The sequence below is a fragment of the Thalassotalea litorea genome (genome assembly GCF_005843925.1).
Classification (GTDB): domain Bacteria; phylum Pseudomonadota; class Gammaproteobacteria; order Enterobacterales; family Alteromonadaceae; genus Thalassotalea_A; species Thalassotalea_A litorea_A.
Genome location: NZ_VCBC01000012.1, coordinates 1 through 183,907 on the forward strand (window position 1 = coordinate 1; position 183,907 = coordinate 183,907).

Annotated in this window: 155 protein-coding genes, 4 tRNA genes, 1 pseudogene and 2 riboswitches; of the genes and pseudogenes, 77 read left to right on the forward strand and 83 right to left on the reverse strand. The window is 44.2% G+C overall.

Features of this window, described 5'->3' with window-relative positions; translation table 11 throughout:
* Positions 1 to 191 precede the first annotated feature (191 nt).
* The 5 genes from FE810_RS12285 to FE810_RS12305 form a co-directional block, all read right to left on the reverse strand.
* Complete coding sequence (locus tag FE810_RS12285; RefSeq protein ID WP_138320367.1) at positions 192 to 1,064, reverse strand: DMT family transporter; 873 nt, start codon at positions 1,062 to 1,064, stop codon at positions 192 to 194.
* A gap of 469 nt (positions 1,065 to 1,533) precedes the next feature.
* Positions 1,534 to 2,262, reverse strand: a complete 729-nt coding sequence (locus FE810_RS12290; protein ID WP_138320368.1) for a hypothetical protein — start codon at positions 2,260 to 2,262, stop codon at positions 1,534 to 1,536.
* Complete coding sequence (locus FE810_RS12295; RefSeq protein WP_138320369.1) at positions 2,259 to 2,948, reverse strand: RNA polymerase sigma factor; 690 nt, start codon at positions 2,946 to 2,948, stop codon at positions 2,259 to 2,261. The genes FE810_RS12290 and FE810_RS12295 overlap by 4 nt, the downstream gene beginning before the upstream one ends.
* Before the next feature lie 54 nt (positions 2,949 to 3,002).
* A complete protein-coding gene (locus FE810_RS12300) occupies positions 3,003 to 3,614 on the reverse strand; it encodes an energy transducer TonB (RefSeq protein WP_138320370.1) in 612 nt (203 codons plus the stop codon).
* A 162-nt stretch (positions 3,615 to 3,776) separates the two neighbouring features.
* Positions 3,777 to 4,388 carry an energy transducer TonB gene (locus FE810_RS12305; RefSeq protein ID WP_138320371.1) on the reverse strand — a complete coding sequence of 204 codons (612 nt, stop codon included), beginning with the start codon at positions 4,386 to 4,388 and terminating at the stop codon, positions 3,777 to 3,779.
* A gap of 182 nt (positions 4,389 to 4,570) precedes the next feature.
* On the opposite strand from FE810_RS12305, the gene FE810_RS12310 reads away from it, so the two are divergent.
* On the forward strand, positions 4,571 to 4,966 hold the full coding sequence (locus tag FE810_RS12310; protein WP_138320372.1) for an MAPEG family protein: 396 nt from the start codon (positions 4,571 to 4,573) through the stop codon (positions 4,964 to 4,966).
* 130 nt (positions 4,967 to 5,096) lie between these two features.
* Here the strand turns inward: FE810_RS12310 and ruvB are convergent, their stop codons facing one another.
* The 4 genes from ruvB to aspS all read right to left on the reverse strand — a co-directional run bounded on the left by ruvB (position 5,097) and on the right by aspS (position 9,471).
* Positions 5,097 to 6,107: a Holliday junction branch migration DNA helicase RuvB gene (gene ruvB, locus FE810_RS12315; RefSeq protein ID WP_138320373.1), complete on the reverse strand. Its 1,011-nt coding sequence runs from the start codon at positions 6,105 to 6,107 to the stop codon at positions 5,097 to 5,099.
* 50 nt (positions 6,108 to 6,157) lie between these two features.
* Positions 6,158 to 6,784, reverse strand: coding sequence for a Holliday junction branch migration protein RuvA (gene ruvA / locus FE810_RS12320; RefSeq protein ID WP_138320374.1), 627 nt, complete (start codon positions 6,782 to 6,784; stop codon positions 6,158 to 6,160).
* 279 nt (positions 6,785 to 7,063) lie between these two features.
* Positions 7,064 to 7,591 (reverse strand): crossover junction endodeoxyribonuclease RuvC, encoded by a 528-nt coding sequence (ruvC, locus tag FE810_RS12325; RefSeq protein WP_138320375.1) that lies wholly within the window; start codon positions 7,589 to 7,591, stop codon positions 7,064 to 7,066.
* A 98-nt stretch (positions 7,592 to 7,689) separates the two neighbouring features.
* A complete protein-coding gene (aspS, locus tag FE810_RS12330) occupies positions 7,690 to 9,471 on the reverse strand; it encodes an aspartate--tRNA ligase (protein WP_138320376.1) in 1,782 nt (593 codons plus the stop codon).
* 289 nt (positions 9,472 to 9,760) lie between these two features.
* Between aspS and cmoA the strand changes: the two genes are divergently transcribed.
* Both cmoA and cmoB read left to right on the forward strand, forming a co-directional pair.
* A complete protein-coding gene (gene cmoA, locus FE810_RS12335) occupies positions 9,761 to 10,519 on the forward strand; it encodes a carboxy-S-adenosyl-L-methionine synthase CmoA (RefSeq protein WP_138320377.1) in 759 nt (252 codons plus the stop codon).
* Positions 10,520 to 10,547: 28 nt separating this feature from the next.
* On the forward strand, positions 10,548 to 11,507 hold the full coding sequence (gene cmoB, locus FE810_RS12340) for a tRNA 5-methoxyuridine(34)/uridine 5-oxyacetic acid(34) synthase CmoB (protein WP_138320378.1): 960 nt from the start codon (positions 10,548 to 10,550) through the stop codon (positions 11,505 to 11,507).
* A gap of 70 nt (positions 11,508 to 11,577) precedes the next feature.
* Here the strand turns inward: cmoB and FE810_RS12345 are convergent, their stop codons facing one another.
* The gene (locus FE810_RS12345) at positions 11,578 to 12,021 is read right to left on the reverse strand and encodes a hypothetical protein (RefSeq protein WP_138320379.1); all 444 of its coding nucleotides are present in this window, start codon (positions 12,019 to 12,021) and stop codon (positions 11,578 to 11,580) included.
* Between the two features lie 115 nt (positions 12,022 to 12,136).
* Here FE810_RS12345 and FE810_RS12350 point away from each other — a divergent pair, with 115 nt between their 5' ends.
* From FE810_RS12350 to FE810_RS12360, 3 genes are all read left to right on the forward strand, one after another.
* Positions 12,137 to 13,483: an anti-phage deoxyguanosine triphosphatase gene (locus FE810_RS12350; RefSeq protein WP_138320380.1), complete on the forward strand. Its 1,347-nt coding sequence runs from the start codon at positions 12,137 to 12,139 to the stop codon at positions 13,481 to 13,483.
* A 100-nt stretch (positions 13,484 to 13,583) separates the two neighbouring features.
* Positions 13,584 to 13,985: an ACT domain-containing protein gene (locus FE810_RS12355; RefSeq protein ID WP_138320381.1), complete on the forward strand. Its 402-nt coding sequence runs from the start codon at positions 13,584 to 13,586 to the stop codon at positions 13,983 to 13,985.
* 121 nt (positions 13,986 to 14,106) lie between these two features.
* Positions 14,107 to 15,159, forward strand: a complete 1,053-nt coding sequence (locus tag FE810_RS12360; RefSeq protein WP_138320382.1) for a patatin-like phospholipase family protein — start codon at positions 14,107 to 14,109, stop codon at positions 15,157 to 15,159.
* Between the two features lie 709 nt (positions 15,160 to 15,868).
* On the opposite strand, the gene FE810_RS12365 is transcribed toward FE810_RS12360, so the two are convergent.
* The 7 genes from FE810_RS12365 to FE810_RS12395 all read right to left on the reverse strand — a co-directional run bounded on the left by FE810_RS12365 (position 15,869) and on the right by FE810_RS12395 (position 22,584).
* Positions 15,869 to 16,249 (reverse strand): VOC family protein, encoded by a 381-nt coding sequence (locus tag FE810_RS12365; RefSeq protein WP_138320383.1) that lies wholly within the window; start codon positions 16,247 to 16,249, stop codon positions 15,869 to 15,871.
* A 61-nt stretch (positions 16,250 to 16,310) separates the two neighbouring features.
* Positions 16,311 to 18,212, reverse strand: a complete 1,902-nt coding sequence (locus FE810_RS12370; protein WP_246037057.1) for a protein kinase domain-containing protein — start codon at positions 18,210 to 18,212, stop codon at positions 16,311 to 16,313.
* 87 nt (positions 18,213 to 18,299) lie between these two features.
* Entirely contained in the window at positions 18,300 to 19,367 is a 1,068-nt protein-coding gene (locus tag FE810_RS12375; RefSeq protein ID WP_138320384.1) for a CNNM domain-containing protein, read from the reverse strand.
* A 74-nt stretch (positions 19,368 to 19,441) separates the two neighbouring features.
* Positions 19,442 to 19,837 (reverse strand): diacylglycerol kinase, encoded by a 396-nt coding sequence (locus tag FE810_RS12380; RefSeq protein ID WP_138320385.1) that lies wholly within the window; start codon positions 19,835 to 19,837, stop codon positions 19,442 to 19,444.
* 73 nt (positions 19,838 to 19,910) lie between these two features.
* A complete protein-coding gene (locus FE810_RS12385) occupies positions 19,911 to 20,165 on the reverse strand; it encodes a FeoC-like transcriptional regulator (protein WP_138320386.1) in 255 nt (84 codons plus the stop codon).
* Positions 20,131 to 22,356 (reverse strand): ferrous iron transport protein B, encoded by a 2,226-nt coding sequence (feoB, locus tag FE810_RS12390; RefSeq protein ID WP_138320387.1) that lies wholly within the window; start codon positions 22,354 to 22,356, stop codon positions 20,131 to 20,133. Before feoB ends, FE810_RS12385 begins: the two co-directional genes overlap by 35 nt.
* A complete protein-coding gene (locus tag FE810_RS12395) occupies positions 22,357 to 22,584 on the reverse strand; it encodes a FeoA family protein (RefSeq protein ID WP_138320388.1) in 228 nt (75 codons plus the stop codon).
* A gap of 492 nt (positions 22,585 to 23,076) precedes the next feature.
* Between FE810_RS12395 and FE810_RS12400 the strand changes: the two genes are divergently transcribed.
* From FE810_RS12400 to nth, 9 genes are all read left to right on the forward strand, one after another.
* Positions 23,077 to 24,984 carry an EAL domain-containing protein gene (locus FE810_RS12400; protein ID WP_138320389.1) on the forward strand — a complete coding sequence of 636 codons (1,908 nt, stop codon included), beginning with the start codon at positions 23,077 to 23,079 and terminating at the stop codon, positions 24,982 to 24,984.
* Positions 24,985 to 25,310: 326 nt separating this feature from the next.
* Positions 25,311 to 25,550 carry an RNA recognition motif domain-containing protein gene (locus FE810_RS12405; RefSeq protein WP_138320390.1) on the forward strand — a complete coding sequence of 80 codons (240 nt, stop codon included), beginning with the start codon at positions 25,311 to 25,313 and terminating at the stop codon, positions 25,548 to 25,550.
* A 404-nt stretch (positions 25,551 to 25,954) separates the two neighbouring features.
* Positions 25,955 to 26,533, forward strand: coding sequence for an electron transport complex subunit RsxA (gene rsxA / locus FE810_RS12410; RefSeq protein ID WP_138320391.1), 579 nt, complete (start codon positions 25,955 to 25,957; stop codon positions 26,531 to 26,533).
* A gap of 2 nt (positions 26,534 to 26,535) precedes the next feature.
* Positions 26,536 to 27,090, forward strand: a complete 555-nt coding sequence (gene rsxB, locus FE810_RS12415) for an electron transport complex subunit RsxB (protein WP_138320392.1) — start codon at positions 26,536 to 26,538, stop codon at positions 27,088 to 27,090.
* Positions 27,091 to 27,099: 9 nt separating this feature from the next.
* Positions 27,100 to 30,354, forward strand: coding sequence for an electron transport complex subunit RsxC (gene rsxC / locus FE810_RS12420; protein WP_212744513.1), 3,255 nt, complete (start codon positions 27,100 to 27,102; stop codon positions 30,352 to 30,354).
* 2 nt (positions 30,355 to 30,356) lie between these two features.
* Positions 30,357 to 31,421 (forward strand): electron transport complex subunit RsxD, encoded by a 1,065-nt coding sequence (rsxD, locus tag FE810_RS12430; protein WP_138320393.1) that lies wholly within the window; start codon positions 30,357 to 30,359, stop codon positions 31,419 to 31,421.
* Complete coding sequence (rsxG, locus tag FE810_RS12435; RefSeq protein WP_138320394.1) at positions 31,418 to 32,056, forward strand: electron transport complex subunit RsxG; 639 nt, start codon at positions 31,418 to 31,420, stop codon at positions 32,054 to 32,056. The genes rsxD and rsxG overlap by 4 nt, the downstream gene beginning before the upstream one ends.
* Positions 32,049 to 32,771, forward strand: coding sequence for an electron transport complex subunit E (locus FE810_RS12440; protein WP_138320395.1), 723 nt, complete (start codon positions 32,049 to 32,051; stop codon positions 32,769 to 32,771). The genes rsxG and FE810_RS12440 overlap by 8 nt, the downstream gene beginning before the upstream one ends.
* A gap of 121 nt (positions 32,772 to 32,892) precedes the next feature.
* Entirely contained in the window at positions 32,893 to 33,525 is a 633-nt protein-coding gene (nth, locus tag FE810_RS12445) for an endonuclease III (protein WP_138320396.1), read from the forward strand.
* A gap of 40 nt (positions 33,526 to 33,565) precedes the next feature.
* Here nth and FE810_RS12450 read toward each other — a convergent pair whose 3' ends face one another.
* Entirely contained in the window at positions 33,566 to 34,249 is a 684-nt protein-coding gene (locus tag FE810_RS12450) for a DUF6090 family protein (protein ID WP_138320397.1), read from the reverse strand.
* 575 nt (positions 34,250 to 34,824) lie between these two features.
* Here FE810_RS12450 and FE810_RS12455 point away from each other — a divergent pair.
* Positions 34,825 to 34,962, forward strand: a pseudogene (locus FE810_RS12455) (iron-sulfur binding domain-containing protein); the annotation flags it as partial.
* Positions 34,963 to 35,022: 60 nt separating this feature from the next.
* On the opposite strand, the gene FE810_RS12460 reads toward FE810_RS12455, so the two are convergent.
* Positions 35,023 to 36,132 carry a serine hydrolase domain-containing protein gene (locus FE810_RS12460; RefSeq protein WP_138320398.1) on the reverse strand — a complete coding sequence of 370 codons (1,110 nt, stop codon included), beginning with the start codon at positions 36,130 to 36,132 and terminating at the stop codon, positions 35,023 to 35,025.
* A 498-nt stretch (positions 36,133 to 36,630) separates the two neighbouring features.
* Between FE810_RS12460 and FE810_RS12465 the strand changes: the two genes are divergently transcribed.
* From FE810_RS12465 to tsaA, 8 genes are all read left to right on the forward strand, one after another.
* Positions 36,631 to 38,235 carry an ABC-F family ATPase gene (locus FE810_RS12465; RefSeq protein WP_138320399.1) on the forward strand — a complete coding sequence of 535 codons (1,605 nt, stop codon included), beginning with the start codon at positions 36,631 to 36,633 and terminating at the stop codon, positions 38,233 to 38,235.
* A gap of 605 nt (positions 38,236 to 38,840) precedes the next feature.
* Entirely contained in the window at positions 38,841 to 39,230 is a 390-nt protein-coding gene (gloA, locus tag FE810_RS12475; protein ID WP_138320400.1) for a lactoylglutathione lyase, read from the forward strand.
* A gap of 147 nt (positions 39,231 to 39,377) precedes the next feature.
* Positions 39,378 to 39,920 carry a YaeQ family protein gene (locus FE810_RS12480; protein ID WP_138320401.1) on the forward strand — a complete coding sequence of 181 codons (543 nt, stop codon included), beginning with the start codon at positions 39,378 to 39,380 and terminating at the stop codon, positions 39,918 to 39,920.
* A gap of 234 nt (positions 39,921 to 40,154) precedes the next feature.
* Positions 40,155 to 41,492 (forward strand): M28 family peptidase, encoded by a 1,338-nt coding sequence (locus tag FE810_RS12485; RefSeq protein ID WP_138320402.1) that lies wholly within the window; start codon positions 40,155 to 40,157, stop codon positions 41,490 to 41,492.
* Between the two features lie 110 nt (positions 41,493 to 41,602).
* The gene (locus tag FE810_RS12490) at positions 41,603 to 43,447 is read left to right on the forward strand and encodes a DUF885 domain-containing protein (protein WP_138320403.1); all 1,845 of its coding nucleotides are present in this window, start codon (positions 41,603 to 41,605) and stop codon (positions 43,445 to 43,447) included.
* A gap of 240 nt (positions 43,448 to 43,687) precedes the next feature.
* The gene (locus FE810_RS12495; RefSeq protein ID WP_138320404.1) at positions 43,688 to 46,084 is read left to right on the forward strand and encodes an ATP-binding protein; all 2,397 of its coding nucleotides are present in this window, start codon (positions 43,688 to 43,690) and stop codon (positions 46,082 to 46,084) included.
* Positions 46,085 to 46,300: 216 nt separating this feature from the next.
* Complete coding sequence (gene rcsF / locus FE810_RS12500) at positions 46,301 to 46,627, forward strand: Rcs stress response system protein RcsF (protein ID WP_171022352.1); 327 nt, start codon at positions 46,301 to 46,303, stop codon at positions 46,625 to 46,627.
* On the forward strand, positions 46,561 to 47,340 hold the full coding sequence (gene tsaA, locus FE810_RS12505) for a tRNA (N6-threonylcarbamoyladenosine(37)-N6)-methyltransferase TrmO (RefSeq protein ID WP_138320406.1): 780 nt from the start codon (positions 46,561 to 46,563) through the stop codon (positions 47,338 to 47,340). Before rcsF ends, tsaA begins: the two co-directional genes overlap by 67 nt.
* 276 nt (positions 47,341 to 47,616) lie before the next feature.
* Here the strand turns inward: tsaA and FE810_RS12510 are convergent, their stop codons facing one another.
* Entirely contained in the window at positions 47,617 to 49,185 is a 1,569-nt protein-coding gene (locus tag FE810_RS12510) for a sodium/sugar symporter (protein ID WP_138320407.1), read from the reverse strand.
* A gap of 588 nt (positions 49,186 to 49,773) precedes the next feature.
* Here FE810_RS12510 and trhO point away from each other — a divergent pair.
* From trhO to FE810_RS12540, 6 genes are all read left to right on the forward strand, one after another.
* Positions 49,774 to 50,760: an oxygen-dependent tRNA uridine(34) hydroxylase TrhO gene (gene trhO / locus FE810_RS12515; RefSeq protein ID WP_138320408.1), complete on the forward strand. Its 987-nt coding sequence runs from the start codon at positions 49,774 to 49,776 to the stop codon at positions 50,758 to 50,760.
* 770 nt (positions 50,761 to 51,530) lie between these two features.
* The gene (locus tag FE810_RS12520; protein ID WP_138320409.1) at positions 51,531 to 53,246 is read left to right on the forward strand and encodes a proline--tRNA ligase; all 1,716 of its coding nucleotides are present in this window, start codon (positions 51,531 to 51,533) and stop codon (positions 53,244 to 53,246) included.
* A 641-nt stretch (positions 53,247 to 53,887) separates the two neighbouring features.
* Positions 53,888 to 54,286 (forward strand): DUF4345 domain-containing protein, encoded by a 399-nt coding sequence (locus FE810_RS12525; RefSeq protein WP_138320410.1) that lies wholly within the window; start codon positions 53,888 to 53,890, stop codon positions 54,284 to 54,286.
* Positions 54,286 to 55,179 (forward strand): DUF302 domain-containing protein, encoded by an 894-nt coding sequence (locus tag FE810_RS12530; protein WP_138320411.1) that lies wholly within the window; start codon positions 54,286 to 54,288, stop codon positions 55,177 to 55,179. The genes FE810_RS12525 and FE810_RS12530 overlap by 1 nt, the downstream gene beginning before the upstream one ends.
* Positions 55,180 to 55,402: 223 nt before the next feature.
* Positions 55,403 to 56,605 carry an iron-containing alcohol dehydrogenase gene (locus tag FE810_RS12535; RefSeq protein WP_138320412.1) on the forward strand — a complete coding sequence of 401 codons (1,203 nt, stop codon included), beginning with the start codon at positions 55,403 to 55,405 and terminating at the stop codon, positions 56,603 to 56,605.
* Positions 56,606 to 56,813: 208 nt separating this feature from the next.
* Positions 56,814 to 57,806: an LLM class oxidoreductase gene (locus FE810_RS12540; RefSeq protein WP_138320413.1), complete on the forward strand. Its 993-nt coding sequence runs from the start codon at positions 56,814 to 56,816 to the stop codon at positions 57,804 to 57,806.
* Between the two features lie 26 nt (positions 57,807 to 57,832).
* Here the strand turns inward: FE810_RS12540 and FE810_RS12545 are convergent, their stop codons facing one another.
* Positions 57,833 to 59,152 (reverse strand): YfiM family lipoprotein, encoded by a 1,320-nt coding sequence (locus tag FE810_RS12545; RefSeq protein ID WP_138320414.1) that lies wholly within the window; start codon positions 59,150 to 59,152, stop codon positions 57,833 to 57,835.
* An 83-nt stretch (positions 59,153 to 59,235) separates the two neighbouring features.
* Positions 59,236 to 59,841 (reverse strand): lecithin retinol acyltransferase family protein, encoded by a 606-nt coding sequence (locus FE810_RS12550; protein WP_138320415.1) that lies wholly within the window; start codon positions 59,839 to 59,841, stop codon positions 59,236 to 59,238.
* A 150-nt stretch (positions 59,842 to 59,991) separates the two neighbouring features.
* On the opposite strand from FE810_RS12550, the gene FE810_RS12555 reads away from it, so the two are divergent.
* The 9 genes from FE810_RS12555 to FE810_RS12595 all read left to right on the forward strand — a co-directional run bounded on the left by FE810_RS12555 (position 59,992) and on the right by FE810_RS12595 (position 70,279).
* Positions 59,992 to 61,209, forward strand: coding sequence for a pyridoxal phosphate-dependent aminotransferase (locus tag FE810_RS12555; RefSeq protein WP_138320416.1), 1,218 nt, complete (start codon positions 59,992 to 59,994; stop codon positions 61,207 to 61,209).
* A 71-nt stretch (positions 61,210 to 61,280) separates the two neighbouring features.
* Positions 61,281 to 61,880, forward strand: coding sequence for a 5'-deoxynucleotidase (gene yfbR / locus FE810_RS12560; protein ID WP_138320417.1), 600 nt, complete (start codon positions 61,281 to 61,283; stop codon positions 61,878 to 61,880).
* 101 nt (positions 61,881 to 61,981) lie between these two features.
* A riboswitch (cobalamin riboswitch) is annotated at positions 61,982 to 62,219 on the forward strand.
* A 302-nt stretch (positions 62,220 to 62,521) separates the two neighbouring features.
* Positions 62,522 to 63,322 (forward strand): ABC transporter ATP-binding protein, encoded by an 801-nt coding sequence (locus FE810_RS12565; protein WP_171022353.1) that lies wholly within the window; start codon positions 62,522 to 62,524, stop codon positions 63,320 to 63,322.
* Entirely contained in the window at positions 63,319 to 64,302 is a 984-nt protein-coding gene (locus tag FE810_RS12570; protein ID WP_138320419.1) for a FecCD family ABC transporter permease, read from the forward strand. Before FE810_RS12565 ends, FE810_RS12570 begins: the two co-directional genes overlap by 4 nt.
* A 16-nt stretch (positions 64,303 to 64,318) precedes the next feature.
* Positions 64,319 to 65,842: a cobyric acid synthase gene (locus FE810_RS12575; RefSeq protein WP_138320420.1), complete on the forward strand. Its 1,524-nt coding sequence runs from the start codon at positions 64,319 to 64,321 to the stop codon at positions 65,840 to 65,842.
* Positions 65,832 to 66,464, forward strand: a complete 633-nt coding sequence (cobO, locus tag FE810_RS12580) for a cob(I)yrinic acid a,c-diamide adenosyltransferase (protein ID WP_138320421.1) — start codon at positions 65,832 to 65,834, stop codon at positions 66,462 to 66,464. Before FE810_RS12575 ends, cobO begins: the two co-directional genes overlap by 11 nt.
* Complete coding sequence (locus FE810_RS12585) at positions 66,464 to 67,363, forward strand: cobalamin-binding protein (protein ID WP_138320422.1); 900 nt, start codon at positions 66,464 to 66,466, stop codon at positions 67,361 to 67,363. The genes cobO and FE810_RS12585 overlap by 1 nt, the downstream gene beginning before the upstream one ends.
* 173 nt (positions 67,364 to 67,536) lie before the next feature.
* Positions 67,537 to 67,710, forward strand: a riboswitch (cobalamin riboswitch).
* 29 nt (positions 67,711 to 67,739) lie between these two features.
* A complete protein-coding gene (locus tag FE810_RS12590; protein ID WP_138320423.1) occupies positions 67,740 to 69,689 on the forward strand; it encodes a TonB-dependent receptor domain-containing protein in 1,950 nt (649 codons plus the stop codon).
* Positions 69,690 to 70,087: 398 nt separating this feature from the next.
* Positions 70,088 to 70,279, forward strand: coding sequence for a hypothetical protein (locus FE810_RS12595; RefSeq protein WP_138320424.1), 192 nt, complete (start codon positions 70,088 to 70,090; stop codon positions 70,277 to 70,279).
* A gap of 267 nt (positions 70,280 to 70,546) precedes the next feature.
* Here FE810_RS12595 and astB read toward each other — a convergent pair whose 3' ends face one another.
* Positions 70,547 to 71,884 carry an N-succinylarginine dihydrolase gene (gene astB / locus FE810_RS12600; protein WP_138320425.1) on the reverse strand — a complete coding sequence of 446 codons (1,338 nt, stop codon included), beginning with the start codon at positions 71,882 to 71,884 and terminating at the stop codon, positions 70,547 to 70,549.
* Positions 71,885 to 72,250: 366 nt separating this feature from the next.
* Between astB and FE810_RS12605 the strand changes: the two genes are divergently transcribed.
* The 4 genes from FE810_RS12605 to FE810_RS12620 all read left to right on the forward strand — a co-directional run bounded on the left by FE810_RS12605 (position 72,251) and on the right by FE810_RS12620 (position 77,000).
* Positions 72,251 to 73,975 (forward strand): acetolactate synthase 3 large subunit, encoded by a 1,725-nt coding sequence (locus FE810_RS12605; RefSeq protein WP_138320426.1) that lies wholly within the window; start codon positions 72,251 to 72,253, stop codon positions 73,973 to 73,975.
* Entirely contained in the window at positions 73,975 to 74,475 is a 501-nt protein-coding gene (gene ilvN, locus FE810_RS12610) for an acetolactate synthase small subunit (RefSeq protein WP_138320427.1), read from the forward strand. Before FE810_RS12605 ends, ilvN begins: the two co-directional genes overlap by 1 nt.
* 110 nt (positions 74,476 to 74,585) lie before the next feature.
* On the forward strand, positions 74,586 to 75,005 hold the full coding sequence (locus FE810_RS12615; protein WP_138320428.1) for a GNAT family N-acetyltransferase: 420 nt from the start codon (positions 74,586 to 74,588) through the stop codon (positions 75,003 to 75,005).
* Between the two features lie 123 nt (positions 75,006 to 75,128).
* Positions 75,129 to 77,000: a DUF3604 domain-containing protein gene (locus tag FE810_RS12620; RefSeq protein ID WP_138320429.1), complete on the forward strand. Its 1,872-nt coding sequence runs from the start codon at positions 75,129 to 75,131 to the stop codon at positions 76,998 to 77,000.
* A 774-nt stretch (positions 77,001 to 77,774) separates the two neighbouring features.
* Here FE810_RS12620 and FE810_RS12625 read toward each other — a convergent pair.
* The 7 genes from FE810_RS12625 to FE810_RS12655 all read right to left on the reverse strand — a co-directional run bounded on the left by FE810_RS12625 (position 77,775) and on the right by FE810_RS12655 (position 89,852).
* The gene (locus FE810_RS12625; protein WP_138320430.1) at positions 77,775 to 79,292 is read right to left on the reverse strand and encodes a parallel beta-helix domain-containing protein; all 1,518 of its coding nucleotides are present in this window, start codon (positions 79,290 to 79,292) and stop codon (positions 77,775 to 77,777) included.
* Positions 79,285 to 80,631 (reverse strand): cytochrome-c peroxidase, encoded by a 1,347-nt coding sequence (locus FE810_RS12630; protein ID WP_246037050.1) that lies wholly within the window; start codon positions 80,629 to 80,631, stop codon positions 79,285 to 79,287. The genes FE810_RS12625 and FE810_RS12630 overlap by 8 nt, the downstream gene beginning before the upstream one ends.
* Positions 80,632 to 80,645: 14 nt before the next feature.
* Positions 80,646 to 81,332, reverse strand: coding sequence for a c-type cytochrome (locus tag FE810_RS12635; RefSeq protein ID WP_171022354.1), 687 nt, complete (start codon positions 81,330 to 81,332; stop codon positions 80,646 to 80,648).
* Between the two features lie 128 nt (positions 81,333 to 81,460).
* On the reverse strand, positions 81,461 to 82,381 hold the full coding sequence (locus tag FE810_RS12640; protein WP_171022355.1) for an AraC family transcriptional regulator: 921 nt from the start codon (positions 82,379 to 82,381) through the stop codon (positions 81,461 to 81,463).
* Between the two features lie 554 nt (positions 82,382 to 82,935).
* Positions 82,936 to 83,835 carry a hypothetical protein gene (locus FE810_RS12645; RefSeq protein WP_138320433.1) on the reverse strand — a complete coding sequence of 300 codons (900 nt, stop codon included), beginning with the start codon at positions 83,833 to 83,835 and terminating at the stop codon, positions 82,936 to 82,938.
* Between the two features lie 304 nt (positions 83,836 to 84,139).
* On the reverse strand, positions 84,140 to 86,803 hold the full coding sequence (locus tag FE810_RS12650) for a TonB-dependent receptor (protein WP_246037051.1): 2,664 nt from the start codon (positions 86,801 to 86,803) through the stop codon (positions 84,140 to 84,142).
* A 388-nt stretch (positions 86,804 to 87,191) separates the two neighbouring features.
* Positions 87,192 to 89,852, reverse strand: coding sequence for a TonB-dependent receptor (locus FE810_RS12655; RefSeq protein ID WP_138320435.1), 2,661 nt, complete (start codon positions 89,850 to 89,852; stop codon positions 87,192 to 87,194).
* Between the two features lie 212 nt (positions 89,853 to 90,064).
* Between FE810_RS12655 and FE810_RS12660 the strand changes: the two genes are divergently transcribed.
* Positions 90,065 to 90,703 carry a GDSL-type esterase/lipase family protein gene (locus FE810_RS12660; protein ID WP_246037052.1) on the forward strand — a complete coding sequence of 213 codons (639 nt, stop codon included), beginning with the start codon at positions 90,065 to 90,067 and terminating at the stop codon, positions 90,701 to 90,703.
* A gap of 152 nt (positions 90,704 to 90,855) precedes the next feature.
* Here the strand turns inward: FE810_RS12660 and FE810_RS12665 are convergent, their stop codons facing one another.
* The gene (locus FE810_RS12665) at positions 90,856 to 91,374 is read right to left on the reverse strand and encodes an Lrp/AsnC family transcriptional regulator (RefSeq protein ID WP_138320436.1); all 519 of its coding nucleotides are present in this window, start codon (positions 91,372 to 91,374) and stop codon (positions 90,856 to 90,858) included.
* Positions 91,375 to 91,579: 205 nt separating this feature from the next.
* Between FE810_RS12665 and FE810_RS12670 the strand changes: the two genes are divergently transcribed.
* From FE810_RS12670 to FE810_RS12710, 9 genes are all read left to right on the forward strand, one after another.
* Entirely contained in the window at positions 91,580 to 93,733 is a 2,154-nt protein-coding gene (locus FE810_RS12670; RefSeq protein WP_138320437.1) for a TonB-dependent receptor, read from the forward strand.
* 46 nt (positions 93,734 to 93,779) lie between these two features.
* Positions 93,780 to 95,081 carry a cytosine permease gene (locus tag FE810_RS12675; protein ID WP_138320438.1) on the forward strand — a complete coding sequence of 434 codons (1,302 nt, stop codon included), beginning with the start codon at positions 93,780 to 93,782 and terminating at the stop codon, positions 95,079 to 95,081.
* Positions 95,082 to 95,237: 156 nt separating this feature from the next.
* Positions 95,238 to 96,353, forward strand: coding sequence for an S-methyl thiohydantoin desulfurase family protein (locus tag FE810_RS12680; protein WP_246037053.1), 1,116 nt, complete (start codon positions 95,238 to 95,240; stop codon positions 96,351 to 96,353).
* Positions 96,354 to 96,737: 384 nt separating this feature from the next.
* Positions 96,738 to 97,298 carry a peptidoglycan L,D-endopeptidase MepK gene (gene mepK, locus FE810_RS12685; protein ID WP_138320439.1) on the forward strand — a complete coding sequence of 187 codons (561 nt, stop codon included), beginning with the start codon at positions 96,738 to 96,740 and terminating at the stop codon, positions 97,296 to 97,298.
* 139 nt (positions 97,299 to 97,437) lie between these two features.
* Positions 97,438 to 98,967: a DNA-3-methyladenine glycosylase 2 family protein gene (locus tag FE810_RS12690; RefSeq protein WP_138320440.1), complete on the forward strand. Its 1,530-nt coding sequence runs from the start codon at positions 97,438 to 97,440 to the stop codon at positions 98,965 to 98,967.
* Positions 98,968 to 99,002: 35 nt separating this feature from the next.
* Positions 99,003 to 99,482 carry a methylated-DNA--[protein]-cysteine S-methyltransferase gene (locus tag FE810_RS12695; RefSeq protein ID WP_138320441.1) on the forward strand — a complete coding sequence of 160 codons (480 nt, stop codon included), beginning with the start codon at positions 99,003 to 99,005 and terminating at the stop codon, positions 99,480 to 99,482.
* A gap of 96 nt (positions 99,483 to 99,578) precedes the next feature.
* Positions 99,579 to 99,932 (forward strand): hypothetical protein, encoded by a 354-nt coding sequence (locus FE810_RS12700; RefSeq protein WP_138320442.1) that lies wholly within the window; start codon positions 99,579 to 99,581, stop codon positions 99,930 to 99,932.
* Between the two features lie 528 nt (positions 99,933 to 100,460).
* Positions 100,461 to 101,996, forward strand: coding sequence for an arylsulfatase (locus FE810_RS12705; RefSeq protein ID WP_138320443.1), 1,536 nt, complete (start codon positions 100,461 to 100,463; stop codon positions 101,994 to 101,996).
* Between the two features lie 328 nt (positions 101,997 to 102,324).
* A complete protein-coding gene (locus FE810_RS12710) occupies positions 102,325 to 102,600 on the forward strand; it encodes a hypothetical protein (RefSeq protein ID WP_138320444.1) in 276 nt (91 codons plus the stop codon).
* Positions 102,601 to 102,646: 46 nt separating this feature from the next.
* Here the strand turns inward: FE810_RS12710 and rluB are convergent, their stop codons facing one another.
* The 5 genes from rluB to FE810_RS12735 all read right to left on the reverse strand — a co-directional run bounded on the left by rluB (position 102,647) and on the right by FE810_RS12735 (position 106,530).
* Complete coding sequence (gene rluB / locus FE810_RS12715; protein ID WP_138320445.1) at positions 102,647 to 103,501, reverse strand: 23S rRNA pseudouridine(2605) synthase RluB; 855 nt, start codon at positions 103,499 to 103,501, stop codon at positions 102,647 to 102,649.
* A 26-nt stretch (positions 103,502 to 103,527) separates the two neighbouring features.
* Positions 103,528 to 104,106, reverse strand: coding sequence for an SMC-Scp complex subunit ScpB (gene scpB, locus FE810_RS12720; RefSeq protein ID WP_138320446.1), 579 nt, complete (start codon positions 104,104 to 104,106; stop codon positions 103,528 to 103,530).
* A gap of 45 nt (positions 104,107 to 104,151) precedes the next feature.
* Positions 104,152 to 104,931, reverse strand: coding sequence for a segregation and condensation protein A (locus FE810_RS12725; RefSeq protein WP_138320512.1), 780 nt, complete (start codon positions 104,929 to 104,931; stop codon positions 104,152 to 104,154).
* A gap of 95 nt (positions 104,932 to 105,026) precedes the next feature.
* Positions 105,027 to 105,647, reverse strand: coding sequence for an L-threonylcarbamoyladenylate synthase (locus tag FE810_RS12730; RefSeq protein ID WP_138320447.1), 621 nt, complete (start codon positions 105,645 to 105,647; stop codon positions 105,027 to 105,029).
* 52 nt (positions 105,648 to 105,699) lie between these two features.
* Positions 105,700 to 106,530, reverse strand: coding sequence for a PHP domain-containing protein (locus tag FE810_RS12735; protein WP_171022361.1), 831 nt, complete (start codon positions 106,528 to 106,530; stop codon positions 105,700 to 105,702).
* A 342-nt stretch (positions 106,531 to 106,872) separates the two neighbouring features.
* Between FE810_RS12735 and FE810_RS12740 the strand changes: the two genes are divergently transcribed.
* The 8 genes from FE810_RS12740 (at position 106,873) to FE810_RS12775 (ending at position 114,446) form a co-directional block, all read left to right on the forward strand.
* Entirely contained in the window at positions 106,873 to 108,549 is a 1,677-nt protein-coding gene (locus FE810_RS12740; protein WP_138320448.1) for an anthranilate synthase component 1, read from the forward strand.
* A complete protein-coding gene (locus FE810_RS12745; RefSeq protein ID WP_138320449.1) occupies positions 108,549 to 109,178 on the forward strand; it encodes an aminodeoxychorismate/anthranilate synthase component II in 630 nt (209 codons plus the stop codon). The genes FE810_RS12740 and FE810_RS12745 overlap by 1 nt, the downstream gene beginning before the upstream one ends.
* A gap of 18 nt (positions 109,179 to 109,196) precedes the next feature.
* Positions 109,197 to 110,204, forward strand: coding sequence for an anthranilate phosphoribosyltransferase (gene trpD / locus FE810_RS12750; protein ID WP_138320450.1), 1,008 nt, complete (start codon positions 109,197 to 109,199; stop codon positions 110,202 to 110,204).
* On the forward strand, positions 110,197 to 111,585 hold the full coding sequence (gene trpCF, locus FE810_RS12755) for a bifunctional indole-3-glycerol-phosphate synthase TrpC/phosphoribosylanthranilate isomerase TrpF (RefSeq protein WP_138320451.1): 1,389 nt from the start codon (positions 110,197 to 110,199) through the stop codon (positions 111,583 to 111,585). Before trpD ends, trpCF begins: the two co-directional genes overlap by 8 nt.
* Before the next feature lie 38 nt (positions 111,586 to 111,623).
* Complete coding sequence (gene trpB / locus FE810_RS12760) at positions 111,624 to 112,838, forward strand: tryptophan synthase subunit beta (protein ID WP_138320452.1); 1,215 nt, start codon at positions 111,624 to 111,626, stop codon at positions 112,836 to 112,838.
* Entirely contained in the window at positions 112,835 to 113,653 is an 819-nt protein-coding gene (gene trpA / locus FE810_RS12765; protein WP_138320453.1) for a tryptophan synthase subunit alpha, read from the forward strand. Before trpB ends, trpA begins: the two co-directional genes overlap by 4 nt.
* Positions 113,654 to 113,743: 90 nt before the next feature.
* Entirely contained in the window at positions 113,744 to 113,917 is a 174-nt protein-coding gene (locus FE810_RS12770) for a DUF2897 family protein (RefSeq protein ID WP_138320454.1), read from the forward strand.
* 277 nt (positions 113,918 to 114,194) lie between these two features.
* Positions 114,195 to 114,446 (forward strand): GlsB/YeaQ/YmgE family stress response membrane protein, encoded by a 252-nt coding sequence (locus tag FE810_RS12775; protein ID WP_246037054.1) that lies wholly within the window; start codon positions 114,195 to 114,197, stop codon positions 114,444 to 114,446.
* Positions 114,447 to 114,603: 157 nt separating this feature from the next.
* On the opposite strand, the gene FE810_RS12780 is transcribed toward FE810_RS12775, so the two are convergent.
* A complete protein-coding gene (locus FE810_RS12780) occupies positions 114,604 to 114,882 on the reverse strand; it encodes a peptidylprolyl isomerase (protein ID WP_138320455.1) in 279 nt (92 codons plus the stop codon).
* A 176-nt stretch (positions 114,883 to 115,058) separates the two neighbouring features.
* Here FE810_RS12780 and can point away from each other — a divergent pair, with 176 nt between their 5' ends.
* On the forward strand, positions 115,059 to 115,658 hold the full coding sequence (gene can, locus FE810_RS12785) for a carbonate dehydratase (protein ID WP_138320456.1): 600 nt from the start codon (positions 115,059 to 115,061) through the stop codon (positions 115,656 to 115,658).
* A gap of 144 nt (positions 115,659 to 115,802) precedes the next feature.
* On the opposite strand, the gene hppD is transcribed toward can, so the two are convergent.
* Entirely contained in the window at positions 115,803 to 116,855 is a 1,053-nt protein-coding gene (gene hppD / locus FE810_RS12790; protein ID WP_138320457.1) for a 4-hydroxyphenylpyruvate dioxygenase, read from the reverse strand.
* A gap of 387 nt (positions 116,856 to 117,242) precedes the next feature.
* On the opposite strand from hppD, the gene FE810_RS12795 reads away from it, so the two are divergent.
* Positions 117,243 to 117,668: a hypothetical protein gene (locus FE810_RS12795; RefSeq protein ID WP_138320458.1), complete on the forward strand. Its 426-nt coding sequence runs from the start codon at positions 117,243 to 117,245 to the stop codon at positions 117,666 to 117,668.
* Positions 117,669 to 117,726: 58 nt separating this feature from the next.
* Here the strand turns inward: FE810_RS12795 and FE810_RS12800 are convergent, their stop codons facing one another.
* Positions 117,727 to 119,505: a DEAD/DEAH box helicase gene (locus tag FE810_RS12800; RefSeq protein WP_138320459.1), complete on the reverse strand. Its 1,779-nt coding sequence runs from the start codon at positions 119,503 to 119,505 to the stop codon at positions 117,727 to 117,729.
* 64 nt (positions 119,506 to 119,569) lie between these two features.
* Here FE810_RS12800 and FE810_RS17270 point away from each other — a divergent pair, with 64 nt between their 5' ends.
* On the forward strand, positions 119,570 to 119,701 hold the full coding sequence (locus tag FE810_RS17270) for a hypothetical protein (RefSeq protein WP_281278333.1): 132 nt from the start codon (positions 119,570 to 119,572) through the stop codon (positions 119,699 to 119,701).
* A 94-nt stretch (positions 119,702 to 119,795) separates the two neighbouring features.
* On the opposite strand, the gene FE810_RS12805 is transcribed toward FE810_RS17270, so the two are convergent.
* The 18 genes from FE810_RS12805 to FE810_RS12885 all read right to left on the reverse strand — a co-directional run bounded on the left by FE810_RS12805 (position 119,796) and on the right by FE810_RS12885 (position 139,084).
* Positions 119,796 to 120,851 (reverse strand): Vgb family protein, encoded by a 1,056-nt coding sequence (locus FE810_RS12805; RefSeq protein WP_138320460.1) that lies wholly within the window; start codon positions 120,849 to 120,851, stop codon positions 119,796 to 119,798.
* Between the two features lie 146 nt (positions 120,852 to 120,997).
* The gene (locus FE810_RS12810; protein ID WP_138320461.1) at positions 120,998 to 121,759 is read right to left on the reverse strand and encodes a DUF4097 family beta strand repeat-containing protein; all 762 of its coding nucleotides are present in this window, start codon (positions 121,757 to 121,759) and stop codon (positions 120,998 to 121,000) included.
* A gap of 261 nt (positions 121,760 to 122,020) precedes the next feature.
* Complete coding sequence (locus FE810_RS12815) at positions 122,021 to 123,508, reverse strand: NADH-quinone oxidoreductase subunit N (RefSeq protein ID WP_138320462.1); 1,488 nt, start codon at positions 123,506 to 123,508, stop codon at positions 122,021 to 122,023.
* A complete protein-coding gene (locus FE810_RS12820; RefSeq protein ID WP_138320463.1) occupies positions 123,505 to 124,983 on the reverse strand; it encodes a complex I subunit 4 family protein in 1,479 nt (492 codons plus the stop codon). Before FE810_RS12820 ends, FE810_RS12815 begins: the two co-directional genes overlap by 4 nt.
* Positions 124,980 to 126,812, reverse strand: a complete 1,833-nt coding sequence (gene nuoL, locus FE810_RS12825) for an NADH-quinone oxidoreductase subunit L (RefSeq protein WP_212744514.1) — start codon at positions 126,810 to 126,812, stop codon at positions 124,980 to 124,982. Before nuoL ends, FE810_RS12820 begins: the two co-directional genes overlap by 4 nt.
* A 2-nt stretch (positions 126,813 to 126,814) precedes the next feature.
* Positions 126,815 to 127,123, reverse strand: coding sequence for an NADH-quinone oxidoreductase subunit NuoK (gene nuoK / locus FE810_RS12830; protein WP_138320465.1), 309 nt, complete (start codon positions 127,121 to 127,123; stop codon positions 126,815 to 126,817).
* Positions 127,120 to 127,635, reverse strand: coding sequence for an NADH-quinone oxidoreductase subunit J (gene nuoJ / locus FE810_RS12835; protein ID WP_212744515.1), 516 nt, complete (start codon positions 127,633 to 127,635; stop codon positions 127,120 to 127,122). The genes nuoK and nuoJ overlap by 4 nt, the downstream gene beginning before the upstream one ends.
* Positions 127,636 to 127,657: 22 nt before the next feature.
* The gene (nuoI, locus tag FE810_RS12840) at positions 127,658 to 128,173 is read right to left on the reverse strand and encodes an NADH-quinone oxidoreductase subunit NuoI (RefSeq protein WP_138320466.1); all 516 of its coding nucleotides are present in this window, start codon (positions 128,171 to 128,173) and stop codon (positions 127,658 to 127,660) included.
* On the reverse strand, positions 128,166 to 129,170 hold the full coding sequence (nuoH, locus tag FE810_RS12845) for an NADH-quinone oxidoreductase subunit NuoH (RefSeq protein WP_138320467.1): 1,005 nt from the start codon (positions 129,168 to 129,170) through the stop codon (positions 128,166 to 128,168). The genes nuoI and nuoH overlap by 8 nt, the downstream gene beginning before the upstream one ends.
* On the reverse strand, positions 129,170 to 132,082 hold the full coding sequence (nuoG, locus tag FE810_RS12850; protein ID WP_138320468.1) for an NADH-quinone oxidoreductase subunit NuoG: 2,913 nt from the start codon (positions 132,080 to 132,082) through the stop codon (positions 129,170 to 129,172). Before nuoG ends, nuoH begins: the two co-directional genes overlap by 1 nt.
* A gap of 16 nt (positions 132,083 to 132,098) precedes the next feature.
* The gene (gene nuoF, locus FE810_RS12855) at positions 132,099 to 133,397 is read right to left on the reverse strand and encodes an NADH-quinone oxidoreductase subunit NuoF (protein WP_138320469.1); all 1,299 of its coding nucleotides are present in this window, start codon (positions 133,395 to 133,397) and stop codon (positions 132,099 to 132,101) included.
* 64 nt (positions 133,398 to 133,461) lie between these two features.
* Positions 133,462 to 134,034, reverse strand: coding sequence for an NADH-quinone oxidoreductase subunit NuoE (nuoE, locus tag FE810_RS12860; protein WP_246037055.1), 573 nt, complete (start codon positions 134,032 to 134,034; stop codon positions 133,462 to 133,464).
* A 42-nt stretch (positions 134,035 to 134,076) separates the two neighbouring features.
* Positions 134,077 to 135,864 (reverse strand): NADH-quinone oxidoreductase subunit C/D, encoded by a 1,788-nt coding sequence (gene nuoC, locus FE810_RS12865; RefSeq protein WP_138320470.1) that lies wholly within the window; start codon positions 135,862 to 135,864, stop codon positions 134,077 to 134,079.
* Positions 135,861 to 136,499, reverse strand: a complete 639-nt coding sequence (locus FE810_RS12870; protein WP_138320471.1) for a NuoB/complex I 20 kDa subunit family protein — start codon at positions 136,497 to 136,499, stop codon at positions 135,861 to 135,863. Before FE810_RS12870 ends, nuoC begins: the two co-directional genes overlap by 4 nt.
* A 3-nt stretch (positions 136,500 to 136,502) precedes the next feature.
* On the reverse strand, positions 136,503 to 136,916 hold the full coding sequence (gene ndhC, locus FE810_RS12875) for an NADH-quinone oxidoreductase subunit A (protein WP_246037056.1): 414 nt from the start codon (positions 136,914 to 136,916) through the stop codon (positions 136,503 to 136,505).
* A gap of 522 nt (positions 136,917 to 137,438) precedes the next feature.
* On the reverse strand, positions 137,439 to 137,792 hold the full coding sequence (locus tag FE810_RS12880; protein ID WP_138320472.1) for a hypothetical protein: 354 nt from the start codon (positions 137,790 to 137,792) through the stop codon (positions 137,439 to 137,441).
* 58 nt (positions 137,793 to 137,850) lie between these two features.
* Positions 137,851 to 137,991: a hypothetical protein gene (locus tag FE810_RS17100; RefSeq protein WP_171022357.1), complete on the reverse strand. Its 141-nt coding sequence runs from the start codon at positions 137,989 to 137,991 to the stop codon at positions 137,851 to 137,853.
* 172 nt (positions 137,992 to 138,163) lie between these two features.
* Entirely contained in the window at positions 138,164 to 139,084 is a 921-nt protein-coding gene (locus tag FE810_RS12885) for a 2-hydroxyacid dehydrogenase (RefSeq protein WP_138320473.1), read from the reverse strand.
* Between the two features lie 430 nt (positions 139,085 to 139,514).
* On the opposite strand from FE810_RS12885, the gene epd reads away from it, so the two are divergent.
* From epd to FE810_RS12910, 5 genes are all read left to right on the forward strand, one after another.
* On the forward strand, positions 139,515 to 140,531 hold the full coding sequence (gene epd, locus FE810_RS12890; RefSeq protein WP_138320474.1) for an erythrose-4-phosphate dehydrogenase: 1,017 nt from the start codon (positions 139,515 to 139,517) through the stop codon (positions 140,529 to 140,531).
* Between the two features lie 61 nt (positions 140,532 to 140,592).
* Entirely contained in the window at positions 140,593 to 141,777 is a 1,185-nt protein-coding gene (locus FE810_RS12895; protein WP_138320475.1) for a phosphoglycerate kinase, read from the forward strand.
* Between the two features lie 78 nt (positions 141,778 to 141,855).
* The gene (fba, locus tag FE810_RS12900; protein WP_138320476.1) at positions 141,856 to 142,920 is read left to right on the forward strand and encodes a class II fructose-bisphosphate aldolase; all 1,065 of its coding nucleotides are present in this window, start codon (positions 141,856 to 141,858) and stop codon (positions 142,918 to 142,920) included.
* 162 nt (positions 142,921 to 143,082) lie between these two features.
* Positions 143,083 to 143,982, forward strand: coding sequence for a DUF481 domain-containing protein (locus FE810_RS12905; RefSeq protein WP_171022358.1), 900 nt, complete (start codon positions 143,083 to 143,085; stop codon positions 143,980 to 143,982).
* Positions 143,983 to 144,021: 39 nt separating this feature from the next.
* Positions 144,022 to 144,957: a LysR family transcriptional regulator gene (locus FE810_RS12910; RefSeq protein ID WP_138320478.1), complete on the forward strand. Its 936-nt coding sequence runs from the start codon at positions 144,022 to 144,024 to the stop codon at positions 144,955 to 144,957.
* A 60-nt stretch (positions 144,958 to 145,017) separates the two neighbouring features.
* Here FE810_RS12910 and FE810_RS12915 read toward each other — a convergent pair whose 3' ends face one another.
* The 12 genes from FE810_RS12915 to FE810_RS12970 all read right to left on the reverse strand — a co-directional run bounded on the left by FE810_RS12915 (position 145,018) and on the right by FE810_RS12970 (position 156,684).
* Entirely contained in the window at positions 145,018 to 145,725 is a 708-nt protein-coding gene (locus tag FE810_RS12915) for a PEP-CTERM sorting domain-containing protein (RefSeq protein WP_138320479.1), read from the reverse strand.
* A 533-nt stretch (positions 145,726 to 146,258) separates the two neighbouring features.
* The gene (locus FE810_RS12920; protein WP_138320480.1) at positions 146,259 to 148,175 is read right to left on the reverse strand and encodes a SurA N-terminal domain-containing protein; all 1,917 of its coding nucleotides are present in this window, start codon (positions 148,173 to 148,175) and stop codon (positions 146,259 to 146,261) included.
* 331 nt (positions 148,176 to 148,506) lie between these two features.
* Positions 148,507 to 148,998: a hypothetical protein gene (locus tag FE810_RS12925; protein ID WP_138320481.1), complete on the reverse strand. Its 492-nt coding sequence runs from the start codon at positions 148,996 to 148,998 to the stop codon at positions 148,507 to 148,509.
* 278 nt (positions 148,999 to 149,276) lie between these two features.
* Positions 149,277 to 149,549: a nucleoid-associated protein HU-beta gene (hupB, locus tag FE810_RS12930; protein WP_136735967.1), complete on the reverse strand. Its 273-nt coding sequence runs from the start codon at positions 149,547 to 149,549 to the stop codon at positions 149,277 to 149,279.
* 286 nt (positions 149,550 to 149,835) lie between these two features.
* Positions 149,836 to 152,184: an endopeptidase La gene (lon, locus tag FE810_RS12935; protein WP_138320482.1), complete on the reverse strand. Its 2,349-nt coding sequence runs from the start codon at positions 152,182 to 152,184 to the stop codon at positions 149,836 to 149,838.
* A gap of 307 nt (positions 152,185 to 152,491) precedes the next feature.
* A complete protein-coding gene (gene clpX / locus FE810_RS12940; protein ID WP_138320483.1) occupies positions 152,492 to 153,772 on the reverse strand; it encodes an ATP-dependent protease ATP-binding subunit ClpX in 1,281 nt (426 codons plus the stop codon).
* A gap of 108 nt (positions 153,773 to 153,880) precedes the next feature.
* A complete protein-coding gene (gene clpP / locus FE810_RS12945; protein WP_281278334.1) occupies positions 153,881 to 154,498 on the reverse strand; it encodes an ATP-dependent Clp endopeptidase proteolytic subunit ClpP in 618 nt (205 codons plus the stop codon).
* 92 nt (positions 154,499 to 154,590) lie between these two features.
* A complete protein-coding gene (tig, locus tag FE810_RS12950; RefSeq protein ID WP_138320484.1) occupies positions 154,591 to 155,895 on the reverse strand; it encodes a trigger factor in 1,305 nt (434 codons plus the stop codon).
* Positions 155,896 to 156,274: 379 nt separating this feature from the next.
* A tRNA-Pro gene (locus FE810_RS12955) sits at positions 156,275 to 156,351 on the reverse strand.
* 6 nt (positions 156,352 to 156,357) lie between these two features.
* Positions 156,358 to 156,433, reverse strand: a tRNA-His gene (locus tag FE810_RS12960).
* A gap of 7 nt (positions 156,434 to 156,440) precedes the next feature.
* Positions 156,441 to 156,517 (reverse strand) — tRNA-Arg (locus tag FE810_RS12965).
* Positions 156,518 to 156,607: 90 nt separating this feature from the next.
* Positions 156,608 to 156,684 (reverse strand) — tRNA-Pro (locus FE810_RS12970).
* A 285-nt stretch (positions 156,685 to 156,969) separates the two neighbouring features.
* On the opposite strand from FE810_RS12970, the gene folD reads away from it, so the two are divergent.
* On the forward strand, positions 156,970 to 157,833 hold the full coding sequence (gene folD / locus FE810_RS12975) for a bifunctional methylenetetrahydrofolate dehydrogenase/methenyltetrahydrofolate cyclohydrolase FolD (RefSeq protein WP_138320485.1): 864 nt from the start codon (positions 156,970 to 156,972) through the stop codon (positions 157,831 to 157,833).
* A gap of 91 nt (positions 157,834 to 157,924) precedes the next feature.
* Here the strand turns inward: folD and cysS are convergent, their stop codons facing one another.
* A complete protein-coding gene (gene cysS, locus FE810_RS12980) occupies positions 157,925 to 159,307 on the reverse strand; it encodes a cysteine--tRNA ligase (RefSeq protein WP_138320486.1) in 1,383 nt (460 codons plus the stop codon).
* 237 nt (positions 159,308 to 159,544) lie between these two features.
* Between cysS and FE810_RS12985 the strand changes: the two genes are divergently transcribed.
* Positions 159,545 to 160,036, forward strand: a complete 492-nt coding sequence (locus FE810_RS12985) for a peptidylprolyl isomerase (protein ID WP_138320487.1) — start codon at positions 159,545 to 159,547, stop codon at positions 160,034 to 160,036.
* A 2-nt stretch (positions 160,037 to 160,038) separates the two neighbouring features.
* A complete protein-coding gene (locus FE810_RS12990) occupies positions 160,039 to 160,776 on the forward strand; it encodes a UDP-2,3-diacylglucosamine diphosphatase (RefSeq protein ID WP_138320488.1) in 738 nt (245 codons plus the stop codon).
* A gap of 18 nt (positions 160,777 to 160,794) precedes the next feature.
* Here FE810_RS12990 and FE810_RS12995 read toward each other — a convergent pair whose 3' ends face one another.
* The 4 genes from FE810_RS12995 to dbpA all read right to left on the reverse strand — a co-directional run bounded on the left by FE810_RS12995 (position 160,795) and on the right by dbpA (position 167,147).
* Positions 160,795 to 162,732 (reverse strand): DUF885 domain-containing protein, encoded by a 1,938-nt coding sequence (locus FE810_RS12995; protein ID WP_138320489.1) that lies wholly within the window; start codon positions 162,730 to 162,732, stop codon positions 160,795 to 160,797.
* A 114-nt stretch (positions 162,733 to 162,846) separates the two neighbouring features.
* Positions 162,847 to 163,617: a tRNA isopentenyl-2-thiomethyl-A-37 hydroxylase MiaE gene (gene miaE, locus FE810_RS13000; RefSeq protein ID WP_138320490.1), complete on the reverse strand. Its 771-nt coding sequence runs from the start codon at positions 163,615 to 163,617 to the stop codon at positions 162,847 to 162,849.
* A gap of 156 nt (positions 163,618 to 163,773) precedes the next feature.
* On the reverse strand, positions 163,774 to 165,450 hold the full coding sequence (locus FE810_RS13005; RefSeq protein WP_138320491.1) for a M10 family metallopeptidase C-terminal domain-containing protein: 1,677 nt from the start codon (positions 165,448 to 165,450) through the stop codon (positions 163,774 to 163,776).
* Between the two features lie 308 nt (positions 165,451 to 165,758).
* A complete protein-coding gene (dbpA, locus tag FE810_RS13010; protein ID WP_138320492.1) occupies positions 165,759 to 167,147 on the reverse strand; it encodes an ATP-dependent RNA helicase DbpA in 1,389 nt (462 codons plus the stop codon).
* 472 nt (positions 167,148 to 167,619) lie between these two features.
* On the opposite strand from dbpA, the gene FE810_RS13015 reads away from it, so the two are divergent.
* The 4 genes from FE810_RS13015 to FE810_RS13030 all read left to right on the forward strand — a co-directional run bounded on the left by FE810_RS13015 (position 167,620) and on the right by FE810_RS13030 (position 170,912).
* Positions 167,620 to 168,276 carry a TetR/AcrR family transcriptional regulator gene (locus FE810_RS13015; RefSeq protein ID WP_138320493.1) on the forward strand — a complete coding sequence of 219 codons (657 nt, stop codon included), beginning with the start codon at positions 167,620 to 167,622 and terminating at the stop codon, positions 168,274 to 168,276.
* A gap of 83 nt (positions 168,277 to 168,359) precedes the next feature.
* Positions 168,360 to 169,727, forward strand: a complete 1,368-nt coding sequence (locus tag FE810_RS13020; protein ID WP_138320494.1) for an aldehyde dehydrogenase family protein — start codon at positions 168,360 to 168,362, stop codon at positions 169,725 to 169,727.
* A 68-nt stretch (positions 169,728 to 169,795) separates the two neighbouring features.
* Positions 169,796 to 170,080, forward strand: coding sequence for a hypothetical protein (locus FE810_RS13025; RefSeq protein ID WP_138320495.1), 285 nt, complete (start codon positions 169,796 to 169,798; stop codon positions 170,078 to 170,080).
* A gap of 232 nt (positions 170,081 to 170,312) precedes the next feature.
* The gene (locus FE810_RS13030) at positions 170,313 to 170,912 is read left to right on the forward strand and encodes a Yip1 family protein (protein ID WP_138320496.1); all 600 of its coding nucleotides are present in this window, start codon (positions 170,313 to 170,315) and stop codon (positions 170,910 to 170,912) included.
* Between the two features lie 81 nt (positions 170,913 to 170,993).
* On the opposite strand, the gene purF is transcribed toward FE810_RS13030, so the two are convergent.
* The 9 genes from purF to FE810_RS13075 all read right to left on the reverse strand — a co-directional run bounded on the left by purF (position 170,994) and on the right by FE810_RS13075 (position 181,984).
* Complete coding sequence (gene purF, locus FE810_RS13035) at positions 170,994 to 172,511, reverse strand: amidophosphoribosyltransferase (RefSeq protein ID WP_138320497.1); 1,518 nt, start codon at positions 172,509 to 172,511, stop codon at positions 170,994 to 170,996.
* Between the two features lie 27 nt (positions 172,512 to 172,538).
* Complete coding sequence (locus FE810_RS13040; protein WP_138320498.1) at positions 172,539 to 173,021, reverse strand: CvpA family protein; 483 nt, start codon at positions 173,019 to 173,021, stop codon at positions 172,539 to 172,541.
* Between the two features lie 167 nt (positions 173,022 to 173,188).
* Positions 173,189 to 173,836, reverse strand: a complete 648-nt coding sequence (locus FE810_RS13045; protein WP_138320499.1) for an SPOR domain-containing protein — start codon at positions 173,834 to 173,836, stop codon at positions 173,189 to 173,191.
* 9 nt (positions 173,837 to 173,845) lie between these two features.
* Positions 173,846 to 175,120 carry a bifunctional tetrahydrofolate synthase/dihydrofolate synthase gene (gene folC, locus FE810_RS13050; protein ID WP_138320500.1) on the reverse strand — a complete coding sequence of 425 codons (1,275 nt, stop codon included), beginning with the start codon at positions 175,118 to 175,120 and terminating at the stop codon, positions 173,846 to 173,848.
* Between the two features lie 7 nt (positions 175,121 to 175,127).
* On the reverse strand, positions 175,128 to 175,994 hold the full coding sequence (gene accD, locus FE810_RS13055) for an acetyl-CoA carboxylase, carboxyltransferase subunit beta (protein ID WP_138320501.1): 867 nt from the start codon (positions 175,992 to 175,994) through the stop codon (positions 175,128 to 175,130).
* Between the two features lie 314 nt (positions 175,995 to 176,308).
* The gene (truA, locus tag FE810_RS13060; protein ID WP_138320502.1) at positions 176,309 to 177,100 is read right to left on the reverse strand and encodes a tRNA pseudouridine(38-40) synthase TruA; all 792 of its coding nucleotides are present in this window, start codon (positions 177,098 to 177,100) and stop codon (positions 176,309 to 176,311) included.
* Between the two features lie 215 nt (positions 177,101 to 177,315).
* Positions 177,316 to 179,382, reverse strand: a complete 2,067-nt coding sequence (locus FE810_RS13065) for a FimV/HubP family polar landmark protein (RefSeq protein ID WP_138320503.1) — start codon at positions 179,380 to 179,382, stop codon at positions 177,316 to 177,318.
* A gap of 246 nt (positions 179,383 to 179,628) precedes the next feature.
* Positions 179,629 to 180,648 carry an aspartate-semialdehyde dehydrogenase gene (locus FE810_RS13070; RefSeq protein WP_138320504.1) on the reverse strand — a complete coding sequence of 340 codons (1,020 nt, stop codon included), beginning with the start codon at positions 180,646 to 180,648 and terminating at the stop codon, positions 179,629 to 179,631.
* Positions 180,649 to 180,847: 199 nt separating this feature from the next.
* Complete coding sequence (locus FE810_RS13075; RefSeq protein ID WP_138320505.1) at positions 180,848 to 181,984, reverse strand: 4-phosphoerythronate dehydrogenase; 1,137 nt, start codon at positions 181,982 to 181,984, stop codon at positions 180,848 to 180,850.
* 317 nt (positions 181,985 to 182,301) lie between these two features.
* Between FE810_RS13075 and FE810_RS13080 the strand changes: the two genes are divergently transcribed.
* Positions 182,302 to 183,702 carry an MBL fold metallo-hydrolase RNA specificity domain-containing protein gene (locus FE810_RS13080; protein WP_138320506.1) on the forward strand — a complete coding sequence of 467 codons (1,401 nt, stop codon included), beginning with the start codon at positions 182,302 to 182,304 and terminating at the stop codon, positions 183,700 to 183,702.
* Positions 183,703 to 183,907: the final 205 nt, after the last annotated feature.

Below are 183,907 nucleotides of genomic sequence, written 5' to 3' on the forward strand. Positions count from 1 at the left end.
GCAATCAAAGCCTTGCCTAAAAGCCTTTAAATTCTCACTGAGTGAGCAATAATTTAATGTGATTGGTATTAAAAGCTGTTGCCTTTATAACTTTCCGGTCGCAGTCGTTTACTCAACCAGTAACTTCAACTCTGCATTTTCGAGTTAAAACCAGCGAACTAACTTAACCAAATCAGGCTGATTATTATCATCTATCGGCTTTTGCGCAGAATCACTAGTAAGATCCCTCCTAGCACCATCAGACTGGAAAGCATAAGCCGAATAGTTATGCTTTCGAATACAAACAACACCCCGCCAATCGCCGCGATAACCGGTACAGATAATTGCAATACGGCTGCCTGAATATTACCAAGGGTGTTTAGCGCTTTATACCAAACGCTATAGCCCAAAGCAGATGCAAATGCGCCTGATAACACCGCTAGAAAAGCGCCTTTGACGGTGATGTTCGCAGAAGTAACAGTAAAGATAAACAGAACGATCACCAATGGCATTGTCCAGATGAAGTTGTTCGCCGTGTCTGTTAGCGGCGCTGCGCTTGCTCTACCTAAAACGGTATAAACACCCCATGCGACTCCTGCAATAACCATATATAGAGCACCGCTCATATTTGGTGTAGAAATGGTGGGATATAAAAGATAGATTAAGCCACCGAACGCAATAAAAATACCCGCCCCGTCAAAGACGTGAAGTTTTTCACCGCGAATAAATCCAATCCCAATCATGGTTAACTGCACTGTGCCAAATAAGATCAGAGCGCCAGTTCCAGTATCTAAGGTAATATAAGCGTAGGAGAAACCAATGGCATAGATAAATAGCGTCCCTGCTGCGAGAAAATTTTTACCGCTAAACGAAAGCAATTGCATGTTGTGCTTTTTACCGTTACGAGGAAACGCCAGCAGCACGATAAACATAACTACGCCGGATAGTAGGCGAATAGATGTAAAGCTTGATGGGTCAATAGCTTCGTCTTTCAAAGCGAGGCGGCACAATATCGAGTTAGCGGCAAACGCAATAAGCGCAACCGAGGTATATAACCAGGTTGAATTAATTTGCTTTAAACCCACGAACAATAATTCCTGTTGTTAATCTTCTATAGGGGCAGTTATATAAGGGCAGTGTCAATTAGAGAAAAAACAATAACATAATAATCAATAAGTTAAGAACCAATTAATGACGACTATGCCCCATTAATACCAATCCCATTAAATTATTGCTCACTCAGTGAGAATTTAAAGGCTTTTAGACAAGGCTTTGATTGCAGAGAATGGTTATTCCATTGTCAAAATCAGTAACGCAGGATAAATGCCTTTAAAACTCACCCGTAGGGAGTTAGTGAGAGGCCCATTTACTGCCCTATATTTCATTAATATAGAATGACTATATCAACGAAATCGATGTTGTAACTGAACCTCTGCCCTAACTCTGAGTTGTGCACAAACTTAATGGGATTGGTATAAGCTGCCCTATCAACCTTGTTAACACAAGTCTAGGTTACCGCAAATGCAAGTTAAACCTGGGTTATTTAACGTTTGCTTAATCACACATAAGCGGTTGCGAGTTTTGTAGCAGTGCAATAACACCATTTTGATTGGAGTAGACATCAAAAGTCATATCCGACTGTTGCTTTTGATTGGCGGCCAACAAAGAGTGTTCAATCACTTCATTTCGCAGTAACTCGCGTCGTTCATCACAAAATTCGATAAACCAGTCGCCATCAAGCTGAACCAGACGGCCTTGCCTTAATTCATCGGCAAAATCCAAGCCTGCCAATTGCGTGGCACTCACAGCTTGTTGTTTCAGGTTTTCAATCAGCTGATTAAAGTTTGACAGCTTTTGCTCAGGGGTGCTGGCGGCAATTTCCGTCAAAATAATTTCTGGACGCGTACTCATAGGCAACTGCGGTAAGGTAATCGCTAAACGAGCAGGAGTTGCTTCGTCGTCAGACACCAAATATTCCTCAAAGTGCACCTCTGCCATGATATCTGGTGCTGGCTTAATGATTTGGGTCTGCTCTTTTATCAAACTAAAAATTGGGACGATCAGAACTAAGGCAATGCTGCATAAAATAAGCGGTTTGACGTAGCTAAAACGTCGGTAGTGGCTTAAAAATCCATGTTGCACCGTGTCCTGAGTGTTGTGAGACACCTGTTCAATGCCTTCGAAGAGTGCTTCTTTTTGCGATCCACTTAATCGGTTTTCCGCCTTAAAATCCTGATACGTATTTTGTAATTCATTATCAAAGTCAGACTTGTTGTTACTCATGACTGATACTCCTTACCCGATACCAGCATTTCTTCTTTACCGACGGCCTCATTATTGGTTCCTAAATGTTTTTTTAATGCCAGCTTTGCGTAACGCAAACGAGATTTAACGGTTTCTGTTTTTTCCGATGTGATCATGGCGATATCCTGAATCGAGAAGCCTTCAAGTTGCAAAATTACCGATTCTCGTTGTGCCATCGGCAGTGCCTGAATTAACAACTGAAATGACGTCTCAGATATACCTTGCTGCTCACTGTCGCTCACTAATTGCTCAGTGGACAAGTGGCTTAATGAACTCTGGTTAAATGAGTCAGGGTTGTATCGTTCAGCATTGCTGTCTTGCGCGGCGATGGCATCATCAATATCACTAAAATCCCAGCGTTGATTGCGGCGCAAATCGTCAATTAATGTATTGCGAGCAATGGTAAACAGCCAACTTTTTACATTGCTTCCTTGTTTAAAGCTTTGATGTTTTTCAATCACCTTTAACCAGGTGTGCTGTAAAATATCTTCCGCCACTGCCACATCCGACTGAGCAATTAAAAAGTGATACAAATCATCACTATAACGCTCAACCAATGGTTTTAGCCGCGCAGCATCCGGTTGCTGACAATAGGCCAGCATTTGCTGTTCCGGGCTTAAGGCTGGGTTTAACCAGCCTTTAATCAGGGATGATATCTTCGCCAAATTATCTTCCTTTTGTACTTTTTCTATTGGCTTAAGCCTATGTCGCTATATTACTCACGAACCGCTGGCCTCGTCCATTTTAAAATCCAATTGCACCGTTAATTGTGTTTGTTTTACCGGTTTCCCATCCACCATTTTGGCTTTGTATTTCCACCGCTTCAACGCCTTAATTGCGGCTTTATCAAAAGTGCGTTTTGGTGAAGAGTCGATCACTTCAACATCGGTTACCCCGCCGGTTTCATTGATTGAAAACGCTAACTGCACCCAACCAGTAATGCCATCTCGAGCCGCAACTATCGGATATTTAGGACTAACTCGTACAATTGGTCTGGCATCTCCCCCCATATTCGGCCCTAGAATCGACGGTCCTGGATCATCTATGGTTAAATCCGGCCCCGGGACGTTAATTTTTGCAATGGATTCGTTTTGATCCACCGGAGTTATTGATGATGGAGGCTCTGGCACGGGTTTTGGCTCAGGCGGCGGATCCATCTTTTTCTTTTCCTGTACCTTACTGTCTTTCGGTTGCTCCATAAACTCTAATGGCACATAGGGAGAAGCTTCTGCTACAAAGCCTCCTTTATCTTTTACCAGTGCAGCCATAAACGCGAATAGTCCAAAACATACAATGAACGCTAAAAATGTAATATTAATTAATCGAGTCATAAACCTTTCCCACAATTGAAATGAATGTTGATTGCTTAAACAGGTCGTGATCACGAACGACTTCCCATGTCGTCTTATTAATAAAACGAATGAGAAATTAAAAAGGGGTTAAAGAAATGAAAATATTGGAGCGGAGAATAATCAAGGGGTCAGAGTTGTCGATTATTTTTTCTTACCAAAATCGATACGTACGCTGAGATTTTCCTGTTTCACCGGTTGGCCGCTTTGCATTTGTGGCCGATATTTCCAGCGAGACAAGGCATCGATTGCCGCCTGATCAAATATCTGCTCGGGCTGAGATTCAATTACCAGGATATCTTCAGGTACGCCCTGAGCATTAATAGAAAAACTTAATTTTACCCATCCGCGAATTTTTTGCCGAGCCGCACTAACCGGGTACCGCGGTAACGAACGATAGATTGGTGTTGCACCACTATTTTGAGGCGTTTCTTCTACAGCAAACTCCTGAGACTGTAACGTGCTGTCAATAGCAATGTCCGGCATTTTTATTTGCTTAACCTCGGACGAAGTTTTTGCTGGCACAGCGCGGACTGAGGCGATACCGCCAGGTTTTTGGGGAGGTTCAGGTGGAGGATCTAAAATTCGCTTTTTAAAAATGGTTTTACTGTCTTTGCGAGGTTCTGCCAACTCAACAACCGTATAATTATCATCCGGTTCAATATAAATGTCATCCGACGCAACGAGAGCAGCCATCACGGCAATTATACCCAAAGAGATAAAACCACCGGCAATAATGGCAACGAAGAATTTCACCTTTCCTCCTTTTACAGGGAAATTAATGTGCAAGCTTGCTACCTCATACTGCCTGACTCGCTTTAATTATAGTTGGTTGTAATCCAAATTTTACGTAAGTTTTACACTGCAAAATTTAATTGTCTTTTCGTCAACTTTTGTTTGCAGTACACTAACTTAACAAAAATACACAGGGATAAACAATGGAACATTCATTAACGATTACCGGTTTTTATGCAGGTATTCTTGCTCTACTTTATATTGCACTGAGTTTTAAAGTCATCGGGTTAAGACGCCGATTAAAGATTGGTTTAGGAGATGGTGGCGATAAAGAGTTGAGCAAAGCCATACGGGTACATGGTAATTTCGTTGAATATGTACCGTTTGCATTACTGTTGCTTGCAATTTTAGAAATAAACAACGGCTCTCAATTTGTAATGCATGCCTTAGGTGGCGCACTAGTGACTTGTCGATTTTTGCACGCGATCGGCATTGCTAAATCGTCAGGGAAAAGCTGGCAGCGTTTTGTCGGTGTACTTGGGACATTCTTGGCGATGTTGATTTTAGCCATCATGAATATCGCTTATATGTTGTTCTAACTAGTCTCGCAAATTTAATAAGCTCGAATATCAAGGGGCCAGAGTCGTTATTCTTATATCAACAACTCTGACCCCTTGATTTTGCAATAAATCCAACCCGTAAAAAACAGAGCTCTGCGAGCAAATTCAGTTATCTTTCAGGCTTATCTAATCCAAAGTGAAGGTATGCGCGTTCGGTTACCATGCGGCCACGAGGGGTTCGTTGTAAAAAACCCTGTTGTATCAAAAATGGCTCAATCACATCTTCGATGGTGTCACGTTCTTCACCAATTGCCGCGGCAACATTGTCTAACCCGACCGGGCCACCCATAAATTTGTCGATAATGGCGAGCAGTAATTTACGGTCCATCAAATCAAAGCCTTCGCTGTCGACTTCCAGCATATTCAATGCTTTTGAGGCCACATGCTGATCCGCTGTACCATCATTTTTTACTTCGGCAAAATCTCGCACCCGGCGCAACAAGCGGTTGGCAATTCGTGGTGTACCGCGAGAACGGCGAGCAACTTCAATGGCACCTTCATTGTCTAATTCGACATTGAGAAAATGCGCACTGCGGGCGACGATATCGGTCAGATCTTCGACTTTATAAAATTCAAGACGCTGGACAATACCAAAACGGTCGCGAAGTGGTGAGGTTAAGGCACCAGCTCGTGTTGTGGCGCCAATCAATGTGAATGGTGGTAAATCTAACTTGATAGAACGCGCCGCAGGCCCTTCCCCTATCATAATATCCAGTTGATAGTCTTCCATCGCCGGATACAGAACTTCCTCGACCACAGGGCTTAAGCGATGAATTTCATCAATAAACAACACATCGTTTTCTTCCAGGTTCGTCAATAGCGCGGCTAAGTCGCCAGCTTTTTCTAAAACAGGTCCTGAAGTGGTACGAATATTCACGCCCATTTCATTGGCAACGATATTGGCCAAGGTAGTTTTGCCCAAGCCTGGCGGGCCAAAGATCAAAAGATGGTCTAGTGGCTCGTTACGCTTTGTCGCCGCTTCGATGAAAATCTCCATCTGCTCTTTCACATGTTCCTGACCGGTGTAGTCAGCAAGCATTTTAGGGCGTATCGCCCTATCGACGGTTTCTTCTTCGCGAGTAGTGGGAGTAGGTTGTATTAAACGATCCGCTTCTATCATGTGTGTTGTTCGACCAATATTATTAAGCTGGGTGAATGCTATAGCGCTGGTTATAACATAGATTTAAGGGCATCACGAATAATCTCTTCTGAGCTCATGCCATTTTGATGCACACCAGAAACGGCTTTTTCCGCCTGATTCTGCTTGTAACCTAATGAGACTAATGCGGTAATGGCATCGTCCTTTTCATTGGTAACGGTAACGAACGTTGAACCATTTTCTTCGCCCTGTAATGCAAATTCATCGGCATTAGGCGTAGCAAGATCCTGTCCCCAGTCTTTTAAGCGGTCACGCATTTCAATCAACAAACGCTCTGCTGTTTTCTTACCAACACCCGGAATTTTTACAATGGTGCCAACATCATCAATTTGCACGCATAGGACAAACTGAGATGAGGACATATTCGACAAAATCGCCAGAGCAAGTTTAGGGCCAACGCCATTCACTTTTATTAATAAACGGAACAGCTTTCGCTCGGTGACATTGGCAAAACCAAATAGTTGCTGAGCATCTTCTCGCACCACAAAGTGGGTGTATATCACCGCTTCTTCGTTAATTTTGGGCAAATGATAGAAGCTTGTCATGGGTAGCGTCACTTCGTATCCAACGCCACCACATTCAATCACAATTTCCGGTGGTTGTTTATCAACCAATAAGCCACGTAAACGTCCTATCACTTTACTATCCTCACTATCCTCGTTTTAGACCCTCATTGAGGATCTTCGTGTGTCCTGTCTTGTCGCATCAATGTCGCTCATTTTTGCAGTAAATATTTTTAGCGCGAATATTTTTATGAGCGAATGCGAAACAATCTGTCACGATTTTATTATTTAAGTCCGATGAAATAGATACTATATATTTATACAGTAAAGTGCAAATTCTTTGTTGTGCATGCAATGATACATGGGAAGGGATTGCGCCGGAGATATCGGCTTGTACGAAAGCGAAAAAACCGTTTAACGTAAGCGCCCGCGAACGGTTTTGGTTGCTTTGCCCGCCATTTTCGCCAATGAGTCATAACTGTGGGCATGACAAATGGCCACCGCCAATGCATCTGCGGCATCCGCCTGAGGCGTTCCGGGAAGCTTCAAAATCGATGCCACCATATGCTGAACCTGCGTTTTATCCGCAGCACCGGTGCCAACGACCGATTGTTTAATTTGTCTGGCCGAGTATTCCGCCACCGGTACATTGTTATTGGTGGCCGCCACCATCGCCGCACCGCGTGCTTGACCGAGTTTTAATGCGCCAGAAGGATTTTGTCCCATAAACACTTGCTCAATCGCAAACAAATCCGGTTTGTACTGAATAATCAATTCTGAAACACCGGCAAAGATGATTTGCAGACGCAACGACTGATCATCCCCGGCAGCCAGGGTTTTAATGCAACCGCTGCCAAGATAATTAAAGGTGCGACCTTTTTTCTCGATGATGCCGTATCCGGTGATTCTTGAACCGGGATCGATGCCTAAGATTATGCTCATGAATTTAATTTATTTATTGTTATGTTTATACCTTAATGAAAAAAGGGCCAGAATCAAAATTAATTGACTCTGACCCCATTTCGCGAAAAACAAAAAATTTACTCTTCGCTTTTTTTCTCTTCAACGACAACTTGCACACCAAGCTCGGCTAGTTGTGCCGGGTTTGCTTTACCCGGAGCATTCGTTAATGGACACGCTGCGGTTGTGGTTTTCGGGAATGCCATCACATCGCGAATGGATGTCGCACCGGTCATTAGCATTACCAAGCGATCCAGACCGAAGGCCAGACCCGCGTGAGGCGGTGTGCCGTAGCGTAACGCTTCTAATAAGAAACCAAATTTTTCTTCCGCTTCTTCATCGCTAATACCAAGAATACGGAAAACTGCGGCTTGCATCGCCTGATCATGGATACGAACCGAACCACCACCTAACTCACAACCGTTAAGTACCATATCATACGCATTGGATAACGCGCCGACAGGATTGGCTTCTAACTCTTCTGCCGTTAGCTCCGATGGTGCGGTGAATGGGTGATGCAATGCATGCATATTACCATCGAATTCTTCAAACATTGGAAAATCGACAACCCAAAGTGGTTTCCATTCGTCGCTGACGATATCCAGATCTTCACCGAGCTTAAGGCGTAACGCCCCCATCGCTTCGGTCACAACCGTATAGTTATCGGCACCGAAGAAAATAATATCGCCGCTTTGCGCGTTAGTGCGCTCAAGCAAACCGTTTACTGCAGCTTCCGGCAAGAACTTCAGTATTGGTGACTGAATACCTTCCATGCCCGCAGCACGGTCATTCACCTTCATCCACGCTAAACCTTTGGCACCATAGATACCAACAAATTTACCGTATTCATCGATGTTCTTGCGAGAAAACTTCTCAGCACCACCGGGAACACAGATCACCGCTACACGACCTTTTTCATCGTTTGCAGGACCGGAGAATACTTTAAATTCTACGTCTTTTAATAAGTCAGCAACATCGACAAGCTCAAGTGGGTTACGTAAATCTGGTTTGTCAGAGCCGTAACGCGTCATTGCTTCTGCGTAGGACATACGCGGAAAGTCACCTAAATCGACACTAAGCAATTTATTAAACAAATCACGGATCATGGTTTCGGTTACTTCCATAACCTGATCGGCGGTCATGAACGAGGTTTCGATATCGATTTGAGTAAATTCTGGCTGGCGATCAGCACGTAAATCTTCATCACGGAAACATTTTACGATTTGATAGTAACGCTCCATGCCTGACATCATTAACAACTGTTTAAATAGTTGTGGTGATTGTGGCAATGCAAAAAAGCTACCTTTGTGAGTTCGACTCGGCACTAAGTAATCACGAGCCCCTTCCGGCGTTGCCGCGGTCAGGATTGGCGTTTCAATATCCATGAAACCTTGTGACTCTAACGACTCGCGTACCGCAGACGTCACTTTGGCACGAAAACGCAAACGCTCAGTCATTTCAGGACGACGCAAATCAAGATAGCGATATTTTAAGCGTTGCTCTTCCGAGTTGTTTTGATGATCGTCAAGCGTTAACGGCAATGGCGCGGCTTTGTTCAAAATGGTCAATTCCAGACCCAGAACTTCAATAGCACCGGTTGCCATATCTTTATTCACCTGACCTTCAGGGCGTGCACGAACTTTACCTTTCACCTGAACACAGAATTCGTTACGTAATGTGTTGGCTTTTTCCAACACTTCAGGGAAATCCGGATCGTAAACCACCTGCACGATACCTTCACGATCTCGTAAATCTAAAAAGATTACGGCACCAAGATCACGACGACGGTTTACCCAACCACAAAGAGTGACTTCCTGACCAATGTGAGATTCGTTCACCTCACCACAATAGACGCTACGCATTATTGACTGTTCCTGATATGTAAAAAGCTCGAACCCGTGTTTATTATAGCGGGATCATATCGGCATCGACTGATACCCATGAGAAAGGGTCGAATCAATGTCGGAAATTTAATAAAGCCGACATTATAAGGAAAACCCGCGGGATGTCACCTGAATTGGCGAATGCTGAACAGAAAAAAACCGAATTATTTAAATCGCTGCAAAAAAACCACCTTTTTAAGGATGAACTTTCAATAAGTCAGGTATTTAAGATAAAATAAGGCTCATAACATGCAACAGGGCTTAGCCAATGTCCGACAAAGAGTCCAAACCAGTGTCCCAGCAAGATAAAGATCTGATTTATTCAAAACCACAAGTAAACGTTGCGGATTTTCGTTTCGATGCGCAAGTGGTGGAAGTTTTTCCAGATATGATCAAACGTTCGGTGCCCGGTTACAACACCATCATTGATACGATTGGAAACCTTGCCGGTCGTTATGCAAAAGACAATACCAATGTTTATGATCTCGGTTGTTCTTTAGGGGCGGCCAGTTTAGCCATGCGACGCAGCATTGACGCGAAAGGTTGTAAGATTGTCGCCATTGATAACTCCTCCGACATGGTCGAGCGCTGTAAAATTCATCTTAATGCGTTCAAGGCGGATACGCCCTGCGAGGTAAAATATGGCGATATTTTGCAAGAGCCAATGGAAAACGCATCGGTCATTGTGTTGAACTTCACCTTACAATTTATTGAGCCAGACAAGCGCCAGCAACTGATTGAAAAAATCGCCGATGCATTAATCCCTGGGGGCTTATTTATCCTGTCGGAAAAAATCTATGATAATGACCCCGAGTGTCGAGCACTATTAAACGAATTGCACCATGATTTTAAACGCGCTAATGGCTACAGTGAATTGGAGATTGCCCAAAAGCGCTCTGCCATTGAAAATGTAATGAAGCCTGATGTGTTGGATAGTCACTTGTCCAGGTTGCAGCAAGCGGGGTTTTCCCACGCCACCCCATGGTTTCAATGTTTTAACTTCTTTTCATTAGTCGCAGTGAAATAGCGACCCTAAATATAGCCAGTCATTCATTATGTTTAATAGTTTCTATCAACAAATCGCCGGCAATCAGTTAAGCCACTGGTTAACCACCCTGCCCGCCCAACTAGATCAATGGCAAAAAAGCCACTTGCATGGCGAATATGGAAAATGGTTAAAAACCCTCGAGGCTCTGCCTGACACTGAATATTCGAACTTGGATTTAAAAAACAGCGTAACCATTGGCCAAAAGGATGATATACCTGAAGGGCAACGCAAGCGTATCGAAGCCTTATTGAAAAACTTTAAACCCTGGCGCAAAGGTCCGTTTCATATCCATGGTCTGCATATCGACACCGAATGGCGTTCAGATTTTAAATGGGATCGTTTATTACCCCATATCAGTCCACTAAAAGGTAGAACCGTGTTAGATATCGGTTGCGGTAGTGGTTACCATTTGTGGCGAATGCGTGGTGAAGGTGCCGAATTTGTAGTTGGTATCGATCCTACCCAACTGTTTTTAATGCAATTTCAAGCAATTTCCCATTTTATCAAAGATCCAAACGTCAATTTATTGCCATTGGGTGTCGATGACCTACCGGCGCTAAAATCTTTTGATACGGTGTTTTCGATGGGCGTACTTTATCACCGTAAATCGCCAATCGATTTTTTACAGCAATTAAAAGCACAGTTAAGCCCTGGTGGTGAACTTGTACTGGAAACTCTGGTTGTTGAAGGTGACGAGCAGACCGTGCTGGTGCCGGGCGAGCGCTATGCAAAAATGCGCAACGTCTGGTTTATTCCCAGTGGCGAAGCGTTAATGTTTTGGATGCGCCGCCTCGGGTTTAAAAACGTGCGTATGGTCAATACAGACCAAACAGCGTTTGAAGAGCAACGTAAAACTGACTGGATGGATAATGAATCGCTGCAGGATTTTCTCGACCCTGAAGATAGCAGTAAAACCATTGAGGGGTATCCAGCACCACTACGGGCAATTTTTATCGCCAACGTTTGATACGTTCCGCCCCCTCTGGGGTGATAGTAAATTTGCAATCGTATGACGGGAGACTGTGTGGTCTCCCGTTTTACTTTCCGCTTTCTACCTTCGCTTTCGTGTCTGATAAGATCAGGCGTAAGTGCAAATAGGCGTGAATAAGATGGATCAATGCCGCAAGCGCCAATAGAGATAATACGATTGTCAGCAATGCTTGCAATGAATAACTTGCCAGTAACGGCAGAAAAAACGCCAGTGGAACTAAATACGCTAACGTCCCAATCAACAACGCCAGCATTCGCCATACAAACCCCATATTCAAGCCAAAACAAACGGAACACATCGACCAAAAACTTAAAACCACTGAAGCGATCCAAATAATCAACAGCCCTACCTGTAACGGTGAATGTATTGCCGCATCAAGTTGCTGCTCAGAGAAACTGCCCGTTAAAAAGTTAATCAGTGAAATACCAATCGTTGCCAGTAACACCAATGAGGGTAACCAGGCAAAAACAATGGTGATATTAATAAACATGCCACGCCAGATACGCTAACTCCTTGAATTCCTCTAAGTACAGGGAAATTTTACTTGTCCACGAAACCAAATAGAGTAATCATAGAACGAAAGGAACAAATAATGTGCAATTTTTATGAACGAGCATTGGTTACAACGTAAATTTTCACCAAACGCGACCCGAATTCAGGATCATCGCTCCCCGTTTCAACGGGATCGCGCCCGTATTTTGCATTCCGCGGCCTTTCGTCGCCTGCAGGCAAAAACTCAGGTAATGGGCGTAGGTGTCAGTGATTTTTATCGGACCCGTTTGACCCATTCATTAGAGGCTGCCCAAATCGGCTCTGGCATCAGTGCCCAATTGCGAAACAAGCATAGTGAGTTGGCGGAAACGTTATTCCCAACCGATGATTCATTAATTGAAGCCATCTGTTTAGCCCATGACATTGGCCACCCACCGTTTGGTCATGGTGGCGAAGTCGCGCTCAATTTTATGATGCACAAACATGGCGGATTTGAAGGCAATGGCCAGACATTTCGTATTGTCAGTAAACTTGAACCCTATACCGAGCAATATGGGATGGATCTTACCCGTCGCACCCTGCTGGGCTTTTTAAAATACCCGCAAACCATCGAGCATTTGCAATCATCTTACCCTGAGAAGCTTCCCAATAACTATCGACAGTTAAAGGCCGGTGACTGGCATCCGCCTAAAGGGGTTTATGACGACGACCTGGATATGTTGCATTGGGTATTAGAGCCATTGTCATCTCATGACAAGGAACTTTTCCAAAGTAGTCTGGCACGAGACAATAATCATAAAAAAACACGTTATAAATCGTTAGATTGCTCCATTATGGAACTGGCGGATGATATTGCCTATGGCGTTCATGATATGGAAGATGCCATTGTCACCGGCGTGGTTTCTGAGCATTTATTTGTCGAATATGTGGCAAAACCCATGGCGGAAATTGATGATATCTGGGTGCAGGAAAATTATACGAGCATTACCGAAAACCTGTTTAGTCAGCAACACCACTTACAAAAAGATGCCATCGGTTCTTTGGTCAATTATCTGATCACCTCTATCTCGCTAGTGGATTTAAACGAAACCCAAGGCTGTGACTTTGACGAAGATTTATTGCGCTACAATGCCAAACTTTCAAAGGCACCGGCAAAGGTGCTTGGCTTGTTAAAAGATTTCGTATATCGCTTTGTGATCAAGCAAACGGATATTCAACGCTTAGAATATAAAGGCCAGCAAATCGTGATGGAGTTGTTTGAGGCGTTCGCCAGTGATCCACAGCGGCTATTGCCAGATTCAACCCGCCGACGTTGGCAAAAAGCCGTCGATGAAGGGCTAAATCCAAATCGCGTAATTGCCGATTACTTAAGTGGCATGACCGATGAGTTCGCAACTAGAGTCTACAACAACCTGTTTATCGCCAATGCCAGTGGTGTCAATGAAAAGCACTGCGTGTAATGGTGTTTAGTTGTGGTTAGCGCCGCTTGCCCCTGATATTTTAGTAATGACAATGGCAAGAACAATGGCAAATTCATTTAAAAAAAATTAGAGAGCTATTTTGAACGCGATTACCGATTTAAACCAATTAATTGCCAGCATGAAACCAGAGTTACAAGATGGCAGTTATGTATTTACCACCGTGAGTGGTGACATAAAAGAACACCTCGCATTAAATCCCCTTGCGTGCTTTCAAGAGTCGGAAGGCTTGACCCTAATACTTGAACAGGTACAGGCCGAACGCGCCAACATAACCTATGAAGGCGTGTTTAAACAGATCACTTTAACGGTGCACTCCAGTTTAGAGGCGGTAGGCCTGACTGCTGCAATCGCAACAGCGCTGGCGGAACAAGGGATCAGCGCCAATGTCGTTGCCGCGCATTTCCATGATCATATTTTTGTACCAGAAGAAAAAGCAACAAAGGCAATTCGCGCGCTTGCAGCATTAAGCGAGTCTGTTTAACGCAGTGAATTGCTCGACAATAACGTTATGATATTGCGGTGCTCATTATGCATTCCTCTTGGCACGCACCAATGTTCCCCGTAAAATATGCCATAAAATTTCGCCAGGAAGCTAAAATTCCGTGTTAGATATATACGCCGGCAACAACGCCCTTACGACGCTCAAGCAACAAGGATTTTCCCAATCCTTATTTTCCACCATGATTGGTGCCAGTGGTGGTCCTAAGTGGTTTTCTCTTTATGGTTTAGATAAATATATCTTTGGCGAATTATTTAAAGACCGGACATCTGAATTAAATTTAATCGGCTCTTCCGCCGGGGCTTTTCGCTTTGCCGCACTGGCTCAAAAGGATCCCGTCGCCGCAATTACCCGTTTAGCGGAAAATTATTCGCAAACCGTATACTCCGAAAATGCCGATGCGACGGAAATTACCGGAAAAGCTTATGAGTTAATGAGCGCCGTATTTGGTGAACATGGCATTGAACAGATAATCACTAACCCCGCCATTAAAGCGCATTTTGTGGTCTGTCGCTGTCATGGTTTAACCCGCTTTGAAAATAAAGCGCTACAAATGCTCGGCTTAGTGACAAGTTATGGTCTTAATCGCATCGACAGGCGTCTGCTCAAGCATCAATATCAACGAGTTATCTATCATCATCCTGACAGTAAACTAACAATAAACGACCCCTATCAGTTTGATACCTCCTATTTACCATTAACCCGGGACAATACCCTTGACGCCTTATTGGCGAGTGGTTCGATTCCTATGGTCATGCGTGGCATTAAAGATGTTGCTGACTCGCCCAAAGGTATGTATCGCGATGGCGGGATTATTGACTACCATTTCGATTTAGAAATTGAGAATCAGTCCGGGTTGATTTTATACCCGCATTTTACCTCCGTACCAAAGGCCGGTTGGTTTGATAAGTCAATGAATCGATTTGTCGATAAGAGTCATTACGATAACGTGGTGATGTTGGTGCCGTCCGAAAAATTCGTGGCCAATCTGCCTTATCAAAAAATCCCTGATAGAAAAGATTTCACCGATTTGCCGCCAGCAGAGCGAATAAAATACTGGCAAACGGTTCTTGCGGCTACCGACCAGTTAGCAGAAAGTCTGGATGATTTTATCGAGAAACAGGATATAGACCGGGTAAAGCCCTTGGCGTGGTAGACAAAACTTACGTTAGAGGGGCGCTATGCATAAAAACTTTGGCATAAGAACTGCCTGACCAGCAGGTCCTTTTTAAGGCGTTATAGATTCGTTAATGTTACATTAACGTTCGAGATATAAAAAATGCATAGGGTCAGTTCCGATAAAAAGAATTTTCCAATCGATAAGCCTCTCAAATGTACTAAAACAGTTGGTTTTACCCTCGCACTCCGCTAAAGTATAACCAACTGATTTTTAACCCCTTATTGCGGGCATAATACGCAAATGGAGATCGCATGAAGTATTTGTCGTTACTCACTATTATCCTGATATCAGGCTGTTCATCTCAACCGATTAGCCATCAAATCGCGAATGCCATTCTGAGTTCAGTTTTTGAAGGAGCGACCAATACGGATATCAGTCACAATGCTGCAAGTTGCCCGAATATTAAACGCAGCTGTTCAGATGGAAATTATCAAGAATGGCTTCAAAAAAATGGACAAAAGGCTTGCGCCTGCAATAAGTAATTGCATCTAGCGGTCTAAAAGCATCAACTTACCACTGCCTGTCTCGTTGACGGCAGGCCTGTTTGGCAGGGGCTTGGTGTCGAAACATCACATAACACACGGTTTATGCTTTTTCTAAACCTTAAACGCAAGATCTGAAGCGGAAACTAAAACCTGCCCTCTCCTTTCTAGTCTACCAGCGCCAAACAGTACCTAAGCGCCCGCTACGCTTTTTTAAAATAAAGCGCGCAGACTGCGCCAGCGGGATCCTTGATAATTACATATTTATCTTCACCGCCCATGGATTTAACTTCCGTTAGCAACTCCCCGCCTTTTGCGGTAACTGCGGCAATAGAGGCGTCGATATCGGCAACCAGAAAATAAGGCATCCATACCGGTGGCAAGTTTGCATTAACACCCCGTGCATGGCAAATCCCCGCCTGAGGTGAGTCATTGGCTGGGTTGTTCATGGCATAATCATCGTAGTCCCCCATAGAGCAGGCTTCTACTTCCCAGCCGACAACGTCCTGATAAAAATCTTTTACTTCCCCGGCATTTTCAACCGTTAAATCCAACCAGGCCATTTCCGTAATATTGTTGTTCATGATGCGTCCTCTATTTATGTGACTGATTCACGTCGATGCTTTCTTGTTTAGCTTTTCTTGTTTAGGTTTTGTTGTTTAGATTTTGTTGTTTGGGGTTTTTGGGATAAAACTTTTCCGGTAACTGATTCATGTGTTCGAAAAAGCGCGTGTCTTTATAAGGTAGTTTCATAAACCCAGAAATTCCTACGCCTTTAATGGTTGGTAGCAGTTCAATAATTTCACCCAGACACTGGGCAAACTCGTCGCGCTTGGCATGATTTAACAGCATCAGGTAGCTGTGAATTTTCAAATGATTTTCTAACACTTCAAAAATGATACAACCGGTATGATGAATTTTATTCAAGCGCGCCAAAACGGCCATGATTTTGCCCGGCAACCGAAGATATTCATCCGGGTCTTTGCCGTCTTCAAAGTAAGAATGGAGCCTTGAAGGTTTATCCATCTCATCAAGGTTACTGACCTCAAATGGAATAAATTGCCCTGTCGCCGCGGTAAACGGAACAGAACTGTCGCTACGCTCAATGTGCAATGTGTTACGTGCATCAAATAAACAGGACTTAAAGATGCCGACCCGAAATATCCCTTGCGCTAAAGTCACCATATTATTGACTGCAGATTTAAAGGCAGTTTCCAAACTCTGATCAAATAAAGTCAGATTTGAATCGACATAAACCCCGTCTTTTTCCCAGCGAATGGCAAGACCGCCGACCACTGGGTAACGGGCAAGGCGGCTGACGGCTGCGATAAAAGCTTTTTCAGTAGCCCCCATGCCGACAAGGAAATTTTTGTAATATTTTTCCAGTTGCACATCGTCAATATCAACCAGCTTGTCCCTTTCTGAGGATTCCCGCAAAAACGATTTACGCGAGCCGTAAACCACGGTATCCATCTGGGCAACTTTCGGTTTTATCCATACCGGGATCACCGATTTGATCAGGTTAATCTTAGGGTTTGGATTTAAAACCAGCTTTTCCAGCAACGGCAGTTGTGAGAAAAGGTAATCTCCGGCCTTTTTCCTTAATTCGGGATCATCGCCGAGCATGGCATCCAAAGACTTACCTAAGATTTTAGGTAACCCCAGCGATGCAGCGGTAATAACTTTGTAGCCATAGCGGCAGGATTGTCCGGAAGCCAATGCATACAGCGTTGCTGCCATGCCCTGTTCGTCAAAGCGCGGCGAAGACAAGCCGCCGTTTAATTGCTCTTCGCCGATAAAATAGATATCCCCCATACGGGCATTGGTATGGTGTAAATCACCGCTCATCAAGTCCATAACGCTTGCTGTGGTTGACTGGCCTTGATTATCGATTTGCGCCCAGACGGATGAGCCCCAGTCGATTAGCTGGATCTTTTCTGAATGTGTATCGAATACCAAATTTGAAGGTTTAATATCGCCATGAACAATAGGCTTTTGTTGTTGATGATTCGCAGGGTTTTTAAGGTAGTTGAGAATCTTGATCAATTGGATTGTCAGCTTAACCACCAACTCCGGAGCCAATGGCCCATGCTGATGGGAGTACACTTCCATATCCACACCCGGCGCTCGGCTCATCTGTAAAATCGATTGGCGTTTAATTTTTCGATATTCCACTAACTTGGGAATATTCGGATGCGTGATGGTTGATTGCATCAACGCCTCATCGGCAAGGCGATCCTGCACATGTTGTGGCAAGGTGATACGGGAAAATTTGAACACTTGCGAATCATCCGCGCCAGTGTCGCCGTTGCCAGCTTCACCGCAAAACACAAAACCGTAGGCGCCTTTGCCTAACAACTGAATATTGTGATACCCCAGTTGCCGTAATTGGCTTTTACACAGCTCTATCCATTGTTTGAGCTTTTCAGCGTCTTTATGGCTCAGCAAATATATCGATTGCTCTTCGGCAATATAAAAATGCTGGAGATTCTTATTTGGGGCGCTTGCTGCCAAGGTGCATTCTCGTAGCTTATCCTGTTCGCGAATACTCAACTCTAAGCACCTGTGTCATTTAAGTAAAGAGGCTAATACGATAAAGCGGCCAATACGTTAAAAAGCCTGGGCCTCTCAATGTTATTCCTCTGTGTCGGATTCTGACTCATTAACCTTGTTAAACTTAGCTTTTAATCGCGACCGATAGTTAGCTTTGGCATACAGTTGAAGGTCTTCCACAGAATCGCTTTCATCAACAATCTCACGCCCGAGAATGGTTTCAATGGTGTCCTCTAACGTAACAATACCGGCGGTCTGTCCGAAATGATCCTCAACTAAAAACAAATGCTCTTTACGTTTAATAAATACATCAAGCAAATTAAGCACAGGGAAGCTTTCGGAAATCCGATGTATCGGTGATGCCAGATCTTTCAAGCGAACATCGGCTTTACCCTGTCGTTCAGACTCGTAAAGGTGATTTTTAATAATCAAACCGGTGATATTATCGACGCTGCCGTCATATATCGGAATACGGGTAAAATAGACGGTTTGCTCTGCGGCCAGCGCTTCAGCTACGGTACATTCTTCACTTAAGGCATGAACCACACTGCGTGGGGTAAGAATATCTTCGGTTTTAGCGTCGCGGAGCTTTAAGATATTTTGAACTAAAAGGCTTTCCTGGGTGGCAATCGTCCCGCCTTTTTGTCCTAAAGTGGTTATCGCTAAAACCTCTTCTCGAGATATCGATGGTTGCTTAGCACCACTGAAAATGCGGGTTAAGAATCCAGAAATCCACACCAGTGGATAAACCAACTTCACTAGAAAATTAATAATAATGGCTGAAGGTATCGCTAGGGAGCGCCAGTAATGGGCGCCGATAGTTTTGGGAATAATTTCGGATAGATAAAGAATTGCCAGAGTCAGCAAGAACGCAATTAACGTTTCCCATTTTTCACCAAACACCTGCAGTGCTTGCGAACCAACGCCGGCTGCGCCCATGGTGTGGGCAAAGGTATTGAGGATCAAAATGCTTGAAATGGATTGATCAAGATTTTGTTTTGCCTGAGTAAGTTGCTGGTAACCCCGAGATTTTTTATGCTGCACTTCAGCAACAAAGCTTGGGGTAATCGATAAAAGTACGGCTTCCAAGATGGAACACAAAAAAGAAACACCGATGGCGATACATAAATAGACAATTAATAAAGTCATTAATAAGCTGCCGTTAATCCGTTAATTCGTGAATGAACAAAAAGTTTCCCCAAATATACCAATGTAACTACCCCTTAAGACACAATAAATAGGTACAGGTTCATCACCCAAACAAATACTAGCCAGGCGAATGCAACGAATACTAATGCTGAGCCAATGTCTTTGCAGCGGCCAATCAAGGGGTCGTGGTCAGTACAGACTTTATCGGCCAATGCTTCTAGCGCTGAATTGACTAACTCAGCAAACAATAGGAACACCAGGCTGAATATCAATGTTAACCAGTTTTCGATGGAGGTTGCCAATACAAAACTAAAAGGCAACATCACCGCTACAAGCAACAACTCCTGGCGAAATGCCGCCTCATACTTAAAGACGTCTCGAAAACCTTGCATTGAGCAAAAAAAGGCTCGGTAAATGCGTTCAATGCCCTGTCCATTAGGCTTATTTACCGATTCGTTGGGAGTTACCATTTAACCAAAATCCGAATATTCATTACCAATTATTAATTGTAGATAAAATAACGAGTTAGTTAAACACTTAATGTTATTGGCGGCTAATGACTGAAATACCAAGGGGTTTGTTATCAGGCGCACAAAGCTGCCAGGCACTGATTTTAGCATTGACACAACCACAACCACCGGTGCAATCCCCTCCGGTTATTGGCTCAATCTTACCCCGCTTGTACAACAGGGTGAGCATCGGCGCTAACGCATCGACACTCACTTTTAATTGGTTGACCAAGGCTTGCTCGGTCATGACCTGATTAGTGGCAAGCAGGGCTTGTATCTGATTTAACATGCTCTTCCCCACTGTTGAGCCAATCGCTTACCGCTTTTAACCCCATAATTTTGTATATCATCAGGCTGAAAATCACCAGCAAAGCAATGGTTACTGACTCATTGGATTGCCAGTCTTGCCAAGTTGCCACCTGGTAATACAGGCTGGCAGTAACATAGGCCAACGCACTGGCCCATAACGCCACAAACAATGCCCAGCGGCCATTAAATTCACGGGCCATGGCGCCCAGTGCGGACGCACAAGGTGAATAAAGAAGAATAAATAACAGATAGGCAAAGGCACCATGTTTGCCATCAAAATGGCTGGCCAGCCTTTCCATCGTTGTCATCGATACTTCTTGATCTTCTGCGGCCTGTTGTACGGACTCCACATCGGCAGACGTCAGGCCCAACGGATCGAGCAACAACTCGGCAATACCCATGAGATTATCACCGATGGAATCAACGGCTTCTTGCATCGATTCAGACAGCGAGAACTCCTCTTCTGCCCTTTCCGGATCCTGATACAAACTATTTAGGGTTGCCACTAATACCTCTTTGGCGAACAAGCCGGTAAATATTCCCACCGTTGCTTGCCAGTTGTCATCATTCACACCCATTGGCGCGAACGCTGGAGTCAATGTCTGACTTGCTGATGCCAACAAGGAATTGTCGGTACCGGTATTTCCAAAACTGCCATCTTTGCCCAATGAATTTAACAGGCCTAACAATGTCACCATTATGACTATCGTTTTACCGGCACCAAATACAAACGCTTTCAAACGTTGCCAGGTACGAAACCATAAATCCGATAATCTTGGTACCTGATATTGCGGCAACTCAATAATAAACGGACTACCTTCCCCTTTGGTTACGGTTTTACGAAAGACTAAACCGGTAAGCAGTGCTGCGACAATGCCAAGTAGATACAGCAAGAACACCACATTCAATGCATTTTCTAAAAAGAATGCCGCCGCAAATAACGCAAAAACCGGTAAGCGCGCGCCGCACACCATAAAGTGACTCATGGCTCCAGCCAGCACCCGCTCATGCTTTTGCTGTAAGGTGCGTGTTGCCATAACCGCAGGCACGGTACAGCCAAACCCCATTAACATTGGCACAAAAGCAGAACCTGGTAAGCCAACTTTTTGCATAATTCTATCGGTCACCACCGCGGCTCGCGCCAGATATCCGGATTGCTCTAATGCCGTTAAAAATAAATACAGACAGAATATCAACGGGATAAACGTCGCCACGGTCTGGATACCGGTTCCAACCCCATCAGTTAGTAAGACCACCAGCCACTCTGGCCAATTCCAACTGTTTAATTGATAAGCCAGACCATCTACCAGCAATGCACCGGCAGCAATATCAAAGAAATCGATAAAGGCACCACCAACATTAATGGCGAACATAAACATCAAATACATGGATAACAAGAACAAAGGCAGCGCGACCCATGGGCGCATTAGATAATGATCCAGCCACTCGGTAAATTTGTGTTGTTTAGACTCAGAATGTCTGCCAATTTCTGCAACGATGTTATGACACGTCTGATAGCGGCAAGAGGCAATATCCAATTCGTAATCCGTCGCAGATTCACCTTGTGAACTTTGCTCAGCGACCAGGCGGTTTAATTGCTGAAACCGGCTGCCTTCACCACTTAATGCATCGATAATATGTTTGTCATAGGACACTTGCAGGTTCGCTTGCGTATCACCATCAAATTCCAGTAACGCCTGCTCAATGTGCTGACTTGAATCGTTATCATTGGCACTGATCGCGACCACCGGACAACCGACTAATTCTTGCAATTTGTCTAAATCGAGATCAAGCCCCATTTGCTCGGCGCGATCCCATTTATTTAGCACCATCACCATCGGCAGCCCCAGTTCTCGCAACTGCAGGGTTAAATAAAGGTGGCGCTCTAAGGATGTCGCATCCACAATATTGATGACAGTCGAAGCTGGGTGCTCAAGTAAATAATTAAGTGTGACTCGCTCATCTTCTGAGGTTTGCTGTTGGGGAACGAGAGAATAAACTCCTGGCAAATCGACCAAAGAAATCTCTCGGTTGGCAATTTTCATCTCACCGGTTTTCTTTTCCACGGTAATGCCTGGAAAATTACCCACGTGTTGCCTAAGGCCCGTTAATTGGTTGAATAGTGTAGATTTCCCTGCATTGGGGTTGCCAACCAGTAATACTTGCTCCATTTATTTTACAACCTTCACCTGAATATCTTCGGCCAATGACTGGCGTATAATTAAATTTGCCTGGCGCACATGGATTTGCATCGCTTTACTCCACCCAAGACTGCGCTTCATCGTGATAGCGGTACCAGGGATCAATCCCAAATCCATAAGTTTGGCTCGTACCGATGGTTGCCGAGAAAAACCACTGATGATCGCTTTTTCTCCAGCTTTGACCTGATTTAGTGTCATGGTTAGGTTTATCCTTAATGAGAATGATTTTTATTATACGGTAGAAAATCTGACATTGAAACTCACCCGAGTACATAGAACGACAAGAAATCTGTACATCGTTATTTATCCGTGTATTTTTTGCAAAAAAGCACGGGGTTATTAACGCTAAAAATTGGCAATGAATGGTGCTTGTGGATGAAATTGGCGCCCTTGTGATACTTGCCGAGCAAGCTACATGGCTAGTCACTCGGATATTCACAGTGATAACATTACTGGCATTGATGCATTGATTGTCTGTTTAAAAATTTAACATCCACTGAGGCAGATTGTTGCCTTAACACCCTTTTAGGTCATTAATAGCAATAAAATTGTACACTTAGCACCACAAACAAAGCAAAAATCATATTGCATTGTGGAGTCATTAATCATATCGTATAAACATTGTTCGAAAAGTCAGTGCTGACTATTCGTTCAAGGCAGAGAAACTATAATAACTGGGGAAATTCTCGCATGTCGACGGTCGCAAAAATTCTGGCAAAAAACGTTGTTTTTGCCATTATCTTTCTCTTGGGTTTTTTCACTCTTAGCATTTCTGGTCTCAAGAGCTTTGTGGATTACCAGCATCAACAGCATCGGGTGCATATACAAACCCATGCAAAATCATTTCAAGGTTCGGAACTGGAACATTTTCCGACCCTGTTAAATAAAGCGTACAACTACAATACGTTAACGGTCGTTGATCAACAAAAACAGGAAGTAGGCTCGTATACAAAACGTAAAGTTGACCATCCGACTCTGGCCTCCTGGATCCATGCAGAAAAACCTTATCGCGTTTCGGCCAAACCATTAACCGCAACCGTGACTTACCAGCTTAATCAAAATCAACTGATAGGCTGGTTTAACACCCTCAGCATTTTTATTCTTTTATTTACCATTTTTGTCGTCATTATTGGCACAATTTTCACCAGCCAGTTGACGGTTAATGCAAACCGAAAAGCGTCAGAAAAAGTCTCCAAAGCAATTGCCGATGAAATTAAGCACGCAATCGACAATAAACAGGACATCGAACAATTTCAGTTACCCGGTGCGTTTGATCAGGTCAATACCATGATCCAGCAATTGAAAGAATTTATCGCAACGCGCTTGTCCAATACCGAAGAATTAAAACAAACCGCCTATGTGGATTCGCTCACCGGTTTGTCGAACCGTAATAGTTTTGCCGAGTTTTTTACCGCCTATGCAAAACACACCCGAGGAAGCAGCTTTGGCGTATTGTTTATTACCCGTTGTACTGAATTACGGGTGATCAATAAGGTTCACGGTTATCAGGAAGGCGACCGTTATTTATGTCAGGTTGGTAATATCCTACGCAGGCAAATTAAGAACATTGAAGGGGCGTCGCTGTTTCGCTTAAATGGTTCTGACTTTGCCACGTTTATTCCCAATATCACCTTAAAAGCGTCACAAACGTATGCGGATGAACTCACCGGCTTGTTTAATGAATATCAAGTGCTGGCTGATATCGATTCGGTTGCCTACACCGGTATCGTAAACTTTGAAATTAGCCGCCCACTGGGAGAATTATTAGCGCTTGCCGACACGGCAATCAGCATCGCCGAAACCAAGCACAAGAACTCCTGGTATATTCAATCCTATGAAGATATGGAAGACACCAGTGCAATTGGTTATGGTAGCCAGAGCTGGGGCAAAGAAATCGATTACGTTATTGAGCATCAAAATGTCTCGTTGTTAACACAATTGATCCAGCCTAATGCCCGCAACAATAAAATTTATCACGAAGTACTGGCTCGCTTCACCAATACCTCTGGCGAGCAAATGCCCACGGCGTCCTTTATCGCAATGGCGGAAAAACTGGATAAAATCATCCTGATCGACCGTTTGGTGATTGAAAAAGTTCTGTCGGAAATCCGTAATAAAAACCTGACTGAGCAATCCTTTGGGATCAATTTAAGTTCTCGTTCGATTCATGATGAACACTTTATTATCTGGTTAGAGCGCCGTTTGCTGAAAGATAAAGACATCGCAGCGCGGTTGATTTTTGAGGTCAGTGAATACGGTTTGCAGCAAAACGTCAAAGATAGTGTCTATTTTATCAATATGATCCACCGAGCCGGTGCTAAAGTCTGTGTGGAGCATTTCGGAGTTGGCATTACCTCGTTCAAGTTTTTCCGGGAATTATCTCCAGACTATATCAAAATGGACGGCAGCTATACGCGAGGCATTGAAAACGATAAAAACAATCAGTACTTCCTGCGCCTGATGATTGATTTAGCCCATCGTATGAGCATTAAAGTATTGGCCGAAGGCGTAGAAACTCAGGAAGAAAAACATACGTTTGATGAAATTTTGGTGGACGGTTGTCAAGGTTATTACATCGGTAAGCCGGAAGGTATTTAGCCTAAATTACAACGCCATTAAGCCCCGGGGTGGCAACTGTTGCCACCCTTTGTACAAATAAAATCCAAACTTAATTTGCAACCTCACCTCGCTGGGTTACATTCTCATTCTCATTTGATCCATTCGCGATGCATGTCGCGTTAGCGACTTTCTAATCATTGCCAAGTTCCAAGCAAAGCCTTGTCTAAAATCCTTTAAATTCTCACTGAGTGAGCAATAATTTAATGTGATTGGTATAAGCTTTCTCCATTAAAAAGGCGAAATAACTTGGTCTATTTGAGATATATGAGACAATCTAACCTATATAACTTCTCACATGGCTCATTATGAAACTTTTAGTTCGTAACTTATCCCGTTCAACCACTGAACAAGAAATCCGTATTTTATTTTCTGCCCACGGCACGGTTACTGAATGTAACCTGGTATTAGACCAACTGACGGGTAAGTCCAAAGGCTTTGCGTTTGTTGAAATGCCTGATGAAAGTGAAGCGAAATCGGCTATTTCCGCCCTGCATGAATCTCGGGTTGCTAAGAACAGGATCCGAGTGAAAATCGCGCAAAAATAGTTACGACACGGCTTAAGCGCTTGATTAATTGAGATCAGCTTCGCCATCTGCGAATATTTTTGCTGGTTAAGTTTAAGCCAGCGCCACGCCGGTCTACATTGACAGTCTGGGTGTTATGTAAAATTGCGAATGTATTCATCATTCGCTTTTATCTTTTTGCCTATTATTTTTACCGTTTACCGTTGAGTTTAACAAACGAAAATAGCGCCCTGCTATCGAATTTACGCTTTACCATTGTCGATAAATCGTTCACAACAAGTCTCTCTTGGATAAAGCGAAAGCCATGCTGACTCCGTCCATTCTGAACATAAATCCAGCAACTAAAATAACCCTACAAACTACAAGTTGTTAAATCGCAGATAAACAAGGATAATAAAGGTAATTTTTCGATGTATTTATGATAAATGACTGATTATCTATTACTTTTAGTTGGCACAGTTTTAGTTAACAACTTTGTTTTAGTTAAGTTTCTCGGCTTGTGCCCGTTTATGGGGGTATCTTCCAAAACTGAAACCGCCATCGGCATGTCCCTTGCGACGACATTCGTATTAACCTTAGCATCATTACTCAGTTATTTGTTCTCAACATACCTGCTAAAACCCTTTGGCCTCGAGTATCTGACGACCATGGGTTTTATTCTGGTGATCGCTGTTGTGGTCCAATTCACTGAGATGGTGGTTCATAAAACCAGTGCCAGCCTGTATCGCTTGTTAGGCATATTTCTGCCATTAATTACCACCAATTGTGCCGTTCTGGGTGTGGCATTGCTCAATATGCAAGAACAGCACAACTTTTTTCAATCGATTGTCTATGGCTTTGGCGCGGCCGTGGGTTTCTCCTTGGTTCTGATCCTGTTTTCCGCGATGCGTGAACGTCTTGCCAATGCTGATGTTCCTAAGCCTTTCCAGGGTGCTGCCATTGCAATGATCACCGCGGGTCTTATGTCGCTTGCCTTTATGGGCTTTACAGGCTTGGTGAAGTAGACATGAGTATTGTTATTGCGCTTCTAATTTTTGGCCTTATCGCTGTGGTGTTTGGTGCCCTGTTAGGTTTTGCGTCGGTGCGTTTTAAGGTCGAAGGTGACCCGCTAATGGAGCAAATCGATGCCCTACTGCCACAAACTCAGTGTGGCCAATGTGGCTATCCAGGTTGTAAACCCTATGCAGAAGCCGTCGCCAATGGCGATGCCATTAATAAATGTGCCCCGGGCGGTGACGATACAATAAAACGTATCGCCGATTTAATGGGGGTGGATGCCATCCCCATGGATGAAAGCCACGAGCAGGACAATACACCGAAAGTCGCCTTTATTATTGAAGAAGATTGCATCGGTTGCACCAAATGTATCCAGGCGTGTCCTGTCGATGCGATTACAGGTGCGGCGAAGCAAATGCATACGGTATTAATCGACGAATGCACAGGTTGTGATCTTTGCGTTGAGCCCTGTCCGGTAGATTGCATTGAGATGGTACCGGTTAAACAAACACTACAGAACTGGCAATGGGATCTCGATGCCATTGAAGTCGTTCAGATAGATTAAGAGGTAGTCATGGAATCTGTCATCGAACGTATTGATAAAAATAAGTTTTTTTCCTTTAGTGGTGGTATTCACCCACCCCAGCAAAAATTTCTCAGTAACGATAAACCAATACGTCCCCTGTCATTACCTCAGCGCCTGATCCTGCCGGTGCAGCAGCACATCGGCAATGTTGCCGACATTCTGGTTAAGCCCGGTGATAAAGTACTTAAGGGTCAGCCATTAACCGCGATAGCAACGCCAATGACTGTGCCCATTCATGCACCGACTTCCGGCGTCGTCAAAGAGATTAAAAAGGCCAGCATTGCCCACCCTTCTGCGATGGCGGAATTATGCATCATTATTGAGCCTGACGGTGACGATAAATGGCAGCCAAGAAAAATCAATACGGATTATCATCAGCTTAGCAAGGCGGATTTGGTCGCAAAAATTGCTCAGGCAGGTATTGCCGGCATGGGTGGCGCGGGTTTTCCAACCAATATTAAGGTCAATAGCCAGGCAGGCGTCAAGTATTTAATCATCAACGCTGCCGAGTGTGAGCCTTACATCACCGCCGATGATTTATTGATGCGGGAACAGGCTCCAACTATAGCCGATGGTATTGAAATCCTCGATCACATGCTCGAACCTGAGTATATTTTAATTGGCATTGAAGACAATAAACCCGAGGCAATCCAGGCGCTGAAAACCGTAACCAAGCACTTGGACAAAGTGCGGGTTTGTGTTCTCCCTACCAAGTACCCTACCGGCGGTGAAAAACAATTAATTAGCGCCTTGATTGGTAAAGAAGTGCCCAGTGGGTCTCTGCCCATCGACCTTGGCGTGATCATGCAAAACGTTGCCACGGTATTTGCCATCGCAGAAGCGATAATTCACGACATTCCATTGATCCGCCGTGTTGTCACGGTAACCGGTACTGCGTTGAAAAAGCCACAAAATGTCTGGGCCTTGTTAGGTACTCAAGTGCAGCATTTACTGGATCAATGTGGTTACCAGCACCATGACCAACAAAGAATTATCATGGGTGGTCCAATGATGGGCTTTACCTTGCCTTCCTTGCAGGTTCCCGTCGTAAAAATTACCAACTGTATACTTGCTCCAACTAATAGAGAGATTAGCCCGGCGAGTAAAGAAATAGAATGTATTCGTTGTGGTCAGTGTGCCGAAGTGTGCCCAAGTAATTTGTTGCCACAAGAATTGCAATGGAGTGCCAAGGCCAAAGATTATGATCAGCTCGAAGCGTTAAATTTATCAGACTGTATCGATTGCGGCGCCTGTGCCTATGTGTGTCCGAGTCATATTCCTCTGGTGCAGTACTACCGCGTTGCGAAGGCGGAGATTAAAGCGAAAAAAGTTCAGGAAGCGAAAGCCGAAAAAGCGAAACTTCGTTTTGAGGCTCGTAAAAAGCGTCTGGAAAAAGAAAAACTGGCGCGGGAAGAGAAACAGCGTCTAGCGGCAGAAACAAGGAAAAACAAAACCAAAAGCAGCGGTGCAACGGGTGCGGTTGCCGCAGCTCTTGCCAGAGTTAAAGCGAAAAAAGCACAGCAAGATGCATCGGAAAATAATGCCAACGCGGGCAGTTCAGCCGTTAACGAAGAACCAGCAACAAATTCGGTAAAAAGCGCTGCGGCAGCGGCAATTGCCCGAGCCAAAGCAAAACGTCTAGCGGCACAGAAAACAACCGAAAAAGCAGCAGACATTAGTCGATTCCAACGACCAAACGATACTAACGATACGAGCGCGACAAACGCTACGGACGCTACATACACAGAAACGGTAAAACGCCCATCGGATAACAAACCTGAGGGTGAAAAAGTCGATTCCAAAGCGGCAGCAATAGCGCGTATTAAAGCCAAGAAAGCCGCGGCGGAAAAAACCAACGTTGTCAGCACAAGTGAGCCTAAAGCAGCGAATGCGCCCGTTGAGACTCAAACGCAAGAAGATACTCATGCACTAAAAGATACTCACGCACAAAAAAATACTAACACCGATGCCAAGGCGGACAATAAACCGGATGCCAAAGCGGCAGCGATAGCGCGTATTAAAGCTAAAAAAGCCGCGGCGGCAAAAACCAACGTTGTCAGCACAACTGAGCCTAAAGCAGCGAATGCGCCCGTTGAGACTCAAACGCAAGAAGATACTCATGCACTAAAAGATACTCACGCACAAAAAAATACTAACACCGATGCCAAGGCGGACAATAAACCGGATGCCAAAGCGGCAGCGATAGCGCGTATTAAAGCTAAAAAAGCCGCGGCAAATAAGGCAAACTTAGATAAGGCTTCCAGCGAAATAGAGCCTGTTTCAAAAGAGCCAACTTCGGAAAAAGCAGTGACGGCAAAACCCGAATCACAAAAAGTTGATGTGGAAAAAGCCAATCCGACAACCGCTAGCAGTGAAGAAAAAATAGTGTCCGCGAATACGGTTTCTGAGACAAAAGCAACGTCTTCGAAAAGCGCGGCAAAAACAACTCAGCGTAAATCGACCGCAAACAAAACGTCTGCCAGTAAAACCGCAGCAAGTAAAACAACGGCGAAAGTGAAGCCGGCAACGAAAAAAGCGACTAGCAAAACTGCGACAAAGTCTGCTGTGACAAAAAAAGCATCCGCGCCAAGCAATGAAAAAACCGTTACCAAAAAAGCGGCTGAAAAAGCACCGACCAAAAACACACGTACAGCGACTAAAACCGTTACCAAAAAAACGAACGCGGTAACTAAAACTGCTGACCAAGCGAACACAAAAGCCGCAACAAAAACTACTGCGAAATCGGCGCCAAAAACAGCAACAAAAGCCGCAACAAAAACTGCTGCGAAATCATCGGCAAAGAAAACCACGGTAAAGTCGACAGTAAAACCGGCAACCGATAAAAACGCAAACGCTGAGACAGACATACAAACTGCGGCGCAAGCTAGTGAAAAAGTGACAAAAACGAAAACCCCAGCAACTAAAACCTCCGCAACCAAAACCTCAACAACCAAGAGCACGGTAAAAAAAGCGGTAACCCGAAAGCGAACAACCACGTCTGAGACTAAGGTTAAGGCCGCGACCCAAAAAGCGAGCGCCACCCGCAAAACAAGCACCAAAGCCAAGCAGGCGGATTTGTTTGATGAATCGGCGTTAGCTTCCGATAAAAACAATAACGCTCAGGTCAAAGAAAAAACATCCAAGACCCTGAGTGCAGAAGAGAAAAAAGCAAAAATAGCCGAAGCGGTAAAGAAAGCCAGAGCTCAGGCAGATGCAAAGAAACAACAAAAGGCAGATAGCTAAACATGGCATTTTGGATTGCAAGTTCACCCCACAATCATATTCAGGCACAAACGCCTAAATTGATGCGACTCGTTCTACTGGCGACCCTGCCGGGGGTTCTCGCTCAGTGGTACTTCTTTGGCTGGGGAAATCTCATTCAGATAGGCTTGGCGGTTTTATTCTGCGTTCTGGCAGAAATTACCTTTCTGGCAATTCGCGATAAAAATATCAAAGCGCAGATTTCTGATTATTCCGCGGTACTCACCGGTGTGTTAATCGGCATATCAATTCCTTCATTCGCACCATGGTGGATAACCGCAATCGGCAGTCTTTTTGCTATCGGCGTGGTGAAGCAACTTTATGGCGGTCTGGGTTACAATATTTTCAACCCTGCGATGGCGGGCTACGTGCTATTGCTCGTCTCGTTCCCGGTGCAGATGACATCCTGGGCGCCAGTGAATGATTTGATTGCCCAACCGGTCGATTTCCTCAACACCCTTTGGCTGATCTTTACCGGGTTTACCTGGGACGGATTTTCGGTTGAACAAATTCGGATGAATATTGACGGTATTACCATGGCTACGCCATTGGATACTTTAAAAACCGATATTAGCCGTGGGCTTACTGTAGAAGAAAGCTTTGTTAACCCAGTATTTGGACAATTTTTCAGTCATGGTTGGGAATGGATTAACCTTGGCTTTTTACTCGGTGGTCTGTATTTGATTTTTAAAAAAGCCATCGACTGGCGCTTACCCGTCAGCTTTTTAGCCGGAATGCTGCTATTCACGTTTATCGGTTATGTATTAAGTCCTGATAGTTCGGCATCCACCATGTTCCATTGGTTCAGCGGTGGTACCATGCTTGGTGCGTTCTTTATTATTACCGACCCAGTTAGTGGTTCAACAACACAAAAAGGGCGAATCATTTTTGCCCTGCTTATCGCTTTTTTGGTGGTTATCATTCGCAGTTTTGGTGGCTACCCGGATGCTATCGCGTTTGCTGTGCTTTTAGCCAATATGGCGGTACCGTTAATCGACCAATACACTCGCCCGAGAACCTATGGCCATAATCAGGGAGGAAAGTCATGAAGCAGGCGATTCAATCCAACGCGATGATTCTTGGGATTTTCGCTCTGGTTTGTACCTTAATGGTAGGGCTGGTTGATTTACTGACCGCAGAAACCCGGGCACGGCAAGCGGAACAACAGTTATTAAATACCTTGTATCAGGTGATTAATCCGGCGCGGTTTAACAATGATATTTATATGGCCTGCCAGCATGTTCAGGATAAGGACCTGCTGGGTAGCGACAAGCCACAAACGGTATACACGGCGCGACAGGATAATTTGCCCGTCGCGGTGGCGATAACCAGTGTTGCCCCGGATGGCTACAACGGCAATATCGAATTACTGGTGGCAATTAACAAAGATGGCAGCCTCAGCGGCGTAAGGGTGCTTGAGCATAAGGAAACTCCGGGGCTGGGAGACAAAATTGAGACGCGAAAATCCGAGTGGATTTACCGTTTTGAAAACAAAAAAATGACCAGTAAAAAAGATAGCCGTTGGGACGTAAAAAAAGATGGCGGTATGTTTGATCAATTTACCGGTGCTACGATCACCCCGCGAGCTGTGGTCAACGCGGTGAAAAACACCATGCTGTTTTTTGATAAGAACCAAACACAAATCTTGAGCAACACCACATCCTGTCGAGGTGAAAATGGCTGAACAATCCATCGATAAACCAAGCGAATATCGCGAGTTAGTCTGGCAAGGTCTGTGGAAGAATAACCCCGGTCTTGTTCAGTTATTGGGTTTATGTCCATTATTGGCCGTTACAACGACCTTTACCAATGCATTAGGGTTAGGCCTTGCAACGCTACTGGTGCTTATCTGCTCCAATGCCACAGTTTCCGCCATTCGCCAATGGGTCCCCAAAGAAGTTCGAATTCCTATTTTTGTCTTGATCATCGCCGCCTTTGTAACTTGTGTGCAATTGTTGATGAACGCATACGCCTATGGCATCTACCAGTCACTTGGCATATTTTTACCACTGATCGTGACCAACTGCGCCATAATTGGTCGCGCCGAAGCTTATGCGTCTAAAAATCCGATTAAGCAGGCCAGTTTTGATGGCCTGATGATGGGGATAGGCTTTGCACTAGTGCTAGTGGCATTAGGTACAATTCGTGAAATTCTTGGTCAGGGAACCTTATTTGATGGCGCTCATCTACTGCTCGGCGACTGGGCCAAGGTATTAAAGATCCAGGTATTCGATTTTGATGCACAGTTTTTACTGGCGATCCTGCCTCCCGGCGCTTTCATAGCCATGGGCTTTTTAATTGCCGGTAAAAATTACATTGATAATCGTCAGGCCGAGAAACTGGCAAAAGACAATAAGCCAAAAGAGATCGAACGGGTTCGGGTCAATTTCGAAGGCTAGCTCTGCCCTGTTTTGTTAACAGCAACAGCATTGTTTCTAACGTTAGAAATAACGTTTGAAACAACGATAAAAATAGCTATAAAAACAACTAAAACACCGATAACGAAAAATAGACATCGCCATGAATAAAGAAAAACGATTACAGATACTGACTCGTCTGCGGGATGACAACCCCAACCCAACCACAGAGTTAAACTTTTCCAATCCGTTTGAATTGCTCATCGCGGTTTTACTTTCCGCCCAGGCAACGGATGTTGGCGTAAATAAAGCGACCGGTCCGCTTTTTGCGGTGGCAAACAATCCCCAGGCAATACTCGATCTCGGCCTGGATACCCTAAAAAACTACATAAAAACCATTGGTCTGTTTAATACCAAAGCCGAAAACACCATGAAAACCTGCCAGATGCTGGTTGATTTGCATGGTGGTGAAGTCCCGGAAGATCGTGAAGCACTCGAAGCCCTGCCTGGTGTTGGCCGAAAAACCGCAAATGTAGTTTTAAACACTGCATTTGGCTGGCCAACAATAGCGGTGGACACCCATATCGACCGCGTATCAAACCGCACGAAATTTGCCATGGGTAAAAACGTAGTAGAAGTTGAACAAAAACTACTAAAAGTAGTACCTGCTGAATTTAAAGTCGATGTCCACCACTGGCTAATCCTGCATGGTCGTTATACCTGCGTTGCCCGCAAGCCGAAGTGTGGTTCTTGTATTATCGAAGATTTATGTGAGTATAAAGATAAGGTTGAGTAAATAGTAAACCGTAGTTCATTTGCCACTTATGGTACCGTAATTATTTGGCATGTTTAATTTCAAGATTTAGAATATCAATTAATTCTTGTTGAAGCTTTATTGTTTTGATCAATTGATTAATATGCATATGAGTCAAAGTAAGTTTCATAGAAACGGCATGTTCAATTGCTGGAGTTGATAAAAGTTTGGCTTGGTCGAAAGGAAAGTTACTCGGCCCAACGCCTTCAAGCTCTCCTGTTGAAGCAATTGAACTTTTCCAAGAATGGAGATCCAGCCAAACCTCAGCAGCAGTTTCTTGATGCTTAGAGATAGCTTGTTGCATAAATTTTATATGACTTATGACATTGGCCCATTTACGCAATTTTTCTTGGAGCTGTGTGTTGGTGATTAGATTGAAGTCTCCATTTGATTGAGACATATCAAATATTACTTTGTTTGGAGAGTAACTCGGATTCCAATAATAGTTAGCAACCGTATCATGGATTACAGAATCTTCGACTTTATCAGGTTTTGGCCCCATTAAATCCAAAAACGTCGTTAGTTTGTTTCGAACTTGTTCCAAGTCATTGACTGAACTCTTCAAACTCAGTTGATTGGATTCAAACTCACTTTTTAGTTTCGTAAGTAAAACTATCTCTTTCTGGCTATTTAACCTGTCCTCATTCCAATTGTTAATTGCCACAGCGAACATAATGCCCACAACAATAATGATAATTTCACCCAATGCATATACTAGGTATTTACCCGTTTTATTGGCCAGTAAAAAAGATCTTCGTTGTTTACTAAACAGGGGCATATTGTATTAAGCTTAACAAGAATTTTTCCAGAGTATAGCTTCTGTTAGTGTTTTGCAATGAACCTGTTTCAGTCTGTACAGGCCTTCCATAATACCAATCCCATTAAATTATTGCTCACTCAGTGAGAATTTAAAGGCTTTTAGACAAGGCTTTGATTGCAGAGAATGGTTATTCCGCTCTCAAAAACAGCCAAAATCAGTAACGTAGTCCAAACGCCTTTAAAACTCCCCCGTAGGGAGTTAGTGAGAGGCCCATTTCCTGCCCTATATTTCATTAATATAGAATGACTATATCAATAAAATCTATGTTGTAACTGAACCTCGGCCCTAACTCTGAGTTGTGCACAAACTTAGTGGGATTGGTATAACAGTGTTTAAACTGTGTCAGTTTAGGTGCTTCCAGTTAGCCTATCCATTTTGCTCTATATTAAAACCATTTGTAAGCCATCATTTGATTAAGAGCTTGGGAATATTAAGTCTAAGCCGATACCGGTGTTTTAACAGTAGAGTCTAATGAATTCAAAATCGATGTTCACCACTGGCACATTCTTTATGGCCGCAATACTTGTACCGCACGCAAACCAAAGTGTGATGTTTGTATTATCGAAGACTTATGTAAATTTAAAGATAAAACTGACTAACTTAAGTCAATTACTGTATTAAATGTTTTAAGTATCAGTCCGTTAACTTTGAAATACCGGTCACAATTGAGCAAGATAATTAATAACATCAGGTAAAACAGGCCTTTTAAATATATTGTTATACAAAACAATCACTTTGTTGGTACCAAGTATACGTCCACCAAAATTTGAACCGTAGCCAGCACCACCGTGCCCAACCATAGTCAATGCCTTTTCACCTACGTTAATAGTTATGATCGAAAAACCATAACCATAAGGTTCTTGGTGAGGTGGCGGCCATGCACCCTCAGGCACTTCTGAAGGCAATGAATGCTTTTTAAACATCAAATCCCAACTAGATTTTTTTAACAGTTTTGAAGAATAAATAGCCGAAAAAAAATGTCCCATATCCGTTAAATTAGATGTTTGTCCCCCATCACCAATCAGGTTTTCAGAAACCTGAGTATTAACTTTTCCGTCTTGCATAAGATACTGAGGAATGTTTTCTTCCAAATAAAATTTTGCAGCATGTCGAGTTTGGGTCATTTTTAATGGTTGAAAAATATATTGATTAAGGACTTGATTAAAGGGTTGATTTCGCGCTTTTAAAATTATTTTCCCTAATAATAAATATCCGGTATTTGAATACTCAAAAGCCGAATTCGGCGAAAAGTCCAACGGGTAATGTTTAATTTTTTGAAGAACTTGTGATTCATCCAAATCCGTTTTTAATTCACCCTTTAACTGCATCATAAAATAATCAGGCAAGCCCGTACGATGAGATAATAGCTGGTGGAGAGTGATTTCCTTAGCACGAGGGTGTTCATACTCTGGCAATAGCGATGTTAAATCATCATCAAGTGATATTTCCCCTTCTTCCACTAACTGCATAATAAGCACAGCGGTGAACATTTTCCCGATACTGTTAATCGAAAATCGATGATGAATATTGAGTGCTTCGCCTGTTTTATAATTGGCTAGCCCAAGTGCTATTTGATGAGTTTTTTGCGTGGCATCTATCAGTAAAGCACCGCCGTGAAATTTACCTTGTGCATACTGTTTAAGCATTAATTCATTAAATGCGCTACCTAAAGGATTTTGCTCTTGGGCTGATACCTTTCCTGTAAAAACCAGAAAAATTAGCAATAACTTAATTAGTGTTCCCGAGTTAAAAAATAGAACTTTTTTCATCTTTCTACTCCTTCCAATAGTTTTGAACCTGCAGGCAAATAACTATAGAGGCAAAATAATGGGATTAAAGCTAGTAACAACTTAACACTCGCGAAGAAAAATATAACACAAAGGTTATACGAATAAATAAGATTACAAAATTTAAAAGAGGTCAGAATGGTGAGGCTCTCTTCTTTTATGCAGGTAAAATGCCTCTAACGCCATTACTTGTTGACGTCTTAATCATGCTTTCTGTTTCTTGAGATGGATTTCACAGAATGAGAAATATAAGCGCAACCAATATGCAGCACAGCGCTCTATCCATAGAAATTCACCCTGCCCGGCCCCCATTTGCCAATGAGAGTGGATCACCCAACTGCTCAATTATTAATCTTCCGCATCGACTTTAGAGTCATTACTCTTTATAATGCGCGCGCTCTAGTTGGCATAACTGGCTCACAGACCGGAATTCCAGCTTGGCATTTAGGTTTTAACGCCACTCACATCAGGACTTTTCTTTTGATTACTACCGCGAATATCACAATGCAATTTGGCCCAGTGCCTTTATTTGAAAACATCTCAGCACAATTTGGTCATGGCAATCGTTATGGGCTCATTGGCGCGAACGGCTGTGGTAAATCTACCTTTATGAAAATATTAAGTGGTGCGTTATCCCCGACTTCTGGCAATGTATCGATTACCCCTGGCAATAAACTGGGTGTGTTAAGCCAAGACCAATTTGCGTTTGAACAATACAGTGTCGTTGACGCCGTTATTATGGGCGACACTAAGCTGTGGGAAATTAAACAAGAACGTGAACGCATTTACTCATTGCCAGAAATGTCGGAAGAAGACGGCATGAAAGTCGCGGACTTAGAAACACAATTTGCAGAATTAGATGGTTACACCGCCGAGTCGCGTGCCGGAGATCTATTACTGGAAGCGGGTATCGCCGAAGAATTTCATTTTGGACTAATGAGCCAAGTCGCCCCTGGCTGGAAAGTTCGGGTACTGTTAGCCCAAGCGTTGTTTTCGAACCCAGACATTCTGTTACTTGACGAACCGACCAATAACTTGGACATCCACTCGATCAACTGGTTAGCGAACGTATTAAACATACGAAAATGCACGATGATCATCATTTCCCACGACCGTCACTTCTTAAACTCAGTGTGTACGCACATGGCAGACATCGATTATGGCGAACTACGTATTTACCCGGGAAACTACGAATATTTTCTTGAAGCCTCTGCGTTAATTCGTGAGCAGCTACTCACCGAGAACGACAAAAAAAGTGCCGAAATTGCTGAGCTAACGGCGTTCGTCGCGCGCTTTGGTGCAAATGCGTCCAAAGCGAAACAAGCAAGTTCCCGAGCCAAAAAACTCGATAAAATAGAGTTATCGGAGGTGAAAAGTTCCAGTCGTCGCACCCCGTCTATTGCATTGAAACAAGACAAGAAGTTACACCGACAAGTGTTGATTTTGGAAGAGCTGGGGCACGGATTTGACGACGGAGTGTTGTTTCAAAACGGTAATTTGATCCTAGAAGCCGGAGCGAAACTCGCCGTAATTGGTGAAAACGGCGCGGGCAAAACCACATTTTTACGTTGTTTGATGGAAGAAATCAACGCCAACAAAGGTACGGTGAAATGGGCTGAGAATGCGACGATTGGCTATTGTCCACAAGACAGTTCCACCGACTTTGACTGTGATTTAAGCCTGTTTGACTGGTTAGGTCAGTGGCGCACGAAAAAACACGACGATTTACAAATTCGCGCGATGTTAGGCCGTTTGTTATTTACTGCCGACGATTTTGAGAAAAAAGTAAAAGTGTGCTCTGGTGGTGAGAAAAACCGCTTACTATTTGGCAAATTAATGATGATGGATGTTAATGTGCTTATCATGGACGAACCGACTAACCATTTAGATATGGAGTCGATTGAAGCCTTAAATAGTGCGTTAAAAGAATTTGATGGCACACTCATATTCGTCAGTCACGACACTCAATTTGTGTCTTCACTTGCCAGTCACGTCATAGAAATAAAAGATCAGGATATGGACATTTTTCACGGTTCGTATCGTGAATACCGAGCCAGTCAAAACCTTAAAATCCAGGCAGCATAACTACTGTCGACGGTTTCAATGTTTTACGCACCGCGTAAAATAGATCAAAACAACGCTACCCCACAGCAAGCTTCAAATGCTGTGGGATTGGCATGATTCCGTGCGCGTCTAATCAAATTGTCCATTGTTTTGTCGATAGGCTGACAGCATTGATCAAACATGCTTATAACCAGTTGCTGGGATCCTCACCAAAAATCAGAGTTTAGAATTCAGAGCTTGTATTTCAGAGCCAGGATTTCAAAGCTTAGAATTCAAAGCTTGTATTTCAGAGCTTGGACGTCAGAGCTCGGAACTTCCGCTTAAACCCACAGCGTATGTGCATTCCCGATACAGACTCCTCATTTATCGTGGCTGGTAATTTGCCATTTGGTGAGAAAAATCGCTTTTCAGCGGAACAAAATTTAATTAGAGTTGTCCCAAAAATAATTCAAGGTTGTTGTCTATCACTGGCCGATCTTTCACGCTCGTATTCTTAACATGGCCAAAAAGCCAAAATATGCATCCAGTATCGTTAAAGATAGTAGTGAATTGAAAGACATAACATCCGACTAAAAACGTACAAGGGCTCTATTAAGTCTCGATTAGGGACCCACTAAGGAATAACAATGAGAATTTTGCATACCATGCTACGCGTGGGCGATTTGGACCGTGCCATCAGCTTTTATCAAGACGTATTAGGCATGCGTTTATTACGACGCTCTGACAATGAACAATACCAATATACGTTGGCCTTTATGGGCTACGACGACATGGCCCACTCGACAGTACTGGAATTGACCTATAACTGGGGGGTGAACAGTTATGACTTAGGTGGTGCATTTGGTCATATCGCCATTGAAGTCGACAATGTTTATGCCGCGTGCGAAAAAATCAAATCCCTTGGTGGCGTGATCTCCCGTGAACCTGGGCCGGTAAAAGGTGGCACGACGGAAATCGCCTTTGTTAAAGATCCCGATGGCTATGCAATAGAGTTGATCCAAGCCAAAGAAGATTAAACCGAGCGCTTTAAACGCGACAAACGCAAAAACGAATTGAAACGGTGCAGGACGTTGCTGCGCCGCTTTCCCCTTTGAATCTTCGCAATCTTGCCGATAACACGTTATTATCCGACTGAATTTTACTACAACCTCTCAGGAATCCCCGTGGCTCAAAAATCCACCATTTATAAAGCCTCTATGCAGGTATCGGATCTTAATCGTGAAATCTATCCGCATTTTCAACTCACGGTTGCTCGCCACCCTTCGGAGACCGAACGTCGCTTTATGTTGCGGCTTATGGCTTTTGCTCACCAATACCATGAACAACTGGAGCTGTGTAAAGGTATATCCGCAGATGATGAACCGGATATCTGGATAAAGAACTTTAGTGATGAAATAGAGCTTTGGGTCGAACTTGGACAGTTAGACGAGAAACGTTTAAAAAAAGCCAGCAACCGTGCTCATAAAGCTGTGATATATTGCTATGGTAGCGCCAGCGACATCTGGTGGCAAAAAGTCCAGCACAAAGCATCACAGTTTTCCAATCTCACAGTGTGGCAAGTTAATGATGAACAAAGCACAGCCCTAACCCAGTTATTGCAACGCACGATGGAGTTGCAGTTTACCATCGATGGTTCGCAAATATGGGTGAGTGATGAGAACTCTGCGATCGAGGTGGATATTATCCCGCTTCTAAATCACGAATAAAGAATATTAATGACCTTATGTCTATCAACAAAGCCATTACTACCATGGCATTGTTGATAGCCACAGCGTATGAATAATCACGATGGAGTTTCGCGAATATTCATTTATCGATCAAAAATCAGCTAAATTTGTTACAAGATACTTCATAACCCCTCCTTTCTATTGTTCTAGTCCGATTAATTCGTTATGTTTCCTCAGTTAATATAAAAAGATTAAAGACGGCTTAACATCATCATGAAAAGAACCTATCAAACAACCTTCGGTGCACTAGCGTTAATTGTTGCCCAATCTCTGAGCACTGTCAGCGCAGCGGAAATTAGCATCGAACAAGTGTCCGCCGACGTCGTGGCACTCGCAGGTGATAATACCTTAGGCCGAGCAGCCGATGGCGAGGGAATAAAACTGGCGGAAAAATACATCGCCGACGAATTTAAAGCCGCAGGGTTGCAACCCTTTTTTGGGGAAAGCTATTTTCAGGGCTTTTCTTTATATCATTATCAACCCCGTCCTTTTCAGATAGAAATTAATGGTGTGGCCTTAAGTGAAACGCAGGCGTTTGCGGTCGGTAGTGCAAAAAACATTGATTGGCAGATGGCAGACAGCAATATAATCCGTATTGGCGCACAACAAGATTTTCGCGCAACTTTAGGCCAGTTAAACAGTTCTGGCGAAAGTGCACTTGTTCTTGTCGATAAGGCTCACGAGCAACTTTTTAATGGCTTTGCAAATTATTTAAAATCCGGCACTAAATCATTAACAGAAAAAAATGGCAATGCTCTGGTATTTGCGCTGAGCAATGAGCAAGACATCAAAAGCCTGGTGGTTTCCGGTGGCTTTGAGCAAAAGCAAGTCACCTTAAACAATGTCGCCGGCGTTTTGAAAGGCAAAACCCGAGCAAACGAATATGTAGTATTTTCGGCCCACCATGATCATATTGGTCATCAGGACGGTACCGATAGTACTGAAGACACTATCTACAATGGTGCAAACGACGATGCTTCCGGAGTATCAGCAGTGCTCAACCTGGCTCGCTATTATCAGCAATTTGCAGACCGTGAACGCAGCATTTTGTTTATCACCTTTACCGCTGAAGAAATGGGTCTATTGGGTTCTGAGCACTTTGGCACAACAATTGATGCCGAAGAAATGGTCGCGATGTTTAATATTGAGATGATTGGTAAAGCATCAGAATTTGGCCCAGGCAAAATGTGGATGACAGGAATGGAGCGTTCTAATTTAGGGCAACTGTTGAACACCAACCTACCGCAACAATTAAAAGATGAAAATTATCGAATCGAAGCGGATCCTTACCCGGATTTTCAACTTTTTTATCGGTCCGATAATGCGTCGCTGGCTCGCTTAGGAGTTCCGGCGCACAGTATTTCCAGTACCCAGATATCGAACGATCGGGATTATCACAAAGTCAGCGATGAAATTTCAACACTGGATTTCAATCAAATGACTGACATTATCAAAGTGCTATCACAGGTAAGTCAGCCTATTGTCAATGCTGAGCAAACACCTGAACGGATCCAACCGCTACCCGCAAGAAGTCAGGGTCACTTTTTTTAATCGGTTCTTTAACCACTTTATAAGAAATTTTAATTAAAACCTGGGTGTTCATCCTGTTTAAGGCGAACTCAAACAGACGATTCCCCCCAAGACAAAGAGTTGTATCAACTATGAAAAAATCACTTATTGCCTTAACGATTTCAGCAAGCCTATTGGCTGGCTGTAATTCTGCCGGCCAAAATCAAGCAGCCGCGCCAAAAGCTGAAGAAGCGACGACTGAGGTTAAAGTCCAGACTGAATCAGAAAAACTGAATGCATTTTTCGAGCAGGTGTTTATGGACTCGGTTATGCGCAGCCCACAGTTTCAAACCTACCTTGGTATAAAAAAGGACTACGGTAAGTGGGACGATAATTCTGAACAGGCAACCGCCGAAGAGTTGGAAATCACCAAACAAAATCTTGCGGCATTAAAAGCATTCGATTATGACGCCCTAGATGAGCAAACTAAAATCAGCTACATGTTAGCTGAGCAGCAAATGCAAAAGAGCATCGATAACCATAAGTGGCGCTACCACAACTATCCGGTTAATCAGATGTTCGGCATGCACTCCAACATCCCTTCATTTTTGATTAACCAACACGGTGTCAAAAGCCTGGATGATGCAAACGCTTATGTTAGCCGTTTAAATGGGGTTGATACCGTTATCGAACAATTGATCACTGGTCTGAAAATTCGCGAAGATAAAGGCATTATCGCCCCATCTTTCGTATTTCCACACGTGATCCGCGACTCGCAAAATATTCTGGTTGGCGCGCCATTCTCTGAAGGCGAAGACTCGACGTTACTTGCCGATTTCCGTAAAAAAGTCGATGCCTTAGAAATTTCAGATGATGAGAAAACGGCCTTGATTGCGGATGCGTCTAACGCTCTGGTAAGCAGTGTCCAACCGGCCTATCAAGATCTCATTGATTATCTGATTAACCTGGAACCAAAATCTTCCGCAGATGCTGGCGCCTGGAAGTTCCCAGATGGCCTTGAGTACTACAACATAGCGTTGAAAAACACCACCACCACCAACCTGACTGCAGAAGAGATCCACCAAATCGGTTTGGATGAGGTTGCCCGAATTCATGGCGAAATGCGCGTCATTAAAGATAGTGTAGGTTTTGAAGGTGATTTGCAGGCGTTTATGCAGTTTATGCGTGAAGATGATCAATTCTATTACCCAGATACTGAAGAAGGGAAACAACGTTACCTTGATGAAGCGACAGCTTATATCGATAACATGAAGTCCCGCTTAGATGAGCTATTTATCGTTAAGCCAAAAGCCGATCTTGTGGTTAAGCGTGTTGAAGCTTTCCGTGAAAAGTCTGCCGGTAAAGCCTTTTACTCAAGTCCAGCGCCAGATGGCTCTCGCCCAGGTATGTACTATGCAAACCTGTACGATATGAAAGCTATGCCAGTCTATCAAATGGAAGCCTTGGCGTATCACGAAGGTATCCCAGGTCACCATATGCAGTTAGCGATTTCTCAGGAATTAGAAGGTTTACCTAAGTTCCGTAAATTCTCTGGCTTCACTTCGTATTCCGAAGGTTGGGGTCTGTACACGGAATTTTTACCAAAAGAAATTGGTTTGTATGAAGACCCTTATTCCGATTTCGGTCGTCTGGCAATGGAGTTATGGCGCGCATGTCGCCTGGTAGTTGATACCGGTATGCACGTCAAAAAATGGACACGTGAAGAAGGTATTGAATATTACGTGACCAATACGCCAAACGCCAAATCCGATGCCGTTAAAATGGTTGAGCGTCATGCGGTAATGCCGTCTCAAGCAACCGCATACAAAATTGGTATGCTGAAGATCCTTGAGCTACGTGGCAAAGCGCAAAAAGAATTGGGCGATAAGTTTGATATCCGTGAATTCCACGATGTTTACCTGAAAAATGGTCCACTACCGCTTTTCGTTGTTGAAGATATGGTAGACCGTTATATTGCTGAGAAAAAAGGCGCTTAACAGACCATAGCTGTTTGTGCCAAACATAAAAAAGCCTGCTTTAAGCAGGCTTTTTTATTGAAACGTCTCACTCACGTTGCCGCAAGGCTTATAAACCATCATCTCATCATCCCTTATTGGCAAATAGATTTTCATAAAATCAACGGCTTAATACGGCACGGTTCGAAAATTTTGCAACCAAGTGGATTTCGCCTGATAAACTTAAACTATGAATAAAGCTTTAGCCTGTACCGTCTGCAAATGACTCTAAATCGTTTACTAGTGCGATTATTACTATTATTGGTGATTTTAATTGTCGCCAATATCATTGCCTTTCATTTCTACAACAAAGCGATTGCGGAATTGATTGCGGTTCATGATGATCGTCTCGCAGTTGTAGAGTTGTCGGGATTGATGCGTGACACTTCCAACAAACACACGCGCACGTCTCGCACCTATGTAGTTACCGGTGATAAAGCCTACAAAGAATATTTTTATGAGACCATCGATATATGGCATGGCCGCAGCGCACGCCCAAAAAACTTTTTTAGTATCTACTGGGACAAATACCACACACAACGCCTAAGAGAGATCCACCACTCCACCCCAATACGGGATCTTATTCAACATTTGCTGTCACCAAAAGAAATTCTAACCGAACTGAATAGTGCAGCAAAGTTGTCTAACAATCTGGTCAATTGGGAAGAAAAGGCGATCAAAATTTACGAAAATGATCTGATTAATGGGCAATCCAGAGCGCTGAGAATTCTTTATGGAACGGATTATCGAAAAACAAAATCCGATGTGATGGATCATATCGACCGGTTCGAAGAACGTTATGATGAATGGCATATTCAGGAAATACAATCGCTCGAATCCGAAATCAAAGTGTTTCGCATCGGTAAAACAGCGGTACAGTTAATCCTGATACTGGCACTGTTAATTGGAAGTTTCTTAATTTCACGAAATGTGAGCCGCCCGGTATCGCGTCTGGTTGAACTGGCAAAAAACATCTCCGAAGGTCATTTCAGCACACGATTGCAATTAAAATCTTCTGTCGCCGATATCAAGTGGCTGCAACGAGCAATGAATGAAATGCAGGACAATATCGCCGAAACCGTCCAGCAATATGAACAACAGGCGTTGGTCGCAAATGCTGCCAAGCAACAAGCGGAAGCGGCAAATAAAAGTCGAGGTGAGTTTTTAGCCAATATGAGCCATGAGATCCGCACGCCAATGAACGGTATCATTGGTCTTAGTCAACTATTACAGCAACAGGAATTGTCCTCGGAGGACCGAGACTATGTTGATAAAATCCTGTCATCCTCTAGTCAACTTCTTGATATTCTGAATGATATACTCGATTTTTCAAAAATAGACAGCGACAAGCTGCAAATCGAAGCGCTGGACTTTGAAATAATGGCGATATTTGAACGTCTGAGCAATGTGCTTGGCATTCAAGCTCAGGAGAAAGGCTTGGGGTTTTACTTTGACATCCCACCGGGCTTTAACCAGGATTACCACGGCGATCCCGTGCGTATCGGGCAGGTTTTATTAAATCTATGCTCAAATGCCATTAAATTCACCAGTCATGGCCGGGTTGAGGTGATTCTTGAACCGTTACCGGATTCGCAAGAAATTGCATTTCATGTTAAAGACACCGGAATTGGTCTGACACCAGAGCAAGTCGACTCGATATTCGATCCTTTCAGTCAGGCGGATAATTCCATCTCACGAAAATTTGGCGGTACCGGTCTTGGTTTAGCGATAAGCCAAAACCTGGCGAAAATGATGGGCGGTAGAATTGAAGTAACCTCAAAACTCGATGCCGGAAGCACATTTAGCCTGCTCCTACCCGACCGCTGTATCGACCGCCCCGCCATTTCAGTACCTGACGAAATCAGCGTATATTTATTTAGCAGCATCAGTCATCATATCGAAACAATCAAACGAAATTGCCAGTTTTACGGTATCCACTATCGTCATTCTCCAATAGAAACATTGGGAGAGGTGAGCGATGATCACGGCAATTCACTTTGGATCATTGTCGATGCCTGTGGTCATAACGATCAATCTCTACCCGATTTGGTCGCCAACAATCAAAAATGGCTTGAGAAAAACAGCACAAATTTGATTTTAATTACCAATATCAACCAACCTGGCGTTCGTGAGTTATTTGCATTCAAAGAAGAGCTTGTTCACATACAAGCACCGCTGCTAATTCGGGACATTGGCGATATCTTTTTAAAATCGGACGTTAGCGAGCACCCGAGACAGGGAACCGATTGCTTTCCTGGTACCCGGGTTTTACTGGCCGAAGACTTTAAGCTTAATCAGATAGTCGCGAAAGGTTTGATGGAAAAACTCTGTTTAGAAGTGGATATTGCCGAAAATGGTAAACAGGTTTTACAACTGATTCAACGCCATGACTATCACCTTATATTTATGGATGTTCATATGCCGGTCATGGATGGCCACGAGGCGACGCGTGAAATAAGGCGTCATCCACAATTTGATAGTATTCCTATCATTGCGTTAACCGCGGATGCCCAAAGCCACCATATTCAACAATGCCTGGAATCGGGGATGAATGACTTTCTTGCGAAGCCATTTTTGCTTTCCGATATTGAAAAAATGCTACACAAATACGTGCGTTAAATCCCAGGTCAAATGTTGAATTGAGATAGATAAAAAAAAGGCGAGGTAAATAAGAAAACCCTCGCCAAACGGAGCATGTAATACCAATTCTAATCAGGTGTTGAATTGGGTTACAATAGTAACTTAACGGAAGAATGTGACAAATTTATGACATTGATAATAAAAAGTATAAAAACAACTTTTGCGTGTATTTTCCTCGCCAGCTGCTCCTCTAATATGCAGGTTGAAACCAATCTCGATGAAGATAACTTTACCGAATACTTTGCCGCCGGTTCCGTTGAGGTCTTTGAGAGTACTAATGCATTACCGGGTCCTGCTAAGTTTATTGGTCTGGTTGAAGGGGAAAGCTGCCAGATGAACCCGTCCGACGCGACAGCAAATGCCGCAGACGCCCGCACCGCAGCCAGAAAAAAAGCCGCCGCAATGAAGGCTAATGCCGTGGTGTTTACTTCCTGCGTGAATATAGATGAACCTCAATGTCACCAATTGTTAGTGTGCTATGGCAAAGCTTATCAATTGATATCGGAAACCACGAAGAAATAGTCCCAGTGCAAGAATACACCTTTACGCCCATTGCGATTGCTCATACGCCCTACCGGGAAAAATTTGCAATACCTCGCCAACCTGGGCTTGTCAGTGCCGCGAAAGGCACAATTGAGTTGCTGCCACCGTTTAACGACATGCAGATGTTAAGAGATATTGAGCAACATTCCCACCTTTGGGTGTTGTTTGTGTTTCACGGCACTGCAGACAGAGGCTGGAAGCCACTTATTAAAGCGCCGCGCCTTGGCGGCAATCAAAAAACCGGTGTTCTGGCATCACGGTCAACCTTTCGTCCGAATCCAATTGGCATGTCGGTAGTTAAGCTCGATGGCATAAACCTAGATGGGGAAAATCCATGCCTGGAGATTTCTGGAATGGATTTGATGGATGGCACACCCGTTATCGATATCAAGCCTTATATCCCTTACTCCGATGCACTCAATGATGCCCGTTCTGAATTTGCACCTGCGCCAGAGCAACACGATATTACCGTTATTTTTTTAGATCAAGTTGAGCAACAACTGGCAAAGCTTGTCAATGGCAGCGAACTTAAAGAACTGATATATCAGGTACTGCTACAGGATCCCCGCCCGGCGTATAAAAAGAAAGATTTGAACAGCCAGGAATACGGCATGGCGCTAGATAACTTTAACGTTCGTTGGCAAATTAGCGGCAAAAACTGTGTCGTCATCCACATCGAATCTATCACCTGAATCCAACGGATTCAGTGCTAGAAAGTAATATTTCCCCTAACCTTATCAATTGGCGACTGCGTTTGCGGGTAATCTCTAAGTCTCAGAGGTGATTCATAACGAGATGTTGCAATGGATAGAAGAAGTCGTTGTAAATTTCCCTATTTATGTGACGCTCACGTCTAACTATCAATATCAGAGTGGATTGTTAAAACCTGTCATACGTTCAATTTCACTGTTAACCGACGAAAAAGCCGGCGAACCGGCTTTTTGATTCAGTCATTGTACAATGACTGTTTACCACCAGGTCGAATAGAGAGCCACAAGAATAACAATGACACCTAATGCTGCAATATTGAATGTTTTATCGGTTGCAAAGCTCACTTCATCGAGACTGACGCTATGATCCACTTGTGGTTTCTTACCCAGAATCGAAACGATGTAACACAGAGCAAGACAAAGCAGAAATACCAGACCAACCCGGTCCATAAATGGCAATTCAGGCCAGAACTTCATTAACAGGTAGGATAACGCCGCGGATCCGATAGCAGCCGTTAAAGCGCCTGCGGATGTCGTACGCTTCCAGAACATCCCCATCATGAAAATAACCACAATACCCGGAGTAAAGAACCCAGTGAATTCCTGAATATATTGGAAAGCTTGATCGAATTTACCTAGTAGCGGTTCAGCCACAATCAACGCAATACATAAAGACACGAGTGAAGCAATACGACCAATGTGTACATAATGGCGCTGGCTCTTACCGGGTTTGATATGACTATAGATATCCATGGTAAATATGGTTGAGATACTGTTGGTCATTGATGCCAATGAGGAAACAATCGCAGCCACTAATGCCGCAAATACTAACCCTTTAATACCGACCGGCATGAGCGCCATCATTGATGGATAGGCTTGGTCCGGAGCTGTTAACTCTGGATACAGAACAACCGCAGCAATACCCGGTACCACGACGATAAGTGGCATCAAAAGTTTTAAATAGGCAGCAAAGGCAATCCCTTTTTGTGCTTCCTGTATGTCTTTTGCTGCAAGTGCGCGCTGAATAATGTACTGGTTAAAGCCCCAGTAACTAAAGTTCATTACCCACATACCACCGACAAGCACAGAGATCCCTGGAAGGCTCATGTAATGCTCATTTTCCGGGGAAAGAATCATATCAAAATGACCCGGAAGCTTTTCCGTCAGTACCGCGAAACCTGCGATCATACCTTCACCATCGCTTACCGCGACCAATGCCAGGTAACTTAAGAATAACCCACCAAAAATAAGCAGTACGACTTGCAGGATATCGGTATAGGCGACTGCCTTTAAACCACCATACAAGGAGTAAGCGACTGAGAATACGGCAAGGAAAATCATCCCGAACATCCAGTCAACACCGGCAACGGTTTCGATTGCCAAACCGCCGAGCCATAAAATAGCTGTTAAGTTTACAAACACATACACACCTAGCCAGAAAACCGCCATGGTGGTTTTCACTTCTTTACCGAAACGTTGTTCGAGGTATTGTGGCATGGTGAAAATTTGGTTCTTCAGGAAAATCGGTAGCATATATTTACCGACGATAATCAGAGTGATTGCTGCCATCCACTCATAAGAAGCAATGGCTAAACCGATTGCATATCCTGAACCGGACATCCCGATAATCTGTTCTGCAGAAATGTTGGATGCAATAAGCGAAGCACCGATAGCCCACCAGGGAAGTGCTTTCGAGGCGAGAAAGTAGTCTTTGGTGTCAGCGCCACCTTGCTTATCATTACGTGAGATCCACAGTGCAAGACACAAAAGACCGATAACGTAGGCAATAAAAACACTGCTATCGAGTGTTGATAATGTTGTTTCCATAAAAAGGTTACCTATAATTTTTGTTATTTTTGATGGGATTAGGAATTATTATTGAAATTACTCTAACTGTAACGCGATTCAATTGAAAGCTAGATGTATTGTTTTCGATGGTATCTTTCGAATACCTTTTCTCATGTCAGCTTTCAAAAACCTCAACATATTGTATTTTTAAGGACGTTATTTCCCAGTGCATTGTATGGAAGCTAAGCGCTAGTAATAACACCGTCAACCAGGGCTGATTCTTTAAAAACACCATGTTTTATCTGTGAGTTGTTAGGAGCGCGCTCATTCCTCAAGAGATAGCGGGTTCATCGGTATCAACAGAAAATCAACGCGTTCGCGAAGGGGGCGCCTTTACCAGGGGTTTTGTTGTCTTATATGCCGCATACATACACACATACATACATTGGCGAATCGTCAGACAACGGCATAAAAAGCCCGTCGGAAAAGCGTTGTAGTTTGATGCATTGTAAATAAATAACCTTACATGAGTTGTGGTATTGCCTCGCGGCATTGATTTTCTTATAATGCGCTCGATTTTATTAACCCTGCGCCAGTTTTACGTTCTGGACAGCAAGAGGAATTTACATGTCACAATTCGTAGTTTGTGCTCTGTATAAATTTGTCCGTTTGGAAAATTTTGAGCAAATCCGAAAACCCTTACATCAATCCATGGAAAATAACGACGTCAAAGGGACTTTGTTATTAGCGCATGAAGGTATTAACGGCACCATCGCCGGCCCACGTCAAGGCATCGATAATGTCTTAGCGTTTTTGCAATCTGACCCGCGTTTGTCCGATATCTCGTATAAAGAGTCGTATACCGATAATGCCCCTTTCAAACGTTGCAAAGTTAAGTTGAAAAAAGAAATCGTCACCATGGGCGTTGAAGGTATTGATCCACTCCAAGTAGTCGGTACTTATGTTAAGCCAAAAGACTGGAACGAATTAATTTCCGATCCGGAAGTGTTTGTTGTTGATACCCGTAATGATTACGAAGTGGAAATCGGCACGTTTAAACACGCCGTTAATCCCGATACTGAAACCTTCCGCGAGTTTCCAGAGTACGTTGCTAAAAATATGGATCCTGCGAAACACAAGAAAGTCGCAATGTTCTGTACCGGTGGTATTCGTTGTGAAAAATCCACCGCCTATATGAAAGAGCAAGGTTTTGAAGAGGTTTATCACCTTGAAGGTGGTATTTTGAAATACCTTGAAGATGTGCCGGAAGCTGAAACCCTTTGGGAAGGCGACTGTTTCGTATTTGACGATCGCGTAACGGTTAATCACAAATTGGAAAAAGGTATTTACGATCAGTGTCATGCCTGTCGTATGCCAATCACCGAAGAAGATAAGCAACGTCCAGAGTATGCAAAAGGTGTTAGCTGTCATCGTTGTATCGACAAGGTGACGGATGAACAACGTGCCCGTTATGCTGAACGTGAAAAGCAGATTAATCTTGCCAAAGAGCGTGGTGAAGACCACATTGGTGGAAATGTCAGCAAGCTAATCGAGCAACGCCGTGAAAACAAGAAAGCGGACATTGAGCGCCAGCGAGAAAGCCAAAAAAATTAATTTTTATTGCTCAATAAATACATTGCAGAAAAGCCAACACTTAATTTAAGCGTTGGCTTTTTTAATAAATTCAAAATGATAGCAAAGCTCTGTGAAAACAGGTGTCCAATCCCTCAAAAACCAATGGTTTAAAGTTGTTAACCTGATTGGCGAAAATGGCACTTATGTTTTAAAATTGGCACTCGAACTGACCACTTTCGAGGTACCATTGTGGCGGAACGCAAATCCGATAATGCCGACTTAGTCGACGCACGCATTACAAGTCTATTCCCTTCCAAACGCATGGAAAAATCTTCGCATTCTGCGATAGAACATGGATTTCAAACCGTCTCGTGGTGGCTTAGCGGTCGCCGAAGATGCCATAAACATACCCTAGTAAAACGTAACGCAATCCGGCGTAAAACTCGCTATTAGATGCATTGGTCCCAGATATACCATGTATCATTACTAAGTGGTATTACTTACTGGTATTACTTACTAGCATTACTTACTAGCATTACTTACTGGTATTACTTACTGGCATTGCTAAGCGCCATAGCAATCGCTCAACCGTAACGTTACGGCCATCTATGGTCATCTATGGTCATCTATGGTCATCGTGAAGAATATAACACCAACACCATGCTTAGCAGGGCTCGATAATTCAACAAAATGTCTCAATACAGTCGTTTGTTAAGGGGATTGTCAAATTAGCGCTTTGTCCCCTACCGTTGTACTGATAGAATATCCGGCAATTTTTAATTCACTCATCACTATGGATTTGTAGAGCAATGCGTACCAGTAAATATCTTCTTTCTACGCTAAAAGAAACTCCGGCAAACGCCGAAGTTATCAGTCACCAATACATGTTACGAGCAGGTCTTGTTCGCCCTGTTGCTTCAGGTTTGTACACCTGGTTGCCAACCGGCTTGAAGGTACTGAAAAAAGTAGAAAATATCGTACGCGAAGAAATGGACAAAGCGGGCGCTATCGAAACCTTGATGCCGATGGTGCAACCTGCCGATTTGTGGGAAGAATCTGGACGCTGGACCGATTATGGCCCTGAACTTTTGCGTTTGGAAGACCGTCACCACCGCCCGTTCGTGTTAGGTCCGACGCATGAAGAAGTGATCACCAAGTTAATCAGCTTTGAATTATCCAGCTACAAACAATTGCCATTAAATCTGTATCAAATTCAGACTAAATTCCGCGATGAAATCCGTCCTCGTTTCGGTGTGATGCGTGGCCGTGAGTTCCTGATGAAAGACGCCTACTCTTTCCACTTATCTCAAGAATGCCTGTCTAACACCTACCAGGATATGCATACCGCCTATTGCAATATCTTTACCCGTTTAGGTCTTGATTTCCGCCCAGTAATTGCTGATACGGGTTCTATTGGTGGTGACGCCTCGCACGAATTCCATGTATTGGCAGATTCTGGTGAAGACGATATTGCATTTAGTGATGGCAGTGATTATGCGGCGAACATTGAAAAAGCAGAAGCCTTGGCGCCAAATACCGAGCGCGGTGCCGCTAGCGCAGAGTTAGCCAAAGTCGAAACGCCGAACGTTCACACCATTGATGAAGTCTCTAAGTTCTTTAATGTTGCCGCTAAAGACGTTGTCAAAACTTTGTTGGTTTTAGGTGAACATGAAGAAGGCGAAACCGCACCTGTGGTTGCTTTGGTATTACGTGGCGATCATGAACTTAACGAAATTAAAGCGGAAAAGATTGCTGGTATTGCAGCGCCGATAACCTTTGCAACCGACGAGCAAATCAAAGCCGTTGCGAATTGTGACGCCGGTTCTATCGGTCCAGTTGGTTTAGATATCGACATTATTGTCGATCGTAGTGCGGCGGTTATGTCTGACTTTATCTGTGGCGCCAATGAAACTGGTTATCACGTCACTGGCGCTAACTTTGATCGTGATATCAACAACTACAACGTCGAAGATATTCGCAATGTTGTCGCTGGCGACCCTAGCCCTTGTGGTAACGGTAATCTCACCATCAAACGTGGTATTGAAGTGGGTCACATTTTCCAATTGGGAACCAAGTATGCTGAAGCGATGAAAGCGGGTGTTCTCACGGAAAACGGTAAAAACCAAACCTTAACCATGGGTTGCTACGGTATCGGTGTTTCCCGCATTGTGGCTGCTGCTATCGAGCAGAACCACGATGAAAACGGCATTATCTGGCCAGATGCCATTGCGCCATTTAAGGTTGTTATTATTCCGATGAATATGCACAAGTCGCACCGTGTTCAGGAAACCGCAGAGAAGTTATACGCAGAACTGACGGCCGCCGGTGTCGAAGTGCTCTTTGACGATCGTAAAGAGCGCCCGGGTGTAATGTTTAAAGATATGGAGCTAATCGGTATCCCACATGCCATCGTTGTTGGTGAGCGTAATATCGATAATGCTCAGGTTGAATACAAAAACCGTCGCAGTGGTGAGAAATCACTTATCGCTATTGATGAAGCGGTTGAGTTTGTGATCAACCAATAACTCGAAAGTTAAGATTTATTGAGATTTAAAAGGCCGCTTAAGCGGCCTTTTTCTTGTCAGTAAATCCGTTCTGTAAAGTCGGGAGACTTTAACAGGCCTCCGATAAACTCCCTACGGGTGAGCAATACTTTAATGTAATTGGTATTATCATTTTTAAGCCGGTGTTTTTCACCAGATATGCATTTATGTTCGCTCAACACCGCAACAAAACTCCTGAACCTTTCGTAACACTGCCAAAATAGCTTTATCGACTATACTTGCTTGCAAAGATGAGGCTTATACCAATCACATTAAGTTTGTGCACAATTCAGAGTTAGGGCAGAGGTTCACTTACAACATAGATTTCATTGATATAGTCATTTCTATATTAATGAAATATAGGGCAGGAAATGGTCCTCTCACTAACTCCCTACGGGGGAGTTTTAAAGGCGTTTGGACTACGTTACTGATTTTGGCTGTTTTTGAGAGCGGAATAACCATTCTCTGCAATCAAAGCCGTGTCTAAAAGCCTTTAAATTCTCACTGAGTGAGCAATAATTTAATGTGATTGGTATTAACCAAGACTTCGTCAATGTTTTTGCCTTGCTAGCCTGATAAGTAGAAGGCTTCATTGGATTAATACGTTAACGTTTTAGGTAGTAATGATGAGTTCATCCATTTTTCTAAAGTTTTGCGCCATCGCGTTGGTTCCAATTGCACTCGGCTACGGCGCGGCTCCCGCACAAACAATGTCGATGCTGTATGACGTAACGGTCGACAATACTAATTTAACGCATATTCTCAGAGCTGTGATGGGCCTTTATCTTGGCATGTCAATCCTCTGGTTTTTGGGCGCGGGCAAGCCGGCTTTACTCGGCCCGGCTTTGATCAGTTGCGCTGTATTCATGTATGGCCTTGCTGTAGGGCGAATTTTAAGCCTGGCATTGGACGGCATGCCACATCCACTGCTTATGATTTACATTCTTCTTGAACTCGTGATGGGGACGATAGCAATCATGCTTTATCGTCGCGATGTGAGCAATATTCAGAGTCACTCCTAATGAAGACCTACCCTTTTATCTACGCTCTTTTAACGCTAATTATTGGGCTGTTTCTTCAAGGTTGTAACCCAAAGCCCGAAGATATTAGTGATCAGCGATACAATGGTCCCGACAAGCTTTATCAACAGCTTGAAACTAATATAAAAAATCATGCTGATTTTGACTTTATCGTTGATATTGACCACTCTCGCCTCGCTAAAAAAGCAGGCTCAATCATGCCTCCTGCTCATGTCATTATCTGGTCATACCCTCAACTTGAAGCAGACGTTATCCGGGAACAGCCTTTGGCGGCACTGGAATTTCCCTTTCGCGCTCTTGCTTATGAGCAAGCGAAAAGCCAACAGGCGAGCGTAATAACGAATAGTTATCAATATTTAGTTAATCGCTACCAACTTAACGCAAATGTTGATAGAGAAAAACAATACAACTCAGTGGTGGAAAGTGCTTTTTCTGGCATTCCAGCCCAAAATATCGAGACGTTGCCCGATGAGGTAGAAGCATTTGCCGGTATCACGACTCTCGACAGTCCCTATGATTTTGAAAAAACTAAGCAACGAGTAATGTCGGCCATTAAGGCGCAATCGGACACAGTTGTCTTTGGAGAAGTTAATTTCAATGAACGGGCTAGGTCTTACGGTGTCGATTTGCCACCACTGGTGCTGGTTCTATTTGGAGGCCCCGGACCTGGCGGTAAAGCTATGGCAGCCGCGCCGACGCTTGGGCTTAATGGTTTTTGTCAAAAACTACTCATTTGGCAGGGTGACGATGGTAAAATAAACGTTAGTTTTAACGATTTATTAGATATGGCAAAGCAGCAAAATGCTGAGACCACATTGCCGCTCAGGGTCGTTAATCGAAGATTGAATAAAACCTTTTCAGACGCTCTGGAATAATACTTTTCGTTCATATTTACATGGCTCAAACAACAAACAATCAGTCTTACCTATAAATAACTCGAAAATGGAGCCTTTTTTCATATTTGTTCTTTGTATTTTCGCTTAACGGCTTTCAATTTCCATAAAAATATGGCGAAATCTCAACATTAGAAAAACGTGCAGGCTTTCTCTTCTCGCCCCTAACGTTTAAGTCATTGCACAGACACAAGGCAGTATCAGTTTGTTAGTTAAATTATTTTCTCGTTTATACCAATTCGGTTTAAAACTCTTTGCACTGTTTTTTCCTTTTCCTAAGCCTGAGCTTTATCAAGGCAATGAAGGCCTGCAGGACTGGGCCAAAACCATTAAAGACAAAGGCGAGACCAAGTTATTAGTGGTGACCGATGAAACCTTGGTAAATCTCGGTATCATCAATCCGGTTATCGCGGCTCTGGAAAATGAACAGATACGCTATTCCACGTTTAGCCAGGTGCAGCCAAACCCTACCATTGCCAATGTTGAACAAGGATTGGTGCAATACCATAACAATCAGTGTCAGGCGATTCTTGCTATCGGCGGCGGTTCGGTAATGGATTGCGCTAAGCTGATTGGCGCCAGAGCGGTGAAACCGAAAAAATCGGTTAAACAGCTTAAAGGCCTGTTCAAAATTCTGAAAAAACTTCCGCCTTTGTATGCGATTCCTACAACCGCGGGAACCGGCTCCGAAACGACAATTGTCGCGGTAGTATCAGATCCCGATGCTCAAAAAAAATATGCGGTTACCGATTTAGTGCTAGCACCAAAAGCGGCAATCTTATTGCCGGAATTAACCTTGGGACTACCTTCGCACATCACGTCGACAACCGGGATGGATGCCCTCACCCACGCCATTGAATCCTATATTGGTAAAAATTCAACGCCATTTACCCGCAAACGCTCGCTCGAAGCCTGTAAGCTAATTTTTGAAAATCTTCGGCTTGCGTATAACCATGGCGAAAACTCTCAAGCCCGGCTTGCCATGTTACTCGGCTCATTTTATGCCGGCGAAGCATTTACCCGCGCAAGCGTAGGTTATGTTCATGCTATCGCCCATCAATTAGGTGCGATATACAACACCCCGCACGGCCTTGCCAATGCGGTGCTCTTACCCAAAATATTACGGTGGTATGGGCAAAGTTGTCAGAAAAAGCTCGCTGAAATTGCCGATCATTGTGGCTTAGATCAGCACGCTACCACCGTCCCTGAAAAAGCACAGGTTGTGATCGACACGATCGAAGCCATGAACCGTGATATGGCCATTCCTAATCAGCTACCGGAAGTGAAAAACCAGGATATCGACAAGATAGTCGATGCCGCGCTAAAAGAAGCGCAGCTGGATTATCCGGTGCCTAGATTTATGGAGAAAGCAGATTGTCGCAGTGTGGTTGAGCAGTTATTGGCTTAGTTTTATCAATAGATTCTATAAAGTGTTTGTATATTTCCAGTTATTATATTTAGTTAATTAAAAGTTTATTCTTGTCGCTGTCATTGGATCCCTTCCATTTTAAGCATTTCTTTCGCTCGATATGGACAAAATTATCAGACCACTGGTAAGGAAGATGCCAATGCCATTAATCCTCAGTTAATCATTAAATCAGTGGGATAGGATTAGGATGAATACAAATAACGCAGCGACATTTAACACCATTAACCGTGGTTACAACCAGACGTTTCAACCGGGTAAGCTGAGCTTAGGATTAGTCGTGCCTATCGAACGATATGAAAATGGGCCGTTGCCGAGTATGCAGGATCACTTGCAGAAAGTGCAGTTGGCTGAATCTCTGGGGTTTTCTGCCGTTTGGTTACGGGATGTGCCTTTCAATGTTCCATCTTTTGGCGATGCCGGTCAGGTCTTTGATCCCTTTGTTTACTTAGGTTATCTGGCAGCTGCTACCAAGGATATCGCGTTGGGTGTGTCTAGTATTATCTTGCCGTTGCGACACCCTGCCCATGTGGCAAAGGCTGCAGCCAGTGCCGATCAGTTGTCCGATGGTAGATTGATTCTCGGTGTTGCTTCAGGAGACCGCCCGGAAGAATATCCAGCAATGAATATGTCCTTTGACGATCGCGGCGAGCGATTTCGCGAAAGCTTTAACTATATTCAGGCCATGTGGGAAACACAGCCAACGCTGCAAAACACCCATGGCAATATCAATGAAGACAAACTTAATCCTTTGGATATGCTGCCAAAGCCAGTGGCAGGAAGACTCCCGTTGTTAATCACTGGTAGCAGTCAACAATCGCCAGAATGGGGCGCGCAAAATGCCGATGGCTGGATGACTTACCCGAGAAATCCCGTCGACCAAATGCGAGCAATTAGCGAATGGAAGCGCAATGTTGAAGCCGCAGGTCGTGCGCCACAACCTGTAATGCAACCTTTGTATATTGATTTAGTCGAGGATGACAATGCTCGGCCAACCCCCATTCATCTGGGTTTCAGAACCGGCGTAAATTATTTGCGAGAATATTTGCAAACCGCCGAGCAAATTGGCGTCAACCATCTGGCACTTAACTTAAGGTTTAACCGGGCAGATATGGATGAAACATTAAAACGCCTGGGCGAAGAGATATTACCTAATCAAAATTCAATGCAGCTTGCCAGCTAATTATCTGGCAAGCTGATATTTCAAAGTTACTTCATTGGTGCGTAAAAATGCAAAGACGATAACTGCTCATCAATTAGCGCCAGCATTTGTCGATAAGATACCGACTTGGTATTCACATAATCTACAGAAAATTTATTTGAATCAATCCCTTCTGGCAAATCCTTCGGAAATGGGATCAGTTCACTTTCCATTGTAATATTGGCAAATGTCTGCTGAATCGCTCTGGCGCTCGCCTCATTTTGGGTGGCATAATGCGCAAGTCGAGTTCCGGCTCTATCGGCATACAAATCAACAAAACTAAAACCGCTTCCCCCTTGATTGGCATCTAACAATTCTTTAAATTCTCCAAACGCAAAACCAGCATTGGCATCACTGAGCAGCTGTAACGCCATTGAATAGACAAAGTGCTTTTGCAGATCATTGCGTTCAAGCAAAGTCACTGTGCGCTTATGAGCATTTCGCAAAGTCTGCTGCAGTGGCGATATCGGCTGCAGTTCGCCAGTAAACAAGGTAAATTTATTTGAACCAAAATACAGTGCCAAGGCCATCATCGCATCGCGATTTTCTTTCACGGCATTACCAGAGTGCAATTGTGTTTTTTCACTGGCCTTTGCAAATTGGTATTTTAGAAAGTGCAGAAGGCTTTTGTCGGAATTCGGCTCCTGTGACTCCTTGGCGGAATAATCAAGCAACGCATCATAGTAATGTTGCACATTTTCGAGATTAGCGACCGGACGCAGGGAATTCTTCAAAGAGAGAATACTGGCCAGTCTTCCTTTGTCGGCGAATGAGTGAATACCTTGATCAATATTGATTTGCAATTGGCTTGCCGTCACTTCAACCCGCTGCACCATATCAATAAGCTCATAATGCTCTGGTTTTAGGTAGTGGTTAAATACACGGATGCCAGTCTCAAGCAACCATTGTCCATCGAGTGTTATCCCACCAATGGACGCGTCGCCGAGCAGCAATCCATGTTGGGATTCGAGTAAATCCAATGAAAAATTTACATAGATTTGTGATTCAAATGGTTTTAGCTGGCCAACAAATCTGGCTCGTGTTTCGGATAACTGAACCTTAGTACGGATTTTGGGACTAAGATTATTTGCCAGCAGACTTAAACTCTTCAGCTCCGTCTGACTAAAATTTAATTGTGACTGTCCGCCCTGCTTTATCTGTTTGGCAGTGCGTTGCATGATAGACCGAGCCTGAGATGCACTGGCACTGGTAAGTATTTCTTGCGACTCCATACTCGGCTTCGTCTCGACGACCAACCACAGTACGACAATCGCGCCGATAAAAATCGACAAACACAAAAATTTAAAAAACCGGCCTAAAATTTTCAATCGGGATCCCTGTTGTTTTTTCGATTAATCATGTAGCTCATTGACTACTTTAATAAATTTAACCACCAAAGTACCAGCAATTATTATTTCCAGCCGTCCCATCGATCCCAGTAGACAATACGGTTGGTTTTACGGGATAGGAAATTATTTAGAAGATAGAAGGTGGTGAGATCCACTTCCTGCCCCTGGACACAGGTCCAGACAAAACGATGACAATTGTTTTTGATCAAATCGTATTGTTGAAAACTGTAAATCTTCTTTGCTGCGCGTTCCGCGGTCATTTGCGAGGCGATTGCCTGTCCTTTCGAGTCACAGGCAACATAGATTTCACTGCCAGAGCGTTCCGCCAAAAAACGTTCCGGCGAAATCGCTTTTACCAGCCCTGAACCGTGGAGTTCAACAATGGTATGTTGATCTATATATATGCCGGTGTGCTCAAGCATGCCACCTAATCCACAACATAAAATCGCGCCGGGTTTTATTTGCGCCAGCGTTTCTTTTTCTGCTTTTTTAGCAAGCTTTTGCTTGGGATATTTACCAATACCGCTGGCGTATTTGTCCAATCCTTTGCGAGTGTGACCATGGGGGGTTGGTCGACGCAACTCTGCCTGGCGATTGCGCTCGGATAACTCCCCTACGGCCACCGCAGACGCAATGGCGGCGCCAACCCAAATTAACGGTAAAACCATAACTTTTCCTTAAAACCGCTCTTCTAATTGATAGTTATAAGAAATATTGAACTATTATGCTGAAATAAATTGTCAGAAAGTGTTGCAATGCGTATGGTTAGCAGACGTAAAACAACAAGATAATCGAAATCAGAAACGTCAGTGACCGCCATGAAAACCTTTGAAAAATCTTCCAAGCTCAGCGATGTTTGTTACGACATACGAGGCCAAATCGCGGCTGAAGCACGTCGTTTAGAAGAAGAGGGTCATAAGATCCTAAAACTTAATATCGGCAACCCTGCCCCATTTGGCTTTTTGGCACCAGACGATATTTTGCGCGATGTCATTCATAACTTACCAACGGCACAAGGATATAGCGAGTCCCAGGGGATTTACTCTGCCCGGGTGGCGGTCATGCAATATTATCAGCAACGTGGCCTGAAAAACCTGAATGTCGATAATATTTATATTGGCAATGGGGTAAGTGAGTTAATTGTCATGGCAATGCAGGCTCTGTTAAATAACGGGGATGAAGTTCTTATTCCTGCACCGGATTATCCTTTGTGGACGGCAGCGGTGTCACTTTCGTCGGGCAAACCGGTTCATTATCGTTGTGATGATGCCAATCACTGGTATCCGGATCTTATTGATATCGAAAATAAAATTAACGATAAGACCAAAGCTATTGTTCTGATCAATCCAAACAACCCAACCGGCTCCGTGTATCCAGAAGAAGTCTTGCAAGGCATTATGGCTTTGGCAAAAGAACACGATCTGATTGTCTTCTCTGATGAAATATATGACAAAGTTCTGTACGACGGGGCGAAACATGTGCCGACGGCAAAACTCAGCGAAGATGTCCTGGTGGTGACTATGGGTGGTCTATCGAAAAACTATCGCATTGCCGGTTTTCGCGCCGGCTGGATGATGTTAACCGGCCCTCTGTTAAGAGCCCGGGGATATATTGACGGATTGAATATGCTTTCATCCATGCGCCTGTGTGCCAATGTTCCCTGCCAACATGCGATCCAAACAGCCCTGGGTGGATATCAGAGTATCAACGAATTGGTCAATGATGGCGGACGTTTAAAAAATCAGTTAGATATTGCCCATAAAATGATCAATGCCATTGATGGCTTAAGCTGTCATAAAGCCAAAGGCGCGATGTATTTATTTGTAAAAGTTGATGGTGAGCGATTACACATCAATAATTGTGAACAGATGGTGCTGGATATTCTTCGTCAGGAAAAAATTCTGTTAGTGCACGGTAAAGCGTTTAACCTTAATGATGGTGTCTATTTCCGACTGGTGTTTTTACCGCACTCAGAAGATTTAGTAAATGCAATCAATCGATTGAATCATTTTTTCAATCACTACTCTCAATATTAACGACACGCCATTAGACAATAATTCAGTGCTTAGATATCGTCGACGCACTGACGACAAATAGGGAGAATCGGATGGAAAGTACCTTTCTGGCCTGGATGTTCCGCATGCCGTTGATCAAGCGCTGGGCATTGATGTATTGCGTAAAAAAAGAAAACGTAGCCGAGCATTCTCATCAGGTGGCGATTATTGCTCACTTACTGGCGGTCATTAAAAACGAAAAATTTGGCGGCAATATTAATGCCGATAAAATCGCGACCATTGCTCTGTACCATGAAGCCTCAGAAACCCAATATGGTGATATCGTCTCGCCAACCAAGTACGCCAATAAGGAAATCTCCCGGGAATTTAAAAAAATTGAAGCGTTAGCTGAGCAACAGTGCCTGGATTCATTGCCCGAGGATATCCGTCATGTATTTCGAGACATCATAGTGCAGGACAATGTCGACTGTAATTATAAGGCCATCGTAAAAGCCGCCGACAATCTCGCCGCCTATATCAAAACGCTCGATGAACTTCGCCATAACAATGTCGAATTTGAACATGTCGAACAACGCCTACGCGCGAAGCTGAACGAGACTCAAAAGCACATGCCTGAAGTTGGCTATTTTATGGAAACCTTCCTGCGGTACTGTACTGCCAGTGTCGATAAGTTGAGCGAGAAGCGAAACTAAATCTGTTTAATGGCCGTTTCACGTTTTTAAAATACGCGATCGTGCTTTTCTTGCCAATTGCGTAGGTTAACGTTCTGGTTTTAAATCATTTTTAGTCCTGCTACAATCCCTGCGCAAATGGTGTCGGAAGTTTCCGATATAAAAGGGAATGTGGTGCGAGATTTTGTTATCGAATTCGTTATTGACGTTAACAAACCTTAACTCCACAACTGTACCCGCAACTGTAAATAGGGCCATTATCAAAATCCACTGACTGTGATTGAAAACAATAAGGTTGGGAAGGTTGATACTGGGATATCTCTATGAGTCAGGATACCTGCCATTTTGAACATGCCATTCAGCTTTCCACTAAGCAATAACGCTTATCTTGGTAAGTTTTGAAAGGTTACGAATACATCCGTGCGGGAAAACACGGCGATGTATGATGAATACAAAAAGCTATCCGGCACTTCATTCAAAGATGAATGCTGATTAACCCTATATATGCTTGTCTGCTAATGCGTTGGATTTAACGTTAGCAAGCCAGAGTTGAATAGGCCCGACGATATGTTAGCGCGGGCATGCAAATCGCTTTTTTATTGACTCAAACATCTTTGCTGCTTCTCACACATGAAACTAACTCGTTGCAAACAGTGGATCCCATGGCGGTAAATAAGCCCTTACAATCTGCGCTTCATGTCCAACAACTCAGCTGGACTGTGGCCGAGCATCGTATTCTGAAAAATATCGATTTGTCGGTTACTCAGGGTGACAGTGTCGCATTCATCGGCCCAAATGGCGCTGGAAAAACCTCGCTGTTAAAGTGTATCGCCGGACTGCAACAAGGCTATCAAGGCAAAATATTCCTGCAAAACGAATCCCTGGAAGCTTTATCCACCCGACAGGTTGCGCAACGGATCGCTTTTGTGAGTCAACATCAGGATACCCCATTTGACCTAACCGTGAATGATATTGTTCGCATGGGCTTGCTTGCCAACAAACCACTATTAGCGTTTGATGACATCAACGATGACGAAAAAATAGCCGATGCTTTACATTTAGTTGGTCTTAAACACAAACGCTGGGATTCCTTCAAAACCCTATCCGGCGGTGAGCAGCAACGAATTTTAATCGCCCGTTCGGTGATTCAATCTCCGAATGTTTTGATCATGGACGAACCAACCAACCATCTGGATATCTATTATCAACACCAGATATTATCCCTGGCCAAAAAACTGGACTTAACACTGATTTTCTCCATCCATAACCTAGAGCTTGCCAGCCAATATGCCGATACTTTAGTGCTTATCGATCAAGGCCAGATTGTCGAGCAGGGCAATGCCGATACGGTGCTGACAGCAGAACGTTTAGAGCGGGTTTTTAAACTCCCTTGTCAGGTAGAACCTCACCCCACAAACCCTGGTAAACGTGTCACCTTTTTTTCAGGGGGCACTGGCCGATGAAACGCATACCGCTGCCTGTCAGTGCGACGATGATAGTCTTATTGCTATTCGCTTCGGCGTTATTTTCATTGGGTATGGGTACTCAGAGCGTTGGATTTGACGCCATTTATGCCTGTGTGTTTGCACACTGCAATGGTCCATTTGATCAGCAAATTCTGTTTGATATTCGTCTGCCCAGGATCATTACTGGCTTTCTTGCCGGCTTTGGTTTAGCTATGACCGGCGCCCTAATGCAAAATATTACCCGTAACCCGCTAGCCGACCCTTATTTATTTGGTATTGTCGCCGGCGCTGGATTAGGGGTTACTCTGGTCAGTTTTTTCGCCGAAGCCATCACTCTGTCAATTCCTGTTGCGGCATTTATTGGCGCACTATTGGCCGTTGTACTGGTAATTGGCATTGTCTTCAACCGGCACTGGCAACGGGTTGAATTTTTATTACTGGCAGGCGTTGCCGTATCTTTCCTACTCAGTGCTATCACCAGTTTCACCCTCTATTTAAGCGATGCCTTTGCTGCCAATCGCGTCATCTTTTGGTTGATGGGCTCATTAGCACGAACGGACAACCAGGCGATTATTTGGATCACACCGGTGATCTTAGTCGGCCTGGTGATATCGCTATTATTGTCCCGGCATCTTGATGCCATGTTACTAAGCGACGAAAGTGCGAAAAGCCTCGGCGTTCCGGTCAATAAAGTACGGATCTTTATTCTTATTTTATGTGCGGCCATCACCGCTGTCATCGTCGCTTTTTGTGGTGGTATTGGCTTTGTGGGCTTGATGATCCCACACCTGATTCGTAAATGGGTTGGCATTACCACGGGTAAATTGCTCATTTTTAGTGGACTGCTTGGGGGTGTCTTTTTAATGCTGGTTGATGTTGTTGCAAGAACCGCACTTAATGGCCAGGAAATCCCTATCGGGGTGATAACCGCGGCCATCGGCTCGTTATTCTTTCTGGCATTAATGCGAAAAGCGTAAGGCTTGAGGAATCTAGATGGTTAATGCTAGCAACAAAAACATAGCGCCTACTCTGATGATTCAGGGGACGACTTCCGATGCCGGTAAATCCACGCTAGTCGCTGCCCTTGCCCGGGTATGGCAACGCCAAAAGTTATATGTCGCTCCAATGAAACCACAAAATATGGCCTTGAACAGTGCTGTCACGCCCTGCGGCGGCGAAATTGGCCGAGCCCAGGCAATTCAGGCCCAGGCGGCAAAGGTTGAATTGAACGTCCATTTCAATCCAATTTTGTTAAAACCAAGTTCCGATACCGGAGCTCAGGTGATTGTTCACGGTAAAGCCCTGACAACCATGCAAGCGGCGCAATATCAGGATTACAAGAAAACCGCGATGAACGCGGTATTAGAGTCGCATAAATACCTGCAACAGCATTACCAGCGTATTGTCGTTGAAGGTGCGGGTAGTCCGGCGGAAATTAATCTTCGCAAAGGGGATATCGCCAACATGGGCTTTGCCGAAGCCGCAGACTGTCCGGTAATTATCATTGCCGATATCGACAAAGGCGGTGTATTCGCTCACCTTGTCGGTACCTTAGCGCTCTTAAGTGAATCTGAGCAGGATCGGGTTGTGGGTTTTGTAATAAATCGCTTTCGTGGTGATATCAAATTATTGCAAAGTGGTCTCGATTGGCTTGAGAAAAAAACCGAAAAGCCGGTGCTCGGTGTTCTGCCCTATTTGCACGGGTTAACCCTGTCGGAAGAAGATGCCGTTAATGGCCGTGTTGTTGCAAGCGAGCGCAGTTATCAGAAAATTAAAGTCATTGTTCCTGTGCTTCCGAGTATGAGTAATCATGATGATTTTGATCCCTTGCGCTGGCATCAGGACATTGATTTTGAATTCGTTTACGCCAATCCTGATAATCCAGAGCCTTTACCGGCTGCGGATTTGATGATATTGCCGGGCAGTAAATCGGTTGCCGCGGACTTAACGTTTTTGCGCAATCAAGGATGGGACAAGTCGATTTATCGCCATCTTAGATATGGCGGTAAGGTTATCGGTATTTGTGCAGGTATGCAGATGCTTGGTGAGGACATTAACGACCCATTTGGTGTAGAAAGCACCGTATTAAAGGCTATCGGTTTAAAGCTGTTGCCGATAACTACGAGTCTTGTGGTGGAAAAGACCCTAACCAATGTGCAATTTACATTAAATTCAGAGTTACAGAATGCCAAGGTAAACGGCTATGAAATTCATGCTGGGCAGAGCATGCTGACCGAGCGGACGCGAACCAAAGCCCTGTATAAAGATGCACCAATGGAGCTAGGTCTTATCAGTGTTGATGGGCTGATAATGGCAACCTATGTCCATGGATTTTTCAATCAGCCGCAGGTATTACAAGCGATTACCGAGTGGTGTGGACACAAGATATCTCAGCCTGAATCGGCCTGGCAGTTGCAAGAAAGCGCCATCGACCGTCTGACTGATGCCTGCGAACAACATTTAAATCTTAACCTAATTGAAGACATACTGACTAAGTGGTACGCAAATGACAAATGAAAACCAAGAGTTAAAGCATAAAGAGCCAAGCCGCGAAGAGCAGCGCCACAAAGAGCGGCAGCAAAAAATTAAAGAAAAAGTTGATGAGAAAATCGCTCAGGCACAGGAAGAACGAGGCCTGATGGTGGTTATTACCGGTAATGGCAAAGGCAAATCAACCTCTGGTTTTGGTACCGTTGCCCGGGCGGTCGGCCATGGTCAAAAAGCGGCTGTAGTACAGTTTATCAAAGGTACCTGGGAATGCGGCGAAGCCAATCTTTTAAGGCAACATGGCGTTGAGATTTGCGTGATGGCAACAGGCTTTACCTGGGAAACCCAAAATAAAGAAGCGGATATTGCTGCAGCCACAGAAACATGGACAGATGCTAAACGATTATTGGCCGATCCGAGTATCGATATGGTCCTTCTCGATGAACTGACCTATATGGTCAGCTACCACTATCTGGATTTGGATGAGGTTATTCAGGCCATCGAAAATCGCCCTAAACACCAACATGTTTTGATAACGGGTCGCGCCTGTCACCGCCGCTTAATAGACTTAGCAGATACCGTATCTGAGGTTCAGGAAGTAAAACATGCCTTCCAAGCCGGTATTAAAGCGCAAAAAGGTTTGGACTGGTAATGATGAAACTGGCTCAACAACCGATGCAGTTGGTTATGGTTATGGTTATTCTGGTAGTTTTTTCCAGTATCAGCGCCAGCGCGGTTGCGAAATCTGACGATAAACCCGAGACAATTCGCATTATTGCCCTGGCCCCGCATATTGTTGAGATGCTCTATGCCATCGATCTGGGTGACAATATCATTGCCACCTTAGAACACGCCGATTATCCTCAAGCTGCGAAAGCCATTCCTCGGGTTGGCAATTATGCCCAGCTAAATATTGAACAAATTGTCGCTCTTGAAGCGGATGTGATCATTGCCTGGAAGACGGGTAATCCGGATGCCGATATTCAACGCTTAAAGCAACTTGGACAAACGGTTATTTATTCGCATCCACAACGCCTTGTTGATGTTGCCAATGAAATCGAACGCTTTGGTGATCGTTTTGGCAACGCTGGCATCGCAAAGGCAAAAGCCGATGAGTTTCGACACGCGCTTGAGCAATTACACAAAAATTATCAGGATAAAACGCCAGTAAAAGTGTTTTACCAGTTGTGGCCGCAACCACTAACCACAGTTGCTGGCAATGCCTGGCCGCAACAGCAACTGGAGTTATGTGGCGCCCAAAACCCTTTTAAAAACGCAGACAATGACTATCCGCAAATAAACATTGAAGATGTTTTAGTGGCGAATCCAGAATTATTCATCATTCCGACCAGCAAACACAGTAATGATGCTTTAGCGATTACTTGGCAAAAATACACAAAACTGGACGCGGTAAAACATCAGCAATTTAGTCAAACGGATGCTGACATGTTGCATCGCATGACATTACGTATGCCAAAAGAATTGGCCCGGCTTTGCCAACAAATCGATAAAAGCCGCCAGTATTACCAGTCCATTATCGATAACGATTAATGACGAAGAAATGGGGTGAGAGTCATTGAGCTATTCAATGAGCTATTCAATGAGCTATTCAATGACTCATATTAAGACCGTGAGTTAAGCTAAATGTAATCATGACACTGGCCCCATGATTAAGAATTTGTCGGCGCCAAAACGCAGACAATATGTAGTGTTGGGTTTACCCCCAGCGTAGTTAAGGTTGAAGTGCTCGCGGCAATTTTGTCAGAACGAGCAACTTGGGAAACAGGTGCAAAGCGCTAAGCTCAATTCCTGTACTGCCCCCGCAACGGTGATAAATGGTGGTTCTTTAAAAGACCTTCATTTTCAGTCCGGAGACCGACTTCAACCAATTTTTTCAGGTGCGGTGGGCACCTTGTGTGAGGAAAAAATGAAATCTAAAGCAATAACAACGAACCAACGCAACCGGATTGCGTTTTCATTAACCGCCCTGTCTGTGACAGCCGCAACCAACTTTAGTCTCGTTAATAACGCCAATGCTGAAGCGCTAGCGTCTGTCGATGATCGCATTTTAGTTACCGCCAATCGTAGCGAAGAACCTAGATCCCTAAGCCTTTCATCAAACGTGGTTATTACATCTGTTGATATCGAACGATTACAGGCGAAAAACCTGAGTGAGGTTCTCGATCAGGTCGCTGGTATGTCAGTGACATCTCAAGGTGGTCCTGGACAGGCAAGCTTTGTCTTTACCCGGGGCAGCAACTCCAATCAAACCCTACTGCTAATTGATGGTGTACGGGTAAATTCTGCAACCCTTGGCCTTACCGACTTTTCCCAAATAGCACCACAGCAGATTGAACGTATTGAAATCATCAAAGGTCCTCGCTCTTCTCTTTGGGGCAGTGATGCCATCGGCGGAGTGATTCAAATATTCACAAAACGCTATGCCCATGGCAGCGGCAATGTTGGTGCCAGCCTTGGCAGCCATGGCTATATGCAAGGCTATGCTGGCATTGGCTTTGGTAATGACGAGCATAACTTGAGCCTTAGCATGAATGCCGAGCAAAGTGATGGTTTTAATGTCTTTGAAACGGATCCAGATAACCCTTATGACATTAATGAACCAGACAAAGACGGTTTTGAACGTATTAATTTATCGGTAAATGGTGAGTCTTACATCAATGATGAAGTACGTCTGGAATTAGTGGGTCGCTATCAAAAGGGTAATAACGAATACGATGCTTCCTATCCCGATTCGCCTTGCTGGAACGATCCTTCGCAATCCTGTCCGTCGTTTTATGCCAATGAGCAGGACAGCGAAAATTCGCACATCAAGCTTGCCAGCGTTTATGAAACCAGCGCCATCACTTCCAACTTATCATTGGCTATTATCGAAAACTCAGCCACGACTTTTGGTAATGGCATTGACCGTGCCGATGGCGATGAAATCACCACCAAGCGTCAGCAAGTCGCTTTCATTAATCAATTCAGCATCGCCGACAGCTTTCGGGTAAATCTTGGTCTTGACTGGTACAACGAAGAAGTCAGTACCAATCAGGATAAAGATCCCTGGACTGAAGGGTTTCAGGAATGGCAAATCGACAGTCGCGATGTGACCGCCGTTTTTGTGCAAGGCCGACAAACCATTAACTCGTTGATTATCGAAGGCGCGGTTCGTTATGACGATATCGAGAAAATTGGTGACAAAACGACTTACAACCTATCCGTGGGTTACAAAGTATCGCCAAACTTATTGGTAAGTTTGAACCGTGGCACTGGCTTTAAAGCCCCGAGTTTTAACGATCTATATTGGCCTGGCAGCGGTAATCCAGATTTAGACCCGGAAGAAGCGACTACCAACGAGTTTCTCGTTCGTTACTCATTCGATTTCGGACAATTAGAACTTGCCGCTTATGATTCTGACATTGATAACCTGATTGCCTGGGCACCGAATGAATTTGGACTGTGGCAACCGAGTAATGTCAATGCAGCCAAAATAAAAGGCATTGAGAGCACCATTGAATTATTGCTCGGCGCAACCACCAATACATTGGCAATATCTTACACCGATGCAAAAGATGCAGTGACCAATTTAGATCTTATTCGTCGTCCGGTGCTTACCGCTAATTACACTCTAGGGTATGAATGGCGAAACTATCAGTTTACGGCCATTGCCAGTTATCGTGACAAAAGCATTGATAGCGGTATGAATGAATTGCCGAGTTTTACCCGATTTGATCTGGGCGCACAGTATGCGGTAAGTACGGCACTGACCTTCAACGTGAAAGTGAATAACCTGTTAGATCGCCAATATCAAACGGTTAACCAATATGTTGCAGATGGTATCAATGGTTATGCGGGATTAAGCTACAAGTTTTAAACTCAGTGGTTGTGGCACTTAAATTATAAGTGCCACTTATCCTTGTCAATTTAAAGTCCATTGAAACATTTGCGATGACACGAAAGTACCTATCTAGAGAATGATCGTCGTAATAGATGAAACTCCCTGCTCTACCCCTCTTATATAAGTGTGAGCAACAAAACGCAAAACTAACTTCCTTACGTTTTAGCTTTTTCGGATTTACATTGACTCCGGAGAAAATGGCACACTGTCGATAAATGAATAAAAATCACTTTAAAAACAGAACGATAGCCACCAGAATTGAAAACAATGGCAAAATTCCATTTGATTCGTACAAATCGTTGATAATCAAAAAGTTGCACAGCAACATTCGTTCTAGCAATTAATGTAAATAATCAATGAAAGGAATCAACATTATGAAAGAATTATCGAAAGATGAAATAACCAACGTATCTGGCGGTAGTGACGCTGGTGATATTGCCATGGCTGTAGGTGGAAGCTGGGCAGCGACAGTGGCGGGTTTTGCTATCGGTGGACCTGTAGGAGCCGTTGCGGGTTTTGCCCTTGGTAGTTTAATCAGCGTGGGTTATACGTTAGCAACTGACTAACAAAAATGGCGCTAAACCGGTGTTTAGCGCCATTCAATGAAAGGACGTTATGATGAGCAGCATTAAGAAAAATTTAACATACTTGTCTCTGGTTTGGATCAGCTGCCTTGCTGGGCCTTTTGTGCTTTTTTTATTGGTTCCAATCTATATGTTTAGCCTGTTCGATGTGCAGCCATATTGGTTAGTCTACCCAGTGCTTGTCAGTGTATCTGTAATAACGAGCAGCTATTTATATAAACGTTTTAAACCATAGCAGTAATGATATTGTTACCGCTGAAAACGATATACCGAGCCTAAATTCAGGATTTGTGTCAGTTCATCAAGCGCAGTGCGAGATTCCACCAACAGTGACGGATCGGTTAAATCATCAAAGCTCAGGCGATCACGGTAGTGTTTTTCTACCCAATTAACCAAGGTCCCGTAAAGCTCATCGTTTAATACACAGTTCGGATTTACCGCAGCCAATTCAGACTCTTTTAACGCCACGCGTAAACGCAGACACGCCGGACCACCGCCATTTTTCATCGACTCATTGACGTCGAAATACTTCACTTCTTTAATTGGCGTCCCCATGGTCACCAGATTATCCAAGTAGGCTTTTACCCGTTCATTTTCATAACAATGCATCGGCGCAACAATGGCCATAGAACCATCGTTTAAGGTAATAATCTGAGTGTTAAACAGGTAGGTATTAACCGCATCCTGTACCGTCACGTCATCACTGTTTACTTGAATACAGTGCAGGTCGTCGCCTGAAAATTTCTGACGTAATTCCCCTAAAAATTGCTCAGTATTTAAAAACGCTTGTTGATGATAGAAAAGCACATTCTGATTACCCACGGCAATGACGTCATTGTGAAATACGCCTTGGTCAATCACTGCTGGATTTTGCTGAACATAGACTACACGATTGTCATCCAATTGATGCAAACGTGCGACCGCCTGACTCGCTTCCAGCGTTTGCCGTGCCGGATACTTCATCGGCATTGGTTTCGCTCGGTTAAACGCATAACGACCGAAAGTAAATATCTGTACGCCAGCGTCATCATAATCTGTGCACAAACGTGTATGGTTTGCCGCGCCTTCATCACCAAAATGATCATTGTCATTCAGATGTAAATGATGCTCGAACACGTTTTCATCATTAAAAACGGCTTTTAGAATATTGCCGGTAGTTTCTGGTTCTAGTGAACGATGAAATTTATTGGTTAAATTGGCTGGGGTAAAATGCACTTTACCATCAGCGGAATCCGAAGACGGTGAAACCGTTGCGGCATTTGCTGTCCACATACTTGATGCGGAGCAACAGGCGGAAAGTAAGGCCGGTGATGTTTTCGCAGCTTGTGCCAGTACCGAGGCATCACTGCCACTAAAACCTAAGCGGCGCAATGAAAATATATCAGGGCGTTCCTGTGGCGCCAAAACCCCCTGCCCCATGCCCATATCGTGCAAGGCTTTCATCTTTTTTAAACCTTGCAGAGCGGCGTTCTTCGGACTGGAAACATCGTGAGCATTAGACAATGACGCGACATTGCCATCTGATAATCCTGCGTAATTGTGAGTTGGTCCAACTAATCCGTCAAAATTTACTTCCAAACTCTTCATACTTGCCCCATTTTTCATTAATTGCCTGCTAAAAACTGGTATGTTTTTGCTAATTTTTCAGCCATTGTAACGACTTAATTTTCCTTGTAAATGGCCTGTTCGGCGCTAAATCACTAATAATCGATGCAAATGTTAATTAGTTGTTGACATGTCTCTTTAAACCCCTTAAATATAAATGAACAATTCTTAATTAGAAATTTACAGTGAAATTTATTAACTCAGTCATTATTCTCCTGCTGGTCGTGGTTTTAGTACCAAGGGCCGGGTTTTGACTGAATAATTAAGAAACGCATAAAAATTCACGAAGCCCTCGCCTAACCACCGAGGGTTTTTTAGTTTTTCTAAGCTTAAAAAAAGGCAAAAAAAATGACAACAGCGTTGTACAGTGGTTCTCAGTTACTGATAAAGGCCCTGGCAGAGTTAGAGGTGGATTACATCTTTGGCTATCCTGGCGGTTCAGTATTAGATATCTATGATGCGATTTTTCAGCAGGACAAAGTCGAGCATATCCTCGTCCGTCATGAACAGGCTGCAACTCATATGGCCGATGGTTACACCCGGGCGACGGGAAAAACCGGTGTTGTTCTGGCAACCTCAGGCCCCGGCAATACCAACTGCATAACCGGGATCGCTACCGCTTATATGGATTCAATCCCAATGGTCGTGCTTGCAGGCCAGGTTCCTTCACAATTGATTGGTGATGATGCGTTCCAGGAAACCGATATCATTGGGTGTTCTCGCCCTATCGTAAAACACAGTTTTAACTGCCGATCCGTTGTCGAATTGCCCAATGTTCTGGCCAAGGCGTTTTACCTGGCCGAAACCGGCCGCCCTGGGCCTGTCGTCATTGAATTGCCCAAAGATATATTGGTCCCAACGAACACTGCACCATTTGAATTGAATAAAGAAGTAAAAATTCGTTCCTATAATCCCAATGTAAAAGGCCACAGCAAGCAAATTAAAAAAGCGGTAAATACCATTATCAATGCTGAACGCCTGGTCGTTTATACCGGCGGTGGCATTATTTTGGCGGATGCCAGCGATAAGCTTACCGCTTTAGTAGAGCGATTAAATGCTCCGACGACGAATACGTTAATGGGCCTGGGTGGTTTAAGTGGTTTACATCCAAACTTCCTCGGCATGCTAGGTATGCACGGCTCAGTAGAGGCCAATAAAGCCATGGCAAATGCGGATGTTATTCTCGCCCTTGGTGCAAGATTTGACGACCGGGTGACCAACAAGGTAGAAAAGTTCTGCCCCAATGCGACGATTATTCACGTTGACATTGACCCAACGTCGATCTCAAAAACCGTGAATGCCCATATCCCTATTGTCGGTTTGGTGGATGTCGTTATTGATCAGTTAATGGCTGGCCTCGATGAAGCGAATCATCAATATAATGAACAAGCGTATGCTGATTGGTGGAAGCAAATTAACCAATGGCGCAGCTTAAACAGCTTTAGCTATGAGACAGATGAAAACAAAATCAAACCGCAACAAGTAGTTGAGTCCATCTACAAGCATACCGAAGGCAAAGCGTATGTGACCTCAGATGTAGGTCAGCATCAGATGTTTGCCGCGCAATACTACCCATTTGATAAACCCAGACAATGGATTAACTCCGGTGGTCTGGGCACCATGGGCTTTGGTTTTCCAGCGGCCATGGGTGTCAAGGTTGCATTTCCTGATGCTGATGTCGTGTGTGTTACCGGCGATGGCTCGATTCAGATGAATATTCAGGAGCTTTCTACCTGTTTGCAATACAACCTGCCGGTAAAAATTGTCTCTTTGAATAATCGCTCGCTAGGTATGGTAAGACAGTGGCAGGACATGATTTATGGTGGTCGTCACTCCTCTTCTTACATGGAGTCATTACCGGATTTTGTAAAACTGGTTGAATCCTATGGTCATGTGGGAATTCAGGTAAACCATCCGAGTGAATTGGACGAAGCCATGGAACGTGCTTTTGCGATGAAAGACCGATTGGTGTTTGTTGATGTTCTGGTCGATGAAACCGAACATGTGTATCCGATGCAAGTGCGTTTTGGCGCGGTTGATGATATGTGGCTTAAAAAGGGAGAGAAAGTCTAATGCGCCGTATTCTATCTATTTTGCTCGAGAACGAGCCCGGCTCTTTGTCACGAATTGTTGGCTTGTTTTCACAACGGGCTTACAACATTGAAAGCTTAAGCGTGGCGCAAACCGATGATGCAAGCCTTTCTCGTATTACCATTACCACCCGTGGTGACGACAAAGTGCTTGAACAAATCACCAAGCAGGTAAACAAACTAGTTGATGTGATCAAGGTAGCCGATTTAACCGAACGAGCCCATATTGAGCGAGAGATGGTGCTGGTTAAAGTGTTGGCGATGAGCGATAAAACCCGTACCGAAGTGAAACGTGTCGCGGACATTTTTCGGGGAGATATCGTCGATATCGGCAAGCAAATTTATACCATTCAATTGACCGGTGATGAAAGTAAAACATCAGCATTTATTAAAATCCTCGGCCATGAAACGGAAATCATCGAAGTCGTGCGTTCTGGTACCGTCGGCATCGCCCGCGGCGAAAAAGCCCTGCGCGCTTCTTAACCGAAGCGCCTTTAATGGGGTCAGTGTCAATTACCAAAAAACATTAACGATTATTATCAATACGTTAGGTACTATAAGTTAACGACTCTGTCCCCTTAATACGATGTCCCATGTCAGAATTTCTCATCGAAACCGCCGATAAATCCGATAAAAAAGCGATTCAACGCTTTTACAAGCAGCAGCGCTATTCCGCCCGCTTTCTTGGTGACGACGCCACCTACCTGGTCCGTGATAATCAGGACATCATTGCCTCGGTTATCATCTCTTTTAAAGACAGTCACTCGTTTCTGCACGCTCTTGTAGTCGACAACAATCATCGAGGCCAAGGCATCGCCCAATCGTTATTAGCGAAAGCCGCAGAGCAACACCCACAGCTTTATTGCTTTTGTGGGAATGAACTGATGAGCTTTTATCAAAAACAACATTTCGCCGTTATCGAAGGCTCATTATTACCCGATGAATTACGCCAAAGGTATCTTGCTTACCGTAAAAAACACGAATTGATTGCCTTGTATTTAAACAGCAACTAGTTTTCGACTTTTATTAATACTTTTCTATACTTACCCCATCTTTAAAACAAAGGACCCCGTTGCAGCACTAGCTCAAGCGGTTCAACGCAGCGGACGCTGGTTATAGCAAGCAAAGCGGGGGGCATGATGAAACTCAATCGCACCACTCTGGTAGTCAGTTTATTGCTGGCATTCGCCGCCAACAAAACCGTCATCGCCCAAGCTGAAAAATACGACAAAGAATATTCGCCATATCAGGGCCTGGACACCCCCAACAATGTCTATTTTGGTGACACCCATTTACATACCTCCTGGTCTACCGATTCAGGGATGGCCGGTGCAACCTTAACCCCGGATGACGCGTACCGCTTTGCAATGGGTGAAACCGTAACCAGTAACCTTGGCTGGAGAACCCAGTTAAGACGGCCTCTGGATTTTATTGTTGTTGCCGATCATGCGGAAAACCTGGGCCTTGCCGATTTCATTCGCCGGGAAGATCCAATACTGATGGCCAATGAACAAGGTAAAAAATGGGTTGAAATGACCAAAGCAGGCAAAGGATATGATGCATTTCTTGAGTGGATACGAGCCGAAGATAATGATTTAATCGATGACCCGAAAATGGTGAAATCCGCCTGGGATAAGGTGACCACTAACGCAGATAAATATAACCGCCCTGGCGTGTTTACCGCTTTCCACGGTTTTGAATGGACCTCGCACCCAAATGGCAATAATCTGCACCGAGTTGTTATTTTCCGTGATGATAAAGAAAAAACCAATCAAGTGTTACCCTATTCCCAATTTGACTCGGTCGATGCAGAAGACCTGTGGAAATACATGCAAACCTATGAGGATAAAACGGGTGGCAAAGTATTAGCGATTCCCCACAATGGAAACCTGTCCAATGGATTTATGTTCGATACGAAGACATTAAGCGGAGATCCGATAACCGAAGCGTATGCCAAAAATCGGATGAAGTGGGAACCAATTGTTGAAGTTACCCAGCAAAAAGGCGATGGTGAAACCCATCCGTTTTTATCCCCGGATGATGCGTTTGCAGATTTCGAAACCATGGATGCTGGCAATATCAGTGGTAAGGTACCAAAAACCAAAGACATGTTGCCAGGTGAGTACGCCCGCTCCGCATTAAAAGAAGGTTTGAAACAAGAGTCCGAACTGGGTACCAACCCGTTCAAGTTTGGCATGGTAGGTTCCACTGATAACCATACTGGCCTTGCGACAACCCGCGAAGATAACAACTTTGGTAAAGCCCATTTTGTTGAGCCTGACCCACACCGTATCGAACATGTACTCATTGAAGGGGTTAAACCTGAACTGTCTTTATACGCGAAAGATTTGGGCGCGTCGGGCCTGGCTGCGGTATGGGCACGGGAAAATACCCGGGAAGAAATTTGGGATTCGATGGCCCGCAAAGAAGTATATGCAACCTCCGGTTCACGCTTAAAAGTTCGCCTTTTCGCTGGCTGGAATTTTCAGGAATCCGATTTAGCCCGAGAAGACTTTGCCAGTAATGGCTACGTTAATGGCGTCCCTATGGGTGGTGATCTAACGCAAGCACCGTCTGGTAAAGCCCCGATTTTTTTAGTGAAAGCGATGAAAGATCAAGATGGTGCAAATCTCGATCGAATGCAAATCATTAAAGGCTGGCTAGATAAGGACGGAGAAACTCACGAACGGGTTTATGATATTGCCGTGTCTGACGAAAGAAAAATTAATGATGATGGCGTTTGCAAAGACGACGTTGGTAGCACTGTAGATGTCGAAAATGCAACGTATAGCAATGAGATTGGTGATGTTTCTCAACACGCCTATTGGCAGGATCCGGATTTTGATGTCAGCGAAAGAGCTTTCTATTATGTGCGTGTCATCGAGATCCCAACGCCACGATGGACCGCATTTGATGCCAAATTTTTCAATCTGGATTTACCCTCTGATGTGAAAATGGTGGTTCAGGATCGCGCATACACGTCACCCGTTTGGTACGACCCTGAATAAATAGAGTGTCGCGATACTATTGAACCATCGAAGCCAGGCATACGTCTGGCTTTTCTCATTTCAAAAGCTTTAAGAGTATTAACAAGACACCCACCTCAAACATCGAAAACAATATTAACAAGACACCCACCATAATCTAAAAATATCGGCGAACTGGTCTTGGCGTTTAATTCTATGAAGAGGAGGAGGATGTTTAGATCTCTATATGATACAAATCAGCTTTGCACCTATACCGTTTACCTTTGCTTTTCAGCGCATTTTCTTAACGCATGTTGATACGGAAGCACCGCAATGTGATAGCGAACAATGGGTGATCAAACTTTATATATACAGGCATAACAATTCGTTCTACACGTCACACATGCTCTGCGCTAAACATTGATTTCAACGAATAGAATAATGACATCCTCCTCCTATTTATCGCGATAAAAAAAAGCAAAACCTCTTCAAAACTTAGCTTCGACTATCATGGGTGTCTTGTTAAATCACTGGTTAATTACTCACTTCTAATGATGGGTGTCTTGATAAGTCATTTGATAATAATTGCGACGAACGTTGGGTGTCTTAATAAGTCTAATTGTTCGCTGCTAACGATGGGTGTCTTAATAAGACATCTCAATAAGAAACTTGATAACTAATACCAATAGCGGTGGGTGTCTCGTTTATATTTATGGGAATAAAGCTGTGGGATTGTTTATCGGACTTATAAAAAAGCCAGGTCATTGACCTGGCTTTTGTACAATCAAGTTATGTTAACGGACATGGTTAACTGAATTAGTTTTTCGCCGACAACATGTATTTTGCCACGGCCAGACGGGTTTCTTCGTCCAGGTAGTTTTGCGGTGGCATTTCCGGGTAATCGTCACGTTTTTTGGTTGGGTTAGCAATCCATTCAGCCAATCCTTCCGGGTTATCCATATACAATGCCTGAATAATTTGCACTGGTGGACCAATCATACGACCGGAATAGGTATGACAACCGGTACAGATCCCAAGGTAAGCGATTTTACCACGCTCTGAAGCATCGATATCACGCGGTGGTACTGGCTTGTCTAGCAGGTACGTGTCGATATTATCAGTGTTGGTAAAGTCACACTCTTTCCAATCATCAACACCGACGGTGATATAGCGATGACGGTTAATAATACAAGAATCGACACCACCGCCAACTTTGACGATATCCGCGTCACCCTGTTTGAACTCGGTAAGCATTAACGCTTTTACTTCATCAATGGTGTCATAACCATTTTTCATCATCACGTTATCGAGGATCATGGTGCGATCTGGATTCGGCTCTGAGTCTGGATCACCCGTCGCATTACCAAATGAGACATGGTCAGAAATCAAGATACCGGCAGTTTTGTTATTGGTAATGATATTACCTTCAATAATGACATCATCACCAGCCCATACGACGATACCAGAACCCGGCGGGATCATTGCAACCATAGAGCCTGGAATTGCGAAGTTTTCGTGGTTGTTGTCCACCACGAAGTTGTTGCGGATAATTACATCATAAGTGGTTTTAATTGGAAGGCCCGGGGTGATAAACGCCAGAATACCGCCGGTGTTGTTGTGAACATAGTTATTCTCAACAATCGCGTGACGTGAGTTTTCAATCTCAATTCCAGCCACCGATTCAAATACGTCATTGTATGCAACCTGGATATTGTCACTCATGCCAACATAAATCGCCGCATCTTCGATACCAGAGATCACATTGTGCTCAACGATGCCGTTTTTACCAAGTTGTGGGAAAATTCCGTACACACCAGTATCGACGATGACATTATTACGAATAACAAAGTTGTTACCCGCTTGCCCCATAATACCATTGCCCTTGTAACGGGTAATTTTCAGGTTTTCTACACTGAAATTATTACCGGAATACAAAATCGCATCGTTAAGTACGCCCTTACCATCTAATGTGGCCCGGTTGCCTTCTTTGATCACGCCAACAATCGAGATACTTTCTTTATCGACATAAACAGTTTCATGGTAGGTGCCCGGCATGAGTTGAATGGTATCACCCGGTTGTGCGGCTTTCACCGCATCCATAATCAACTCACCTTCGTTAACGACAATCACTTTTCCTGAGGCTTTTAGGTCAACGACATCTGTGGTTCCTGCCTGCGCCTGGATATCTTGTGACTTATCATAGCCACCGGTAAAGCTCGCCCCGCCAGTACTTGAGGTGATCACTGGCGCGCTGTTCTTACCGCCGTAGTAAGTGCCTCCGGCAAAGGCAGCAGCAACCAGTACTGCTGATAAAATAATCTTTCCTTTACTCATAAATATCTCCGCTTACTTCCTTTACGTTATCTTGTTGTTGATTGTTAATGGATGACGCCATTTGCTTATTATTCTTGCTAGATAAAGGCATCGGTTTATCCCCTGATAAATTCTTTTGTCGCTGTTTTCTGGCGGCGAATTTTGCATCAACCGCTGGCAAACCCGATGGCAACACTTCGGGTATTTGCGGGGCGAGACTTTCATCGCTTAAGGTATGTAAGAAGTCGACAATGCGATCCAGCTCTTCATCTGTCAGATTCGGCTCCCAAATATGCCAATGAATCAATAACTCTTCCCGCTCGGGAATCGCATGGCCACGACCTTTGGTATAAAACTCAGCCGCTTCTTTTAAGCTACCCATACCACCAGAATGCATGTATGGTGCTGTTTTTGCAATATTTCTTAGTGTAGGCACCTTAAATCCACCACGCATTCGCTTATCATTAAAAGGCACTTGCGCGCCTGGATCAAATGGTAACCCTTCAGGCTCTGGTGTACCGATTACGGCAATTTGACTATTGGTGAACAGTGGCGGTTGATGACATTCCGCACAACGGGCAACAAACGAGCGGAAAATATTCAGGCCCTTAATTTCATTTTCATTTAAGGCATCATGAAAGCCATGAGCGTATTGATCGTAACGGGAATTTAATGAAATAAGTGACGTTTGAAACGCGGTTAATGCCGTGGCGATTTGTGCGATTTCAATTTGATGACTTTGTGGAAATGCCTGCTTAAACATGCCTGGGTAGACCGAATTCTCGCGCAACGATGCCAACAACTGCTGTGGGTTATTGCCCATTTCTTTCGGGTCGAATAACGGGCCGACTGCCTGCTCTTCTAACGTATCGGCACGCCCATCCCAGAAAAACTTATCTAAAAATGCAACGTTCCACAATGTAGGTGCACTACGGGTAACTTTTTCGCCAGTGATCCCGACGCTACGGTCTAAATCGTCGCTAAAGCCTTTATCCGGTTGATGGCAACTGGCACAGGAAAGCGAGCCGTCTTTTGACAAAAGTGGATCAAAGAATAAAAAGCGCCCCAAATCAATCTGCGCTGGAGTAAATCCGTCGCGATGATCCGGTAAAGATGTTTGTGTGCCGCCAACACCACGGTTTTGTACTGAGTCATAAAACTCGTACATGGTGCGCAACATACAATGCCCCTTCGCATTTTTCTCAAAGCTTGGAGGGCAATGTTGCTTCAGTGAAAAATCCGATTTATCACTGGCCCTGGCATCGGAGAACGAGGCAAAGAGCATCGCCAATGTCAGACCGCCGACAACAGTAATCAACGGACTCAATACATTTTGAAATTTAGATTTTACTGCAATCATAAATTTCATTTCGACTATTTATCCAAGGTCTGGATAAAGGCGACAATGTCCTGCAGGTTCTTGTCGTTGGAAATCATATTTGCCATCATTCGCATTTGCTTGCCATATTTATCATCCTGATGATAACCGCGAATTCCGGCTTTATAGTTTTGTAGTTGTCGAGTGAGGTAGTCACTCGATAGCAAGGTCAAATTTGGCGATTTAAGTGCAACATTGCCTTTGCCATTAGATCCATGACAAGCGCTGCACTGAGCATTGTATTGGCGCGAGCCATCACGTAACGTTTCAGCGCTAGATTCAGCCGCTATATCTGCGGTTGCTGCGTTCTTAGCATCCAATGTTGCGATAAATGCTAAGACATCGGCTTTTGCATGTTCATCTGCAACCTGTTTCGCCATTGGCAGCATTTGCGCACCAGCGGTGTCGGCAGCGTCAGTACCTCGTTTACCCGTGTTGTAATTATCCAGTTGCTGAGCCAAATACCAATCGTACTGCCCAGCGAGTGCGGGTGCCTGCAACGCATCATTGCCCTGCCCGTTATCACCATGACAAGCGACACAGGTTTGATAGAGTTTCTGGCCATTTTCTGGGTCACCACTTTGTGCACCAGTATTTTGTGAATCTGCTCTTGCAAATGCCGATGCAAATGCCGACGTTAAAATTAGAGCGACAAATCCCAAAGCAATTTTAGAGGAAATCATTTTTATCATTTTGTGTATCACGAAAGTCACCTTCTGGATCTGTAAAGCTACAGCTTAACTATACAAATTGACAATTTAAATGCTTGCGGATTCCTGAAAAACTCTGACGGAATCTTTACAAACCCGCATTATTTATAGGTTATGCCGTGATTCTTGCGATATTGACTGGGGGTAATACCATGGGTGTCTTTAAACGCTTTATTAAATGAACTTAGCGAACGAAAGCCACTGTCCATCGCCAGAGTCAGAATTGGAGTGGCTGAATTTTCGCTACGCAATAGCTGCTTGCTGACTTCATCGATACGGAAATAATTCAGATAATCATTAAAATTTCGATAGCCTAAAACCCCATTAATTAATGCCCGCAGTTTTTGTTCACCTAAGCCTAAATGCCCCGCAAGTTTGGCAATAGTAAGGCCTTCTTGTTGGTACAACTTTTCACCACGCATAGCTTGCTCAAGTTGTAGTAACTGCGGTTCATGGGATGGCGTTTTTTCACGAACCTGCTGGGGCGGTTCAAACATGGAGTTTGGTTTTATCTGCATTAACAATACATTTAACCCAGTAGCAAGTAACGCCAGCAATCCCAACTTACCGGTCAGTAACCAGGAAGCCTGTACATCCAATAATTGCTCAACAAATATCACCAGAAAAATATAGGCCGAGCAAAAGCTGATCACAGAGCCGCGGATAAATCGCCGTTCTTCAACCAAATCATTGCGCCAGTATTTCAACGCAACAAACAAGGCATACAATATCAACGCCAATTCCAGCAACATCACCGCAATTTTGAAAACCAATGCCAGTGTTTCCACGCCCGTACTGGCTGGGTTATTCAACGCCAGTACAATTTGTGCGAGTGAAGCAAGTGTGACGGGGGTAAGCGCCAGCAGGTATTGCCAGGGTTTAATTTCGATATGATCACTAAATACGCTAAGCCCGACCAGAAAAAACACCCCGGGCAATATATTTGAGGCGATAAATACCAGGATCCAAACAGGACTGTATAGCGGCAAAGATCCGAACATTTGTGGCACAAGGTACAACATTACGGTGGCCATCAAAATACAGTACAAACGTATTTGTAATGACTGTTTCGCTCTTGGAAATAATATCAACAGTACAAGCGTAAACTGAGCGAAGGCAAAATGACTCAAAAACAGGTTCAATGAACTCATTTATTTGAAAATAACCGGGACGTTGTTTGAATATGGCAGAGATTAACACCGCAATACCGCTTTTACTAGCCAATTGCCGGTGATTTAGAGTGTTTGCAATCGGTTAATTTTTAGCGAATCAAAAAAACGTTTGTTTTTCAGAATGTTTGTCTAAAAAAACTGCAAGATTAGATTAATCACTCTAATTTAACTGGTCGGATCTTATTGACAACAAAGGATTTATTTGGGATTTTAGACCCTGACTTAACCTTGGTTAATATCTGACCATAATTAGAATATTTGTTCTAGAAGGTTAATTTTAGTGAACCTACGGATGGGTGCCCAAAAAGCAAAATCGAGCCATTTTTTGGCTTTGGTTTTGATTTAAGTAAGAAAATAGGATTAGGTATGTTTGTTTGAAATAACCATATCTAATCCTTTTTCTGCTACTTAACATTTATTTTTTTTACAAAATCGAGAAAATGTTGGCGATTGTGTTGGTATGTTCCGTCAACGCCTAGGTAGGCCGTTAAATAGTTGCCCGAGGGCGTGGACTGAAAATACAGCTCCTTGTGCATTAGTGCATCTTCTTGATATACATATAGACTCGAAGATTCACCTAATTGTCTGGGCTGATTTTCTTTAGCCGCAAACTGTTCCGTCCAAAATTTCTTAAACTTTTTTTCGCTTCCTGGTGGCGAATACACAAACATTAAAGTCGCTTGTGACCGACCTGGTTCTGACTTATCTTTGCTTGCTCCAGTTGAAATAATCAGCAGCTGCACAGGAGTTCCATCCTTGGCTACAAACTGTTTAATCTCACCAATCATAAAGTAGTATGGAAATAATAATGTCCAATTTCCATGTTCTGCTTCAATACGATACATGTCATGCATCGTAGTGATACGAATACCTTCTGGAGGTAAAACCAATGGAGCTATTGGCGGTGCTGATCTGCGTTTTACCTTGTTATAGAACTGGTTAGCACCATAGACCCCTAATTTCTCACTCCAAGCAAATAGCGATTCCAACACGAGATCCGGTTCATCGGGTAGTATTTTTCCGGTTTTTGAATGAAGATCTGATATGTAAGAGGAAATTAAATAATATAAATATTCACGAGGTCCTTTCATGGATTTCTGATCAAGATTCTTATAATTAGCATTTAGCCAGTTATTAAAAGTTGCCGAATCCACCATAGTGTAAGTGTAATCAAATACGGGTTCAGCCAGAGGCTCGCTTGAATATCCCATCATTATGAGATCATCCGTTGAATGACTCTTCGCTGAGCTAGAAACTAAGACACATACCAACATCAGCACGCGTAAAATTAACCTGTCTTTCATAATCACTACCTGTTTTTATCATAAGGTACAGAACTAACATAAAGTATTTAAAGGTATTGGTAAATCAATTAAGCTGTTGATTTTTGCTGAAAAACCGATAAATAAGAGCGGCAATAGACAATACCGAAAAGTTACAACTATTTGGCAGTAAGTCGCGATTGCAAGGCCTAAAAAGCCAAACGAAAAGTGATGACCTAAATGATTCGAAAGACCTTTTTTGCCCAATGAACATTCAATTTAAGACTGGAAACAAAAAGGCAGGTGAACTATCACCTGCCTTTTTCGCATATAAAGATGTGGAAAATTAGAAGCCGTATTTCACTTCAACACCCGCTTCTAAACCACGGTTTACAGTAACGTATGGCGTACCTAATACATCGGCGGTACGGCCACCTAAGCTACCTTCAACATAGCGGTTATCCAACAGGTTCTTACCCCAAATCGCAAGTTCCCAGTCTTCATCTTCGCTCGCCCAGGAAATACGCGCGTTTAAGTCCTTACGATCATCGAAGTAATTTGGAATATCTTCAACAAACGCTGGTTGACCCACTTCAAAGACTCGGGTGTTTTCTGCGAATACATAATCAAGATGTAAACGGGTATCCCCTAAACCAATGTCCATCATCCAGTCATAGGTCAAGGTGTAATTGACACTGGATTCACCGGAAATGGTCATCGCATCAATCAGGTCACCTACCGCATTGTAGAACGCTTCGGATTCTTGATCCGTTTCACGATAATCGGTCACCGCACCGAACGTCATACCATCAACGATTTCCCAGGCTAAGGTGATTTCAACGCCATTGAGCACCAGGTCTTCATTGACAACCGTTGGCAGGGCCTGATTCTGGCCCGGAGGCTTAGACTCAACACTGCGTTGACGGCCATCAAGAACCGTGTGATAAAACGCTAACGTGGTACGTAAACTGTCAGAGAGTACACCTTTATAACCAATTTCAAGGTTCTTTACTTCTTCCGGCTCAAAAGGTTGTGCCTGACTGGAGATATTTAAAGAATCATAACCACCGGCTTTATAGCCTGTCGCATACGATGCAAATACCATGTGATCATCATTGATTTGATAACCGGTACCGATACGGCCGGTTAACTCATTCCAGGAGTCTTGTGCACTGATTTGTGGCAGCGCCGGGAATAAAATGTTGGTCACACCAGGACGCTCTTCGGTAAATTCGGTTTCGGTAATTTCCCAGGTGAATTTTTTATCATCGCGAGTATAGCGAAGACCAAAAAACGCATTCCACTTATCTGTGAATTGATAATCAAAATCGGAATACACACCGTAACTGGTGAATTCACCCGTATTGACGAAGTTTTCAGACCAGAACATGCCTGAAAAGCTGGGGCCAAAAATCAAAGGCGAGCCGAACATCTGCGCCGCCAGGTCATAGGTTAAATCACCCGTTGCAGCAACAAACTCCGGACTTGCATCCATACCAAATGCAGACAAGACATTTGACCATTCACCGGCATTCCACAAATGGTCCATTTCTAAACCGGAGTCGGCATAGGCTTGATCAACGACATCAGCAAAGCTGACCTGTCCGATACAATTGGAAGGATCAAGTCCTTGCAAAGTACAGGCATAAATCGCCGCGGCGGTGTCGACATCGCCCATCGCCATATCAATCAAACCCGCTTGTTTTAATCCAGATAAAACTTCGCCGCCAACCACTTGCTTCACCTGGGCATTTAAATCACCGGTGACCAAGCGAGCAACAGTATCTGTAGTCACATTGATTTCAGATTCCTGCCATACGTCTTCTTTGGAATAGGTAAAGCCACCCACGTAGCTCAGCTTTTCACCAACGTAGTTGAACTGCAATTCATTATAGAAAATATTGGAATCTTCATTATTCGAGGTGTGCAGGTAGCGAGTTATCTCTCCGGTACCATCTTCTTCACCTCGGTTAACGGTTTCCCACTCACGGTAACTGGTCACAAACTTCATCGACCAATATTCGTCAAACTCATGATTCAGCTTCATGGTATAGGCAGTCATATCGCGACCTTCCTGACCATTGCGTAAATCGTTTTCAACTTTATCCGGGAATGGATTGTAGTTACCCGACACACCGTCGCCAGGGTTTTCGTCGTAGGCATATGGGCTTAAACCAATGGCCATCGGTGGTGCCTGATCCAAATCATCCCAATCAAAGGAAAAGTTCAAATCGGTACGATCGCTTACCTGCCATTTGATAGCAACGCGTGCGGCATCATGATTTTCGGCGCCTAAGTCCCAAATTTTAGAATCTTCATTCCATTCAGGACGAGCGACGTTTTCAATAAAGCCATCTTGTTCGTTGGTTAAGAAATTGGCACGAAGGTAAACATCTTCAATCAACTCAAAGTTAATCATACCTTCAATACGAACCAGGTTATCGGTACCAAAGGTGCCTTTAACAAATCCTTCAAAATCTTCCTGCGGTGCGTTCGGGATCATATTAACAACCCCCATCGCCGCATTTTTACCAAATAGGGTACCCTGTGGGCCTTTTAGCACCTCAATACGCTGCATGTCGGAAAACAATACGTTCTGTGCGGCGCGAGGCATATAGACATCATCAAAGAATGTTGCAGACGACGGATCCTGGCCGACACTGATGTTGGGGCTGGAAATACCACGGATGGTCACACCCGATTGGGTCATACTGCCTTCAGAGAAGTCAAAGCCGGGAATGAATTTGTCGATATCTTTTAGCAAGATAGAGCCAGATTCTTCGATGGTATCGGAAGAAACACTGTCTACGGTGACTGGGACTTTCATCACATTTTGCACGCGCTTTTGCGCGGTCACGACGATTACATCGCTAATGTCTTCTTCGGTTGCGCTTTCCTCGGCCGCAAACGCGCCAAAGGATGCCACAGCCAGTGACGTAGCCACGGTCTGAGCAATAAGTTTTTTTCGAAATCTCGCGCAAGATTTCCCTGTATTATGTGTTACGGACACTTCATTTCCCCAATTGTTTTTATCTTTGGTGCACTTCCGTGGTATCGCAGAAGCGTTAATAGGTTCACGAAGGCTTAATTTTAGTGGGCTGCACCCCTTGCAGCTGATGTATTGATACCACATCAGGGAAAAAACCAAAAGGAATTGTTGGGTGTTGCGGTGGCTATTTGTTGACTACCTATCAAATCCTACGCATTTCGTTCAAAAAACAGTCGGCAAAGCCATTATTTGAATCGCGTCAACTGAGCATTAACGGAGCATTTATTGAGCGAAAATTGAAATTCAATTGAATGTTAATTGATCTACTAATGATGCGTTCACTTCAGGCAAAAAAAAGCGGAGAGTGCAATCGTACACGCTCCGCCTTGCAAGGGACTATCGATGTTGCTTAGAAGCCGTATTTAACTTCGACACCCGCTTCAAGACCACGGTTTATGGTCACATAAGGCGTACCAAGTACGCCCGCAGTACGACCACCCAAGCTGCCTTCAACGTAACGATTATCCAACAGGTTCTTACCCCAAATGGCAAGCTCCCAGTTTTCATTCTCGCTCGCCCAGGAAATACGGGCGTTTAAGTCCTGACGGTCATCATAGTAGTTAGGAATATCTTCAACAAACGCTGGCTGACCCACTTCAAAGACTCGGGTGTTTTCCGCAAACACATAATCGATATGCAAACGTGTATCGCCAAGGCCAATGTCCATCATCCAGTCATAGGTCAAGGTGTAATTAACACTGGACTCACCGGATATCGTCATCGCTTCAATCAGCTCCCCTACCGCGTTGTAGAACGCTTCGGATTCTTGATCCGTTTCACGGTAATCGGTCACCGCACCAAAGGTCATACCGTCGATGATTTCCCATTCCAGCGTCACTTCAACACCATTAAGCACCAAGTCTTCGTTGACAACCGTTGGCAATGCCTGATTTTGACCCGGAGGCTTGGATTCGACACTGCGTTGACGACCATCGAGTATCGTGTGATAGAAAGCCAATGTTGTACGTAAACTCTCGGCTAAGACCCCTTTGTAACCAATTTCCAGGTTTTTCACTTCTTCCGGTTCAAACGGTTGGGTGGCACTGGAAATATTCAACGAATCGTAACCACCGGCTTTATAGCCTGTTGCATAGGATGCGAACACCATATGGTCATCATTGATTTGATAACCGGTACCAATACGACCGGTCAACTCATTCCAGGATTCTTCCGCGCCAAACTGTGGCACCGCCGGGAATAATATATTGGTCACACCAGGACGCTCTTCGGTAAACTGAGTCTCGGTAATTTCCCAGGTAAATTCTTTATCATCCCGGGTATAACGAAGACCAAAAAACGCATTCCATTTATCGGTAAACTGGTAATCGAAATCAGAATAAATGCCGTAACTGGTAAAATCCCCGGTATTGACAAAATTTTCAGACCAGAACATCCCTGAAAAACTCGGACCAAAAATCAATGGCGAGCCGAACATCTGCGCCGCCAGGTCATAGGTTAAATCACCGGTCGCAGCAACAAACTCCGGACTTGCATCCATACCAAATGCAGACAACACATTTGACCATTCATCAGCATTCCAAAGATGGTCCATTTCTAAACCGGAATCGGCATAGGCTTGATCAACGACATCCGCAAAGCTAACCTGACCAATACAATTGGAAGCATCAAGTCCTTGCAATGTACAGGCATAAATTGCGGCAGCAGTGTCAACATCACCCATTGCCATATCAATCAAACCCGCTTGCTGCAATCCAGACAGAACTTCGCCGCCAACGACTTGCTTCACCTGGGCATTTAAGTCTCCGGTGACCAAGCGAGCAACAGTATCTGTGGTGACATTGATTTCAGATTCCTGCCAGACATCTTCTTTAGAATAAGTCACACCACCTACATAACTTAACTTGTCGCCAACGTAGTTGATTTGCAGCTCATTGTAGAAAATGCTTGAATCTTCATTATTTGAGGTATCGAGATAGCGGGTGATATTTGCAGTCCCGTCTTCATCCTGACGGTTGACGGTTTCCCATTCACGATAGCTGGTGACAAACTTCATTGACCAATACTGGTCAAAATCATGGTTGATTTTCAGAGTATAAGCGGTCATATCACGACCTTCGACACCGTGACGCACATCGTTTTCCGCTTTATCCGCAAACGGGTCGATGTTACCAGGAACGCCATCATTAGGGTTTTCCCAAGCGTATTCACTCAAGCCAATGGCCATCGGCGGTGCTTGCTCCAGGTTATCCCAGTCATAAGAAAAGGTGACATCCGTCCCCTCGCTCACCTGCCATTTCACTGAAGCTCTTGCGGCATCATGATTTTCCGCACCCAACTCCCAGATTTTCGTGCCTTCATTCCATTCGGGACGGGCAACGTTGTCGACAAAACCATCTTGTTCATTGGTTAAGAAGTTTGCTCGAAAATACACATCTTCAAGCAATTCGAAATTGATCATCCCTTCAATACGAACCAGGTTGTCAGTGCCAAATGTGCCTTTCACAAACCCTTCAAAATCTTCCTGTGGCGCATTCGGGATCATATTAACAACCCCCATCGCCGCATTTTTACCAAATAGGGTACCTTGTGGGCCTTTTAGCACCTCAATACGCTGCATGTCGGAAAACAATACGTTTTGTGCAGCGCGAGGCATATAGACATCATCAAAGAATGTTGCTGATGAGGGATCGGAACCGACACTGATATTGGGGCTAGAGATACCGCGAATGGTTACGCCCGCCTGGGTCATTGTGCCTTCAGAAAAATCAAACCCAGGAATAAACTTATCAATATCCTGAAGTAAAATTGAACCGGATTCTTCAATCGTATCCGCCGAAACACTATCAACCGTTACCGGAACTTTCATGACATTTTGCACACGTTTTTGTGCGGTAACGACGATGACATCGCTAATGTCTTCTTCCGGCTCTGATTGTTCAGCGGCCAACGAGGTGAATGCTGCTGCAGCCAATGACGTAGCCACGGTCTGAGCAATAAGCTTTTTCCGAAATCTGCCGACAGATTTCCCTGAATTGAATGTAAGAGACACTTCTTTTCCCCAATAAGTTATTGTTATCTTCGGTTACTATCTGGTTCTGGAAGGCTAAATTTTAGTGTGTTGCAACCCTTGCAACACATTATTGATATCACAACGACGTATTAACACAAAGATATTTTTGTTACCTTCTTTGAAAACTTGCCAAAAATTTGTTAATTTTTGCTCGCAAATCAACTAATTCATTAACAAATAGAAGCAGTAAAATGATGGTCAGTATTAACCCTGCAACAACAAAAATGTCTGTTTTCCCGGTCCTGTTCGTGTGCCTTTGTGCGCTGCTGGTCAACGGTTGCGGTGGCCCACAATTAAAGCCATTAGACAGTGATGCCACCATTCTTGCGTTTGGGGATAGCCTAACCGCCGGCAAAGGCGTAGCTATTGAGCAAAGTTACCCGACAGTGTTAAGCCAGCTAACTGGGTTGGACGTGATCAATGCCGGAGTTTCCGGTGAAATCAGCAAAGATGGCCTTGCGCGTCTACCAGAGGTGCTTGACCAATACCCGGTCGATTTAATGATATTGATAGAAGGCGGCAATGATATTTTACGAAATCTGGATCTAAGCCAAACCCAGGAAAACCTGGATCAGATGATTCAACTTGCTAAACATCGAGGCATTGACGTTGTGCTGTTTGGCGTACCGAAAAAGAGTCTATTTTCTGACAGCGCAGATTTTTATCACGTTTTAGCCAACAAACATGGGTTAATTTTTGATGATGAATTGATCGCAGATATGCTGCGTTCATCGCAATTTAAATCCGACAGCGTTCACTTTAACCAAAAAGGCTATTACAAGCTCGCGGCTCGCGCCCATGAACTACTGCAAGATAACGGCGCCCTGTAATCCAGCAATGATTACCCTAATTCGGTGATCCTGCGATTGATACCCCAATAGAGCAAAATATTATTTTGCATATCGATTAAAATCGGTTCAATGGATCTTTTCATCTGCCTTTATGGTCGTATAAGTTATCAATATTTATGAGTCAAAGACGGTTAGCTATCGTCCATTTGGGTATTTTCATCAAACCATTTCAAATGTGCCAATGGGTAGCCTAAAAAGAATTTAGTCCGGTCTAACACGATCCGAGTCTTGATACGTTTAATGCAAAGTTCAGATTTGTCAGACAACCTGTCGCACGCTTCGTTAAGCGCCTTAATGTCTGAAAAGCAACACAAAGAAATAAAGTCCACTTCTCCACTCATGCGCATACAATCCATAATCTGGGGGATCTCATCAATCGCAGCAGCGAATTTTCGACATACCGGCGCACTGTTATCCGCCAGAGTAAATTCAATGTAAGCCAATACATGTTCACAAATCTGCTCAAGATTGACATCTGCATGGAAGGTTCGAAAATAGCCCGCTTCTTTTAATGATTTAACGCGTTGAAAACAGGCGCTGGGAGACAGATTCACCTTTGCCGCCAACTCGACGTTGGTTAAATCCGCCTGCAAATGCAAGGTTGCTAATATCTTTTTGTTATAACTGTCAATTTTTATCGTTTTCTTCATTTGAACCATGGCTTAGAAAAGGCAACGTTATGACTACCAACACAACATTTGAGGTGGTAGCTAATTATTTATAGTGTCTGAACTACAATTTCAGAAAATTATCTATTACTCAACCGGCTATAACAAAATATTATTTTGCCCATCAAGTAGACAATAGACATCAAGAATAAAAACATACCGTTATCATACCCCAAAGGTGGAAGTTATGAATAAAAGAGTTAGTGGTTATTTTGCGCCGTCAATACTGGCCAGTGCAATTGCGTTATCGTTTTCATTGCCTGTATATGCTCAACAGCAGGAGTCTGCTAAAGACCATAATGACATTGAAACGATAGAGGTGACCGCCCGTGGTCGTGTAGAAACCATTCAATCGGTTCCCGATTCCGTTACGGCGTTTAGCGCTGACGATATTGAAAGTGCGCGAATTACTAATATCCGCGATGTTGCCAACCTAACTCCTAATCTCACCGCTTTGGATAATTTCCGTCCGGGTCTTGCAAGAATCAATATCCGTGGATTAATCACACCGCAAGTCGGTGATCCACCGTTAGCCTTCGTTGTTGATGGTGTAACCGCCTCAGATATTGAATTTATTAACCAGGATTTGGTTGATATTGAACGTATCGAAGTCATGCGAGGTGCGCAAGGCGCATTGTATGGTCGAGGTGCGGTTGGTGGTGCGATTCTAATCACCACAAAACAACCTTACGAAGACCTTGAAGGCACCATAAAAGGCTCGATTGGCAATGGCAACACCTATGAATTAAACGGGGTGTTATCTGGTTCATTGAATGAGCAGGATACCGCTTATTTTCGCATTGGTGGCTACTCCAAAAGTACTGATGGCTTGATCAATAATACCTTCCTAGACGAGGAAGCCGATTACCTTGATGAAGAATCAATTTTTGGTCAACTGCATTTCGAATTATTCGATGCAACCACAGTGTCGTTAAAAAGTCGTTTCACTACGAGTGACGCCGGCTTTGCTTATTATCAGGGAGTCACTGAAAACTCTGTCGAAGATTTCTCGATCGAGACTTCACAAAATATTCGCAACAACGATGTCCGAGATGTGAAAGAGTTTAGTGCTAAACTGTCCCATGATTTCACGTTTGCCACTTTGGATCTAATTTCTGCTTACCACAGCTCAGAAAACGAACACTTTTACGATGGTGACTACTCCGCGGATCCAACCTATGAAGAAGACGAATTCGGATTTATCTTACGGGCGCCATTTGGGACCGAAGGTTTATTTGACGTAGAGTCAGTAACGGTCGAAGCACGATTAACCTCATTAACAGACGGCGACCTGCGCTGGGCGGTTTCAAGCTTCTACCAAGATAAAGAGCGTGATAACACCATCAATTTCTTTGATGATTTATTGGGTGATGTCCCACTCGCACGAAGTGATTTTAGCAATGACTTAATTTATCTAACCATTGCCGACATCAACTCGAGTGAGGCCTGGGCGATAGCAGGTCAGGTAAATTACGATGTCACGGATAAACTGGAGCTTACCGGTGCACTTCGTTATGACTATGATGACCGTCAATCCTTTGATCCTAATTTCAAAGACGAAACGATTGCGAATAAAGATTTCAGCCAATGGCAACCAAAAGCCACTCTTGCTTATCAGTTAAACCCTGATTTACTAATATATACCGGCTACTCAAAAGGGTTTAGAAGCGGAGGTTTTAACGAACCCGCACCCGGTATTGACCGAGTCTATGATAAAGAAACATCGGACAGCTATGAACTAGGGTTTAAATCGACATTATTTGATGGCATGGCAACCCTAAATGGTGCCCTATTCGCGATCGATCAAACAAACGCGCAGATCACTCAATTTAACGTCGATACGTTTACCTTGGAAAATCTAGCGATTGATGAAGTGATGACCCAAGGTTTAGAATTAGAACTCGCACTTAACCTAACCGATAATCTGGACCTGCAATTAAGTGGTGGCTGGATAGACTCAGAGATCAAAGCGTTTTCCAGACGACCTGAATTAGAAGGTCGTTCACAGGTTTGGGTGTCGGACTTTAACTATGCGATGTCACTGAATCACAGTATTGTGATCAGTGAAAACTGGTCGTTAAATTCACGAGCAGATGTGCAGATGCTTGGGCCAAGATATTTCGACATTGAAGCACCAGAAATTGAATCTTCAACGAATACGTTTTTGAATGCCAATATTGGCCTGGTTTCCGATCAGTGGGCAATTCAACTGTATGCGAAAAATCTTACCGATGAGCGTACTATTGAAGACAACTTTTTCTATGGCGATGGCGTGACAGAATTTGCGCGCTTGCCGAACAAGCCCCGCAGTTATGGCGTAGAAGTAACATACAGTTTTTAATCGTTAATTTGGCCCCTGCAAGGGGCCTTTATTTTTCGGAACAATAATGCCCGAACCTAGTAACAGTTCTCAGTTAGAGAATAATGATTATGCAACCCAACCGGTGCAAAAGTCTGACACAGTCAATGGCTTTAAAATTGCCATGATTAATGGCAGCCTTGCATTTTCAGTCCCAGGTTTAATCACCGGTATCGAAGTGGGGAATGCTATAGGGTTCCAAGACAGCCTTATTGCCTTTCTCATTGGCGGTCTGTTTCTCGCAATTCTCGGCGCTATTACGGGGATTGTCGGTCGTCAGAATCGCCTTACATCCTGCATGACATTGAAATTCGTGTTTGGCCGCAATGGTGCGGATATTATTAGTGCATTATTTGTTCTGGCACTACTCGGTTGGTATGGCATCAATCTTGATTTATTCAGCGCTTCGCTATCCGAATTGAGTTGGCAGCTATTTTCCTATACGCCCGATATAATCGCCTTAGAAATTGTTATCGGTATGGTAATAACTTTCACCACCATTTTCGGCTTTAGAATGATTGAGAAGATATCCAACTGGCTGGTTCCTGTATTTATTATCCTGCTGTTATATCTACTGTTTCAAAGTCTGATGACTATCGACTGGCAAAATATTGCCCCTGGTGTTGCGGCATCTATGAGTTTATCTGAAGCGATTGCCATTGTTGTTGGCAGCTTTATTGTTAGTGTCGTTCTTATGCCAGATTTCACCCGTTTTGCCCGCACAAATAAAGATGCAGTCACGGCTTCCGTATTACCATTTTTAGGCATTAGCAGCTTCGTGTATATCGTATCTGCCATAGCCGGTCTGGCAGCCGCCAGTAATGATGTATTAGCGGTAATGTTAACGCTTGGCTTGGGTTCTGCAGCGCTATTTTTGCTAATCGCTTCAAGCTGGATCACCAACGTTGTTAATTTGTACAGCGCAGCGCTTGGCACCAATGCGATCGTGAACAAGTGGCAAGAAAAAACCATCATCATCGCGATGGGGGTCATTGGCACGATCGTCGCTTCAATGAACTTACTTGACCGTTTTACCGATTTTCTGTTTGGATTATCTGTTGTTTTTACACCCGTAGCCGCAATTTACATCATCGATTTTTTTGTCATTCGTGCGAAAAAACTGTACTCAATTTCCGATTTAGACCAGACCGCGAGATTTTCATTTGCAGCACTTTCAGCTTGGTTATTGGGGATAGCAATGGCCATATCCGTAAACTCAAATTATTTCACAATAACCACCTTTGAAGTGGTTGATGCGTTATTGATTGCGGCTCTGGCGTACATGGTATTGATAAAAGCCGAAGAGGTTTTTAAGGCTAGTAAGGTTTAGTCATTAATTTTTAAAACTTCGCTAATTTCAAAATATTCATCGGCAAATCGCCTACAGGTGTAAATACTATATTGCGCCGAACACGATAAAATCGACGAAGACGAATTCAATCGAATATAACACTGAAGGTAGCATTATTTTGGACCAGATATTCCCATGAAAGTGACAAATTTAAGCCGTCTCGATCTCACCGATATTCTCTATGGCTGTGCTATTTTAGGTACCGGGGGCGGAGGTGAGCTAGAAGAGGGATTCGACTACATAGATCGGGCTTTTGCCGCAGGAAAAGAGTTTAAGTTAGTCAGTATCGATGACGCGCCACAAGATGCAATGGTATGTACTCCATACATGTTAGGTGCGCTCACCCCATTAGCTGCAGAACAAGAATTGCAGTATAACCACCTGCCCAAAAACACCGAACCGGCAATAATGACCGCTTTCAAACGCCTGCAAAAATACACTGGCGATGAGTATTTTGGCACTATCTGCTGTGAGCTTGGTGGCTCTAACACCGCGATTTCTTTTTATCTGGCGGCAATGTTTGATGGCTACATTATTGATGCAGATCCGGCTGGCAGAGCAGTACCTGAAATTACCCATTCCACTTATTACTTTAATGATCTTGACGCAGCTCCTATCATCACCGCCAATGAATTTGGCGAATGCTTCGTATTGGAAAACATCATCGATGATCAACGAGCGGAGCATGTCGTGCGAGCACTGTCCATGGTGAGTCGCAACGATATCGCGGCAATCGATCACGCCATGTCAGTATCAAAAATCAAAGATGCCGTTATTAAAGGAACAATTTCCAAGGCGTTAGCCATCGGCAAAGCATTTCGCATCGCCAAGCAGGAATCTTTGGATATCGCCGCTCAAGTTGCGTCCCATGGCGGAGGTTATATTGCATTTAAAGGCGTAGTTAAAGACTTTAAATTTTTCACCGAAGATGGATTCACATTAGGTCAGGTCGTAATTTCGGGTATTGATCAACATGCAGGAAATACCTATGAATTGCAGGTGAAAAATGAAAACCTGGTTGGTTATTGCAATGGCGAGGTAGACGTGACCATACCGGATCTAATCTGTTGTCTTGATTTAGATAACAAAGAACCTGTGACAAATCCTAATTTTCATCACAATATGCAAGTTGCGATAATTATCCTGCCAGCGCCTAAGGAATTCACGACCCCTCGTGGCCTTGAGGCATTTGGTCCCAGCTATGCAGGACTCGATATTCAATATGCACCTGCGATAAAACCGTTGCGTTAAAAATCTGCCGATCACCTAGCACAGTGGTCGGTATTATTGGCAACTGCGTGCTTGCCATTTCGTATCAACCCACTCTTTCAACCATTTAAACTAAGTTTACAATTTAACCTTAGATAACTGACACACAACAATGTAAATAAAATGTAATTTCTTTGCATCAAAATGTAAAGGGTTCACTTTTTGACCACTCTTGTTACAAAGATGTAAAGAATTAAAAACCACTTAAAATATATACAAAACAATCGATTAGGATAATAACCAACAATACCAAGCATTGTTTAATTATCGACCTATTGATGTTTTTTTAAAGAAAACTTAACCTCTTGCCACACTTTTACTGAAACCCGTATTTTCTTTATTCAGTAACGCCAGTAGTGAGGTTATATGAGCATTGTTTCTAAAAATCGTCGAAAATTCATCCAAAGCTTAGGGGGTATTGCTATCCTTGGTGCCTCAGCGCCTTTAATGAGCACGAAAGCCTACGCCAACATCCTTGCGGGTAATGGTAAGGCACTAAAATTTTATAACCGTCACACTCAAGAACGCGTTCAAGGAGTATTTTGGCAAAGCGGCCAGTACAACAAGCAAGTATTACAATCATTTGACCATCATTTGCGTGATCACCGCCAACAAGAAGTCGCCAGTCTTGATCCGAAACTGTTCGACTTTATGCATGCCATTTGTGAAAAGCTAGGCATAGACAAAGAGATCCACATTATTTCGGGTTATCGCTCGCCGAAAACCAATGCAATGCTCGCCGGCAAAAGCACAGGCGTTGCCAAAAAGAGCTATCATATGCGCGGCATGGCGTTAGACTTTGCCATTCCCGGCGAAGATTTAGCGCGACTGAAAGATACCGCAAAAGCCCTGAGATTAGGTGGCGTCGGCTATTACCCAGAGTCAGGATTTATTCATATTGATACTGGTCGGGTAAGAAGTTGGTAATTTAACGAACAACTTTTCACTATCATGTCGGGTTTTTGCAAGTATTGTAAATGCCAATGCCATACAATAAGACTTTCACAATGAATTCATCTGCCTTGTTGTCAGCATAGAATCGTTTATGAATCACTTATGAGCCCGAATGAAAAAGCACATGGCAAACTCTGACTTACAAACACCTGAGGTAACTGATTTCACTCAAATCGACGCCCAGGTGTGCCATCGTGCGAGAATGAGTCGCGATGCACGATTTGACGGTCAATTTTATACTGCGGTACTAAGCACTGGCATCTATTGTCGACCCATCTGCCCTGCCCGCTCACCCAAAGAAGAAAATGTACGCTATTACCTGAGTGCAGCCGAAGCCGAATATCAAGGTTATCGCCCTTGTAAACGTTGTCGCCCCGAACTTGCACCGCAATCTCATCACTCGACATTATCATCCATGCTGGAGCAGGTTAAAGGAGATCCCGGGATCAAGGTAAAAGACCTTGCCGCATCACTGCAAATCAGCGAACGGCAATTACAACGTCAATGTCAGGACGCCCTCGGGATGACACCTAAAGCTTTTATCAACCAACAGCGTGGGATTTTTGCTCGTCAATATCTGATTGGTTCTGACTTATCGATTACTGACGTCGCTTATTTAAGCGGGTTTAATAATCTCCGTAGCTTCAATAAACACATAAAAAGCCAATATGGTTGCAGCCCTAAAGAACTTCGAGAACAACAAAATCGACCGGTAGATAACACCCAGAGCTTTGACTATCGGCTCAATTATCAAGGCGATTTGAACTGGCCTTTGATGCTGTCATTTTTAAGGGGAAGACAAATTCCTGGGGTTGAGTGCGTTGACGAAAATAGTTATCAACGCAGTATAGAAATTGACGGTATTACTGGCTGGTTTAAGGTTACCAATGCCAGTGATAAGAAACTCAATATCAATGCTCTGAATTTGGAAATTTATCTCACTGATTATTCGGTATTGGATAATGTCGTGCGCCGGGTAAGGCAAATGTTCGATTTAGACTGTGATATTGAGCAAATTCGCAAAACGTTAAGCCGTGACAAACAGCTTGCAAAGATTCTGGCAGGCAACCCCGGGCTTCGCCTTCCCGGTTGTTGGGACATTTTTGAATTTACCATTCGTGCCATCCTTGGTCAGCAGATCACCGTAAAAGCGGCGACAACCCTTGCTGGCAGGATTGCCAATCGTTTTGGTACACCGGTGACGTTTCCCAACAGTTTAAACGCTAAGGTCGATAACCTGTTTCCAACGATTGATTCCATGATGACTCAGTGTTTTGATAATTCTGGTGAGCTAAAGGATTTTCAAGACCTTGGCATTACCACCACACGCCAAACCACCTTGATGGACTGGCTGAGCTTTTACCACCAACACCAGCATTGGTTTAATCCACAGGTAGATTTTGAAAAGTTCGTCGATTTATTGTGCTTGCAAAAAGGCATTGGCCCATGGACCGCACATTATATTGCGATGCGCGGTGTTGGCGTTGTCGATGCGTTCCCTGCCGAAGACTTAGGAATTATTAAGGCGCTGGCTGTTGATGGGGTAAGACCGAAGAAAAAAGAGATACTACAAAGCGCTGAAAAATGGCGTCCATGGCGAGCCTATGCGGCCATTTATTTGTGGCACTCACTTAGTAATTAATATAGGTACAATAGACAATTAAAAGAGCAGAAACTATGTATTATCATGTTGTTACAAGTAGATTTGGCGATATTGCGTTGCTGGCCAATGAGCAGGGTCTTACTGGGCTAAGCTTTCAACAAGGTAATGTACCTATCGACATCAAAGCCGAGTATCAACACGCACCGGAAAAATTTACTCAGGTTTGTCAGCAGTTAACCGAGTACTTTGACGGTAAGCGCACGGAATTTAGTGTCAAACTGGCGCCCGTTGGCACCCAGTTTCAAAAGCAAGTTTGGCAAGCTCTGCAGAAAATTCCATTTGGCAACACCAGCAGTTATGGTGAGCTGGCAAACAGCATTGGTAATCCCAAAGCCGTTCGTGCCGTAGGCACTGCAAATGGCGCGAATAAAATTGCCATCATCATTCCTTGTCACCGCGTCATTGGCGCCAATAAAACCTTAACCGGTTATGCTGGGGGATTGGAGTTAAAAGCAAAATTGCTATTTTTGGAAGGCGCCGATTATTTGGCCTAACGCGCTTTCGATGGAAAACGTAAACCTTAATAAAATCCCCACCGCTGTGGTACTATCCGTGCATTCTCAAAGTCTCAGACAGTTAGAACAAATAAAATGGAAGTAGTACTTGTAAGCCTCGCGGTGATCCTGATCGGTTTTATGGTTTGGAAGCTTATCCAAGCTCGACAGTACAATCGTTTTATCGATTGGCTGAATCAGGATATTAAGCCTCAATTACTGAGTATGATTGAAAATGAACTGGTCGAATCTCGCTGCGATTTAACGCCAAATAATGAATCCCATATTCAAGCCACCAAAGCCTTTTATAGTGCTTATCCCATTCGTATTTTAGAAGCAGCACTAGCCCGTGAAATTATCCCGGTAGAATGGCTCAACGCTCGCAAACATAAACGTTTTGCTTCACACATGATGGCAGCACAAGGCCAATATCGGGTCAAAGCGAACTAAACGGGAGCAGAGACTCCCTGAGCAAGTATCGCAGCCAATACTCCAAGCACGTGACAGAAAACGTCACTTCGGGTACACAATCAAAGATTGTTCCGGGTTGCCGACATGGACGTTGACATGCAGAATTTCTCAGGAACTGAAAATATGTAACCGCGACATAATTCGTCGCTCCCAGCTCGCTGATGTCATCAGCTCCGAGTACACGCGGTTCATAGCAAAAGCAAAAACCTTGGGTCATACCCATAGGTTGATCTCACAGTCATTAACGGCCTGTTAGCAACTTCTCATGTACAAAATTTGATTTCCCCAACACGACAAATAAAAAATCTCCTTTATACTGAAAATTAAGCAATATTTAGCTTCTACTCTATTGTTTAGAGTCGGCTGTACTATGATTAGAAACTAATTGGGAAACCTTTTGAATGGATTCAACAAACGACGTTGGTAGTTCGGTGCTTCAAATCCATTCAGGAGACAATGATGTTCAAGATAAAACGCTTTGTAAGTTGCCTAATACTTACATTTATAATGCTGTCAAATCCACTCTTCGCGGCAGACAAGCCAAATATTCTGGTAATTTGGGGCGATGATATTGGCTGGCAGAATTTAACTTCCTATGGCCTCGGAGTTATGGGGTACTCGACCCCAAATATCGACCGTATCGCCAATGAGGGACTTCGATTTACCGACCATTATGCTCAACCCTCTTGCACTGCAGGACGAGCAGCCTTTATTACTGGTCAGTATCCAATTCGCTCAGGGATGACCACCGTTGGACAGCCCGGCGATTCGCTAGGCTTGAAAAAAGAATCACCGAGCCTGGCCGAGGTATTGAAAGATGAAGGCTATGCAACGGGCCACTTTGGTAAAAACCATCTTGGTGACCGCAATGAGCACCTACCAACGGTACATGGTTTCGACGAGTTTTTTGGTAATCTATATCACTTAAATACTCAGGAAGAATCAGAACAACGCGATTATCAAAACTTTGGTAAGCAGTTTTCCGGTGACATAGAGTCCTATGAAAATAAATTCGGTACTCGTGGTGTCATTCATTCTTTTGCGACAGATAAGAATGATAAAACCGAAGATCCAAGATTCGGAATGGTTGGCATGCAAACGATTAAGGATACCGGACCACTAACGCAGGAGCGCATGAAAAACTTTGACGAAGGCGAAGTTATTCCCAAAGCGTTTGATTTTATGAAGAATGCCAAAAAAGATGGCAAACCCTTCTTTGTCTGGCTTAACACCAGTCGCATGCACTTATACACCCGCCTGAATGACAAATGGCGTTATGCTGCGGAACAATACACATCAGAGGCGGATTATCACGGTTCTGGTATGTTGCAACACGATCATGACATCGGTCTTGTGCTAGATTTTCTCGAAGACAACGAACTCGATGACAATACGATCGTCTGGTATTCCACCGACAATGGTCCAGAGCACGCTTCGTGGCCGCATGGTGCCACCACACCATTCAGGGGCGAAAAAATGACGACTTATGAAGGTGGCGTTAGAGTACCCTCAATGATCCGCTGGCCTGGTAAGTTTAAAGCAGGAGCTGTCTTAAATGGCATTCAGGGGCATCAGGATATGTTTACCAGTTTGGCCGCCGCTGCTGGAGTTACAGACGTCGCCAAAGACATGATGGACGAAAAGAAACAGTACATCGACGGGATAAACAATCTACCTTATTGGATGGGGAAATCCGATAAATCAGCCCGTAATCACATATTCCACTACTATGAGTCAAAACTTACTGCGGTTCGAATAGGTCCATGGAAATTCCATTTTTCCACCAAAGAAGACTATTACGCCAACGTGATCCCAAGAACGGTTCCATTGGTATTTAATATTCGTATGGACCCGTTTGAATCTTACGATAACAGTGACTCCTATGGACACTTGATGCAGAAGGTTTCCTGGCTTATTCAGCCTATGGGTGTATTGATGGGGGCACATTTGCAATCACTCGCGGAGTACCCGCCAGTACAAGGTGGTAAGTCGTTTGATATGTCAAACGTAGTCGAAGAATTTATCAATAAAGCGAAGCAATAGCTTCTGGTTTCCGCTCAAGTGCAGGTAGCTCTCACCGAGTTGCCTGCATTCATTAACTTTTTCTATGACTGGGTAATATTGCATTAGGTCGATTTAGGTAATCGACCCAATGACGCAGGTGCGTATATCCTTGAACGCCTAACAGCTCACTATAGTCATCCCAATCTGGATCAGAATAATGCAACAAGCTCCAGTCAGTTTCTTTAAGCAAAATTTGAATTCCAATACAAACGGCTCATACTTTTAAGTAATTCCAATCACATTAAATTATTGCTCACTTAGTGCGAATTTAATGTGATTGGTATAAGTTCAATTTTCCGGAGCTGTTATGGATTTAGAAGAAAGAGATGAAGGCGTTATTGCCGTTTTATTTAAGCGCTTTGAAGATATAACCTACCCAAAAATTGAACAGATGCGCGAAAAGGTAAATGGCGGCGGTGTACTTGATGACAGAGAAATCGCTTTTTTAGATAAAACCTTTAAAGACGGACATCAGGTTCTGTCCGTGTTAAAACGTCATCCGGAATATGATGCATTGGCCAAAGGTGTCATTTTAATATACGAAGAGATCATGACTAAATCCCAGGAAAACAGCAGAAAGTAGCAGCGATGGGCTCAGAGCTTGAAAAGCTCTGAGCCCATTGCCTTGACTAGCGTTTTTTAGGTCCCTGACGACGTTGTTGATGTTTCTTCACATTGCGGCGAATTTTACGACTCTTGGTATTATCAATACGCTTTTCATCTACCTTCACTTTTGACTGGGTTTCCACCGGCAACTGCACCAGTTTGCGATAATAGTTAACGTCCTTTAACCCCAGCTCCAGCCAGCCACCTAAAGGCAATCGACGCTCCATCGCTAAATCGCCATATCGCACCCGGATCAGGCGTGAGACCTGCACATCCTGACTTTCCCACAAACGACGGACTTCACGATTACGTCCTTCGGTCAACACCACATGGAACCAATGGTTGCGACCTTCTCCACCTTTGTAAGTGATTTTCTTGAACTTGGCCAAGCCATCTTCAAGCTGAACACCATGGCGTAAACGCTGTAACATGGCTTCATCAATTTCTCCGAATACGCGCACGGCATACTCGCGTTCCACTTCATGGGATGGGTGCATTAAACGATTTGCAAGTTCACCGTCATTGGTGAAAATTAGCATCCCTGAGGTATTGATATCTAAGCGTCCCACCGCAATCCAGCGACTACCGATGATTTTCGGTAAACGGTCAAACACCGTTGGTCGACCTTCAGGATCTTTGCGGGTACACATTTCACCTTCCGGTTTGTTGTATACCAATACCCGACAAACATCCTCAGTGGCATCTAAGATTTTTACCGCATGGCCATCTAAGCGGATCTGCTCTGTACCTTCAACGCGATCGCCAAGATACGCAACTTTACCATCAACGCTAACACGACCGGCGCTGATCATGGCCTCCATCTCACGACGGGAGCCCTTGCCGGCACGGGCCAGCACTTTTTGCAATTTTTCAGACATGTATGTTCTCTAAGGCAAAAGCCAGATTAAGCTTCTGCGGTTTCTAACTGTTCATCAACCTGTTCAGTATCCAGGTTAATTTCAGAGACTGGCATTAATTCTGGTAATTCTGCCAGTGATTTTAATGAAAAGTAGTCAAGAAATTCCTCGGTTGTCGCCAGCAATGCCGGTCGTCCAGGAACTTCTTTATGGCCCACCACTTTTACCCAGTTGCGTTCTTGCAATGTCTTAATTATATAACTAGACACAGAAACGCCACGAATATCTTCAATTTCGCCTCGGGTGATGGGTTGACGATAGGCAATAAGCGATAATGTTTCCAACATAGCCCGGGTATATCGAGGTGCTTTTTCTTTCCACAATAACGCGATTTGGTCGGCATGTTCATTCGCCGCCTGAAAACGAAAACCACTGGCGACCTCAATTAAATTCACGCCGCGTTCGGCATAATCGAGTTGCAGTTCGCTGATAATGGCTTGCAATTGTTTTCGGGTTAAGGCGGTGTCGTCTTCCAGCGTGGTTTGAATCGCTTTAATTGACAATGGACCATCTGCCACAAATAACATGGATTCAATTAGGTTTTTCAGTTGCTGGTTATGATTCATAATTCGCCGTCCCTGATGTTGAATCGACTTTATTGATTGAAAGCACTAAACAGATTTCACCTGAATATGGCCAAATACCTGTGATTGCACACATTCTACCAGAGATTCCTTAATTAACTCCAGAATTGCCAGAAAAGTAACAACAACGCCAGCTCTACCTTCTTCTAAGAGAAACAAATCACTGAACTCGACAAATTGTCCCGGTTTTAATTTCGCCAATATTTGACTCATGCGCTCACGGGTCGATAGGTTTTCCCGTTGAATGTGATGATGCTGAAATGCTTCTACCCGTTTCAATACCCCTTGCATGGCCAGGACCAGATCCTGTAAATCCACTTGGGCTTCGACCACTCGCGGCTTGTAGCTTTCCGGCAAGTCAACATTGGGAAGATGTACATCTCGCTCCAGACGTGGCAATTCATCGATATCTTCAGCCGCCCGCTTGATGATTTCGTATTCCTGCAAGCGACGTATTAACTCAGCTCGAGGATCATCTTCTTCATCGTCAACCGTCGTTTTAGGCAACAATAATCGGGACTTAATTTCCGCGAGTATCGCCGCCATCACCAGGTACTCTGCGGCCAATTCAAGTTTCAAAGACTTCATCACATCAACATATTCCATATACTGATGCGTGATTTCGGCAACGGGTAAATCAACAATATCAAATTTTTGTTTGCGGATAAGGTACAACAATAGATCCAGAGGCCCTTCAAAGGCTTCCAGGATGACTTCCAGGGCATCAGGGGGAATGAATAAGTCCAGTGGTTTTTCGACCATAGCTTCGCCATGTACGAGCGCCAGGGGTAACACCTGTTGCTGCATTTCCCCGAGCTCAGAATTACGACCGGAATCAAGGACCGAATTCTTGTCGTTTTGAGACGCGCTGTCTATTGCTGTTGTTGTCAAATTCAATCCTATTACTCAAACGGCAAAGGGTCACCTTCGCCGTGGCGAAGAATTTTCGGGTAATCGTCGGTTAAATCCACCACTGTTGTCGGTTTTTCCCCGAGATATCCACCGTTTAAGATTAAATCTACGTGTTTCTCTAAGTTATCACGGATCAGTTCCGGATCAAATTCGGTACTGTCATTTCCCGGTAAAATCAAACTGGTCGACATCAATGGCTCACCGAGTTCTTCAAGCAGCGCCATGGCAATTTGGTTTTCAGGAATGCGGATGCCGATGGTTTTCTTTTTGTCGTTTAATAATCGTCGCGGCACGTCTTTCGTGCCTTTGAAAATAAACGTGTATTTGCCTGGGGTATTATTTTTTAACAACCGAAAATAGGCGTTATCGACTCGGGCATACGTGGCCAGCTCCGATAAATCTCGACACAACAAGGTAAAATTATGTTGTTTATCAATATCGCGAATTCGGCAAATTCGATCCAATGCAGGCTTATCGCCAATATGACAGCCTAAGGCATATCCCGAGTCGGTGGGATACACGATCACAGCGCCTTGATGGATCATTTCACAAGCCTGCTTGATTAAACGGGGCTGTGGGTTGTCGGGGTGCATATAAAAAAACTGGCTCATACGGAATTCCTTCTACTTTTCACTAAGCGGCTACAACATAGTCTGGCTGTCATTACGTCCATTGTTGCCAAACAACCGAGGTATCTTCAGGGACGGTTAAATTGCGTCCTAAGTCACTCCAACGGTTAGGGTAATGAAAATCCGACCCTACCGAGGCAAGTAATTCATAGTCTTTACAAAATGCGAACAGCATTTGTTGCTGCTGCGGGTTCATTTGTGGTGATGCCACTTCGATTGCCTGACCATTTACCGCTTTAAAATCGAGGATCAAACGGCGCAGCCATTTGGTCGATAAACCATATTTCATGGGATGGGCGATAACCGAGATACCGTCAGCATTTCGAATGGCCGCGACCGCTTGTTCTATATCGACCCAACCCGGTTTTACATAAGCACGTTTGCCTTTGCCTAAATATTTGTCAAAGGCCTTTTGCATGGCACTAACATGCCCTTGATTTAACATAACTTTTGCAAAATGCGCACGAGTAATACTGCCATCACCGGCAAGTTTTTTTGCCTCATCATAGACATCAATAAAACCGGCTTTTGCCAATCTTTCACCGATTTGGCTTGCCCTGTGTTCCCGAGTATTTTGTTGCTGTTGCACCAAATCAACAATCGCCGGATGATTTTCATCAAAATTTAAACCAACGATATGGATTTCGAACCCTTCCCAGCTTGTGGAAATTTCAATGCCGCTAATCAGGCGTATCGGTAAAGATTGCTCGGCAATGTAAGCTTTGGCAATCGGTACCGCGGCGACCGTGTCATGATCGGTAATGGCAAGCTGATCGATTTGATAGGTGCTGGCCCGCTCGATTAATTCGTGAACCGTTAAGTGACCGTCGGAGCATTGAGTATGGGAGTGCAAGTCCACTCTCAGGGGTTTACGTGAGTGCTCGGATTGTGCCGGGGAATCGCTTTTCTGCAAACGCGGATTCTCCGAAATCGAATGGCCTTCAGCACTTTTTTTCACGAGTTTTTACTCCAGAGGTTGACTTGAGGCGTATTTTGCTGTTTTCTATACAAAGAATTTAACATTTTACGTGGAAACAATCTGTAATGGTACAGGCAAAGCAAGCAATTACTATGATTATTTGGTGGTGGCATGACTCAACATAGTGGGTTATGAGGCTTTGCGCATTCGCGAAAAATTACTTGAAACCCGCTTAACTGGCGGGTTTTTTCGTTTTTAAGCATATAAAACAATTAGTTATAAATAATAATGAATTATCATCAATACACATTTACCACCCAAGTACAGACTGAAATACTGACGGGCGCCTATCAACAGGATCCTTTGTCGCTGTTTGCTCACCTGACCACCGATAAACAGCATTGTTTATTATTGGAATCAGCGGAAATATCCGACAAACGCCAACTCAAAAGTATTTTGTTAGTCGATTCCAGCATCAAAATTGAATGCCACGGCCATCGCGTTGACTTGTATGCGCTAAATAATGATGGTGATGCATTGCTGAAAAAGTTAAAAACATACTTTGTCACACCGCAATTTCACCAACAAATCCAGGTGACAGATTCGCACGACAGTGCCAAAGTGCCAGAACGAACTGTCAGTCAATGCCATTTATTTTTTGCACAACCTGATAGCCAATTGGATGAGGCATCGCGCTTACTGGCCTTAAATCCGTTTGAAGTGCTACGAACGTTACAAAATATGGCCCCAAACAGCGTCAGTCCTTATGCGACATTTTTAGGGGGAGCATTTGCGTTTGACCTTATCGGTGTCAGTGAGCAGTTACCTGAGGTACAAGACAGTGCCAATCAATGTCCTGATTACGTATTTTATCTGGCCCAGTCTTTAGTGCTGATCGATCATCAGCAGCAAACCACAGAGTTTATCAGTAATAGTTTTAGTGCCGAACAAGATAGTCAGGTGAAACAAGGGTTAATCGACCTACACAAGCAATGCCAGCTATTAGCTGATAATGCCAATAAAAATACAGGCATACATGATGGCAAAAGTAACAACATGGACTTTGACCAATCCACACCTGCAAACTTGCCGGTTGATGTAAATGTCAGTGACAATGAGTTTTGCCAGCAAGTCGATACCTTAAAAGAGCATATTCGTGCCGGCGACATATTTCAGGTGGTACCGTCGCGAACGTTTTCGATTCATTGCCCGGATACGGTTCAGGCATATCGACAGCTGAAGAAAACCAACCCTAGCCCTTATATGTTTTACCTCAAAGACGAGTGCTTCGAGTTATTTGGTGCATCACCGGAATCGGCATTGAAATTTACCGCCGCCAATCGCCAGGTTGAACTTTATCCAATTGCCGGTACTCGTGGTCGGGGATTTAAGAATGATGGCAGCTATAGTACTGACCTCGATGGTCGCATTGAGTTAGAGCTACGAAATGATATCAAGGAAAAAGCTGAGCACTTAATGCTCGTCGATCTGGCTCGCAATGATATTGCTCGGGTGAGCGTCGGAGGCACCCGACATGTGGCCGAATTATTAAAGGTGGATCGCTATTCTCATGTCATGCACCTCGTATCTCGGGTGGTGGGAACATTACAAAATGAATTAGATGCCCTACATGCCTATCAGGCGTGTATGAATATGGGCACGTTATCCGGAGCACCAAAAGTTCGGGCGACGGAGCTTATTCGTCAATTTGAAGGGCAACGACGGGGCAGTTATGGTGGCGCCGTTGGCTATCTCAATGCTGATGGTGATATGGATACATGTATCGTCATTCGCTCGGCATTTGTGCAAGATAATACGGCATATATTCAAGCCGGTGCTGGGGTCGTTTACGATTCCGATCCACAGGCAGAAGCCGATGAGACCAGACAAAAAGCACAAGCGGTGATCAAAGCCATTCAACTTGCGTATCGCCAAACAAGCACAAATGCCAAGGAGGCGGTGTAATGCAATCGGTAAAATTATATATGTTAGATAATCTCGATTCATTTACCTATAACCTGGTCGATGAATTTAAAACCCTTGGCTTTGCACCGGTAATTTATCGCAATACGGTTAGCGCCGATTATATATACCAAACAATGCTCGCAGAAACGGATCCGGTGATCCTGGTGGTTTCACCAGGTCCCGGCTCTCCGTCCCAAGCCGGTTGTTTGATGGACTTACTGAATTTGTGCTGCGGTAAATTTCCGATCCTTGGTATCTGCTTAGGGCATCAAGCCTTAGTTGAGCATTATGGTGGTAAAGTCGACCGTGCCGGAGAAATTGTTCACGGCAAGGCATCGCTTATCAGCCATCAACAGCAAGGACCATTTGTCAATTTACCCAATCCATTACCTGTGGCTCGTTACCATTCCCTGATTGCAACAAAAATGCCGCAAACTTTGCAGGTTATCGCCGACTATCAGGGTATGGCGATGGCAATAGAGCAACACCAGGATAGAGTCATTGGTTTTCAATTTCACCCAGAATCGCTATTAACATCCAAGGGCAGTCAGTTACTTGAACAAAGCTTTCAATATTTACTTGCTGACGCACACTTTCCAAATTTACCCAGCAATCCAATGCATGATTAAGGAACAAGGATACGTACCATGTCTCAGATACTCGAACAATTAATCGCCGGTGATGATCTTAGCATCGCTCAATCTGAACAGTTTTTTAGCCAAGTTGTGAACGGTGATGTGCCCGGTGAACTTCTCGCCAGTGTATTAACCGCCTTAAAAATGAAACACGAAAGTGCCGATGAAATTGCCGGAGCCGCTATTGCAATACGTGATGCTGCAATGCCATTCCCATTAAAACAAGCGGATTTGGTCGATTGCGTCGGAACCGGCGGTGATGGTGCGCATACCATCAATATTTCCACCACATCAGCCATAGTTGCTGCAGCCTGTGGCTTAAAAGTCGCCAAACATGGTAACCGCAGTGTCTCCAGTAAATCTGGCTCGGCGGACTTGCTCGAAGCCTTTGGTGTGAATCTGCATATGTCCCCTGAAACGGCGGCAAAATGCATTGAGCAATCGAACTTGTGCTTTTTGTTTGCGCCGCAATATCACAGTGGTTTTCGCCACGCCGTCCCAGTCCGAAAGGCCATGGGCGTCAGAACCTTATTTAATATTCTTGGTCCATTAGTCAATCCTGCCAGCCCAAGCATTATGTTGCTGGGTGTGTATAGTCCGGATTTATTAAAACCGATGGCAAGCGCGCTACAAAAAACGGGCGTGAAACGCGCCTGGGTTGTGCATGGTAGTGGCCTTGATGAAGTGGCCATCCATGGTGAAACACAAGTTATTGAAATCGATGGTGATCGTTTGACCGAGAAAGTGGTTTCTCCCTCTTCTTTTGGCTTAAACCAATATGCGCTAAGTGACATCACCGGCGGTGAGCCTCAAGAAAATGCCAAATTTACGCAAGCGATTTTAGCGGGCACAGGCAAAGATGCGCACCGTGACGCGGTCGTGATCAATACCGCCGCCCTACTTTATCTCGCCGGTAAGGCCAATAATTTAAAGGATGCGGCACAACAGGTTTTATCGGTACTGGATTCCGGTGCGGCAGTTAACACCTTAAACGCGATAGTGGAGATCAGTCGTGGCTAATATTTTACAAACCATTGTTGAAGATAAACGCATTGAAATAGAAACTCGCAAACAGGAGTTTCCCCTATCGCTTTTTATCGATGAGTTAACCCCGAGCACAAAAGATTTTTATGGGGCGCTGAACCAAGACAACGCGGGATTTATTCTCGAATGTAAGAAAGCGTCCCCTTCAAAGGGATTGATACGGGACGATTTTAATGTCGCCGAAATTGCCGATATCTACCAAAATTACGCGGCAGTTATTTCCGTGCTAACCGATAAAAAGTACTTTCAGGGAACATTTGAATACTTACAAGAGGTTACCAGCCGAGTGACCTGTCCGGTGTTAAACAAAGACTTTTTCATCGATGAATATCAAATATACCTTGCTAGATACTACGGTGCGGATGGCGTGCTATTAATGCTGAGTGTGCTTAATGACGAGGAATATATTACCTTGAGCGAGCTTGCTCACTCTTTGAATCTCGGGGTTCTAACGGAAGTCTCTAATGTTGTAGAGACTGAGCGCGCCATACGTTTAAACGCTCGCCTTATCGGTATTAATAATCGTAATTTAAGAGATCTCAGTACTGATATTAACCGTACCTTAGAATTAGCGCCGATGATCCCAAAAGATCGCCTGATTATTAGCGAGTCAGGGATTTATCATAACCACCAAGTTCGGGAAATTGCCCCCGCGGTACATGGTTTTTTAGTGGGCAGCTCCATCATGGCACAAGTCGATATTGATCTGGCCTGTCGTACGTTAATTTTTGGTCATCATAAAGTCTGCGGATTAACCCGAAGTGAAGATGCGATAAACGTTGCCAAAGCTGGCGGCATTTATGGGGGACTCATATTTGTTGAAAAATCTCCTCGTTGCGTCACTAAAGACACAGCCAAAACCATTGTCGATTATGTTGCCAGAAGTAATGTCTCTTTGCAGTTTGTCGGAGTATTTGCCGATCATAATATTGCCGACGTCATTGCAATCGCGGAAGATTTAGGACTTAGTGCGGTTCAGCTACATGGTAATGAGGATGCGCAATTTATTAAACAGTTAAAACAGCAATTGCCATCAAGCTGTCTGGTGATCCAGGCGAAAAAAGTGATTGATTGTGTGCCTGAGTTAACCGAACCAAGTGATTTTTTTCTGCTCGATAATGCGCAAGGTGGTAGTGGTGAAACATTTGATTGGCAACTCATCGAGCAAAGCGATGTGTTGTTTCAAAACTGCTTTCTCGCAGGTGGTTTAGCGCCTGATAATATTGACCAGGCTCTGGCATTAGTCGATAGCCAGGAATTTTATGGTCTGGATATGAATTCCGGACTCGAGCAGGCTCCAGGAATTAAATCTGCGCAAAAGATTGCACAGGCATTTTCTAAAATTCGAACCTATTGAGTTTAAAATCGAATAACATAAGGCATTAAAGGCGAGTCATGAATAAGACAGAGACACAATACAATGACGCATATTTTGGCCAGTTTGGTGGCATGTACGTCAGTGAATTACTGGTACCGGCACTCGAACAGCTGGATCAGGCATTTAAAAATTCCCAACAAGATACTGAATTTCAACAAGAGTTTGAAAAGTTACTGACGAGCTATGCAGGTCGTCCCACTCCTTTGACATTATGTCGAAACCTGGTCTCGAACCCTCTGGCAAAAGTGTATTTAAAACGTGAAGATTTGCTTCACGGAGGCGCCCATAAAACCAATCAGGTTTTAGGACAAGCGCTGCTAGCAAAGCGGATGGGAAAGACCGAGATCATCGCCGAAACAGGAGCGGGTCAACATGGTGTTGCCACTGCCCTAGCCTGTGCATTGCTTGGGTTAAAATGTCGGGTTTATATGGGGAAAGTGGATTGTGAACGTCAGCAGCCGAATGTGTTTCGAATGAAGCTAATGGGCGCTGAAGTGATCCCGGTGACGGCCGGCAGTGGCACTTTAAAAGATGCGGTAAACGAAGCCTTGCGTGACTGGTCAGCAAATTACGATAACGCCCATTATTTACTCGGCACTGCGGCGGGTCCTCACCCGTTTCCGACCATAGTGCGTGAATTTCAAAAAATGATCGGTATTGAGGCAAAACAGCAAGTGCTTGACGAGCAAGGGCGCCTCCCCGATGTCGTTGTCGCTTGCGTTGGCGGTGGATCCAATGCAATCGGTATGTTTACGGATTTTATTAATGAACCTGAGGTGAAATTGGTCGGTGTAGAAGCGGGTGGTAAAGGCGTTGATACCGACAGTCATGGCGCTACTTTAGTCGCAGGTAGTAAAGGGATGCTGCATGGCGCATACACCTATATTATGCAGGATAAGTTTGGACAAATCGAAGAGTCCTATTCGGTTTCAGCGGGTCTCGACTACCCTGGAGTCGGCCCACAACATGCATTTTTAAAAGAAACAGGTAGGGCTGAATATGTGCCGATTAACGATGATGAAGCCTTAGAGGCGTTTCAGTTATTAGCGCAAAAAGAAGGAATTATCCCGGCGCTGGAATCTTCTCACGCCTTGGCACACGCTTTGAAAATTGCTGACAGCGCCACTGAAGAAACCGTGATTCTGGTAAATCTATCCGGTCGCGGCGACAAAGATTTACAGCATGTTTATGACATATTACAAGGCGATAACTACCGGGAGAACCATTCATGAGCCAGGCAGGGTTTAGATACAATCAGTGCTTTGAACAATTAGCGCAACGCAACGAAGGCGCCTTTATTCCTTTTGTCACCATTGGCGATCCCTGTGCAGAACAATCGTTTTCAATCATCAAAACATTAATTGATGCCGGTGCAGATGCACTCGAGCTTGGGATCCCATTTTCGGATCCAAGCGCTGATGGATTAACCATTCAAATGGCGGCAAATCGTGCATTAGAGGCGAACATTGATACCGATGTTTGTTTTGAAATCTTGGCGAAAGTACGCGCATATTCTCCCCAAACACCAATCGGGTTGTTACTGTATGCGAACCTGGTATTTGCTTACGGGATAGATGCATTTTATCAAAAACTGGCAGAAATTGGGGTCGATTCAATTTTGCTTGCAGATGTGCCAATTCGAGAAAGCAAACCCTTTGTCGAAACGGCAGAAAAACATGGTATCGCGCAAATCTTTATTGCCCCACCAAATGCCGATGAAGCGACTTTGCAACAAGTGGCTGAGCTGAGTAAAGGTTATACCTATGTATTAAGCCGCGCTGGGGTAACCGGTACTGAAGTTGCAGTGGCCATGCCTTCTGACCAGTTATTAAACAGGCTAGCCAAGTATGGCGCGCCAGCACCCGTGTTAGGGTTTGGCATCTCCACCGCGGAGCATGTGAAAGACGCGATAGTTAGCGGTGCAAAAGGCGCGATTAGTGGTAGCGCCACGGTAAAAATTATTGAAGAAAACTTGCATCAACCGGATATTATGCTGACAAAACTTGCAGAGTTCGTGGGACGTTTAAAACAGGCGACGCTAAAATAACCGACGGATTTTCACAAAAATTGCGATACCCGGACAGCAGATTTTTTCCTGACCGGTTATCGCCCAATTAACCAACATTACGGAGAAGCTATGAGTATTGGCTCCCTACTGATCATTATTGCCATACTTGGCTTTATTGTTGGCGGCGTGTATTTTTTATTTAAATCGGCCCGCAAATTTAATCTTAGCGACGAACAGAAACAGCGTATTGACGAGCGTAATAAAGCCTTAGATAAAGAAGAACAAGCCGAACAAGAAGATTGATCCCAGCCTCGTTGTCTGGGTTTTTGCTCACTTAAAATACCGTAAATCGACACAAGTTCTCACCGTAACCGTATCCTCCCTCTCCTTACCTTTTCTGTTGAAATGCTATTCCCCCCTATAACCGGCTTGATAATAATCAATAATCACAGCTCTGAATATTTTTCAGCTATCCTTTAAGCAACACAATATCTGTCCTTTCCAATTCATTGACTCAAAAAACTGAGTCATTAAATTGGCTATAAAAGTTCGGGTAATCAGTTTTCATAAAGAGAGGTTTATGATGGAAACACAAAGCTTAATACTATTTCTCATTATTGGTGGTGTCGCAGGTTGGTTGGCTGGATTGCTGATGAAAGGCGGTGGATTCGGCCTGATCGGTAATATCATTGTGGGTATTATCGGCGCTGTTATCGGTGGATATGTGTTTGGATTACTGGGAATTTCCGCTGGTGGCATACTTGGTTCAATCATCACCGCCACTGTCGGCGCGGCGATATTATTATTTATCGTCAAATTAATTAAGGGTTAGATCCGCAGCATTCAACCTTCACGAATTCTTTTACCCTTTATACTCACATTGACAGCCAGATTGCCTTGTCATATCAATGCAAGGCATTTGGTTGGCGTGCCTTTGAGACAAATCGACGTGCATGAAAAAAAGTCGAGATACCCTAGTGTCGTTGTCATTAATTGCGATAGATTGTTTGAATTAAATGAAACCCAAACTGAGTTTTTACCGGGCCGTGAATTTTCAACACTTCCTTTTTAAATACCACATCATCAAACGCTTTAACCATTTGTCCTTTACGAAATTCACCTAAATCACCGCCACGCTTTCCCGATGGACAGGTAGAATATTTTTTCGCGAGCTGACCAAAATCTTCCCCTTGTTCCAGACGTTTTTTCAATTTATCTGCCAGGAATTTATCAGACACTAAAATGTGTCTGGCGCTTGCCGTTGCCATTACCACTCTCCACAACCAAATTTCGTACCTCAATTCTAATCAATGATTTCGATTTTGCCTAACAATAACTCCACCACTTCGACAATTGTAACTGATTAGACCATCATCAATTCACTTCACTTAAATCTTTCTTTTTCTTACAATAGCTCAACCGTAAACCTATTCAGAGACTTCATATGAGCGATATCGATCATCTATTTGAGCAAAATAAACAATGGGCACAAAAGATCACCAGTGACCAACCCGAGTTTTTTGACCAGTTATCAAAACAGCAAACACCTGAATATTTGTGGATTGGCTGCTCGGATTCGCGCGTTCCCGCCAATCAGCTATTAGGTTTACCCCCCGGAGAAATTTTTGTTCATCGCAATATCGCCAATGTGGTTGTCCATACCGACTTAAATTGCCTGTCAGTCATTCAATACGCGGTTGAAGTGTTGAAAGTAAAACATATCTTCGTATGTGGTCATTATGGTTGTGGCGGTGTCGCAGCATCAATGACAGATGCTCAGCATGGCCTTATCGATAACTGGTTGCGTCATATCAAAGATGTGCAGCGCTTTAACAAGGACGAATTAGAACGCCTATCTGATCAGGAAAGATTCAACCGTTTATGTGAGCTAAACGTCATTGAACAGGTGAAAAATGTCGCTAACACGACGATGGTTCAAAATGCCTGGAATGACGATCAACCGGTTACAGTGCACGGTTTTATCTATGATATTCAAAATGGTATTTTGAAGAATCTTGAGGTGAGTGTAAGCGGTAATGAATAACGGGAATTTCTGCGAATGCGAGAACGTTCTGTTTAAATAAAACGTGAATTCACCCTAGTTAAAAAAAAGCACCAAGACAACAATCTTTGGTGCTTTTTTGGTTGGGAACAAGTCAATGGCTTTCAGGGAAAGCCAAACAGCAATTTATAGGGTACCGCGCTCCATTTGGTTCAGCTCAATGGATTCAAACAAGGCCTGGAAGTTACCTTCGCCAAAGCCAAAATCACCTTCACGTTGGATCATCTCAATAAAGATTGGGCCAAAAATATTCTTAGTGAAAATCTGCAATAAGTAGGTATTTTCTTTTTGGCTATCGACCAGAATTTGATGCTCTTGCACGCGCTTTTTATCTTCTTTGATCCATGGAATACGATCAAACACATCATCGTAATAGGAAGGAAGAATATTCAAGGTATCAATATTGTCGCGACCCAATTTATCTAAAGAGCCAACAAGATCTTTGGTAATAAACGCCAAATGCTGAACGCCTGGGCCATTATACTCATCCAGATATTCATCAATTTGATTGTTATTAGAGCCTTTACCTTCGTTAATTGGAATGCTGAAGTTGCCACACGGTGACTGTAATGCATAAGAAACCAAGGCTGACTTTTGGCCTTTGATGTCAAAATAACGTACTTCCTGGAAACCAAATACCTGTTTGTAAAAGTCTGCCCATTTTTGCATGGTTCCCTGATAAACGTTGTTGGTCATATGGTCAATCGCAAGGAAGCCTTTATCTTCAACCATATTGCGTTCGTCTTCAGGTAGCAATTCAAAGTCGTTTTGATAGATAGACCCTTTGTCACCCCAAACGTCGATGAAGTAAATTAAGCTATCACCAATTCCATAGATCGCCGGATAAGGAAGATCTTTGTTGGTAGCACCCGTTGCAGGTTTCGCACCACGACGTACTGCTTCTTCAAACGCGAATTGTGCATCTTGGACACGCCAGCCCATCGAACAAATCGCCGGACCGTGGGATTTCGCAAACTCACTCGAAAAGCCATTACGCTCATTGTTCATTAAAAAGTGAATATCGTTTTGGTTGTAATAAACGATATCTTTGCCTTTAAATTTGCGTACTTTTGAAAATCCAAACTCTTCAAAAACTTTGTCCATAAAATCTGTATCGGGTGTGGCATATTCTGTAAATTCGATACCACATAAACCGATCGGGTTTTTCACGTCTTTCATAATTCTTCTCGAAAACTTTCATTAACCTAATTATTAATCGAATCATGTCTGGGAAAAAGGCCGCTACGGCAGCAGCGATGGGCGGATCGTAAATCAATTTTTACAACATAAATGATTAACCATGCATCACCTTGCCGCCAGCGTTATACATGGGTTGCCTGCAAGCTGTAAGGATTTACTTACATAAAAACATCGCAATGGCAGTCGCGTCCAAATTATTGTTCCCGCAATGGAACACATCCACTAAAAATTTCCCCATCTTTCGTTCCAATCCAACGAATATATCGAAAACACAGTTAAGGTTTCGCTCAATTTTTCTTGAGACACCCATGACAATACGGGCCAATGATCAGCGAATAATTGGTGCTGACTTTAATTCGAAAAGAGGTGCCACTTATCCTTTTTTGTATTTGTGTCCCTATTTACCATGGGTGTCTTGATAAGCTCAATCTAACAACTAAACATGGGTGTCTTGATAAGCTCAAGCCAACGACTAAACATGGGTGTCTTGATAAGCTCAGTTCAACCGCTAAACATGGGTGTCTTGATAAGCTCAATCTAACGGCTAAACAAGGGTGTCTTGATAAGCTCAATCTAGCGGCTAATCATGGGTGTCTTGATAAGCTCAAGCCAACGGCTAAACATGGGTGTCTTGATAAGCTCAATCTAACGGCTAAACATGGGTGTCTTGATAAGCTCAATCTAACGGCTAAACATGGGTGTCTTGATAAGCTCAAGCCAACGGCTAAACATGGGTGTCTTGATAGTGTGGTTCGGGAAATTGCGGATATTGAAAAATATGCGTATCAATGAAAGACACAAAAAAGCCAGCACTATGGCTGGCTTTTAATTTTATCTCGCGTTAGCTGTATTAACGGCTTGGGCGATTTGTGCGTGGGCGACGTTGTTGAGCAACCACTGGCGCGTCAGAGACTGAAATATCCAACTCCTGACGACGTACACGAACTTTACGCAGTTGGTTGTACGCTTCTTTTGGCATGCCTTTTGGCAATTGCACGAAGCTGTGACGATCGTGTAAGTTGATTTGGCCGATATAGGCACTGTCCAAAGAGATTTCATTCGCTATTGCGCCAACGATATCACCTGGTTTCGCACCGTGCTCTTTACCAACTTCCAAACGATAGGTCTGCCAATCTACGTCAGAACGGTCTGCTTGACTGCGACGACGCTCTGGACGTTCACCACGGTTACGGTCACCGCGATCACCACGTTCACTTCGCTCGCCACGACCACGACGCTCATTGCGATCACGATCTCGGCCTCGACTTTCACGATCTGCGCGTTCACGACGTGGTTTCGGATCTTCTTTTGGCTGGAACGGCTGCTTAAGCTGAGCATTATACAATAACGCTGCTGCGAGCTGTTCTACAGTCAATTCAGATTCTTCAGACATTTTTTGCATGATTTCAGCCATTTTATCAAGCTCAACATTTGCAACAGTTGTCGCTAAAGCCTGACGTGCACGTTCGATTCGACGCTGGCCAATCTCTTGAATACTCGGTAGTTCAAACGTATTGATGGTGCCCGATGTTGCACGCTCATAATGACGTAAGTTATACATCTCACGAGGTCTTACAAAAGAAATCGCAGTACCTTCACGACCCGCACGACCAGTACGACCGATTCGGTGAACGTAGGATTCGCTATCACCAGGCAAGTCGTAGTTAAGAACTAAATCAATGCGTGGAATATCCAACCCACGAGCAACAACATCAGTGGCGATCATGATAGAGATCTTACCATTTTTTAATTGTTCAACAGTGCGTTCACGTTGCGCCTGGTTCATATCACCGTTAAGTGCAGCACAAGGGTAGCCTAGACGCTCCAGTTGCTCAGCCACGGTAACGGTATCGTTACGAGTACGTACGAAAATCAATAAAGCGTCGTAGTCATAAGTTTCAACAATACGCTCGATTGCTGTGTTCTTATTGATGCCGGTAACTTTCCAGGCTAATTGAGTAATGTTCGCTTTTTCTTTCTTTTGTGCCGCAATTTTTACATGCTCTGGCTCTGTCAAAAAGCGATTAGCGACTTTACGAATCGCTGCTGGCATGGTTGCTGAAAACAATGCCATTTGTGTTTCTTTTGGTAAGTGATCAAGGATCCACTCGATATCTTCTAAAAAGCCCATATTAAGCATTTCATCGGCTTCATCCAAAGCACAGAAAGAGATATCACCTAATTTCAGGGTCTTACGACGCAAATGGTCCATTAAGCGACCAGGCGTACCCACAACAACCTGGGCACCTTTTTCTAGCTGTGATAATTGTGGGCCGTAAGATTGACCACCATATAAGGTTGCGATGCGCAATCCACGCATATTCGCTGCAAAACCTTCTAACGCTTCTGCAACCTGGATCGCTAGCTCACGAGTCGGCGCAAGCACCAACATTTGCGGTTTGCGAATATTTACATCGATGTTGGCAAGCGCAGGCAAACCAAAGGCAGCTGTTTTACCAGTACCGGTTTGTGCTTCACCTAACACATCTTTACCAGCCATCAGTGGGCCGATTGTTTTTTCCTGAATTGGAGTCGGTTGTGAAAAACCAAGTTTTTCAAGTGAGGATAGAATAAATTCAGGCAAGCCAAGGGCTTCAAAGCCGTTATCGGCATTGATAATATCAGTCATTAAATTGTCTTCTCAGTAGGCAGGTAAACCTGCAATAAAAAAAGAGGAAACCACCGGAAGACTTATGGCACGTAAAAGAGCATTTTTTGAATTTATGCTCGGCAAGTCAGTTGGCGGAAAAACCCCATTCCCAATCCTGGCCATGGCTTTAATTTATAAAGCTGGCATAACCCGATATAATCGAGCACAGGAATAATCAAGGCGCGAATCATACCGAGTTAAGAATTAAATGCAAGAAAAACCGAACAAAAATCACTCATTATTCGGCCATATTTACATTTGTGCAAACATTACTTCAGCTTTGCGCGTCCGATAGTATTGCTATCGGTTCCAAACCAAACCGTATCGTCGGCTTTATGGTAGTACATATAACGAATCGTTCCGCCACCGCTTGCTACCGTAACGGAATCGACAAAGGATTCGCTTTCTATATCAAAAACCCGAAGTTGATTTGGGCTAATTCCAGTAACGGCTAACCAAATACGCTGTTGACTATCAATGGCGGAACCATATAAATTCGCGTCGTCTTTTTCGGGTAACAACCACTGACTAAAGCGTTGTGATTTGGGCTGATAACGTCCCAGGTAACCCGATTCGTGATCTAAATACCAAACCTGATCTTGCGCATCGATTTCTAACCGCCGCGGACGCTGCTGTTCCTGCGGTAAGCTGTAAAGGGAAAACTGCAAACTCTCTGCATCTACCCGTGCCAAAATATTGGTACCGAATAATACAATCCAAGGTTGATTATTGGAATCGATTTTGATCCCATACGGTCTCGATTCAGGTAGAGGGGAATCAACAAGGTCAACCTTGCGATCATTAACATTAAGTCGCCCGACTTTATTACCCCACTGAGCAGTAAACCAAATATTATTGTCGGTATCAAATACCAGAGTGTGAGGATCAATCGGATTTTTGCTTGGCATCTCAATCCGTTCAATGTCGCCACTCGTCGGGTCTAATCGGCCTATATGACTGTTGCGATTTCCGGCATACCAAATAAAGTCATCGTTATCGATAATCAGATTATGAGGATAGGTTCCATTGGGTAATTCAAACTGTTTAAATTTACCGGTTTTCGGATCAAGAGAGGCGATATAGTTTCCAACCTGACCACAAAACCACACCACGCCTTTACTATCCACGGCAGGATCCCGTGGACGCGTGTCTGGCCAGGGTACCGTCCATTCTTTAATTTCGATGTTGCTTTTGCCTTTGGTCTCGGCTTTATTCTCATGAGTCTGTTGTGGTGTTGACTCAAACGCGAGAAGTGGCAGGGATAAAATATATAAGCAAGCAATCGTCAGTAAAACCTTGCTTGATATCGTCGCTAACCTATTCATATTAAAACGCTTATCATTAATCAGTTACGATAAATAATAGCCAATCGAGTTTGATAAAACGAATTTGCAGCGACATTAAAAAACCGGAGGCTCTTTACAGAGGCTCCGGTTTCAAGACATAAACGAGTGGAACTCAATGCCAGTTATTAGCTACCGATATTGAATCCACCTTTAACGCCGGTAACATTTAAACCACCGGAGCCGGCTTCAGTAATGGTTAATCCCCCTGCGTCTTTCACCGTGATACTGCCGGAACCGTCATGGATCGTCACTTCACCAACGACCTCTTCGATTAGCAACTCACCAGAACCATCATCAACGTTTACATCACCGCCAACACGGCTGAGGGTCAACGAACCAGAACCATCATTGACAATAACATCACCGCTAACTTGAGTAATCGTCAATGAACCTGAGCCATCATCCACATCAACTTTCCCCTGAATGCGAGCAATATCCATGGAGCCGGATCCATCTTCGATATCGAGATCACCATTGATGTCGGTAATCGACATTTCACCGGAGCCATCATCTACCGTTAATTTAATATGCTTGGGTACCGTGACCTGGACGTTAATATGTGGAGAGTCACCGTTCCAGAAACCGCTGGTACTGCCGTGCTCTGCCACTAAAACCGCAGTATCACCATCTTGTTCCAGAGTGAAGGTATAGTCTTTGTCTTCGGTGGTGTGAATCTCCGCCTTAACCTGAATTTCTGTCGCCCCTTCAAGACCGACAATATTAAGCGAGCCAGCACCGGCACTAATGTCTAAATGGGCAATATTTGCCGATGAGATGGCTAATTGTTCATTAATTTCCACGTCTGCCGAGGCAGCACCAACGTGAATGATGCAACCTGATAACAATAAGCTAGACGTTAAAACTGCGGCAATTGTGTTAAATTTCATATCCCTGGACCTGTTCTGTTATTTGTAATGATATTAACTAAATATGAGAGAAAATTTTAGTCATGATTAGCAATTGTGAGCTGCTCTGCATATTTAATCTTCTCAGGGGATTATTCAATTACCGGGCCAAAAACACTAACCCATTGAATTGATAGGAAATTACACAAAAGCACAATCATTCAAATGAATCCATGCTTTAGGAAAGTAGTGAGATAGTTAAATTTATTAACGTTTTTACAATTTATTCGTCAAAAAAGCTAATTAAAACCGTTGACTAGCCTCATTGAATATAATCGTGACTTGTTCCGATTGAAAAATCAGTTGGCTGGCTAAAATATCTGGAAATAAACCAAGCGCCACAATAATCACGGTTAACATCCCCATAACCGTGGCATGGGAAACCGTAAAGTTTCCCACTTTATCGATGGGTGTTTGCGATGTTGTTTCCAGCGGTTTTGCCAGGATACAAAAAATAATGCTTAAGTAATAATACAGTGCGATGCCACTACCGATTATCAGTGCCGAAATAGCTCCCCAAAGCTGATTTTCGATTGCCACGGTGAATAAATAGAATTTTCCAATGAAACCTGCGGTCAGCGGGATCCCGGCCAATGACAACAATGCCAGAATTAAGCAACTACCTTGCAACGGACGCTGCCAAATCAACCCTTGCCATCCGCGCCAATCATCGTTATCCGTAATTGCGTGCGCCTTGGAACGACCGGACAGATAAATCATGATCACAAGAGTGGCAATGATATAAACCAAGATATAAAAAACACCGGATTTTAACGCCCAGGCAACGGATTGCTGTGATTGTATTGCTAATACGATAATCAGATAGCCCATGTGAGCAATTGACGAATACGCTAAAAGCCGTTTAATGTTTTGCTGAGTTAAAGCAAGAAGATTACCGACCAGCATCGATGCAATCGCGATACAAACTAACAAGAACTGCATTGAATCCTGGTTAAAAATTGCTGAAACTAGCCAGAACTTCACAAAGATGGCAAACATCGCCGCCTTTGAAACCGTGGCCAACATCAAGGTTACTGGCATTGGCGCGCCTTGATACACATCCGGTGTCCAGGTATGAAATGGCACCAAGGATAATTTGAAACAAAAACCAACCATGATCAGCACTAACCCGGCCTGGCCAAGCAATTGTAAATCTTGCTGCTGAGGTACCTGATAAGCCAGGCTCATGTCCCCCGTAGCACCGTATACGAAAGCCATGCCCAGTAACATGATTGACGAGGCGGTTGCACTCAAGATTAAATATTTAAACCCCGCTTCAAGCGTATGTTCACGCAAATGCAGATACCCAATCATGCCAACTAAAGACAAAGACAGAAGCTCAAACCCTAGAAATATCGCCGCAAAATGATTGGATAACACCAAAATATTGGCGCCAAGAACCGCAAGAAGTAACAAAACATAATACTCGTCGTGACACTCGACAGCCGAGCGTAAATAACCATAACTGACCCATACTGCGACTAAGCTGCAGGATAAGATCAGCACATTAATGGTTAATGAAAATACATCCACATATAGTAAAGGCGTCACTGCAAGATTGACATTGGTCATGGCTGGGTAATGGGCGAACAGGGCGAGTAAAATCGCACTAACGGTAAAAAATGCAATGCTATGTTGCGAACGCTTAAATGCGATTAACAATAGCTGCATAACAATGGCAAGCGAGAGGAGTAGTTGTGGGGCAATGGCAATAAATTGTTCGACGATCATAGCTTGCCTCCAATTAACTGGGCATCTGCAACACTTGGGTAAATTGAATCAAAGTGCATTAGCAGAGCTTGAGGAAAGAGTCCGAGGTAAAGCAGCAACCCAAACAGCAAACTGCAAAGTAGCCACTCATGGGCGCGTAAATCCGGGATTTTTACGTTTTCCTGGGGTTTACCTTGAAAGCTTTGTTGAAACAAATACATGCCGTAGATGGCGGAACCAATCATCGCGGTGGCGGCAAAAGCGGTGGCAATCGGATGATGGGTAAACGTCCCCGTTAACGTCATAAACTCCCCGACAAAATTTAATAAGCCCGGCATACCAAACGCGCCGGCAACAAAGGCCAAAAGCATCCCGCCCATGCGTGGCGCACTGGCGAAGAGACCGCCCATTTTCTTGAGATCCCGAGTATGCAGCCTTTGATATAACATGCCGGCCATCGCAAACAGTGCGGCACTGCTTAAACCATGTGCCACCAAGGTGACGATCGCGCCATGGTAAGCAATCGGAGAAAATGAAAATAACGCCAAGGTAATAAAGCCCATATGACTGATGGACGAGTAGGCCACCAATCGTTTAAAGTCGGTTTGCGCAAATGCCATAACGGCACCGTAGACTATCGAAATAACCCCAAGGGCAATTGCCACCGGTGCAAAATGCGTTGCCGCTTGTTCGAACAAAGGCAAGACAAAGCGCATTAAGCCGTATGCTCCGGTTTTTAACAGAACACCGGCGAGTAACACTGAACCGGCTGTGGGTGCCTGAGTGTGCGCATCGGGCAGCCAGGTATGGAAAGGAAAGGACGGGAGTTTCACCGCAAAGGCAACAAAAAAACCTAACATCAACCAATACTGCAACGGCATTGCGATATTGAGTTGTTGCCAGTCAAAGTAGTTAAAACTGATGTCGCCAAATTGTTGTTGGTAGATAAAAGCCATGACGATAATGGCGACTAACATCAGTAAACTAGAAACCTGGGTAAAGATAAAAAACTTAATTGCCGCATATCGTCTGTTCTCATGGCCCCATATCGCGATCAATGCCGTCATGGGCAACAGCATCACTTCCCAGAAGAAAAAGAACAAAAACAAATCGGCCGCAGCAAATACACCGACAATTCCCGCTAACGCCGCTAATAAATTGAAGTAATAGAAATTTTGATATTGGCTGATTTCACTCACCGAAACCAAAATGCACACCAGCGCCAATATCAACGTCAGCGCCACTAAAATAAAACTTAAACTGTCAATAAACGTGGCGTATTCAATCCCCAGGCTGGAGATCCATGGAACAGAGACTAATGGCATTGCCTGATGAAACAAATCATGATGATTACTGGCAAAGTGTGCCAATAGCGCAAAACTAATTAGCACGCCAATGGCGGCAATATAAGGCAAAGTGCGCGCAAACCTTTTACCAACCAGTAACGCGATAAACGCACTAACCATTAAAACGGCAATAATATTGGTGAAAATCATAGGATGACTCCCAATAACAATAATGCGGTGCCGAGCCCAAGAGTCGCCGCATACCAGCGTAATCGTCCACTTTGTGCGGCTTTCATGGCACTGTGCCAGGTAAAGGTGTTCCAGCTAATCAGCTGCACCAGTAAATCAATCACATCTTTTCGATTAATGTTTGCTAGCCAGACAAACGGCTTAACAACTAAGGCGTTATAGGTCGAATCAAAACCAAGTCCGTTATGACTAAACCGATACACACTGCTTGTACCCGGCACAGCGGGCGAAGACTCGGTTTTGGGGAAGTACAATAGATATGCTACACCGATACCAAGCAATGGCGCGATAATCGCGACGGTATGCAACCAGGCAGGTCCATGTTGACTGGCAACGGGCGCACTGAACACCTGCTCTAAGTGAGTGGGAATATAGCCACCACCAAGTGCCAACAATGCCAGAATGACCAGCGGCAGGACAATTAGCCCATGGCGCTGAGGAAGTAATTCATGCTCTGCTCGATATGGCCCAAAAAAGGTGATAAATACCAGGCGAAAACTGTAGACGCTGGTAATAAATGCGCCGACAACCGCTAACCACCAGAATACTGGGCCTGCGGTTTTTGATTGCCATAGTTCGGCAATGATCGCTTCTTTAGAAACAAATCCTGATGTACCTGGAAACGCGATCAGAGCCGCGATACCGATTAAAAACAAAATCGATATCAGGGGCATTCGTTTTAATAACCCCCCCATTTTAAAAATATTTTGTTGATGATGCACCGCCAGAATTATTGCGCCAGCACCAAGGAATAATAATGCTTTGAAAAAGGCATGGGTCATAAGGTGAGTGACCGCGGCGACATTGGCACCAGCCCCTAGCCCAAGCATCATGTAACCGATTTGGCTCATGGTGGAATATGCCAGTACTCGCTTAATATCTTCCTGAGCTAGCGCGGCAATGCCAGCGATTAACAAGGTTAGGCAACCAACCCAGGCGACCAGATTGAGGATTTCCGGAGCCAGTAGATATACACCTTGCATACGGGCGATTAAATAGACTCCGGCGGTGACCATCGTTGCCGCGTGAATTAAAGCGCTAACCGGCGTCGGACCTGCCATAGCATCGGGTAACCAGGTATGTAAGGGCAGTTGAGCAGATTTACCTACCGCGCCACCAAGCAATAATAAGGCAATCCACCAAGCCGCTTCGTCGCTTAGTGGCGAGGTTTGCTGTTGTGCCAATATCTCCTGAATGTTTAGCGTATTGGTTTCCATAAATAAATAAAACAAACCTAACGCCAACAGCGTGTCGCCAATTCGCGTGACAATAAATGCCTTTCGCGCGGCAATGGCATTGTCAGGGTCTTTATACCAAAACCCGATTAACAAGAAGCTGCATAACCCCACGCCTTCCCAGCCCAGATACAATAGAACCAGATTTTCGGCCAGCACCAGAAGCAGCATTGCACAGATAAACAGATTCATATAAGCCATAAAACGGCTGTAGTTTTCATCGTCGCGCATATACGCGGCGGCAAAACCATGGATCAAAAACCCCACCCCGCTTACCACCGCGATCATCACTGCAGTAAGCTGGTCCACGTAAAACGCAAAGCGAACCTCATGCTCACCGAGCATAAACCAGGTCCATAAGGATTGGGTCAGGCCTTCGCCACTACTAGCACTTACATTTAACGATTGGATCACCACAATGCTGGCGATAAAGCTCAAGCCTATTCCGGTTAGTGCAACAGCAGTGGCAATATGCCAACTCAGACGTTTGGATAAAACAATCAGGACCAGAAAGCTAAAGAGTGGAAAAAAAGGTAATAAGGTCAGTGCGGTCATTATCAGCCCCTTAATTTCGACAGGCCATCAACATCGACATTATGCCGTTGATGCTGCATCCGAATTAACAGAGCTAAACCGATGGCAACTTCCGCGGCGGCAAGTGTCAGGATCAAAATAAACATGATTTGTCCATCAGCCTGTTGCCATAACGAACCTGCACCGACGAACGCCAGTCCCACCGCATTTAACATGACTTCTAAACTCATCAGCATAAATAGGGTATTGCGCCTTGCCAGAACGCCGATAAAACCAACGCAAAATAACAATGCGCTGATCAGGAACACGTGAGTGATTGCAATATCGATCATCGGTGCTCTCCCTGAGTGGAGTATTTGGCAAAGTGATAACCTGCAATAAGGCCTGCCAACAGTAAAAACGATGCGATCTCAACCGCTAGGAGATAGGGTCCATATAAGGCAATGCCCACTTGTTTCGCGCCGACGATGCCCGGCTCGATCCCTTTGTCAAACGTGCCATTTAGCAGAATATAGGTCAGTAATATGGCCAAGGTAAACGTAAGAGCAACCGGCCCTAACCAGGTCGCGCTCCAGGACTGTTGGAATACGGCGGGCTGCCTGTCTCCTTGCAGATCAAACATCATCACCGCAAAGACAAACAGAACTAAAATGGCTCCGGCATAGACAATCACTTCAAGGCCGGCAGCAAAAGGAGCGCCGAGCAGATAGAAACACATCGCGACGGCGAGCAATGATACCACCAGATAGAGCAATGCATGAATGGCATTCTCACCGGTTACGACTTTCACACTGGCAACAAAAGCAATGGCAGCGGCGAAGTAAAAAATCCATTCCAGAGTCATAAACTCACTCCTGTCGTTTTAATCATGGCATCAATCCTTTGACGTTAACCGGCGGCTTCTCACCTTCGGCTTCTCCTTTATTTTTGGATTTAATGGCGATACCGCTGTGTTGATAGAAACTGTAATCTGGATATTTTCCAGGCCCATCAATGAGTAAGTGTTCCTTTTCATAAACCAGGTTCGACCGTTCATATTCCGCCAACTCGACATCCGGGGTAAGTTGGATGGCGTAGGTCGGGCAAGCTTCTTCACAAAATCCACAAAGAATGCAACGCGAAAAGTTAATGCGAAAAAATTCCGCCCGTTTACGGCCGTCAGGATCGGTGGTTTGTTGCAATGCAATACAATCGACCGGACAAGCCACAGCGCATAAATTACAAGCCACACATCGCTCCTCGCCGGAAGGGTCTCGCGTCAATACGATCCGCCCCCGATAGCGTGGTGCTAAATAGGGTTTCTGCTCAGGATATTCGACCGTATCGGCTTTGGTAAACGTGTGCTTAAGAACGAGCCACATGGTGCGAAACTGACTAAACATGAACACCTCCAAGCACACCGGTGAGCCTTAAAATAGCGGTCATCAGCAAATTGATTAGCGATAAGGGCAACATGACTTTCCAGCCAAAGGCAAGTAATTGGTCGAACCGGGGACGTGGTAGCGAAGTGCGAAGAAGAATAAAAAACATGATGAAAAATAGTACTTTAATCGTAAACCACACCATTGAAGGAATTTCACCAAGCACTGTATCGGCAAGAAAGCCCGGTGGTAAATATCCGCCAAAAAACAAGATTACGGTCATCGCCGATATTAGCGTGACGCCAAGGTATTCACCGAGAAAAAACAAGGCGAACTTAAACCCGGAATACTCGGTATGAAAGCCGGCAGTCAATTCTGTTTCCGCTTCCGGTAAATCAAATGGCAAGCGGTGACTTTCCGCAATACCAGCGACTAAGAATACGAAACATCCTAACCACTGACTGGTGATAAACCAGCTTTGTTGTTGGGCTTCCACTATGTCACGTAAGCTGAAACTACCCGCCAGTAACACTACCCCCATCATCGAAAGACCCATAAAGACTTCATAACTGATGGTTTGTGCCGCTGCACGCATACCCCCTAATAACGCATATTTATTGCGTGACGCCCAACCTGCCAAGACCACGCCGTAAACCGCTAAAGAGGTCATCGCGAGAAAGAACAATAAGCCGATATTTAAATCGCTGACGCCAATGGTTTTCGAGAAAGGAACCACCGCAAAACTCATTAATATGGTAATTGCGCCGATAAATGGCGCAAGCAGGAAGGTAAAACGATCGGCAAACTTGGGCGTAAACTCGTCTTTGCCAAGAATTTTTAACAGGTCGGCGATGGATTGTAATACACCACCTGGTCCAACGCGGTTCGGGCCAAGTCGATCCTGCCATATACCAATCATGCGGCGCTCCACCCAAACCAAAAAAGCGGCAATGAGGATCAGCGCCAGAATAATGATGGTCATTTCGATAAACGGAAATAGCGGTTCGATAAGGCCCATTAGCTCCCCTCCCCGACAATTTGGATAGGTATCCGCTGATCAGTTTGTTGCAACCGAGCCAGATTGCGATTTTTTTGCTGTAAAATTTGCTCTAAATTTTCGCTGAGTTGCTGCTGATGTGCGCTTATATCCGCGTCGCTAACCGTTGAAATGGATACGACCAGATCAAGCAAGGGGCTTGTATTGGCTCTGGGGTGATGCAGATAGGCCACGCCTTTGGCAATATCTGCGCAAGGGATAAGTTGCACAATGAATGATGAATTGTCGGTCAATTCGACACGGACATGACTGACTGTGCCCTGATTAAATTTACCGGTATCGTCGGTATTGATGAGTAAACAAGGCGGCGGCGCCATCAGATTGAACTCGGCAATTTTTCCCGCAAACTCATCATTGGCAAACAAGTGCTCTAACTGGCGAAGTTGAAGTCCGAGGATACGTTGTGACCTGTGGTTACGTTTGGCCGAAGATGATGTTTGAGCACGACTGGCACTCGGTTCGGATTGTCCAACCAAGCGGATCATGTCGGCACGATTGCTCATCACCCCACCCACTTTGACCTGATACTTACTGATAGATTGGTTGGAGTTCCATCCCGGCGCCCAGGAAAATGAACGTGGCAACGCATGGCCATAGCCATCGTCATTACCGGGTCCTTCCATGGAAAAACTATAAGGGGAATCAGAATCTACTGGGTTTTTCGGTTCATGGACGGTCTGATTGGCAATCATCGCCGTGCGCCCGGAATACCGCATCGGTTGACGTGCCGATTTGAATAGCAAATGCTGTGCAAACATTGCATTCATATCAGGGTATCCAGTTACATTGTCGGTAAGGTAGCTCCGCAATTGCGACAGCTTTTGTAAGCCAATAAGAGTGCCCTGGCCAAAGACATCATCGAGTAACTGACACCACTGCCAGCTACTATGCATGGGTTTTACTTGGGGTTTTACGGCGAAAAATGGTTGCGCCAGTCCTTGATAATTCACAGCGACGCCATCGCTTTCGGTAAATGCAGTCGCGGGCAAAACAATATCGGCAAGTTCTGACAACTGGTGCCGACTGTGGTCGATCACCACTAAGGTTTCGGCCTGTTCAGCCAATTGTTTTCGTTGTTCCGATGACCACGCTGGCAATGAGTTTTCCATGGCGATTACCGCACTTGAACTCAAATCTTTGGCTTGCAGTTGCTCAAGGCTTAGCGTGTGTTCATCCATTAAGCTTACCAAGCCCATCGCATTTACGGCATCAGGGAGCAATGCAAATTGCCAGTTTTTTGGGGCATGAGTCGCTAATTTTTCAACGGCCTGCAATAACGCTAAATGCCAATGGCTGCATCCGGCAATAATCACTGGCCGTTTCGCGTGTTGTAATGATTGAACAATGCGAGATAACAGTGTTTGCGACTCTGAGTGACTGCCTTCAGTACGCGTTTGCGCAAGGCCTAATGGGTGAGGGTTATTCGCGAAATCTGATATGTCCCTTGCCAGCTCAAGAATTTGTTCCGGTAGCATGGGCTCGCAAAAAGCGGCGACATCGTCAAGTTTGCAGCTTTTGCTTTGCAACAGGTAGAGATCCGAACGTAAATCCTGAGCGGCAGTTCTCACCGCATCATCCTGCCAGCGGGGGATCCCCATTTGCTCGGCTTTATCAAACGCGGCATTGCGGGTTGCCTGACGCACGGCGAGCGCAATGCGGGCTGACGTTTGCGTTAAATCTTCGTCAAGTACAATGATACAATCGCTTTGCTCAATATCGCTAATGCTCGCCTGGCGGTTTTGCAACATCAATGCCTGACACGAGCGAAGACACTCTTGTTGCAACTCGGTTAAACCACTGCAAAAATTTTCTCTACCGACTAATTGTTTTAATGCTGCATTACTTTCCTGGCTTGCTCTGGCCGAGCCGATACCAACAGTTGTTTTGGCGTTATGTCTTGCCATTGCGATTGAGAACTCATGGGGCTTAAATGCCGTAGCCAGCTCAATGCCAGAAATTTTATTGATCCTGTCATCACCATTGACGTAGGCAAAACCAAACCGTCCTTTATCACAAATAAAGTAGCCGTTGATATCATTATGATACCGATTGATCACCCGCCGGACGCTGCCATATCGCTCTCCGACGCTAATATTGCAACCGACGGCACAACCGTGGCAAATCGATGGTGCCGATTGTAAATCCCATTTGCGGGTATAGTGTGCGGCAAAAGGCTTATCGGTAAACACGCCAGTTGGGCAAACTTCAACAAGGTTGCCTGCAAATTCGCTTTCCAACACGCCGTCTTGCTGTCGCCCAAAGTACACTTGGTTTTTCGAGCCACAGGCGGAAAAGTCTTTGCCACCGGCATAATCTTTGTAAAATCGCTCACAGCGATAACAGGTGATACAGCGATTCATTTCATGATTTACCAAAGGGCCCAAATACTGATTGGTAAAGGTACGTTTAAGGCCTTGATATTGACGATGAGAATGCCCGGTCATTACGGTCATGTCTTGCAAATGACAAGCCCCACCTTCGCCGCAAACTGGACAGTCATGGGGGTGATTAGTCATCATCGCAGCGATGACTTGTTCTCGAAATTCAGCAGCAGGGGCATGCTCTAAGCCGAGAAACATACCATCGACCACGGGCGTCATGCACGCCATAATGGTTCTGCCTTTTTGCTGAGTTTCATCCGTAAACTGAGTTATCGCACATTGCCGACAGGCTCCAATGGATCCCATCGATGGATGCCAACAAAAATAAGGAAGGTTGTACTTTTTCGACAAAATCGCCGCCAGTAGGTTTTCCCCTTTTGGCAATTGCACCGCTTTGCCATCGACGTGCACAGTCACCAAATCTGTCTTTACTTCCATAGGTTTGGCGATTTCTGACTGCGTTGTCGATTGGTTAGGTTGAAATTTATCCATGGTCTAAATTTCCCCGTTAATGATGGCCGTGATAAGGACAACAATGCTTATCGATATGTTGTTCGAAATCGTCGTGAAAGTACTTTAGTGCACTTTGCAATGGTTCAACGGCGCCGGGCGCTAGCGCACAATGGGTTTTTCCGAGCCACATAAAGTCACAAAGTTTGTGTAAACTGTCGAGATCTTGCTTAGTCCCCTGACCTTGTTCAATGCGCGTTAATGTTTCCACAACCCAAGCGGTACCGTCACGACAAGGTGTACAAAACCCACAGGATTCCTGAGCAAAAAATTTCAACAGATTGAGTACCATGCCAACCGGACAATTGTGATCATCAAGGACAATGATGCCACCAGTGCCCAATCGACTTCCGGCCTGACTGACTTCGTCATACCCCATCACTAAATCGAGATGATCCGCCGTCAGAAAGTCCGTGGACGCTCCGCCCGGTAAAAAGCCTTTCAAATTAAGTCCTGGTTGCATACCGCCGGCATGTTTAAACAACAACTCACGTACTGTGATGCCCATAGGTAATTCCCACAAACCGGGTCTTTGTACTCGCCCACTGGCACCATATATTTTGGTGCCGGCATCCTGATTATTGGATAGCGCTTTAAACCAGCTTGGACCTTGATTAATGATGTGAGGCAGGTTCGATAAGGTTTCGACATTGTTGACTATGGTTGGCTTACCAAATAAGCCGCTGACTTGCGGAAATGGCGGTTTGGCTCTGGGGTTCGCCCGTTGCCCTTCTAAGGCATTAATTAACGCGGTTTCTTCGCCGCAAATATAACGACCAGCACTCGTGTGAAGGTATAAATCCAATTGATAGTCGCTTTGCTGAATGTTGCTACCAAGATATCCGTGCGCATAGGCTTCATCGATAGCCGTTTGCAAGCGCCTGGCGGCTAAGTGATATTCACCTCTGAGAAAAATAAAGGCTTTATTCGCGCCAATTGCGTAACTCGCAATAATCATCGATTCAATTAACTGGTGTGGCACACCCTCCAGCAACCAGCGATCTTTAAACGTGCCGGGCTCCATCTCGTCAGCATTGCAAATCAGATATTTATCTTCGGAATATCGAGGATCCTGGGGTTCAAAGTCCGGTACGAAACTCCATTTCATCGCCGTTGGAAAGCCAGCCCCACCACGTCCTTTTAATCCGGAATCTTTTACAACCGCCATCACCTCTGATGCCGACATTTGCAGCACCGCTTTTTTGACACTTTGATAACCACCAACATCAACGTAATCCGCCATCGCGAGTGGCTGAGCCAGGTTAATGTGTTTTGTTAACGGCGTTTCTGTCGTCATCAGTGCCTCGGTTTATTGTTTGAGATTTAGCGCATCTCTAATTTGTTGCGAATGTATCTGCTGGTTATTTCTGCGTTGTTTCTGGTTTCTTACCGCGTTCCTGTTGTAACTGCTGCAAAATGTCACGTGCAGACTGTGGTGTTAAATGCTCAAAGTGATCTTCGCCAATCATCATCGCTGGCGCTTTGTCACAACTCCCCAAACACGCATTGGTTAACAATGTAAACATGCCGTCCTCTGTAGTCTGGCCGTAACCAATCCCGAGTTGCGCTTTGATTGCTTCACTTACTGCCTGATAACCGGTCAGGTAGCAGCTGATGGAATCACACACATGAATCACATACCGACCAACCGGTTGGCGATAGATCAGGTTGTAAAACGTGGCGATGCCTTCGAGTTGACTGACTGTCATTTGCAAAAGCTCGGCGATGGCATATAGACTGTCATCGGATATCCAGCCACGGTTTTTCTGCACCAACTTTAACGCTTCGATCCCCGCCGCATGTCGCTTGCCCATGATGGATACTTCATGCTCAATGGCATCAATTTCATCCATGCTCAGATAGTCTCGATAGCTGAGCTGATTGATCTCAATATTGCCTTCCCCTGTGCGGGGTAATTGTGTTGCAAGAGACACGGTTATTTCCTTATTTGATTGTGTTGCATTTGATTGATTCCCTTATCTGTCAACATCGGCCATGACGTAATCAATGCTGCCCAGTGTGGCAATTAAATCCGCGACCATCTGCCCTTTCGAGATTAATGGCAGCATTTGTAAATGAGCAAAAGACGGGGTGCGAATACGGGTACGATAACTGACGGTGGAACCATCACTGACTAGGTGATATGCCATAATGCCTTTCGTGGCTTCGACACTAACACTGACCTCTCCGGCTGGGATCACAGGCCCCCAGGAAACATTGACAAAGTGCGGGATCAAAGTATCGATATCCTTCATGGTTCGGCTTTTATCCGGCGGAGTCGTTTGTGGATGTTCGGCTTTATAAGGCCCTTCTGGCATATTGTTGAGGCATTGTTCGATGATGCGGATGCTTTGTCGCATCTCCTCGACCCGCACCCGACAACGATCATAGCTATCGCCCTTGTGCCCAATCGGCACTTCAAATTCAAACTGATCATAGCCACCGTATGGACGTTGTTTTCGAAGATCCCAGGAATATCCCGTGGCACGCAAACCCGGACCAGTAACGCCATATTCGATGGCTTCCTCGGTGGTATATGCGCCGACATCAACGGTTCTGGCTTTAAGTAAGCGGTTTTGCATCACCATTTTTTCATATTCATCGAGGCGTTTTGGCAGATAATTAACGTATTCACGCACCAAAGTATCCCAGCCTTTCGGTAGATCCATTGCCACGCCACCAATGCGAAAATAACTCGGATGCATCCGAGCACCGGTAAATGCTTCGATGATGGCAAATAGCTTTTCACGGTCGATAAACATGTAAAAGATGGGCGACAGTGCCCCAACGTCCTGGGCAAAGGTTCCGTAAAAGAGTAAGTGGCTAAGAATGCGAAACATTTCGGCGGTCATAATGCGAATAACCTTCGCCCGTTCTGGCACTTCAATGCCCGCCAGTTTTTCAACCGCCATGACGTAGGGGAAGTTGTTCATTACCCCGCCGAGATAATCAATGCGATCCGTGTAGGGAATGTAGCTGTGCCAGGATTGCCGCTCTCCCATTTTTTCCGCGCCGCGGTGGTGGTAGCCGATATCCGGTACGCAGTCGACGATTTCTTCCCCTTCCATTTGCAGCACAATACGAAACGCGCCATGCACCGATGGATGATTGGGACCCAAATTGAGGAAGGTAAAATCCGCATCGGCACTTTGCCGTTTCATGCCCCAGTCTTCTGGACGAAACTTTAACGCCTGTTGCTCAATATCTTGCTGCTTGTCACTTAAGGTAAACGGTTCCATTTCGGTTGCGCGTGCCGGGTGGTCTTTGAGCAAGGGGTGGCCAACCCAAGTTGGTGGCATTAGGATCCGAGCCAGGTGCGGGTGATTGCTAAAACGAATGCCAAACATATCCCAAACTTCACGCTCATACCAATTTGCGTTTGCCCATATACCACAAACACTGTCGATGGATTTATCAGGTTCTGACAAGGCAACCTTGATACGAATATCCTGATTGCGTTGCATCGAACGAAGATGATACACCAGCGTGAAATCTCCACATTGACTGGTGAGTTTATTCTCCCGGACCCGCTCATCAACGGCAAACAGATCAAAACACATATCAAAACCATTGGGGATTTGTTGTTTTAACAATTGCATCAAACACAGCAATTGCGACTTTTCCAACCAATAGGTTTCTATTTGATCCTGGACTTGCTGTTCCTGTAATCCAAGGTCAGCGTTTATATGGGCAATTTCGTCGCGCAGCGTATAGTCATCGCCAGGTTGCCATGCACTAATATCTACGGGGTTTGCCTGATTCATATCTGGTCAGGCTCCTGCAAGTTTTTGGTATGAATTCGATGTTCATGTTTAATATCGCGCAATGAGGGTTTGGCAATTTCCTGTACCCCTTGCTCTCCTACCATATAGCTCAATGGCCTGGGTTGATGGGCTATCTTTTGTTGCAGTAATAACAATCCTTCCATCAACGCTTCCGGGCGCGGTGGGCAGCCAGGCACGTAAACATCCACGGGAATAAATTTATCAACCCCCTGAACCACGGAATAGATATCGTACATACCGCCGGAATTCGCGCATGAGCCCATGGAAATTATCCAGCGAGGTTCAAGTAATTGATCGTACAAGTGGCGAATCACAGGGGCCATTTTGCGAAAACAAGTACCGGATATCACCATTAAATCCGCCTGTCGGGGCGTGGCACGGATCACTTCGGCACCAAAGCGAGCAATATCATGCCGGGAGGTAAAACTTGTCGCCATTTCGACATAACAACAGGACAAGCCAAAGTTAAACGGCCATATTGAATTTTTCCGTCCCCAGTTAACCATGTCATCAAGCTTGGCAAATAGCACCGAACGTTTGAGATCTTCCTCGACGATATGTTTGGATTGGGACATTTGCCGATCAAGTTCGGCTTTGGTAAGAGACCATTCCATCGTTTATTGCCTCATGCGAGCTGGACGATGCTTGCGGATCAGTTCCAGAGCGCCAATGCGCCATAGATACACTAATGCCGCCAGCAAGATAGTGATAAAAATACTGGCTTCAATAAAACCCGCCATGCCGCTCTCATCAAATGCGATAACCCAGGCAAACAGAAAAATCGTTTCTAAGTCGAATATGACAAAGAATATGGCATACAGAAAAAAGTGATTGGTAAATCGGGTTTTGGGGGCATCGACAGGCACAATGCCGGACTCATAGGCGGTGTGAGTGTGGCGGCCTCGGGTTTTTGGACCGAGGAACATGGCCAAAGCAAGTACGCCCAATAAGAGGAAGATTAAAATGACAAAATAACTGGCGACGGGCCAGAGTTGATCAATGCTTGTTGCTACTGAGTTGTCTGTTATCACATTGGATCCTGAGATCTTAGATTAACGATAGACAACCAGACCTGTGATACGGCTAAGGCGACAAACTATCATGACCGAAATCCTGGCAGGGAAACCGATCGGTTAATTGTTATTGCTTAAAGAATAGTCAAAGAATCGTAAAAGCAACAAGTTAGAGGGAATATATGAGCGTTAGAAAGTGAAACTCCCGGAAGGTGGATAAATAAACCCGCTTCTTTGGGTGGAAATTGCGATAGATCATAATGGTGCGATAGTGCGAAATACGCATTGGCGACCATGCATCAGTCGATTCTATGATGCAGCATGCCTATATCATCCCGACGAAGCTCATCCATAGGAACACATGCATCAGTCGATTCTATGATGCAGCATGCCTAATCATCCCGACGAAGCTCATCCATAGGAACACATGCATCAGTCGATTCTATGATGCAGCATGCCTACATCCATTTAGCAAACCCTCCCTTGTTACCATCCATGGTACGGGAGGATACATAAACGGACTTATCGAATGTCGGGATATCAGGATGGCAATATCCCGACAAAGCACATCCATTTAGCAAACCCTCCCTTGTTACCATCCATGGTACGGGAGGATAAGCACATCCATTTAGCAAACCCTCCCTTGCTACCATCCATGGTACGGGAGGATAAGCACATCCATTTAGCAAACCCTCCCTTGCTACCATCCATGGTACGGGAGGATAAGCACATCCATTTAGCAAACCCTCCCTTGCTACCATCCATGGTACGGGAGGATAAGCACATCCATTTAGCAAACCCTCCCTTGCTACCATCCATGGTACGGGAGGATAAGCACATCCATTTAGCAAACCCTCCCTTGCTACCATCCATGGTACGGGAGGATAAGCACATCCATGTGCAAAAAAAAACCTCACATAAGTGAGGTTTCAAAGAAATTAACTGGAATTTCTTATTGTTGTTGTTCGATTACAAGGTTAACTTCCGTATTCTGAGAGGCATTTGAAGAAGTAAACATCGCGGATACTCCCAATACCAATACTGCGATAAATACAGTACTCAGCTTGACTTCCCTTAAAGACGATTTATTCATAACCTGTGCCTTCAAAAGTCGATGAATTGTTTATTAGCACAACCAATTTATCCCTTTTATACGTGGGTTACAAGGATAAACTTGATAAATATGCAAAAAAATTTGCATATTGTAAAAAATCGTCTAAGCACTCTGTGACATTTATCGTCCCACTCATTGAGCCGCGAAACTATCAGTAACCCTTATTTCTATCCACTATATAGCTAAGTCGCTGTCCTGACTGTAAATTTACATAGTGACTGGCGATTTGTTCAATGATATTTTGCTGCTTCGTAACTGCAGCAATATGCGGTGTTATCACCAGGTTACTTTGCTGCCAAAAAGGATGTTGCTGAGGTAAAGGCTCGGTTTTGAACACATCAAGGCAAGCACTGTGGATCACCTTGTGCTGTAACGCATACAGTAAATCCATTTCCACCACGGAATTACCACGACCAACATTGATAAATAACGCATGAGATTGCATTTGTTGAAAGAACCGTAAATTAAATAGATCATCCGTATGCTGGGTTGCGGGTAGCAAACTGACCACACAATCTGCATTTGAAACCACCTGCGTCAGGCCATCATCACCATGAAAGCAAGGGTAAGCTCTATCCGGTTTCGGACTATTACTCCAACCACTGATTTGAAACCCTCGATTAAGCAAGTCATTGGCTACTTGATGACCTAATTGCCCAACCCCCAATAAAGCCACAGATTTAACAGTCGTTGCCTTTCTCTCTTGCCACCGGCTTTGAGATTGTTGCTGGTTATAGGTGGTAAATTGATATTGAAAATTTAAAATCTGAGCCAATACATAGTCACACATTTGTTTGCTCAGGTTTTCCTCGACAATTCGGCACACGGGCACTTGCGGTAAATCCTTTAACGCTAAAATGCCATCTACCCCCGCCCCTAAAGAACAGATGGCTTTAAGATTTGGCAATTGAGATAGTAAATTTTCAGGACAATTCCATGCAACCACAAATTCGATGGCATCTAAGTTTGTAAGCTGCGGCCAAACCTGAATTTCTACATCTTTTAGAACGTCTGATAAACCAGACCTCAGGGGTTGTACATCTCGTCCTTGAATAATTAATGCGACTGTCATAAATGAATCCAACTTGTGGTTATTACTAACCTATAAAAAGAAAACTTTCAAAGACCACTACAAAAAACAAAAAATTATGACAACCCTTTGTTTTGTATGGTGCTAACAGCAGATGCTGACAAACAACGACCCATTAAAATTGTATCTATACCGGGACAAACCAGTATTAGATGAAAAAAATCTACACAATTTCATTGCACCTAATGGCTAGGTAAGGGAAAATACCTCGGTTTTTTACAGGGCGTTCACAAAACCCTGTTTGGATCAAGAGCGATAATAGGCATAAATATATGGCTCGTCTATAGTTCATCAAGCTAAGGTCATCCAAAGGTGTTAAACCCGATGAGATCACCAGGATTCTGAATGAGACTATCGCACCGATTAATTTTCCATATTCTAAATGAAAGGTCGTTTCTATGACCTTTGAATTATGACAATAAAAATTGCAATAAATGGCTTTGGCCGAATTGGCCGATCAATTTTGCGGGCTTTGTATGAAAGTGGCCGTACAGACGAATTTCGGATAGTAGCCATTAATGAACTGGCAAAGCCCGAAGGCATCGCGCATCTATTAAAATATGATACCAATCATGGCCGATTCTCTTTTGATGTGAGTTTATCCCATGGCTATTTAAATGTCGGTTCCGACGCCATTGCGCTAATCCATCAACCTGAAATTACCGGACTTCCCTGGGGAGAGCTGGACGTCGATATCGTGTTGGATTGTACCGGCATTTATCAGGGCAAACATGAAGCGTTAAAGCACATCGCTCAAGGCGCCAAAAAAGTTTTGTATTCCCAACCAGCATACAATGACGTAGATAAAACCATCATTTATGGCATTAATCACGACACTTTAGAAAGTCGCGATCAAATTATTTCCAATGGTTCCTGCACCACCAACTGTATCGTGCCGGTAATACAGGTGCTCGACAATGCCTTTGGTGTACAAAAAGGCACCATCACCACCATCCATTCCTCAATGCATGATCAACAGGTTATTGACGCTTATCACGATGACTTAAGACTTGCCCGAGCCGCCAGTCAATCGATTATTCCGGTCAATACCAAACTGGCCGCAGGCATCGAGCGGATATTACCGAAATTTGCCGGTCGTTTTGAAGCCATTGCCGTGCGGGTGCCAACGGTTAATGTTACCGCGATGGATTTAAGCGTAACACTTACCACCGATGTCGATATTAATGCGGTAAACAGCGCCCTTAACGAAGCCCAGCAAAGCGGGTTAAGCGGCATTCTCGGATTGACCATGGAACCCTTGGTATCTTCTGACTTTAATCATGATCCTCATTCTTGCATTGTTGACGGCAATCAAACGCGAGTTAGCCATAACCGACTGGTTAAATTACTGGTGTGGTGTGATAACGAATGGGGCTTTGCGAATCGAATGCTGGATACAACATCAGCAATATTTAATACCGCCGATTAGCCCACGAGGTAGTGAGAGCCAGCGGCGTCATCAAAAACTTGTAGCTTAATGGAGAAAACTCATGTCTGTCATCAAAATGACTGAACTTGATTTAGCGAACCAACGGGTACTTATCCGTGAAGATTTGAATGTTCCGATAAAAGACGGAAAAATCACCTCTGACGCCCGATTGAAGGCCGCCCTACCAACAATTAAACTTGCCCTGGAAAAAGGCGCAAGCGTCATGGTAATGTCGCACCTTGGGCGTCCGGTCGAAGGTGAATTTGATGCCCAGTTTTCATTACAACCTGTCGCCGACTACCTTAAAGCGGCTCTGAATGTACCTGTGCGATTAGTCACTGACTATTTAGAAGGCACGCAACAGCAACAAGGTGAAGTATTGCTCTTTGAAAACGTTCGCTTTAATAAAGGTGAAAAGAAAAACGAGCAGACATTGGCCAAACAATTGGCCGCACTTTGTGATGTGTTTGTGATGGACGCCTTTGGCACCGCGCATCGCGCTCAGGCGAGTACTTATGGCGTTGCTCAATTCGCTCCTATTGCCTGCGCAGGTCCATTACTTGCCAATGAGTTATCTGCCTTAGGTCAAGCGTTGAATAATCCGGCTCGACCTATGGTAGCAATTGTGGGTGGTTCAAAAGTATCAACCAAATTGACCGTTTTGGATTCTCTTTCAGGCATTGTTGACCAATTGATTGTTGGTGGTGGTATCGCCAATACGTTTATTGCCTCTCAAGGGCACAGCGTTGGAAAATCTTTGTATGAAGCCGATTTAGTCGAAGAAGCGCAGCGCCTGCTAAACGCCGCACAACAATCCGGTGGCGATATTCCAATTCCGAGCGACGTCATTGTCGGTAGTGAATTTTCAGAAAGCGCGATTGCAACCACTAAACCTGTGGCTGAAGTCACTGATCAGGATATGATTTTTGATATTGGCCCAGATTCGGCCAATACTTTAGCTAGCATCCTGGAAAATGCTGGCACGATTGTCTGGAACGGTCCGGTTGGCGTATTCGAATTCGATCAGTTCGGAAAAGGCACTGAAATCATTGCCAAAGCGATTGCGCAGTCAAAGGCATTTTCCATAGCCGGAGGTGGTGACACGCTAGCCGCCGTCGATAAATATGGTATCGCCGATAAAGTTTCTTATATTTCAACCGGTGGTGGTGCCTTTCTTGAATTCCTGGAAGGAAAGAAATTACCCGCAGTCGCCATCCTTGAAGAACGCGCAGCACAACTAAAATAATAAAATTATATTGCGGCGAAAACAAAAGAAAAACGAGTGGCGGTCTTACCGCCCTTTTATTATTGCAGGAGAATTTTTATGCCTTTAATTTCTATGCGTCAAATGCTGGATCATGCTGCAGAGCACGATTACGGTATTCCGGCGTTTAACGTCAATAACCTGGAGCAGGTTCGCGCAATTATGATGGCCGCTAAAGCGACCAATAGCCCCGCGATCTTGCAGGCTTCAGCAGGTGCGAGAAAGTATGCCGGTGCACCATTTTTACGTCACTTAATTCAAGCCGCTATCGATGAATTTCCTGAGATCCCGGTGGTAATGCATCAGGATCACGGAACCTCACCAGCCGTTTGCCAACGCTCTATTCAGCTCGGTTTTTCATCGGTGATGATGGATGGCTCGTTAATGGATGATGGCAAAACCCCGTCCAGTTACGAATATAATTTAGAAGTGACACAGCAAACGGTGGCCATGGCTCACGCCTGTGGAGTTAGTGTCGAAGGTGAGCTCGGTTGTCTTGGTTCGCTTGAAACTGGTATGGCCGGCGAAGAAGATGGGGTTGGCGCCGAAGGTGTGCTGAGTCATGATCAATTATTAACAGATCCTGAAGAAGCAGCGGATTTTGTCGCCAAAACTCAGGTAGATGCTTTGGCAATCGCCTGTGGTACTTCCCATGGCGCATACAAGTTTACCCGTCCACCAACAGGCGACATTCTCGCCATTGATCGCATCAAAGAAATTAATCGTCGCATCCCAAATACTCATTTGGTTATGCACGGCTCTTCATCGGTGCCTCAGGATTGGTTAGCGGTAATTAATGAATACGGTGGTGCGATCCCAGAAACTTACGGTGTGCCCGTTGAGCAAATTCAAGAAGGCATTAAAAATGGCGTTCGTAAAGTAAATATCGACACTGACTTACGTTTGGCGTCTACCGGGGCAATTCGTCGCTTCCTCGCTCAAAATCCAAGTGAATTTGACCCGCGTAAATATCTGGCAGTAACCACGCAAGCGATGTATGAAATCTGTAAAGCTCGTTACGAAGCGTTCAATACTGCCGGCCAAGCCGATAAAATTAAGCCGATTTCTTTAGATGATATCGCAATCAAGTACAGCCAGGGTCAGCTCGCCGCATTGATAAAGTAATTTGTCTGGCACTTACTCGATAACGAATATTTGCAACGTTCTTTGGTAAAAAACTTCGAGCAGTGGTCAATTAATTGACGACTGCTCGTTTTTTTTGGATATAATGGCCACAACCCTCTAATAACAACACAACAAGGCTGATGGATACCATCAGTGATGGCTATGAACAGAATAATAACGTTGCTCGGCTTAAGCGCCCTTTCTTTTTCCTTGTTGGCTGCTCAGGATTCGGAAAATATTTCTGAAGCAAACGAAGCCTTGGTTCGCACACTCTATGATGAAAAAGAGCTGACATGTTATAACTTTACCGACGAAATTCCGCCGGAAGAATACATTGCATTACCAGAGTGTAATAACATCCCCTCTTCATTTACCGGTGCATTTGAAATCGGTGCGTTCTTTAAAACAGATGTGCGTAATTCTGCGTTTGCAAAAACCGGACTCGATTTAGATCACGAACGGGGAAAGTTAAGAACCAATGTCCGTCTTGACTTATTTGTTCGAAAAACAGAACAGACAGATTCTGACACTCAAGAAACGGATTACGAAACAACCGATCAAAAGTGGTCTTCGACAATTCAAAGTAATTACACCTTTGAGCGAGGCGGTAAAAACTACGGTTTTGGCTTTGGTTCATACGAAGATGACCGCTTTAACGGATTTGAGTATCAAAGCTCAATCGCAGCGGGTTGGGGTCGCCGTTGGTTTGAAGACGACATTTCTTATTTTGATGCGGAAATCGGTCCGGGTTATAAAATTGACGAGTTGAGCAACCCTCAACCTGACGAAGACAAAACTCAAAAAGCATTTATTGTTCGTACCGCTGCGACTTATGAAACCCGGGTATTCGAGTCGATTCAATTTAAACAAATCGTCAGTGCAGAATTAGCACCGAAAAGTGGCGAAAGCAGTAAATATAAATCGATCACAGCGTTTAGTACTCAACTGATCGACGCCTTAGCACTAAAGTTTGCATTCACGGTTGATTATAATAGTAAGGTTCAGGGGAACATCCAAAAAACCCGTACCGAAACGTCACTTACGCTGGTTTACAGTATTTAGATTGACCCGATTGTATGTAACAACGAGTAAGGTATTTCAATGAATTTAGCCGATATTGATTTAAACTTACTCGTTGCTTTCGATATTCTCCTGAGAGAGAAAAACGTAAGCAGAGCCGCTGAACAACTAAATATTACCCAGCCGGCAATGAGCAGTAGCTTAAAACGTTTACGAAAACTGCTCAACGATCCGGTGTTGGTCAGAACGTCAGAAGGTATGCAACCTACCGAAAAAGCGAAAAAATTAGCGCCAAAATTAAGAAAAATACTCCTCGATTTAACCGACGCCCTACAAAAAGTCGATAGTTTCAACCCGAAGACTAGTCAACGTTTATTCCGCATTATGGCAAGTGACTATGCGGCTTCAACACTGTTGCCATCACTATTAAACCAGCTAAATGAGTTAGCCCCAGGCATCACTTTGGACATCATGACACCGAGCGATGTCGATTTCGTTGATGTAGAAAATGGCAAGATTGATATGGCCATTAACCACTTTGAAAAACTGCCACAGTCTTTCCACCAAAAAGTGCTGTGGCAAGATAGTTTTTCCTGTATCACTCACAGTGACAATCCGCAGACATCACCACTGACATTAGAAAACTACCTGAAAGCACAACATGTTTGGGTTTCAAAAACCGGTTTTGGTGTGGGTGTGGGTATGAACCCCAAAGACGTACAAAAACTTGGCTGGGTAGATGAAGCCTTGGCGAAAATCGGTGAAAAACGCAAAATCAAACTGTTTACGCGTAATTATCAGGTCGCGATGCAGTTGGCCCACGATGATCACCTATTGGCGACTCTGCCGAGCAAAGCCGCAAATATTCACGCTTCGCGCCCAAATTATACTGTGCAAGCCCCGCCGTTTGTCATTCCAGACATCGAATTAAAGATGATATGGAGCCCACTCATCCACCATGAGCCTAGCCATATCTGGCTGCGACAACAGGTAATAGAGGCAGCCAAGCGAGTCTAATTACTCGCATCAAATGGCATGCCTTTTTCCCTCTGTCGGGCCACGCTTAATAATTAACACTTAAGACGAGCGTCGACGACAACCTATCAACAATAGACCCGCCGCAAGTAACAGCAGACTTCCAGGCTCAGGAACCGGTTGTGGTTCTGTCGGAGGTATGGTCTCATCTGGCCCAGTACCATCCGGATTATTGCCATTGCCGCCACCAGGATCCGTCGGACCCGTTAAATCACCGCCATTGCTATCTGGAATGCGAGTATAAATCGATGTAATAAACACCTCACCTTCGCTGCTCGCCCCAGCATAGTCAAAGTTGACTTCTAAGTAGGTCACAATACCTAATGGGTTGGCATTCGGATCATTACTAACAATATATAACGTCCCGCCCTGCTCTGATTGGCTAACTTGATATTGCAAACCTTCAAAGTCGACAGTCTCGCCTTCGTAGGTAAAGGTAAATTGAAGAAATTCGCCTACACCCAAAGTTTCCAATGGATTTGAACCACAGCCACGATTTCCTCGACAGGCAAGCAGACCATTATCAGGGTCGAGTAGCTCATTAAAGTCAGCGGCATTATCTATGGTAAGACTGAGCCCTGGTTCAATAATATCCAAGGGCAAAGAAAAGTTTTGGGAATTACTTTTAACTGTGCGTTGATTCGCCAGTTTTTTAAAGTCAACAAGTTGCACGAGCTCGGCCAGAGTGCCAGAGCTGAATACAACCAACAGCGTTAAAAGGGTAATCCTGAAAACGTTAATCAATTTCATATTACAACTCCAAACATCGGGATATGAAAACATCGATAAAACAACGTTTATTAATTTTACCCCGCAAGTATAGTACAAATTAGAAAAATCAATTTTGACAGCTGGATAGCAGAAATTAAGGTGTTCCGATGGTATTGGATACGAAACAGCGATGTGGCGACAGATAGGCGCCCGAACGGCCATAGACAGGCTTTTATGGCTCGAGAGGATAAGTACATCCATAACAACCCCTCTCTAACACCATCCATGGCTCGAGAGGATAAGACCATCCATAACAAACCCTCTCTAACACCATCCATGGCTCGAGAGGATAAGACCATCCATAACAAACCCTCTCTAACACCATCCATGGCTCGAGAGGATAAGTACATCCATAACAAACCCTCTCTAACACCATCCATGGCTCGAGAGGATAAGTACATCCATAACAAACCCTCTCTAACACCATCCATGGCTCGAGAGGATAAGTACATCCATGTACAAAAAAAAAGGCCGCGATGCGGCCTTTTCAATTCAAAGATTAGAATCTTCGATTAATAAAGTGTTGCGTCTGCTTTTGATAACGTACGGACAATTTCCGCGTTAGCTTTAAGCTGTTCGATATAGGTTGCATAAGTAGATTGAGACAACATACGTTGTTGTTGCTCAGCCAGGTTCGCATCTTGCGCACCGGCAGTACCTTCATCGACGGCAACAACTTGTAACACCGCATAGTCACCATTCGCTAGTTCAATACTGCTAAGGGATAACTCATCAGCTTGTGGTTGCGGTAATGTAAATGCATTTTTCACAATCGCACCATCAACGGTCGCATCCATTCTTGTCAGCGCTGCATGCTCAACAAATTCTGAATTCAACTCAGTCAAGGCCACATCTACGTCATTACCTGATTTCACTGCTTCGATAATTTCATCAGCTTTAGTGCGTGCGATTTCAGTTGCTTTTTGTTGAGTCAGAAGAACGGTAATTTCCTGCTGTACGTCAGCCAATGGCTTAGTATCCGCCGCTTGGTAATCTGCAATACGGATAACAATCGATTGCTGCTCAGGCGTTACTTCATAAACGTCAGAGTTCAGACCGTCTTCCATCAACTCAACTGAAAATGCTGTGGCAATTAAATCCGCGTTATTAAATGGCGCGACATTGCCTGAGCGAGTTAACCAATCACTGGTTTTAACATCGGTATTCAGTGCTGTTGCTACTTCTTCCAACGAATCTGAACTTTCAAAGCTCAGCTGCTCCATCGTCGTTTGTTGTTCATAAAACAACTCAAGCGCCTGATCGTTTTTCATGGTTGCCAGAATTTCATCTTTGACTTCATCAAAGGTTTTGATCTGCTCCGCTTCCATATCCGTCATTTTGATGATGTGGAAACCAAAATCGGTTTCGACTAAATCAGCAACCGGACTTTCTTCCGATGCAGAAAACAAAGCGTTGTCCATAGACTCTTCATCCATAGAACCTTGCGTTTGCCAATCAAGATCACCGCCATTCTCGGCGCTGAAAGTATCCGCTGAATACTCTAATGCCAGTGCGGCAAAATCATCACCAGCTTTGGCTTTGGCAAGCGCTTCTTCAGCTTTTGCCTGAGCCGCGGCTTTATCTTCACCAAACTCGACCAAGATATGCGCCGCACGTCGACGTTCTTGTTTTGTGTATGACGTTTTATTCTCTTCATAAAACTCTTGAGCTTGAGCTTCAGTAACAGCAACTTCACCAGCAATGTCATTCAGGTTTAATTCGACATATTCCACTTTGACCATTTCAGGCGTTGCAAAACGACCTTGATTCGCCTGGTAATACTCTTCAACCTCTTGTTCGCTAATTTCAATACCGTCTTTAAAACCTTCCGTTGACAAGATTGCATAACGAACGTCACGACTTTGATTAATCAGCTTTACCATCATTTCCTGTTGGTAAGGCAAGCTAAATTCTGTCGTGCTAATGCTTTGAACCAACTGCTGACGTACCATGGTTTCATTCAGATAACGACTGAATGAAGACGCGTCATAAAAGCCGGCTTGCTGAATTAGTGCTTGAAAACGAGCGTTGTCAAACTTGCCATCCAATTGAAATTCAGGCATTTCAAGAATAGTTTGCTTAATTTGTGCATCGCCAACGCGAAGATTCAGGGCAATGGCGTTTTGATCCAGCAATTCTTCACTGATCAATTGTTCCAGAACACTCTCTCTCAGGTTTGCCATATATGCATCATTGGCTTCCAGTGTCGCAAACATTTCACCGAACTGGCTTTGCATCCGATTACGTTGCTGACGATAAGCTTCCTGAAACGCTTGTTGACTGATCGGTTCGCCGTTTACTGTGGCGACTGACGTATCTACGGTATTTGTGTAGCTTCCTACACCGGCAAATATAAAGGTAGCAATAACCAAACCAAGAATGACTTTGGCGGTAACTCCTTTCGAGCCTTCTCTAATTCTTTCTAACATGAGTGTCTCTTTTTAATTCAGGACCTTAAAAATTTATCGCCTGATTGTAGCAAAAGCCTTTCAGTGCTCCTAGTGAATATTGCAAAAAAAATGACTTATTGTTAATCAGAATAAGGGGTAGAGAAACACAAGCGTTGCTCTTTGTGTAGTTAATCAATGAAATGTAAAATCGATGTTAAGCTTTGATTGGATTCTCAATCAAAAAAAATTGACGACAAAGCGACGACAAAAAGATTTTCTAACGCAAATCAACACTACAACTGAAAGACAGCCGGTGCCATTGGATTTGCACCCAGTGAATTAACGAGTCGGCGACAAGTTATGGTTAAGATTATTGCGACCAGGAGTCCCATTTTTGATTTGCGGTATCGTGAGAGCTGATACCAACATTTAAGCCATTGATTAATGGTTCCTGTAAATCGGGACTTAACCCCGCTTCAACATAATTCAATATCTGTACGTTGCCTTTAAGTTTAAAAGGGTATTTTTGATACATTTGATAAGCCAGCAAGGGCTCTACCATACCATTTAGCCAAACTTTATAAAAATAGACATCCTGTTCAGAACCATCGTCCATCGTTACCATACCGTCCTGGGCATAGGACCATGCATCTGCCGATAAACTTAACTCTGCCAATTTGGCTTCCGCATTATTCACCGCCATTTCCTGGGTTTCCGCTTCAAAATCGATAACAGTAGGATGGTTATCTAGCACGGAGATCACGAATGGCACCATAAGCTCCCTTTCTTTTAGTTCATCACCAATTGACGCGCTATGCGCCACGATAAAGCCTAACAGCTGCCCGATATTTTCATGATCCACTGTGTTCTCCGAATTCAAATTGTTGTTAAATATGAGAATAGTTCAAATGTCGGGTTTTAACTTGTACTCGCTTCGAATTATTTTGATCATCGTGAAAGGAAATGGCTTTGATCAATGTCCTATGGAGTACTGGCTGAGAATCAAAACACAGAGGTGGCGTGGATAAATCGGGGGGTGCGGTGACAAATAGCATCTCTTCGAAGGGAAAGTATCCGCTGGAGAATGAAAAACAAAAAAGCCGGCAAAAGCCGGCTTTTTTTTAAATCAGGAAACTAATCTTAGTTTACTGCATCTTTAAGAGCTTTACCCGCTTTGAAAGATGGGATTTTAGCTGCAGCAATCTCAATGGTAGCACCAGTTTGAGGATTACGGCCAGTACGAGCAGCACGGTCACGTACAGAGAATGTACCGAAACCAACTAGAGCAACTTGCTCACCCGCTTTTAACTCGTCAGATACCGCGTCGATAAAAGAATCTAGCGCACGACCTGCAGCAGCTTTAGAAATATCAGCGCCCGCAGCAATTTTCTCGATTAGTTGAGACTTATTCACAATGTCTTCCCCTTTATTTGTTATTATACGAAGCTTACTTAAATGCTCTAAATTTTTATATCAAGCATTTTTTTTAAACGCAAGCCTCAGGTTCCAAAAATAAGATTTAAATTCAATTTCAAATCTTATGAACAAACACCTACTCCCTTGCTTCTATAAGCTTTATAGGGGGATAGCGTGGCTTCGATTTCCAGACTACCACTTTTTTTATGTTTGAAAACCCCTAAATTCAATTTTTTTTACAAAAAGTTCGAAAAAAAGGATTTTCTTAACAAAAAATCACCGTTTATTGGTCTACCGACCACTTTTCAACAGGTTCTGCCAGTGCCAATTCCAACACTTCGTCTATCCATTTTACCGGATGAATCGATAAATCCGCTTTGACATTATCTGGAATTTCTTTCAAATCGCGCTCATTTTCGTGCGGAATGACGACGGTTTTAATACCACCTCGGTGAGCCGCCAACAGTTTTTCTTTAAGACCACCAATGGCTAACACTTCGCCACGAAGGGTAATTTCACCTGTCATCGCGACATCCGCTTTAACTGGATTCCCAGTTAAACTAGATACCAACGCGGTACACATACCGATACCCGCACTTGGGCCATCTTTCGGCGTTGCACCTTCCGGTACATGGACATGAATATCGCGCTTTTCATTGAAATCTTCGTTAATGCGCAATGTTTCTGTCCGACTTCTGACAACGGTCATCGCCGCCTGAATGGACTCTTTCATCACGTCCCCTAGCGAACCGGTATAGGTAAGCTTACCTTTACCAGCAACCGAAGCAGCTTCAATTGTTAAAAGTTCTCCGCCGACTTCAGTCCAGGCCAACCCGGTAACCTGACCAATACGGTTTTCATCTTCGGCTTTACCGTAATCAAAACGTTGTACACCAAGAAAATCTTCGAGGTTATCCTGATTAATGGTGACTTTTTTGACGTCATCATTCAGCAGAATTTTCTTGACCGCTTTGCGACAAAGTTTAGAGATTTCTCGCTCCAGACTACGCACACCGGCCTCTCTGGTGTAAAAGCGGATAATGCCAATGATTGCACTATCATCAATTTGAATTTCTTTGTCTTTCAAGCCATTACGCTTAATTTGCTTAGACAATAAGTGACGACGTGCGATATTCAATTTTTCATCTTCGGTATACCCCGAAAGACGTATCACTTCCATCCGATCTAATAAAGGACCTGGAATATTCATGCTGTTAGACGTTGCGACAAACATCACGTCAGACAGGTCATAATCCACTTCAAGATAATGATCGTTGAAATTATTATTCTGTTCTGGATCTAAGACTTCAAGCAATGCCGAGGCGGGATCACCACGCATATCCGAAGACATTTTATCGATTTCATCTAACAAAAACAGTGGATTTTTAACCCCTGCCTTTGCCATTTTCTGAATCAGTTTACCCGGTAAAGAGCCAATATAGGTGCGGCGATGGCCTCGAATTTCGGCTTCATCACGAACACCACCTAACGCCATGCGCACATACTTGCGGCCGGTAGATTTTGCAATCGACTGACCTAATGACGTCTTACCAACCCCCGGAGGTCCAACGAGACACAAAATAGGGCCTTTTAACTGACTCACCCTTTGTTGTACCGCTAGATACTCAATAATCCGTTCTTTGACCTTCTCAAGGCCGTAATGATCTTGCTCTAACACTTCTTCAGCGAGCTTTAGGTTACGCTTGAGTTTACTGCGTTTTTTCCACGGTACACTGATCATCCAGTCAATATAACTGCGCACCACGGTCGCTTCCGCGGACATGGGCGACATCATTTTCAGTTTTTGCAGCTCAGCCAACGCTTTTTCTTTGGCTTCAGCGGGCATTTGCGCTTCTTCAATCTTGTTTGCCAGCTGTTCGCCTTCGTCCGGCACCTCGTCCATATCGCCTAATTCTTTTTGAATGGCTTTCATTTGTTCATTGAGGTAATACTCGCGCTGGCTTTTCTCCATTTGCTTTTTCACCCGTGAACGAATTTTCTTCTCCACTTGCAGCAAATCGATTTCACCTTCCATCAAGGCCATCAGGTATTCGATTCTTTCGTTTACACTGATGATTTCCAGAACGTGCTGTTTATCTTCGAGTTTCAGCGGCATATGCGCTGCCATTGTATCGGCAAGTTGCTCCGCATCTTCAATCCCAGATACTGAAGTTAAGACTTCCGGTGGGATTTTCTTATTCAGTTTTACATAACCTTCAAACTGAGAGACCGCTGAACGAACTAAAACTTCAAAGTTTTGTTCATTAACTTCCGTGGATGCGATAAAGCTTACATTGGCGATAAAGGATTGGTCTGTCTCAATAAATTCATCAATAGTGGCGCGCTGAATGCCTTCAACCAACACCTTTACCGTGCCATCGGGCAACTTAAGCATTTGCAGTATGGTAGCAACGGTGCCTATCTTATAGAGATCTTCGGGGTTTGGATCGTCAACACTGGCATCTTTCTGGGCCACTAAAAACACTCTTTTATCCGTATCCATTGCCTGCTCGAGACAACGAATGGATTTTTCTCGGCCGACAAACAAAGGAATAACCATCTGCGGGTATACAACGACGTCCCGAAGGGCTAATACGGGGGTTTCAATCTGTCCTGAATGCTCTTTTGTCATGAATATCTCTTGGAAAAAGTGGTTTACTACACTCAATGTCGAAGGAGGTAAAGAATCGAGTACTACCTCATTGAGTTGATTAACGAATTGTTGCTTTACTGAGTATATGGGGATAGCGGCAAGAGTTTCAACGTGTTAGTAAAAATAAATCCCACTAAGGTCACTTTATCACCGGCTTTATACGTGTTTCGTTTATTTTGTGTCTGATCGATAAATAAGTCCTAAAGGTTTCAACCTATTTCAAAACGGAACATCGACATAAAAAAAGCCTCCATTGAGGAGGCTTTTTTCGTTTGCAAAATTAACGCTATTCGGCGTTGGCCTGCTGCTCTTTCGACGATTGATAAATCACTAAAGGTTTACTTTCACCTTTGATCACCGCTTCGTCAACGACAACTTTGATCGCATCCTGACTTGACGGTAAATCATACATGGTATCGAGTAATACACCTTCCACAATCGAGCGCAAACCCCGAGCACCGGTTTTGCGGATCATCGCTTTATTGGCAATCGCTTTTAATGCATCCGGACGAAACTCTAACTCAACCCCTTCCATATCGAACAGGGCGGTAAACTGTTTCGTCAACGCATTTTTCGGTTCTTGCAAAATTTGAATCAAGGCATCTTCATCCAATTCGCTTAAGGTTGCCACTACCGGCAAACGACCAATAAACTCTGGGATTAATCCGTATTTAACCAAATCTTCCGGTTCGACTTCCTGGAACCGTTCAGTCAATGATTTTTTCTGGTCTTCGCCTTTCACTTCAGCACCAAAGCCAATACCGGTTCCGGTCAGTAAACGTTGTTCGATTACCTTATCAAGCCCCGCAAACGCACCACCACAGACAAACAGAATCTTCGATGTATCTACCTGCAAAAACTCTTGTTGCGGATGTTTACGACCGCCTTGTGGCGGTACCGCCGCAACGGTACCTTCAACCAGCTTCAATAATGCTTGTTGCACACCTTCACCGGAGACATCGCGAGTAATTGATGGGTTATCAGATTTGCGGGAAATTTTATCTATTTCATCGATATATACGATACCACGTTGTGCTTTCTCAACATCGTAATCGCATTTTTGTAATAATTTTTGAATGATGTTTTCAACATCTTCACCGACATAACCGGCTTCCGTTAATGTTGTCGCATCCGCCATGGTAAATGGCACATCAAGTAAGCGCGCTAAGGTTTCTGCGAGTAATGTTTTACCACTACCGGTAGGACCAATTAACAGGATATTACTTTTACCCAGTTCAACACCATTGTGAACATCGCCATTTTTCAGACGCTTGTAGTGGTTGTATACGGCTACAGAAAGTACCTTCTTGGCGTGTTCCTGGCCAATCACATACTCATCTAAGTGATCCCGAATTTCCACTGGAGTCGGAAGCTTTTCAGCATCGGCTTTTGGCGAAATCTCTTTGATTTCTTCGCGGATAATATCGTTACACAGCTCTACACATTCGTCACAAACGAATACCGATGGACCCGCAATTAATTTGCGAACCTCATGTTGGCTCTTTCCGCAGAAGGAACAATACAATAATTTTTCGTTATCACCGCTACCTTTAATACCATCGGTCATACGGTCAGTACCTCATCTTTTATGCTGCCTGCCATCAGGCGACTACACAACAATCGCTATGTATAAGTATTTCACAGATTACGTAAATCACAACGCTGGATATCAGTCCTAGCGTTGTTTAAGGATGCCATCAACCAATCCGTATTCAACCGCATCTTCGGCGCTTAAAAAGTTATCTCGGTCAGTATCTACAGCAACTTTATCATAAGGCTGGCCAGTATGGTCCGCCATTAAACGATTCAAGCGTTCCTTAATAGACAGGATTTCTTTCGCATGAATTTCAAAGTCTGATGCCTGACCTTGGAAGCCACCAAGGGGTTGATGAATCATGACACGAGAATTCGGCAGACAAAAACGCTTGCCTTTTTCGCCGGCGGACAATAAAAATGCGCCCATACTGGCCGCTTGTCCCATACAAACCGTGCTTACATTTGGCTTGATAAAATTCATCGTATCGTAAATTGCCATGCCGGCAGTCACGCTGCCACCTGGCGAATTAATATAGAGATAAATGTCCTTTTCCGGGCTTTCTGATTCAAGGAACAATAACTGTGCCACGATCAGGTTTGCCATATGCTCTTCTACCTGGCCACATAGAAAAATGACACGCTCTTTTAATAAACGAGAGTAAATATCATAGGAACGCTCCCCTTTGGCCGTCTGTTCAACAACCATAGGAACCAACGCATTTTCAATCTCACCGTGTTTTAAGTTAGAAGTAAACAATGATCATCCTTATAAATAAAAAAATGGCTTATATGCACTCATATAAGCCATTTAAGCTATTGCTTAGCACAAAGTCAATCACTAATCAGTGATTAAGCCTGTGGATTCATGATTTCAGAAAAAGCTGTTTCTTTTTCAGACACATCCGCTTGATCAAGTAGCAATTCAATTGCTTGCTCTTCCATCGCAACGTGCTGCATTTGCTGTAGCATTTCCTGGTTGTTCATGTAGTAATCGACAACTTCTTGTGGATCTTCGTAGGCAGAAGCTGCAGACTCAATTAGAGACTTCACTTTCGCGTCATCGACTTTCACGTCGTTGACTTTGATCACTTCACCAAGTAACAAACCAACTTTAACGCGACGTTTTGCTTGTTCAGTGAACATTTCAGCTGGAAGCTGTGGCATATTCGCAGGGTCCATTTGACCACCAAAACGCTGCATGGCTTGCTGACGTAACACGTCAACTTCCTGATCAACGAGTGCTTTAGGCACATCAAGTTCGTTGCCTTCAACCAGACCGTCAAGGATTTGCTCTTTAACTTTCGCTTTAACAGCTTGTGTTAATTCACGTTCCATATTCTTACGGACTTCATCACGTAATGCGTCAACACCACCGTCTTCTACACCAAAAAGCTTAGCGAACTCATCGTCAATTTCTGGTAACACAGGACCTTCAGTCTTGTGAACTTTGATATCAAACTCTGCGTCTTTACCTTTTAGGTTTTCTGCGTGGTAATCTTCTGGGAATGTGATGGTGATAGTTTGCTCTTCGCCAACTTTCATACCGGTAATCGCTTTTTCAAAGCCCGGGATCATGCGGTTAGAACCTAGTTCAAGTTCGAAACCTTCCGCTTTACCACCTTCGAATTCTTCACCGTCTACACGACCGTTGAAATCGATAGTAAGCTTGTCGCCCTTCTTAGTCTTACGCTTGTTTTCTTTCCAGGTTTTGTGCTGGTTTTGCAAAGTCACGAACATTTCGTCCAAGTCTTTGTCCGTTACTTCAACCTGTGGTTTCTCTACCTTGATTGTTTCAAGGCCAGAAAGCGCAACTTCAGGATAAATTTCGAACGTTGCTTCAAATGCCAACTCTTTGCCTTCTTCATTGCTTTTTGCAACAAATGCAGGACGACCCGCTGGATTTAATTTTTCCGCAACAATCGCTTCAACAAAATGACGCTGCATTAGTTCGCCAGCAACTTCTTGACGAACAGACTTACCATAACGCTTCTGAATGACAGAAGGTGGTACTTTACCAGGACGGAAACCGTTAATTTTTTGAGTCTTTGCGATTTGTCGCAAACGATTTTTAACTTCTACATCTACTGTCTCGGCTGGAACAGAAATTGATAATTTACGCTCTAAACCTTGAGTAGTCTCAACTGAAACTTGCATTTACATACCTCAAATTCTGACGTTTTCGACGCCATTTCATCCATCTATTCAGGCCTTAACAAATCACCATAATGGCAATAAAAATCCATGAAAGATGCTTAGTGCTGATGATTGGAAAACCAATATCAACAAGATTAAAATTATGTGACGCGGGATTATAACTAGGCTTCAGGCAAGAGTAAACAGCTTTTAATCAATAGTTAGCAAACATCGAGCGTGGGTTGCAAAGTCATTACAAAACACGACTAAGTCGCACAAATGAAACCGATTAACGAGCAGGTAAAATAATGGTGAATGTGGACATTGAAGAATCTAGAAGAACGATACCTGAAAAAGTTAACGAGGTATTGATTTTAATGAAAAATTCAGGGAGAAAAGATGGTCGGTGATGCAAGATTCGAACTTGCGACCCCTTGGACCCAAACCAAGTGCGCTACCAAGCTGCGCTAATCACCGACAAGATGGGGTGGCTGATGGGATTTGAACCCACGACAACCGGAATCACAATCCGGGGCTCTACCAACTGAGCTACAGCCACCACTGTATGGCACGCCCTGTAGGAGTCGAACCTACGACCCACGCCTTAGAAGGGCGTTGCTCTATCCAGCTGAGCTAAGGGCGCATAAACTACCTTACAGGTTAGTTTAGCGAGTAACGAAATCAAACGCTAAACATTTCTTCACTAAAATAATAAAACCTTAGAGAAGAAAAGTGGTCGGTGATGCAAGATTCGAACTTGCGACCCCTTGGACCCAAACCAAGTGCGCTACCAAGCTGCGCTAATCACCGACACATGGAACACTGTCGTGCTCCAACGGATGCGCATATTACCTATGCACGATAAGGTCGTCAAACCTTTTTTTAGAATTTATGACTGTTCGCTCAATTTTACAGCGTTTTGCCTTGTTCCAGTAAAAATATGGTCTTCACTGGAATATGAATTACTATTTTATACGAACAAACTCACTAAGGGATCATTTATATTATTTCCTTCCTTGCCCCTACAACAATGTAGCAATATGTGGGAAAATACCGAAAAATTTTTTTAGCTAAGTTACCAGAGTATTTTATCTAATGTCAGCGACCCTAATCGATGGAAAAAAGATAGCGGCACAAATTCGCAAAAATGTGCAAGCGAGTGTCGAACAACGTATTAACCGCAATCAACGTGCGCCTGGGCTTGCGGTGGTCTTAGTTGGTAACGACCCGGCATCAGAGGTTTATGTTGGTTCCAAACGGAGAGCCTGTGAAGAAGTGGGTTTTGTATCAAAATCATTTGATTTGCCAGATACAACATCACAGCAAGAATTACTGGATGTTATCGACCAACTCAATCACGATGCTGAAATCGATGGTATTTTGGTGCAATTGCCTTTGCCGGCAGGATTAGATGCTAATTTAATCATTGAGCGGATTGACCCAAACAAAGACGTTGATGGATTCCATCCGTTTAATGTTGGCAAGTTAGCTCTGCGCCAACCGGGCCTGCGTCCATGCACACCAAAAGGTATTATGACCTTAATCGAATCGACAGGCGTTAAACCCCATGGTTTAAACGCACTAATCATCGGTGCGTCAAATATCGTTGGTCGGCCAATGACTTTAGAATTACTGCTCGCCGGTTGCACCACCACTACCACTCACCGCTTTACCAAAAACTTAGAGCAAAAAGTTCGCGAAGCAGATTTAGTTGTCGTTGCAGTCGGTAAGCCAGAGTTTATTCCTGGCGATTGGATAAAAGACGGGGCTATCGTAATTGATGTAGGTATTAACCGTTTAGCCACAGGAAAACTGGTCGGTGATGTCGAATTTGGTGTGGCAAAAGAAAAAGCGGCTTTCATTACTCCAGTACCTGGCGGGGTCGGACCGATGACAGTCGCAAGTTTGATTGAAAACACCTTAATTGCCTGTGAGCAATATGGCGACCGCCAAAAATAAATCGAAATCACGGTTTCACGAATTAAAGAAAAAAAAGCCGGGATATTCCCGGCTTTTTTATTTTAATGACAATTTCAAGGGTAAAAAAACGTTAACCTCGGCGCCAAGTCGTTTTTCCTGCACTGTCTTCAAGCACAACTTTCATTGCCTTGAGTTTATCGCGTGCTTCATCGGCTTTAGCCCAATCTTTATCGGCGCGTGCCTGATTGCGCTGGGCAATGAGCTGTTCAATTAATTCACTTTCATCATCTGCACCGCCACTGCCTTGCAAAAACTCTGCAGGTTTTGACTGGGCGATGCCAATAATCGCCCCAAGTTTGATCAGTACATAAGCCAACTCGCCGGCTTTTATCGCATCAATTGATTTTAAGCGGTTTACTTCCTTGGCAAGTTCAAATAAAACCGGAAGTGCTTCCGGCGTATTAAAGTCGTCATTCATGGCCGCTTCAAAGCGCACTACGTAATCATTATCCGCCAAAGACACGGTAACCGGTTTTACATCACGCAATGCCGTGTAAATTCGCTCAAGACTCGCCCGTGCCTGGGTCAAGTTTTCTTGCGAGTAATTCAGCTGGCTTCGATAGTGACTGGAAATTAAAAAATAACGGACTGACTCGGCGTCATACTCTTCCAAAACACTGCGCAGAGTAAAGAAGTTGCCCAATGACTTGGACATTTTTTCTTTATTGATCTGAACCATACCGCCGTGTAGCCAGTAGTTAACATAAGGCGTGTCAAAAGCGCAGCAAGACTGAGCAATCTCATTCTCATGATGAGGAAATTGCAAATCGCTACCACCACCATGGATATCAAAATGCTCGCCAAGATGCTTTGAATTCATCGCCGAACATTCAATATGCCAACCGGGACGACCTTCACCCCAGGGCGAGGACCAGGAAGGTTCACCCGGTTTAGCCATTTTCCAAAGGACAAAATCCAATGGGTCTCGTTTTGCTTGATCAACATCAACACGAGAACCGGCTTGCAACATATCCAGATTTTGCATGCTTAGTTTACCGTAATCCGGGAACGAACCCACATCAAACATAACGTCGCCGTTGCTGGCAACGTAAGCATGCTTGCGCTCAATTAAGCGCTCAACCAATGCAATGATTTCCGGCATATGGGTTGTGACTGTCGGTGCGATGTCTGGGCGTTCAACATTCAAAGCGTCCAAATCGGCGTACATATCTGCAGTCATACGGCTCGTTAGGCTATCGCAGGTTTCATTATTCTCTGCTGCCCGTTTAATGATTTTATCGTCAACGTCAGTGATATTGCGGACATGGGTAAGGTCAAAGCCTAAATGTCGCAAATAACGAGCAATGACATCGAATGCTACATACGTTCGGGCATGGCCAATGTGGCAGTGATCATAAATCGTAATTCCGCACACATACATACCCACCTTGCCTGGTGTGATTGGTTGAAACTCTTCCTTTTTACGACTGAGGGTATTGTATACGTGTAACATTAAACGCTCTCGATTAACTAATAACATTGGGGAATTAATGGCGGCAATTGTACATTAAGCCCCGACATAACTAAAGACTATAAACTCGCGTAATGTAACGCCATTCACCAAAACGCCTCTCCTTCTTAATAAGGCCTTTCTTCGCCCTGTCTTGTACTTACCCAAAAGGCTAAGTACAATTCAGCACCTATTGTATTATCATTGCCACGTGCATGTTTCCCAAAACAGGAACCAACTATGATCACATTTAAGACCAATTTAGGCGACATTAAAGTCGAACTGGATTTTGAAAATGCTCCTAAAACAGCAGAAAACTTTCAGCAATACTGCCAGCAAGGCTTTTTCAACGGCACAATATTCCACCGTGTAATCAAGGGCTTTATGGCTCAAGGCGGTGGGTTTGAATCCGGAATGACGGAAAAAACCACCGGTGCTACGATTGAAAACGAAGCCAATAATGGTTTGAGTAATAAACGCGGTACATTGGCAATGGCCCGTACTCAGGATCCACATTCTGCAACCGCGCAATTCTTTATCAACCTTGTCGACAATGGTTTCTTAGACTTTAAAAACGAAAGTGTACAAGGCTGGGGCTATTGCGTTTTCGCACACGTAGTCGAAGGTATGGATGTGGTTGATAAAATGACATTGGTTGAAACGGGTCGTTTCGGTTTCCATGATGATGTACCGAAAGAAGACATTATCATTGAGTCGGTGGAAGTTGCCTAGCCTTGTCTCGATTGATTTACTTTATTGCAGATTTGCATCTTAGTGAAGAGCGAGTCGATATTTCGACTTGCTTCTTCAACTTCCTAAAAGACACCGCTCCAGCAGCAGATCAATTATATATCCTTGGTGACTTATTCGAATACTGGATAGGTGATGATGATTTTAATGCATTGTCCAATTCGGTGGCCAAGGAACTGACCAGTCTCAGTCAGACAGGAACGGAAATCTTTTTCATTCAAGGCAACCGTGATTTTTTGCTCGGCGAAAAATATGCCAAACGTTGCAGTATGACGCTATTACCGGATACCCAGCTGATCGATCTCGATGGCAAGCAAGCGTTGATCATGCATGGCGATACTTTATGTACCCGTGATGTGGATTACCAAAAATTTCGAGCCAAATCTCGAACCTGGTGGTGGCAAGGCTTTATCAAATGTCTGCCGTTGTCAGTGCGTCGGAAAATGGCGCAGAATTACCGCACCAAAAGTGCGATGTCTACAGCACTAAAAGCGCAGGATATTATGGACGTTACCCAGTCCGAGGTGGAAAAGGTTTTAACACAAGCAGACTGTGACCTGCTGATCCATGGCCATACTCACCGACCGGACATCCATCACTTTACGCTCGGTGAAACGCCGGCCAGACGCATTGTGCTTGGAGACTGGTATGAGCAAGGTGCCTGGTTAAAGTCAGAAAATGGCCAGCTTGAACTTCTTTGCCAGCCATTTGGCAAAAACTGATTACCCGCGAACTTTTTCCTAATCTTTTACCACGGCGACTGCGCCGCCAAGCGGCGCATCTTCAATCCATAGATTAACGCGTTTTTCGAGCAGATGCAGAGGTAATGCACCACTCGTTAATACGGTATCGTGAAATTGCTTCAGGTCGAAATCGCCTTCCAGTTGCGCTTGTGCCTGTTTGCGTAACGACTGAATTTTCATCATACCCACTTTATACGCGGTTGCCTGACCCGGCCAGACCAGATAACGACGAACTTCGGAGCGGATCACATCTTCCGACAGTGGAGTATGTTGTTTGAAATACGCCACGGCCTGCTGTTCATTCCAACCTTTTGCATGCAAGCCACTATCAACCACCAGACGCACCGCACGCCACATTTCCGTCGTCAAACGTCCAAAGTCGGCATAAGGATCTTGATAAGCCCCCATTTCCTTTGCGAGATATTCCGCATAGAGTGCCCAGCCTTCAATATAAGCACCAAACTGGGCCTGGGTTCGAAATTTGGGCAGTCCAGTGAGCTCTTGAGCAATCGATATTTGCATATGATGACCTGGATTACCTTCATGGTAGGCTATCGCCTGCATATCATTTTTATGCAACGCCGACATATCTGACATGTGGCTGTAATAGACCCCTGGCCTGCTTCCATCGGGCGTTCCTGGGTAATAATGTGGCGCCGCACCGTCTTGTTCCCGGTACGCTTCCACGCGCTTAACCTGCAATGCGGCTTTTGGCAAGGTGGTGAAATAATCCGCGAGTTTCTCTTCAATAAATGCCAGGTTCGCTTCGGTTTGCTGCAAATACTCCTGTCGGCCTTCATCGGTATTGGCATAATAAAAGCGATGTTCGGTTTGCAAATAATTGAAGAATTCATTCAAGTTACCGCTGAATCCAACCGAGTCTTTTATATCGATCATTTCTTCGGTAATTCGGTCTACTTCATCCAGGCCAATTTGATGTATTTCATTGGCGCTGTAATTACCATTAGTCGCTAAACGCAAGCGATATTCGTAATAAGCGTCGCCATCTGGATACCGCGAAACCCCAGTCGGATTGTCTTTAGCCAGACGCATATCTTTTTGCATCCATGAAGTGATATTTCGATAAGAAGAATACAGATCTCGAGTCAACGCTTTGCGGGCATTGAATCGCAGACTTTGAGCTTGAGATGCTGTGATCTGGCCAGATGTCTGTAATGCCGTCACCTTTGCTTTCACATCACTCCATAACGGAGAATCGGCGCCTTGGTGAAATGGCTCTCCACGGATCAGGTTGTTGATTTGCGCCATCGCTTCTTGATAGGCAAATTTTGGGGGACGATAACCGGCTGAAGATTTAGATTTTGCCAATTCTAACAGAGTATTAAGCGCCACAGACATGCCTTTAATGCGTTCTATATAGGCTTCCATGTCGGCTAGGTTGTCGACTCGATGGAAGTTGATTAACACCTGAGGTAATAAGGTTTGAATACCCTGCATTTGCGTAAATACATATTCATGGCTGAAATATAATCGCCTGTCTCGGGCCAATTGAAATTGATAAACCCAAATGTCGTAGGAGATTTGGGCTTCAGGAGTGAGCGCTTGATAGTCAAAATGGGTTTTCAATTCATCGACGGTATTCGCATACCAGCTTAATTGGTCATCCATCGCCTGCAATGAAAAGTCGTCGACTTTATCGTATTGATCTTTACGACCTATTCGAGTCAACATCAGTGGACTCATCTGCAGTTGCTGTTCGTATTTATCTTCAAACCAAAGATTTAATCGTTCCGACTCACTGACAGTCGTAAATTCACCTGTCCCGTCAGGGGCAGAATGCGGATCACTTTGTGCGGCAGGCACAGATGTTTGCTGAGTTGAGCTTATTGTTTCGGGTTCTGAGGTACTCTGACATCCCCAGAGCAATAGACAAACCACAACCGCGAGGTTGCGGGTTTTAACAAAATATCGCATTTGCTTCGTTCCTGAATTATTTTTCCATACAGCAGGAATGAAAAAGAGGGCTTAATCAAAATATAAGCCCCACCAGCAACTAGCGCAAATTGTCAGAGCAAAAGATTAGGGAATTTAAGAAAGACTATTGGCCGGGACGCCACTATGAAAACGTAATTCATCGTCGGGCGCAGAGATTAATGTTGCTTCCACTTCGCCAAAATAACGCACGCGCTCACTGATGTCGTGCCCCGCGACCTGTTCGGCGAGTTTAAGATAATCCTGATAGTGACGTGCTTCGCTGCGCAGTAATGAGATATAAAATTTATGTAACTCATCATCTAAAAATGGAGCAAGCTTAGCAAAGCGTTCACACGAACGCGCCTCAATGTAAGCGCCACAAATCAGCTTATCGACCAGAGTTTCTGGTTCATGAGTTTTCACGTGTCGGATCAACCCTTTGGCATAACGGCCTGCGGTAATATTGTTATAGACAATGCCGCGCTTTTCCATGATTTCCAATACCTGATAAAAATGATGTAGCTCCTCCTTGATCAACAACACCATTTTATCAACTAACTCGCCACCAACCCCAGAATTTGCTTTCGGGACAATGGCTTTGGAAAACTTAAGTTTTAGGGACAAGGATTTCAAACTCCCTTCCTTACGATAGATAAACTGCTCATAAGGCTGCAACCAATTCAATAGCTCATCGCCACTCTCTTTATCGACGGCATACTTGCGAATTAACCACATCGCGGTTTGTGCGGCTTTCAATTCACATATCATGTGATCTGTGAGTAACAAAGACAGGTTTTCGGGTTTTCGAGCTTCTTCTACCCAGGCATCCGGCGTCGGACACTGTAAAAATGCGTGAATGGGGGCCAACAGGTTTTCAGTGGACATTGAATCTATGTGATTTTCGACGAACTAAAATAATACGACGATTTTATCATAGCTATGCAGAGAATGATGATAATTTTCATTACCTGGCGTGCACGCCGTAAACAGAGAGAAAAAAAGCCCAATAATGGGCTTTTTTTTCATTTTGTGGTTAATGTTTTACAAAATTAAATCACTATTGATTAATGCAGCACTATTGAGGTTGATCGACAAATCAGCCATACCATCACCGTCAACGTCGCCAGATAATTGCCCATTATCATAACGAAGCTCGCCAGCCGTATCACTAAAAGCATCGGCGCCAATAAACGTGAATGTAACGCCGGTATCGCGAAGAACAATGACGTCTTTGCCGGTCTCGAAATCGGCAATTTCATCGCCTGATTCAATATTCGAAAAGACAAAGGTATCGTAACCTTCCCCACCAACATATAAATCTGCCCCAGCCAAACCATTAAGCACATCGTCGCCAGAGTTTCCAGTCAAGACATTGTCAGCACGATTACCTTTTAAATAATCTCGCTCACTAGAACCGATTGCATTTTCGATTATGGTACCGTAAGCAATAGCAATATTGTCATGGGATGTAACACCCAGCCCTTGCACCCCTGTTTCCCATGCCAGATAGCCTGCGTGCGCGCTCGTCGTTAAACCTTGCCAATAATCACTGGTACCCGGCCCAACATTGCCTAAGATTGTATAGCCGGCATCGCGCATAAGCTGCCGTCTGCTATTAATCACATCATCACTTGGGACCGCTGATGCACCAGAGCTATACTGACCATCATTAAGATTGATGTATACGCTCGCATTCGCACCGGACATGTCGATGGTATCGTTACCGCCGGCATCATAAATTGTCAGGATTGGAAATAGGTTTTGAGAAAAGTCATATACCGCGTTACCTGCGGTGGAATTCCAGCCGTAGACAGTATCATCACTGCGGGTGGTTAAATCCGCACCATACGCAGCCTGTATCGACAGGATATCATGTAACATGGGTGTATGCGGATAGTTATAAAACCCCGTACTCCAGTCAACAATACCTGCCGGGAATGGTTGATTGGAGGTTTCTTCATCGCCCCAGTATGACATCAATGTGTATTGATTACTGTCCTGTGCATATTCAGCCTGGCTGACATAGTTGGTGGCACCAGCGCCATTATATGCACCTGGATGACTTAACCCGAGGGTGTGACCGATTTCATGGACTAAGGTTGTTACCCCATAGCCGCCAAAACTTAACCAGGCATTGGTCCAGTTTAGCTCCGGAGTCGCGACAAATATATCACTAAAAAACTTATAACCTTTGGCATTGGTAAAGCCATATTCAGGATAATATGCATAGGCTTGGCCAGGATCTTCGCTGTTAGCAAACTGAATATCGGCGCCATTGGCACTATTTTCTTTAAAACTAGGCGCTATCAGATCATCCCACAATTGAATGCTGTTGCGCGCGGCATCTTTCTGAGCCTCAGAAAAGCCACTCAAGCCATTACCCGCCGTAAAGCCATACTTAGGATTGTTGTATAAACCCGTAAGCTTTTTTCCTTTTGGGAAATTATAGGTGATGACACCAGCGTTAACGGAATTGTTGTAACCCGTCCAGATTTGATTGATCACTCGCGGTAAGGTTGCAATTTCCTTTTCTCGAAATATGCCCCCCGTAAAGCCATCAATACTTAAATTTTCAGGGTCGGCTATCACACTCAGATCCGGTTGTAATTGTTCCGGTAATGCCTCCGGTACTGATGCGAAGCTATTCATTGAAATTAATGTTGTACCCAAGGTCAGACTCAAGGCAAGTTGTTTGTTACTTAAACATTTTACAGTCATGCGTTTCTCTTTTTATTAGGGAATGGGGAACTCATTAAAAAATGAGTGACATACAAAGCAATATTTAACTATGTTATCTGGACAGAATACGGACTTGTTCAACAACGACAACCTAATAATTATTACAATATTTTCAAGCAGTTGTAAAAATTCAAATGATTTTAATTGTGCCTGACAGGTGTAACTAAATATTTACTAACTCAAGCGAGACTGCGGCGGGTTTGGATATTTATAAATAATGCAAGGGTAAGGTTAGTTGAAAGCAGAACGGCATTCTGCTTCCAGCGAGGTGTCCATTTTTACAGGAACTAACGGCGTATAATACGCGCTTTAAATTTTCGGCCTTTTAGTTTGCCCTCGACGATTTTAGCCAATGCAACATTACGAATTTTTTGTTTTACCGCAACATAGGCTAAATTATCCAACAACTGAATTTTGCCAACGTCATCAGCGGATAACTCCTGTCCCCGGGTTAAGGCGCCAACGATATCTCCAGCGCGCACTTTTTGTTTCTTGCCCCCCAGAATTTGTATGGTAGCCATCGGCGGCTTGATCACCGGCAATTGTAAGATATCCTTATCAGGCAATCGTTCGGGTACGATATCGGTATCCATTAAATCATTAAGCAGGGCCATCTTATGATGATCTTTTTCGCTGTAAAACGAGCAAGCGACCCCCTGATTTCCAGCCCGACCTGTGCGGCCAATTCGGTGAGTGTGTATTTCGGTATCATGGGCCAGTGAATAGTTGATCACCAGATCTAAGTTGTCCACATCAAGACCACGCGCGGCAACGTCGGTTGCCACTAACACCGAAACGCTTTTGTTCGCAAACTGGATCATGGCCTGATCACGTTCCCTTTGTTCAAGATCACCATTCAATGCGACAGCGCTGTAACCACAAGATTGCAATTGCTCACTCAACTGCACCGTTTCCAATTTAGTATTACAAAATATCACCGTCGAAACAGGTTTATGATCCTGAATCAACAAACGTACTGCCAATAGCTTATCGTCAGCGCCATGTACCTGATAAAACCGCTGGGCAATCGTTTGTTGATTGTGGGTTTGCGCAACCACAATATGCTCAGGTTTATGCATGTAGCGACGACTGATGGCATGAATATTGTCGGCAAATGTTGCACTAAACAACAAGACCTGGGGTGACGCTGGAATTTGCTTGAATATGCGTTCTATCGCAGGTTCAAAGCCCATATCCAACATCCTGTCGGCTTCATCTAAAACCAAGGTGTTCACATGGTTAAGATTTAGCGACCCACGACCGAGATGATCTTCGACCCGCCCCGGAGTACCGACAATAATATGAGCCCCATGGCGCAAAGAGTCGACTTGCCTACCGGTCGGCACACCGCCGCATAACGTCAGCACTTTAATGTTATGAATTAAGCGTGCCAGTTTTCGGATCTCTAAGGCAACCTGCTCAGCAAGTTCTCGGGTTGGACACAGTACCAGCGTCTGAATTCGAAATGCTTTTTCATCAAGCTTTTGCAGCAGACCCAGTCCAAATGCGGCGGTTTTACCGGAGCCGGTTTTTGCCTGCGCAATCACGTCACGTCCGGAAACGATTGCCGGTAAGCTAAGTGCTTGAACTTCAGTCATTTGTTGGTAGCCGAGATGGGTAAGATTATTCGTTAATTCAGAACGAAGCGGTAGTGTTTGAAATTGGGTATTGTCCACGGGTTCGCCAATAGCAGGAATATGAGTTAGCAAGTATATCAGACAAAGTATCTGGACAATTCACTTTCATTGCATTGGATTTGTTTTCAGTTGCGCTGATTGTACTGGTATTCGTGTTGCTGCCGATAAGATATTTTACTCGCCACCGTATGATTATTGTTTTTTATCAGTATCTTGTTGACGTTAAGTTATCCACACGACTTTGTTCGCGTTAAGTGGTTCACGCTAAGTGGTTCAATCGTGGTTCTACTTGTCGCTTACAGCGAGTTGGCTCGCAGATATAAGGCATAGTCATAAAGCAAGGTCATAACCTATAACGCTATGCTCTATATGCAATTTCCATGGGTCTCGGAATGATTGTTAACTCATTGCTATTAAAAGGAAAATAAAAACCATTGCCTAAATTTACACAAGGCATTATGGTAGTACTTACAAACCTTACAAGCCAATAAAAAAGAGCAAGGATGTATCTATGGCACGGACAAGTTTGAAAAAAAGCCCTAAAGGTGAGCAAACTCGAGAAAGGATCCTTAATGCGGCGATTGAGGTTATTGCAAAGTCCGGTATTAAAGGGACAACCCATAGAGCTGTCGCACAGCAAGGACAAATCCAGCTATCTTTAACCACTTATTATTTCGTTGATATCCAACAACTGGTGCGTGAAGCAATTCAATTGAGTGCGGAACGGTTTGTTGCGGATAATACCAGTCAGTGGTTGCGTGGGTTTACGCTAATTGAAAGTTACACAGCGGCGGAGCGGCGTAAGGTCAGTGTCCGTAAACTGCTATGTGAGCAATTGAGTGATATAGCGTCTCGGCACATGTACGATAATATCATCAACCGCCCCACGGGCTTGGCGGTAGAACAGATATTTTTTACCGAAATGATGTTCTCTGAAGAATTAAAAGGTATTGCTTTTTCACACATTAAGCAGTTAAAACAACCATTTATAAAACTTTGTCGTTACTTTAATCGTATCGATCCGACGATCAATGCAGAATTAATGATGATCGCGTTCACTCGAATTCAGTATATGTATTTACCTTTGCCCCCACAAAGCGTTAAGATGAGTGAAATCAGGATGCTGGTCAAACGTCAACTTAGCTGGGTATTGGGGTTAAAAACCTAGTTCCAAGCGACGACCATCCCCCACTACCTCTCCTGTGATTAATCATAATCTTAAGACACACATTTTTATCCAGGAAGTCTATTTTGAACTATCAAGACATACTCGACCAACAACGTGTTTATTTTCAAACTAACGTTACTCGCGATCTCAACTGGCGTAAATCTCAGTTAGAGCAAATCAAGGCGATGGTTATTAACCATGAGGCCGAAATTATTCATGCACTGGAAAAGGATTTAGGCAAGCCAGAGCAGGAATCTTGGATCACTGAAATCTCTTACGTCACGGGTGATGTGGACCATACCATTAAGCAATTGAAAAAATGGGCAAAACCTAGAAAGGTTGCAACGCCTATCGTTGCACAACCAGGATCATCCTATATCGTACCGGAACCACAAGGTAGCGTACTGATCATGGGAGCCTGGAACTACCCTCTACAACTGGTATTGGCACCACTTGTTGCCGTTATCGCCGCCGGTAACTGTGCTATCGTCAAACCTTCAGAAATGGCATTAAATGTTTCTAAATTATTGGCGACGATTATTCCCCTCTACCTCGATAAGCAGGCAGTCACAATTGTTGAAGGTGGAATCGAAGAATCTACACAGTTATTGAGCCTGAAATTCGATCACATTATGTACACCGGAAATGGTCACGTAGGTCGAATTGTAATGGCTGCTGCGGCAAAACACCTGACGCCAGTCACGTTAGAGCTCGGTGGCAAAAGCCCTGTGTATATCGACCAAACCACAAATATGAAAATCACCGCCCGGCGTCTGGCCTGGGGTAAATGGATGAACGCCGGACAAACCTGTATTGCGCCCGACTATATACTAACCCATAAATACATGGTTAAACCTTTGGTTGATGCCTTAACCAAAGAAGTCAGCGCCATGTTTGGAGATAATCCTCAGTTAAGTAAGAGTTACGGTCGAATCATCAACCCTCGCCACACTGAGAGATTGATTAGTTACCTCGACTCTGGAGAAATCGTGCTTGGCGGCAATCACTCAATTGAAGATTGTTATATTGATCCGACCGTAGTGGTGAATCCAGAGCTGGACTCGAAGTTAATGACCGAGGAAATTTTTGGTCCGATATTACCAATCATCTGTGTTGAAGATTTTGCCAGCGCTAAGCAATTTGTGATCGAGCGTGATAAACCCTTGTCCGCTTACATCTTTACCAAAGACAATGAGCAAAAACAGCAATGGCAAAATGAAATTAGCGCCGGCAGTCAATGTATCAATGACGTTGTTATGTTCAATGCCGTTCCTGATTTGCCATTTGGTGGCACTGGCCCTAGCGGTATGGGGCAATATTCCGGAAAGTCTGGCTTCGATAATTTTTCGCATTTAAAATCCGTGTTAAAGCGTCCGTTTATGGCCGATTTACCAGTACGATTTGCGCCTTATAAAGACTGGAAGCTAAACTTCCTCAAAAAAATTCGCTAATTTCAATGAAATTAGGAAAATGAAAAAGCGCCATGGGGCGCTTTTTGTTTGAATGTCAGAACTATTGTATGAATAAACAAGCCAAACACGTTAAACAAATGCTCGAGCGACATCAGTCTTTAAATCATTTGGATGGCATTAGCGTAACCTCCCATGTCCAGCGTCAGGACGGTGACTGGTTCCTGAATACATTGATGTTGCAGGGCTATACGGTTGCTTTTAAATATCGACGGAAAAAAATGTACCAAAGCCTGAAGGGTCAAAAGGTGAATATTACCTATTATCGAGCAACGGACATGGTTGCCGGATTGGAATTCGAATATATGAAAGTAACCCGCTTAAAACGATACTGACCCAATAACCGGCGGCTTCTCAGGAGTCAAAGCGCCCTCCCTGCCTTCATGATGTTTGATTTAGAACATTTTTACCGCGTATTTTATAAACAACTCTTGATTATTTCTTGTACATACTACATAAATATAACTGTGCCTTATTAAAATTATAATAAAACCATAACAATAAAGGCGACAACAGCGAGCATACATAGTTGTGCTTAACTGGGGATAGCGAAAGAGGAAGAAGACAATGATCCTAAATCATATCTGGGGTATCTACGCCCATCCGCGTCAAGAATGGAATGAAATCGATTCCCGTCATGAAGGTATCGCCTATAGCATGGCACACATCCTGATTGTGGCGTTAATACCTGCAATTTGCGGCTACTTTGCCGCTGCCCACATCGGCTGGAGGATTGGCGCCGGTGATCCAATTATGCTCACAAAATCCAGTGCCATGCTTCTGGCTGGCTCTATGTATTGTGCCATTATCGTGTCGATGGCGGCATTAACCGGGCTTATTCATTGGATGGCAAAGACATTCGATGCAAATCCAAATATTTCCCAATCTCTTGAGCTTGCCGCTTATGCGTCAACGCCAGTGCTGATGGTGGGCATTGCCGCGCTTTATCCGGTATTATGGGTATTTTCCATTGCCGGTATGATTGCGGTGGCTTACTCGGTTTACCTATTGTATTCCGGCACACCGATTCTGATGCACATTCCTGAAGAGAAAGGGTTTATTTATGCAAGTTCGGTGGTTACGTGTGGATTAGTGTTACTCGTTTGTATACTTGCGGCAACGGCAATGGCCTGGACACTGGGCTTTGGTCCTGAATTTACCGGTTAACGTTTCCCCTAAAAGGTTACATATAAAAAAAGGCGCTAATAGCGCCTTTTTTTTATGATTGGATAACGAAACCTTAGTCGGTTACTCGCTACCTTCATTATGTAAGTCCAAAATCGAATCCGCTTCTTTATCGGATTGCTCTTTACTTTCATTGTTGCGCATAGCATCCAGTTTTTCGAGATAGCTATGATCAATATCGTTGGTGATATACGTGCCATTAAAAACAGAAGTTTCAAATTCTTTAATGTCTTTATTGCCTTTACCAACGGCGGCAACCAAATCTTTCAGGTCCTGAAAGATCAGCTTGTCAGCGCCAATTAACTCACAAATATCTTCGAGTTCGCGACCATGAGCAATTAATTCTGTTGCCGATGGCATATCGATTCCATAGACATTCGGGAAACGCACTTCTGGCGCTGCTGAGGCAAAATACACTTTTTTCGCGCCGGCATTACGAGCCATTTCAATGATTTGTTCAGAGGTCGTTCCACGTACAATCGAATCATCGACAAGTAATACGTTCTTGCCTTTAAATTCTTCCGATATCGCATTGAGTTTACGTTTCACTGACTTTTTGCGCTCCGCCTGACCCGGCATAATAAATGTGCGGCCTACATAGCGGTTTTTCACAAATCCCTGACGATAAGGAACGTCTAGATGCTGGGCGATTTGCAAGGCAATATCATTGGATGTTTCTGGGATCGGGATAACCACATCGATATCAACGTCATCCCATTCCTTAGAAATTTTGTTACCCAGGGCAGTACCCATTTCCACACGAGATGCGTAAACAGACATTTTATCAATGGTCGAATCTGGGCGGGCAAAATAAACAAACTCGAAAAGACATGGGTTGTAGGTCGGGTTTTGAGCACATTGGCTTGAAAATAATTGCCCGTCTTCGCTAATATAAATCGCTTCACCGGGTGCCACATCACGAATAAACTCAAAATCGCAGGCATCGAGCGCGACCGACTCAGATGCGACCATATACTCCACACCACGTTCGGTTTCACGTTTACCGAAGACCAATGGACGGATACCATGCGGGTCACGAAAAGCAACCATACCATGGCCGATAATCAATGCCACGGTTGCATAAGCGCCTCGAACCAGATTGTGAACCTGACTCACTGCGTGAAAAATATCTTCCGCGGTTAACTCGAGATTTTCAGCCTGCTGAAGCTCATGAGCAAAAATATTTAATAATAATTCGGAATCGGACGTGGTATTTACGTGACGGCGGGCTTTGTTATAAAGCCAGGATTTTAACTCTTCCGCATTAGTCAGATTACCATTATGGGCTAATGACAGGCCGTAAGGAGAGTTGGCATAAAATGGTTGAGCTTCTGAAGAGCTGGAAGTACCGGCGGTTGGATAACGTACATGACCAATACCAATATCCCCTTGCAAACGCAGCATATGGCGGGTGTGAAATACATCTTTTACCAAACCATTGGCTTTGCGAAGCCTGAAGGTATTATCACTAATTGTAACGATACCAGCAGCGTCCTGGCCTCGATGTTGAATTACGGTTAAACCATCATATAGAGCTTGGCTAACGGGCGACTGGCCTACAATGCCAACAATACCACACATGAAATATATTCTCCGAAAATATCTTAACTAAGATAGAAAGCTTGATGAGGATTCTACATAAGCAAAAAACCACTCTATCACTACCCTAAATTCGGGAATTAACATGGAATCCTGCCACCATTGTGAAGACGGTGCCGGTGTAAATACATCCAGAAAGAATAAAGCGGCACTGGCAACTAAAACGCCGCGCAAAGCCCCAAATACTAACCCCAGTACTCGATCGGTTCCTGTTAATCCCGTTTTGTCTACCAGTTGCCCTATGATGTAATTTATCATGGCGCCCAGTATTAAGGTTGCAACAAATAATATGCCGATGGCAGCAGCGTTACGCAGTACATCGTCCTGAATGTTGACGAGATATCCGGCAAGTTGTTGATAGAAAGTACTAGCAACAAAAAACGCACAGACCCAAATCGCCAATGAGACTGCTTCCTTAACAAACCCTCTCACCAGGGAGATCAGCATAGAAATACCAATCAGTGTCAATATCAGGTAGTCAACCCAAACCATTTGTCGTCATCCTATTCGTTACGCGGCGCATTCTAACAGAATCCGTGCTTTACATACTAATCATTTGTGGCAATTTTGTGTAAACAAAATGCTTCAACAATTGCGCTCATCGGTTTACTCAACTGCTGGTTGTGGCACTTATCAAGGCTCACTTAATAATGAAAAATTTAACTCAACGGATCGAATTTCGCGATTCGTCCCTGAACACCGGTTAGTTGTTGCAGTTTACTTAACTCTGCTTCTAATAACGCCTTATTAACCGCGGGACCAATAAAGACTTTTGTCAGTGTCCCCGTCTGGGTTTTCACCGGCCGGGTAAACACGGTGTAACCGGCTTTTCGTAATTTTTGTTGCAACTGCTCGACATTGTTCTTATGACGAAAGCTCCCCAACTGGATGACCCAGCCTGCCGCTTTTCCTGTCACTTTTGTCTGCGCTGACGGTTTGGTCGTAACTTTGGCTACGACGGTTTTGTTGGGATCAATCGCATTGGTCTTTGCTGGTTCAGCGATGGTTGTTTTCGCACTTTGGTCTTTAACAAGAGGTGTGTCGCTAGCTGGATTAGACGTCGTTACGGCCTCATCATCCATCGCCTGCTCTTGGCTTACCGGCTCAAGTTTGGCCTTATCTAACAGCGCCTGCTCATTCATCGCAGGGATCTCAACAACCGCAAGTGCGTCTGGAGCGGGTGGAATTTCCTCAAACTGAGATTGATAGGCTTTTTTCTCGCCATCAAGGAATTCAGGTAAAAATATCACCGCCGCAGCAGCGACAATAATGGTACCGACCAGTCTATTTTGAAATGGCGTCGACAAAGGGGCTCCTTAGATGCATGATTTTTTAAATTCAGCGACGGTAAAAAAAGAACCGAACACCAAAATCATGTCGTTTTTATTGGCATTTTCTTTTGCTATTTTAAAGCCATCCGAAACATTGTCAAAGCCAATACTGCTTACATTGATATTTCGTAACTCTTGGACCAGTAGATCTGCGGTTGCACCTCTTGGTACACCAAGAGTTACCGGGTACCAGGCACTAACCTGATTGGTGAGTGCTTGCAGTGTCGAAGCAATATCTTTATCCCCTAACATGCCAACAATTGCATGTACGCGAGTGTAGCCTTTGGCTGCGATCACTTTGGCCAAATGCCTTGCAGCGTGCGGGTTATGGGCGACATCCAGGATGATATCCGGTGCTTGACTTACAAGCTCTGTTCGACCCGCAACCCGGGTGTTGTCAATCCAGCGGTTAACCCGAGCACTGTTGATTTGACTGGCAATGTCATCAGAAAGTACGGTTAAGGTCATTAATCCGGTCGCGACATTATCTTGTGGAATATATGGCGCATCGAGCCCAGAAAGAGAAAGGTGCTCACTTTGCCATTGCCAGGACCTATCCGCATTGGAGCTATGGCTAAACTGCATATTGCGATAATAACCAACACAGTCCAATTCGCTCAGATACTGAAACACTTGCTGCGGCAAGTCCGGTTCGCCAATGATTGCCGGGCGTCCAACTCGACAGATTCCGGCCTTTTCCAGGCCAATGCTTGCGCGATCATTGCCTAAGAATTGTTGGTGATCCAAATCAATACTTGTAATAACAGACAAATCGGCGTCGATAATGTTTGTTGCATCCAATCGCCCGCCAAGCCCGACTTCTAACAAAACAAAATCGACATCTGATTGCTGACAAATAAGCAATGCCGCTAATGTGGTGTATTCATAATAGGTTAGGGATATTTGTGCTCGGGCGGTTTCAATCTTTCTGAACGCTTGAATTAACGCTTGATCGTTAACGAGAGAACGATTGAAGCGCAGCCGTTCATTAAATTTATCAATATGCGGGGATGAATAAACGGCAACTCGAAAGCCAAGATCAATCAGTGCCGTTTCGATAAATGCACAACTGGTACCTTTGCCATTGGTACCACCAACGGTTATCACCTTTTTGGCATCAAGGTTGATGTTCAAGCGGTTTTTGACTTCCCCGATCCGATCTAAAGTCATATCAATTTCAAGTGAATGGATAGACTCTAAATAAAAAAGCCACTCATCCAGGGTAGTCATAGATAAGTGGCCTTGGTTTTGTTTATTCATAAACCAACTATTTTATTACAGGTTCGTCAATTCCCATAAATTTGGCAATCATGCGAGCGAGTGTGTCACGCATTTCGCGACGATCAACGATTAAGTCAATCGCACCATGTTCCAATAAGAATTCTGAACGCTGGAAACCTTCAGGGAGCTTTTCACGAACCGTTTGTTCGATAACTCGAGGGCCAGCGAAACCGATTAAGGCTTTTGGCTCAGCAACGTTAATATCACCAAGCATTGCCAAACTGGCACTGACACCACCCATGGTCGGATCCGTTAAAACCGAAACGTAAGGTAAGCCTTGCTCACTCATTTTTGCGAGCGCAGCACTGGTTTTTGCCATTTGCATCAAAGACATAAGCGCTTCTTGCATACGCGCCCCACCACTCGCAGAAAAACAGATTAATGGCAAGTTCTCTTTTAGGCAGATTTCCGCAGCTTGAACAAATCGAGCGCCGACAACCGACGCCATTGAACCGCCTAGAAATGCAAACTCAAATGCCGCCACAACGACCGGCATCCCACCAAGCTCACCTTTCAAGATCACAATTGCATCTTTCTCGCCGGTATTTTTTTGCGCCGCGGCAATCCGATCTTTATATCGTTTGGAATCCTTAAACTTCAACTTATCCTGAGGCTCAAGTTCTGCGCCGATCTCGACTTTTTCACCCGCATCCAGAAAAGATTCCAGACGTTTGCGCGCAGTTAAGCGCATATGATGATCACACTTTGGACAAACGCCAAGTTGACGCTCTAGCTCTACTTTATATAAAACCGCATTACATGAAGAACACTTACTCCAGACGCCTTCCGGTATATTGTGCTTACTGGAAGTGGACGTTTTGGCTTTAGGTAGAATTTTTTCAATCCAGCTCATGGGTAATTTATGCCTATTTTTGGTTACTGGGGCTAGATGAACAACCCGTTCAAACTCAGTTGGTTCGGCCATATTCAAAGCACAGCCGAAACGTAATTTTTTATAAACGCCAATTAAACCACACTTTTGCTAATGAACTGTAGCAAAAACTGGTCAGCGTTGTTTTATCGCGTATCCAAAACTATCGAAAATGTTTGTTCACTGCGCTTTACCAAGGCTAAAAAAATGGGATCTAACCGTTCACCTAACCATTTAAATTGCTATTAGTATAGTGCTCAATAGGTGAATATTGCCGACAACGTCGGTTAAAGCCGTTAATTTTGGTTGTCTAGGAATAGCGGGCCCATCGCTGTTTTCGGTAATTGAAACTCTTCAGGGTAATCAACATCAACAAAATAGAGGCCTCCAGAGGGTGCAGTCATTCCTGCCTGGCAACGGTTTTTCAGATACAACACTTCGCCAATCCAACTCACTTCCTCAACGCCACGGCCAACACGTATCAGACTACCAGCAATATTGCGAACCATATGGTGCAAGAATGCATTCGCTTTAATATCAATGATCACGTAGTCGCCCTGACGAGAAACATTACAGTGGTGCACCGTTCGCAATGGCGAATGGGCCTGACAATGGACAGTACGAAAGGAAGTAAAATCATGACGACCGATGAGTTGTTGCGCCGCCTCATGCATTAATGACTCGTCGAGTTCGAAATGGCAATGGCTTAGCCCTTTTAGGAGGATAGCCGGGCGATATGGGCTGTTGTATATCACATAACGATAACGGCGCGCTGTGGCGCTAAACCGGGCGTGAAAATTATCGCTGACAGGATGGCTCCATTTCACCGCGATATCTTTAGGGAGCAAGGTATTCATACCTAACGTCCAGGCTGCCGGACCACGATCATGGGGGGAGTCAAAGTGAATCACCTGCCCTGTGCCATGGACACCGGTATCGGTACGTCCTGCACAGACAATTTCGGTCGGCGCATTGACGATTCTCGATAATGCTTTTTCGATTTCGCCCTGTACGCTTATCACTTGTTTTTGTCGTTGCCAGCCACAATAGCGGCTACCATCGTACTCTATTCCCAATGCAAACCGCATCTTACCCCCTTTCAGAATTTGACGCGCATTATCGTCTATTTCAGCCAATTACGAAAGAAGTTTGCCGATTCAGCAATAATTTAAAACCTCAGGCAACGCGGACAAATACCAATTTTCGCCATTGAGCCCTTCCCTAACGTATTCACTATTCCTGTGGTTAAACGATAAAAAAATACCGGCGAAAGCCGGTATTTTATCGAAATCATGATGACGCGCTAGGATTTTAATGAATACAGCAGTTGCTGAGCTTGTTGCTGCTGACTGGAATTTCCAAGCTTCATGACATTTTTTAATATCACGGCGGCATTATCTTCATCGCCAATTTCAATATAAACCTGCGCCAAATCTAATTTCGCATTCACACCGTGTTTATCATCGTCCACGTTGACTGGGTTTACATTCTGGGTAAATTCCGGAAATTCATCCAAACCCACATCAATTTTACCTTCTTGATAGGGTTCTGCGTATTCTTCAGATGACTCGGAATCGGCAATGATATCTTCAATTTCAACGAAGTCCTGCTCGCTAGAAACGCCAACATGGTTCGAATGGGTCGAAAGCGCATTCGAATCTTCCACTTGCGTCGATGTACTTTCCGCAGCCGATTCAAAACTCATATGCTCGGATTCACTTGAAATTTCTTCGAGTAACTTATCAAACTCGACATCGTTAAAATCATCTATCTCTTTCAATTGCGACGATGATAAATCCGCCCCGTTACCAAATTGAGAGTCTGAGTGCAGTTTTGCCGGTTTAGCTTTAGTATCTTCATCGACCATATCTTCAATGATATGATCCATATTTAGATCATTATCGAGGGTATCATTCGCCTCATTCTTAACCAGGTTCGCCAGAAAATCCGCCTCACTAACCAGTTCGTCCGGTTCAACGTGCGATTCTTTTAGCTCAACCTTAGCAAAAGCTTCCGCTAACGGGTCCCGCGCTTTGGTGGCAGATACCGGTTGGTCGGTAGCGTTGCTGTTAAGTTCGTTTTTCTCATCTTTATTAATTCCACCATCAAATAACACGGCAGAAGGTTGCAGCACAGAGGCATCTTTAATGTTTTCAATGCTATTCTTTTGAATTCGACTATCTGCACGAGTTGACAACGATTTTTCGGTAACGTCCGTTTTGCTGTTAATCGCTTTGGCTTTCGCAACTGGAGTCGATTTTGCAACTTTTATAGTTTGGCTTTGCTTGTTTGCGGAAAATTCAGGTTTTAGTGCCAAAAGCTCTTTTTCAACCCGACGACGACGTTGAACCATGACCGTTAACACCGCAAACAATACAAATAGAAGTCCTATCACACTCCAGTACGCAACTGGGCTGTTGAACACCCCAGCGTTACGTTTCTTCAAAGCTTCCTGCTCTGCCATCAGTCGCTGTTCGCGTTTCTTTGATTGCAGTAACAAAACATTTTGCTCTTCAAGCTTTTGATCCAGTTCCGCCTGATTTTGCTTAGAACGTTCGAGTTCATACTGTAAATCATCGAGTTTAACACCCACGGCCGCGAGACTTTCTTCTACTTCGCTATTGCTTACCTGGGGTTGTGCTGGTGCGGGTTCTGTCGCTTCTTCCTCAACACCTTCCAATGTTAAACCGAGCACTGATGTCTCTGTCGAAGCATTTGCTAACTCGGACGATGCACTATCTTGACTAACCGATGGTTCTTCATTGCTATCGGCTTTCGCGGATTCAAGTTCAGGGTTGGCCTTAGTGTTTGTCGCCACACTTTCCGTTATTGCGGGTTCTGTCTGCGCAGTTACTGATTCGGTGTCCGGTGCGCTTACTGGGTCGAGCGTTGCGACCTGAGTGTTTGGCGCCGTCGTTTCTGCAGCGACTACTTCACCCGTTTCAGATTTGATATTACTGGCAATGGCATTATTAATTCGGTTTAAACTCGAATCACTATCATTTTGCCGATGAAAGGGTACGACTTTATTGATTTGTTCCAGAGTTGGAATTCTCAAATACTGTCCCTGTATCAGAAAATTGATATCGTTGTTGACGAATGCATTGGGATTGGTTTTAAACAGAGCCACCATTACCTGATAATTGGTAACAGAACTATCTGGACGATAAGCGTTAGCTATCTTCCACAAGGTATCAGATGCCTTGATAGGCCCATAGGTGGATTTGTTGTCCCCGACAAAAACATCCTGTTCACTCGCAGTGTTGTCAGTTTGCTGAGCTAAGACATTACTTAGCGGCGCAAGAAACAATGCGGCGATTAATCCAGGAATGAGTGAGGATTTAAATTGTGAAATGCGATAAATAGCCATGAATCAGGTCCTTCCTTCTCACGTTTATCAAAAATAATTTAAACCGATAGGATTAGCGCGACTTTTTGTTATTGTTGCTAATATATCCCAGAATTGGGTGAGATACTAGCGCCATCAATGGGTTAGGAACATATTTATCGATAATTGATGATAAGTTGTTCAATTTATGAATAAAAAAGGCAGGATATGATGATATTCCTGCCTAAATAGCTGCTGAATAAGCACTCGGGTTTGAATCTTTGGAGATTAACCCAAGTAATCCTGAATCAGTAGTTCTGCAATTTGCACTGAATTCGTGGCTGCGCCTTTACGTACATTATCAGCAACAATCCACATGTTAATCCCGTTTGGATGTGAAATGTCTTCGCGGATACGACCAACAAAGGTTTCATCTTTGCCGCTGGCATCACTTACCTGAGTTGGAAAATCTTCATCATTTTCACATACGACAAGACCAGGTGCCTGAGCCAGTAGCGCTTTGACATCCTCTGCTGATATTTGCTGAGATGTTTCAATGTGCAAGGCTTCGCCATGACCATAAAATACGGGAACACGTACGGCAGTCGGATTGACTAATATCGATTCATCACCAAGAATTTTCTTAGTTTCCCAAACCATTTTCATCTCTTCGCGCGTATAACCATTATCTTCGAATGCATCGATTTGCGGGATCACGTTAAAGGCAATCTGACGGCTAAATGCCTTGGCTTCTACCGGTTTTCCTGTCAGTAAATCCGCACATTGTTTTGCAAGTTCTTCAATCGCAGACTTACCCGCTCCCGATACCGACTGATACGTCGAAACATTTACGCGCTCAATGCCTACCGCATCGTAGATAGGTTTTAATGCTACCATCATTTGAATGGTTGAACAGTTGGGGTTGGCGATAATATTGCGATTACGATAATCGGCCAATGCATGAGGATTGACTTCTGGAACCACGAGAGGAATATCATCGTCATAACGGTAATGAGAGGTGTTATCAATAACAACACAACCCGCGTCCGCAGCGATCGGAGCAAATTTAGCCGATGTGGCGCCGCCGGCAGAGAAAAAGGCGATTTGTGCCTGGGTAAAGTCAAATTCATCGGCATCAAGCACTTCAACACTTTCACCATTAAATTCTATCATTTCACCAGCACTGCGGCTGCTCGCTAAAGGATATAATTTATTGACTGGAAATTTTCGTTCTTCAAGAATTTCCATCATGTGTTTGCCGACTAACCCTGTTGCTCCAAGAACAACGACATCAAATTTTTGTCCCATGTTGTTTTCCATACCTAGTTGTTATTCAATTATTTTCGATCAATTCTGAAAGATACTTTTTGGCACCGGCTTGACGGTTAACATGTCAAATGACACAACTCAGTGTTATTGGAATCTGTAACTGAGTTCTATTACGACATTCACACGACTAGCAAAGCCATTTATCGCCTTATCAATTGGCATAGCTAATTCAGACCGATCATGGCTTTTGTATCGAGAACCCAAGTGCTTCAAGCATATTGGGAACCAATGAATCTCCGGCGGATATTTCTAACGCACTAAACTCCCGTCTTACTGGGTAGTTTTTGCGAATCGAATCGAAGCCCTGTTTCAGAAGCTGTTGACGGAAGATTTGATCATCCCGGCGTACATCGTAAACCTGAAATACGCGGCGATAGATTTCTTCCATACGCGCTTGTTCGCTGGCAATCGGTGTTTGTTCCATGCGCACGATAAATTCACCGGCAGGCATAAATTGCCGCAATTCGAGCTTTGGCTCTAATCCGGTAAGTTGACATAATGCCTGATATAACATTTCAGTTCCACGAGATTTTCCTTCTAAGCTATATCCGGCAATATGAGCCGTCGCAATCTGGCAATATTCAATCAGCTCAACCAGCACTTCCGGTTCATTTTCCCAGACGTCCAAAACCAGCTGCGGCCCTTCGCCTGCAAGCTTTTGTGCCAATAAAACCTTATTGTCAATCACCTCGCCACGGCAGGCATTAATCAGGATTTGTTCCGGCGATAATTTTTTCAGGGCATTTTCGTCAAACAAATGAAATGTCGGGTGTTCGCCTGATTGGGTCAATGGTACGTGCAAAGATATCGCATCACATTCAAGTATCTGTGAAAAATCGCAAAAATCTCTCGGATCAGAATCCGCTAATAAAGGGTCGAAAAGCTTAAAAGGAATCTTAAGCGCCGCTAGTTTATTCGCCACCGCAGAGCCGGTATTACCGGCACCGACGATGCCCACAGTAAAGTCCGCTAGATTCGCTTGTAGACGCTGACAAATAACCAATAAGGCACTGATCACATATTCACCAACCGAAACTGCATTGCACCCGGGTGCCGAGGTAAAACTTATATTACGGTTCAATAGATAGTCGGTATCAATATGATCAACACCTATGGTAGCCGTGCCGACAAATTGAATGCGGCGATTTTCTTTAAGCAACGACTCATCCACCCGAGTGATCGAGCGAACCAGCAAGACGTCGGCATCGGCTATCTCGGATGCCGTAACATCTCGCCCGGAAAAGGGTTTTAAGTTGCCAAATCCTGCAAAAAAATCGTTGGCAAAAGGTATGTTCTCATCAAAATAAATATTCATAAAAGAAGTACTCGATAGCGCGCTTGTCGATGCGCCTAATCAAGTGGACAGGCTCTTGATACAGATGCTAATTCATTAACATTTAGTTTACCTTGCATTCCCTCCATAGCCAACAAATGCACGGAAAAGACGTCAAAAAATATTGGGTCTCGATTTTGTTCAATAAACCCTATGAAATATTGGAGGTTAGTTATCGATGAATGATTTTCAAACGATTCGAGACTGCGCCGTGCCCCCTATCGGCGCAAATGGGCTATAGTTGAAGTCAGTTTTGTCCATTGCAATACCGTCTCCATTACCGCTAGCGGGGTCATCACTTGGCAACCATTACCTGTTATGGCGCAGCACAGGAAGTTACCGGCTCCTGCCACTTAATTCGCACCGGAACCACGTCGGTGTTGCTCGATTGCGGAATGCATCAGGGTAGCCGTGCCCGACGTCATTTGGAATCGCAGCCATTTGATTTTAATCCTGCACTTGTCGATGCCGTGATTCTGTCCCATGCCCATCTTGATCACAGTGGCCGATTACCGGCATTAGTGCATGAAGGTTTTGACGGTCCAATCTATTGCACCCAGGCAACGGCACAGTTACTGCCAGTAATGCTATTCGATTCCTATAGTCTCTATCAAAATGACTTAAAACGAATAAACCGTAAAAACCAAAGACAAGGGAAACCCGTACTTAGTGAAGGGTACACCGTCGATGACATCCATAAAGTCATTGAGCAATGTCGACCTCAAGCCTATCGGCAAAGGTTTTCTGTCGATGCCAATTTTGAAGCAGTATTGCTCGATGCTGGCCATATTCTCGGCTCGGCGATTTCACGGATTACAATCAACGAGCGGGATGTCAGAAAAACCTTGGTTTATAGTGGCGATCTGGGGAAGCAAGGGACCTTGTTAATGAAAGATCCTGAAATTGTCACCCATGCGGATATTGTCATGATGGAAGGCACATATGGCGATCGAAATCACCGAGACTTAACCAATACTCTGTCACAATTTAAACAGATTCTTAAAGCCGCGTTTGCGCGCAACGGCAATGCCCTGCTCCCCGCATTTGCGGTTGGCAGAACTCAAGAGTTACTCTTGTATTTAGGGCAACTACAACACAGTGGTGAGCTGGACAATTGGACCATTTTTCTCGATAGCCCGATGGCAATTGAAGTGACCCGGATTTACGATCAATGGCTTACAAGCCTCGATTGTGAAGGGGTGCAATCACTATCTGATGGCGATGCGACCTTACTTAAAAACTTTATCTCTTCTTTGCATCTAACGATTGAGCCCGAGCACTCAATGGCTATCAATAACATAAAAAACCATGCCATTATTATCGCCGGCAGTGGTATGTGTACCGGCGGACGCATTACCCATCATCTAAAACATCGTATCTGGGATAAACGCAACACGATCATTTTTGTAGGTTATCAGGCTCAGGGGACACCGGGAAGAGCCATGGTCAACGGCGTAAAAAACATCAAGCTATTTGGCGAAGACTTGCAAGTCAATGCCAGCGTTGAAACTCTGGGTGGCTTTTCTGCTCATGCCGGCCAGCAAGAATTGCTTGACTGGCTCAAACATTTCAAACCTGCACCACGAATTGTATTGGTTCATGGTGAAGCCGATGCGCTCGACATCTTAAGCGATAAAATCTGGCAGGATTTACAATTGCACTCTGAAGTCCCAGCCCCCGGACAAGTTGTGGCGTTTTAAGCCGGGTATGAAAACTCGCTGAGTACGTATCGCAAGTGATACTCCGGCTACGCGACGAAGAACGTCGCTTCGGGTACGCTGATGTCATCAGCTCCGAGTACACGCTGTTTCGAGTGAAAAGCAAAACCACCTCGCGTCATTCCCTATATGGACTCCCGTTTCATTTCAAGGATACTATCAAAATAAATTGTAAAACTGCTTCCGC

Bases quoted from the DNA above. Each gene is read 5' to 3' on its own strand.
- FE810_RS12880 (WP_138320472.1), bottom strand. From the start codon at position 137,792: ATGTGCTTATCCTCCCGTACCATGGATGGTAGCAAGGGAGGGTTTGCT.
- FE810_RS12910 (WP_138320478.1), top strand. From the start codon at position 144,022: ATGAATTTAGCCGATATTGATTTAAACTTACTCGTTGCTTTCGATATT.
- nuoC (WP_138320470.1), bottom strand. From the start codon at position 135,864: ATGAATCAGGCAAACCCCGTAGATATTAGTGCATGGCAACCTGGCGAT.
- FE810_RS12895 (WP_138320475.1), top strand. From the start codon at position 140,593: ATGTCTGTCATCAAAATGACTGAACTTGATTTAGCGAACCAACGGGTA.
- FE810_RS12350 (WP_138320380.1), top strand. From the start codon at position 12,137: ATGAACGAGCATTGGTTACAACGTAAATTTTCACCAAACGCGACCCGA.
- FE810_RS12525 (WP_138320410.1), top strand. From the start codon at position 53,888: ATGATGAGTTCATCCATTTTTCTAAAGTTTTGCGCCATCGCGTTGGTT.
- FE810_RS12620 (WP_138320429.1), top strand. From the start codon at position 75,129: ATGATGAAACTCAATCGCACCACTCTGGTAGTCAGTTTATTGCTGGCA.
- FE810_RS12745 (WP_138320449.1), top strand. From the start codon at position 108,549: ATGCAATCGGTAAAATTATATATGTTAGATAATCTCGATTCATTTACC.
- FE810_RS12400 (WP_138320389.1), top strand. From the start codon at position 23,077: ATGTCGACGGTCGCAAAAATTCTGGCAAAAAACGTTGTTTTTGCCATT.
- FE810_RS12885 (WP_138320473.1), bottom strand. From the start codon at position 139,084: ATGACAGTCGCATTAATTATTCAAGGACGAGATGTACAACCCCTGAGG.
- FE810_RS13025 (WP_138320495.1), top strand. From the start codon at position 169,796: ATGAATAAACAAGCCAAACACGTTAAACAAATGCTCGAGCGACATCAG.
- cysS (WP_138320486.1), bottom strand. From the start codon at position 159,307: ATGTTACACGTATACAATACCCTCAGTCGTAAAAAGGAAGAGTTTCAA.
- rluB (WP_138320445.1), bottom strand. From the start codon at position 103,501: ATGTCTGAAAAATTGCAAAAAGTGCTGGCCCGTGCCGGCAAGGGCTCC.
- FE810_RS12520 (WP_138320409.1), top strand. From the start codon at position 51,531: ATGCGTACCAGTAAATATCTTCTTTCTACGCTAAAAGAAACTCCGGCA.
- FE810_RS12870 (WP_138320471.1), bottom strand. From the start codon at position 136,499: ATGGAATGGTCTCTTACCAAAGCCGAACTTGATCGGCAAATGTCCCAA.
- FE810_RS12550 (WP_138320415.1), bottom strand. From the start codon at position 59,841: ATGGTTTTACCGTTAATTTGGGTTGGCGCCGCCATTGCGTCTGCGGTG.
- trpB (WP_138320452.1), top strand. From the start codon at position 111,624: ATGAATAAGACAGAGACACAATACAATGACGCATATTTTGGCCAGTTT.
- ruvB (WP_138320373.1), bottom strand. From the start codon at position 6,107: ATGATAGAAGCGGATCGTTTAATACAACCTACTCCCACTACTCGCGAA.
- FE810_RS12695 (WP_138320441.1), top strand. From the start codon at position 99,003: ATGTATTATCATGTTGTTACAAGTAGATTTGGCGATATTGCGTTGCTG.
- FE810_RS12365 (WP_138320383.1), bottom strand. From the start codon at position 16,249: ATGAACAACAATATTACGGAAATGGCCTGGTTGGATTTAACGGTTGAA.
- FE810_RS12675 (WP_138320438.1), top strand. From the start codon at position 93,780: ATGCCCGAACCTAGTAACAGTTCTCAGTTAGAGAATAATGATTATGCA.
- feoB (WP_138320387.1), bottom strand. From the start codon at position 22,356: ATGGAGCAAGTATTACTGGTTGGCAACCCCAATGCAGGGAAATCTACA.
- cobO (WP_138320421.1), top strand. From the start codon at position 65,832: ATGACAAATGAAAACCAAGAGTTAAAGCATAAAGAGCCAAGCCGCGAA.
- FE810_RS12805 (WP_138320460.1), bottom strand. From the start codon at position 120,851: ATGAATAGGTTAGCGACGATATCAAGCAAGGTTTTACTGACGATTGCT.
- can (WP_138320456.1), top strand. From the start codon at position 115,059: ATGAGCGATATCGATCATCTATTTGAGCAAAATAAACAATGGGCACAA.
- astB (WP_138320425.1), bottom strand. From the start codon at position 71,884: ATGAAGAGTTTGGAAGTAAATTTTGACGGATTAGTTGGACCAACTCAC.
- FE810_RS12510 (WP_138320407.1), bottom strand. From the start codon at position 49,185: ATGGAAACAACATTATCAACACTCGATAGCAGTGTTTTTATTGCCTAC.
- tsaA (WP_138320406.1), top strand. From the start codon at position 46,561: ATGTCACCAATTGTTAGTGTGCTATGGCAAAGCTTATCAATTGATATC.
- rsxG (WP_138320394.1), top strand. From the start codon at position 31,418: ATGAAGCAGGCGATTCAATCCAACGCGATGATTCTTGGGATTTTCGCT.
- FE810_RS12700 (WP_138320442.1), top strand. From the start codon at position 99,579: ATGGAAGTAGTACTTGTAAGCCTCGCGGTGATCCTGATCGGTTTTATG.
- nuoG (WP_138320468.1), bottom strand. From the start codon at position 132,082: ATGGATAAATTTCAACCTAACCAATCGACAACGCAGTCAGAAATCGCC.
- FE810_RS12985 (WP_138320487.1), top strand. From the start codon at position 159,545: ATGATCACATTTAAGACCAATTTAGGCGACATTAAAGTCGAACTGGAT.
- FE810_RS12780 (WP_138320455.1), bottom strand. From the start codon at position 114,882: ATGGCAACGGCAAGCGCCAGACACATTTTAGTGTCTGATAAATTCCTG.
- FE810_RS12405 (WP_138320390.1), top strand. From the start codon at position 25,311: ATGAAACTTTTAGTTCGTAACTTATCCCGTTCAACCACTGAACAAGAA.
- FE810_RS12660 (WP_246037052.1), top strand. From the start codon at position 90,065: ATGATGGTCAGTATTAACCCTGCAACAACAAAAATGTCTGTTTTCCCG.
- FE810_RS12705 (WP_138320443.1), top strand. From the start codon at position 100,461: ATGCTGTCAAATCCACTCTTCGCGGCAGACAAGCCAAATATTCTGGTA.
- FE810_RS12670 (WP_138320437.1), top strand. From the start codon at position 91,580: ATGAATAAAAGAGTTAGTGGTTATTTTGCGCCGTCAATACTGGCCAGT.
- FE810_RS12740 (WP_138320448.1), top strand. From the start codon at position 106,873: ATGAATTATCATCAATACACATTTACCACCCAAGTACAGACTGAAATA.
- FE810_RS13015 (WP_138320493.1), top strand. From the start codon at position 167,620: ATGGCACGGACAAGTTTGAAAAAAAGCCCTAAAGGTGAGCAAACTCGA.
- FE810_RS12585 (WP_138320422.1), top strand. From the start codon at position 66,464: ATGATGAAACTGGCTCAACAACCGATGCAGTTGGTTATGGTTATGGTT.
- nth (WP_138320396.1), top strand. From the start codon at position 32,893: ATGAATAAAGAAAAACGATTACAGATACTGACTCGTCTGCGGGATGAC.
- FE810_RS12380 (WP_138320385.1), bottom strand. From the start codon at position 19,837: ATGGTAACTCCCAACGAATCGGTAAATAAGCCTAATGGACAGGGCATT.
- FE810_RS12490 (WP_138320403.1), top strand. From the start codon at position 41,603: ATGAAAAAATCACTTATTGCCTTAACGATTTCAGCAAGCCTATTGGCT.
- FE810_RS12540 (WP_138320413.1), top strand. From the start codon at position 56,814: ATGAATACAAATAACGCAGCGACATTTAACACCATTAACCGTGGTTAC.
- rsxA (WP_138320391.1), top strand. From the start codon at position 25,955: ATGACTGATTATCTATTACTTTTAGTTGGCACAGTTTTAGTTAACAAC.
- nuoF (WP_138320469.1), bottom strand. From the start codon at position 133,397: ATGACGACAGAAACGCCGTTAACAAAACACATTAACCTGGCTCAGCCA.
- FE810_RS13030 (WP_138320496.1), top strand. From the start codon at position 170,313: ATGATCCTAAATCATATCTGGGGTATCTACGCCCATCCGCGTCAAGAA.
- trpA (WP_138320453.1), top strand. From the start codon at position 112,835: ATGAGCCAGGCAGGGTTTAGATACAATCAGTGCTTTGAACAATTAGCG.
- FE810_RS13070 (WP_138320504.1), bottom strand. From the start codon at position 180,648: ATGGGACAAAAATTTGATGTCGTTGTTCTTGGAGCAACAGGGTTAGTC.
- ruvC (WP_138320375.1), bottom strand. From the start codon at position 7,591: ATGAGCATAATCTTAGGCATCGATCCCGGTTCAAGAATCACCGGATAC.
- clpX (WP_138320483.1), bottom strand. From the start codon at position 153,772: ATGACCGATGGTATTAAAGGTAGCGGTGATAACGAAAAATTATTGTAT.
- FE810_RS12385 (WP_138320386.1), bottom strand. From the start codon at position 20,165: ATGTTAAATCAGATACAAGCCCTGCTTGCCACTAATCAGGTCATGACC.
- FE810_RS12615 (WP_138320428.1), top strand. From the start codon at position 74,586: ATGTCAGAATTTCTCATCGAAACCGCCGATAAATCCGATAAAAAAGCG.
- FE810_RS17270 (WP_281278333.1), top strand. From the start codon at position 119,570: ATGGCACGTAAAAGAGCATTTTTTGAATTTATGCTCGGCAAGTCAGTT.
- FE810_RS12710 (WP_138320444.1), top strand. From the start codon at position 102,325: ATGGATTTAGAAGAAAGAGATGAAGGCGTTATTGCCGTTTTATTTAAG.
- FE810_RS12310 (WP_138320372.1), top strand. From the start codon at position 4,571: ATGGAACATTCATTAACGATTACCGGTTTTTATGCAGGTATTCTTGCT.
- FE810_RS12730 (WP_138320447.1), bottom strand. From the start codon at position 105,647: ATGAGCCAGTTTTTTTATATGCACCCCGACAACCCACAGCCCCGTTTA.
- ilvN (WP_138320427.1), top strand. From the start codon at position 73,975: ATGCGCCGTATTCTATCTATTTTGCTCGAGAACGAGCCCGGCTCTTTG.
- nuoI (WP_138320466.1), bottom strand. From the start codon at position 128,173: ATGTTTAGTCAGTTTCGCACCATGTGGCTCGTTCTTAAGCACACGTTT.
- FE810_RS12395 (WP_138320388.1), bottom strand. From the start codon at position 22,584: ATGACACTAAATCAGGTCAAAGCTGGAGAAAAAGCGATCATCAGTGGT.
- nuoJ (WP_212744515.1), bottom strand. From the start codon at position 127,635: ATGACTCTGGAATGGATTTTTTACTTCGCCGCTGCCATTGCTTTTGTT.
- FE810_RS12530 (WP_138320411.1), top strand. From the start codon at position 54,286: ATGAAGACCTACCCTTTTATCTACGCTCTTTTAACGCTAATTATTGGG.
- accD (WP_138320501.1), bottom strand. From the start codon at position 175,994: ATGAGCTGGATTGAAAAAATTCTACCTAAAGCCAAAACGTCCACTTCC.
- FE810_RS12800 (WP_138320459.1), bottom strand. From the start codon at position 119,505: ATGACTGATATTATCAATGCCGATAACGGCTTTGAAGCCCTTGGCTTG.
- trpD (WP_138320450.1), top strand. From the start codon at position 109,197: ATGTCTCAGATACTCGAACAATTAATCGCCGGTGATGATCTTAGCATC.
- FE810_RS13005 (WP_138320491.1), bottom strand. From the start codon at position 165,450: ATGACTGTAAAATGTTTAAGTAACAAACAACTTGCCTTGAGTCTGACC.
- epd (WP_138320474.1), top strand. From the start codon at position 139,515: ATGACAATAAAAATTGCAATAAATGGCTTTGGCCGAATTGGCCGATCA.
- gloA (WP_138320400.1), top strand. From the start codon at position 38,841: ATGAGAATTTTGCATACCATGCTACGCGTGGGCGATTTGGACCGTGCC.
- FE810_RS12995 (WP_138320489.1), bottom strand. From the start codon at position 162,732: ATGCGATATTTTGTTAAAACCCGCAACCTCGCGGTTGTGGTTTGTCTA.
- FE810_RS12820 (WP_138320463.1), bottom strand. From the start codon at position 124,983: ATGATTTTCACCAATATTATTGCCGTTTTAATGGTTAGTGCGTTTATC.
- folC (WP_138320500.1), bottom strand. From the start codon at position 175,120: ATGAATAAACAAAACCAAGGCCACTTATCTATGACTACCCTGGATGAG.
- rsxD (WP_138320393.1), top strand. From the start codon at position 30,357: ATGGCATTTTGGATTGCAAGTTCACCCCACAATCATATTCAGGCACAA.
- FE810_RS12605 (WP_138320426.1), top strand. From the start codon at position 72,251: ATGACAACAGCGTTGTACAGTGGTTCTCAGTTACTGATAAAGGCCCTG.
- FE810_RS13075 (WP_138320505.1), bottom strand. From the start codon at position 181,984: ATGAATATTTATTTTGATGAGAACATACCTTTTGCCAACGATTTTTTT.
- FE810_RS12810 (WP_138320461.1), bottom strand. From the start codon at position 121,759: ATGAAATTTAACACAATTGCCGCAGTTTTAACGTCTAGCTTATTGTTA.
- truA (WP_138320502.1), bottom strand. From the start codon at position 177,100: ATGCGGTTTGCATTGGGAATAGAGTACGATGGTAGCCGCTATTGTGGC.
- FE810_RS12770 (WP_138320454.1), top strand. From the start codon at position 113,744: ATGAGTATTGGCTCCCTACTGATCATTATTGCCATACTTGGCTTTATT.
- FE810_RS12640 (WP_171022355.1), bottom strand. From the start codon at position 82,381: ATGTTGTACCTTGTGCCACAAATGTTCGGATCTTTGCCGCTATACAGT.
- rsxB (WP_138320392.1), top strand. From the start codon at position 26,536: ATGAGTATTGTTATTGCGCTTCTAATTTTTGGCCTTATCGCTGTGGTG.
- miaE (WP_138320490.1), bottom strand. From the start codon at position 163,617: ATGTCCACTGAAAACCTGTTGGCCCCCATTCACGCATTTTTACAGTGT.
- FE810_RS12725 (WP_138320512.1), bottom strand. From the start codon at position 104,931: ATGCAGCAACAGGTGTTACCCCTGGCGCTCGTACATGGCGAAGCTATG.
- FE810_RS12625 (WP_138320430.1), bottom strand. From the start codon at position 79,292: ATGAGTAAAGGAAAGATTATTTTATCAGCAGTACTGGTTGCTGCTGCC.
- FE810_RS12635 (WP_171022354.1), bottom strand. From the start codon at position 81,332: ATGATTTCCTCTAAAATTGCTTTGGGATTTGTCGCTCTAATTTTAACG.
- FE810_RS12690 (WP_138320440.1), top strand. From the start codon at position 97,438: ATGAAAAAGCACATGGCAAACTCTGACTTACAAACACCTGAGGTAACT.
- FE810_RS12575 (WP_138320420.1), top strand. From the start codon at position 64,319: ATGGTTAATGCTAGCAACAAAAACATAGCGCCTACTCTGATGATTCAG.
- FE810_RS12375 (WP_138320384.1), bottom strand. From the start codon at position 19,367: ATGACTTTATTAATTGTCTATTTATGTATCGCCATCGGTGTTTCTTTT.
- FE810_RS12665 (WP_138320436.1), bottom strand. From the start codon at position 91,374: ATGAAGAAAACGATAAAAATTGACAGTTATAACAAAAAGATATTAGCA.
- FE810_RS13065 (WP_138320503.1), bottom strand. From the start codon at position 179,382: ATGGCTATTTATCGCATTTCACAATTTAAATCCTCACTCATTCCTGGA.
- fba (WP_138320476.1), top strand. From the start codon at position 141,856: ATGCCTTTAATTTCTATGCGTCAAATGCTGGATCATGCTGCAGAGCAC.
- FE810_RS12300 (WP_138320370.1), bottom strand. From the start codon at position 3,614: ATGACTCGATTAATTAATATTACATTTTTAGCGTTCATTGTATGTTTT.
- rsxC (WP_212744513.1), top strand. From the start codon at position 27,100: ATGGAATCTGTCATCGAACGTATTGATAAAAATAAGTTTTTTTCCTTT.
- lon (WP_138320482.1), bottom strand. From the start codon at position 152,184: ATGACAAAAGAGCATTCAGGACAGATTGAAACCCCCGTATTAGCCCTT.
- nuoL (WP_212744514.1), bottom strand. From the start codon at position 126,812: ATGACCGCACTGACCTTATTACCTTTTTTTCCACTCTTTAGCTTTCTG.
- rcsF (WP_171022352.1), top strand. From the start codon at position 46,301: ATGCAGGTTGAAACCAATCTCGATGAAGATAACTTTACCGAATACTTT.
- FE810_RS12290 (WP_138320368.1), bottom strand. From the start codon at position 2,262: ATGAGTAACAACAAGTCTGACTTTGATAATGAATTACAAAATACGTAT.
- FE810_RS12905 (WP_171022358.1), top strand. From the start codon at position 143,083: ATGAACAGAATAATAACGTTGCTCGGCTTAAGCGCCCTTTCTTTTTCC.
- yfbR (WP_138320417.1), top strand. From the start codon at position 61,281: ATGGAAAGTACCTTTCTGGCCTGGATGTTCCGCATGCCGTTGATCAAG.
- cmoB (WP_138320378.1), top strand. From the start codon at position 10,548: ATGTTTAATAGTTTCTATCAACAAATCGCCGGCAATCAGTTAAGCCAC.
- nuoK (WP_138320465.1), bottom strand. From the start codon at position 127,123: ATGATCGATATTGCAATCACTCACGTGTTCCTGATCAGCGCATTGTTA.
- hppD (WP_138320457.1), bottom strand. From the start codon at position 116,855: ATGAAAGACGTGAAAAACCCGATCGGTTTATGTGGTATCGAATTTACA.
- FE810_RS17100 (WP_171022357.1), bottom strand. From the start codon at position 137,991: ATGAATAAATCGTCTTTAAGGGAAGTCAAGCTGAGTACTGTATTTATC.
- FE810_RS12775 (WP_246037054.1), top strand. From the start codon at position 114,195: ATGATGGAAACACAAAGCTTAATACTATTTCTCATTATTGGTGGTGTC.
- mepK (WP_138320439.1), top strand. From the start codon at position 96,738: ATGAGCATTGTTTCTAAAAATCGTCGAAAATTCATCCAAAGCTTAGGG.
- purF (WP_138320497.1), bottom strand. From the start codon at position 172,511: ATGTGTGGTATTGTTGGCATTGTAGGCCAGTCGCCCGTTAGCCAAGCT.
- tig (WP_138320484.1), bottom strand. From the start codon at position 155,895: ATGCAAGTTTCAGTTGAGACTACTCAAGGTTTAGAGCGTAAATTATCA.
- FE810_RS12590 (WP_138320423.1), top strand. From the start codon at position 67,740: ATGAAATCTAAAGCAATAACAACGAACCAACGCAACCGGATTGCGTTT.
- FE810_RS12440 (WP_138320395.1), top strand. From the start codon at position 32,049: ATGGCTGAACAATCCATCGATAAACCAAGCGAATATCGCGAGTTAGTC.
- FE810_RS12915 (WP_138320479.1), bottom strand. From the start codon at position 145,725: ATGAAATTGATTAACGTTTTCAGGATTACCCTTTTAACGCTGTTGGTT.
- FE810_RS12485 (WP_138320402.1), top strand. From the start codon at position 40,155: ATGAAAAGAACCTATCAAACAACCTTCGGTGCACTAGCGTTAATTGTT.
- FE810_RS13040 (WP_138320498.1), bottom strand. From the start codon at position 173,021: ATGGTTTGGGTTGACTACCTGATATTGACACTGATTGGTATTTCTATG.
- folD (WP_138320485.1), top strand. From the start codon at position 156,970: ATGTCAGCGACCCTAATCGATGGAAAAAAGATAGCGGCACAAATTCGC.
- FE810_RS12815 (WP_138320462.1), bottom strand. From the start codon at position 123,508: ATGATCGTCGAACAATTTATTGCCATTGCCCCACAACTACTCCTCTCG.
- FE810_RS12570 (WP_138320419.1), top strand. From the start codon at position 63,319: ATGAAACGCATACCGCTGCCTGTCAGTGCGACGATGATAGTCTTATTG.
- trhO (WP_138320408.1), top strand. From the start codon at position 49,774: ATGTCACAATTCGTAGTTTGTGCTCTGTATAAATTTGTCCGTTTGGAA.
- FE810_RS12460 (WP_138320398.1), bottom strand. From the start codon at position 36,132: ATGAAAAAAGTTCTATTTTTTAACTCGGGAACACTAATTAAGTTATTG.
- FE810_RS12645 (WP_138320433.1), bottom strand. From the start codon at position 83,835: ATGAAAGACAGGTTAATTTTACGCGTGCTGATGTTGGTATGTGTCTTA.
- FE810_RS12345 (WP_138320379.1), bottom strand. From the start codon at position 12,021: ATGTTTATTAATATCACCATTGTTTTTGCCTGGTTACCCTCATTGGTG.
- aspS (WP_138320376.1), bottom strand. From the start codon at position 9,471: ATGCGTAGCGTCTATTGTGGTGAGGTGAACGAATCTCACATTGGTCAG.
- FE810_RS12565 (WP_171022353.1), top strand. From the start codon at position 62,522: ATGGCGGTAAATAAGCCCTTACAATCTGCGCTTCATGTCCAACAACTC.
- scpB (WP_138320446.1), bottom strand. From the start codon at position 104,106: ATGAATCATAACCAGCAACTGAAAAACCTAATTGAATCCATGTTATTT.
- FE810_RS12495 (WP_138320404.1), top strand. From the start codon at position 43,688: ATGACTCTAAATCGTTTACTAGTGCGATTATTACTATTATTGGTGATT.
- FE810_RS12555 (WP_138320416.1), top strand. From the start codon at position 59,992: ATGAAAACCTTTGAAAAATCTTCCAAGCTCAGCGATGTTTGTTACGAC.
- FE810_RS12680 (WP_246037053.1), top strand. From the start codon at position 95,238: ATGAAAGTGACAAATTTAAGCCGTCTCGATCTCACCGATATTCTCTAT.
- FE810_RS12920 (WP_138320480.1), bottom strand. From the start codon at position 148,175: ATGTTAGAAAGAATTAGAGAAGGCTCGAAAGGAGTTACCGCCAAAGTC.
- FE810_RS12595 (WP_138320424.1), top strand. From the start codon at position 70,088: ATGAAAGAATTATCGAAAGATGAAATAACCAACGTATCTGGCGGTAGT.
- nuoH (WP_138320467.1), bottom strand. From the start codon at position 129,170: ATGGGCCTTATCGAACCGCTATTTCCGTTTATCGAAATGACCATCATT.
- cmoA (WP_138320377.1), top strand. From the start codon at position 9,761: ATGTCCGACAAAGAGTCCAAACCAGTGTCCCAGCAAGATAAAGATCTG.
- FE810_RS12630 (WP_246037050.1), bottom strand. From the start codon at position 80,631: ATGATTGCAGTAAAATCTAAATTTCAAAATGTATTGAGTCCGTTGATT.